Source organism: Gracilibacillus sp. JCM 18966 (assembly GCF_055392695.1).
Window position 1 is genome coordinate 3,517,962 of record NZ_AP043883.1, and the last position, 230,686, is coordinate 3,748,647.

The window sequence follows — 230,686 nt, forward strand, 5'->3', positions numbered from 1 at the left end:
GACACCATCATCTGTAAACGCAAATGCACCATTTTCTTTTAGAGCACTCATATCCGTTAATTGCTCCCCGACTAACCTTTTTGTAATAGAAGCATAAGGTAATACACGAATTTTTGCTGTTTGGTCAATCCGTTGTCGTACATCTAGTAAGATTTCTACTGAATCAGGAGTAGGCTGTGTATTAGGCATGGCACAAACAGTAGTATAACCACCTCTGGCAGCAGCACTTGTCCCTGTGTGAATCGTCTCCTTTGTCTCACCACCTGGTTCCCGTAAATGGACATGAACATCGACAAAGCCTGGTGTCACTAGTTGATTTTCCCCGTCGATAATTTCTAAACCGCTTCTATCAAAATTTTTCCCGATTGCTTCAATTTTTCCATTTTGAATTACTAATTCACAATCATCCATCTGACCATTATCCAATAATCGTTTGACGTTGACTAAAATTTTCTTCATCGAATTTTCCCCCTTGATTGAGTACTCTTTGAATGACAGCCATTCGTGCTGCAACACCATTTTGCATCTGCTTAAATATTCTCGATCTTTCGCATTCGACTAAGCGACTATCCAGCTCAACTCCACGGTTTACAGGAGCAGGATGAAGGATAATGGCCTCTTTTTTCATTCTATTCTCCCTCTTCATCGTTAAGCCATATGTTTGGAGATAGCTATTATGGTCTAAAGCTACGTGGGCCTGATGTCGCTCATGCTGTATTCTTAGAAGCATTAGGACATCCGCCATTTCTACAGCTTCATCCATTGTAATATACGGAAAGTCAAGTGTTTCATCGTGCCAGCTGTCCATGCCTGTTAGGTAAATATCACAGCCCAATTTAGAAAGTGCAATAGCGTTTGACCTTGCAACACGACTATGTTTGATATCTCCTGCAATTACTACTTTAAGACCTTGGAAGCTTTTGAACTCCTGATAAATAGTGACTAAATCGAGTAATGATTGAGTAGGATGCTCTCCAGTACCATCCCCAGCATTAATCACAGGGATGTTAATGGAATCAGCAAGCTTTTTGGCGATATTGTTTTCTTGGTGTCTAATAACTATTAGGTTTGCTCCAATCGATTCAAATGTTCTAGCAGTATCATATAAGCTTTCCCCTTTCGTTACACTTGAAATCTCCGAAGCAAAGTCTAATACCTCGATCCCTAACCGTCTTTGGGCAACAATGAAACTCATCTTTGTACGTGTGCTTGGTTCAAAGAAAAGATTTGCAACAAAGTATTGTCCTAGCATTGGCTTTACCCCATTCTCTGTGATCCTGTTTGCTTGGAGTACAAGCGTGAGTATTTCCTCTTTAGTCAGATCCTGCATGGAAACAAAATGTTTCATTCGAAGAGCCTCCTTCTGCTAAATATTAAAATCAGCCATTTTGATATTTTGGTCCATCTTTTGCCACTTGCTATCTGAATTTTCTAATTTCCTACTTTAGGCCATAAAAAAACCCCTTTGCAAAATCGCAAAGAGGTAGACGTGTCCTATATATACACGCTTATCTTCCATGCAACCTTGCAAGCATCTCTGTACTTTCTTAAAGGTTACTTATTCTTTTCATATATGATCACATGATCTTCGTGATCAATTTCTTCCAGTTCAACTGTTATAATCTCATTTTGAGAGGTAGGAATATTTTTCCCAATAAAATCAGCCCTTATTGGCAGTTCTCGGTGTCCTCTGTCTACAAGCACAGCAAGCTGTATTTGGGAAGGCCTTCCATGATCCATGATGGCATCCATTGCTGCTCGAACCGTACGACCAGTATAGAGAACATCATCCACAAGAACGACATTTTTATCGGTTACTTGTTCTTTTAGTTTTGCATCATTTAACTGTGGTTCATTTAAATCACCAGCATGGGACAAATCATCTCGATAAAGTGTAATATCTAATTCACCTATCGGTATTTCTACTCCTTCAATTTCTTTAATTCGTTCTTTTAAGCGGTTGGCAATAGGAACTCCCCTTGTTTTAATTCCGACAAGCATGAGTCCTTCTACCCCTTTGTTTCTTTCCAATATTTCATGAGCAATTCTTGTCAATGCACGTTTCATGGCATTGGCATCCATTACATTTGCTTTCTTATTCATCATAAAAACTCCTTTTAGGAACGTTATAGTGTTTCGTAAAATTTTTTGGATATTACAGCATAGAAAAAGCCTTATTCTCCGTGAGGGAATAAGGCTTTTTAGATACACGTATACCGTACAACGTTATCTTTGCTCCTTTTCCAGCCTCACAGGACTGTTTTAAAAGGTCTTTATGATATTAAATATATTATGACAAATAATGAGTTTTTCGTCAATAACTTTTTCGAATATTATCTAAAACCTGTTCGAATTTTGCTGGAAGACCTGCTTCAAATGTTAGTTCTTTCTCTGTCATCGGATGGGTAAAGGTTAATTTATATGCATGCAATGCTTGACCTTCTACATCTATCGATTTTTTTTGTCCATATTTGGGATCACCAACTATAGGAAAACCGATATATTTCATGTGAACCCGAATTTGGTGAGTTCTTCCGGTGTCTAATATACATTTTATGAAGGTAAACTTACCATGCAACCTTTCCAATATTTCAAAATGTGTGATCGCTTGTTTACCATTTTCTACAACATCCATCATTTGGCGATTTTTCACACTTCGCCCGATCGGAGCATCTATTGTGCCATATTCATGAGGAATATCTCCATGGACTAATGCTTTATATTCACGTCTCATTTTTTTGTTTTTTAATTGTTCTGCTAACTTCTCGTGAGCTATGTCGTGTTTCGCCACAACTAATAGACCACTCGTATCCTTATCGATTCGATGTACAATGCCTGGCCTCGCTACTCCATTAATACCTGATAGATCTTGACAATGATAAAGCAGTGCATTAACTAATGTATCCTCATAATGCCCTGCAGCGGGATGAACAACCATACCACTCTTTTTGTTTATCACTATCAAATCACTATCTTCATAAACAATATCTATTGGAATATTTTCGGCCTTTACCTCAAGTGGTTCCACCTCTGGAATATCCCATTTTATTACATCACCGATTTGGCATTTATAGTTTTGTTTTACGACATGATCATTAACCTGTACAAGCTTTTTATCAAACCATGTTTTGATCTGCGACCTTGAGTAATCCTCTGTAATGTCTACTAGAAGCTTGTCAATTCGAATGCCTTTTTCGTTATTTTCTACTTTATATTGAAAGTTGTTCATGAATTCTTGCTCCTTTTCTTGTTGCGTTCGTCCAAGATTGTAAAAATAAAGATGCTTATTACCCCAATTACTAAAGAGGAGTCGGCAATATTAAAAATTGGGTAATTATAGCTACCTATGTAAAAATCAAAAAAGTCTACTACTTCTTTGCGAAAGAGACGATCAATAAAATTACCAATCGCACCACCCAGTATGAGTGCTAATGCCAGCCCGAGTAATTTACTCTCTTTCGCATGTTTTTGAATATAATAGACAACAAATCCGATCACGATTACTGTAATAATATAAAAAAATGTCATTTGGCCTGATAATATTCCCCATGCTGCTCCAGTATTCCTATGTGATGTAAGGTAAAAGAAATTTTCTATTACAGTAATCCGCTCACCTAATTCCATATTTTTTACTACCAATAATTTTGTTAACTGATCTAATAATATGACGACAAATGCCACGAGATAAACCCACATAGCTTTAACCTCCAACTTTCCTTCAATTTAATACTCAACACTAAAAATTATTATATCATGTTCTTATTAAATATAATAATTAGAATGGAATCAAGGCTTTCACTCACTTTATCTAATAACTTACCTTTTTCCTCCTATTCCGCATACTTCACCAATAAAAAACCAACTACCTTTTTGTCATGGTAGTTGGTTTTTCCATCTTTATGCTTCTGTGTAATGTTCGTTAACAACAGATGCACATCTAGCGCAAAGTGTCGGATGGTCATTGTTTTCACCGACGGAATCAGAAACAACCCAACAACGTTCACATGTTTCTCCTTGATGCTTCATAATTTTCACTGTAACAAATTCATAAGCTTTACCATCCGTTAATTCATCGACAATTTGAACTTCAGAAACGATTAACAGCTGATGCAAAAATGGAATATTTTGTAGAATTGCAGCTGTTTCTTCACTGTTCGGTTGGATAATAACTGAAGCTTCCAATGATTTTCCTATTACTTTTTCAGAACGCGCCTCTTCCAATGCTTTAAGAATATCATCCCTCACTTTCATAAAGCTATCCCATTTTTTCTCTAATCGAGCTGCATTACTTAGATCTCTTGTTTTTGGCATTTCACATAACTGGACATATTCTTCTTGGACATCCGGAATAAAAGACCAAACCTCTTCCATTGTATGTGTTAAGATTGGTGTTAAAAGCTTTACTAATGAAGTAACTATTTCATAATACACTGTCTGAATACTTCTTCTTCTCGGATGATCCTCTGCTTCAATATAGAGAATATCTTTTGCAAAATCTAGATAGAATGAGCTCAATTCAATACTACAAAAATTATGGATGGTTTGATAAACTGTTGAAAAATCATAATTCTCATAGGCATTTAATGATTTATCTATTACTTTTTGGAGCTTCAATAGCATAAATTGATCGATTTCTTCTAACTTATCATCCGCCACTTTGTGTTCTAAACGGAAATCAGCTAAATTTCCTAATAAAAAGCGGAAGGTATTACGAATTTTTCGATATCCCTCAGATGTTTGTTTAATAATTTCATCAGAGATTCGTACGTCTGCTTGATAATCAACAGAGGCAACCCATAAACGTAGAATATCTGCACCATATTGCTTCATAATCTTCGCTGGGACTACTACATTCCCAACTGATTTACTCATTTTTCTTCCTTGTCCATCAAGAGCAAATCCATGACTAATTACTGTTTCGTAAGGGGCTTTCCCCGTCACCGCAACTGCTGTTGAGATAGAAGAATTAAACCAGCCACGGTATTGGTCAGAACCTTCTAAATACACATCCGCAGGTCGTTGTAATGCCTCTCTTTCCTCAAGAACACCTTCATGGGAAGAGCCTGAATCAAACCAAACATCCATAATGTCGGTTTCCTTCGTGAAAGTACCATTTGGACTATGTTCAGAAGTAAATCCGTCTGGTAACAGATCTTTTGCTTCCCATTCAAACCAAACGTTGGATCCGTGTTCTCTAAACAAATTAGCAACATGAGCAATCGTTTCATCAGTGATAATCGGGGTTTTATCCTCACCATAGAATACAGGAATAGGAACGCCCCAAGTCCTTTGTCTTGAAATACACCAATCTTCTCGATCACGAACCATATTATACAAACGGGTTTCTCCCCAATTAGGTATCCAGTTAATTCGATTAATTTCAGTTAAGATATCTTCGCGAAAATCTTTAATTGATGCAAACCATTGATTCGTTGCACGAAAAATCGTTGGTTTCTTTGTGCGCCAATCATGTGGATAGGAGTGTGTAATAAACTCCATTTTTAATAAGGCATCAGTCTCTGTTAATTTTTCTGTTACCACTTTATTTGCTTGGTCATAGAATAGTCCTTCAAATCCAGGCGCTTCATCTGTGAAATAACCTTTTTCGTCTACTGGACATAGAACATCTAATCCATATCTTCTTCCGACAATAAAGTCATCCTCACCGTGTCCAGGTGCCGTATGAACAAGTCCTGTACCGCTTTCGGTTGTAACATGATCGCCAAGAATAATTAGTGAATCTCTATCATAGATAGGGTGTTTGGCGACAATGTTTTCTGCTTCTGTCCCTTTAAATGTTTGGATAACCTCAGCATCTTTCCATTCTAAGGTTTCATTCACTTGGCCTAGCATGTCATGAGCAATAATAAATTTTTGGTTTGCCGTTTTTATTACTGCATACTCTAAATCTGGATGTAGGGAAATAGCTAGGTTTGCTGGAATAGTCCATGGTGTTGTTGTCCAAATAATAAATTTCTCATCACCATCTAATAAATCTTTGCCATCTTTTACATCAAAGGCAACGTAAATAGATGCTGAACGTTTATCTTGGTATTCGATCTCTGCTTCTGCAAGGGCAGATTCAGAAGATGGGGACCAGTAAACTGGCTTTAGTCCTTTATAGATATAGCCTTTTTTCGCCATTTCTCCAAACACTTTAATTTGTGCAGCCTCATAGGACTTATTCAGTGTAATATATGGATTCTCCCAATCCCCTCTTACACCTAGCTGTTTAAATTGAACCCGTTGATTATCTACCTGTTTTAATGCATATTCCGCACATTTTTGGCGAAATTCGGCAATGGTCATCTTTTTTCGATTCACTTTCTTTTTGGCTAATGCTTGCTCAATAGGCAGGCCATGTGTATCCCATCCGGGTACGTAAGGTGCATGGTATCCAGCCATCGACTTATACTTGACGATAAAGTCCTTTAAGATTTTATTTAAAGCATGGCCCATATGGATATCGCCATTTGCATATGGCGGTCCATCATGAAGAATAAACAATGGATTACCTTTTGTTTTTGCTTGGACTTTTTCATATAGCTTTCCTTCATCCCATTGCTCTTGCATTTTAGGCTCTTTGTTTGGAAGATTTCCGCGCATCGGAAAATCTGTTTTAGGCATATTTAACGTTTGTTTATATTCCACTATATTTCCTCCTTTTTCTGTCATCCCTAAACGATTCGTATCCTTCATTAGATTAAAAAAGCTCCTCACATCCCAAAAGGGACGAGAGGAGCTCGCGGTACCACCCTAATAGATAATTTCCAGTAAATTATCCACTTTCTATTCGTAACGTGAATCAATCGACTATCCCTACACATCCAATTACTTCAGGATAGCAACTCATGGGTGATCTTCTATTGATACGCTATATTAGGCTCCCACCATCCCTAACTCGCTATGAATAACCTGTTATCAATATACTGTCCCAATCGCTGTATTTATAATGGATATTAATGCATAAATTATAGAGAATTTCAGATAAAACGTCAAGTATGATTTCTTAATTATTGGCTTCTTCCGCCTTTTCTAATTCCTCATTCTCTAATTCAACTTTAAATAAGCCATCCCAATCATCATTGTCAATCAAATCAAGCTGTGCTTCTACCATCATTCTTAACCTTGTGCGGAAAACCTTTGCTTGTTTTTTTAATTCTTCTACTTCAAGTGCAATCGCTCTTGATTTATGTAAAGCTTCATTAATAATTCTATCAGCATTTTTCTCTGCTTCTTTTATGATTAATTTTGATTCTTTTTTAGCATTTTCCTTCACTTCTTCTGCAGTTTCTTGGGCAACTAGAATAGATTTATTTAAAGTTGTCTCGATATTAGAGAAATGTTTTAGTTTTTCTTCTGATTGTTCAACTTTCTCCTTATACTCTTTCTTTTCTTTAATCACTGCCTCATAATCCTTAATAATTTGGTCTAAGAATTCATTGACATCATCTTCATCGTACCCACGGAACCCTCTGGTAAATTCTTTATTATGAATATCCAATGGTGTTAATGGCACACCGGCCACCTCCTTCATTCAAGTCAGTACTTTTAACTATAGTACCATACATATTTGACAAAAACACAAAAAATCCTGCATTTTTATAATAATTTTTCGAAAGTGATTCTTAATTTGTCCTTTTTTGTTTTTCCTTGTATTTCTGTTAGCCTCGTTCTACCTTTTCCGCGCACCGATACCATATCCCTCTCCTCTAAAAAATAGGATGGCTGTTCGATTTTTTGAAAATTGACCTTTACCCATCCTTTTTTAATGAGGTCAAGGGCTTGTTGACGTGATACTTGGTACATTTCCTTTATCAATACGTCTAGGCGTAAAGAAGCACAAGTAGTCGTTTTTTCCACCCAATTGTCGCTATTAACCATTCGGTCTGACAGTGAAATCGGCTCAAATTGAACACTAGCTTTTTTTATCGAGGTAATGTTTGATAAAAGATATGTCGAAATATCTTTGGAGACAAGTATTTGGATTTCACCATGATGGATCTTAATGTCTCCTATTTTTTTTCGTTCAATGCCTGAAGAAAGAAAAGCACCGAGAACATCTGGGTGCTCGATTTTCACAAATTTAATTGGATAGCTTGCCCGAAGTAATTCTGTTTCAAATGATTCTTCTCCCAGCTCTTCATAGTATGGGGCTAATATTGCTCGTTTTCTTTCGGCGTGCTCCCATGCACCAAAAAACGCCAGCTGAAGTGTATCATCATTGCCAATTATTGATTGAAATATCCACTGTTCTCGTGGGTGCAGAAAATCTGTCAGTCGTGGAATGAAGCTTCTGTTGATCTCATCTTTCCAAGACATTACCTGATCAACGAAAGGTGCTTCCTCCTGTCTAAAATGTTGATAAATATCCATCTCCATCACCTAATATAAAATACTCATAAATAAATAAGCCAATCCTTGTCTCGCAAAGTGAAGTACAAAAAGTGCTACAATTGGAGAAATATCAATCATTCCGCCAATCGGAGGAATAATTTTTCGAAACGGCTCTAGGTATGGCTCTACAATTTTTGCTAATACCTGTCCGATGGAGGAATCTCTTGCCCCAGGGAACCAAGACATTAAGATATAAATAATAATCGCATAAGTATAAATCTCCATGGCGATATCTATCGTTCTAAACAACCAAAACATTAAATTACCACCTTTGCTCTGGATCTACATCTTCCATTATTTCCGTGATACTACCAGTTATTTCAATATTCTCAGGCGTACAAAGGAAGGTCTGTGACCCTAATTTTTTTATTTGGCCTGACACGGCATAAACAGCACCACTCATAAAATCGATTATCTGTCTTGCCTGACCTGTATCAACTCGCTGTAAATTAATCACAACAGAACGTCTATTCACAACATGCTCCGCAATATCTTGAACCTCATCGTACGAACGTGGTTCACACAATACCATTTTTGCGCTTGGTTGAACGGATTTTAAGCTAACAACATTTTTCTTGGAGCGTCTTTCCTTTTGTTCTTCATCTAATTCTTCCATTTCTTCTTCAATGATTTCATATTCTTCATCTAGTCCAAATAAGTTTTTGAATTTCCCCTTCATTCCCACCGTGCATCACCTCGTTTCAGTTATCATATGGTCCAACTAATTCAGAGCCTATTCTAATATGGGTAGCGCCTTCTTCAATTGCAATCATATAATCATTACTCATCCCCATAGACAAAAAGGAGCATGGGGCATGCTGCCAATTATTCGCCATGATCTTATCACGTAAAAGTCTCAGCTCTCGAAAGGTATTTCGAATAAGTGCTTCGTCCTCCGTAAATGGTGCCATTGTCATTAATCCAACGACTTGAATATGAGGATAACTTGCAAGTTTTTCGATAAAAGGAATAACTTCATCCTTGGATAAACCGTGTTTAGACGTTTCACCGCTTATGTTTACTTGAACAAAACAAGGCGTGTGTTTAGATGCCCTTTTATTAATTTCTTTTGCAAGAGATTGACGATCAAGTGAATGAATGAAGTCTACTTTATCGATGATATCCTTTACTTTACGTGATTGTAATGACCCAATAAAATGCCAGTGTACATCTTCTTCCAACTCTGCTTGTTTTTCTAATAATCCTTCTAAACGATTTTCACCAAGATTTGTAATTCCAGCTGCGAACGTTTCTTTTGCCCTATCTATTGTAACATACTTCGTTACACCGATTATCGTAATATCGTTAGGGCTTCGATCCACACGATCACATGCTTGTTCGATTTTTGTTCGGATGCCTGCCAAATTTTCTACTACCTTCATTTGTCAAAACTCTCCCTCTGTCATTTATGCTTTATCTATTTTGTGATGTGATAAAACCAATCATTCTGCCTGTCTTATTATCGTCTCTTCGGTGAGAGAAGAATTGCGAGTCATGAGCTGTACAATATTTGGAAACATATATATTGGATGATTGGATTCCCGCTTCTATTAGTTGGGCATAGTTAAGTTCTTTTAAATTTAGGAAATAGCTCGAATCTAATCTAGAATATACACTGCTGTATGTATCTGGCACGTGTTTAATTACTTGCTCACTTACTTCATAGCATTGCCCACATATGCTTGGACCAATCACTACCTCGATCTCTTCTAATGGAATAGATTGGTTTTGAAATGCTTGAATTGTTTTTGCTGCAATATTTCCGACAGTACCTTTCCACCCAGCATGAGATATTGCAAAAGTTAAATTCTTTTTTGCTAAAAAAAACAGAGGTACACAGTCTGCAAACAATGCAGCAATTAAAATATTTGATTTATTCGTGATTAGTCCATCCGTATTTCGTATAGCATCATTAAGTTTGTAGCTTCCTTTACCACAGTCAGAATCATCAACCACTTCCACATTGTTTCCATGTATTTGGTCGGCCAAAACCCAGCTATTAAGAGGCACATTTAGCTCTTTTGCTAAGATTTCTCTGTTTCTCAATACATATGCCGGATTATCATCTACGTGAAAACCAAAATTAAAGCTATTGTATGGACTTTCACTAACTCCACCATTTCTGGTTGAAAATCCTGCTAAAATATTAAATTTCTGTCTCCAATGATCTATATATAAAATATTATTATTTTTTCCAAGAAAAAATGGCTCTTTCATCGTAATCCTCCTATTTTTCATCATTTTACCACATTTTCTGAAAACATAACAATTTCATGTACATTACGAAGAGGAAAACGAATCACACGCATGAATCAAGCAAGCTACTCCTTCACTCGGATCTGATTTGGTTCGTGGAAGGTATAGTTATCTTTTTTAACTAAAATAACATCTTGCCCTATTTTCATTACATTTTCCCAAGGGATGATAATTTCTCTTGATTCTCCAAAAACACCAAAAACTTTTGATTTTGTTGCGACAACTAAATTCGTTATACGCCCAATTTCAACATTAATTTCTATATCCGTTAAATTTCCTATTTTTGTTCCATCCTCTATAAACACAATATCCTTCATCTGCATAGCCGATAATGTAATCATTTTACCACCACCTTATAAACAATATATGTTGCTATTGATAAAATATGGTGAACCTTACAACAGATTTTTTAAAATTCATGAAAAAAATCGTATGACAAAACACTCACTGCAAATAATGATAAGGAGACTTTTACTTATTAGGATGGTTTGGGTAAAAGGCTTGATAACTAGCTTTAGGAGTTGATTAGATTGGGTAAGGATGAACATAAATTAAATAGTAATCGAAATAAATTAGCACAAACACCTAAAAATCAAATCGGGGATGGGTTAGATATTGAATTCTCTGAAGAGGTAGCAGATATAGAGGACAAACAAGCACAAGCACGTAGTAGAGCTGCTGATAAGCGTGTAAAAGGAGCTGCTTCTAAAAGGTAGTAAATAAATACAAAACCCTGTTTCATTATCGAAACAGGGTCGTATTTTTGTTACATTTTCACGAATCAAACATCTCTTTATTCATTTCTTTGATTGCGGCTTTTTCAAGTCTTGACACTTGAGCTTGGGAGATGCCGATTTCATCAGCAACTTCCATTTGGGTCTTACCTTGGAAGAAACGTTTATTTAAAATCATCTTCTCCCGTTTATTCAGTCGTTGCATTCCTTCTTTAATAGATAAGTAATTAATCCAGTCATTATCTTTTATGGAATCATCGCTTACTTGATCCATTACGTAAATCGGATCCCCTCCATCATTAAATATTGGTTCAAACAAGGACACAGGATCTTGTATTGCATCAAGCGCAAAGATTACATCTGTTACTGGAACATCTAGTTCTTCAGCGATTTCCATTGGAGAAGGATCTTTTGCTGTTTTACTCATTAACTTTTCTCTTGCATGTAATGCTTTATAAGCGATATCGCGAAGTGACCTTGATACTCGAATCGGATTATTGTCTCTTAAATAACGTCGAATCTCGCCAATTATCATTGGCACAGCATAAGTAGAAAATTTTACATTTTGACCAAGATCAAAATTATCAATGGATTTTAGCAGACCGATACATCCAACTTGGAATAAGTCATCACCGTATTCACCGCGATTGTGAAAACGTTGAATTACACTTAAGACCAACCGTAAATTGCCATTGACAAGCTTTTCTCGCGCTGTTTGATCTCCTTCATGCATTGCTTTAAACAGCCTTCTCATTTCTTCATTCTTTAATACTGGTAATGTAGATGTGTCTACCCCACAAATTTCAACTTTATGTCTTGTCATCATGCACCCTCCCGATTGGAGATCCTTCTCAAAAATCAGTATCACCAATCAGGGCGTTTTTATGCATACATAACTAGACCATCTTATTAAATTCCTTTTGCAATCGCTTGATTATTTTCTTCTCAAGCCTTGATATATATGACTGTGAAATACCTAGCATATCTGCTACATCTTTTTGGGTTTTTTCTTCATTATTTACTAGACCAAACCTAAGCTCCATTATTTGTTTTTCCCTGCCATTTAATTGATCTAAGGCATCCTTTAGTAGTGATTTATCAACACTTTGTTCTAAATCCTTAAATGTTACATCATCATCCGTTCCAAGCACATCTGATAATAAGAGCTCATTGCCATCCCAGTCGACATTTAACGGCTCATCAAAAGAGACTTCTGTTTTTAATTTATTATTTTTGCGTAAGTACATGAGAATTTCGTTTTCGATACACCGTGAAGCATAAGTTGCTAGCTTAATCTTCTTTTCTGGATTAAAAGTATTGATTGCTTTTATAAGTCCAATCGTTCCAATGCTAATTAAATCTTCTATATTGATTCCCGTGTTTTCAAATTTTCTTGCAATATAAACAACTAAACGCAAATTTCGTTCGATTAACATAGCGCGAGCAGATTTGTCTCCATTAGGTAATCGGTTAATTAATTCAAATTCTTCTTCTTTTGATAAAGGAGGTGGTAATGCTTCGCTACCACCAATATAAAAGATCTCCTCTTCAATAAAACCGAGCTTTTTTAATACCTTATAAAGAATCATTTTATATTTGTTTTGTACAATTAGCATTAATTCCACTCCTATCTCTATTTATCCTGCTTTTTTAAATAATCTAGGGTGAAGCAAGCATTGATAGCTGTTATCACCAACTAACCTCCCAAATTGAATACCAATAAGCACGTCTTCAATAAGCAAAGGATTTTGTTTATTCATATGTATTTGAATGTAATCAGGCTTAAATGCAAGTAACCACTCACTCTGACCTCCCACCCCTTTGAAAGGAATGATTCGAAAGAAGGGATAAGGAAATTCTTCTGCTTCACCATCTTTGAATTGTTGAAAGCTATCTTTTAATTCTTTGAATGATTGCTTATCGAACCATGTTTGCATTAAATATTCATCACCTATAATGACGGGTAGTTGTGAAATTGGTTCCACAAGCTGATTACCACTATCCATGTAGCCCTTGACATTACTGGTCTTTTCTCGCCAATAGACCGAAACCTCATAGAGATGATCTTTCTTAAATTGATAGTACTTGTGCTTGTCCATTCTCCACTTTGTAAACAGAAAAATTATTGGAAAGCCAACCCCTACAAAGACGACATGAATTTGGGTTGGTTCTAATTCGACATTTAATTGAGTAATGTCATAAGTAAACATATAATGTGCAGCCAATAAGCCACCACCTATTGCAAAAGTCATAAAATAGAAGGAAAAAAGCCTTTTGAGAAATACCGCTAAATTATGAAAACCAAATGCAAGATAGACAATGACGAAAGAATGAATGATTTTTATATACCATGCACCTAAAGAAAGGTCTGGAAAAAGAATGGTTATTGGAACAATAATGGAACCAAAAAAGCCCGCAAAACCTATTCGGTACCATTTCGAGCTTGTAAGATTTATGGATTGTGTTAATAAAAGGATCATCCAATCAATTAGCCAATTTAGTAACCATATCAACTCAACATATATAATCACCTTTTCTATCTCTCCATTATAGGGATTTGTTAATCTTGTTTACCTAGTATAAATGACAAGCTGAAAGAAGTCTGTCAGAATTCGTATGCAAAAAGCCGCTTTTTTTTAGAACTTTTCACTTATTTTGTAGAAGCTTCTTTCTTGTAAATTGTGAGGCTATAGTGAGGCTAGAAACAGAGGATGGAAAAAAAGCAAAAGACCGGGGAAAATCCCCGGTCTAGTTGTTATCTTCTTCGGTTTCGGTTTCGTAAAAAGGTTGGTATGTCTAAAGTATCTTCTTGTTGTTTCGATCCTCTTGAAGAAGAGGAAATGCTAGCAGTAGATTGCTCCTGTGGCTTTTCTTGTACCTCACGTTGTTGTGGGGTATTTTGCTGTAACGAAGATGGCTTTGGTTTAGACTGTGCATTGCGAAGTTGCGATTCATCAAAGCCTGTTGCGATAACCGTTACTACAATTTCATCCTTAAGATCTTCATTAATGACAGAACCAAATATGACATTCACCTCTTGATCTGCTGCAGATGTAACAATGTCTGCAGCTTCTTGTACCTCATAGAGGCTTAAATTAGTTCCACCTGTAATATTCATCAATACCCCGTGAGCACCATCAATAGATGTCTCCAGTAATGGAGAAGAAATTGCTTTTTTGGCTGCTTCAGCTGCCCTACTCTCACCTGTAGCAATACCGATACCCATTAATGCCGAACCTTTATCCTGCATAATTGTTTTCACATCAGCAAAGTCTACGTTAATTAAACCCGGTGTTGCGATTAAATCAGAGATACCTTGTACACCTTGTCGTAATACGTTATCTGCTTCACGGAAAGCTTCTAGCATTGGGGTGTTTTTATCAATTATTTCTAGTAATCTATCATTTGGAATGACGATTAAAGTATCTACATTACTTTTTAAGCCTTCAATTCCAGAGACTGCTTGTGTTGCCCTTTTTCTCCCTTCAAAGGTAAAAGGTCTTGTAACCACACCAACAGTTAAAGCGCCTAATTCCTTCGCTACCTGTGCGATAACAGGAGCAGCACCAGTACCTGTTCCACCACCCATACCAGCTGTAACGAAGACCATATCGGCTCCTTTTAATACTTCTTCAATCTGTTCCTTGCTTTCTTCTGCAGCCTTTCTACCAACTTCTGGGTTTGCACCTGCACCCAATCCCCTCGTAAGTTTTGTGCCGAGCTGCATTTTTACTTCAGCCTTAGACAAATTTAATGCTTGTGCATCTGTATTAACAGCAATAAAGTCAACGCCCTGAACACCATGCTCAATCATTCGATTGACGGCATTACTTCCTCCACCACCAACACCAATTACTTTAATTGATGCTAGTTGATCCATATTCGTATCAAAGTCCAACATTTTATTTCCTCCTAATTTTGCTAGTTTACAGGTCTGTCTCTTTCTACGTGTATTATTTTCCAAAATCTACATTTCTCTTATTTTATGTAAGAGGCATATTCACATATAGTTATTGGAAAACAAAGCATTCCCTATTAATCAAAGAAATACTTAAATAAGTTTGCTAGCTTAGGTTCCTTTTTCTCTTTTTTCTCTTTTTCTTTTGGTTGTCTTGTTTTTACTTGTTCCTGTTGTCTTTGTTCAACAGGTTGTGAGACCTCTACTTGCTCTGAAACAGAGCTTGAAAATGCTTTCCCTTGTATTTTCGCATTCTTATAAGCAAATTTCAAGATACCAATTCCAGCCGTATATTGCGGATCTCTAACACCAATGTAATCCGGGATTGCAATTCGAATATTACTCTGAAAAAGTTGCTGTGCTAAATCGGCTGCACCAGGCATGCTCATAGTACCGCCAGTTAAAACAAGCCCACCAGGTATTTCATTATAGCCCATTTTTTGAATTTCTCTAGCACTATAAAGAAAAATTTCTTCTAATCTAGCCTCAATGATCTCTGCAAGATGCACTTGATTATAGACTTCTTTTTGGTTACTACCAATTATATTAACTTCAAAACCTTCCTCCTCATTGGCATCATCATAAAAAGCATAACCGTGATCTAGCTTAATATCTTCTGCTTCTTGAGTCGTTGTTCTCAGACCAATCGACAAATCCTTCGTAATGTTATCTCCACCTAATGGAATAACACTCGTACCTGTTAGCGTATCATCCTCGTATACAGATACAGTTGTACTGCCACCACCAATATCTAGTAAAGCAACTCCTAGATTCTTCTCATCTTTTGATAAGGCAATTTCACCAGTAGCAAGAGGGTGTAAACATAAATCTAAGACATTTAATCCAGCTCTTTCTACACATTTTAACACATTATGTAGCATCGTTTTAGAGCAAGTGATAATCGTCCCTTCCATCTCCAGACGAACACCAATCATTCCCCTTGGATCACGGATTTCATCTAAACCATCCACGATAAATTGTTTTGGAATTACATCCACGATTTCACGTTCTGGTGGGATCGAAATTACTTGAGCTGCATCCATCACACGATGGATATCCTCCTCTTTTATCTCCTTGTCTTCACTAGAGACAGCTACCACTCCATGACATGGCTGTAAATCCACATGATTCCCATTAATTCCGACTACTACACTATCAATATGTACATCAACCATTCTTTCCGCTTGCTCTACTGCTGAGCGAATGGAATGAACGGTTTCATCAATATCTACAATTGCACCCTTTTTCATCCCTAGGGATTTCGCGGATCCAACTCCAATAATATTAAGTGTTTCTCCTACAACTTCGCCGATAATTACTTTAATTTTTGATGTACCTATATCTAAGCTGACCAAAATTTCATTGTTGTCCATGAGGCACCTCCTATTTCATACATTAATTAGTCTTATAGTGCATATAGTAAACTATGTTAAACACTATTATAATAAATGTCACGATATTTTTCATGATTTAATGAAAAAAATATCAAGAAAATTGAATTCTCCAAGATAATTCTACACTTTTTGACAAAAAACCGTTATTTTTTTATAAATCGGTACTTTTCCAATAGTAATCTTCTAATTATTGCCAAGTTCTGAAACAATCTCACACCAAATGCAAAAATGGCAGCAAGATATAAGTCAATTCCAAGCTGAACTCCTAGGAATGCTAAGAATGCAGCAAGTGAGACATTGAAGAAGAAACCTGTTATAAACACCTTTTGATCGAATTTATCTTCAAGTTGTGCTCTTATACCCCCGAATAGAGTATCTAGTGCGGCTAATACAGCAATGGATAAATAATTGGCATATATATCAGGAATCGTTATATTTGTCAAAAACCCTAGAATTAATCCCAAAACTAAAAACAATGCAGGCAGCCACATCTATTCTTCACCTTCTTCAATGGAATCCAAAACCTTAAGCCCATCTAAATTAATAGGAGCGTCATATGCTGGTAATACAAGTTCGGTTACTTTTTTAATTTCTAATCGTATATCTTCTAAGGCAAAATAATCTCTGAGCTCACTAACTTCCATATGATCGATTAAATTATTGCTATCACTTGTTAGGACATAGATAGTTGTCGGCAAATCTCCGATTGAGCTTCCATTTACATACACATTATTATTGACATCACGTATTGGGGAAATATTGATGATTCGCTCATTTCCTATCGCAATATCAGTCGCTCCATAATCATTGAGTTCGTTAACTAAAAGCTGTAGTAACTCTGCATTGAGTTGTGGGTATTCAAGATTATTTTCCTTATTACTAAAAAGAGGTTTTAAGCTGATGGTTATACCTTGTCCCTTCTTTTCAGTCAAACCAGCATTTTCCTTTAAATCACCAATGGATTCTTTCAGTGAGGAAATTTGTTGATTTTCTGATTGCCCATTATATTCTTGAAGAACCTTTTCAGCTGTAGCAATTTCATTGTAAAGTGCTTCTTGTGATTCCTGTTCTTCTTTAATACTTGTACGAATTTCCCAAAGATCTCGAGTATCCCTCTGATCTGTTTGTTGATTAGTAACAAATAGGATGGCAATCATAAAACCAATGATTAGACAGATAAAACTAATCCATAGTTTTTCTTTATTTTTCAAGCGATTCATTTTCATCACGTTTCCCTTGCTAGCATCTCAATATTTGATTTTTTTTCAAGTTTTACCTCTACATTATCTTGCACAAGATTATCCACTACACCGTTCTGAAGATTTAAACTCACCTCTAAGGTGTGCTGATCTCCAATTGCTGTTATGACAAATGGTGCTGGGAAGTTGTTTCCATCAATAGAGATTACTGGTCCAACACAAGAGATAGAGCTGTGACGATAGATTCTTTGTCCATTTATCGCAATGGCCTTTGCACCTGCACTATACAGTTCGTTCACAACCTGATGAATGTGCCGGTCATGCACAATGTATTGATTGGCATGCTCTTCTTCTGGTATATAACTTGAATCACTTAACGTAACTGCTACCCCATCACCTGAAACAGAAAGCTCACCTACAAGCTTTTGTAGATTAAGCTTCTGGTCAACTAGATCCTTTAAAACATCCGCTTCATTAGCCAATTCCTGCTCTTGTGTCTGTATTTCTTGTCGGATATTAGCAAGCTCGTTTCTTAGTTGCTTATTTTTATCCTCTAATTCGATTAATTGTTGTCGATAGTAATAATCCTGCTCCCAATCTTTTTCACTTAGTTGCGTTACTTCATTTTTGGATTTAGTATACTGATAACTAAATGTTAACAAAAATCCAAGTACAAAGAAAACAAAAGCAAAAATAAGCTTCCTACTCTTCATCTTTTTCCTCCAACAATTTTTGTTCCTCTTCATTCACATCATATGGAGTAAAGACGGCACCTCCATCATCTATCTTAATGACCCCTTTCTTGTCTCCTTCTAATTGACTAACGATAGAAGGATAGGTTTTCAAGTTTGATGCAAAGTCTCTTGCCGTTGTTTCTACTTCGTAGCCATCATTCATATATAACCTTATAATATATGGATTAGTATCAGATGGTTCACTATGTATTTCTGAAATAAGTGTTCTAATATACCTCGGCAGCTTACTCAATTCATTAGCTAAGCTTTGAAGATTGTTCGCATCTTTAAACTGAAAAATCATAGGGACGCTGCCATCAATCACTTCTTTATTTACTTGCTCCAGAATAGTTCCATCCTCCAGTACAGGATACATCACTTGTTCAACTGTCATATAGCCTATATGTGTTAATTCAGTCACTTCAATTTTAATCGTGCCCGGTAACTTTTTTGAAACCTCTGCTTCTTTTATTTGAGAATGATCACGTAATGCTTCTTCTACTTTATTCGATTGTGTGCCCCAGAAATTGGTATCAAGATCTAATTTACTTGTTTCAATAATTTCGTCCTCTGTTAGAAATTGCTCACCCTCTACTTCAATTTTACTTATATTACTCAATGGAGACTGTAAGTAAATACCCACCAATATTAGAATGAAAAATATTACTATGTAAATAATTAATTTTCGATTTGCTTTTTTTCTACGCTCTTGCTTCAGTTTCGGAATACGATCCTCAATCGAAACTACCCTTTTCTCTTCCATTTTTGAACTTCCTTTTTTATCATTCTTTTTAATAGAATGGTATTTAACAATTATAGCTATCACAAAAATTATAACACATCCTCGTACACATGAAAGCATCCAAATTAATCAAATAGTATTTTTTTCAAAACATTCTCTCAAGGTAGTGAAAACCATCAAAAAAGCATTTGTCAAGAATGTTGACAAATGCTTTTTTCGCTTTATTTCCTATACTTGCTAATATTAATTAATATTCCTACTGAGCATAAGGTAAGTGTCAAGGAAGATCCGCCATAGCTTAAAAATGGCAGAGTTATCCCTGTTACTGGGATTAAACCAATTACAACACTAATATTGATCATAACTTGAATGGCTATCATTCCAACTATTCCAATAGCTAACAGTCTTGCAAATAGATCTGGAGCATGTATAGCTACTAAAATTCCTCTCCAAATAAATAAAAAGAATAATGAGATGACAAACATTCCACCAATAAACCCTAACTCCTCAGCTACAATAGCAAATATAAAATCATTATGAGGTTCAGGTAAATAAAAATACTTTTGAAGACTATTCCCAAAACCAACTCCAAATAACCCACCAGGACCAATTGCATAGAGTGATTGAATAATTTGGAAACCATTTCCTAATGGGTCCTGCCAGGGGTCTAAAAAGGCAGTAATTCGGTTAATACGATACGGTGCAGAAATGATTAGAAGTAAAAACCCGATCAAACCAAAGCCAGCTAAAAATACAAAGTGTAATATACGTGCTCCTGCAACAAACAATAATAAAAAGCTCGTAAGTACAAAAACCATACCTGTTCCTAAATCAGGCTGAAGCATAATTAATAAAAACAAAAGAATGATCATCGTAAGGGGTGGAATAAAGCCTTTTCTAAATTGTGTTAAAGTATTCTGGTGATGAACAAGATAACCACTTAAAAACAAAATCATACCTAGTTTCATAAATTCAGCAGGCTGGATACTAAAAGCACCTATTCCTATCCAGCTTCTAGCTCCACCTCTAACCATCCCAATACCAGGGATCAATACTGCAATAAGAAGAAGGATACATCCAATAAAGATCAATTTGCGATACTTGACCCATTGAAAATAAGGAATGTTAGAGACAATAAACATAAAAATAACGCCAATACCCGCAAACAGTAATTGTCTTTTTAAAAAGTAAAAAGAGTCGTTAAATTTATACTCCGCCCAAATGGAGGAAGCACTGTATACCATAAGAACTCCTATCGCTAAAATGGCCAAAATGACAATAATAAGAAAACGATCACTTGACTGTTTATTTGCTTGGACAGTATTTTGCATAAAAAAACCCCCAAATCATTATAGATCTTGGGGCTATGTTGATTGAAAGTCAATGAAGCTTAATTATAGTAGACATGCCCCTACTATAATTTATGCACAGACTCTACAAACATGTTTCCTCTCTCTTCAAATGTTTTGTATTGATCCCAGCTAGCACAGGCTGGTGATAATAGAATAACATCTCCTTCTTCTGAAAGCTTGAACGCTTCCTTAACGGCTTCTTCCATATTATTTACAGTTGCAATACTTTCCAGACCAATTTTCTCAGCAAGTGCTTTTAATTTTGGTGCTGTTTCTCCAAAAAGGACGAAACTTTTTACATTTTTTAAATAGGGTGTCAAATCATCAAACTCGTTCCCTCTGTCTAATCCACCTGCTAACAATATTGTAGGTTGTTGAAAAGACTGTAATGCTTTGGAGGTTGCAAGGATGTTCGTTGCTTTAGAATCATTGTAAAAAAGTCTACCTTCGATATTGTCTACAAATTGCAATCGGTGCGATACTCCAGTAAAGGTAGTAAGTACAGATTTTATTGCCTCATTAGAGATACCTTCCAGCTTTGCCACTGCTATTGCTGCCAAGATATTTTCAATATTATGCTCACCAACCAATGCTATTTTCTCAATCTCTATTATTTTTTCATTTTTATAATAAAGTGCTATCCCATCACTATATGTACCATTATCTAATTGCTCCTTCGTACTGAACGGAACTAAGTTAGTCTCTGCCTGTTGAACCATTAATTCTACCATTTGGTCGTCGGCATTGTATACAAGAAAATCACCTGTTGATTGGTTTTTAAAAATGTTCGACTTTGCCTCCATATAATGATCTAGCGTATGATGATAATCTAGATGTGCTTCGAAAAGATTTAGCACAACTGAAATACTAGGTTTAAAACATTGAGTTCCTAACAATTGAAAGGATGAAAGCTCTACAACTAATGCTGCACCGTCCTCTATGGTTTCTGCTACCTCTGATGCTACCAGTCCAATATTACCAGCAACCTCTACTTTACGACGATCTTGTTTATACATCTCGTAAATCAGGGTCGTAGTCGTCGTTTTTCCATTCGATCCCGTAATTCCAACTAATGAATCCAGTTCAAAATAATAGAGTAATTCAATTTCTGTAAGAACAGGTAGTCCTCGTTCCGTAGCTTGACGAACTAGGGGGTTCTCATATGGTATTCCTGGGTTTTTTATAATTACGTCAATACCATCTAATAAGGAGAGAGGATGCTCTCCTAAGATGATTTCCATACCTAGATTTTGTAGTTCTTGAACATGGGCATCAGATTCTACTGCCTTTAAATCATTTACTATCGTCTTTATGCCATTTCTATTTAGTAGTTTTGCAACAGCAGTACCACTTTTAGCTAATCCTAGTACGAGCACACTTTGATAAGGGAACTTTTTTAGTTTTCTCATGATGTCAACACCTCAATATAAATACCTAATATAGCAAATAGAATTCCAACTGCCCAAAATGTTGTAACAACTCTCCATTCAGTCCAGCCTTTTAATTCATAATGATGATGTAATGGGCTCATTCGAAACACACGCTTACCAGTTGTTTTAAAAGAAATGACTTGAATGATAACAGATAATGTTTCAATAACGAATACACCACCTATGATGACAAGAAGGACTTCCAGTTTTAGCAGAATTGCAATTGCTGCAATAACTCCACCAAGTGCTAATGATCCAGTGTCTCCCATAAATACTTTAGCTGGATGGGCATTAAACACAAGAAATCCTAGCAATGCGCCCACTGCACTTAGAGCAAACAAGGTAACCGTAAGATTTGGTGTACCATACCATGCTAAAATGGCAAAAGCTCCGAAAGCTATTGCCGCTGTACCTGCAAGTAAACCATCTAACCCATCTGTTAAATTGACGGCATTAGAGGAACCCACTAACATAATAATAATGAAAACAGCATAAAACCAACCTAGTTCAATATTTAATTCTGTTCCTGGAATAGAAATATTTGTCGGAAAATCTTGTTGTTTTAACACCACATAAAAAATGATCGAAATGATAATTTGCCCTAATAGCTTTTGCTTAGAGTTAAGACCTAAATTTCGTTTCATAACCACTTTAATAAAATCATCCAGAAAACCTAATAGACCAAACCCTAATAGCACTAAAAGTAAAAGGCTAATCTCGAAGTTCCAACCACTATTTACCTTTAAGGTTACGATTATACTTGTAATTGCAATACTAAGAATAATCATTAATCCACCCATTGTCGGTGTTCCCGATTTCTTTTGGTGTGATTTAGGACCTTCCTCTCGAATGCTCTGTCCGAATTTTAATCTCTTTAAAAAAGGGATAAAAATAGGGGATAGTAAGACTGTAATCAAAAATGCTATAGCTATTGTAATTAAAAAAGTATATTCACTCATCTATGTTCTCTCCAATCCACTTACATACCCTACAAAAGCATCATCATTCCTGTTCATGAATAATGAAACCCTTTAGGATGTTCCCAACTAAATTACTAATTAATCGAGGAAGTTAACCACGTGTAAGATTTGTCAAAATACGCTGTGCTATTTCTGCATCATCAAAATCTAATACCTCTTCACCGATAATTTGATATGTTTCATGTCCCTTACCAGCTATGAGAATGACATCACCTTCATTAGCAGAGTGTATTGCTTCTTTTATTGCTTCCTCTCGATCAACAACCACTTGATAATTGTCAGCATTTAATCCTTTTTCCATATCTTTAATAATCGCTAGTGGATCCTCCGAACGAGGATTATCTGACGTAAAAATAGCTTGATCTGCTAATTGACATGCAACAGAAGCCATTATTGGTCGTTTTGTTCTATCCCTGTCGCCACCACAGCCTACCACAACATAGATCTTCGCTTTACTGAATGATTTTATGGTTGTTAAAACATTTTGCAAAGAGTCTGGAGTATGAGCATAATCAACAATGACACCAATACCTAAATCATTCTCAATTGGTTGAAATCTTCCATTTACTCCATTTGTTTCTGCTAATACCTCTTGAATTAGTGGTAATGGTACCCCACTGTAAAAAGCAGCTGCTGAGGCAGCTAGCATATTGTAGACACTAAATAATCCCATTAGCTTACTATTTATTTTAACGATACCTTCAGGTGTTTTCATGTCAAAGCTGACACCATTTGCTCGAAGTACGATATTTTCAGCCCTAAAGTCAGCTTGCATCTCAATACCATATGTTACAACTGGCTGTGCTGTTGCTTTGATAATAAATTCACTATTTTTATCATCCATGTTGATAATGGCATATTTGTTTTTATCTACCTCATAGTGATTGCCTAATTGAGCAAATAATAAGCTCTTTGCGAATAAATAATGATTCATCGTTGGATGGTAATCCAGATGATCTTGCGTTAGGTTTGTAAATACTGCTATATCAAATTCTGAACCGTGCACTCTACCTTGGTCTAAAGCATGTGAGGATACTTCCATGATAGCCGTATCTACCTTTTCTGTAACCATTTGATGAAAGCTTTTTTGTAAAAATAGTGCATCAGGTGTTGTATTCTTCACTGGGTAAACTTGATCGTTAATTCGCATCTCTATTGTTCCAATAATACCCGTTTGTTGCTGATTTTTTTTACATATTTCATCAATTAAATGTGTAACAGAGGTTTTTCCATTCGTGCCAGTAACCCCGATTAATTTCAATCTTTGTGTAGGGTGTTGAAAAAAAGCATTGGCAAGTATTGGTAAAACCAGATCCGTATTTGATACTCTAACTACAGGTATGTCCACGTCTAGTTCTTTTTCTGCTACAATTACAGTAGCTCCATTTTCTACTGCTGATTGAGCAAAATCATGTCCATCAACCGTAAAGCCTTTTATACAAACAAATAGTGAACCTTTCTTTACCTCACGATTGTCCTTCTCCACACTTGTTATCATTATTTCATCGATATTATGATTGCATGTATAATTAGGTACATTTTTAAGTAATGCAGTTACATTGATCATCATTTGTCACCTTACTTTCTATTCCTTTATCCACAACTATAATATTATACCAAAACTTCTGTCACATATCGATAAATCTTTGTAACTATTTATCCCCAAGCACTATACGTATTTTACTACCTTCCTCTACCTTTTCTCCTGCATTTGGTGCTTGATCAATAATATAGTCTCCTTCCCCTAAAGTTTCAATTTGAAGAGATATCATATATTCTGGAAGTTCTGACTTTTTCATACCAATTAACTCAGGTACTTCAATCTTTGGATTTTCTGGCCATTGGTATTTTTTCTCGACTCCATTCTTTTGCTTTGGAACATCTAATGCTCGTAAGCTGTCATCAATTATCGTTCCAACTATTGGTGCAGCCACCACTCCACCAAACTGAACGGCTCCTTTAGGATTATCAATGGCAACATATACTACAATTTCTGGATCATTCGCTGGGGCAAACCCTATAAAGGATACAACATAATTATTCTCCATATACTGTCCGTTTTCCCCTACTTTTTGAGCAGTACCAGTTTTCCCTCCAACTCGGTACCCTTCAACATAAGCATTTCTACCAGTTCCTAACGCTACAACATGTTCTAAGGCATTACGAACTTCCTTGGAAGTCTCAGTGGAGATTACTCTTCTTTTTAATATTGGTTCATTTTCGTCGAGAACTTCCCCCGTTACTGGATCTAACAATGCCTTTGCAACGTATGGCTCATATAAATAACCTCCATTAACCGCAGCCGAAACGGCCATAACCTGCTGAATAGGAGTGACGGATACTCCTTGCCCAAAGGAAGTTGTCGCTAGTTCTACTGGTCCTACATTTTCCAGATCAAATAGGATCCCACTTGCTTCTCCCTGTAAATCAATACCTGTCTTACTACCAAATCCAAAATCTTCAATGTAGGAGAATAGCTTCTCTTTGCCTAATTTTTGTCCGAGAACGATAAATCCAGGGTTACATGAGTTTTGGACAACCTCCAAAAAGGTTTGATGACCATGCCCGCCACTTTTCCAGCAATGCAAGTGAGTTCCACCAACCTCAATACTCCCATCATCGTTATACGTATCCTTTAATAGATCTACCTTTTGTTCTTCCAACGCCGCTGCAAGTGTTATAATTTTAAAGGTAGATCCCGGTTCATAAGTACTCCATATCGGTAAATTACGGTTGTACACCTCTGGATCGATTTCTTGATAGTTTGCTGGATCAAATGAGGGTCTTGATGACATACCCAACACACTTCCATCATTCGGATTGACGGCAATTGCAATGGCGCTATCAGGATTAAATTTTTCAACAGCAATATCTAATTCTCTTTCTATGATAGTTTGAACACGGTCATCGATTGTTAGCTGTAGGTGAGCCCCATCCTCAGGAGGTGTATACTTATCAGCCATTTGAGGCAAACGCATCCCCTTTGCATCACTATAAAATGACAAGCTACCTTCTTTACCACTTAGCTGATCATCATAGAATAGCTCTAATCCTGTTAATCCCTGATTGTCTATCCCACTAAAACCTAAGACGTGTGATAAATAATCACCATTAGGGTAGTGTCTTATGGAATCTTCGGCTATATAGACACCCTCTAAGTTTAGTGATTGTACTGCGACAGCTTTTTCCTCGGATATTTTTCTACCTTCCGGAATTTTTACGATTCTCTCCATTTTAGTAACATAATCCAATGCAGATTCATAATCCATATCTAACACTTTAGCAAGCTCTCTTGCCGTTTTTTCTGGTTCCGTTACTTGCCGAGGCACAACCATTACTGTGGGCGCAGAAACGTTTTCTGCTAACACTTCCTTATTCGTATCTAGAATTTGCCCTCTTTCTGGCTCAAAGACAATATCTCTGCTCCATAGCTCCTCTGCTTGTCCGATAAGAAAATCGGACCAAATAAACTGCACGAATCCTAGGCGAAATAGGATGATTAATAAGACGATAATCGCAAAAAGAAACACAGTGACAATTCGCTTTTGAACCACCATATTGGTAATACGCTTCATAGCAAATCTCCTTTAGCAAAAAGAAACTTTTTGTCCCAATATATGTGTGAATCAAAATGAATAGAACACTGTGATCATTCTCAATTAGCTTTCTTCTTCTTTATTACTACTTTCTTTTTTTGGCTCCGATAATTCTATCGTTAAAGTATCTTGACTCGTAATAGGTTTCCCTTTAGCTATACTTTGTTTCACGACATAGCCCTCACCGGACCAATCTAAATTAAATCCTAACATATCACGAAGTACTAAAACTTCTCTTCTTGACCAACCTGTAAGATCTGGTATTTTAGGTTGATCTGTAACAATAAATATTTTTTGAATTGGTGTAATTTGTTCACCAGCATTAACACTTACATCCATGATTTTGTTCCCGTCTCCAATTACCTCATAGGTTGCACCAAGGGAGTCAAGACTTTCCGTCAGCTCACTTGTTGACTTATTTTTCCATTCGGGCACTTCTATTACATTAACAGGATCTGTTTTTTCTTTATCTGCGTCAATATTTAAGTACCGCAAACTATTTTCCATTACATTTCTAAATATAAAGGAAGATGGTGCAGAATCTGGTTCATCATCCTCTAGCTCTGGTTGCTTTACAGAAACATACATCATAAGTTCTGGATTATCAGCAGGAGCCATACCTAAGAAGGAAAATACATAGTTTTCTCTTCCCGTTAAATATCTACCTGTTTCAGGATCAGGGATTTGTGCTGTTCCTGTCTTTCCTGCGACAGAATATCCATCCAAGTTGTATCGATTATAACCTGTACCTACTTTTGAAGTAACGACTGTTTCTAAAATTTTCAATGTCTTTTTTGCTGTCTCGCTTGAAATAGGCTGTCCGACGACCTCGCTTACACCTTTCGAAATCGTTTCACCTGATTCCGCATCCTTTATTTCTTTAATAATGTACGGTTTTAACATTTTTCCATTATTAGCAACCGCAGTAGCAGCCTGCATTAGTTGTATAGGGGTTGTGGTTGTCCCTTGTCCAAATGCTGTCGTTATTTGTTCTATCGGATAGTTATACAGAATGCTCCCGGAAACTTCCCCAGGAAGGTCAATTCCAGTTTTTTCTCCAAATCCAAATGCCTTTAAGTAATGTAAAAACTTTTCAGATCCGATTTTTTCATAGGCTAATTTAGCAGCAGCTACGTTAGAGGATCGCTGAATCCCCTCTAAATAGGAGATATTTCCCCACCCAGTCCAGTTATGATCACGAATCGCAGTAATATTTTCTCCACCTTTGTATTTTCCTGACTTAAATTTCTCATCTGGATTCCAAACACCTTCCTCAATAGCTGAAGCCAAGGTGAATATTTTCATTGTTGAACCAGGCTCAAATGGATTGGCTATAGCGTCATTGTACCAATTTTGGACATCGCCTAGATTATTTGGATTAAAGCTCGGTCGATTCCCCATTGCCAAGACCTCACCTGTTTTTGGGTCCATAACAATTGCTGTCACTCGTTCAGGATTATATTCTTTTACTACTTCTGTTAAGGAGTCCTCTAGTAATGTTTGAATTTTTTGATCCAAAGTTAAGTAAACATTGTCTCCATCATCTGCTTTATTAATAATCTCATTTGGGTTAAGAAGTTTCACGTTGAATTTATCTCTTTGGTAAGAAATACTTCCACTTTCCCCTGTTAAATATTCATCCATGGACCCTTCTACTCCACTAATCCCGATAATATTATTATCTTGTTTGTCTGTTAACCCAATGGTATGGGACGCGAAGGTTCCATTTGGATAGAAGCGAATCGGTTCCTCCATAAAATATATTCCAGGTAGATCTAGTGCTGCTATATCATCTTTTTGTTCTTGATTTAACTCCCTAGAATTGGAACCAAATTCAACCTGAAACCTATCATCTTCTTTTCCATTTTTTAAGATTTTAGCAATTTCGCTAGCTTCCAAATCAAGATGTGGAGCTAACTTCGCAGCAGTAGTCTGGATATCTATGACATGTCTTGGCTCGTCTTCATTTGTAGTATACTTCTCATCCAAGACTGCATACAAACGATAGACAATATGCTCCTGTGCTAAAGCCATTCCTTTTCGATCATAAATCGTCCCTCTTTTAGCAGGAATTGTATATTCATTTGTTCTCTTCTCAGCAGCTAATTTCTTAATATCTACTCCGTTCACTTCACCAGTTGCTTGGATATACACAAATCTCCCTACAATAATCAAAAAGGCAATAGAAAATAGACATATCCAAAGAAGAGGCATTATTTCTGTACTCTTTTTTTTCATATTCTTTTCACCTATTCTGCTACTTCACTTGCTTGCTTCACTTTAGCATTTTGAATTTCCAGGCCGTGTTTTTTGGCATTAGCAATGATGCGATCTGGTTGACTTAATTCCTTTACTTCATAAGATAAATTTTGATTTAAAGAAGTTTGTTGACTTATCTCCGTATTCATTGTTTGGATGTTACGGTTTAATTGATCGATGTGTGAGCTAAAATAAACCATGTAGGCAAGTCCTAGTAATAATCCGAAAGCAAATAAAGAGTACAAAAACTTTTCCCCACGAGTAATCCATCGCTTCTGAACGGCTACTCTTTTGCGTACAATATTGGGTTGCTTCGTCTGTTGATGCTCTTTCCAAGTTTCGTGATTTTGAAAATTTCTTGCATGTTGTGTGCTCATTTTTGTTCCACCCTTCTCCTAAATAGTTTCGAATTCAACTACTTTATTTTTTCTATAACCCTAAGCTTTGCTGATCTAGCTCTTCTGTTTTCTGTCAATTCTTCATCTGAAGCTATAATTGGCTTTCTAGTCACTAATCGAAAAGAAGGCTGATGTTCCTCTGGTATTATAGGTAAATTTTTTGGAAGATCTGGTGCCTTACTCCACTTTTTGAAAATTTGTTTGCAGATACGATCTTCAAGAGAATGAAATGTAATGACCGATATTCTTCCGTTTACTTTTAATAGCCTGCCAGCTTGTTCGATAGCTTCATGAAAGGCAGTAAGTTCATCATTCACAGCAATTCGAATAGCTTGAAAGATACGTTTGGCAGGGTGACCGCCTTTTCTTCTTGCAGGTGCTGGTATTGCTTCTTTAATAATATCCACTAATTCATATGTAGTCTCGATTGGTTTTTCTTGTCTTTTTGCTTCTATTTTCCTTGCTATTTGCTTTGAGAATTTCTCCTCACCGTATCGGAAGAAAATAGAAACAAGTTCTTCATAGCTCCATTCGTTTACAACGGTATATGCATCTAATCCATGCTCTCTATCCATTCTCATATCTAATGGGGCATTGTGCTGATAACTGAAGCCTCTCTCTTCCTGATCCAGTTGTGGGGAGGAAACACCTAGATCAAATAATATCCCATCTACATTTGGTATAGCTAATTTGGATAACTCCTCCTCCAAAAATCTAAAATTACGTTTCACAAAAGAAATTTGATTTATAAAAGGTTGGAGCCTTTCCTTTGCAGCATCTATTGCCTGTTGATCTTGATCAAAGGCGATCAATTTCCCTTTTTCATTCAGCTGTTGTAATAAATATTCTGAATGTCCACCGCCACCTAATGTACAATCGACGTATGTTCCATCAGGTTTAATATGTAAGCTATTCACTGTTTCCTTTTTTAGCACGGTATAATGTTCAAACAAAAGGTCACCTCTTTTCTTGCTTTACATTTCGAAATCCAACATGTTTTCTGCTATTTCCGCGAACGACTCTTCTGATTCGTCAACAAATTCATTCCATTTCGATGCAGACCAGAATTCTACACGATTGGAAACCCCAATAACAGAACATTCTTTTTCAATTTGTGCGTATTTTCTTAAAGGTGCAGGAATATTTATTCTGCCCTGTTTATCAATCTCGCATTCCACTGCCCCTGAGAAGAAGAAGCGCGTAAAGGCCCTTGCATCTTTTTTGGTGAGGGGTAGTTTTTTTAATTTCTCTTCAAGCAGGCGCCATTCGTCCATTGGATAGGCAAATAAACATTGATCCAGTCCACGAGTAATCACAAATTGTTCCCCAAGGTTATCTCGGAACTTGGAAGGAACGATAATTCTACCTTTATTATCAATGTTATGTTGATATTCCCCCATGAACATGTTAGGCCACCCCACCTTCTTACCTTATCGTACCACAATCCCCCACTTTGTACCACTATTATTTCAAAAATTGTCCTTCCAATTTTTTATAGTCGTAAAATCCACTTTTGAGCAATAAAAAATAGAGCTAGCAAAGGCTAGCTCTATTTTTTATTGAATACCTATATATACACAATATAATGCTGGTCATTTACTTTGATCTGATTCGTCGTTAGTTCAGATATGATCGAATCTCCATAATGATTTAGAAAATAAATAATATTCCATATTCGTTCTTGTAAGCCATTTTGTGGACGTACATGTAATTGAATATAATCATACTCTTTAAGATTAATCTCATACTTACCTGCAATTTGCTTTTCTATTCGATGGGTCAATTGGTCAACATGATCAAACAGATATTGTAAATTCTTTTCTGCATACATTCCTAAATCATCTTGAACAGTTTTAGCATAACTCCTAATTGGTTGGTGCGCCTCAGCTATGACAGATTTTAATTGCTCTCCTAATAAGGAAACGGGAGGGTTTGCTTGTTGGGCTATCCAATTTTGTTTTTCCTTAGAGATACCGTACTCTATCGCGCTAGAGGCAGATATGCCATATTTATTTAATAGCTTTTGTACTTTTCGTTCCATAAATGTGATCGATACACGTGGTAAAACGGGAGGCATTTTTATTGCCACTGAATGGAAAGCTGGCTTCAGAATAGACCAATAAGCCACCTCACTTGGTCCGCCTAGAAATGCTAATGTAGGAAAGAGCTTTTCCTGCATAATAGGTCTTGTTACAACATTATTGCTTAGCTTCTCTGGATTAGAGTGCGCAATTTCCAAAATTTCAGCTTCTGACAACTGATATTCATAATTTTTGCCTACCCAATCTTGGTTTTCCCGTTTTAATAAAATCCGTTCATTTTGGTTGTGAAAGAATAGATGCCCATCATTCGCTTCAACATCAACAGAGATTGGATAGCCTTTTTGTCTAAGCTGGTTTAAAGCAGTATAAACCCCTTCACTTATAGGAGACTGTTGTTGAATAAGTTCTTGAAAATAACGAGACTCTAGCTTTCTAACTAAAGCATCACCAGAATCAATCAACACAATTCCCGAAGCTTTAAATAAATCATGAATGAAATTCGCAAAAAAGTCTACAAGCGTGACAGATTTTTCTAAAAACGATACTAGTCTTGCATATAAATCCTTCGTATAAGCAGTCTCATCAAGAAAGTGGAACACCTCATCGAGCCAACGTTGGGCTTCTTGTTTGTTCCAGTTTCGATGAGAAACCGAAGCTTTTTCAGAGCCTTGATTGTCTAAAACAACTTTGTTCCATTTAAGGTGATCTGCCAAAAAAACATGATTCACTTCATCATAATCGTGATCTTCTCCCGCAATCCAAAAGACGGGAATAACCGGTATATTCAATTTTTGCTCTTGTTCTTTAGCGAACTGAATGATTGAGATAATTTTATGTATTGTGTAAAGTGGGCCTGATAATAGTCCAGCTTGTTGCCCCCCTATAACGACAACACTTTCTTCATTTTTCAACATTTCGATATTTTGAAAGGTAGCATTAGATCCATTCCACCTTTTATTAAGCGTTTTTAACACATTAGCTAAACCATCTCTATCGAACGTTCTTTCTTTCAAATCTTGGACACGTTGTGTATATACATCCTTATCATATGGTAAATAATCAAAATATTTCATCAATTCATCAGACTGTTTCTTGTAGTCTTGGAGGAATTTATTATTAGAATTGAGTCTAATTGGTTCGATATGCATCGATAACAGGCTCCTTTTATTATCATTATAAACTGTAGTAATTCATTAGTATTTTACATAATCCATTCTCTAAACGCACACATTTTGTTTTAGAATAGGGTTTTAAAATTCGATAAAGGAATAAGAACCTCATCCAATAATCAGATGAAGTTCCCTACTTAACGCATACCATTACATATTTTCTCAAGAATATTCTGCTACATTGTAATTCTTCACTTGCTATCATTTATACTTTTCTGAATGAAAATTAAGCTTCCCACTCATTGCCTTCTATTAATCAATGATTTTTCCCTTTTTTTCTCCATTTGTCCATAATGGCTTCAATCTCTTGAAACACTTGATTACATTCTTCTAATTGTTCCTTCAAGAGATCATTTTCCTTCTTTAGCAATGTAAGCTTTTCGGTAATGTCACTTTTTTGATAATAGGAAGATAATTTTTCTAATGAATGAATTAATGCGGAAATATTCGGTAAATCAGTTTCTGCCTTATCAAAAAATGGTTCTTCAGACATGGAAAGCTTTTTACGGTTACTCTTAGCTAGTTGGATCGCTTCCTCATAATGCTTCCTCAATGTAGCATTCCATCGAAAGCCACAAGCTGCAGATGTCCTTGATAACATATTACCTACCTTCTTAAATGCCTCTAATTGTGTTTTCCCCTCTCTTATATAGCGTAAAACAGTTTCTGCTAGTAATATGTCCTCATCCTTTGTCCACGCATCCTGACGATGTCCTTGCATTCATCCACCTCCTCTATATTTCTGCTATCAATGTATGCAATTAATAGAAGAGATAGACTCGAATCGATAAAAAAATAGTGTGAGCAACTTATAAAGTTACACACACTATTTTAGGAATTATTATTGTTCTACAACTTGTTTTCCATCATAATGTCCACAAGATTTGCATACATGGTGTGGCTTTGTTAGTTCACCACAGTTAGAACATTCAACCATACCAGGTACGAATAATTTTTTATGAGTACGTCGTTGGTTTTTAACTTTTTTTGAAGTTCTGCGCTTAGGTACTGCCATGCATTACACCTCCTTTAAGCAAAGCAAGGAACTATCCTTTACTATCTTCATCTTTACTGTTGTCATCTAATAAGGCTTTTAACTTCTCCAACCGAGGATCCACCTTTTTCGTTTGTTCCTCTTCTGTAATCAGTGTCCAGCCGTCACCTTCTTCTATCGTATTTGCTTCCAGCTCATCTCTGCTAGCAAATACCCGAAAAGGTGTTTCTAATAATACATTTTCCTTGATGTATGGTACTAAGTCAAGCACCTCTGAGTCAATCACATGTACCTCATCATCTTGCTGATAAGGGGAAGTTGAAAAATTTTCAATAACATGAATAGAAAAATCATATGGCACATCCACTAAAGTTCTAGCACATGGTAAAATCATCTCACCTTTGATCGTAAAATCACACATTACTTCTGTGCCGTCTAATTTAGCAAAACCTTTCACTTTTACAGGGGTTATTTCTCTAATATCATTATCTAATTGAACGATATCTGAAATATTCACAACTTCTTCAAACTCCATTGGTTCACCATGGGATTGCTTTAATTTTTGTAAATAAATTTTGATATGAATCACCTCAAGGCAACAAGAAATATTTTAAAAGGAAATTACTAATTTGTCAATGTTTTTTCTTTACACAACAGGAATCTAAAAAATTCACGTACCCGAATAGAGGGCGTAAAGGCCACCACCTCGATGCTTGGCGGTAAAAAGTTTTTCCAACAGACTTCCCTCTATGATATACTATCGACAAGAATTATCTTAATTCCTATATATTCCACTTTAACAATATTGAGTGGTTATTGCAAAAGTTTAGGGAGGTTATCATGAAGGCTTGTGGTTTGATTGTAGAATACAATCCTTTTCATAATGGTCATCTTTATCATGCGCGAAAGGCGAAGGAAATATCCAATGCAGATTGTACGATTGCAGTCATGAGTGGAAATTTTCTGCAACGGGGTGAGCCTGCTATTATCGACAAATTCTCGAGAGCAAAGATAGCTGTTGAACAAGGGATTGACCTTGTTGTCGAATTGCCATACTATTATGCAGTTCAGCATAGTGAATTATTTGCAAAAGGAGCTATTACGTTACTAAGTGCACTAAAAGTCCACTCTGTTTGTTTTGGTAGCGAGCATGGTGACATTGCAGGATTTAACCAAATACTAGGGCTTCTGAGCAACCATCAAGATACTTATATAACCTATTTCAAACAAGCCTTAACAGAAGGAAATTCTTATCCTAAGGCTCACGAAAAGGCCTTCTATCGGATTGGTGGAAAAGATCTCCCTGTTGATATTGCGAAACCAAATAATATACTCGGGTTTCAATATGTACACAGCATTAACGAAATTGATCGCTCTATTACACCACTTACCATTCAAAGGATCCAAAACGACTACCATGATCAAGTGATTTCGGAGCCAATTGCTAGTGCAACAAGTATTCGTAACGAATTGTTAAAAGAGAAGCTCCCTGACAAAATATTAAAAACTACCATTCCTAATACAACAAGAAGGATTTTATTAGAATATAAAAAAGATCATAGCTATTGGCATGATTGGGAAAAATACTTCCCGTTGTTAAGATATCGAATTCTAACAATGACGGCTGACGAAATAAGCGGAATTCATGGTGTGGTGGAAGGTCTCGAGCATCGATTAATAAATGCAGCGAAGGAAGCTATATCATTTGAGAGCTTTATGAAAGCAATAAAAACGAAGCGTTATACTTGGACAAGTCTTCAACGGGTTTGTACACATATACTTACCAATACCACAAAACAAGAGATTATTGCAAAGATCCATACCGAAATGGAGCCAATTCGTATATTAGCCATGTCTTCTGTAGGACAGCAATATTTAAATCAAAATAAAAAGCAAATCTCGGCATCTGTTTACACGAGTATAAAGAAGCCATATCCTAATCATTTGCTTGATGAGCGATTAGCAGCCGCTTATTACAGCATATTGCCAATACAAAGCCAACAAGAACAAATAGCACAAGATTACATGCCTCCTTATCGGCTGTAATCTTGTGTAAAGATATATCAATTGGAGAGATTTTCTAAATATTCTACTGCATCCTTGAAGTGATCAACTGGAACAACTTTCATATCTGTACCTATCTCTTCTGCAACTTTTTTTGCCACTTGATAATTGGAGTTATCTCTGCCATTTTCATTTGGTGCAAAGAAAATATCACTATTGGCACGATCGGCTGCTACCACCTTTTTGTCAATTCCGCCAATTCTCCCAACATTGCCATCATAATCAATCTCACCTGTTCCTGCGATTTGAAAGCCATGTGTCATGTCCTCCTCTGTTAACTGATCATAGATTTCCAAAGAAAACATTAATCCAGCACTTGGACCTCCTATATCTCCACTTGAGAAGTTGACTGCTGGTTTTTCTGTGACTTCTCGATTAGTGACTAACTGAATTCCAATTCCCGGTTTTCCATCTAGCTCTTCCATTTTTACTAATTCTATTTTCTCGTTAAATTCTTTTCCATCTCGTTGAATTTTTAACTGTATAGTATCCCCAGGTTGTTTACTAGTAACAGCTTGGATAAGGTCATCCGCTTCTTGGATTTGATCATGATCGATTTCTATGATCTTATCTCCTGGCTTTAATATTTTTTCAGCAGGCATTCCTTCTAACACGGATACGACATACACTCCCTCATATTCAATATCGATCTCACGATTTGCTGCTTGATAAGCAACTACGGTAGCCGCTTCTTGGGAGCTTTCCATCATCATTAATTGTAGCTGATGATAACTATCATTAGACATCCCTTCTGGCAACACTTCCTCAATTGGCAGAATTTCATGATAGTCTCTCACTTTAGCTAATAAGTATTGAAAAGGAGTAGCTTGCCCTCCTTGAATTGTCACAAGATGCATATCCCCTTCACTTTTATATCCATCTGTTACTTGAACAACTGGATTCAAAGCGTCCGCACTTCCAGGTTTATGTATATAAAACGGTAACTGATAGCTGAAAAATAAAAAAATTGCTACTAAGGCTACGATATAACCAGTAAATCTAAGCGTCTTTCCCTGCATGAAATCCCTCTTTCTTTTTTTAACTTCCATTATCTCCATCAATATAAAAGTATATATTTCTATCGAGAATCATATATCTTGAATGATGGTTGTCCTAAAATTAGCCGGATACAATCCATGCTCATTTTACTACTTATTCCATTTTACGTACAGAATATTGTCGAAATAAGGAGGAAGCAATTTGAAGCAAAAAATCATCTCTATTATTTATGCTTCTTTTATTATATTTATTGCAGCATCCGTTATTTATTTTCCGCAGACTGTGTTAAGTGCTAGCAAACGAGGTTTAGAAATGTGGGCAGGTGTTGTTTTTCCCTCATTACTCCCGTTTTTTATTGTTGCTGAATTATTTATAGCATTTGGTGTCGTACATTTTATCGGTGTACTATGTGAACCGTTCATGCGACCATTATTTAATGTACCAGGTGTTGGTGGCTTTGTTTGGGTGATGGGTATGGCAAGTGGTTACCCGTCAGGTGCTAAATTCACAGCAAGATTACGTCAAGAAGGACAACTATCCCAAATTGAAGCAGAGAGACTAGTTAGCTTCACTAATTCATCTAATCCATTATTTATTATTGGTGCTGTAGCAATCGGTTTTTTTCATGATCAACAGCTAGGTATACTCTTAGCATTAACCCATTACATCAGTAATTTCTTTGTAGGTATCTGTATGAGATTTTATAAGAAAAATGAAAGGGAACACTACATAAGAGAGCCGTTTTCGATTAAACGTGCCTTCCAAAAACTCCATCAAACGCGAATGAAAGATAAACGCCCATTTGGAAAAATACTAGGTGATGCAGTTATTCATTCCATTCAAACATTACTATTAATTGGTGGTTTCATTATTCTATTCTCTGTTCTCATTAATATTATCCAGGAAGTAAAGCTTGCACTATTTTTCTCTCATTTTATCGGAGTTATTCTCAACTTTGCTGATCTCCCAAAAGAACTAGCGATTCCTGTCCTCTCAGGGTTGTTTGAAATCACCTTAGGAGCTCATGAGATTGCACTTGTCGAAAAATCCAGTATGTTAATGAAGGCAATTGTGATGTCTTTTATTTTAGCCTTTAATGGGATGTCTGTGCAGGCACAAGTAGCAAGTATTCTTGCTGAAACGGATATTCGTTTTCGCCCCTATTTCTTTGCACGACTCATTCATGGATTAATTTCTTGTATAGTAGTCATCGTATTATTTCAACCAATTTATCAACAAAAAAGTGCGATCCATACATTCTCCCAACAAGGAGTTAACTATTTAGAAAGTTCACTTGATTTACTACAAGCTACTGGTATTCCACTTACACTAATGGCATTGGTTATATATTTCTTCCTTATGTTTCAACAAAAAAACTAGCTAAATTTAGCCTTCAATGCTTTATCAACTGGGGGTGGAACAAGATCAGAGACATCTGCATGATACTTAGCTACTTCCTTTACCATACTTGAACTAAGAAAAGAATATTGATTATTAGTCATCATAAAAAATGTTTCAATTTCTTCGTTTAATTTTCTGTTCATTGAGGTTATTTGCATTTCATACTCGAAATCGGAAACGGCACGTAACCCTCTTAGTACAGCTTGAGCGTTCTTACTTTTGGCATAATCCATTACCAGTCCTGCACAGGAATCTGTTGAAACGTTCTCGAGGTGGACAGTTGACTGTTTCAATAACTCCACTCTTTCCTCTACAGTAAATAGAGGGGTTTTCGATTGATTATTAAAAACTGTTACGATTACTTGATCAAAAATCTTTGCACCTCGTTGTATAATGTCTAAATGACCATTCGTAATTGGATCAAAACTTCCTGGATAAATAGCTAGTTTAGTCATATGTTTAGTCATCCTTTCTTAAAATGGTAATTGCCGTCGTATTGCCATAATTATCTTGTTTCTCGACTTGATATCCTTTGATCGGTAATGGGAAGGAATAGTAAACGTCATGTTCGCAAACGACGATACCTTTATCTTTTAACAGGTTATATAAGTTTATTTCGTTTAAAATCTTTTCATATGGTATTTTTTGGTATGGTGGATCTAGAAAAATCATATCTAGCTTTAATTCCCGTTTCTTTATTGCCTTAAGTGCCCGTAAGGCATCGTTACGATAAATCTCAACTTGTGAATCGATTCCTAGCTGTCGAACATTTGTATGGATAACAGAAATCGCTTTAGGCTGTTTATCAACAAAAATAGCCTTTTCCATCCCTCTACTTATCGCTTCAATACCAAGTGCTCCACTACCAGCGAAAAGATCTAAACAAATTCCTTGATCGAAAAATGGACCAATTATCTGGAACAATGCTTCCTTTACTTTATCCGTCGTTGGACGTGTTAACTTATTTGGAACTGCTTGAATACGGTGCCCTTTATATTTTCCTGCAATAACTCTCAAATTATTACCTTCTTTCTAGCGTGAATCTATCTTACTATAGCACGCATTCAATCTTTTACTCAAATACTGATGTATATTTTTAAAAAAATTGTCCAAACTTTTAGTAGAGCAACTATTGGTTGCTTAATTCGGAGAAGACTTACATTTCCCCATAAGTTCTTCCTCCGGTTTCTCCTCTCCCTTTTCTTTTTATTTTCTGATAGAAAATAAAAAGAACCTGCAACAGTTGGTTGCAGGTTTTTTTTATTCTATAGGTATTAAATACCCATCTTATAATCATATTCTTTAGCCTTATCAATTGACGTACTCTCGAACTCTGTTTTGATAAAAGGCTTATATGATGGTTCTACCTCTGTAACGTAAGATAATTTCAATAATGCAGCCATTACTTCGTCTAATTCTTCTTGATTAACATAAATAATGGCATATTTAAGCTTTTTCGATACATGAATCAAATGACCATATCGTTTTAAATGCTTGACATGTTTCATTTGGTGGAACCATACAATGACTGCTTGGCGTTTTACTAGCATGATTATCCTCACCTTTTTGAAGATTTACCCCACAAATAACTACAATTAGACCTAGATTAAAAGCAAAAATCAAATAGAGTAAACTGTCATACCCTTTTCTCTAATCCATTAAGAAGCTCTACAGCCACAGCCTCCACTTCCAGAGCCACAACCACAGCCTCCGTCAGTTAATAAAGCTCCATCCTTTGGCACTTTCACTTTATCACTAACACTAAAGGCAACGATTTGACTAATTTCATCCAGTAATCCTTGAAGATTCGTTTCAGCAACTTTATATGTAGCAATAGTCTCGTGCATGTCCATCTCTCTTTTTGCTACACGCATCTCTTTCATAATTTTACTATAATCAGGGTGGTAACGACCGAATCGCTCTACTTCCTCATATAATTCTTTCATTTTATTAAATTCTTTTATTAGCTTCTGCGCATCATTATCTTGCTCCATGCGCTTTTTTGCCTCGTCATAAGCTTGTTTTACTTCAGATTGAAGTACCATTTGGCCTAAAGCCTCGGATTTATCTAAAATATCAACAATTTCCATTGTTGCTATCATCAAAACACCTCCATATTTGTATCATATCAACTTTTGGGCAAAAATAAAAGAGGCAGCATTCAATTAATCATTCATTGAACCTGCCATCTGCATTAGTAATTGCACTAATTGAATATTTTGCTGTGTCTTTTCAAGCCTCTGCGGAAGTGTCTTTCCGTAATATTGCTTCGATGTATATTCCAGTTCACGCAAACGATTCTTATCCCTTGATAAATAACGATACCATTCAGGATTTTTTCGAATGAAGCTCCACAAGTCTTCTCTTTGTTGCAAATAATGGTAAGTTTCTGGCTCCAATTTTATACCTCCTCTAATCTCGCGTTCTAAATGCAAATGGATCTGGTCTATTGGTTACGTCTTGATTAGAAGAATTGGTATAATCCTTATACTGACCAATTAGACCGACAACCTGGTTAATGGCTCCACTCAAATCATTGATATGTTTCTCTACCTTGTCAAGATCTAATTGGCCTAGCTGCTTTAATATTTTGGCATGTAGTGAATCGCTTTCTTCCTTGTTATGTTCTGATTTGTTCTCCTTCCAAATGGGATCATCTTCACCAAGTAATACAAACTGCTCGTAAAGTTCCTGCCAAGTCGATTCCCCACTCCGAACTTTTTTCACCAGCTCAGGATGGTCTTTTATAAATGCTTTAAATTGCTTAACAGATGGATGGAGTGAATCAGTCATGATCGGACTTCCTTCCTTTTACTAGTATCCACTATAGTCTATGTTGAAAATAGTGACATGTGTCAATCCGTATTATTTTTGTAAAAAGTTTTGGGTATAGTAAAGGTGGTAGGCACCTGCTCCAAGATGGGTATATTCTTCTTTTAATAAGGCATCTCTATGACCTTCGCTATTTAACCAGCCATGAATGACTGCAGGTACATCAACATAGTTTGCAGCAATATTCTCTCCCGCAGATAAATAATAGGCATCTGCATTGGTTAAACGCTCCTTTAAACCGTCACCATTAAGACTATAATGAGAAAAATAATTCTGCTCGAACATATCCTTACTATGGTCCTTGGCTGCTTTCGCTGCTAAATCATCCCAAGATAATTCACTCACGTTATACTGAGCTCTGATAAGATTAGTTACATCCAAAATCTGTTTCTCCATCCCTTGCTCAATCCCTTTCCATTCTTCCTTAGAAGGGTTTTCTGGCTCTGTTATCGTTCCAGCATAATAAAGCTCATAAGGCTTTTGTATCTCCATCAGTTCCTTGTTCATATACCGTACACCTGCTAAAATTTGTTCATATTGGTCAAAATATAATTGAACATAGTTGTTATCGGATAACTTTACAACAGGTCGTAACTTTAAATCCTTGTCTGATAATTTAAATCGCAAATTATCAAATTCTATTTCATTCTTTAGTTCGTATGAGTCTGAAATTTCCTGATAGGCTTGACCAATTTTAAAGGGTTGGATGGAGATAGGTTCAGATGGTGTATAGATCGAAACTATCTTGTTTTCTTTAACACCTATCTGAAAGTATTGGTCTTTCTCTTTATAGATCCACCACTCGTATCCATAGGGTGTTGGATCTATTCGATCAGCTTCACCATAATTATCTATTACTTTTTGCACATCTTTGTTCATATATTTCCATATAACATGTTGATAGGCCATAATTGGATGATCTTTCGCTAAATTTTCCTTGTTCGATGGACCTTTGTTTGACACGACATTTTTTTCTGCACGAATTTCTACCATTTCCTCTTTCGTTAAATAAAAGCAAAGAAATACTACAACGGGGATGCCTATGATTAATAGTATCTTGATTCTTGTTTTCATCTATTACTTCCACCATCCTTTTCTATATTCCTATATTAAATATATAGAGGAGAAAAAGTTTTTATACTGATTCTTCAATATAAATTGCATCTTCCTGCAATTCATACTATTATAGTTTTAGTGATAATTTTAGATGGGGTGAATGTATGAAAATTCAAGACACAGGTTTAGAAGAATTATTGATTGATTTAAAACCATTAGATGATGGGATGGAACGCGCTAATTTTGTTCGTGCCGGTCAATGGGATTATGAGCGAGTTACATATGATTATAAAATTGGATCACCAGAAGAAAATGTAACCTATTACATTAGAATGCAAGGATATGCAGTAGAAGGAGATGTGGATCGTGGAGATGCGGTTATTAAACTACTTACTCCTTTAATCGGTAAACATTATTACCCACATGGTATTGAATATGGAGAAGAAGAAGACTTCCCAACAACTACTGTAGAACGCGCGAAAAAAATATTGAAAAATGTGAAGGAAAATATTCAACCATTTGCAAAATGATGTATGTAGTAATGCATATCCGGCTGTATACCTAATTATACAGCCGTTTTTTAGCAAAACTGATAAATAGATTGGCATCTAACACTGGGGCAATTATCCTGTGAAAGGAGAAATTGGTTTATTTTGATAAAAAATATTACAAAACAACAATGGAAGTTAATTATTTCGTTGATCATTATTGTCATTGCAGCTTTCTTCATTTTGCCTGTTTCCATACCGTTAATTATTGCTTTTATTACAGCACTGGTGCTAAATCCACTTATCCGCTGGTTCATGAGAGTAGCTAAAATGAATCGAAAACTTGCCGTAACAACTGTGTTTATTTTATTTCTACTCTTAATCAGTACAATCGGTACATATGCTGTTACAAAATTAATTACTCAAGTAATCCAATTCACCGAAAATTTACCTGATTATATTGTTCAAATAAATCATAAATTAGCAGAATGGGAAGCTAACCTAGAGCATGTTACAGAGGATTTGCCTGATGAACTGATGGATCAAGTAAAATCAGAGATTGAAGGTACATTACTCACTTTAAGCAATCAGTTACGAGAAATTCTTAACATAGAGAAAATCGCAAAAGCTATTAGCCTAGTTCCTGAATATCTTGTAAGCTTGCTTGTCTACTTAATCGGCTTATTTTTGTTTATGCTTGAATTACCAAAATTAAAATCGATCGGATATTCCCATTTAACGGAGAGAACAGCTGAAAAAGTAAAATTTATGAATGCACGTCTATCCTATGTGATTTTAGGATTTTTCAAGGCTCAATTTTTAGTTAGTGTGATTATTTTTATTGTCAGCTTAATTGGATTACTGATTATCGTTCCTGAATATGCGCTTATCATGTCCTTAATTATTTGGATCATCGATTTTATTCCAATCATTGGTTCTATCGTTATTTTAGGTCCTTGGGCTTTATATATGTTTATTGTTGGTGATCTATTTGTTGGGATTCAGCTATCTATTTTAGCTATTATTCTACTGGCTATCCGAAGAACAGTGGAACCTAAGGTGATGGGGAAACATATTGGCTTATCACCACTTGCCACATTGATTGCGATGTATGTAGGATTAAAATTACTAGGCCTGCTTGGTTTTATCGTCGGTCCGTTAATTGTTATTGCATTTAATTCAGCAAATGAGGCAGGGATAATTAGATGGGATTTTAAACTTTAAAAAGAGCTACCCGCAGGGGTAGTTTTTTTATGTGTGGCTGGGACAAAAGAATAGTAAAGAAAGAAAAATCCGAACATTAATATTTCTGCACTGAAATCGCTCCGTCAAAATACTCCGCTTAGTCAGAGGATTGTTCGGATTCTCATTCGCTTTAATTAGTTATCTCCTAACCACTTTTATGTTCCTAAAATGGCTTTTATTAAACTTGTCGTTTTACCGCCATCATATAAGACGTATAGTAATAAATAGACCACAACTCCTGTAATTGCGGAGAAAAACCAGATTACACTTGTAATTGGTCCAATTTTCTGATGTATGGCAATTTTTCGCTTCAATGCTAAAATGATCGTTACAACACCAAAAACGGCACCTGTTGTGGCTAAAGTAATATGAAATATCAAAAAAATCGTGTAGTAAATTTTTAGATCATCTGGTCCACCAAAGCTTGTGTTTCCTAGAAATATCGTACGTGATACATAAATGATAAAAAACGCGAGTGCACTAAATGCCGCTGCCAACATTGCTTTTTTATGAGCTTTATACTTCTTTTTTATCACTAGTCGCCAACCGATGGCCACGAAAATAGCACTTATAATAATAAAAAGTGTACTAATTGTTGGTAATAGCTCCATAACAACCTACCTTTCCAATACATTAAGTTTGTTGCTCCGTTGGAAGTGGATCAATTTTGTCCGCACCACTTCTAAACCATGGGAAGAAAATTCTGGCAAGAATAATTCCGTAGATAATCTCCTGTGAAATCTTCATTAAAATACCGCCCAATTGCTGATCCTCCACGAGTTTAAGTGGTGAGAACATTTCAGGTCCACTTAATTCTAGCCCGTTAAGTACATTTGCTGGAACACATAGTGCCAGAGCTTGTATCCAACCACCGCTTGCCCCGTAAGTTTGATACAGTGCGTTTGGTGCGAAAATGATCAATGCACAGGCTGGGGTGATCAGAACACCATTTGCGACTATGTATCCAATTTTGAGAATTGGAGACAATGTATCCATTTCTTTAATCGGTGTAAAAACTGGCCACCACATTAAAAATGCTGCAATCAAAATGGTTACCGTAATGAAAGCATGAGCAAACACATCCGCCTTGGCGAAATCAAAAATGACTGGAATATGGTAAAAAGAAAATAAACCGTTAAAAACAATTAAAGCTATCAATGGTTTAGTGAGTAGTCTCAAAATATTCCGAAGAACTGGAACATTGAAAATACGCTCCCATGCCCATTTTGGAATCCCTTTAATAATTAAAATAGGGAAAAACAAATAATACAATGCCATTTGTACCATATGTGCTGTAAACATAATATGAGATAGTAGATCAATTGGAGACCCCTTTATAATGTATAGAAATAGCATTCCAATGTGAAAGTAAATGATTTGGTTTTTGGTTGCTCTCTTTTCCTCTCTTCGTTTAATAAAAAGAAGAAAATAAGCGAATATTAAAACTCCGATAAAAATTAAGTAATAGGGACTCCATAATGCTCTAAATCCAAAAATTTGTAGCTCTTGCCACATTTTTATCACTCCAATTTAAGTCGTCACACTAATGCCTATTATACCGAATGTGAATATAATTAAAAAGCAGATAATCTGATTATTTTCTACAATTTCATGAACAAAACATCATACCCATTCTTCTTTGGTCTTTCCCCGTAATAGAAAGAACCTGTGAAATGTGTTGATCCACTTCACAGGTTCGAATGATTACCACCAAACTAATACAACTAACGCCAAAATCGTTAGAAATGCGGCAAATACTCCACCATAGAACATAAAGGCAGGCATCTCGTGCCCTTTATGACTCATATGCATGAAATAATAGAGTTGAAAGCCAACTTGTACCGCAGCAAGAACAATGATTACTGGAATAACGAATAACTTACTCATTTCTGCCATTACCATACCAAATGCAATAATGGTAAAAATAATCATTAAGGCAAAGGTAATCACTTGTTGCTTCATTTCTTCTTTTCTTTTTTGCTTTTCATATTCTATTTGTGCAGTAGTTGCAGATACTTTTTCCGCCATCGCTTAAAGCACCCCCATTAGGTAAACTACCGTAAAGATAAACACCCATACTACATCAATAAAGTGCCAGTAAAGACTTGCAATGTAAAACTTAGGTGCATTATAAAGATTAAGTCCTCTTTTCGCATTTCTAATCATTAATGAAACAATCCATAATAACCCGAATAGTACGTGGCCACCGTGAAAACCAACTAAAGTGTAGAAAGCAGATCCAAATGCAGAGGATCTTAATGTAAATTCATATTCATGAATATAGTGTGTAAACTCGTAAATTTCTAATCCAAGGAAAGAAAAACCTAATACTACAGTAATACCTAACCAGATTTGCATCTTTTTAAAGGCATTGTTTTTCATGTGATACATAGCATAAACACTAGTTAATGAACTTGTTAAAAGTATCATTGTCATGATAAAAACTAATTCTAATCCGAATAACTCTTCAGATGTTTTTCCACCATTCACAGAGTCATTTAAGGCCAAATAAGTTCCAAATAAGCTTGCGAAAAGAACAGTTTCTCCACCGAGAAAGAACCAAAACCCTACAAATTTATTTCTTCCTTCTAAAGTTCCCTTTTCAGGATTAAGAGGCATTTCTTTTGGATTTAGTACATCGTGTTCACTCATTTTATTCAGCCTCCTTTTCTAAATCCTTTTTGTGAATATGGAATCCTAGATCATCCTTTAATGAACGGATTAACATGGAGCCGAGAGTGATACCCATTCCAATAAAGAGGACCCATAGCCATGCAAGGTTATCTTTTTGATAAATAAATCCGAATCCAGCGATAAATAGACCAACAGACATAACAAATGGTAGTATTGTACTGTTTGGCATGTGAATATCATTTACTGGTTCAGCAGGAGTCATGCCTTTTCTACCTTCTGTTTTTTCAATCCACAATGGATCTAAACCACGTACTAAAGGTAATTGTTTAAAATTATAAAATGGTGGTGGTGAAGGAATAGACCATTCTAATGTTCGCCCATCCCATGGATCTCCACTTACCTTCTCCCCTTTAACTTGTGTTACAACAATATTGTAAAGAAGGACAATGGTTCCGAGTCCCATTAGGAATGCTCCGGCAGTACTTATAGCATTCCCCAAATCTAATCCTTGATCCTCTAAATATACCCAATATCTTCTTGGCATACCCATCAAACCTAGGAAGTGTTGGATAAAGAAAGTAAGGTGGAACCCTACAAAGAATAACCAGAAGGTTAATTTTCCTAACTTATCACTTAATACTGTTCCAAACATTTTTGGCCACCAGTAGTGTGCCGCTGCAAATAAACCGAAGACAACTCCACCGACAATTACATAATGGAAGTGTGCGACAACAAAGTAACTATCATGATACTGATAATCGGCAGATGCTGCTGCGACCATTACCCCTGTCATTCCACCCATCGTAAAGGTTGGAATAAAACCTAATGCCCATAACATTGGAGTAGTCAATTGGATGCTTCCACCCCAAAGTGTAAAGAGCCAGTTAAAGATCTTAATACCTGTAGGGACCGCAATGGCCATGGTTGCAACCGCAAAAATAGAGTTAGCTGCTGGACCCATACCAACCGTAAACATGTGATGAGCCCATACCATAAAGCCTAAGAACCCAATTAAGACAGTGGCAAATACCATTGCTGAGTATCCAAAAAGACGTTTCTTAGAAAATGTTGAAAAGATTTCACTAAAAATACCAAAAGCCGGAAGTGCCAGAATATACACTTCAGGGTGTCCAAAGATCCAGAAGAGGTGTTGCCAGATAACGGCATTACCACCCATATTCGGATCAAAGAAGCCCGAACCGAATAATCGATCAAACATCATTAGGAACAACCCAACTGTCAATGCCGGGAAAGCGAATAAAATTAGTGCGCTTGCGACAAATGCAGTCCATGTAAATAATGGCATACGCATATAGGTCATACCTGGTGCTCTCATATTTACAATTGTTACAAGGAAATTAATTCCCCCCATTAATGTACCTGCACCGGATATTTGTAAACCTAGAACATAGTAGTCGACACCTTCGCCAGGTGAAGTGGTGGATAATGGCGCATATGCTGTCCAACCAGCATCTGCTGCTCCACCTGTAAACCAACCAACATTAAGCATAATCCCACCGAATAAGAACAACCAAAAACCAAGTGAGTTTAAAAATGGAAAGGCGACATCTCTTGCTCCAATTTGTAAAGGTACTACCGCATTCATAAATGCAAAGATTAATGGCATTGCTGCCAAGAAAATCATGGTCGTCCCATGCATCGTTATAAGTTCATTATAAAACCCTGCACTAACGAAGTCATTCATAGGTTTTACTAATTGCCATCTTATTGCTAGTGCTTCTAATCCACCTAGAATGAAAAATAATCCACCAGCAACTAAATACAAAATAGCAATTTTTTTGTGGTCTACTGTCGTTAAGTAATCCCACAACACTGAGCCAAAGCTTCTTTTTTTCGTTGCTACCATTGTGCTCACGTTAGGTTAACCTCCCTTTATTTCTATCATCCAAATCCTTTATTTTGCGCTTTCTGGAGTAATTTCAGAAGGCTTTAATTGCATTAAATAATCCGCAATCTTTTCTGCCTCTTCTTCACCAATTGAATCTTCATTTAAATAAGGCGCTTCAAGCATTCCGTTTCCAGGTTTCTTTTCTGCTGGATCTAGAATCCATCCGACTAACTCCTCTTTCGTATGCTCTAATACTCCAGCTACCATAGAACGGTCACCAAAATTGGACAAATTAGGTCCTACTGATGGAGTATTGTCAAGTGCATGACAGGATAAACAACTTTGTTCAAAAAGTGCCTTACCTTCTTGAGCTGTCGTAGATTCTGGGGTTGCTTCTGGATCTACATTTTGCATATCCTCCACCCATTGATCGTATTCATCTGGACTTACTGCAACAATTTTGAAATCCATTAATGAGTGTGAATCTCCACAGAATTCCGCACATTTGCCCCAATAGACGCCCTCTTCCTTTGCTTCAATATACATGGTGTTCTCATTGTCAGGGTTTACATCCATTTTACCAGAAAGTGCAGGCACCCAAAATGAATGAATCACATCACTTGATAGCATATTCAAATAAACTTTTTCTCCAACAGGAATATACAAATCCTGACTTGTTTGAATTTGTTCCTCTGCATACTCAAAATGCCACCAGAATTGACTTCCCGTAACGTTAATATTAATGCTATCCTCTTTTTTTGACTCGTCAGCTAAGTCATATGTAACGGCTATAGTCGGTACTGCAATTATGAGCAATAGTAAGATCGGAATTGTTGTCCAAACAATCTCAAGTGTTTTGTTCCCTTCGACTTGTTTTGGAATTTTGTTTTCCTCACCCTTTTTCTGACGGAACTTCATGATGACGTATACGTAGATAATCATAACGATTAAAAATACTACAATCATCACTAAAGTAGAAATAATAATGACTTTAAATGATTCCTCTGCCCCGTGTCCTTTCGGCATCAATGCAGTTAAATTATCTTTACCACAAGCCGAGAGAACTAACACCATCAATGAAAACAAAGACAGAGTTCGGATTTTTCCCATCCATTCTTTCATCTTTATACCTCTCTTTCTATAGATACATACTAAATTATTATTTAGAAAAACTTGATAAAAATCAAGTTCTACTGACTATAATTTTGATTTACAATAAATTATTTGGCAACGTAAATAGTATTAATGATAGAAACATTACCGTAAGATAAATTAATGAATAGACAAACATCTGATTTGCCCATTTTTTGTCGTCTTTCACAAAAAAGCCTTTTACAGATAACAAGATCCATCCTATCGTTAGCAATGCCGCAAGAATGACAAACATATAACCAATGCCATGTAGAAAAAATGGAATTGGTAGTAAGCAGGTTACATAAAGTATCATTTGTCGTTTCGTAATCGCAAAGCCATGAACTACTGGGAGCATAGGGATGTTTGCGCTTCGATAATCATCCACTTTTTTCATTGCGATCGCTAGAAAATGTGGTGTCTGCCATATAAATACTAATAAAAATAAAATCCAAGCAACCGGATGCAAACTAGGATCTATACAAGCCCAACCAATTAGTGGTGGTACGGCACCAGAAAGGCTTCCTATCGCTGTATTAATGGTATATTTCCTCTTGGACCACATCGTATACAAGATAACATAACTAAACCATCCAATAAAGCCATAAAACGCAGCCTGAAAGGATGCTAATGATAATGTTAATAGTCCTATTAGGGAAAAAGCTGTTCCTAATATTAATACGTGCTTTAAAGAAACAGTTCCAGTAACGGTCGGCCTATTTTTAGTACGAATCATCACCCGATCGATATCACGGTCATAATAGTTATTTAAAACACAGCCACCTGCTATCACAAAAGCTGTTCCAATCACACAAACTAACATTAGATGCCAGTTCGTCTTTAAGGAGGTTCCAGTATAATAGAGAGCTAACCAAAATCCAGCAAATGCAGTCAACGTATTAGAATTTATAATACCTATTTTTAGTAAAGCTTTTAAGTCAGACCATTTATAAATATACTCACTAGACTTTGTTACAAATACGGAATCATTTGTCGATAACTCCATCTTATCCATTATAGTATTCCCTCCTTTCTACCATTACAAAACAAAAATAATCAATTATATCCAATGATATTGTATCATGGATTTAATATGTGTGCTATTTAACTTTCATTTTCCATTGTAATTATGACATTTCTGTGAACTTTAACAGTTTCCTCCTAAGCATGAACAAATCTATATCATTATTTGATATAATAATGATTCATGACAGGGTTTACTATAGGAAAATGGTGAGTTACATCATAATCTCACACACTATATAATTACTAGCATAATCTTTAAAGACTTTGCAAGAATTTTATGTCATTTTTTGTATCATTATGCTATGATGCCATTATAATCCATGCATAGGAGATTGGAAAGAGTGAATTTATGAGTAAACAAATGATTAAGTCATTAAAAGTTTTATCTATTATTACTACTTTATGTATGATTTTCGTATTAGTAGGTGGGGCATTAGTTACGAAAACCGAGTCAGGAATGGGCTGTGGAGCGAATTGGCCATTTTGTTATGGGGAATGGTCAAAAGAAATGTTCATTGAATTAAGTCACCGATTAGTTTCAGGGCTTGCGGGAATATTGGTATTAGCTTTATCGATTTTGTCTTGGAAATTTTACGGACACATTCGTGAAACGAAATTTTTAGCCTTCATATCCTTTTTCTTTTTAGTACTTCAAGGGTTAATTGGTGCCGCTGCTGTCCTTTGGCCTCAATCGGATTTTGTCCTAGCATTACACTTTGGAATATCACTAATATCCTTTGCTGCTGTCTTACTTCTGACATGTTTAATTTTTGAAATTGATCAAAAATTTGATGCGGATTCGTTACATATAACACCAGTTTTTAGACGTCAGTTTCTATATTTAACTATCTATATTCTAATTGTTGTATACACAGGGGCACTAGTAAGACATTTAGACTCAAGTCTAGCATGCCCGAGCTGGCCATTTTGTGACAACAGCACTCCCTTTTCCATTGATTATCACCTTGGTCAATGGGCACAAATGATTCATCGTGTGTTAGCTGGGGTTGCGTTTATTTGGACTTGGGTATTATTATTTTCTATTTTGAAAAAATATTCAGATTTTAAAGTAATGAAGCAAGGATGGATCATTCAGACTACATTCATCACTTTTCAAGTATTGCTTGGTGCATTCGTTATTTTTACAAGAGCTAACCTTATGATTGCTCTCTTACATGCTCTAGTAATTACTTTATACTTTGGATTTTTGTGTTACTATCTACTTCTATCTTACAGAAGCACAAAAAAAGGCGAGACCAATTAAGGTCTTGCCTTTTTTGTATTGATTCTTCTCGTAGATTGAGCTATTTTTCTTTTATTTTTCGTTTTAAAAGGATTAGCAGATGGTTGTTTTTCTTCTTCTGTTGTCAATTCCTTAAGATTTCGGTTATAGTTTACATGTCTTGCTATATTGTTTAGAATACCAACCGAAAATAATGATACAACCAATGATGTTCCACCATAACTAACAAATGGTAATGGCACTCCAGTAATTGGTAATAATCCACTTATTGCTCCTAAATTTATAATGGATTGAATGGCGAACATGGATGAAATACCAATTGCTATCAGAGCTCCAAACCTGTTTTCACATTGCTTTGCAATAAACAGTCCTCTTAGTACAATGATAGCTATGTTCACTACTACAAATAATACTCCAAATAAACCTAGCTCTTCGGCGATGACCGCCATGATAAAATCACTTTCCGCTTGAGTTAAATATCCTAGCTTCTGAATACCTTGTCCTATTCCAGAACCTGAAATCCCACCAGTAGCTATCGCGATATAGGATTGAATGAGCTGGTATCCACCATGATCTGGATCGGCAAATGGTTGGTAGGCTCCGGTAAATCGTGATATTTTTTCATCTGTTAACATATGGATTCCAAGCGCAATTAAAACTGTAAATCCTATGGAAATTAAGACAAACAGATGGCGAAATTTAATCCCTGAACTAAAAATAACGGAACAAGCAATGGCGAATATGATCGCACCTGTACCGATATCTGGCTGAAGCACTACTAGCCCAACTAATAAACTAGTAATAATAAGAGGTGGTAAAACCCCTTTAAAAAAATCACCTATGTATTCCTGCTCTTGTTTTTTCGTGTAAACAGATGCAAGATAGATAATGATGCCAATTTTAACAAATTCGGATGGCTGAATAGAAAATGAACCGATATATATCCATGATTTTGCGTTATTAACAGTCGCACCAAACAAAAGTACTGCGAATAAAGAAATAATCAATAATAAAACAATCCATTTAGTCAGCTTATGGTAAAATTTATAATTAAAAAAACAGGCAAATAGAAATCCTGCTAATCCAATTACAAACCACATTGCTTGTTTTAGCATTAATTCATAAGCTGGCTCTCCCTCTAAATAAGAAGTTACCATACTCGCACTATATACCATCACTATTCCAAATCCAGCTAACAATAGGGGTGGTAACATTAAGATAAAATCAAAAGTTTTCCGTTTTGGCTTCATAATGAATACCTCTTATATTTTAAATATAGTAGTCTACTGATTTACTACATACTCTATTCTATCATAAAATATAAAAACCTTGCCAATATGGCAAAGTTCCTAATTAAAAATATTATACTTTTTGTGATGCTTCATGCAATACATTCAATTGTCTCTCTAGATTCTCAAGCAATTCTTTTCCGTCTTTTTCATCTATTAGATTAAGTCTAACGGCAAAATCAATTTCTCTAGACAAACCAAACATTTGTGTATCTAATACTTCTTCGTATAGAGGACATTGCGGCATCGTTAAATTATCTATTTGAACTTTGATCAACTGTAAAATTTTATCTGCATCAGCCTTTAGAAGTGCATATGCCTGCTCTTCTTTACTAACCGCCACATCAGGTATCAAAAAAATCCCCTCCGTCAAAAACTTACTTCTATACTTTATATTATCGTGAATAAAGGAAAATTGCAAGATAATACAAGGTTGTTTACTAATATTCTATTCTATTAATTCACATTCATGCATTTTTTATTCCACTCTGCTATTCTTATATAGGGGTGATAAATTTGATTATACAAATTAAGGGAAATGTAAAATATCCAATTACATTGGACCCTAGTGTTTGGATTTTTGATGATCGAAAAATTCTGTTAGAAGATGCGTTCAAGGATAAGGTTATAGAAAAAAATGAGGAAGAATTTTCTGGACAAGATAGTAATCGGATCAAGCCACAAGTGCACAATAGTATTAAGAAATATAATAAAGATGAATTATTACATAGATCTTATGTAATGCCAATATACGATTTTATTGGTAATGCAGAAATAAATGAGGAAACTGAATCTGTTCAATTAGAAACATCAGAAGAAGTCATCGATATTACGATTGATCAACTGAATTCTGGCTTGCTTCTATTCTCGATCGAAGGTAAACAAATTAAAGAAAATGGACCTGCCTATTTCCTATTCGGTGATGGGTCTAATCAAGAGGCTCCCATAAAAGGACTTAAAGTCATCCACATACTATAATATTTAATATAACGTATCTACAGCTTTTAACTAAAAAGCCATTATCATCTGACAACCTTCTCTAAAAGTGTATGTATATTTTCAAACATAAAACGAAAAATATTCATATAAAGAGGAGGTTATTTTTTATGGTGAAATATATAACAATTGCTTTCGTTTTATTTTTTATGGTAGCCTGTGGTCAGCAACAACAGGAAAGTCAAACGAATGAACAAAATGATTTAGGAACGGTACAGCTACAAAATTCTGATCCAGCTCAACAAGAAAATATGAGTAACCAAGATAAAGCGAAATACCTAGCAAATGTGGCAAGTCAAGTGCCCGATGTCAATGACGCAACAGCACTCATCACTAATCGCGGCGTAATCATAAGTATTGACGTAAATGAAGACCTTGATCGCTCCGAGGTAGGCTCCATTAAATTTTCGGTGCTAGAAGCTATACAGCATGATCCATACGGAGAAAATGCTATTATTGTTGCAGATCCAGATATGCATGAAAGATTGAAAGGAATTGGAGATAAAATACAGCAGGGCCATCCAATTGAGGCAATTACTGAGGAATTATCCAATATTACTGGTCGATTAATTCCTGAAATTCCATTGAACGAAAAACAGTCCGAAAAAATAGATCAAAATAAGCAAAAAATGGACGAAGAAAAAGATCAGGAATTAGAAAATATTACAGATGAGCAATCTAATCATCAAAAGGATCGTTAATGCTAACGATCCTTTTTCCTTTCTTATTGTTTTGCTTTATTGTAATAGTTTACACCATATTGGGAACCTTCAGAAACCATTTCTGCATTTTCTAAGCTAGAATCCTCTGGATGTCCTGCAGAATTAATCGGCAAATCTGTATCCTTCTTTCTTAGAGAATCAGATATTTTTTGGAATTTATTTTTTATTTGAGCCCTTCTCGATTTTCCCATCAACGCATAGGATAATGTGACAACAGCTGCTCCACCGAGTGCACTTGTGATTTTTTTATTCATTTCTCTCACCCTCTCCTTACCTTCTGTTATAAGTTATATACCCTATCAAAACTAACTAAAACATTTTAGGTCTGACAAAATATGTTACAATAAAAAAAGAAAGTTTTATAAAAGTGACCAGAGGTGATTGAATGAGGGTAAAATGTGTCATCTGTGATAAAATCAATCGAATCGATAATGACTGCCCACAAGCAAAAAAGCTTAGAAATAGATTAATTCATACGTATATGTGCCCATCATGTCATGAGCGAATTACAAAAAAGACAAAAACAAGAAAACAATCAGGAAATTTTCGTCTATACCAAAATAAAAAGGTAAAGGATGAATTTCTCTCTTAAAGATAGCTATAGCTAAAATAGAAAAAGCCTGGGAGTCCCAGGCTTTTTCAAGTCGTACATTAAGATGGATTAATGATCATTTTGTGGTTGATGTTTCCGCTCTTGATGGAGTCTTAAACGATAAACTCCCATCACAATCGCTATTATAAATAAACTTTCTGCTAATGGTAAATTAAGACCAAAGATCAGCGTTAAGAAGAACATTCCAATAAACAGTAGTATATAAATGATCAATGATTTTAAAGGTGATAGTTTCTTCGCAAATCCGAACTTATATGCAATAATTGCGAATACGACAACAGTTAAGTATAAAAAGAAAAATCCTCTAATTAAAAGGCCCATCTCTTCATCATTGGCCATATTTACTTCTGTCCCTAAATCTCTCATAAAAAAGTCTGCAATTGGCCAAAGATTGTTAGGTACTTCGATAACCATATCCGTCTTCATTGTTAACCTCCATTATTTCTCTCCATAATCTCTATCATACTAAATAAGAATATGATATGCTAGTAAAATGAGAATATTGTTAAGGTTGGTGTGTCGAAATTGTCTACGATTCAATGGTCAAAATTATTTTTAGCAATATTTGTTATCCTATCTTTCTCTGCAGCAGGGGTTGGAATTGCCCTAAGAAATATTTGGGTTATTGTTGGATCCATTATTCTCGGCTTTTTGCTAATGGGATATGGTATAGCCCAAAAGAAAAAAACAAATGCTTAAAGTTAAAGAAAATTCGAATTAGTTCATCAGGATATGATCTAATTCGAATTCTTTATGTACAATATAATTTGCCTTATTTTAATTCAATGTAATCATTCATCAAACGTTCGTATATCTGTTTATTACAGGTTAAAATTGTATTATTATGCAGTAAATCTATTGGATTACCGTTTGCCTGAACGGTAATGCCGCCTACCTCATTAACTAAGATAAATCCTGCTGCAAAATCCCAAGGCGCGAGCTGCATCGTTAAATATGCATCTATAATCCCTTCTGCAAGAAAAGCAAACTCTAGCGCCGCTGAACCATAGGATCTCGTTCCCCTACTATCAATAATCAGCTGTTGTATTTTCTTTTCATTGATGCGTTTATTTTCACAAGCTATTATACTGTTCATGGCAATAATACTTGTTTCTAAACGAACCTCATCATTCAGCGGTTTTAGTCTAGTATCATTTCGGTAAGCCCCTTGTCCTTTAACAGCGGTATAAAGCACATCATCCATTACATTATAAATGAGACCAATTTCACCAATACCATCATGATAAATCCCAATAGAAATAGCAAAATTTCTTTTTTGGTGAACAAAATTCATCGTGCCATCAATTGGATCTATAATCCATACAATGCCATCAAGTGATTCCACCTTATCACCATAACCCTCTTCTCCTATTAACTTATGATCTGGGTAATTGGCTTTTATGTTCTCCACAAAAAATTGCTCAGTAGCTCTATCAACATCTGTTACGAGATCATTTGCATTTGATTTTGTATCGATTTTGAAGGCTTGCTCCATTTGTTCACGAATGTTATCTCCAGCTTGGTATATCCATTTCTTTGTATTGATTAGTAGCTCTTCTCGGATGGCATCATTCATTGCATTTCCTCCGTTCCAAAATATCAGTAGCTTCTATTTTAGCAAAAATTCGGAAAAATTGAAAATAGAACAGTATTAGTTGCAATCAAATTAGAATTAATATAAAATTATAATTATGTTAAATTAATCAGGAAGGTGACAGATATGACTTTTTCAGGTTTCGAAGCAAAGGATTTTGATACATTTACTATAGAGGGACTAGATGAAAGAATGGAAGCCATCCAAAAGCGAATTCAACCGAAATTCAAACAGATCAGTGAAGAAATTATTTCTGACCTAGAAGAAACGGTTGGCCAAGATATGTACCTTCATATAGCCCGACATGCTCGTAGAACAGTTAATCCGCCAAAAGACACTTGGTCAGCTTATGCACATAATAAGAGAGGCTACAAAAAACACCCACATTTTCAAGTTGGATTGTGGCATGATCATGTTTTTGTTTGGTTAGCCTATATCTATGAATTACCACACAAAAGTGAAATTGCCAAGAAATTTTTGGATGAAATAGATGATATAAAAAGCACCGTACCAGTAGATTACCAAGTCTCTCTCGACCACATGGAAAACAAAGCAGAATCATTAAAACACATAAATTTAGAAAAGGCCCTGCAAAGATTTCAGAATGTGAAAAAAGGTGAATTTTTAATTGGACGACAATTTAAAGCAGATGACCCGATTTTAAGAGACGGAAAGGTATTTATTCAAGAAGTGAAAGACATTATTCAAACATTAGCTCCGCTATACAAGTCATCTCTGCTATAAATTAACGATCTCATGCTGCTCCAATGTCTTCGCCTTTTTTATGACGCGAAACGGGACATAACCTGATTGCTTTTCAAATTGTCGATCTAATTGCTTCTCTTCCGATTTTGATGGAACAATTTGTTTAAAGCGATGATAAGCAAGCATCAAATCCTGTTTCGCTACACCTTTTTCATAGACTTTTTCAATAATGGAATAATAATTAACAACATCAATAATTTCCTCTGTTGACCAACTTTCATTAAGTGGATAACTATAATTCATAAAAACACCTCTTTAACTATATCCGTATTGTCAAAATATTTCTTACCCAAATAGCTTTTAAGCTTGATTTAATAACTTTTTACACAAAAAAACTTGCCACCCCCTTCAAAATAGGGTATTTATGAGGTAACCACACACTCAAAATCCCTAAGAAAGGTTGTGACAAGTTGTTACCTCAATTTATATACTATTTACTTCAATATATCAAGTATCAAGAACGAATTATTTATGCTTTACTAGGCATGGTGTTAGGTAAATCTATTGCTCGACCAGCTTATGATGAACCTCTCAATCAACCTTATCGAAAATTACAAGTCGATGAGATGCCCATCATCGAAAAGCTGGAAAAACTAGATTTTCAACAATTATTGAAGGCGTACCACCTTCAATATGGCAAGGTATTAAAGCCAGTCGCCCGCCGGAAAAATAGTGTGGTGAAAGTTCCAGCGACGCTCACCTGCCCAAAATGTACAGCTCCTTCTGATTACCTTTATGCCAATAATGGAGACAAAGGACAGTATTTGTGTAAGGTGTGTGATTGTTTATTTAATCAAAAGAATCGTTTTGCGAAAGAAGCTATCCTTAAATGTCCCCATTGTTCTTACGTGCTAGAACGCATTAAAGAACGTAAAGATTTTGATATTTACAAATGTAAAAACAACGGTTGTTCTTTTTATCAACGTAACTTACGCCATATGACCAAAGAAGAGAAGCAACGTTTTAAAGAAGATCCGCAAGCATTTAAGGTGCGGTATCTCTTTCGTGCTTTTCGTTTTGATTTCCAGCCGATGGCAGCTACATCTCCCGTGCAACCGAAAGTGGATTTGTCTCGTATTCACGCTTCTCCACACGTTTTAGGATTGATCTTAACGTATTATGTCAATTACGGGATCGGTGCCCGCAAAACAGCTGCCATGATGTACGATATCCATGGGGTGAAGGTCTCCCACCAAACGATTCTTAACTACATAAACAGTGTGGCACTTCGGATGAAACCCTTTGTCGACCATTATCCTTATCAGCTATCAAACAGCTTTTGTGGCGATGAAACCTACATCCGTGTCAAAGGGCGCTGGCATTATCTTGTCTTTTTCTTTGATGCGGTGAAAAAGCTCATCCTAGCTTATCCTGTATCGCCGCATCGTGATACAGAAGTCGCTGTTCGCGCGATAGATGATGTCTTACAAAAGTTTGGTGAGAAAGATAAACTCCCTGACAACTTGAACTTTGTAGTAGATGGTAATCCTATTTACATCTTGGCACAGCATTACTTTGCGCAACATGACATCCACTTTGATATCACTCGTGTGATTGGCTTAACCAATGAAGATCCGGTGTCAAAAGAGTATCGACCGTTAAAACAAATCATTGAGCGCTTAAACCGTACGTTCAAAGGCAACTATCGTCCTACGACTGGGTTTGGTTCAGAAGCTGGATCCGTATCTTTTGTCACCTTATTTGTGGCTTATTTTAACTTTTTACGTCCTCATGCCTCATTGGAGCAAAAGGTACCTGTGACGCTTCCTGAATTAGCTAATATCCAGTTCATGCCTGGTAAATGGGTACAACTACTGGCGTTAGCGGAGGACTTCTTGGCAGAAAAGACATCTGCTTAACCTACAACCGTACGGCTAATCACTTAGCCACCGTGAAACTGCTTGCCCTTGACTGTCGTGCCCCTTCTTAGGGATCAATGGTTGGGGACGGGGCCCCGGCCATTGGAGCTTAGAAGGGATCGGTCGTGGTACGCTAGACAGGCGGATGGGAGCCGTATAGGCTTTATTTTTGCCATCCGCCAACGGAATCACTACCACGACCGCAAACAAAGTCAAGGGTGGCGGCCGACAGCAGAGCAGGTCACAGTAGCCAGTGTAGTAAAAGCACTGGTTTATTTGACACGGCCTCGTTTATCTCCACTCTCTGGTGCTAATTTTTTTCTTCTTGAATTCCCAACCATTTTAAATTATAATCTACAACTTCACCTTATTATCTGGAACTTTATTTCCATCCCATTTAGTTTTCATAGAATTTTTTACAGTTCCACTATATCTATTCCTATTTTAGCATAATTCATAAATTTATCATAAAAGCTAGCTATTGCACGATCAATTTGCTATAATACATTTTGTTTTATTATTTTTCCGTGTAAAAGGAGCAACAATCATAGATGTTAACCCAAAATGAAACACCACTATTCAGTGGTTTAAAAGCACATATAGAGAAAAATCCACGCGCTTTTCATATCCCAGGTCATAAACAAGGAAAAGGGATGGATCCCAAATTTCGCAAATTCCTGGGTGAGAATACGTTATCACTTGATTTAATAAATATTGAGCCATTAGATGACCTACATCATCCTCGTCATATTATAAAAGAGGCACAAGAGTTAGCTGCAGAAGCTTTCGGAGCGGATCATACTTATTTTTCTGTACAAGGTACAAGTGGTGCTATTATGACGATGATTATGAGTGTTTGTTTGCCTGGTGATAAGATCATAGTACCAAGAAATATTCATAAGTCCGTTTCTTCTGCTATTATATTTTCTGGAGCTGTACCGATATTTATTCATCCCGAGCTTGACCATAAATTAGGAATTTCACACGGGATCACACCGAACGCTGTTCAAAATGCATTAGAAGCACACCCAGACGCAAAGGCTGTATTAGTAATTAATCCAACTTATTTCGGCATTGCTGCTGACCTAAAAAAAATCGTAGAAATTGTCCATCAATACCAGATCCCTGTACTAGTAGATGAAGCACATGGGGTGCATATTCATTTTCATGAAAGGCTTCCATTATCGGCAATGCAAGCAGGAGCAGATATGGCAGCAACAAGTGTCCATAAATTAGGTGGATCTTTAACACAAAGCTCTGTCTTAAATGTGAAGGATGGTTTGATTAATCATGAAAGAGTCCAAACAGTCATGTCTATGCTCACTACCACTTCCACTTCCTATATATTGCTTGCTTCATTAGATATTGCCCGTAGGTACTTAGTACAAAATGGGATGTCTTTATTATCTGAAACAATCGAAAATGCCAGATATCTTAGAAAGGAAATAAATAAGATACCTACTCTCTATTGCCCTGGCAGTGACTTACTTGGAACAGAGGCGACCTTTGATTACGATCCAACCAAGATTATTATCTCTGTCAAAAATTTAGGAATTACTGGGCATGAAGCAGAGATATGGCTACGCTTGAATTATCAAATCGAAGTGGAATTATCGGATATGTACAATCTTTTGTGTATTATTACACCTGCTGACAACCTAGAGGATATGAAGTACCTTCTTTCAGCTTTAAATCATTTAGTGGACACACATTATTCTTCAGCAAACGATACAACTGTAAAAGCACAAGTTCCCGATATTCCAATTTTAGCAGTAAGTCCTAGAGAGGCGTTTTATGCGGAATATGAAGTCATACCTTTGAAGAACTCCGCTGGTAGAATCAGTGCTGAATCGATTATGATATATCCTCCAGGAATACCTATATTTATACCTGGTGAAATTATATCTGAAGAAAACCTACAATATATTTATCATAATTTACAGTCGAATTTACCTGTTCAAGGTCTTCAGGACGAAAGCTTGCAAATGATAAGAGTTTTAAAAGAGCATAAAGCATTTAAATAGAGCTGTAGTTTTCTACAGCTCTTGATTTATGAAGTGATAGGACGTTAAGGAGTTTTTATAGTGGCAGGATCAGCTATTTCATATCCTTTATCCCTTAAGCCTTTTACAATATCAGCGAGTGCTTCGGCAGTCCAAGGTCTGTCATGCATTAATAGATTTGCACCATTTCTTAACTCTGGAGCATTTAACATAATCTCTGTTATTGCCTGCTTTGACTGGTATTCACTTACCCAATCATATCCATAGCTCCAGTTCATTAAAAGCATTCCTTCTTTTTCAACTAAGTTCTTCACAAAGTCTGTGTTGGCACCATTTGGCGCTCGGAAAAATTGTGGTTTTTCTCCAATAATTTCATTAATTAGAGCATTGAGTGATAATATTTCTTCTCTTTGTATTTCTTCATCTACTTCTGTTAAATTTTGATGATTAAACGTGTGATTCCCAATTGCGAATCCCATCTCGTGAATTTGTTTTAAAGTATTCTTTTTCTTTTCTGTTTCAAGGAAATGGCCATTCACAAAAAAAATCGCAGGTGCTTCTAATTCACTTAAGGTTTTTGCCATTTCTAGTGCATGGTCATCTGGTGCATCATCAATCGTCAAAAGAACGACCTTTTCGTTTGTTCCTTCCTTAATTGGCTCTAGAAACCAAACATCATTTATTATGTATAGTGGTTCTTTTTGAACAAGGTGATTAGACTCTTCTACTGAGTCCTGAGCAGAATCTGACTTTACAGGTGGATCCTGTTCATCTTTGTTGTTTTCTTCTGTTTTATCCATTACCTCTTCGTTTGAAGAAGCTATATTATCTTGTTCCTTTTCAGACGATTTATTTTCATTACTACAGCTACAAAGAAGCATCAAAACAAATACGATTATAGCTAAAAAGATTCCCTTTTTCATAAAGATCCCTCACTTTACAAGAATTTACATAAACGACTAGAAAAAAGAGTCTGCTAGGCAGACTCTTATCCATTTATTTTACGATATGAATTGGTGAACCAATTGCTACTTCAGCAGCTTCCATCGTAATTTCACCTAGTGTTGGGTGAGCATGAATGGTTAAAGCTAAATCTTCAGCTGTCATGCCTGCCTCAATTGCTAGACCAATTTCAGAAACCATATCACTAGCATTTGGACCTGCAATTTGACCACCGATGATTAAACCATCCTCTTTACGAGTGATTAGCTTCATAAAACCATCCCCAGCATTTAACGAGAGTGCTCGACCATTTGCTGCAAATGGGAATTTAGATGCTACCACATCATAACCTGCTTCTTTTGCTTCTTCCTCTGTATAGCCAACTGATGCTAATTCTGGATCAGAGAATACAACAGCAGGAATCGCATTGTAGTCAATTTCTGCATTTTCACCAGCAATGGCTTCCGCAGCAATTTTACCTTCATAAGAAGCTTTATGCGCAAGCGGTGGACCTTCCACAATATCACCAATTGCATAAATATTTTCTACATTTGTGCGACATTGCTTATCGATTTTAATAAGTCCTTTTTCAGTCATTTCAATTCCAACTTGTTCAAGGCCTATTTCAGCTGTGTTAGGGCGACGTCCAACGGTTACTAATACATAATCTGCTTCAATTGTTTCTTCTTTTCCTTTTGCTTCATAAGTAACTTTCACACCATTATCGGTTTCTTCTACCCCTTTAGCTGTGGCACTTGTAATAATTGTTGCACCTTTTTTCTTCAATTTCTTCTTCACAAGTGCACTCATTTGCTTTTCAAAACCATTTAAGATATCTTTTAAACCTTCAATAATGGTTACTTCTGTTCCAAAGCTTGCATAAGCTGAACCTAATTCGGTACCTACATATCCGCCACCAATAACGACTAATTTTTTCGGTACTTCTTTTAAATTCAATGCTCCAGTAGAATCTAGCACACGATCAGAGAACTTGAATGTTGGTAATTCAATTGGTGTAGAACCTGTTGCAATAATGCAGTTTTTGAAGGTATAAGTTTGAGAATTTTTGTCATCCATTACCTTTGCTGTATTTTTATCAACAAAGTACACTTCACCTTTTACAATGTCTACCTTGTTACCTTTAAGAAGTGATTCCACTCCACCAGTTAATTTTTTAACAACAGAGCCTTTCCATTCTTGTACTTTGGAAAAATCAACGGAAACATTCTCTGTTTTGATGCCCATTGTTTCATCACCTTGAGCATATTCAGCACGGTGTCCTGCTTGGATTAGCGCTTTGGATGGGATACAGCCTACATTTAGACAAACTCCACCAACATTGCCTTTTTCTACTACAGTAACCTTTTGACCAGTTTGTGCTGCACGAATTGCTGCAACGTATCCTCCTGGTCCCGCTCCAACTACTAACGTATCTAGTTCAATTGGGAAATCTCCAACAACCATTATTACCCCTCCATCATAATTAATTGTGGGTCTTCAAGTAAACGTTTAATTTGATTTAATGCTAATTGTGCTGTTGCACCATCAACGATTCGATGATCAAAGCTTAATGATAATGCTAAAACAGGTGCAACAACAATTTCGCCGTCTCTTACAACAGGCTTCTCTGCTATACGACCTATTCCGAGAATGGCAGCTTCTGGATAGTTAATTACTGGAGTAAACCACTGTCCACCTGCAGAACCGATATTAGAAATAGTACAAGAAGCACCCTTCATTTCATTTGGAGCAAGTTTTCCTTCTCTTGCTTTAACTGCGAGCTCATTGATTTCTTTAGAAATACTGAAGATAGATTTAGCATCAGCATTCTTAACAACTGGTACTAGTAAACCTTTCTCTGTATCTGCAGCAATTCCAATATTGTAATAATGCTTTTGCACAATCTCATCAGTGTCATCATCAATGGAAGCATTTAAGATTGGGTATTTAGATAATGCAGAAACTAAGGCTTTTACTACGTATGGTAAGTAAGTTAACTTAATTTCTTGCTCTGCTGCAACAGGCTTGAATTTTTTGCGGTGAGCAACAAGTGCTGTAACATCAACTTCATCATGTAATGTAACATGTGGAGCTTTGTGCTTAGAATTAACCATCGCATTAGCAATTGCTTTACGAATTCCACTCATTTTCTCACGTGTTTCTGGATATTCACCTTCAGGCTTAGCAGCTGGTGTTGTTGTTGCTTTTGCTTCCTCTTTTGGTTGATCTGCAGATGCTTCTGCTTTTTGATCACCATTAATGAAGGCGTCAATGTCTTCTTTTAAAACACGATTATTTTTTCCTGTTCCAGAAACTTCTGCAATGTTAACATTGTTATCACGTGCATATTTTCGCACAGATGGCATTGCAATTACTCGATTATTTGGATCCTTACTAGACGCTTCAGTATCTGGTGATTCTTCTTTCTTTTCCTCTTGTTGCTCAGGCTTTTCCTCTTTTGGTTCATCTGGTTTTGATTCTTCAGCAGAACCTTCTTCACCCTCATAGCCTTCTGCATCAATAGTAATAATTGTTTCACCAACTGTAGCGACAGATCCTTCTTCAAAATGTACTTCCTTCACGGTGCCGTCCACTGGTGATGGAATTTCGACAACGGCTTTGTCATTTTGCACTTCACATAGCACATCATCTTCTTTAATTTCTTCGCCAGCTTTAACAAACCATTTTACGATCTCACCTTCATGGATACCTTCTCCAATATCAGGTAATTTAAATTCAAAAGCCATTCTATTGACCTCCCGTCCAGTATTAATTCATTAGAAATTGATGACTTTGTTTGCTTTTTCGATAATATCATTATAATTTGGAAGCCATACTTCTTCTGCTTGTGTAAAAGCATATACAGTATCTGGTGCAGCTACTGTCAAAATCGGAGCTTCTAAATGTAGGATTGCACGTTCTTGTACATTTGATACAATATAGGACGCTAATCCTGCTTGTCTTTGTGCTTCTTGCACCATTACCATACGGTTTGTTTTCTCGACGGATTGCACAATTGTTTCAAAATCGATTGGCATGACTGTGCGTAAATCGATAACTTCCGCTTGAATTCCGTCTTTTTCTAGTTCTTCTGCTGCTTTCAATGCAGAATGAACCATTGCTCCATATGCAACTAATGTTACGTCAGTACCTTCGCGTTTCACCTGAGCTTTTCCTAATTCGATTGTATAATCTTCCTCAGGCACTTCTTCACGGAAGGAACGATATAACTTCATGTGTTCCAAGAATACTACTGGGTCATTATCTCTAATAGAAGAAATTAATAAACCTTTCGCATCATATGGTGAAGATGGTATGACAACTTTTAAACCAGGTTGTTGTGCTACCAAGCCTTCAAGAGAATCCGCATGAAGCTCAGGTGTATGAACCCCACCACCAAATGGTGAACGAATCGTAATAGGAGCATTCATCGTATTTCCAGAACGATAACGCAAACGTGCCATTTGGCCATTGATAGCATCCATTGCTTCATAAACAAAGCCGAAGAATTGAATTTCAGGAACAGGACGGTAGCCTTGTGTTGCTAAACCAATCGAAATTCCGGCAATTCCTGATTCTGCAAGTGGTGTATCAAATACACGTTCTTCGCCAAATTCTTTTTGTAGACCTTCTGTAGCACGGAAAACCCCACCGTTTTGACCAACATCTTCTCCAAACACTAATACATTTTCATCATTTTTAAGTTCAACTCGTAAAGCATCAGTAATTGCTTGAATCATTGTCATTTGAGCCATCGTTTACTTCGACTCCTTTGCTTCATATTCTTCTAATTGTTCCTTCAAGTGTGCTGGAAGCTCTTCGTACATATTATTGATTAAATCAGATACCTTTTGTTTAGGCTGTTCATCTGTTTTCTTAATCGCAGCTTTGATTTCTTCTTTTGCTTTTTCAATTACTTTGTTTTCTTCCTCTTCTGACCATAATCCTTTTTCCTCAAGGAACTTACGGAAACGAACGATTGGATCCTTCTTCTCCCATTCGTTGTCCATATCTTCCGTACGATAGCGTGTTGGATCATCCCCAGCCATTGTGTGTGGACCATAGCGATAAGTTAAAGTCTCTATCAATGTTGGGCCTTCACCGTTTACCGCACGTTCTCTAGCTTCTTTCGTAGCAGCATAAACAGCTAGAACGTCCATTCCGTCAACTTGAATACCATCAATGCCAGCTGCAACTGCTTTTTGAGCTAATGTCTTAGCAGCGGATTGTTTTTCGACAGGCACAGAAATTGCAAAACGGTTATTTTGTACAACAAAAATCGCTGGTGCTTGATAAGCCCCGGCAAAATTAATTCCTTCGTAGAAATCACCTTGTGATGTACCACCATCACCCGTATAAGTTATCGCAACTGATTTTGCCCCACGTTTTTTCATTCCTATTGCTACACCAGCAGCTTGTGTATACTGTGCACCAATAATGATTTGTGGACTTAATGCATTAACACCTTCAGGCATTTGATTACCATGATAGTGTCCACGAGAGAATAAAAATGCTTGATAAAGTGGCAGCCCATGCCAAATTAATTGTGGTACGTCACGATATCCTGGCAATATAAAATCCTCTTTTTCAAGAGCGAATTGGGTACCTAATTGTGATGCTTCTTGTCCAGCAGTAGGTGCGTAGAAGCCTAAACGACCTTGACGATTCAACGCAATAGAACGTTGATCAAGGATTCTAGTGTAAACCATTCGATACATAAGTTCTTTTAATTCTTCATCTGATAAATCAGGCATTGCATCTTCGTTAACAACTTTACCTTCTTCATTCAGAATTTGAAACGTTTCAAATTGTTCTTCGATATTTTCGACTGTACGCTTCAAAAAGATTCACCTCTTCCTTTCTATAACCCCAAAATGTAATTTATCAAAAATAGCTTTCCCAAAAGATTAAAAAATCTGTACCAAAGTCATCATTATTGCTTTACCCGCTATCGTTACTACTAATCAATTTTGGGTCAAGAACATCTGTTACATATGATTTAAAAAATCAAATTGGTACAATTTTTATTCATGTATAGTTTAGCCTATTGAACGAAGTTGGTCAAACACTTTGCAACAATTAATATAATTTTTTTGTGTTTTTCTATGTTTCGTTAACTGAAAAAAGTATCTCACTTTTTTAAAACTGTTTCATTATTAAATTATATCTGTACTATTATATTCGTGCAAAATAAAGGCGATATAAGCAATTTTTTAGTATCCGCTTACATTGCTGCACTAAAAAACATCCTATTTCTTTCAATACTTTGGAGTATAAATCATAGCTTCGGCAAAATTTTTCTCTACTGAATTTAAAAATTCCAAAATGTGCAAAAAAACCTTCGAGTTAACTCGAAGGCTTATTCATACACAACATTCATTTCCGTTTCTTCATAAAATTGCTTTTTTAATTCATTATATGTATCTGTCTGTTTATTAAAGGTTTCATTTAATTGAATTACTTCTTCATACGTTTGATTTACTTTATCTATTTGGCTTCGCAATTCCTCTTCGGTCAATTCTTCCTTTGTAAATAGTTCATATAGCTTCTGATCTTCATCTAATGAGGATTGATAAGCTTTATTTAAATTTTCATAGCTAGCATATCTTTCCTCCATAGCTTTCACCATTTTCTCTGCCGTTCCTTGAAGGTCATCCTCTAAATCCTTGACCAATTCTTTTGCTTTAGAGAATTCCTTTTCTCCTGCATCAATGCTTTCTTTTTCTTTTTTTAATAGCTCTCTTCTTTTATTAATATTCGTAATTGCCTGCTCACTTAAGTCTGTAATTTCGTCCATCTGGTCTGAGGAAAGTTCAATGATTTGATTATAAACTTCTTGTTCTTTCTCTTCTAAATCTGCAAACGATTCTTGTTGTTCTGCAAAAGGCTGCTCTAATTCTACTGATTTTTCCAAATGCTCATACATTTTATTCGCAACTGAATCCCCACTACAAGCAACAAGTATACATGCAGCCAAAATGAATAAAAATGATATTTTTTTCATCTACTAAAACTCCTTTTAACAATTCTTCTCCTCTAATTACAACTATATTATTATAACATAAATAGTTTCCAAAAAAATTACTTTCTGGTGATTATTTATTGAAATCACAAGTGATTACTGTTTGTTTTTCTATATTTTTTTCCTGACATTATGTATTATATAGGATAAGATGAAATGTAAAGAGGTGTTATAATTGATAACAATGAAGGATATTATACGCGAGGGAGATCCCATCCTCAGAAAAGTAGCATCCGATGTAGAGCTTCCTCCAACAGCAGAAGAAAAGAATATCTTGGAATCCATGCTTGAATTCTTAAAAAATAGCCAAGATGAAGAATTAGCAAAAAAATATGATTTACGTCCAGGAGTGGGGCTTGCAGCACCACAAATCGGAATTTCTAAAAGAATGTTTGCTGTCCATTTTCAGGATTTCGATGGAGCTGAATATAGCTATGGTTTATTTAATCCTAAAATCGTCAGCCATTCTGTAGCAAAGACCTATTTATCCAATGGTGAAGGATGTCTATCAGTTGATAGAGAAGTACCAGGTTATGTGCCTCGTTATCAAAAGATCACATTAAAAGCAACTGACTTAAATGGAAATGAAGTTAAATTAAAACTAAAAGGCTATGCTGCAATTGTGTTTCAACATGAGCTTGATCATTTGAATGGAGTGATGTTCTATGATCACATTAATAAAGGCGATCCATTCTTCATTCCAGATAATACTATAGCATGTGACCAATAAGGTAATAGCTATCACTTAAAGCTCTTACTACGAGCATTTAAAAGCTTGTTAAAAAAGGTTCTTTGATGGGGAGTGGTTAACCCCCTCCCCTTTTAACCAAACGTTTTCTTTTTATCCCCTCTGTTATAACCTTCTATATAACCCATTCAGTATTTAAAAAGATAATTCCTTCAAATCGTTTATTTCTTTATTAGAACAAATATTCTTCAAAATCTCTCCATTGCCATTCTAATCCAAGTATACCTTGCTCACTAGTTTCTATTTATGACAATTACTATTTAGCCATTCGGAAGCTCTATAGTACAGCAAAAATAATTGGGTCGATCCTATTTATCAGTTGTTTACAGGTTGTAGATAGAGGAAACACTTATATAAGATAATAAAGTAATAAAGGAGTATAAAATGGCTATTAAAAACGAAAACGACAATCGGTTTTATTACTCAAATCGTAACCTGTGGGCTGGAATTTTATTTGGAATCGGTATTGTGGCTTTTTTAGATGAAACAATTTTTCATCAACTATTACGGTGGCATCACTTTTATGACAAATCCACAACCGATATTGGACTGATTTCCGACGGTTTTTTTCATGCTTTTAGTTGGTTTGCGACTATTGGTGGCTTGTTTATCTATGCTGATCTTCGAAGGCGGAACGGACTATGGATCACTAAGTGGTGGGGAGGAGTATTGATCGGAGCAGGTGGGTTCCAGTTATATGATGGCATTATTCAACACAAATTGATGCGGATACATCAGATTCGTTATGTGGAGAATGTCATCATCTATGACATGATATGGAATGTGCTAGCTGTTGTAATGATCGTAATAGGACTCAGTCTCATTAAAAGTAATAAACAACAGGCGAAGGAGGTTTCAGATGAACCTCAATAACTACATTCTTCATATCGATGGAGCTTACTTCTTTACTCAAGAGCAGTTGATACCTCAAATATTATTAGCGCTACCGTTTGTTTTAACTTTGGTTATGTATATCTTGGCTGTCATAGTCTCCAACCGGCGTCACAAGCGTTGGCCGTTATATCGCACTGTTTGTTGGATATTTGGCGTTCTTTTCGCAATTATTTCCGTTGCAGGCCCTTTAGCTAACCGTGCACTTGTAGATTTTACAGCCCACATGTTTGGTCACTTGTTTTTAGGCATGCTTGCCCCATTGCTGATGGCGCTTGCTGCACCGATGACACTTATGCTAAGAACACTCACGGTTCCCATAGCAAGAAGACTTTCCAAAATGCTAAGAAGTAGACTCTCGCGAATGCTTACCAACCCGATTATTGCTTCCGTTCTGAATATAGGAGGACTCTGGTTGTTATATACTACTAGTCTATACTCGCTTATGCATGATTATTTTCTATTGCACCTAATAGTGCATGTCCATGTTTTCTTAGCTGGCTATTTATTTACAATATCCATGTTCTATATCGATCCAATGCCCCATCGTGTTCCTTTTTTGTATCGCGCGATTGTATTATGTGTTGCCTTAACTGGACACGGTATTCTATCAAAATACATCTATGCACATCCACCTAACCATGTAACCATAAATCAAGCAGAACTTGGGGGCATGGTCATGTATTATGGAGGAGATATCATTGACATTGTTATTATCTTCATCCTCTGTTTACAGTGGTTTAGAGCAACCCAACCTCGAACTAGACTAGCTATATTCAGTAATTGTTTCATTTCATGTTAACTTTTTTCGATTCAAAAAACTCTCCCTAAGGTAGGTACAGATTTTATTTTTCAATCTGTCCACCATAAGGAGAGCCTGTTATAAATGTATGTTTCTTCGATTATGCCAATTTATGGCCACAATTACCGCAGAAATTCATGCCACTTGTTTTATTACCACAATTGGGGCAAAAATTAGGGATCGCGTTATTTCCATTATTAGCGGGAGATGATTGTGGTGTGCTTGAATTATTTTGATTCATCCCTTTGACCATTTCCTGTGCCATGTTCATCCCCATCATCATACCTGCCATGTCTGTTGCGGTATTACCACCTTCTGATTTACCTTCTGAAATCGCATCAGTGAATGCTACCTCTTTATAACGATTCATATCACCAATCATACTATGAGATGCAGATTTAGTAATCATATCTTGAATTTCTTTTGGATAATTAAAGCTCATAATAGTAAAACGAGTAATTTCAAATCCATCACTATTTATTTGCATATCTAAATCTTCTTGAATTCCTTTGCCTATTTCAAAGGAATTAGCTTGCAGGTTAAACATATCTTTTCCTTCTTTTGTAATCCACTTCATTAATAACTGATCTAGAATACTAGTTATTCTTAGACGAATGTCCTCCACTAGATAATTATCTTTTACTCCAGCTATATTATCGATTAATTTGACATAGTCTGTTACTTTGAATTGAAATGTTCCGTTCGCTCTAATTGGCATTCCGCCAGGTAATTGCTGTGTTGGAATATTTATTGCACTTTTCGTTCCCCACTTCACCGTAAACTCTTTTGTATTAACAAAAAGCACCTCTACACGCATGCCACTATTAAAACCAAATTTGAAGCCTTTTAATGTAGACAGAAAAGGAACAATTTCGGATTCGATTTCATATTCTCCTTCGTCCTTGAAGACACCTTCAATTTTCCCTTGATCAAAAAAGATGGCATCCTGGCCAGGACGAATAATCAGTTTACTTCCTTTTTTTACTTCATCATTATTCCATTTCCAAAAAATCATATCCTCACGGAATTCATTCCATTCAATGAAATCTGAAAGTTGCCCCTTAAAAAAATCAAACATGTATAACACCTTTCCTTTCTATTGTTCTATTAAAAGCCTCCACGACTTCCTGTATGAGAGTGACCACCACTAGTCACCCCTCCACCACCATTACCACTGCTATTGTTTTTCTGGATTTTCGTCTTAGAAACTGTTTTTCGCAAATATACATCTTTCCTGTTTACCACTCGAGAGTTTTTCGGATCGACATAGGTTTCATGCTTCACTGTAACACGACCACCCATATTAAAGATCATTGCACCTACAATAACTGCTCCAATTAAAACAGCAAGCAATAACTGAAACCAAGTTTTTAGAAAAATACTATCAGGACTAATGATCGGATTTACTCCAAGGTAAACTGGCACCTCACTAAAAAATTGCTTGGTTGCTTCTAAGAAGTTGTCTGCACTAAGATATGGCGTAATTTTTTCTCTTATTTCATCTAATCTCGAATCAGAAAGATATTTCTGTTTATCTCCAAAGCCAGATAAGTAAACCTCACTTTTGTTCATATTGATAGTAAGAATAACCGTATTTCCATGTTTTTTATCATATCCTGGTGCATTTTCATCATAGAAATCCTCTGTGTATTGTACTACGTCTCTTCCACCAAGTTCATCCTCTGTTAAAACAAGGAATGATAACTCATTTTCTTCACTGTATTGTTTCGCAAGCTTCTCCAATTCCTCTTGTTCCTCAGCATTAAATAGATCTGCTTCATCATAAATATACTGTTCTTCCGCATTGACAGGAATTGTTAAAAAGGAGAACAGTATTAAAAACAGAATAGATATTAGACCTTTTTTACTTATTCTCATATTAGATCACCACCTAACAGTAACGCAATCGTTTTTAAAACGACAAATGATCCGCCAGCAATACTTGCAAACCAGATCGCCGCCTTTTGATAGCTAAGTGGTGGTTTACCAACAATTTTACCCGTTTGTCCATTCATTGCAAATGTATGCTCTTGTTTATCAAAATCATAGTAAACCATCCAAACTGGCAATAATACATAGTAACTATTTCTTTGCGTTGTGCGAATATTTTTCTGGTGGTAATCAACAGAAGAATATCCTGTAATGGTTGAGGAAATATAGGAATCTATAAATGTTTTTATTTTATCTTTAACTCTACCAAATAATTCTTTATCTGTGTAATTATATTTTTCAGCTAAATATCCAGCTAAATAAGGTGTTTTAAATGCTTTTAATTCCTCGTAATGATAAGGTTCCAGCTTATCCATTAAAGTATCATCTAATTTTTCAGAAGCATCAACTGGTACCTTTAGATAGCTAACATCAATATCTCGTTCTACCCTGTAATAATGGGTTTCTGTATAGCGATATTCTCCACGTGTATAAGTATTAACTTTTGTTGCCGTCGCCTTTACCTCAACATCATTGTCTAAATCATACATCCAAAATGGAACATACATACCAGTGATGCCTTTCACTCGATCTGCAGTCATAAAACCTTTTGGGGTTAATCTTCCGTTTTTACACCATTTTCTAAAAGCCTCCATTGCCTCTTCCTTACTTATAGTAAACGGTATAACTTTAACAGGTGCTAAATCCCCTGACAACCTGTCTGCAAGCACTACCCCAGCACCACAGAAGCTGCAGGAGGTTGCCGTAGTATCCTTGTCTGTTAATACAACTGCACCACAGTTTTCACACTGGTACTCTTTGGCTTCATCTTCCTCGAACGATCTTTCTATATAAATATCATCATATGTATCAATATGCTCTTCTCTTCCACAGCTGTCACAGCTCAAATGGCCTGTTTCACTGTCAAATGCCATATCTGAGCCACAACTAGGACATTTATAATGTACTAGCATCCCTTTCATCCCCTCTAATAATTTGTATCCTTTCGTAATTCAAGCAGTGCTTCTGCTTCTGCTAGCTCTCTTCTCACTTGGTTTTCATAACTTTGCATTTCATTAGATAAATCAGCTATTTTTTTCTTTGTCTGTGCTTCCATATTCATTGTCTTTAAGTATTGCATACTTTCACTCTGGCGATATTGAAGTCCCTGGAAAGCTTTTAATAAGTTATCATGCTTTTGCTGTAATTCTGTTCGCTCTATCAGCAGGTGGTCAAGTTTGCTTTTGGCAGTCTCTTTTTGCATACGGAAGGAAGCCTCCATCGAAGCATCTGTTGCCTTTTGTTCATAGCGAGTAAATTTAGCAATGTCTTTCTCAAGCTCCAATACTTGTTGTTCTGTTCTGCCTAACTGGACTTGAGCAGTCTCTACTTTGGCTTTTAGCTCACGTATTAATTGATCCATATCTTTTTGAACCTCGATCATCTTATTCTTATCGGAATGGATATTACTTTTTAAAATAGTGCCAATTCTTTTAAAAATCCCCATACCTCTTTCACCTCTCTGCAGTACTATCTCTAGTATATACGAAAAAGATAGAAATTTGTTTCATTTTTCAGAAATTCCTGACAGCTGCTTTTAGCATAATTCTTCCAAAAGTTTTGCATAGTTATTTTTTTGTTTGTAAATGCTAATAATGACCACTATGCAACGCCACTTATTACACCCTATTTTGAACCATATCACAAAATTATTTTTAGAGATTTTAGCTTTTTTGTTTCAAAATAACTGAAATCATACTATACTAATAAGTAATAGGGATTGGATCGGTTCATTGAGTACTTGCTTTTCTTTTCTAATCAATTAGGAAGGAGTTGGAAGTGACTATGCTTAAACGTTTGAAGGAAAAACTAAAAAAACGATGGCGAGATGTCTTGAGAAGACGTGTACCAACTACAATGCAACGTTCTAAATTTGATACAAAGCTTAAACGAACTATGGATTCGAAAGAAAAATAATACAAGTATGTAAAGTTGAAGGAGAGATAAAATGGTATATAAAGTACTATATCAAGAGAACGCAAGTGAAATACCCGTACGCGAGAATACGAAAAGTATATACGTACGTGCAAACAATGAACGTGAAGTACGTACGTTAATAAAAGAAAGAAATTACAACATCGAATTTATCCAATTATTAGATGATGAACACCTTGCATATGAACAACAATCAGAATTCTTCCAGTTGGAGAATGCCTAAAAATGAAGTTTGTTAAGAATGATCAAACTGCAGTTTTTGCACTTGGTGGTCTTGGTGAAATTGGTAAAAACACGTATGGTGTGCAATTTCAAGATGAAATCATTCTCATTGATGCAGGGATTAAATTTCCTGAAGACGAGTTATTAGGGATTGATTATGTCATACCGGATTACACATATCTTGTGCAAAACCAAGATAAGATTAAAGGGCTGTTTATTACACATGGTCATGAAGATCATATTGGTGGCATCCCCTATCTACTAAGAGAAATTAATGTTCCTATTTATGCAGGGAAATTAGCAATTGGATTAATTAAGAACAAATTGGATGAACACGGATTACTCAGAAGGGCTAAATTACACACCTTTCAAGAAGAAGACATTATCAAATTTAGAAAAACAGCTGTATCATTTTTTAGAACAACACACAGCATTCCAGATTCCTATGGCATTGTAGTAAAAACACCTCCTGGAAATATTGTTCATACGGGAGACTTTAAGTTTGACTTTACTCCTGTTGGAGAACCAGCTAACTTAACAAAGATGGCTGAAATCGGGAAAGAAGGCGTACTATGTCTCTTGTCGGATAGTACGAACAGTGAGGTACCAGATTTTACACTATCAGAAAGAGTAGTCGGGGATAGTATAAATGATATCTTCTCAAGAATTGATGGCAGATTAATATTTGCAACCTTTGCCTCTAACATTCATCGTTTACAACAAATGGTAGAAGCTGCTGTCAAGAATAACCGAAAAGTCGCCGTTTTTGGTAGAAGTATGGAAGGGGCCATAAAAATCGGACAAGAATTAGGATATATCCGTGCCCCTAAAAATACATTTATTGATGCAAATCAAATTAATCAACTACCAGCAAATGAAGTAGCCATTCTTTGTACTGGTTCACAAGGCGAGCCAATGGCAGCATTATCAAGGATTGCAAATGGTACCCATCGTCAAATACAAATTATACCTGGTGACACTGTTGTATTTTCTTCCTCACCAATCCCTGGGAATACACTTAGTGTCAGCAAAATTATTAATCAGCTTTACCGAGCTGGAGCAGAAGTCATCCACGGTAAATTGAATGATATTCACACATCTGGACATGGTGGCCAACAAGAGCAAAAGCTTATGCTGCGCTTAATTCAACCTAAGTACTTTTTACCAATTCACGGTGAGTATCGTATGCTTAAAGAACACACGAGATTAGCTGAAAGCTGTGGAATCTCTATAAAAAATAGCTTCATCATGGATAATGGTGAGGTCTTAGCACTCGGAAAAGACTCTGCTGGTATTGCTGGTAAAATTCCATCAGGATCTGTTTATGTAGATGGTAGTGGTATTGGAGATATCGGTAATATTGTATTACGAGATCGACGAATTTTATCAGAAGAGGGACTCGTTATCGTAGTTGTTAGTATCAATATGAAGGATTTCAAGATCGCATCAGGTCCTGACATTATATCTCGTGGGTTTGTTTACATGCGAGAGTCAGAGGATCTCATAAATGAAGCTCAAAAAATTGTCTCTAAGCATTTAAATAAAGTAATGGAGCGTAAAACAACGCAATGGTCTGAGATCAAGAATGAAATAACAGACACTATCGCACCATTTCTATATGACAAAACAAAACGTCGTCCGATGATATTACCTATTATAATGGAAGTATAAACAGGGACTTCCATCAGGAGTGATTCTTAGATCGCCTCTGGAATAAAGCAAAGGCACCTTGGGTATAAAATCCCAAGGTGCCTTTCTATTAGTTTCCAGCTAAAAGAACGATCATTCATCAAGGACTAATTGTTTTTCAAATCTAGAAATATCCTTGTCTGCTCCAATTACGATGAGAACATCATCCTGATCTATTATTTGGTCCGCCATTGGAGAAACATTAATTTGTTTATCATTTGCTTGTTTAATGGCAACAACGTTACAACCAAACTGTGCACGTATATCTAACTCTATCAAGGTTTTTCCATGCATTCTACTTCCTGCCTTTACTTCCACAATACTGTGATCATCAGACAATTCGAGATGGTCTAAAATATTGGTTGAAATAATATTATGAGCAATTCTTCTTCCCATATCTCGTTCAGGATGGACAACATGGTCTGCCCCTATTTTATTCAATACTTTCTCGTGATAATCATTTTGAGCTTTTACGGTTATTTTTTTTATCCCTAATTCTTTTAACATCAATGTAGTCAAAATACTTGCTTGAATATTCTCGCCAATAGCAACAATAACATGCTCAAAATTTCTAATTCCTAATTCTTTTAACGTATTTTCATCTGTAGTATCCGCGATAACAGCATGAGTAACAATATTTTTATATTCATTAATTTTTTCTTCATGGATATCTATTGCTAATACATCCATACCTTCTTCACTTAATTCACGGCAGATACTTCCACCAAATCGACCTAACCCGATCACTGCAAACTCTCTCTTCATGACAAATCCTCCAAAAAAATCTTTATATCCGTTATTTTAGCATACCATGTAACTCTATTGCATTTTTTTATTAGACATTCTAATAGATAAACTCGCATTCGCTCTTTCTTTCTAAGTCGCAAAAAAGGCAAGCCCATCATGTAGCTCACCTTTTTTGAATTATAATGCATCAAGCATATCAAATTGTGATTTGACTAATTCGTAATATTCCCCTTTGCTTTGCATTAATTGTTCATGATTTCCTTGCTCTAGAATTCTTCCTTGTTCTAAAACAATAATATTGTCAGCTTCTCTAATAGTAGATAACCTATGGGCAATCATAATGGCAGTTCGCCCTTCCAGCAATTTTTTAAGTGCAAGTTGAATTTTGACCTCGGTTTCTGTGTCAATACTCGCTGTTGCTTCGTCTAAGATTAATATTCTCGGGTTAGCTAGCAGTGCTCGAGCGAAGGAAAGCAGCTGTCTCTCTCCAGCAGATAGAATATTCCCTCTTTCTTCTACCTCTGTCTCATAGCCATGAGATAAGCGCTTGATGAAGTCATTAGCTCCAACTACTTTTGCAGCTTCTTTAACCTCTTCGTCCGTCGCTTCAGGTCTTCCAAAGCGAATATTCTCCATGATTGTACCAGAAAAAATGAACGTATCCTGGAGTACGACGGAGATATTTTCGCGTAGGCTAGTTAAATTCATATCTCTCAGATCGTTGCCATCTATTTTCACTGATCCTTTTGTCGGATCATAAAAACGACTGATGAGATTGGCAATAGTGGATTTACCCGAACCTGTATGGCCCACAAGTGCAACTGTTTGGCCTTGCTTCATCTCAAGTGAAATTTCATGTAAAGCTATGCGATCCTGATCATATGAAAATTGAACTTTATCAAATACAATGTTTCCTTTCATATTTTCAAATTTCTTCGCATGTTTCTTTTCCATTACGTTTGGTTGTTCGTCCAAGAATTCAAAAATACGTTCTGAGGACGCCATTGCTACTAAAAGCTGGTTATAGATCTGGCCAAGTCTAGAAATCGGCTCCCAAAACATACCTAGATAAAAAGCAAAGGAAACGAACGTACCAACGACAATATCACCTGTGATGATGAGATGCGCACCATAGGAAATTAATATTACCGTACCTATTGCATTACTCAATTCTACAAAGGGACCAAAGTAAGCACTTTTTTTCATCGCTATTCGTTCATTTTCATAATTATCCGTGTTTACTCCATTAAAAAATTCAGTATTTTCCTTTTCTTGTGAAAAAGATTGTGTTATTCGAATGCCCTGCATGCTCTCATTTAAATGGGAGTTTAACCTCGATTTTTGGATACGAACAGACTGCCAAGCACGACGAATCGTCCTTCTTAGTTTTGTTGAAATAAGAAACATAATTGGTAGAATGACGAGAACTGCCAGTGCTAGTTTCGGACTTAACACAAACAGTATAACAATAATTCCTGATAACATGATAATATCCATTAATAAGTTAATTATCCCGTTCGTAAACAATTCCTGTAAGGAGTTAACATCATTTAGAATTCTAACTAAGATGGATCCTGCCGAACGTTTATCAAAAAAATTATGAGATAGCCGTTGAACGTGTGAAAATAAACTTTTCCGCAGATCATATATCACTCTTTGACCAAGGATATTCACTAACTTTATGCGAAACATATTGGCAATATAACTTATTAAATAGAGAATCGATATCCCAATAATTAAATAAGTAAGTAAGCTAACATTCTCATCCTTTATCGCCATATCTATTACTACCTTACCAATCAAAATCGGAACAATTAAACGAACAATCGTGGAAAGTAGCATCGCAAGGATCGCACTAGGTAGTAAATTTTTCACATATGGCTTCAAATAATGTAATAATCGAAGCATTTGCTTCCAATTAAAAGGTTTCTCAACGGCCTGGTCTAATGGATAATAGAATCTTTTTAAATGTGGACTATCCTTTTTCATTTCTTTTGCAGTCAATGACTTTGCCAAATTTTCTCCCTCCCTTTCTATAATGACTCCATTACAATATCCTTATCTTTGTATTGAATATCATAAATTCTGCGGTAAGAGCCATTCTGCTGGATTAACTGATGATGAGTTCCTCGCTCCACTATTTCTCCTTCATCTAAGACGAGAATTTCGTCTGCATGTTTTAGAGAAGAAATTCTGTGGGCAATAATAAAGGTCGTTCTATCTTTCATTACTTCTTTTAATGCTTTTTGTATTTGAAATTCAGTTTCCATATCTACTGCTGATGTTGCATCATCTAACACTAGAATGCTCGGATCAATTAAAATAGCACGTGCTATCGCAATTCGTTGCTTCTGTCCACCAGATAGACCCATACCTCTTTCTCCTAGCATGGTGTCATATCCATTAGGCATTTCCATGATAAAATCATGTGCTTGTGCTCGCTTAGCTGCTGCGATAATTTCTTCCATGGATGCATCAGGATTCCCATAAGCGATATTGGCTTTAATCGTTGTAGAAAATAAGAATGACTCTTGGAGTACAAAACCAATGTTCTTTCTTAACCATTTTAAAGGATAGCTACTTGTAGGTTTTCCATCTATAGTAACTTCTCCTTGGTCTGGTTCATAAAATCTAGTCATTAATTGAGTAATACTCGTTTTCCCTGCACCTGTTGGTCCTATTAGACCAATTACCTTTCCAGGTGGTGCATCAAAAGAAACATTTTTTAATGCGGCATCATCATCTTCAATATAAGTTAATGAGACATTCTTAAAGGTAACATGTCCTTTAAGTTCTTTTGGCTGAACAGGATCCTTTTCATCCATAATATCTTCTTTTGCTTCTAAAATTTCCAGTAGCCTCTCCCCAGATGCTTTCGCTTGTGAAAACATATTCACAACAAACCCTAATTGCATAAGTGGTCCGAGTATATAAGTTACTAAACTAAAGAAGGCGACAAGCTCCCCTAATGCTAATTGATTATTAATCACTAAGTAACCACCATAAACTAGTAAGGCTACCATACTAACATTTCCAATAAACTCCATTAGCGGAAAGTACCTCGCCCAAATATTAGATGTATGAATATTTACTTCACGATAGTTGGTGTTATTTGTTGTAAACCGATCAATTTCAAAATCTTCCTTTGAAAGTGATTTAACAGTATTCATTCCACTAACATTTTCTTGAATTCTAGTATTTAACCTACCTAATGATTTTCTAATGCTACGAAAAGCGGGATGTACCTTTCGATCAAAACGAAATACTACGACCGCCAAAAATGGCATTGCCGCCATAGTAACAACGGCTAATGGAACCGAATAATAAAACATGACACTTAAACTAATGACAATTAACAATAGAACACGAATAAGTTCTTTAAAACCTGCTGCAAGGAAAAAGCGAAAGCCTTCTACATCCATTGTTAAACGTGACATCAAGTCCCCTGTTCTCGCATTATCATAGTAAGTAAACGAAAGCCTTTGCAATTTTTTGTACAATTCATCCCTTAACACATAAACTGATTTAATGCCAAACAAATCACCTAAATACTGTTGAAAAAAGTTTGCAAAACCCTTCAATATCATCAATCCAATAAAAGCAACGGAAAGATATGGAATCAATTGATATTCAGCCGGTGTGACGACATCATCAATTGTTATTTGAAGGATAATTGGGTATACAACAGTGATAGCGGTTACGATTAATACAAAGATGACTGACAAGAAGAAGTATGACTTAAAAGGCCAATAGAATTGCTTCAATTTTTTAAATGTTTCCATTTTAGATTTGCACCCCCTATTTTTTTACGTAAATATAAATATAACGGTATCCGAAATAAATTTCCACCTTTTCGACTTAATTTCTAATAATTTTTTTTTGCTGGTTTGTCTAGCATGGGATGACAAGGTCACGTATGCAAGAAAAATAAAAAAATGCCCTCAGAGGAGGACATTTTTTTATTTTTCTGTTATTCCCAATACTCTGTTAACTCGTTTGCGAAGCATTTTCATACCGCCACCGCCAGCTTGGAAATGTCGTAAATTTCCCTCAGCATCAAATACATAATATGCTGGCACATATTGGTTTTCAAATGCATCCGTCAATGTATGTTTATTATCAACGAAGATTGGTTGCGTAATATCGTGTTCACTTGCTACTTCTTTAATTTGATCAATGTCTAAATCCTTTTCAGATCTTGGCATATGCACCGCAATGACGTTAAGCTCATCTTTATATTCATCACGGAATTCATTTACGTTTGGCATTGCTTCTTTACATAAGCCACAGCTTACCGACCAGAAATGGATTAAAGTAGGCTTATTTCCAATTAAGTCCTCTCGTGTCACCTCACCATTTAACCATTCTGTCGCGCCATTTAATTCTGGCATTGGAGCTCTTAATTTCATCCTAAAAATCCTCCTAGGTTTATCTTTTTGGCAAAATACTACTTAGTTTTTTGCACGATGTCCAAAAGTCAAAGCAATAATTATATATGTCTATCTAAACATAGACAAAGGTCTAACAATGGTTAGACCTTTTGGTTAGACATTATAATGTTTCTTGACCAGGCTTCCAGTTAGCTGGGCAAAGTCCACCAGTTTGCAGTGCTTGTAGAACTCGTAATGTTTCATCTACATCACGACCGATATTATTATGATTAACAACTTGGTATTGAAGTTCACCCTCAGGACTAATAATGAAAAGACCTCTTAATGCTACACCTTCGTCTTCAATTAATACACCGTATTCCTTTGAAATTTGGTGATTTGTATCTGCTGCTAGTGGATAATTTAGATCTCCTAAACCATTATCCTCTCTTGCAGTCTTAATCCAAGCTAAGTGTGTATGTATTGTATCAGTAGAAACACCGATTACCTCTGCATCTAAATCTTCAAATTCATCATAACGATCAGACAAAGCGGTTATTTCCGTTGGACATACAAAAGTAAAATCCATTGGATAAAAGAATAACACTGTCCACTTGTCATTTTTCATATTCTCTTCTAATGATACTTTCCCAAACTCTTTGTTAGCAAGAACTGCCTCCATTTCGAAACGAGGTGCTTGCTTTCCTACCATACGTTCAGCCATTTAAATTATCCCTCCGTACATTTTTCTTATATCTCTACGAATAAAATTATAATTTAACTGGATGAACTAGTCAACTAATCTACTAGTTACAATGAAAAGGAACAATAAACGAATGGTGAGAGATAAATCGCTTTTAAAGACTTCTAATCATTTCTACCACTGAATTTACCCCTACTTCTATTGCTCCTTCCTTTGGATTGAGCATACTATGATGCAATCCATATGCCGAGTCCACGCCTAACCAAAACATAAATCCCGGGTATTCCTTCAGAAAATATCCGAAATCCTCACCAGTCATAGCTGGATTTGCATCAATGTAAGAATAGCCTAGGGATGTTACGACATTTGAAAACTGCTTGACATACCGGTCTGTATTTTCAACCTGATAATAATTTGCCCCATAATCAACATCTATTTTGCAGTCAGCACTTATCTCAAATCCTTTTATGAACTGCTCAAGCTGATTTTTTATTTGATTCATTGTTTCAGGCTTTAAAGTTCTTATTGTTCCCTCTAAACGAGCAGTTTCTGCAATAATATTTTGAACAGAACCTGCTGTCATCTTCCCAATGGTTATCACTCCACTATCTAGAGGATCGACCCTTCGTGAGATAATTTGCTGTAGCTGTGTAACAAAAGCACTTGCTGTTACAATCATGTCTTTTGTTAGATGTGGGTATGCAGCATGTCCACCTTTACCTGTGAAATCTAAATACAACTCACTAGTATTGGCGAATAGAATTCCAGATCTACACGAGATCGTTCCTACTGGAAGCTCTGGAGCAATATGAAGAGCGAAAATCATGTCTAATTGCCATTTATCGAGCAGTTTTGAGGCAAGGATAGGTTCTGCCCCACCAGGACCTTCCTCAGCTGGTTGAAAAACAATTAGAACATTTTCTTCGATTGGATTATGCGCTAATCGATCTAAAACTCCTAATGCAATTGTCATATGCAAATCATGGCCACATGCATGCATATTACTTGGGTGGATAGACGTATAAGGTAAACCAGTTTGTTCTTGGATTGGTAGCCCATCCATATCAGCTCGATATCCAATCGTTCTGGAAGGATTTTTTCCTTTTACTAGAACAAAAATCCCTGTTTTCCATTGTTCAATTTCTAAATTCGATTGATCCATATTTTTAATCACATTTAATAGATATTCTTGTGTTTTAAATTCTTGAAAACCTAACTCAGGAATTTGATGAAGATCTTTTCTAACCTGGAGTAATTGATCCGTATTCATCTATATCCCCCTTTCACTACCATAATGACATTCTCTAATAAAAAGGCTGTAACTCATATCTGAGACAGCCTTTTTATCCTTACTCGTCTAATTTTCTTAAAGCTTCCATAATTTCTGTTTTAGATTTCGTTTGATCATCGATTTCTTTTAATACTTTGGCAGGAACACCCGCAACTACTGTATTCGGTGGAACGTCCTTTGTCACAATTGCACCTGCAGCAACAACCGCTCCTGCTCCTACACGCACTCCTTCTAAAACTACGGCATTTGCTCCAATTACAACACCGTCTTCAATGATGACAGGTTGCGCTGAAGGGGGTTCTATAACTCCAGCAAGGACTGCACCTGCACCAATATGGCAATTCTTTCCTACAGTTGCTCTTCCACCAAGACAGGCATTCATATCGATCATAGTTCCTTCACCAACAACAGATCCAATATTGATCATAGCACCGAACATAATGACCGCACCATCACCAATTTCGACCTGTTCTCGAATAATCGCACCTGGTTCAATTCTTGCATTAATATCTTTCATATCTAATAACGGAATAGCTGAATTTCTACGGTCATTTTCAATGACATAATCCGTGATATCATTCTTATATGTATCTAATAATTCTTGAACTTCCTTCCACTCACCGAATACTACACCATTTTGATCATTTAGAAAGGTTTTCACATCGCCTGTAGCTTCAATTTTATTTAAGTTTTCTCCTTTCACATATACTTTAACTGGTGTTGATTTTTTACTATTTGAAATAAATGAGATTATTTCATTTGCATCCATCATTTTCATAAATCCGACTCCTTCATAAAATTTTACTTACACAATTTATCAAAAATCTGAATAAATGTCCAAGGTTGTTATCTAAAGATACATGGATTTATTGACTTCTTTTAAAATAGCTCGACGTGTAATGATGCCAACGAAATACCCACCCTCGTCCACCACACAAGCGAAAGCATGATCAATGACAACCTTTAAACAGGTTAAAAAATCGGTATCTTTTGTTATGGTCGGTTGGTCCTTACGCATAACATCCTCTACCTTTTTCTCTGATAGTATTTCCATCTCAAAACGTTCTATCCCCATTACACTTTTTAAGATAGGTGTTTTTCCAATTGTTCCACGATATTTATAATCAATATCTAATACCGGAACAGAAGAGTATCCTGATTCTACTAAAACCAATAAAGCGTGTTCGATAGGGTTTCCTATTTGTACATGTGCTACCTTTTCAGCTGGTATCATGAAATCACGGACCGTTAAATCTTCAAGATTGCGCTTTATTACACTAGACATGTTGACACTCCTTTTGTAATTGGTGAAGGAGTTTGAAATAATCACCTCGTTTATTTTATCATAAATTTAAAAATTATGTGTACTTTATCGTTCCGTGCAGATAATCGCACTATATCATGTTATAATAGAGGCCAATATCGTGAGAGAAAGGTTATCTTATAATGAAGCGTCGTACTTTTATAAAAAGATTACTCGCAGGTATCGTATCAATCTTCGGTTTGGGTGGAGGAACCTATTATTATGCCCGCGAGATGGAACCAAAAATGTTAGAAGTTCATCGTATAGCAATAGAATCTAGTAAAATCCCAAACAATTTTGATTCTTTAAAAATACTACAATTTTCAGATACACATATCGGATTTCATTATACAGTGGAGCAATTACAAAAATTAGTACAGAAAATAAATGCATTAAATCCTGATATTATTACCTTTACTGGTGATCTAGTGGACAATCCACAAACCTATAAATGGAATAACGATATACCAAATATATTAAATCAATTATCCGCTAGACACGGAAAGTTCTGGGTTTATGGTAACCATGATCATGGAGGCTATGGTACAGATATTGTGAAACAAACGTTTGATCAAGCAGATTTTCAATTGTTATTAAATAATAACCATATCATCGAAAGAAATGGTGAAAAAATCATGATTGCAGGTTTAGATGATTTAATATTTGGTAAACCAGATTTAGATAAAACCTTACAAACATCATCTAATCCAGATTTCACTATACTATTGGCACACGAACCAGACATTGCTGATAGAGTAAAGGACTATCCGGTTGATGTCCAAATTTCGGGACATAGCCATGGTGGACAAGTACAACTACCATTTTTCGGCTATATTTATACCCCTTATTTAGCTGAGAAATATGTAGAAGGGAGTTATCAAATTGGTGTAAAGCCACTTCAATTATTTGTCAGTCGAGGGATCGGAACAACCAGATTGCCTTATCGATTTTTTTGCAAGCCAGAAATAACATTATATGAACTTAGAAAGGTTGAATAAAGTGAATAAAAATTACCGTTTATTATTATTGCTTATATCACTCGTCACATTATTAACAGCTTGTGGGAATAAATATGAAGGAGATTTTTCGTTTGAAATAGAGGATTTCACCTACACAAATCAAGATGGGGAAGAATTTTCGAAAAGTGATTTAGAAGGAGAATTTTGGGTAGCGAGTATGATCTTTACGAATTGTAATACAGTCTGTCCACCAATGACTTCTAATATGGTAAGATTACAAGGAATGCTAGCAGATGCTAATATAGATGCACAGCTTGTATCATTCTCTGTTGATCCTGAGGTAGACACACCGGAATTGTTGAAGCAATATGCAGCAGAAAGAGGTGCAAGCTTCGACAATTGGAACCTCTTAACAGGCTATACTTATGAGGAAATTAAAGAGTTTGTTAAAAAATCTTTTAAAGCCCCACTAGAAAAACTAGAGGACGATCAATATATGCATACAACTAGATTTTACATTGTTACACCAGAAGGAAATGCAATAAAAGCATATGACGGTTCCAAGGCTGCGAATATGGAAAAAATAGTTGAAGATATCCAAGCAATGAATTAAAGTATTGGTAGAAGCACATTGTGCTTCTACTTTTTACTTGATGAAAGGAAGTGAACTAATGATGACAAATCATACTGAGCAGATAGGACAAGCCCTCTTCGTTGTTAATCGTCATGCGAAAACTGCGATCGATCCTTCCTTCTTATATCAACTGAAAAAGGAAACAATGAATAAGCTTTTAAAGGAACAAAAAGCCGTAAAAGTAGGCTTACATTTTTCGAATAACCCAAAAAATAGTAAACAACATTCCGTCATGCTTATAAAAGTTGGGGATTACTACTTTCACTTGCCTCCTTCCAAGGAGGATATGAAACAACTTGAACATTTAGGTAAACTAGATGAATCCTATCGTAATCCAAGACCGAATCTTTCTTTAAATAAAGCTAAAAATATTTTAGCACATTATATAAACAGGAAAATTCCTAAAAATAAGGTTAAACCTACCTCTGCATTCCATCGTTCTCCTATATCCAACCATTCACGTTTCTTTCATAAGAAATAATAGGAAGGTAATTGGTCAGCAGAAACTCATCTTTTCCAGCATAGTAAGCCCTACTCCTAGGTGTGTATGAGTTAATGATGCTATCTTTTTGTTGACCTTGTCACTAAAGAAATTGGCACAACGTAAGAATTCCTATATTTAGTCTTTTTTAAGTAAAGCCACACTTCTGCGAATTGCTATATAGATGGAGAAAGCAACAATTGTATATATCAAGTACTCCTTTTCTATCATAACTGGAAGTCTTTGCAAGATGAAGACACTTAGAATAATCGCAATAAAAAAGGAAAGGAACAATTCCCATTCTAGCGCGATTAATAATCGTATAATAGGTTTGATAACTAGATAGATAATGAGAATAAATAAAAATACAGTTAAGAAAATGAATAATTCCTTTCTCATTGTTAAAAAAATAAAATCACTTATACGAACAAATTGATTCCAAATAGTTTCCCACATTTTTTCTCTCCTCTTTCATTTATGATAAAATATCAGACAATACTATTCGCATTATTTCCAAATTATTATTTTTATATAAGGAATGATCGAATCTATGGAGGTTTGGAAATGGAACATAGAATCAACAATGAGGTAAAGTCAATAGAAATCTCAGGTATAAGAAAATTTTTTAATCTAGTTAATGACTATGATAATATGGTATCTTTGACAATCGGGCAACCAGATTTTCCTACACCCGAGCATATTAAAAAAATGACGATAGAGGCCATACATCGTAATCATACAACATATACCCATAATGCGGGAATATTATCTCTCAGAACTGCAATATCTAACTATGTTAAAGAAAGATATCAACTTGATTATCACCCAGAAGAGGAGATTTTAGTTACGGTGGGAGCATCAGAAGCGATTGCCGCCACACTAAAAACGATTCTGGATCAAGGAGATGAGGTTATCTTGCCTGGACCAGTTTACCCAGGATATGAACCGTTGATCACACTTAATGGTGCCAAGGCAGTTTATGTAGATACACGACAAAGTAAGTTTAAATTAACAGCTGAATTGATCGAGCCTATGATCACTAGCAGAACAAAAGCAATATTAATACCCTATCCGTCTAATCCTACTGGTGTAACTTTGTCTGAAGAAGAACTGAAGGCTATAGCTTCATTACTCGATGATAAAGACATATTCCTTATTGCAGATGAAATCTATAGTGAATTAATTTACGAAAAGGATCATTTCTCGATTGGAAGATGTAGGAAAATCAAGGATAAAACAATTATAATTAACGGAGTATCTAAATCACATTCCATGACAGGTTTTCGTATTGGTTATATTTTAGGTCCTGCTTGGTTAATTCAACATATCCTAAAGGTCCATCAATACTATGTTTCGTGCGCAACATCAGTTAGCCAATATGCCGCCTTAGAAGCATTAACAAATGGCAAAAATGATGCAGAAGTTATGCGTGATGCATACCGAGAAAGAAGAGATTTTGTCTATAAGAGGTTAGTGGAAATGGGTATCTCTACTTATTTACCCGACGGAGGATTTTATTATTTTATTCCTCTATCATCGAGTTCTAAGTCTTCATTAGAGATCGCTCTAGAGCTCGTGGAAAAAGAGAGATTAGCACTCGTTCCTGGAAGTGCCTTTTCAAAATATGGGGAAGGATATTTAAGATTATCCTATGCCTATGATTTGGATACACTAAAAAAAGGTTTAAATAGATTAGAGCAATTTTTAATAGATTTTTAATAAAGCTAATGAAAGAACTTAAATATTAAGTCACAAGTGAAAGAAAGGTATGTGCCTTATACAAGGTATGATTCCTTTCTTTCACTTATTTTCATTCCTGTCGTTTTCGTCTGCAGCTTTCTTTTGTTTTTTACTTTCATAAATATTTAATAACTGATCAAGTTCCTGACTTATTCCTAACGATTCCTCGCTTGTTATCCCTTTTTTTAGAGCAACATCGGTCATTTGCTTTCTAAGTCTTTCAATTTTGTACATTAAGGATTGATTAGACATAGTACCGTGTTACCCCCAAACCATTATCCATTATTTTTTAGCTCCTTACAGAAAACGTTAAGCGATTTTGATTATCCCAAAAATTAGAACAATTGTAAAGATAAGCGCAAAAATAGACAAAGAAGGATAAAATTCATGATAGAAAAATCCACATTTCCATTTTTTTCGACATTTTTCATTTTTTTCAATCATGGAACAAAAAAATAACTACTCCCCCAAATAGAAAGTAGTTACCTCCTCTACCATTATACACGGTCGAAAATACTAAAGCCCATCAATGCAATAAGTAATATTATAGAGACTATACCAAAAATTTCACCCATGCTTAACACTCCTTATTTCGTTCATTTCTTTCCTATATTATACCGAATATTTTATAATTAACAAGTGAACATTTCGTCAACTAACCATACGGGCGAATATTAGTATTCGTCTATTCATGATATAATATAGCTAGATATTACAGAAAGTGAGCGATTCCCATGGCATTTTGTCCATATTGTGGAAAGAAAGTACAACAAGACGAAAATTATTGTGCAAGTTGTGGAGAATCTCTTCCCCATGATTTACTTGATCGTGCTCCCAAGCGAAAAATAGCCAAAAGATTGATTTTTATTCCTATATTGGTCACTTCTTTATGCTGTTGTTTTTTATTAGCGCTCTTTGCTTTTTATCAATATAACGAAGGTAAGGCTAAATCCTTATTTACACAAGCGGAAGAGATGGCTTTAATTGGAGACTACGAGCAAGCAAGCCAATTATTAGAAGAATCCATCCAAGTGAAGGATAATTTCCCTGCAGCAAAAACTGCACTTCAATTTTTTAACAAGGTTTCCATTATTCAGGATAATTTTAAACAAGTAGAACAATTCAATCAAGACAATAAATATGACCAATCTTTAACCTTATTAAAACAAACGGAAAATGTCATGAGAAATTATACTGGTAGTTTAGTAGATCAATTAACAACTAAAACGAATGATCTAAGGACAGATACGATGACTCAACAAATTGCTTATCATTTAAGTAATGATCCAGATATGGAGGATTTGAAAGCAATTATTTGGAAAGTGGATGGTATGGAGCATGATCGGGCCAAACAATTAGCAGAAACCGCTCGCCAAAACCTATCCTCTATAACGTACCAAAAAGCAACTTTATTACTAAAGGAAAAACAATTTAATCAGGCTATATCATTAATCGATGACACTTTAACGTATGTAGATTCTTCTAAGCAATTAGAAAGCTTAAAGACTACGATTAATAAAGAAAAAACTGTATTTGAAACAGCACAACAAGAAAGGTTAGAACAAGCGATGAGCTTGGTAGAGGAGGAGAAAGAATTAAACCAGAATAATGCACTAAAAGAAATAGATTCAACTATTGACATACAAGGAGAAAAGGTAATGATCAAAGGCGAGTTGAAAAGTGTTGCAACCATACCTATTCACTCTATAAAAGTAGCGTATTCTCTTTACTCAGAAGACGAGAAAAAAATATTATCCAATGAAGTTTTTTTGATTCCAGACACCTTGTATCCACAAGAAATTGGTCAGTTTGAATTCAGCCATTTCGATATTGAGAAACAGTATTTAAAAGACAAGCTTTCTCTAAAAATCGAAGAGATAACATGGTATCTTAACTAACCTTGGAGGAACACTATGAAAAATAAAACAAATCGATTAACTTTAATAATATCCTTCCTCATCTTACTAACTACGATTGCAGTAGCAGTATTCTGGATTATTAATCGCAATGGAGAACCTTTACAAGTAGAAAATAATTTAGTAACAAATGTTTCTAGTGAAAATAACCACACTAATCTAAAATCCATTATTCATAATGCTCAAAAAGCAATTGTACAAATCCAAACGAATAGTGGTGTGAGTCAGAAAACAGGCTCAGGATTCATCTTTAATTCTAAAGGGGATATCGTAACAAATGCACATGTTGTAGAAGATGCCGATAGTATTATCGTAAGTCTCTCTAATACGCAAAAATACCCCGCGGCCTTAGTAGCCATTGGAGAAAAAGAAGATATTGCCATCATCCGTGTTCCTGAGCTAAAATATCTAGATCCACTACCATATGCAGAAGATTATCAAGCTGAAATTGGTGATGAGATCATTGCAATTGGGAGTCCAGTAGGAATTCAGAATACTGTATCGCTTGGATTAATTGTTGGGACTGACCGATCTTTTACAATTGAGCAGTTTCAGTATGACCATGTCTATCAAATCTCAGCTAATATTACTCATGGCAATAGTGGTGGGCCATTGATTCTCCGAAAAAACGGTAAGGTGATTGGAATTAATTCTGCCGGAATAGATGACACAGATATTGGTTTCAGTATTCCGATGAATAACGTTTTTAAGCAATTAAAAGATTGGACTGAATCCGTGGATGAGGAGAAATTAGATTACCAAATGCCAACTACTGCTACGATCAATCAAGAAAAATTTAAAGAGGATGCCAAGTATATTACGGAGTATTTCTTCGATAGTATTAACCTTAGAGATTATATTAATGCCTATACGTTACTTGATAGTGATTTACAATCCAAAGTAACTTACACGAAATTTAGGGAAGCATTCTCATCTATTGTTAAATTAAATGTAAATGAAGTACTTATAGAAGACCGAAATGAAGAACAATTGAAAATTGTGGCAAAATTAGAAATCACTACAAGAGATAAATCATATAATGAGAAGAAAGAAACTCATGACTATCCCTTAATAATTGGTTTTGAAAATGATCAAATAAAGATCTTAAAATATGGCGATGATAGGTAAAGTTAATTAAAAAGAGATCCCATTTATTCAAATAGGATCTCTTTTTCTGTTTTGATATTAATCCATTTTCCTTCCATCATAAACTGGGTGTGAATATACAGTCGATGGCTTCCTTTTTCCAAATTTTCTAAGTGTAAGGGTTCTAATGGATTATATTGATTTCCTGGCCTTAACACCATGTTGCGATGGCTTCCTGTGAAGACAGCATTGTCCTTATCTATTGTAATTTGTGTTAATGGGGTACGGTGCTTAATTTCGACCATTTCATCTCCGATATATTCCAATGATCTCAGCACTTGAAATCCATCCTCCGTATCTTCCACTCGAATATGTATAATAAAATCCTGATATTGTTCTTTTATTTGTACCGTTTCTACTAATGATGCCTCGGAGCCTCTTATCAAAAAAATCGTAATGATCAATCCAATAGCAATAAATAAAATAATGACGATTAGAGGTTTCTTCTTCACTTCGTCACCCCTCCCCCAAATTTTCCTACATATATTGACGAATTTCGTTGTTAAAAAGTTTCATTTTATTTGCAAAAATTGGATTATTTCATATCTATTCACATTATTAAAGTTTTTCTCATCAAAAAATAATGCATATTTTTATCAAATTATTGCAAGATATTGAAGAGTTAAAAATCTTGCCATAACTATTTTGGATTGGAAGGAAGTAAGCTAATGCATTATGTTAAATTTCTCATAATCCTAGTCTTAGTAAGTCCTTTATTTGTGAGCTGTAATACTAATGATCAGCATACAGAACAGAACGATACCAACATGGATGAAACCAAACAATTGTCTACATCCGATCAATTACAACCATATGAAATTCCTCCTGTTGCTCAACAAGTTCTTGATGAAAATGCAGATGTCATTCATCAATATAAGGCCGTTTCCCTTGAAAAAGATCTCTTTATTGCCATAGAGGTGAAGAGCCTACGCCAAGGAAAGGAACAAGACATTGCTAAAAAAATCCAAAAGCAAATACAGGATAAATTAAAAGAAAAAAAAGTAAACGTGACATCTGATCAAAAGTTTTTTATCGAAATCTCTAAAACACAGGAAAATGGTATGAAGGATAAAGAGAAACTGAAAAAAAAGCTAAAAAAATGGAAAAAATTAATAAAGGATAAAGCATAATGGTGGTGAAAAAATGAGTAATGACCCTATTTATCAATCACAGGAAAAGAATGCAGAACCAAAGCGACCTATTTTTAAAAACTGTTTAAAAGCTTTTCTGATTGGTGGTCTCATCTGTGTTATCGGACAAGCAATTTCCACCTTTTACATGTATTACTTTGACTTCACTGAGCAAACAGTTGGAAACCCAACAACCGCTACATTAATTTTTATAACGATGTTGTTGACTGGCTTTGGGGTTTATGATCGTATTGCTCAATTTGCAGGGGCAGGGACGGCTGTACCTGTTACAGGATTTGGTAATGCTGTCATCTCGGCAGCTATCGAGCACCGAACAGAAGGATTCGTGCAAGGTGTCGGAGGTAATATGTTTAAACTTGCAGGTTCTGTTATTCTGTTCGGAGTATTCTCCGCCTTCCTTGTCGCACTGATTAAAACAATTTTTTCTTATTTGGGAGGGTCTTAAATGTTACAAGGTAAAGCAACTTGGAATTTTCAAAACCCTGCCACCATTATTTCAAATGGTACAGTGGGAGGCCCATTTGAAAAGCAAGGAAATATTAACAAGGATTTTGATTCCTTTTTTAGTGATCAATGGATGAAAGAAAAATCCTTTGAACAAGCACACCGTCTCTTAATCGAAGAAGCCAGTGATATTGCCTTAAAAAAAGCAAATTTGAAAACATCGGATATTCATTTTTTTCTCCATGGTGATTTGATTAACCAAATTACTCCGACTAGCTTTGCAGCGAGGTCTTTAGAAATACCTTATATAGGCTTGTTTAGTGCATGTGCAACCTCAATGGAAGGTTTGGCACTATCCGCACTACTAACTAGTGGAGGATATGCGGAAAAGGTTTTAACAGGCGCTGCTAGTCACAATTCTGCAGTAGAAAAGCAATTTCGCTATCCTACCGAATATGGTTCTCAAAAACCAGATACTTCCCAATGGACGGTTACAGGTGCTGGTGTGGCCATTGTAGCAAGTAAAGGTGAAGGACCAAAAATTACGTCTGCCACAATTGGCAAGGTTGTAGACAAAGGCTTAACAGATCCATTTAATATGGGGGGAGCCATGGCTCCTGCGGCCTTCGATACCATTTCTCAACACTTACAGGATCGAAATATAGATATCAATTACTATGATTACATTTTAACAGGGGACTTAGCAAAAATCGGCAGACGGGTGTGCCTAGACTTATTGAAGGAAAATAACTTTCAAGTAGTAGAGGAAAAATTCATTGATTGCGGATTAACTATATATAATAAGGATCAGCCAGTTTTTGCTGGAGCAAGTGGACCTGCATGCTCTGCGATCGTCACCTACGGCCATTTCTTGAAAAAGTTAAGGAATAAAGAGTGCAATCGCATCTTAGTAGTGGCGACTGGTGCACTCTTATCTCCGCTAACTGTACAACAAAAACAATCAATCCCGTGTATTGCACATGCTGTATCCATTGAAAATAATTAGAAACAGAATGCCATCAGTTAGAGCATTATCCAACTGATGGTTTAGAAAAACTTCATGATGGAAAGTAGAGGTGATCATTAAGCATGGTATTTCTCTGGTCATTTATTGTTGGAGGTCTTATATGTGTGATTGGTCAATTATTATTTGATGTTGCTAAATTAACACCTGGTCATACATTAAGCTTATTAGTAGTAGCTGGAGCCATCTTAGATGGTTTTGGTCTTTATGAACCTTTAATTGATTTTGCAGGAGCTGGTGCGACAGTCCCTATCACAAGCTTTGGTAATTCATTAGTTCATGGAGCATTAGAAGAGGTAGAGAAGCATGGAATTATTGGGGTCGTTACAGGAATGTTTGAAGTGACAAGTGCTGGTATTTCTGCTGCTATTATTTTTGGTATGATCGGTGCTATCTTCTTTAAACCAAAAGGATAACCCTCCCCTTCCGTTACTTTTGGGGAGGGTTATCCTAAGAATTGTTACTCAAATGTAATCGCAATTTTACCAAGCTGCTTCTGCTTATCTAAATAAGCAAATGCTTGATCGATTTCTTTAAAAGGAAATGACTTATCCAATAATGGTCTAATCTGATGCTTTTCGATAAAATTTAGCATTTCTCTTAATTCATCCCTAGAACCCATCGTGGAACCAATTAATTGGTATTGACCATAAAAAAATTCACGCAAATTTAAAGTCATTTTATCTTCCGTTGAAGATCCGAATGTTACGATACGTCCACCTTTCTTAAGTACGTTTAATGAACGATTAAAGGTTGCGCCACCAATACTTTCTATCACAAGATCTATCTCTTCCTTCTCGAGTAATTTCTCCCAATCATCATCGGTTAACAAAGCACGATCAAAGCCTAGTACTTCCGCTTCCTTCAACTTATTTTTATCCCGTGAAGTCGTAATCACTCTTGCACCTATTGCTTTTGCTAATTGAATAATAAAGGAATTTACCCCACTCCCAACACCTGGGATAAACAGCGTTTGTCCTGATTTTATTTCACCTTGGGTAAACAACGCTCGAAATCCTGTTATACCAGAAAGACATAGTACCCCCGCTTCTTCCCATGTTAAATAGTTAGGCTTAGGCTCTGCGAAATCTTCAGAGATGATAATATATTCTGCAAAAGTACCAGAAAAAGGAGCTCCAACGATTTCAAATTCTGCGGGTGGGGCTGCACTCTTTTCATACCAATTTAAGCTTGGATTAATCATTACTTCATCGCCAACCTGAAATCGTGTAACTTCTGTCCCAATCTGATCCACGATGCCTGCCCCATCAGAGCCCAATATGTAAGCATCTGTGTTATTGGCAAACCTTTCTTTGATCATTAAATCTCGATGATTAAGTCCAGCACTTGTTAGTTTAATTTTAATTTGTTTATTTCCAAGTCTTGGATTGTTAACTGAAATAAATTGATAGCTACCATTTTTCACTACATATGCTTTCATTTCATCACTCCATTTCTGTATGCAAAATTTGTTTATTATCTAGACTGTCCTTTAATAATTTTTGCATCTCCCCTATTCCTCTTGTTCCCAATAGTGGAAATTCTATCTTGTTGGCATAAGAAAAAGCCTGATTGATGATTGGCTGATATTTCTTTCCGGTCAATACAACGATATGTTGATAATTTTCTAAACCTTTCCTCTTCAGTTGTTCTTTAAGCGTATCCACACTTACCACACTTCTATGATTAAGGTGAAATGTTAAATCATAATTACCTGGAACCATATCTGTTGGTAATAAGAAACCATGTTTAGCAGAGAGCGTCACCCAGCAGTCAAAATGTCTCTTTGCATAACGCATACATAAATTGTGAAATGTTCCGATATAAGCATTCTCTGCCATTATTGCCCCTAGGTTCGGATGTTTATCCCAAATTTTTCTTTTTCCACAAGGAATAATACATAATGCATCCATTTATAGCCCCCTCCTCCCTTTCATTATAATGGAAGAACAGATCATACCCAAGCTATATCCTCGTTTGTTTTCATTCTGCAATTATTTTTCTGTTTTCATATCTTGTATTGTTTTGATTAAAAAATAGGCAAAAAAATTTCATAGTAGAATTTGTGATGAATAATGGATTGTAATCGCTTACTAACAGAGTGTTAATTTTGAAAAGTCAGAAAATTATTAAAAAACGGTTGACCAAACGCTCAAATGGTTGTATTATTGTCGTCAATCAGATATTTATCAAATGTACTTTTTATACAAAAATCCATGGACAGGATAGTATGTTTCGTATAGTATAGAAGATAATGATTATCATATAGAAAACGATGAAGGGAATAAAAGTGAAGGAAATTGTATTTCTAGAGAGCCAAGGTTGCTGGAAGCTTGGTAATACACCCTACACTGACTACTCATCCCTGAGTGTTAAACTGAAAAGTATGGAGCTTAGTAGGTTTAGCCAGGTGTGAACGCACCTGTTACCAAAATGAAGCTATTTGTTTAGCTTCATAAGGCAATATTTGTAAGAATATTGTGAAGCAGGGTGGTACCGTGAAAAGAAGGCCTTTTCTCCCTTGTTTATTTGTTAGTAATTTTAGCAATGAACAAGATAGAAATAGGCCTTTTTTTAATATACTTTCGTTTGATGTTATGATGATGAATTATGCGATTCAAGGTAATTTATAGGAGGGATTAAAATGGAAAGAACACAAAGCCATACAGAAGAGGCAAAAATAACTAATGAGCCAAAAACAGGTGCCGATCTACTCGTGGAATCATTAATTAACGAGGGTGTAGATACTTTATTCGGTTATCCAGGAGGTGCCGTTTTACCTATCTTTGATGCCCTATATAAAGCAAAGGGAAGTTTTCATCAAATTTTAGCAAGACATGAACAAGGGTCCATCCATGCTGCTGAAGGTTATGCACGTGTTTCCGGAAAACCAGGAGTTGTCATTGCAACTTCAGGACCCGGGGCTACTAACCTAGTCACCGGTATTGCGGATGCGATGATTGACTCCCTCCCACTTGTTGTAATTACAGGGCAAGTAGCTCAAGGAGTTATCGGAACGGATGCTTTTCAAGAGGCAGATGTAATGGGCATTACAACTCCTATAACGAAACATAATTATCAGGTAAGGGATATTGCTGATCTACCTAGAATCGTAAAAGAAGCTTTTCATATTGCGACAACTGGTAGACAAGGACCTGTTCTAATCGATATACCAAAAGACATTTCTGCTAACGTCATTTCGGATAATATTACATTAGATGTGGAATTAGATTTGCCTGGATATCAACCAACAACCAAACCGAACCCACTCCAAATCAAAAAATTAGCAGAAGCAATTGGAAAAGCAAAAAAACCGATTATTTTAACTGGAGCAGGAGTACTATTTGCCAAAGCATCTAGGGAAATAAAGGAATTTGCTGAAAGCTATTCCCTACCAGTTACTTCTACCCTATTGGGTTTGGGAGCTTTCCCTGGTGATCACCCATTATTTATCGGGATGGCTGGAATGCATGGAACATACACAGCAAATACTGCTCTATATGAATGTGATCTATTAATTAATATTGGTGCAAGATTTGATGATCGTCTAACAGGAAATTTAGCCTCTTTTGCACCAAATGCAACAATTGCTCATATTGATATTGATCCTGTTGAAATTGGTAAGAATGTACCAACACAGATTCCTATCGTTGGAGATGCAAAAGAAGCGTTAAAAAAATTATTGGAGCACGCCATCGAGAAACCAGAGCACGAGAATTGGTTAGTAAGAATTCACGAAAACTTGGAAAATTATCCATTATGGTACAACAACCTTGAAACAGAAATGAATGGCCAATGGGTCATTAAGAAAATCCATGAAGCAACTGATGGAAAAGCCATCGTTACAACTGATGTTGGGCAACATCAAATGTGGACTGCTCAATATTATAAATTCAATACACCTGATCGTTGGGTATCATCTGGTGGACTTGGAACAATGGGCTTTGGCTTTCCATCCGCAATTGGAGCTCAATTAGCCAAGCCGAATGATACGGTTGTAGCCATTGTAGGTGATGGTGGTTTTCAAATGACCTTGCAAGAGCTTTCTATCCTTCAGGAACGTGGTTTACCTGTTAAAGTAATCATTGTAAATAATCAAGCATTAGGAATGGTAAGACAATGGCAGGAAGCTTTTTACTCTGAACGTTATTCGGAGTCCATCTTCAATATTCAACCAGATTTTGTTAAATTAGCAGAATCCTATAATATCAAAGGGATGAAACTAACAACACAAGAAGAATTTTTAAATGCATTGCCTGAAATATTCGATTATGAAGGTCCTGTAGTAGTGGATGCACGTGTCATTCAGCAAGAAAATGTTTTTCCTATGATTCCTACAGGCAAAGGATTAAACGAAATGATTGGGGTGAAACCATGAAACGAATCATAACAGCAACCGTCAGAAATCGCAGTGGTGTATTAAATCGTGTAACAAGTCTTCTACAACGACGTCAATTTAATATTGAAAGCATATCTGTTGGAAGAACGGAAACAGAAGGAATGTCCAAAATGACATTTGTTGTAGATGTAGAGGATTTTCAAAAGCTAGAGCAGGTGACGAAACAATTAAATAAGCAAATTGATGTCATTAAAGTGTCTGATATTACCGATAAGGCCATTGTTGCTCGCGAGCTTGCCCTCATTAAAATCGTTAGTAACAGCCAGTTGCGTGCGGAAATTCAAGGTATTATTGAACCATTCCGCGCATCCATAATTGATGTAAGTAAAGACAGTCTATCGATCCAAGTAACAGGGAAACCGGATAAGGTAGAAGCTTTAATTGAGCTCCTACGTCCATATGGAATCAAAGAACTAGCCAGAACAGGCTTAACCGCTTTTGTTCGTGGTCAACAACCAAACATACAGGATGGTACTGTGCAATCCCTATTAGGATAGTAATAATATAAAAATTATTATATAAAAAAATAAATCAAATTGAGAGGATGTAATTTTCATGACAAAAGTACTTTATAACAACAATATTAACGAAGAGGTATTACAATCTAAAAAAATCGCGATCATTGGCTATGGTTCTCAAGGTCATGCCCATGCTTTGAACCTAAAAGAAAGTGGATTTAATGTAGTAGTAGGACTTAGAAAAGGTAAGTCTTGGGATAAAGCAGTGGAAGATGGTGTAGAAGTTAAAACAGTAGCAGAAGCTTCAAAAGAGGCAGATGTGATTATGATTCTACTTCCTGATGAAAACCAACCTTCTATTTATAAAGAAAGTATTGAACCAAACTTAGAAGCTGGTAATGCACTAGTATTTGCCCATGGATTTAATATTCACTTTAATCAAATCGTTCCACCGAGTGATGTGGATGTATTCTTAGTAGCACCTAAAGGACCTGGTCATTTAGTACGTAGAACTTACGAAGAAGGTGCTGGTGTTCCTGCACTTTATGGAATTTTCCAGGATGCTACTGGTCAAGCTAAAAACGTTGCGTTAGCATATGCTAAAGGCATTGGTGCTGGTCGCGCTGGTATTCTAGAAACTTCATTCCAGGAAGAAACAGAAACAGATCTATTTGGTGAGCAAGCGGTACTTTGTGGCGGAACTTCCGCATTGGTTAAAGCAGGTTTCGAAACATTAGTAGAAGCTGGATACCAACCAGAAGTCGCTTATTTTGAATGTTTACATGAGTTAAAATTAATCGTTGACCTTATGTATGAAGGTGGATTAGAAAACATGCGTCACTCTATTTCTGACACTGCTGAATGGGGAGATTTCATGTCAGGTCCACGTGTTGTAGATGAAGGTACGAAAGCACGTATGAAAGAAGTATTATCAGATATTCAAACAGGTAAATTTGCTCAAGGCTGGATTTTAGAAAACCAAGCAAACCGCCCTCGTTATACAGCAATTAAGCGAGCGGAAAGTGAACATACAATTGAGAAAGTAGGTAGAGAGCTACGTGAATTAATGCCATTTGTAAAGCAAAAGGCGATTAATAAAAAGGAAGTGGTCTCTAATGACGCAAATTAAGATTTTTGATACAACACTTCGCGATGGTGAACAATCGCCTGGTGTCAATCTTAATCAGCTAGAGAAACTAGAGCTTGCCAAGCAATTAGAACGCCTTGGAGTAGATGTGATGGAAGCAGGATTTCCTGCTTCCTCCCAAGGTGATTTTGACTCAGTCAAACAGATTGCCGAATCTGTTAAAAACGTATCTGTAGCAGGATTAGCTCGTGCTGTTAAGTCAGATATTGACGCATGTAGAGAAGCATTGAAAAATGCTGCCAATCCTAGACTTCACGTTTTTATTGCCACCTCCCCTATTCATATGGAATATAAATTAAAAAAGACTCCTGATGAAGTAATCGATACCGCTGTCGAAATGGTGAAATACGGAAAACAATTCTTCGATCATGTTGAATGGTCGGCTGAGGATGCTTCACGTTCAGACCTAGATTTTTTAGCAAAAATTATTGAAAAAGTTATTGATGCTGGTGCTACAGTCATTAATTTACCAGACACGGTTGGCTATACAATGCCTCGTGAATATGGGGCGATGTTTCGTTACATGAAAGAAAATGTCCCAAATATCGACAAAGCAGATCTATCCTGCCACTGTCATGATGACCTTGGAATGGCACTTGCAAATTCCTTTGCTGCAGTAGAAAATGGTGCAACACAGGTAGAAGGAACGATTAATGGAATCGGGGAACGTGCTGGGAATGCTTCTTTAGAAGAATTTGGTGTTGCATTAAATATTCGAAATGATTATTATCCTTATCATACTAATTTAGTGTTAAAAGAAATTAAACGTACAAGCGACATGGTAAGCAAATTTACAGGTATGACAGTGCCAGGTAATAAAGCGATTGTTGGACGTAATGCTTTTGCTCATGAATCAGGTATTCATCAAGATGGTGTCTTGAAAAATGCGCAAACATATGAAATTATCACACCAGAATTAGTTGGTGTCCAATCCAACAACCTTGTGTTAGGGAAACACTCTGGGCGACATGCCTTTACAGATAAAATTAAGCAGCTTGGCTTCACTCTATCCGATGATAAGCTGAAAGAAGCATTTGTTGCCTTTAAATCATTAACAGACCGAAAAAAGGAAGTAACAGATGATGACCTATTTGCCATCCTAACAGATATTCAAACAGATACATCTAATGTTAAAAGATATACATTAGTAGATTTTAAGGTACAATATGGTTCTTCTGATAAGCCAAATGCTACTGTAACATTAAATACACCTAAAAATGATCAACAACTAACGGATTCAGATACCGGGCAAGGTAGCGTCGAAGCGCTTTATAACACATTAGACAAAATCATTTATGAGGATACTCAACTAACCGATTTTCAATTGAACTCAATTGGTAAAGGAAGAGATGCCTTGGCAGAAGTCCACGTTAGCCTAACCGTAGATGGTATAGCAGTAAGTGGACGTGGTTCTGCACAAGATGTATTAGAAGCAGCTGTTCAAGCATATTTGAATGGTGTCAATAGAGCAATCTATCAAGTAAAAGCAATCTAGGATAGTTCATAGGGGGTAGAACAAGTGGCTAATAAAATTGTATTGCTTCCTGGTGATGGAATTGGAGCAGAGGTAATCTATGCTGCAAAGGACGTATTAGAAGCAATTAGCAAAAAATTTGGAAAAGAATTTGAATTTTCTTCTCATGATATCGGTGGTATTGCTATCGATAATCATGGCACTCCCCTACCTGATGAAACAGTTGAAGCTTGTAAAAAGGCAGATGCAGTTTTGCTTGGGGCAGTTGGTGGACCAAAATGGGATAATAATCCCTCTGATCTAAGACCAGAACGCGGGTTGCTTGGGATTAGAAAGGCACTTGATTTATATGCCAATCTTAGACCAGTGAAGGGATTTGATAAATTATTACACGCCTCTCCCCTTCGTCCTGATATTATAAATGGTAGTGACCTATTAATTGTTCGGGAGCTTACTGGTGGATTATATTTTGGGAGACCAAGTGAAAGGCAAGATAACGGTAACGCTGTAGTAGACACCTTAACATATACACGTAAAGAAATCGAAAGAATTGTAGATAAAGCCTTTCAAAGTGCTCAATTAAGAAAGAAACATCTTACATCTGTAGATAAAGCAAATGTGCTGGAATCTAGTAAACTATGGAGAGAAATTGTGGAAGAAAAGAAAGCACAATATCCTGATGTCACAGTTGAGCATGTTTTAGTGGATGCAGCAGCAATGAAGCTAATCACCAATCCAACACAATTTGATGTCATTGTTACAGAGAATATGTTTGGTGATATATTAAGTGATGAGGCTTCTGTCCTAACAGGCTCTCTCGGTATGCTCCCTTCTGCTAGTTTGGCTGAAGACGGGGTTGGACTATATGAACCAGCACATGGATCTGCTCCTGATATTGCAGGCAAAGGGATTGCTAACCCTATTGCCATGATCCTATCAGCAGCGATGATGCTTCGATATTCCTTTCAAATGAATGAAGAAGCACAAACCATTGAAGACGCAGTTGAACAAGTGTTAAACCAAAATTATCATACAGCAGACCTATATAATAAAAATGGAGAGCTTGTAAATACAAATGAAATGACTCAATTAATTGTTGAAACCATTGAATAAGGAAAATTTTTCGGCGTCGACTATTTATCCATAGCATGCGCCGATATTTTTCTACAAAAAGGAAAACAAAAATATAAAAAGGAGTGAAATTGATGAGGAATCCAAAGACGATTATTGAAAAGATTTGGGAGAAACATGTCGTACATCACGAAGAAGGTAAACCGGATCTATTATATATCGATTTACATCTAGTCCACGAGGTAACCTCTCCACAGGCATTTGAGGGTCTTCGTATTAATAATCGAAAAGTTCGCCGTCCAGATTTAACATTTGCGACAATGGACCATAATGTACCGACCATTCATCGCAATGTGATAAAAGACGAAGTTTCCAAGACACAAATGGAAACACTTAAAACAAACTGTGACGAATTTGGCGTACCTTTAGCGGATATTCATCATCCTGATCAAGGGATCGTCCATGTTATTGGTCCTGAATTGGGTTTAACCCAACCAGGTAAAACGATCGTATGTGGAGATAGCCATACTTCTACACATGGTGCATTTGGTGCTTTGGCTTTTGGTATTGGTACTAGTGAGGTCGAGCATGTCCTAGCCACACAAACCATTTGGCAAGCAAAACCGAAAACACTAAATGTTAAAGTGAATGGAAAATTAGGGACAGGTGTTACGGCAAAGGATTTAATCCTAGCAATTATCGGAAAATTCGGTGTAAAATTCGGAACTGGCTATGTTATTGAGTATACAGGCGAGGCAGTGCGTAACTTGTCCATGGAAGGCCGAATGACGGTATGTAACATGTCTATAGAAGCCGGTGCTCGTGCTGGATTAATCAGTCCTGATGATACGACAGTTGAATTTTTACGAGGGAGACGCCATGTTCCAGACGGTGAAGCCTTTGAGCAATTAGCGGAGGAATGGAAGGCTCTTGCTACAGACGAAGGGGCGATATATGATGAAGTAGTGGAAATCAATGCAGAAGAAATTGAGCCACAAGTAACTTGGGGAACAAACCCTGGGATGTGTATTCCGGTTAGTGCAACCGTCCCTACTCCAGAGGATGGAAAAAATGCTATTGAAACAGATGAAATTAAACGTGCATTAGAATACATGGGACTCCAAGGAGGCGAACCAATTTCTTCTGTAAGCATTGAGCATGTGTTTATCGGTTCCTGTACTAATTCCAGATTAGCTGATTTAAGAAAAGCTTCAGAAATTGTAAAAGGACAAAAGGTAAATCCAGGTGTTCGAGCAATCGTAGTCCCTGGTTCTCATAGTGTGAAAGCACAAGCAGAAACAGAAGGAATTGATCAAATCTTTAAGGAAGCTGGATTTGAATGGCGAGACGCAGGCTGTAGTATGTGTCTGGCAATGAACGATGATGTCGTACCAGAGGGTGAACGTTGTGCTTCCACTTCTAATCGTAACTTTGAAGGTCGACAAGGAACAGGTGCACGTACCCACTTAGTTAGTCCTGAAATGGCGGCAGCAGCAGCTATTAAAGGTCATTTCGTAGATGTACGTCACTTGAGTGTAGCTACACCAAGCTAAATTCGTTTTATAGGGGGTAACAAAATGGAACCAATTAGAAAACATGAAGGGCTTGTCTATCCATTAAACCGTGCTAATATTGATACAGACCAAATTATTCCTAAGCAATTTTTAAAACGGATTTCACGACAAGGATTTGGCCAATTTGTATTTTATAATTGGCGATTTGACTCTAAAGGAGAGTTGCGAAATGATTTCTCCTTAAATCAGCCTAAATATGAAGGCACTTCAATCCTTGTTGCTGGTGAAAACTTTGGCTGCGGCTCATCTCGTGAGCATGCACCATGGGCTCTACAAGATTATGGATTCCGTGTCATTATTGCACCAAGCTATGCAGATATTTTTTATAATAATTGCACAAAAAATGGTATCTTACCAGTTAAATTGGCAGATGAAGAAGTCCAAACAATAATTAAAAATGCTGAGAGTGACAAATATTATTTAACCGTGAACCTAGAAGCAAAAAAAGTATATGATAATCAAGGATTTGAAGCAGTATTTGACCTAGACGATTATAAACGTGAAATGTTACTAAATGGCTGGGATGATATTGCTGTTACACTCAGCCATGCCGATAAGATTGACCAATTTGAAGCAACTAGAGCATAATAAGAATGTGAAATTTTTATCATTGGAGAATTTTCCCTTTTGATGTGATTTAGCTGATTTTTCTGTTAAACAGAAGATCAGCTTTATTTTTTGTCATTTTTATTTTTTTATGTATAAACAGCTTTGCCAATAACTGATTTAATGGAGTTAAACGCAACGGTTATACTAAAAAGGATCAGGAGGTGAACTGATGTTAAACCGAGCGCAATTAAATGCTTGTCAACGCGAATTGGTCAATCGAAAAAAGGAGCTAGAAAATCATCTGCAGGATCACTTTGGCTTAGACCAAGAATTGTTGAAAGAATCTGTATCCGAGCTCTCTAATTACGATAATCATCCAGGAGATCATGGTACAGAGCTTTTTGAAAGAGAAAAAGACATTGCCTTGAATGATCATTTAGAAAAGGAATACAAGGATATTAAAGATGCCCTTGATTCGATAGATGCAGGAACTTATGGTATTTGTATCGAATGTGGTGAAGAAATAGCAGCAGACAGACTGTTAGCAATGCCTACCACTCAGAAGTGCTCCAAACATGCAGAAAAATATATCGATAAAAATCGTCCAATTGAGGAAGAGGTATTACAGCCAAATTTTCAAAACTTTAATAATGAAATAGCCAACGAAGACACTACGTTTTTCGACGCAGAAGATTCCTGGCAGCGCGTAGAGCAATATGGTTCCTCTGATGGCCCGTCTGACTTTTATGGCATGGAGGCTAAAACATATGACGATATGTTCTTCCATTCAGATGAATTGGTGGGTAGCGTTGAGGAGTTAGAAGGATTTTTACTCGCAGATATGGAAGGGAAATATATAGGGGTAAATGAAAAGCATGAAAAATACGAAGATTATTTAGATGAACAGGATATTGAATCGATTTTATCTACAGAAAAGTAATATGCTGGGCCTCCCAAATAATTGGGAGCGTCCCTTTTTTTATTGAGAATCTCCGCTTACATCGGCTTTGTATATTGATACTTCTAGTAGCCATACTAAAAAAATCAGTATTAAAAATTGCAATATAGGACGTGAAAAATTATGCCCTTTACTAAGGAAAAACCACATATTTATTATGAAGTAAAAGGAAACGGTCCAACGATTCTATTTATTCCACCCCCTGCCATGGGACATCTTACCTTTCGTTATCAATATAAGTTGAGTGATCATTATCAAATTATCACATTAGATATTAGAGGGGATTGTAAAAGTGAGAAAGCTCTACCTGTAACGATGGAACTATTCGTTAGTGACATAAAGAGAGTTTTGGACGAACTTCAAGTAGAGAAAGCCATTATTTGCGGATATTCTAATGGAGGAGTTATTGCTCAAGCATTTGCAGCGAGCCATCCTAATCGAATTATAGGACTCATTTTGATAGGTGGTTATTATGAAGTAGCTAGTTTTTTGCTAAAGAAGGAATATCAATTAGGAATATGGATTGCCAAGCAAAAATGGATGTCTTTATTGGCAAGCGCATTATCTTTTAATCATTTTTCGAGTAAAAAAGCTGCAAACGAAATGGCTATAGAGATGAAGCAAACAGATCCCGATATGTTAGAACAGCAATATGCTATTGGTATGAACTACAGCAATAAACACAGTCTTACTAAATTAGATGTCCCCCTATTACTTATATATGGTGCAAGGGATATTTACATTCATCACTATCAGCATTTGTATCAAGAGGTGATAAAGGATGTGGAAATCGCCTATATCGATAAATCCAAACATCAAGTTCCTACAAAGCATGATCATGAATGTAATGCGATTATCAAGCAATGGATTAGGAGCAAAGATTTAGCAAAGGAATAGAGGAGAAGGCTTTCTCCCCTTTTCCTCCAATTTAGTAATCACTTTGAGACTCTTCCCCATTTACAATGGCAACACTGGCACTTGCCCCTATTCTAGAAGCACCAGCCTTCACCATTGCTTGAGCAGTTTTAGCATCACGCACACCGCCAGAGGCTTTTACTCCAATATTAGGACCAACGGTTTTACGCATTAAAGCAATATCTTCTATTGTTGCACCACCAGTCGAAAATCCAGTAGATGTTTTGACATAGTTAGCCCCTGCTGCAACTGCTAGTTCGCATGCTGTTACTTTTTCTTCATCAGATAAAAGACACGTCTCAATAATCACTTTCACTAATGCTTGCCCTTTCGTTGCATCCACTACTGCTTGAATATCATCTTTAACAGCCTCAATCTCTCCTGATTTTAGTTTACCAACGTTCAGCACCATATCTATTTCTGTGGCACCATTATTGATGGCATCTTCTGTTTCAAACGCCTTGACCTCGGAAGTAGAAGCTCCTAAAGGAAAGCCTATTACTGTACATACGTCTACATCAGTACCTTTGAGTAATTCCGCAGCATAAGCTACCCATGTTGGATTAACACAAACAGAATAAAATCCGTTAGCCTTTGCTTCTTCACATAATGTTTCAATTGCTTTTTTTGGTGTATCTGGTTTTAATGCAGTATGGTCAATCATATTCGCTATCATTTTGATCCATTCCTCCCTTGTCATTTCACGTTGGACATGTCATCCGCTATAAAAGCACCCGGAAGCAAGTCACGTACCGTAGTCTCTAGTATGTCTCCATCTAAGTTTGTTAATATCACTTTCATTTCTGGATGACAAAGCTCTGCCATTACTTGGCGACAAGCACCACATGGAGAAACCGGTCGATCGGTATCTGCTACAACTGCCATCATTTTATATTCAGTGGAGCCCGTTGCATATGCATGAAATAATGCTGTCCTCTCCCCACAATTACACATGGAATAAGCTGCATTTTCAATATTACATCCATGATAAATATTTCCTTGAGCATCAAGTAATGCTGCTCCAACGCTAAACTTAGAATAAGGCACATAAGCTTTTTCCCTTGCTTTTTTTGCTTCTTCTATCAATTTTTCTTCCACAAACGTTCCCCCCTATTCGTTATCCAATCTCTTGAACTAATTGTTTCACAAATTGTAAAAAGGAATCACGTACTTTCTCAGTTGTCTCCATTACTTCCTCATGTGTTAACGGTTGATCGAGAATCCCTGCTGCCATGTTAGATATACAGGAAATACCTAAACAGCGAATGCCAGCATGTCTTGCTACTGTTACCTCAGGCACTGTAGACATACCAACAGCATCTCCACCTATCGTTGCAAGCATCTTTATTTCAGCTGGTGTTTCATAACTTGGTCCTGTATTCCAAACATAGACACCCTCTTTTAGAGTCAAATTTAACTGTTTAGCAACTTGTCTTGCCGTAGTTTGCAATTTCTTATCATAAGCACTCGACATATCCGGGAAGCGTACACCATGTTCCTTCACATTCTCGCCTATTAAAGGATTTTGACCAGTATTGTTTATATGATCTGTAATTAACATTAAATCCCCTGGCTCAAGATTTTGATTAACACCACCAGCAGCATTAGTTACTAGTAATTTTTCAATACCAATTTCTTTCATCACCCGAACCGGGAAAGTAACCGCATCTAAGCCATATCCTTCATAATAGTGAAAACGTCCCTGCATTGCAATGACCTGGACCCCTTCTAATTCACCTATTACTAGCTGTCCTGCATGACCTTCCACTGTCGATAAGGGAAAACCAGGAATATCTTGATAGATAATTTTTGTAGGATTTTTAATTTCATCTGCTAGCATTCCTAGACCTGAGCCCAATATAAGGCCAATTTGAGGTTTCTTATCTAATTGTTGCTGTAAATACTTGGTTGCTTCCTGAAGCTTATGCATTGAATAATCCTCCTTTATTTAATATCGTGTAGGAAACTTTTCCCGTTTAAAGGTAATGTTACACCAAAATTGTCTGCAATGGTAGCGCCAATATCAGCAAACGTCTCTCTCAATGGTAATTGTTTTCCTTCTGTGATTTGATGGTGAAAAACTAATAGTGGGACATATTCTCTCGTATGATCTGTACCATGATGTACTGGATCGTTTCCATGATCAGCTGTAATCATTAATAAATCATCTTCTTTCAATTTATTAATGATGTCCGGTAATCGCTGATCAAATGCTTCCAGAGCTTCTCCATACCCTTTTGGATCTCGACGATGACCATATTTCGCATCAAAATCGACGAGATTGAGAAAATTCAGGCCATGAAATTCCATATCCATTGACTGAATAAATTTTTCCATTCCATCCTCATTATTTTTTGTTCGAATCGATTCCGTTACACCCTCGCCGTCATAAATGTCAGAGATTTTTCCGAGGGCAATAACATCGAAACCACCGTCAGCTAGCTCATTCATCACTGTCCTACCAAACGGTTTTAGGGCATAATCATGACGATTAGAAGTTCGTTCAAAATTACCAGGTCTACCTACAAATGGTCGTGCAATTACCCTGCCAATCATGTACTTATCGTTCATGGTTAAAGCTCGAGCTTTTTCACAAATGTCATATAGTTCATCTATTGGAATGATGTCTTCATGGGCACAGATTTGCAGTACAGAATCTGCAGATGTATACACAATGAGATCTCCTGTTTCCATATGATGCTCGCCTAGTTCTTCAATAATAGCAGTACCAGACGCCGGTTTATTTCCTATAATTTTCCTTCCTGTTTCCTTTTCTAACTGTTTTATTAAGTCATCTGGAAAACCATCCGGGAATGTTTGAAAAGGTTGCTCGATCTTTAACCCCATTATTTCCCAATGACCAGTCATTGTATCCTTTCCATTAGAAGCCTCTTGCATTTTGGTATAGTAGGCCTTAGGCTTTAACGCCTTCCTAATACCTTTAATTTCCCGAATATTGCTTAATCCAAGTTTTCCAATTTCCGGCATAGTTAATCCATCCATATGCTCCGCAATATGTCCTAATGTATCTGCTCCCGTATCATTGAAATCGGCAGCATCTGGTGCTTCACCTATCCCAACCGAATCTAATACAATTAAAAATATCCTTTTAAAAGATTCCAATAGTATTCTCCTTTTCTCGAAGTAATATAGCGCAAAAATTATTCTATCAACAAATCAACTCTTATTGTACTTTTTCTGAAGTAGGATGTCCAACCTCTTAAAAAATTAATGAATAATATCATATATCAATGGTATAGCATAATGCGCTTTATCAGAGATTGTATAGGCTTGTTGAATCTTTTCTTCCACATCATTTATATTAGGGGTATTACTATGAATAGTGACTATAGTATCACCATTTTTTACTTTGTCACCTAATTTTTTCTGCAACTCGACACCTACAGCCAGATCAATTTGAGAATCCTTTGTTAAACGACCAGCTCCAAGAAGACTTGCTGCTGTGCCTATTTCATCGGCAGAAATGCGATTAATCGTGCCGGAAGCTTTTGCCTTCACTTCTATCGTGTATTCTGCCTTAGGTAGTTTCTCCGGATGATCAATTACAGAAGGATTACCTCCCTGAGAGCTCACAAAGGTTTTCAACTTATCAATAGCTTTACCTGAATGAATTGCATCTTTTAACATTTCTCTTGCTTCTTCAATGGATTTTGCCTTTTTGGCTAAATAGACCATTTGACTACCTAAGGTAAGGCATAATTCTTCTAAATCCTTTGGACCTTTACCTTGCAAGGTATCGATGGCTTCTTTTACTTCTAATGCATTACCTACTGCAAATCCAAGCGGCTGATTCATATCTGAAATTACGGCAACCGTCTCTCGTCCCGCTCCATTACCAATGTCAACCATTGCCCTAGCTAAAGCTTTAGCATCTTCTAAATCAGTCATAAATGCCCCTGACCCTGTTTTTACATCTAATACAATAGCATCTGCTCCTGCTGCAATTTTTTTACTCATAATCGAGCTAGCAATCAATGGAATAGAATTGACTGTTGCTGTTACATCACGTAAACCATATAGCTTTTTATCAGCAGGAGTGAGGTTTCCGCTTTGTCCAACTACAGCTATATTATGCTCATTTACCAGTTGATTGAACCTTTCTGCAGTTAATTCTACTTGAAAACCATCAATGGATTCTAACTTGTCAAGTGTTCCACCTGTATGTCCAAGCCCTCTACCAGACATTTTTGCAACTGGGACACCTACAGAAGCTACTAAGGGTGCCAAAATTAAAGTGGTTGTATCTCCAACTCCACCTGTAGAATGCTTATCCACCTTAATACCTTGAATATCTGATAAATCGACTTGATCTCCAGATTGTACCATTGCCATAGTTAAGTGAACTCTCTCTTCTGTTGTCATTCCTTGAAAATATAATGCCATGGCCATTGCCGACATTTGGTAATCAGGTATTTCTTCCTTTGTATATCCTTTTATCATAAAATCAATTTCATCTTTAGTTAATTCCTTACCGTCTCTTTTTTTCACAATTAAGTCTACCATTCTCATATTTCTTCTTCCCTTCAAATATAAAATATCTAGATACGAATGCTTTCAATGTTCATTTAGAAAAACATACCTGCTACCGCAGCACTTAATAATGATGCTAGCATACCAGCTGCTACTGCTTTTATACCGAGTTTCGCAATGTCTTTACGTCTATTTGGCGCTAATCCTCCTAAACCACCGAGTAGAATAGCCATGGAGCTCAGGTTTGCAAACCCACATAAAGCAAAACTTACAATTAAATTTGTCTTATCAGATAGATTCGCCATTTCAGGTGCAAAGGATGCATAGGCAACAAATTCGTTTAATACAAGCTTTTGTCCAATAAATCCACCAGCGATAACTGCTTCACTCCAAGGTACTCCTACTGCAAATGCGATTGGGGCAAATACATATCCCAAAATCGTTTCTAAGGTAATATCACCAAAAATACCGAGAATACCATTAATTAATGCGATCAGTGCAATAAAGGCTAGTAACATCGCACCAACGTTCAGTGCCAATTTCAGTCCGTCTGATGCTCCTTTTGCCGCCGCATCAATCACGTTAACAGACTCTTGATCTTTTTCAATTTCTATATGGTCTGTTGTGACAGATTTATCTGTTTCCGGTACCATTATTTTTGCCATAATAAGACCTGCTGGTGCTGCCATAAAACTCGCTGCTAGTAAATATTCTAATGGGACTCCTAGAAGCGAATAACCAACAAGTACTGATCCTGCCACCGACGCCAATCCACCGGTCATGACAGCAAATAATTCGGATTGTGTCATCTTATTTAGAAATGGTCGTACAACAAGCGGTGCTTCTGTTTGACCAACAAAAATATTAGCCGCAGCAGACATGGACTCAGACTTACTTGTCCCTAATAATTTAGATAAACCTCCACCGAGTATTTTGATGATCCACTGCATTATACCTAAATAATAAAGAACAGATATTAACGATGAAAAGAAAATAATAATTGGTAGCACATGAAACGCAAAAATCGAACCAAATTCTTCACTATTTGCTAACGAACCAAATAGAAAACTGATTCCCTCATTAGCATAGTTAATAATATCCTGTACACGTAAAGTAAACCATTGTAATGCTGATTGACCTGCCTCCCACTTTAATACAATAAATGCGAATAGAATTTGTATGGCTAATCCACCGCATATTGTCCGAATGTTAATCGCTTTCTTTTTTGATGATAGTAGTAAGGCAAGTCCTAATATAACGACTATACCTAATATTCCCCACAATAAGTTCATGTGGCTATCCCCTTTCGTTTATTTATTGATTGGACGTCCTACCACTTTCTACGCTAAAATACTTCTACTCACACGTCCGTTAGCGAATGCACTTCCATTCTTTTATACTAAGAGATGTAATTCCACATCGTCAATTCACCTCTGTAGAATATGAATAGTCTCCATTGTATAAATGAAACCCCTTTCTATGGGTACGAAATCATTATAAAGGTTAGACGTCCTACAAGTCAACAACTATTTTTAGATAATGTTCCGAATGGGACATTAGCAATAGTAATAAGGAGCGTGTTCCCTATCCCTCTATCTTTGGACAAGTTTTCCAGTCTTCTTTACAATAGAAAAACTTCGTACTTCGCTCGTCCTTTAGAGGATGAGTTAGCTTTTCTTGTACTTTGATTGAACTTCAAAATTTTTATGCTTTCCTAATGTATAAAAAAACCATCCCCAATGGAATGGCATTAAAATAAACGCTTTCGAAATACACTAAAACTGACCTGATCAGATCGGAAAAAATTAATCGAATACAATATAGGTTTGTCATGAAGATCGTAATGGATCTGCTTCAAAATCAATAATGGTTGATTTTTATCACTATTCAATATTTTAGAAATCTCGTCATGATAACCAATTGTTTTTATTTCTGCTTTTGCATAGCTGATCGTTATCCCTTTTTCTTCTTGTAGTGACTGAAGCATCGATTGTTGATTAAAATGAAAATCTTCCCCGACTAAGGACAAGGGAATTTTATCAATACAGTAAACAAGTGGCTCACTATCTGCTGTTCTAACTCGTTTGACCAGATATACATTCTCATCTGTACTCAGCTGTAATTCCATTTTATCCTCACTAAGCGCTTGTTTTGCTCCATGGAATAATAATTCTGTCCCAGGTTCTTTCCCTTCTCTTTTAATGAAATCTGTAATACTAAATAGCTCTTCTATCCCGCCTGAAAAAACAGGCTTTTTGTTTATAAACGTACCAATACCGTGTCTTCGTATAATGACATTTTCTTCTTCTAAAATCCTAAGTGCTTCCCTTAATGTGTTACGGGAAACATTTAACTGCTTGGCCAATTCCATTTCAGACGGTAATCGTTCTCCAGCTTCTAATTCCCCTTCATTTATTTTCGTTTTGATTTGCTCTATCACATATATGTATCGAGGCGTTTGGTAATCAAAGGCCATACGAATCCCCCCTGTTTGTTTGTACGGACGTTTGTCATATTTATATCATAGCATAAATGATAAAAAATTCTGATACTTTCTAAAATAAGCGATCAGTAGCTTGAAGTCAAATCGTTCTTATGCTTGACACACCAATACTTTTGTGATAATTATTATGTGTTAGCACTCTGACGTATGGAGTGCTAAGTTACATATAAATCGTTTAAGGGAGGAAATGAACAATGGAGAAAAAACAATTTCAAGCTGAGTCTAAACGACTTTTAGAAATGATGGTCCATTCCATTTATTCACAGAAAGAAATCTTCTTACGTGAACTAATTTCGAATGCTAGTGATGCTATTGATAAAATTTATTATAAAGCATTAACGGATGACAGTATCTCCTTTAATAAGGATGATTACTATATTCGTATCGAGCCTAATAAAGATAAGCGTACACTAACCGTTAAGGATACTGGAATAGGTATGACAAAAGAGGAATTAGAAGAAAACTTAGGTACGATTGCCAAAAGTGGTTCCTTAGCCTTCAAAAATGAAGTAGAGATGAAGGATGGTCAAGAAATTATCGGTCAATTCGGTGTCGGTTTCTACTCCTCCTTTATGGTAGCAGACAAAGTAACGGTTTATACTCGTCCTTTACATGGCGAAGAAGGCTACAAATGGGAGTCTGACGGGGAAGATGGTTACACAATTGAACCACATAAAAAAGAGGATGTTGGAACAGAAATTATTATTCAATTAAAAGAAAACGCAGATGAGGAAAATTACGATGAATTTTTAGAAGAGCATCGTCTTCAATCTATTATAAAAAAATATTCAGATTTTATTCGTTATCCGATTAAGATGGATATTACTGAAAAACGTCCAAAAGAAGATAATGAAGAAGAATTAGTAGATGTGACAGAAGAACAAACGGTTAACAGCATGGTCCCGATCTGGCGAAAAAATAAACAAGAGTTAACAGATGCAGATTACGAAGCATTTTATCAAGAAAAGCACTTCGGATTTGACCAACCATTAAGCCATCTCCATATAAGTGTAGACGGCATGGTAAGATTTCAATCGATTTTATATATCCCTGAGCAGTTACCTTTTGACTACTATTCTAAAGAATTTGAAAAAGGTTTAGAGTTATACTCTAATAGCGTATTAATTATGGATAAATGTGCTGATTTATTGCCAGATTATTTTAGTTTTGTCAAAGGGATCGTCGATTCTGAAGATTTATCATTAAACATTTCTCGTGAAATTTTACAACAGGATCGTCAAGTAAAGCTAATTGCCAAAAATATTGAAAAGAAAATTAAAAATCACTTACAAAGCTTGTTAAAAAATGACCGTGAAAAGTATGAAAAGTTTTACGATGCATTTGGTCGTCAAATAAAGTTTGGTGTATACAGTGATTTTGGCGCGAACAAGGACAAGCTTAAAGATTTGTTACTATTCTATTCCTCTAGTGAGAACAAATTAGTTAGCTTGAAAGAATATGTCGAGCGTATGCCAGAGGATCAAGAGCACATTTATTATGCGACTGGAGAATCACATGAACGTATCGAAAAACTCCCTCAAACTGAAATGGTCAAAGATAAAGGCTATGAGATTTTATATTTCACAGATGAGGTAGACGAATTTGCGATTAAAATGTTGATGTCGTACGAAGAAAAAGAGTTCAAATCTGTATCTAGTGGTGATTTGAATTTAGAAGACGAGGAATCAAAAAAAGAAGCAGAAAAACAAAAAGAAGAGCATAAAGACTTACTTACAGAGATGAAAGAAATACTTGGTGATAAAGTAAAGGATGTTCGACTCTCCACCCGTTTAAAATCTCATCCTGTTTGCTTATCAGCTGAGGGTGATGTTTCAATTGAAATGGAAAAAGTATTGAAGCAAATGCCAGATAGTCAAAACGTTGAAGCGAATAAGGTTTTAGAGATTAATAACAAGCACGACATTTTTCAGGCTTTAATCCATGCACAACAAAAAGACAAAGAAAAAGTCAAGCTCTATACTAATATCTTATATAACCAAGCATTGCTTATAGAAGGTCTTCCAGTTGAGGACCCTGTTGCTCTAACTAACGATATGTGCAAAGTAATGGTTTAATTGGTTGAAAAAAGCCTCCCTACTCTGAACTGCCCCCTGTCAAGTAGACAGGTAAATAAACAAAATATTTTGTGCCATGTATGGTTTCCATGCATGGCTTTTTTATGCTGGAATTCTTAACCCCATCTTCAACGTCACGCGCTTTGTATTATAAAATTCAATATAAGCCTCAATATCTTTTTCTAATTCCTCAAATGTGTTATGAGTGGTTAGTCGATACATCTCTTCTTTGATGATCCCCCAAAAGTTTTCCATCGGACCGTTATCAATGCATTTACCAACACGCGACATGCTTTGGGTAATCTGGTGTTCTTCCACAAAACGTTTAAATCCATGGAACGTATATTGAAAGCCGCGATCACTATGAAATAATGTTTTCGCTGGTATAATGGTATCTTTAATCTGAGTAATCGTATCTCGTACTAAGGCATTGTTATTATGTCGGGATAATTTATAGGCTACAATTTTATTTTCACCATAATCTAAGACGGCACTTAAATAAGCTTTCGAATGAACTCCGTACTTAAATTCAGTGACATCTGTTAATAAGACCTCCATCGCGTGATACTCTGCTTGAAATTCTCTATTTAGGACATTTTCAGCCACGTGTTGCGGTTTATGTGGTCTATAGTTGTAACGTTTCCGACGGATAACGGCTTTTAAGCCTACTAAGCGCATCAAGCGGTACACACATTTATGATTCACTTGAGCGTTAAGGAAGTGGTTGAGATAGATCGTGATTCGACGATAACCATAAATCCCTTTATGTTCGTCATATATCTTTTGAATGCAAGCGCTCAAGTGTCTTAAGCGCTTCTCTGTTTTTGTTGGTTTCCGATGGAACCACTTATAATAACCCGAGCGACTCACACCTAATGCTTCACAAAGTATGGTTATTTTGAATCCCTTTTTTTCGAGTTTTTTAATGGTTTGGTATTCGGCCTCATGCCGCGTTTGCGTAACATCAACTCTCTTTCCTCTTCTTCTAACTTTTTTAACGCAGTATTCTCTGTTTCAAGGTACTCATTTCGTGCTTTTAATGCCTCAATTTCCGTTCGTAACTTTTCTTCATCTGTTTGGATCTTGTCTGGCTTTCCGCGACCTCGTCCATCTACCAGCCCGTCAGGGCCATGCTCTTTGTACTTTTGAACCCATGAATAAACATTATTATAAGAAACTTGATATTTTTTAGCTGTTTCCTTATACAATAAACCAGTATTTAAACAATCTTTGACGATTTCAATTCTCTCTTCTTGTGTCGTTTTTCGACTCTTCATCGTATACACCTCGGGTTTGGGAGAATAACTCCTATTCTTTTCCCCTCTAGTATACTTGATGATCCAACTTCTTACAGTATCAGGATTTGGAATATTATATTTCCGAGCTAATTGTTTAAAGGGTATACATTCTACGAGGTACTCGTTAATAACGGACTGTTTAAACTCTTCACTGTAATGATTATTTCTTGATGTCGTTTGAATTCCTTTTAGACCATGATTTTGGTATCTCAGCACCTTTTGACGAAAGGCCGATTCACTTAATAATAAACCAAATGTTTCACGTAATTCTTTAATACTTATTCCATCTTTCAGATACATTTGAATATACCATTCCAACTCTTCAGCTGTATGCTTACTATTTAAACGCATAAAAATCCCCCTAAAGTAGTTTTACTTTTTTAAGTGTCTACTTTAGGGGGAGCATATCACTCGAAGGGTGGCCTTTTTTATTGTAAAAAATCTCTAAAGCTTGCTACATGTACCAACATTATTTATTTTTTCTTGTATTTGTAGCTAGCCTCATGAAAATTACTATTTCGAACAACCTCACCTTTCCACATATTCACTTAATTTTATTATTTTCCATGTTTAATATTTCCCAAAAGTGAAATAGTAAAAATAAAATGTACTGTTATCAACCTATTTAAGGAGGGAGAAAATTGGCGAAGAATGTTGCACATAAATTAATAGCATCACATCTCGTATCAGGTGACATGGAAGTCGGTAAGGAAATTGGATTAAAAATAGACCAGACGTTAACACAGGATGCTACTGGAACAATGGTCATGCTGGAGCTTGAAGCTATGGGACTTGATCAAGTAAAAACTGAAGCTTCTGCTCAATATGTGGATCATAATCTAATCCAAGAGGACTACCGTAATGCAGATGATCACCTTTTCCTAAGAAGTGCCGCTCAAAAGTTCGGTGTTTATTACAGTCGACCTGGAAATGGTGTTAGTCACCCCGTTCATATGCAACGTTTAGCAAAGCCAGGTAAAACATTACTTGGTTCTGACAGCCATACCTGTGCGAATGGTTGTATGGGAATGCTAGCTATTGGTGCGGGCGGGATTGATGTGGCCATGGCAATGGCAGGTGAGGCTTACCATGTAAAAATGCCTAAAGTTATGGGAATCAAGCTCATTGGCAAGTTACCAGATTGGGTTAGTGCTAAGGATGTTATTCTAGAAATGTTACGTCGTCATAGTGTCAAAGGTGGTGTTGGTAAAATCTTAGAATATTACGGACCTGGTTTAGAAAGTCTTTCTGCAATGGATCGACATGTCATTGCTAATATGGGCGCAGAATTAGGTGCCACTTCTACTGTATTTCCATCTGATCACATTATCAAAGATTTTTTAACCCAACAAGGACGTGAAGAAGATTGGATCAAATTAAAAGCTGACGATGGAGCTACTTATGATGAAGAAGATGAAATCGACTTATCGACACTGGTACCATTAATTGCAAAACCTTCTAGTCCCGATAAGGTGGTACCTGTATCTGAAATAGCTGGAGAACCCATTTACCAATCTTATATAGGATCCTCTGCCAATCCTGGATACCGAGATTTTGCAATTGCAGCTGAAATTGTGAAGGACAAGCAAATCACTCCAGGGGTTTCACTTGATATTAATCCGACATCCAGACAATTGTTAGAGCAACTAGTGAAAGATGGCTATATTGCCCAGTTAATTGGAGCTGGAGCAAGAATGCATCAAGCAGGTTGTAATGGCTGTATTGGAATGGGACAAGCGCCTGCAACGGATCGTAATAGCTTACGAACCACTCCGCGTAACTTTCCAGGTCGATCTGGTACGAGAGAAGATAGTGTATTTTTATGCAGTCCAGAAACAGCAGCAGCCTCCGCTTTACATGGTGTGATTACGGACCCGAGAACTTTAGAAATGGACTACCCGCTTATAAAGGAGCCGACAGAGTTTCCTGATGCTGGAATGCTTGAAGCACCACCAAATTCGAATGATAAAATCTCGCTGGAGAAAGGCCCAAACATTACATCGATTCCTGACTTTGCACCGATCGAAAACAATTTCGAGGTTCCTATATTATTAAAAATGGGAGATAATATTTCCACAGACGAAATTTTGGCTGGAGGATCACGTGTTCTTCCATATCGAAGTAATATTCAAAGGATTAGTACCTTTGCTTTTGAAATTGTTGATGACACCTATTACGAAAGAGCTATGAAGGCTAGAGATGATCATGGTCATGCAATTATTGCTGGAATTAACTATGGGCAAGGCTCCAGTCGTGAGCATGCCGCACTAGCCCCAAGATATCTAGGGCTAAAAGTGGTGTTAGTAAAAGACTTTGCACGAATACATTTACAGAATTTGATTAATTTCGGGATTCTGCCACTAAGATTCGCTAATAAAGAGGATTATAAAAAAATCGAAAAAGGCTGGATCTTACAATTTCAAAATGTGCATGATTCCTTGAAAAAACTAGAAAAAATAAATGTAAGGATAAAAGACACTGATGAGATGATTGAAGTAGAGCATGATTTAACGAAAAGACATATTGAGCTTATACTTCAAGGTGGAGTGATTAATTGGATTAAATACAAAAAAGTATAAGAAGGGAATGAATATAGTTGGGGTCACAAGAAATGAGATGTAAAGCGTGTGAAGGTTCCGGGCTACTAATGGATGATGAGGAATGGCACTATACTTGTACCATTTGTAATGGTGATGGTTTTGTATCCCGTTATGAAGAAAAAGAAATGAGAGAAACCGATCCAAATAATCGCATCATTGATTAATCGCATAAGTCAGCGACATAGCTAAATAAGGAGAATAAATCCGAACAATCTTCTGATTAATCGTAGGCAAAATACGTAGCTACCTATGGGAACGGCATGAGCTAGAGCCCTGCCACGAAAAACGAGCTATTTTGACAGAAAGGTTCGGATTATTCCTTCTTTACTATTTATTTGTTCCATCCACATTCGCTATTAATGAATATTTATTTTCCTAAAGTTTCCACCCTTTACTTCCGCCACATCATATACGATTACAAAAGCACTTTCATCAATTTCCTGAATAATCTCTTTTATTTTACTTTCCTCTAATCGGTTAATAACACAAGTAATCTCTTTAAATTCTTCATTGGAATAACCGCCTTGAACTAAATTAAATGTAGCGCTACGCCCTAAGCGATCACGAATAGTTTCTACCATTAATTCTGGCTTGCTCGTAATAATTTTAAAGGTTTTAGAGCCACTAAGCCCCTCCTCTACTATATGTATCACTTTAGAGGCTATAAAATAAGCTATACCTGATAAAAAGGCTCCAGTAAGACCAAACACAAATGATACAACAACAAAAACGAATAAATTTAAAAACAGGATAAGATCACTTGTTCCAAAAGGAGATTTTCTTGAAAGCAGTACTGCTAGCATATCAATTCCGTCTAAGGCACCACCATTACGTAAGGCAAGCCCCATACCAAATCCAATAATAATACCACCAATTACAGTAACTAATAGTGTATCACCTTCAATAATGGGAGGTATGTGGTGCATCACACTTGTACTAATGGCAAGGGAAGCAATTCCAATGACAGAATATATGGCGAAGCTCCTTCCTATCTGCTTATACCCGAGAAAAACGAAGGGAATATTTAATATTGCAATTAATATACCAAGGGGTAAGCCAATTAACTGTGATCCAACAATACTGAGGCCCGTTACCCCACCATCTGATACACTGTTAGGAATTAATACAGCTTCTAATCCATAGGCAGTGATAAATGCTCCCACTATAATCAAAAATCCTCTTATCATCTTTATAATAATTCGTGTTTTTTTCGATTTTGTCTTGTTTTTCATCCTCAACATCCTCTACTCTTTTTTATCGTTCCATGATTGTTCTGCTAGATCCCTTAAATACCATATAACAAAAAAATAGTTCGATCAGGTATGAATGATTGGTCACCCTAATCGAACTACTTCCCTCATTAGTCATTTAAGAATTTGACACAAACTGCTTCAGGTGCTTTTACATCTTTTTGAAGTAAAGAGAGTTGTCCAGTTTCTTGATCTCGTTCAAACAATGTTAATGTACCTGATTCTTGATTAGAAGCAACGACGAATTTCTCCGTTGGATCTAGTACAAAGTCTCTCGGCCAATCTCCTTCTGTGCTTGTCCATTCGATAAAGGTAAGTGTATTATCTTCATTAACCTTATAACTAGCAATGGAATTATGTCCACGATTGCCAACGTAAACAAATTGTCCATCAGAGGATAGATGAATAGCACTTCCTTGACTGTTTTCCGTAAAATCTTCTGGGATCGCAGAAAGATATTGTACCTCTTCGAATTTACCTTCTTCGTAACGTAAAGCGATAACCTCATTACTTAATTCTGTCATGACATAGGCAAACTTGCCATTTGGATGAAAGGCAATATGTCGCGGACCACTTCCAGCCTTTGTTTTTAGAACATTCACTTCCTTTAATTCTCCATTTACAGGACGATAAGTCGTAATCGTATCTGTTCCTAGATCTACTACAATGACAAACTGCTCATCTGGTGTAAATCCAGCATAATGAAGGTGCGGTTTCTCCTGACGCTCATGGGGACCACTACCTTCGTGTTCCTGGGCTTTTGATGGTTGTAATGATCCGTCATCATTTGTTAAAAATGCTTCTACTTGCGTTGTATGATAATTAGCGGATACGATTAAGCTTTTGTCGCGATTAACACTAACGTGACAAGGAGCAGATCCAGGAGTTGCTTGACTGTTTAATTTTTCTAGTCTTCCATCTTCTTCATTAATTCGAAAAGCAGTAACGCCACCACTATCTCCTTCTTTAGCGACAGCATATAAATTTTGGTTATCTTCACTAACCGTGACATAGGTTGGATTATCTAACTCAGCCGCCAGTTCGACATTCTCAATTTTTTTTGCTTCATAATTTAATTCAAAACGATAGACACCTTTGCTCTCTTTTTTTGTATAAGCTCCGATGTATCCTATAGAACGATTATTCCCCATAAAAATACCTCATTTCTTTAATATGTATGGTTAACATTATAGCAGAATCGCTTCCAATGATCTAATATGAGGCTAAATGGATATAACCCGAACTTTGAAAGTCCGGGTTATTGCAGAGATAGCTAATCATCATCTGATTAGACGCCATCCAACCTCATCCATTAAAATTGGCCCATATTGGTCTGATTTTTCCCTCTACGCATTTGATAATAAGCATATGCTCCAATACCGACAGACGCTAACATTGGCAAAACAGCAAATCTTTTTCTCATGTGTATCCCTCCTATTTCAATTGGGTACACAGTTAGTTTTTCCACTTCTCCATCACTTATCCTGAGCAAAAAATGGATTATTTGAATTTATCACCAATAAACAAGAAAAACAAAATAAATAACCCTATGGTGAATGGTAATGCACCGATTAAGCTAAGACTCATTCCGTTATATCCACCAACCATTTCATTTCCTATAAGGTAGATAATAACTCCTGCAGCACAGCTCAGAAATCCCCACCAATAAGGCATTCGCTTCCAGAGGCTTATCACTACCCCAATCACAAATAAGCATAAAAATATCCATGGAAGCACAACATAAATTGCAAAACTCATCGTAGTCATCCTTTATTGTATCCGTATTCCTTAATTATTATATACCTTTTCTCGAAAAGAAAAAACCAGAAGCTTTGTTTAGGCCCCTGGCTGCATTTCATATATCCCTTGCTTTTTTATTAATTGTCTTGCACGAAATAACCTTGTTTTTACAGCAGATTGAGTGATTCCTAACACTTCTGCTATTTCGGCATCCTGAAATCCTTTAATAAATTTCATATGAAAAACTGCTTGTATCTTTTTACTCGCTTTACATAAGCATTCCGATATTTCTTCCATAGTACATTGGATATCGAGAGACTTTTCAATATGCTCCGTTGCACATAATGTAGTGTTTTCTAAAGTCGTCTCTTCATCTAAGAGAACAGATCTGGATCGTTTTTCTTTTCTTAACAAATCGATAGCTGTACGAGATATTATTGTGCGTAACCATGCACCTAATTGATCAATTTTTTCAAGCTTTATTTGGAAACGAAACACTTTAATCCATGCCTCTTGGACTGCATCCTCTGCTAATTGTCGATCGTGTAATATTTTTACAGCAGTAAAAAACATCATTTCTTGATATTTCTCAACCATTTGATCAAAACTTTTGGTCTGTAACATGATCCTGTTGTTCACATCCTTTCCATTTCATTCATTGTTCTGTTATGGAGTCTTAATTAAAATTCTCTGAGATAAATTCTAAAGTGTTCTCATATGATGATGGTACTTCCATATAGAAAAAGTTCCCCTGCTCATCCAAAATCAAATCGATCATAACTGTAGCATTGCTTATTTGCTGTACTTCTTCATAATTTAAAGCCAAATAATCTTTTCTAATCTGTTCAACGATTTGTTCTATCATTCTCGGATCAAAGATGTTTTGTGGTTCCCTATCCCTAACATGTATCGTTATTTGACTATAATCGGCTTTATCCAAAAATAACCATGGTCGGTTCATTTTCTTAAAAACTTCTTCTTCATAAATCGGAGCTAGCAATTCTTTAAACTCCGCTGTATCTGGAACATAATATTGTCGTTTCATCTTATTACCATTTTCCAAGTAATAAGTGAAGTACAATTTGGAAATATAATCTTTATGGTATTGGGTGTTTTCTTTTACTAGATCTGAGGCTATCAGTGCTTCATGTAAGTCAAGAATTGCCTCTATATCGGCTTTAGCTGTCATTATGCTCGGGTCATCTATCTCCAGATCTAAAGCATTGTGATGAAACATCATTTCATCAATAACCTCTATTCCTTCAATGGAATGTGCTTGTGGTACACGATCGACATAGCCAAACCAATCAAATACAATGGAAGCAAGTACGATCATGGAGATACTAATATAAATCAATAACCCCTTCCACTTCCCCCAAATTCTCCAGGTTTTTTGAATCAGCATTTCAGCTAACAGGTAACCTAAAAATGCACCAAATATATAACCAAAAGTGATCCAGCCGATGTAGTTTCCTGGTACAGATTCAAAGTAGGCACCACCTAATAGCATAAAACAAAATGTCACACCAAATTTGAATATCGGCTTCAGAAATGGAAACGCTAATGCTTGAGATGCTGCTTCAATCGAACGTACTCGATATAGGACTAATGCAAGAACATAACATACGATAGCGAGAATTGAGAAAATCCATAGCTCTACATCCTTTACTTCAAAATTAGACATTTCGATACTCCGTGAAATCGGTGAAAACCGGTATGCTTGATCCTGCCAATTAATACCCGGGCTGAACCCTTTAAGTAACATTCCCAGATTTCTGTACAGAAGTGTCAAAATGCCTGCTGGAAAGATGAGAAAGATATAGCTTAAGACAAGCTGCACAGCGGAAATACCTGTTATCATTCCTACCAAAACCGTAAAGGAATAGATGATACTGACCATTACAATCGAATAGATTAACCATGAACCAATATCATGAGTACTAAAAAATTCATCTACATTCATCGTTCTTTCCATCATGTACATCAATAATCCATTTAGAAGTAATGGGATAAGAAGATTTAAATACCCCATCATAAAATGCTGATGAAATAAACTGCTCCTTTTTATAGGTAGACTGTGGACAAAGTCAGCAAAGCCTCTAACTTGTAAATAACGAAAAGCAAACAATGCTGCTAGTACTGGTACGGTAATCATTAATAAAGCATGCAAGACACCATTTGTTTCAAAGATATTTTCTACTCCTTCATAATATAAAGGGTCATGCTGCAGTTCTTCACTTGTCACATTCATTAAAATCTGTAAAGGAAATAAGAAAACAAGAACAACAAAGTATGCAATGCCGATCCATCCAGTAGAACGAAAGCTTTGTTTTAATAGTTCTTTTTTAAAGTAGAATGTTCTCGATTGCATACCCCGCACCCTCCATTTCGTAGATGAAAATCTCCTCCAAAGTTAGTGGCAAAATATCAAAAACAACAGGATCGTATGTGGATACCTTTGCCTCTATCCCCTCATATTCGCCTCTTACGATACAAATATGAACACTTCCTCGCTTTTCATGATGTAATAGCTGTAGATCTTGGAATAATTCTTCTGACACATCTTGTTTAAATGCTAATTGCACTTTATGAATATCTGACTTTAAGTCATCTAAATCTTTTTCGAGAAGTAATTTACCGCGATGTAAAATTCCAACAGCGTCACATATATCCTCTACTTCCTTTAAGTTGTGAGAGGAAACCATAACCGTCATTTGTCTTTCTGCTACATCCTGGATCATCCATGATTTTATTTTTTTGCGAATTACAGGATCTAAACCATCGAATGGCTCATCTAAAATGAGGTAATCTGGCATGGCACAAAGCGCTAACCAAAAAGCTACTTGACGTTGCATCCCTTTTGAAAAACGATGGATCTTCTTGTTAGGATTTAAATCTAAGAGCTTTTGCATTTGGTTAAAACGTTCTTTATTCCATTTTGGATAGATATTTTCATAAAAGCTTGCCATTTGCTCTACGGTATAATGTGAATAAAAAAATAACGTATCAGGAATAAAGATTAGTCGTTCTTTCAATGAAATATTTTCAAAAATTGCTTTCCGTTCTATCTCGATTGCTCCACTATTTTGTTTGAAAATTCCAGCAATTGTTTTTAACAAAGTTGTTTTTCCGGCACCATTCGATCCGAGTAATCCGTAAATAGAACCTTTGTTTATCATTAGGGATACATCATTTAATACCATTTCCTTACGATATCGCTTATTCACGTTTTGTATTTGGATCATGATGCGCACCCCCAATGATTTCATTCAATATCTCTTTTAAATCTTCAACGGTTAATCCAATATATAATGCTTCCGCTATTTGTTTTTTTAATTGTTCTTTTACTTTTTTTATTTCGGCATGATTTGCTTCTGGCACCATAGAATTTACAAAACTTCCTTTCCCCTTCACAGAATAGATATATCCTTGTGCTTCAAGTTCTCGATACGCTTTTTGAATAGTGTTCGGATTAATAGATAATTGCTGAGCCAGCATACGAACTGAAGGTAGCTTTTCATCTTGCTTAAGTACATCATGGATGATTAATTGTTTAAATTTGTCTATTAACTGCTCATAGATTGGCTTTCTACTTCTTAGATCAAGTTCCAGCATTTCACCCCTACCTTTCACTGTATGGTGTGTATGAATTGTATTAACTGTATTAATATATTTAGTACAGTTATATTATAATCGAAAAAAAATTCTTTTCAAGCATTTTTACAAAAAAAATTAAAAAACGAACGATCTAATAATTATTAGAATCGTTCGTTAGCTACCGTTAGCTTTGGCGATTGTACATCATTTTTTATAGTCATATTCAGTATTATCTTTATCCTTCAGCTATATCTCGATTTTTTTCATACCATGTCTTTGCAGCTTCTACCTCTGTTCGGGATAATTGATGACCATTATTTTCCCAATGTATTTGTACAGACGCTCCATTTTGGCTAAGTATTTTTTCTAAATCCAACGACTCTTGTTCTGTACATAATGGATCATTGCGTCCAGCTGTGATAAACACCTTAGTATTAGTCAAGTCCGGGAGGCCGATTCCTCTCCTAGGCACCATAGGGTGATGAAGAATTGCTTCAGCTAGCCCATCTTGATAATGGAATAGTAAACTAGCTGCAATATTCGCTCCATTAGAATAACCAATGGCGATCACTTGCTTTCGATCAAAACCATAGTTATCTGCAGCTTCACTAAGGAATTGGTACAGCTCATCCGTTCTTAATATAAGATCCTCTTCATCAAAAATGCCTTCCGCAAGCCTTTTAAAAAATCGCGGCATGCCATTTTCTAAAACATTTCCTCTCACACTTAGCACATTAGTATCAGGATCTATTATCTCCGCTAAAGGTAATAAATCATTTTCTGTACCACCAGTTCCATGCAGCAGTAAAAAAGTTGGACCAGATAAGTGCTTACCTTCTTTAAATATATGCTTCATACAATCTTCCTTTCTTCTTAAAGTCTCGAATTCGAAATATTGATTCTTCCTCCATTTTAGAAAAGCGACAAACACTTGTCAAACAGCTTGCCTTGTCAGATAATTGATAATACAATGAAATCACGGAGATGATTGTATGACAAAAATACCAATGATGGTGTCATTATCCAATAAAAAAGTGGTCATTATCGGTGGCGGTCAAATTTCGGAAAGAAAAACATGTAGATTGGTAGAATATGGAATAAAACCCACACTAATCAGTCCTAGCATAACAGAAGGATTGCGACAAATGATTCAACACTATGATTTAAACTGGATAAAGAAAGAATGTTCTCCTTCTGATTTACCTTATTATGATGTCATCATCATTGCCACTAATTGTTCGAGTGTGAATCAGATGATTCTTGATCATAAACCTAAACACGCTTGGGTTAATGCAACGCACCACGCAAGCAAGGGGGAAATAGAATTCCCTATTGCACTTAGACGAGGAAAACTCCAAATCGCTATTTCCACCGGTGGTTCAAGTCCCATACTTGCGAAAAAAATAAAAGCACAGCTAGAGCATGATTTTCCCGAGGATTATGAAACATATATTGACTTCCTTCATCAAGCGAGATCATTACTGAAGCAAGCGAAGGTAGGTTCAAACATTAGAATAGAACTATTGGAAAAGATAGTAAATAAACCTATTTATAAAGTAGAGGAACAAAAAAATTTCTTAAACATGCTAAAAGAACAGTACCTTTTCCATAATAAAAAAAAGCACTAGTAATAAACTGCACACAATGGTTCGATAATCACTTACCATAGGTGCAGTATTTTTTTATGATTTCTTCTCCCATCGATCGATTATCTCTATTACTCGACCGCTATTTAATTGCTCTTTAGCTATCTGAATTCCATTATGTATGGTAGGGGTTATATGAAATAGGTAATAACGTAATCCTGCATTTAATAACACTTGATTATAATAATAAGTAAAATTCTCATCTTTTTCACCGGATAAAATAGAGCGGATGATCCTCGCTTGTTGCTTTGCGTTAAGCTTTTCTTTCTTATCAAAATTTTTATTCTCTAAACCAAAATCTGCTGGTTTTATAGTAAAAGAATCTAGATTTTCACGTTTCCAATGAAAAACAAAACTATTTCGATGAACGGGGACATCCTCCGATCCTTCCATCCCCTGGACGATATAAACATTTTCGTATTCTAATTGCTTAAAGACCTCATTCAACTTATGGATAGCCGTTCTATGAAAAGCTCCTAGCATAATATTTTTAGCACCAGATAAATTAACCAATTTCTCCACCGTGTTAAAAAGTGTTCGAATACCTATTTCCTCTCGAATTTTTCTAATCCTAGCAAGTGGTTGACAGTATTTCTCTGCATCCAAGAAAGTAAAATTCTCCTCATAAATCATCATTTCTACTTTATCCATATTTACCCAGCCCAATTGCTCCATAATTGCTTTTATAGAGGTTCCATATTTGGGAGGTAAGGAGTCACTCGCTGCTAAGCTAACAGGAATATTATATTCTGCTAGTAAAAGAGAGACAGGAATGGTGGCAGCGAAAGAATTTCTACCATTATAAGGACCTGCAAAATCTATGAGTTGATCTGTTATTTTCCTGTTTAAGCGAAGGCTATCAGATTTTTGACGTAATGTATGAATAAAAGCTAATAATTCTTCTGGACTTTCTGTCTTAATACGTTCTGCCACAAGGTATGCTGCTATTTGTGCATCTGTTGCCTCATTTGATAGGATACTTTGTGCTATTTTTAAACTGTCTTCATACCTTAAGTCTTTCGCCCCTTTTTTCCCACGGGCTACCTCTTTCAACCATTGCTGCAATTTTACTCCATCCCTTCCGTTACTTCTAAGACACGATCCTTTAAGATGTCTGACAATAACTCATGTTGACTTAAATATTCTGTCATCAGTAATTCCTGTTCGTCTGCTAGGGTTAATTTCTCTAGAAACTGCTTGATTTCTTTTATTAATAATCCAGTAAAAAGTAGATACGGAACAACTAGAACAGACTTTTTTTGTTTATTAATCTTTTCAGTTAATACTTTTTCAAACTTCGGGGAGCTCGCTGCTAAGAAACATTTTTCGATGAGATTATTTGGGAACTTTTCTCTTAACATTTCGACTAATGTCTCTGTATCATTCACTGCTTGTGGATCACTACTTCCTCTCCCCACGAACAGGATATCAAATTTTTCTGTTTCGTCTGTTGTTTTCTTAATATGATCTTCTACTATTGTGATCATCTTCGGCTCTATTTCAATTGGTCGACCATACCTGAATACTATTTGAGGATATTTATTTCTTTCCTCTTCGATCATTTTAGGTATATCGTGCTTTGCATGGCCTGCTGTTAATAAAAGAATAGGAACAATGGTTATTTGTGTTACACCTTTTGCCACGATTTTATGAACCGTTTCTGATAAATCTGGCTCCTGAAGCTCCAAAAAACAGGTCTCTTGGATCGGAATATCTACTTGTTGTTTGACCTTATCTATTAATTGAAAGGCCTCTTTCTTTGATTCTTCCACTCTACTTCCATGACAAATATATATAACTGCTTTCACTTTGGTCACTCCTAATATGCTTCCACTATTCTTGCATCAGTTATTTGTGGATGATGCTTCAGTTGTTTTAGCCTCTCTCCAATACGGACTACCTCTCCAACTACAATGATGGCTGGATTTTTTATGTTATGTTGTTGGACGAGCATTGCAATGGTACTTAATGTTCCAGTAACTATTCTTTGGTCTGGTGTCGTTCCTTCTTGAATAATGGCAACTGGCGTGGTGTCAGCTCTACCACCCTCTATTAAGCTCATGGTGATATAGGAAAGATGACTCATTCCCATATAGATAACGATCGTATCCACAGAATTCGCCAATTGGGACCAGTTTATCTCTTCTGGTAAACCTTTTTTGCAGTGACCAGTAACGACTGCAAAGGACCTACCAAAATCCCTGTGTGTTATCGGAATATTGGCATATGCTGGTACCGCTATACCTGAGGTTATACCTGGGACCACTTCAAAACAAATTCCATGTCTTGCTAATGCTTCTGCTTCCTCGGCTCCTCGCCCAAAAACAAACGGATCTCCGCCTTTTAATCTTACCACAGTTTTCCCTTTTTTTGCATATTTGACTAATAAATGCTGGATCGACTCTTGTTTCATAACATGCAGCTTTGGCAGCTTTCCACAGTAAATAAGTTCTGCCTCTTGCTTCGCTTCTTTTAATAATTCTCTGCTAACGAGACGGTCATAAAGAATGACATCCGCCTTCTGAATACATTTCATCGCCTTAATCGTTATAAGCTCTGGATCACCAGGACCTGCTCCAACTATATACACTTTTGTCATTTTTAATACCTCCTATTGAAAAAGTGAAGGAAAGTGCCGATAATTCTACACTTTCCTTCCGATTTAGCTATTTATTACTCGAGCAGGAACAAGTACATATACTTGATCGTGTTCTTTTAAAATTTCATATGTTTGTACACAGCCTTCATCTGGTGCCTCTACAAGACCACTTTTCATATTAATCTTCCAGTCATGTAACGGACAAAATACATGCTCCCCACTTACCATACCTTCTGCTAAAACGCCACCTTTATGTGGACAGCGGTTTTCTATTGCACGAACTTCGCCATTTGCAAGCTTAAATATAGCAAGCTCTTTATCTTCTAAAATGACCGTTTTACCGATACGTTCTGGTAGCTCATGATAATTACCTACGAAAACTTTTCGATTTGTTTGTTCCATCCTCATTCCTCCATCCATTATTTCGCTACCACTTTTTCATATAGATCTTTTAATATCGTTTCATTTTCCAAAACTTGATTCCAAGGCTCTTGATATACATTCAGTGCTTCTTCCATTCTTTCATTTAGGGTTTTACGACTCTCTTCATCCATCACTACCTCTTTTATATGTTCTAAACCAACACGCTCCACATAATGTGACGTTCTTTCTAAATACCTCGCATTTTCACGATAATACTGTAAAAAGGCAGCCGTATACTCCAACACCTCATCCTCTGTCTTTACTTTAACAAGCAGCTCTGCCTTTCGTAAGTCAGTCCCACCATTTCCACCTACATAGATCTCCCAAATACCATCTAAACCTACAACCCCAACATCCTTAATCCCACTTTCCGCACAATTTCGTGGGCAAGCAGAGACACCCATTTTTACTTTGTGTGGTGTATTCAATCCTTCAAATTTTTTCTCTAATTGGATTCCCATCCCTGTAGAATCTTGTGTCCCAAAACGGCAAAATTCTGATCCAACACATGTTTTAACTGTTCGTATCGATTTTCCATAGGCATATCCTGATGGCATTCCTAAATCATCCCAAACATGTGGTAAATCTTCTTTTTTAACACCGAGTAAATCAATGCGTTGTCCACCAGTTAATTTAATCATGCCAACATCATACTTTTCTGCCACATCTGCAATTTTTCTTAAATCTGCTGCATTCGTTACCCCACCATACATTCTTGGCACAACCGAATATGTTCCATCCTTCTGAATATTCGCATGCAGTCTTTCATTAACAAAGCGAGACTCCCGCTCATCCTCATATTCTTTTGGATGAATCATCCCTAAGTAATAATTTAAGGCTGGTTTACATTTAGAACAGCCTTCCTCTGACTTCCATCCTAATACGTTCATTACTTCACGAGTATGTGTTAAATTTTTTTGTTTAATCTCTGCAATAACTTCATCTCTTGTCAGATCCGTACATGCACAAATGGTTTCCTTCTCCTCTGATTGATAATCGTCACCTAAAGTATAGGTTAATAAGTCAGCTACAAGTGACTTACATGTACCACACGAACGAGATGCATTGGTATATCCCTTTACTTCTTCCACTGTTTTTAACCCTTGATTTTTAATAGCATTTACAATGGTTCCCTTAGATACCCCATTACATCCACAGATAACCTCCTCGTCACTCATTGAAGCAACAACACTTTCATCCTTATCCTTATTTTGAGTGCTCTCAAGATATTCATTTACCATCGCTTTCTTTTTGATCAGGCTTAATAATTTTGTTCCTTCTTTCGTATCACCAAAAAGAACGGCACCAACTAACTTATCCTGTTGTATCAGAATTTTCTTATAAGTATTTCTCCATTCATCGAATAGCTTTATTGTTTTTGTTTGCTCTGTTTCATTGATAATTCCAGTTGAAAAAACATTCACACCGGAAACTTTTAATTGAGTGGATAGTACGGACCCTTTATAACCTTGATGGTTCATGCCACATATATGTTTTGCTAAAGCTTGACCTTGTTCATATAAAGGAGCAACTAATCCATAAACCATCTCATTATGTTCGGCACATTCCCCTACTGCATAAATGTTTGGAACATTTGTTTGCATATGATCATTGACAACGATTCCTTTATTTACTTGAATTCCTGATTCCATTGCTAATTGCACATTTGGTTTAATCCCTACTGCCATTACGACAAGATCAGCCATTATTTTATTTCCGTCCTTAAATTGTAGACCTGTCACTCTTTTCTTCCCTAAAATTTTTGTTGTCTGCTTTTCTAGTAAGAAATTCATTCCTTGTTTTTCTAATTCTTCTTGTAAAAGCTTACCAGCTGTACGGTCTAATTGGCGCTCCATTAAATAATCCGCGATATGAATGACATCTACTTCCATCCCTAAATTCAACAATCCACGAGCTGCTTCTAGGCCTAATAACCCACCCCCGATAACAGCAGCGCGTTTATACTGACGAGAGGCCGTGATCATTTCCTCACAGTCTTGTATGTCTCGAAATGCGGTAACCCCTTCCTTTTCGATCCCAGGCAGTGGCAGCATAAATGGATTAGAACCTGTTGCGATAATTAATTGATCATAAGGGGTTTGTTTACCTTTATCGGTATAAATAATTTGATTAGCTTTATCAATGCTCGTAACTGTTTCTCCGGGGTATAAACGAATATTGTGATCTTCATACCATTGCCATTCATTTAATGTAATGTCACTAAGCTCTGTATCTCCTTGCAATACTTTAGATAATTGAATTCGATTATAGTTTGGATAAGGTTCCTTTCCAAAGACGGTGATATCGAATTGATCTGGTAACAATTTCAGAATTTCTTCAATAGTGCGAACTCCTGCCATACCGTTACCTATTAAAACAAGCTTTTTCTTCTCCATTGTCTGTCCCCCAATTTCGTTTTAACTTGTGTTTAGATTAACGCGATACTAAGAGGGTTTCCATTTAATTGTTAACTTTTCTAACATTCTTTTTCCTTTTTAGACAACAGAATTTTTCTGTAATATATCCTGACAACCTTTAAGACAAAGACAGTAAAACAATGATAGTCTTCCCTTCAAAGGATTCGATAAATTTAAGGAGGGAACCTGATGAACAAGATGAAGCTAGTTCTCATCGGGAATGGTATGGCCGGAATAAAGTGTATGGAATACCTTATCCAAGAGAACCCAGACCTTTACGACATCACGGTCTTCGGTTCAGAACCGTATACTAATTACAGTCGAATTCAACTTTCCTCAGTGCTACAAGGAAAAACTTCATTTGAAGAAATTACTTTGCATTCATGGGAATGGTACGAAAAACACGACATACTGCTTTATCCTAATGAAACGGTGATACTAATCGACCCAGAACAAAAAGAGGTAATCACCACTAAAAAGCGTTCCGTGCATTTTGATAAGTTAATTATAGCGACAGGCTCTAGTCCCTTTATGCTTCCCATACCAGGTACAGATAAAGATGGTGTCGTAGCTTTTCGAACGATCGAAGATTGTAAAAAGATATTAAAAATAGCAAAAAACAGTAACAAGGCAGCAGTTGTTGGTGGAGGTATTTTAGGTCTTGAAGCGGCACAAGGATTGCTGAATCTAGGAATGAAGGTTGATGTTATTCATTTAGCTGACCGTATTATGAATCAGCAATTGGACAATAAAGCGGCGGAATTAGTGCAAAATGCCTTAGTTAAACAAGGCTTAAATATATTGCTTCAGAAAGAAACAGCAGAAATATATGGGGATAAGCGAGTAGAAGGAATTCGATTTAAAGACAACACGGAAATAAAAACAGATCTCATCGTCATGGCGGTAGGAGTGAAGCCGAATGTAGCATTAGCAAAAAAAGCTGGAATAAAAACAAATAGAGGGATTGTTATTAATGATTTCATGGAAACGAATATAGAAGATATCTATGCACTTGGGGAATGTGCGGAACATAATGGAACAGTATACGGACTTGTAAAACCTTTATACGAACAGGCTCAAATTTTAGCAAAACACTTATGTCAGTGTAAGACACTCCCCTATCAGGGATCTACACTATCGACACGATTAAAAGCTTCTGGTATTGAGCTTTTCTCCGCAGGACAAATAACCGAGAACGAAGATGTCAAAGCAATAACAGCTCACGATGAGATTAATCAAACCTATAAAAAAATGTTCTTCAGAAAGGATAAGTTAATTGGTACCGTCTTATTTGGGGACATTTCAACAGGACCCAAGCTGCTAGACCAAATAAAAAAGAAAAAGTTTATTCCAGATCCGGAAAAGCAAACCTTGATGATGCCCGTAAAAATAAACGAATCTTATGCAGCACAATTAGCAAAAGACGAACAAGTTTGTACTTGTAATCATGTCACAAAGGCACAAATCATCGAACAAGTAGTTACACACAATCTCCAAACAATCGAACAAGTAAAAAAATGTACAAAAGCTTCTAGCTCTTGTGGTGGATGTAAGTCAACTGTCGATGAATTAATCCGCTATATACACAGTGATTACTTTGATAACACAATAGAATCTAATCACTTCTGCTCATGTACAACACTCACCGAAGAACAGGTGGTAGAAGCTATCATAGCCAACAGCTTAACAAGTGTTGTTCAGATCAGGCAAGTACTAGGTTGGTCTCAGGCCAATGGCTGTTCTTATTGTCAGGAGGCATTAGCATATTACCTTGAAATGATAGATGTAGAGACAGCTCCTAGTGAGGATCTATTTTATATAAAAAAAGGATGGAGTGCTATCAAGCAAAAAAATGGTACCTATTCGATCTCTCCACAGCTTTATGGGGGAATGGTGGAAGCAAGACAGTTAAAAAGAATTAGTGAAATCGCATTAAAATATGCGTTACCATCACTTGAAATAAACGAACATCAACGTATTGTCTTACATCAAATTCCAATCGAGAAGTTAGACGACATTTGTGAGGAATTGCAGATGAAATTATATCCCTACACTGATCGTATGTTAAGTAATGTGCAAATAAGTCATGATCTTTTATGTGATTGCCAGAAAAAGAGTTTGACACAGCTAGCGATAGAAGTGGAAAAACAGACGGAATATTTAAGGATGCCGACTTCCTTATCGATTAGAGTCTGTTGCTGCCAAAAGGATAGATACACTACAGATATTCATATCATTCTTTCGAAGGACGGCTGGGAGTTAAAAATAAATGATCGGAAAACAATGAACCATACTATTGTAAATGTAAGCAAAACAACAAAGGAAGTAAGAAAAATGCTGCTTGCCCTCCTTCAATATTATAGGCAATCCGCTAAATTTAATGAACCTATCTCTACATGGATCAACAGAATGGGCATCATACATGTTCGAGAGATTTTATTTAACAAGGAATTACAAAACCTTTTACTCGCCACATTAGTCGAAGAACAAAGGAAGCGGACAGAGGCAATGATTAAGCAAACACAACCGTAAACTATTAAAGGAGTTTATCATAATGACAGATCTCATGTTAAGATATTTTAGAGAAAAGCAACAAAAGGTCCAATCAGAAAATGTTTATGAAACACAATGTCCTTTTTGTAGTATGCAATGTAAAATGCAATTAATCGAACAAAAGATTATTTCTAGGAAGCAATATAAAACAATAGGTCAGGATAATCCAACCTCTGAAGGAAGATTATGTGTAAAAGGATTATATGCGCACCAACACGCATTAAATCAAGAAAGAATTACAAAACCATTATTAAAAATAAATGGTCAATTTGTGCCTGTATCGTGGCAAGTAGCTTTAGACACGATTCAAGAACGCTTCACATCTATCCAAAAAAAAGATGGAAAGAATGCTCTCTCTGTTTATGGGAGTGCCTCTATAACCAATGAAGAAGCATATTTACTTGGAAAGTTCGCACGTGTTGCCCTTGGCACAAAGTATATTGATTATAATGGTAGACTTTGTATGTCCTCTGCAGCAACAGCAGCCAATCAAACATTTGGACTGGATCGTGGCTTTACCAATAGCCTTACAGAAGTTCCAAATACTCGTGTCATTATTTTAGCTGGTACGAATATAGCCGAATGTCAACCTACTATTATGCCTTATTTTCAACAGGCGAAGGAAAATGGCGCCTATATCATCGCGATTGATCCGAGAGAAACAAAGACCACTCAGCTCGCTGATCTACATCTTAAGATTAAACCTGGTTCTGATATTGCTCTAGCGAATGGGATTTTAAAAATGATAATAGAGGCTAATTTTATCGACCATACCTTTGTATCAGAACGGACCCATCATTATAAAGAGGTAAAGGATTATGTAACATCCATTACTATGAAGGAGATTGTCACAGATACAGGAATTACAGAAAAAGAAATACGCCAAGTAGCTCATATCTTTGGTTCAGAGCCATCAGGAATGATTTTCACTGCACGTGGAATTGAGCAACAGATAAATGGCACCGAAACCGTTCGTGCATTTCTTAACCTTTTACTTGCTACAGGGAAAATTGGCAAACGATATTCTGGATATGCTGCAATCACTGGACAAGGAAATGGGCAAGGGGCAAGAGAGCATGGGCAAAAGGCAGATCAATTACCTGGATATCGGTCTATTGAAAATATCGAGCATCGAAGATACATCGCCAAGGTTTGGGGAATCGATGAAAAAGACCTACCGAAAAAAGGTGTATCGGCATTTGAAATGTTTGAAAAGGTGGATCAAAAAGAAATTACAAGTATGCTTATTATGTGTTCAAATCCAATCGTCTCCAGCCCAAATGCTAATTTTGTTAGAAAAGCTTTAATGAAATTAAAGTTTTTAATGGTGGTTGACCTTTATTTATCAGAAACAGCTCAACTAGCGGATCTCGTCCTACCTTCTACTTCTTATTTAGAGGATGAAGGAACTTTAACAAATGTAGAAGGGCGTGTGCTCTTGCGTGAGGCAAGCTTTCCTATCCAAGGAGAGGCAAAGCATGATTGGCAAATACTTTGTGAAATTGCTAACAAATTAGGTAAGAAGAAACATTTCTCTTACCAATCTTCAGAAGAGATTTTTGATGAACTTCGATTGGCTTCTAAAGGAGGAAAAGCTGACTACTCAGGGATGACCTATAAACGTTTACGCAAAGAAAAGGGTATCCTTTGGCCTTGTAGAGGAGAAAATGATCCAGGAACGGTTCGACTATTCGAAGACGAATTTGCACATGATGATGGTAAAGCCCAGATGGCTTTAGTCAAACACGACTCTCTCAAACAAAAACCAACCTTAACCGATGATTACCCGTTGTTTTTAACAACTGGACGCGTGATGTCTCATTATTTAACTGGTGTACAAACAAGAAACAGTTCCGCTCTTGCTGCAATTAACTTTGAAGCATATCTTGAAATTCATCCGCAAACCGCCAAGATTTATGGTATAAAGGATAAGGAATTGGTGAGGGTCTCCTCAGAAAAAGGTTGGATTATCGTTAGGAGTCAATTTTCTTCAGCTATTCGAAAAGATACTGTTTTTGTACCTTTTCATTGGACCGAAAATCAAAACGTGAATCGCCTGGTCGATGATCAACTAGACCCCTTTTCTAAAATGCCTGGATTTAAATTAGGTGTCGTACGAATCCAGCCGTTATAAAGTTAGACTTCGATCAGAAAGCCTTCCCTCTAGTGTTAATACCAGAGCCCTCCACTTCTTAGCTTCTAAAATGGAGGGATGATCAACCCTTAACATACTTTTACAAAGGAAAAAAAGTCTTCCACCATAATAAAAGACTTAATGTAACAGCTATAAACACAAGAATGCTCTTAATTGCATATGGAATGCGATTAGGAATAAAGTGTAAAGCAAGAGTCGCAATAAGACCAGCTAGTAACATATAAATTAGTGCATAGATGAACAAACCTAAAAAGTTATCAACAGGGAATGCCATTGAATTACGAATTAACTGCAACCTTTCCACCTACTTGTATCTTAGTGTATTTTCTCATTATTATTATCATACAATATTTTTCTTGATTTAGAAGATTTTTTAGTTAGTGTCATGATGTTGAACCAGCATGACAAAAACCCCTTTCCATTGAAAAGGGTTAGAAAAACTCGCATTCACTCCTCTTTTGGTAGATGCGTTAGCTTTTCTTATACTTAGGACCTCAAAATTTTCGCTTCGTCGCTTTACTCCCTGCAAACAATGTTCACTTTCCTAACGTATAAAAAAAGAAATTACTGCAATTCCTTTATGAGTGCATCTGGTTTTTCTCCTTTTAATCCTTGGAGCATATTTTTAGCTGCAAACCACTTCATTTGATTCCGTGTTTCCATTGTGGCAGATGCGGTATGTGGTAATGTCACGACATTTTTCATCTGTAATAATGGATTGTTTGGGTCCGTTGGTTCCTGTTCGAAAACGTCTAAACCTGCACCAGCTATTTCATTTTGCCTTAATGCTTCCACTAATGCCTTTTCATCGACAACAAGACCACGCCCTGCATTAATAAAGAAAGCCGTTTTCTTCATTTTGTGGAAACAGTCAGCTCCGATGAGGTGATAGGTTTCCTTCGTTAGTGGAGTCAATAGTAAAATAAAGTCTGAGCTCTCTAATAGTGCATCCATTTCTTCATAACGAATATTTAAATCCTTTTCAACATTCTGTTTTCGATGGCGATTAAAATAGGCTACCTCCATCTCAAATCCAAGCCTAGCTCTTCTTGCTACCTTTTCACCAATTCTCCCCATTCCAATAATTCCTAATTTCTTGTGGTGAACATCTGTTCCGAACAAGGTTTTATCAAGAGAAAATTTCCATTTTCCTTGCTTTACATATTGATCTAATTCAGTTATTCGCCGGGATGTTGCCATAATTAACCCGAAAATTAAATCTGCTACAGTCTCATCTAATACATAAGGTGTATGAGTTGCTAATAATTTGGCATTTTTAATTGCTTCCACATCAAAATTGTCATAGCCAACAGAGACATTACTTACCACCTCTAATTTCGGAGAGGCCTCTATTAATGCCTGATCAATTTGATCCTTTCCAGTAATTAGCCCATGTATATTAACTGCTTTTTTGAGTAAGAGTTCCCTCGGCATTTGGTCTGGTTTTCCCCAATATTCAACCTCTACTTCCTGCTCTAAAAATTGGATAATGGAACTTGGAAACTGTTCCGTTACGAGCACTCTTTTTTTCATTTAAGACACTTCCTCTTTCAGATTCTATTAAATATGACTATTTATCCGATCTAATCTTCATAATAATACCCGCTGTTTCTTCTATAGATTTATCAGATACATTAATGATCGGGCAATCTAGCCTTTGCATTAATTGATCTGCTGTTCTTAATTCTTTTTTTATTTGATCCATAGAAGCATATTTGGATTGTGGTGGTAATCCTAATGTTTTTAATCGCTCTGTTCTAATTTTTAACAGGTGCCCAGGATCAATCGTTAGCCCGATAACCATACGATTAGCTGGAAGAAATAATTCTTCAGGTGCCTCCATATCTGGTAAAATGGGTAAATTAGCTGTTTTAATTCCTTTATGGGCAAGGAAGATACTTAATGGGGTTTTCGACGTTCGTGAAACCCCAATAAGAACGACATCTGCTAATAATAATCCCTTTACATCTTTACCATCATCATACTTTACTGCAAACTCTACTGCTTCAATACGTTTGAAATATTCATCATCCAATACCTGTCTTTGTCCTGGATCTGGTTTAGGTGCATCATTAAACGTATCAATATATGCTTGCATCATTGGTCCCATAACGTCTACTGCTCTTATATCCATTCGAATAGCTTCCTGTTGCATTTTTGCTCGTAATTCAGGCTGTACAAGCGTATATGCAATAAAGCTATGATTCTCTCTTACTTCGCCCACTATTTGCTCTATTTCGTCCTCTGACTGTATATGACTATACCTTTTTATAGCTACTTCTTTACTCGTAAACTGCCTAATTGTCGCCCGAACAACCGCTTCTGCAGTTTCCCCTACTGCATCTGAACAAACATAGATAGATGAATCACTGTGTACCATTTCTAAGCTCCCCTTTGTCCTATGCTTCTGATTCCACTTCAATTAATGCTTTCACAATGTTTGTTTTGGTTACTCTGCCCACTACCTTTAGAAGATTTGGCTTATTATCTGTTTCCTTTACAACAGGTAAACTATCAATTTGATAATAAATCATTTTCCTCGCAGCCTCATAGACACTGTCCTCAGGTGTTACAGTGGTAACCTTTGGTTGCTTTGTCATAACAAGCTGGATAGGCATGGATGCTGCTTGCGCATTGCCTAGCGTAACCTTTAGTAAATCCTTTCGCGAAACGATTCCAGTTAAATGGTGCTCCTCGTCAACAACAATAAGCGTACCTACATCCTCTAAGAACAAGGATATCACAGCATCATTTACAGTAGTTGTCGCGTCAATGGTTACAGCCACTCCTTGAATGTCCTTTACTGGTGTACGATGCCACCAATCCGATCGTTCTAGTCGATTTAGATTTTTTTTCCCTAAAAAATATCCTACCTTAGGCTTTGCTTCAATATTACCTGTCATCACTAATACTGCCAAATCTGAGCGAATGGTTCCCTTGCTAACTCCTAGCATTTCAGCGATTTGCTCTGCCGTAATCGGTTCATGCTTTTTAAGTATTTCGATAATTTCTTGTTGCCTCTTTGTAAAGTCGATCATTCTCTTCCTCCTGATCCTTCCATCCCAAACATTTCCTTCTATCATCATACCATACTTTAATCAGGCTTTCTTAAGGGTATCGTAATTCTTAGAAAAACTTAACAGTGTCTTTCCTTGCACCAAAATGGTAAGGGATCGTAGAGATTTTAATAAGAAAGCATAAGACTTCCTTCATCCTATATAATACAACATTATTAATATATGTTGTATTATATAGAAGGAAGCTTTTTATGTAAAGTTAATAAAGTTGGAACAAACAGTAAGAGAGAAGGAAAAAGCCGAACATTATGATTGTGTACTGTATCCACTCCATATAGAAAATTGTTCGGATTCTCGCTCTCCCTACTTAGTTATACCCAGCCTCGTCTATTAAATTTTTCGGAGCCAAACAGCCATTTCTCCCTTTCCTCTGTTCCCCCAAAAACTATATGGTATTGCCTTCCATTTTATTTGTTTCAACTCTGGTTCCCTATACTCTCTATATAAAGTGTCATTATCATTCACTTCTCTTACTCCGCTTCCAGTTAAAGCTGGAAATCCTAATATTTGGAGATTGTTTTCTTCTGTTATTGGTAATTTAGGATTAATGCATATGGAATGGAGTTGGCCACCATTATCTTTCTCTTCCAAACAATAGACAATTGGTCCTCGTTGTATTGCTACCTTTCCAACATTTTCGCGTACCTTAGGATGAGAGCTAATTACTTTTGGTGTCATATCAAAAGTTAAACAAATGGTGTCATTGTCTCTCCATTTTCGTTCCATTGTTATATATCCTCCGTTATCAATGACGACTTCTTGAAGCTCTCCATTTACCTTTAACGATGGACTGTTACTCCATTTAGGTTTACGCAGCTTTAAGGTCATCTGTACCTCATTCTCGGTAAAACAAGTAATTCTCACCTCACCGGTTGCAGGATAAGTAGTCTTTTGTTGTAAAACAATATTCTGTTTGTTGATCGTAAAATTTGTTTTATTACCAATATATAAATGATGATATATCGTATCCGATTTTTGAGTATATATATAGTTACCTAAAGAAGTTAATAATCTTGCCACATTCGGTGGGCAACAGGCGCAACCAAACCATCCTACTCGTTCTGACTCTACATGAACATGATCATGTCGATAGTCCGTTAATTCTGGTGCTACTTCTAATGGATTCACATAGAAATACTTCTTACCGTCCAAGGACATACCACTTAATACGCCATTATACAGTGCTTTTTCCAGTACATCTGCATAATCATTTTTTGCTTCTATTTGTAGCATTCGCTGGGCCCAAAACACCAAACCAATCGATGCACAAGTCTCTGCATAGGCAACATTATTTGGTAAGTCATAGTCAAGCGTAAATCTTTCCCCATGCCCTTGTGAACCAATGCCACCAGTAATGTACATTCGCTTTTGTGTTACATTTTCCCATAATTTTTCTAATTGAATCTTCCATTTTTTATTCTGTGTATATTTCACGATATCTGCTATTCCTGCATATAAATACACAGCTCTAACCGCATGTCCTTCAGCTGTTGTTTGCTCATTTAGTGGTTGATGTGCCTGATGGTAATCTAAGCCAAACCATTTATCCTGATGACCTAAGCCTAATGTTTCCTCTTCTAAGAAAACACTTGGTTGATTTCCTCTTTCTTCTACAAAATACCTACTTAATTCAAAATATCTCTGTTCTTGTGTTACCTCATATAGTCGGACCAAGGCTAATTCTATTTCTGGATGCCCTGGATATGTCTGTATTTTTCCCTGTTCTGGCCCAATTATTGTCATTATATAATCAACATATCGACAAACAATATCAATCAATGACTTTTTGCCTGTTGCATTATAATAGGCAACAGCTGCCTCAATCATATGACCAGCACAATAAAGTTCGTGGCCATGACTAATATCTGCCCATCTTTTCTCTGGCTCTTTTACTGTAAAATAAGTGTTTAAATAACCATCATCTTGTTGTGCTTTCCCTATTAGTTCAATTACTTCATCTATTGTTTGCTCGAGTTCCTTATCAGGGTGATAGATTAAGCTATAGCTAGCAGCTTCTAACCATTTGGCGACATCACTGTCTTGAAATACCATTCCTTTAAACTCTCCATCACTTAGTCCTGCAGCAATTTCAAAATTCTTTATGGCATGACTTGGTGCAGCATCCGGTATTTGATCATTTAATGCGTCCCACTGATATGGAATGATGATATCCTTTGCCAAATCAATTCTACCCTTCCAAAATTCATCCGTAATCTCGATATCTTTTAAGTTCAGTGTTTTCGTTTTTAATGCTTTCATTGTCGTCACCTCACTCTGTTTTGTAATCGCTTTCTAAAATAGTATAAACAATTCTATTATGTTCGTATAGAAATATGTTTGATATTTTTGAGCATAAGCGTTTACAATTTGATCATGTGAACATAGAATAGTCTTGGAAAATAATTTTCATACATAGGAGAAAACAACAAATGATTTTTAAAGAGAAAACAAATTACGTCTTATTATTGATTGTTATCTTTGGTGGTTTCTTGATATTTGGGGTCTCAGAAAATATAAAGGGACCTGCACTACCTGATATGCAGGTAGAGCTTAGTCTTAGTGACGGAAAATTAGGACTACTGCTTGCGATTAATTCCTTTAGTTTTTTACTAGCATGTACATTTACCTCTTGGTTAATTAACAAAATCGGGGTAAAAGCTACGAGCATTCTAACCTTTGTAATAATGGCTGGCTCGGGTGTGTTAATCTATTTTTCTACTAACTTCCCTTCATTAGTTGGGGCCTATTTCATCCTATATTTAGGAAATGGTATGTTGGAAATTGGATTAGCTATTATTGCCGCCCGACTGTTTACTAAAAACACAGGGACCATGTTAAACCTCTCTCACTTTTTCTATGGTTTAGGCTCAACGGTAGCTCCAATTGTTGCTGCCCAAATCATGGGATGGGAAATTTCAGCTACTGTGTTAGGCTGGCGCGAAATGTATATGATCATGCTTGCCATATCCTTATTACCAATAATACCTATAGTATTTAGCCGATTTCCAAAAGAAGATGGTACCGAATCTGAAGATAGGACTTCTTTCAAAAAACTAGCTAAAGATCCTATTGCATGGTTAATTGTTTTCGCTTTAACAATGGGTGTAACGACTGAACTAGGGATGGCTGCTTGGTTGGTTAATTATTTAGTACGTGTCAGTGCATGGACGCTTGATGATGCATCCGTTATGCTCTCCATCTTTTTCTTTTCGTTCATGCTTGCAAGACTTTTGTTAGGTCCTGTAACAGATCGACTAGGATACACGTTTTCGATCATAATTTTTTCAGCATTTGCCGGTATTACTAGTATGCTTCCAATTTTTCTTGGCGATTCCTTCGCTATTCTCTTTGCAATTGCAGGATTCGGGATTGGTCCTATTTATCCAACAATGATGGCATTACTCGCGAAAAAATACACAAAAGGAACAGATACTGCCATTACCTTTACTGTTACCCTCATTGGAATTGGAACAGTTATCACTAATTTACTTGTTGGATATATTATTGAATTAGTAACTAACCTTTCGCTTAGATCAACCTATGAAGCTAGTAATCAATTAGGAATGCAGGCAGGCTATTTTTTCCTAGCTACTACGGCATTTCTATGTATGCTAACATGTATGGAGATTTATCGGAGGTTAAAAAAGGAAAAAAACTTGTTATAGCTTATTACTGCGGTTTGTGTGCTTTCGCTGATTAAAAAAATCCGGACTTTATCTCCTATCATTCAGATAAAGTCCGGGTTGTATTTTTTAGTGACAATATGTTTTATTCCGTTAAACTTTTTATTTGTATTTCTTCCACAGTTGCAGTTCCATTATCTAGAAGCTGGACTTGAGCGGTTATCGTATCACCTTTTTCTAAAAAAATGGACAGTGGAGCTTTGCTTGCGTTAACGGTGTATATGGTTTGATCATTTGTTAAGAGAAATTGTACCATTTGACCTTGTTCAGTGGAGGTTACCAATACACGATTGACTTCACCACTGCGTGTTTCCAATGTTGCTTCATCTGTCGCTCCAACATTACCAGGGTTCTGAAGGAGAGCCATACGATATGCATCCAATGTTGCTCTGGCGGTATCACCAAACACAGCAAAGTCAGAGTCATTTGCTTTGATATAAGCAAATTGCTTGTGTAAGCCGTTTGGATCTAGAACATTTACAACCCATGTCGGGTTCCCATCAATATTGTACAGTACTGGCATATATCCTTTCCAATTCTTCTCCGGATATTCTTTATTGACAATCTGCTTTGCTCCTTCACTATCCATTATGGCACTATTCTTTTGTCCACCAAAATATGTTAGTTCACCGGTCCTAGCATGTATGAGAGTATACCCTAGAGCAGAATCGATATTTTCCTTCGGTGATGTTAAATCAGTAAAGTAGTACATATCTCCATTTTCATCAAACATCGGTGTAACACCCGTCTCAGAGCCTGATTCATTTGGAATTTTTACATCTCTTTTTCCAAAAATACTATTTAACCAGCCATGAATATATTTACCAAAATATTTGTTTTCCAAGGTGGCTAATTCCGAGCTAATCGAGCCCTCAATAAATTCTGGTGCATCACTTGTTTTATACATATCCATCTCACCACTTTGCGGATCAATGACGACGACTCTTAATTGCTGCATGTCTGGTTTATTAGTAATGTGCATTGGTCGATATACAGTTTGTACGTACCATGGCTTTCCATCCTCGTCAACCTCAATCTGTGCTTCACCACTTTGGATATACTGTGGATATTTGTTATAAATCACGCGGTTAACATACTTATGAAAGTAACTACTGTTCGTATATTGCATGGAACTTTCGTGAAATTGAGGTTGGGCATTTACATTGGTTGCGGAAATAGTAAAATAACCTGCTGTTTCCTTCCCTCTAACAAACTTCCAAAAACCCGAGAATTCTACAGGTGCAACATACACAACCTCACCCTTTAATTGTTGTACTTGTAATTTCCCTAAATCATAGAACTGTGGATTTGGGACAACACTCATCGCCTTTTGAATTTTATTGCGAGCAAATTCAGGAGCAACCGTTATGGGTGTTTCCTCTTTAGAGAGTGGCTTCGCCTCCTCTTGCTCAGCAGTGGAAATGGAATCATGTGCTTCATCCAATGACGTAATACTAACAATCATGACCACCACTATCGCTATTACTGCTAATCCAAGAATCGATATAACTGGTCTTAGTACACTTGTTTCAGCTTTTTCTCCTGGCTGAATCATATAAAGATACAAAGGTATAAGTACTATGGCAATAATCGTATTAGCAATTAACATGTTTGGAACCGTAATGGTTGGCATGACAAAATAATACACAATGGCTGTTATAACAAATCCAACGATAAACAAAGTCAAACCTTGTTTAAATAGTCTAGAAGCATTTAGTTTTGATACGGTAACAGTAATTATTACCCCTACCATAAATAAAATCATTGACAATAATGTTGCAATTATAACCCCTATCATTCATTATCCCCTTTCTTTTTGTCTATAGTAGTTGTACGATTGAAAAGGTGAAAATGTTTCAACAAATTTTCTAAAAACCATCTTAAAAAGGTTCTGCTGTTCGAAAATAATAATTCTCTTCCTCTGTAAGAATCAATATCCCTTGGCGGTCTTTCTCAAGAAAAATACTCGCATCAATACCACTTCCCCATTTCGGGTTTACCTCGATAAGTTGATAGGGAAATTGTTTAGGAGTACCCTGTTCTGTGTGCAAATCTTCCTCTATCCAATAGTAATCATCTGATTCCTCTAAATAGGCCGATTCTACCATTTCCATCAATTTACTAAGACTAACAGAATATTCTATTTTAGAGGTATCTACATTGATCACTTCCATATTACTCGTATCTGAGATAAATGTATGAATATCGCTTTTATCATAGATTTGACCATGTATAAGATTAGCAATTAAGGATAGAAACAAGAAAATATAATTTGCCCAAAAACCTAACCATGCATATGGTTTATACTTTTCCCATGAACCTCTTTTTTTCAAGAATAATGCTAAAATTAGTACTCCTAAAGGTATAACTGCGAAACTGATCGAATGGCTCCTAGAAGCCCAATTAAGATCTAATGCTAGGAAGCCAATCAAAATAATAAAAACCAACTTCCAATTCTCTAAATCATCTGTCTTTTTTTGATAAATCTTAAAGGCAATGAACCCTATAATAGACCATGAAATGATCGTGGCAAACCATTCTATCAAATTGAAATGAATAAACATTTCATTCCTCACCCCGTTATATCCCAGTAATTCTAATTACTTTCATTATATCGTAATAACCAGTTTTCTAGAATTGTTTTTAGCTGAGGATGCAATGGCTTGTGGACGTTTTTCTTATATGCATTTTTTGCATCTAAAATATTTGGTTCTTCTGTTTCTTCTTTTAACATATGATCCATTGATTCGAGCTCATAGCACTGTGCATCTGCTACTAATTCCCTTATTCTATCTAATTTTTCAGCATCTGTTTGAATATCAACATTTCCAGTAACAGCTAGAACAGGACAGGTTAATTTCTTTAAATCGCCTAATAAATCATAATCAAAATGTTCCCTCAACCATTTAGCAGGTAATGGCATCATCTGCACTTTTATAATATCCTTATCCGAGTCTCTCATCTTCTTAAATAAGCGTTGGTTTTTTTTCTCTGCTTTTTCTGCTAAAGAGAAGGTACGAAATAACCAACCAGTAATATTTTTCTTCTCTTCTAATGCTTGGAAGCTTAGCTCTCTCTGACGTTTTGTTGCTTCTTCTAACGTCTCACCCCCACCAGCTAACAGAATTAGGCCATCTACTTCTGTACTTGCTGCAACTGCTGTACCAATCATGGTCCCCTCACTATGTCCTAAGAGCAAAATATTTTTCAAACCGAAAGCTGGATCATTTCTTAAATGCTCGATTATAGCTTTCACATCCTGAATAGAATCATATAACCCTGTCGCAAGATGACTCCCTTCACTTTTTCCTACTCCTCTTTTGTCATAACGAAACGTTATAAAGCCTAGCTCTACCAAATAATCGGATAGATCTTTGTAAATATTAAAATTCACCTTTGGTTTAAGAACATTGCCATCACGATCGATTTTCCCCGAACCTGGAATAAAAATGATTGCGGTACCATTCAAGTTTTCTTTAGGCATACTAACAGTTCCAGATAATTGCACCTCACCGTTCATTATCAATTCTTTTTTTTGCATCGCTATCCTTCTCCCTTCATCGGTATCATAACTGTTGTAATCTTTCTTTTTTTTCTATTTTCAGTTGGCTCATTTGACTGATATTTTTGGTACACTTTTTTCAATTCATAGACAAACTCCTTAAACTCATCGTCAGACATATAATAAATCCCTTGTCGATAACTAACACCATCTGCTAAAAAATCATGATTACCCTGCTCTAAATAATTGCCAAAGTCTTGTACTGTATTGGAAATAAACGTAGTAAATAAATCTAAATGTTCCTCCTTGGATAAACTTTTTAGGTCATTTGGTGCGATACTATCAGCACCTTTTGCTAGACTATATACCCTTTCCATCGTACCTCTCTTCGGTATTTCTTTTTTTACGATAATCAAGCCTATATCATGCAAATATTTGATGTGACGGTACAAGGTTGCATGAGGAACATTGGGTAGAAGTGAAGCAAGTTGAGAGGCTGTAAGTTCTTTTCCTCCGGCTAATGTTTGAATAATTTCCATTCGAACCGGATGTAATAACTTTTTCCATTTGCTATTATCCATTTTCATTCTCCTCATCATTATTATCACTTTTAATAATAATATCATTTTTGATATTAGTCAATAGGTACTGAGTTAATTTTTATTATCATGGAGTGAATTTTCGCGGAGAATGTAAAGATATGTTTACATTTTTATTTTACTTTGATATTATGAAAGTAAAGAAAACTTTACACTTTATTGGAGGGTGATTAATGGGAGTGGTTAATCATATACGAGAAATACGTCAGAGAAGAGGAATTACTCAAATAAAAATGGCGGAAGATTTACAAGTGACACGACAAACAATTAATGCCATTGAAAAGAATAAATATAACCCTAGCTTGGAATTAGCATTAAAACTAGTGGACTATTTTGATCTACCAATTGAAGAGATATTTTTTTTAGAGGAGGACAAAAATTGAACAGCAGAAAAAGAAAAGAATTAGCTGCCATTTTTACAAAATGGATTCCGTTTTTTATTTATACATGTATTTTTATTGGCTCTGTATTAGGATCATTTCTTTATTATCTTTTTCAAGATGAATTTCCATACGAAGTAATAGTAGGTGGGTTTTTAGCATTGATTATTTTATCAATTATCGAAGGAATTAAGCAGAAACGAAAAAAAGACAATCTTCCTGAAGCTGATGAACGAATCATTCATAATGTTTTCCGTTTTTTTGCATATACATCACATCTTTTCCTAGCTTTTTTATTTCTATCATTAGCCATTTTCACTCTTATAGGGAATGAACAAATTTCTATTTTTTTCTTATGGATATTCTTCTTTTCTTACATTTGGGTTATAGGTATAGGCTTTTTTATCGCTAAGCGGAGATGACAAACGATACTTCCATCACTTTGTATAAGCCTGCTGGCAATCAATACAACAGATAAATTTCCCAACAAAACTAAATAGAGACAATGATACTCTGAACAATATCTCGCAAAATTATCCGCGCAGATGCAAAAAAGCAGGAGTAACTTGCAAAAATATCTGCGCAGACGTAAAAAAGCAGGAGTAACTTGCAAAGATATCTGCGCAGACGCAAAAAGCGGGAGCTGCTTGCAAAAATATCTGCGCAGACGCAAAAAAGTGGGGGTAACTTACAATATCTGCATAGATGCAAAAAGCGGGAGCAACTTACAAAAATATCTACTATTGTACGGAATAATTATTTTCTAGCCATTCCTGAGCACTTTGGCCATTCACTTCTCTAATCTCTTCTACATCCTTTTGATCGATAATTGTTCCCTCTTTCATTATTACTACCTCATCCAATAAAGACTCTATTTCTAACAATTCATGTGTTGTCAAAATCACGGTTTGATAATTAAGATCAATAAATTGAATGATACCTTGTATAATTTTACTTTTTACCATTGGGTCTAAACCGGCAAGTGGTTCATCTAGTAATAAAATAGGTGCTTCACGTGCAAGTGTTACCGTAATTTTCACTCGTCCTAATTGACCTTTAGATAAGTATTGAATCTTCTCATTAGAGTCTAGCTGAAAAAAATTTAGTAAGTCCTTTGCTTTTTCTAGCTGAAAATCATCGTATTGAGACTGGTAAAAATTTATTAATTCTTGAACAGAAAAGTAAGAATAAAAATACTCGTTATCTGGACTATAGGCAATGATCTGACTTCGGTCTTTTATATTGGAATCCAATGAAACAGTTCCACTAGATGGATGAAGGATCCCTGCCATTGTTTTTAAGAGGGTAGTTTTGCCACTACCGTTCTCTCCAATAATACCAATTATTTTCCCGATCGGTATTGTCATATTACAGTTTTTCAATATAGATTTCCATCCCATTTTTTTACTTATGTTTTTTACTTTAATCACGAGTCTCCCCCCCACTTCTCATCCATCATATTTTCTTTAATCTCTTCTAATGAATAGCCAAGAGCTTCCATAGCCTCTATAAAATCATAAATATACCGTTCTTTCAGCTTTTCTTTCCATTTAGTTATCATTTCTTGCTCCTCCGTTACAAAGGTTCCTTGGCCTCTTCTAGATATAGCCATTCCTCTCGATTCTAATTCTCGATAGACTCGTTGAATTGTATTTGGATTTACACCAAGGTCAATCGCAAACTCTCTTACTGATGGAAGCTTATCCCCTTTTTTCCGTTTATTACTGACAATTTCTTGGATTACTTGGTCGACTATTTGGAGATAAATTGGTTTATCTGATTGAAATTTTCCCTTCATGCTAAACCTCCACTTTTTTTTCTAAAAGCAAAGTGAATAAGTAATAAAGTAGCCACAAGATCCCCACCGTAAAGATAAATAAGCTTAGAGATATTTGGTTATATTGTGTAATAAAAATTAAATCCAGTGCCAGATCTTCAAAATAACTGAAGGATATTGTCCATAATGACCCGATCCAATTAATGAGGGGCTCAGACCAGCTGAACAATTTGCTGAATAAAATAGCTAAACCAACTAAACAAAGTATGCTGATAGGAAAACCTACCCTTGTGATGAGCATTCGATGAATAACCCATGCAGCATAAACAATGACATTTAACCATAATCCGATCATAAAAGTGTAATGGAATAAAACGAATAAGATACTAATTAAAGTATTCGAAGTAACCTCTAAATAATTTATCCACTTTAATACAAACAAAAAGATAGTCATCCAGCCAAAGAACACAAGGGTTACCCAAATACTATGGAGAAACTTAACCTGTATCGTCCTAAAAATAGCATTTCGATTATACAGTAATAAGGACAGCTGATGTACCTCCATATTTAGACTAAACAATAAGGTTGCTGGCATTAATACTAGCCCCAAGTTTAATATAGCAATCACTTCCCAAAAGTTTTGGAAATTGTCCGAGTCATTGTTTAAAAACAGTGACCAGAATATCATGCCTAGCATCACTATAATAACAACTAGTTGAAATCCCTTCATCATTTTCATTTCTTTATTCCATAAACCTTTGTAATTATTCATTGCTCCACCCCTCATTTGCATTAGTGTACTATTTAAATAGTACACTAATACAAATGTTTAATCAATATCTATTTCATACATGGAATATTACCTACTCCACTTCTAAATCAAAAAAACTACCTCAGAGGTCTGAAGTAGTTTAATCATCTAATTCGGTTAGGTCCACTTGATCCATAATCATATCATTCAATTTTTCATTCACGATTAATTGAAATCGATGAAGCTGTTCTTTTTGTTGGGCATTAGCACTGTTCAATACTCTTTCTATTCCTTGGGCTAGCTTTTCTAATTCCAATTGTGCATTATAATAATCTTCGTTCATTTCAAATTGATTTCGATTTGACATATCTAACTGCTCTTCTGCCTGCTGAATGATATGCTGTCCTTCAATCAATAAGTTCTCGATTGAATCTCTCGTCGTCATTTTTATCACCTCATGTTTATTGTGAGGTAATTTTTATTTTTCATACTTCTTTTATTTGTTAAAATAAATTGGAAGATAGCCATCTTTTCAAAATTTCATCAAGTAAAAATTAGGAGAAGAAATAATATGAAAAAAATATTAGCTTATTCACATCATTTGTTAGAAGAGGTTGTCAGACAAGGGGATACTGTAATGGATGCAACATGTGGTAATGGAAATGATACCTTTTTTCTCAGTCAACTAGTTAAGGAAGACGGGAACGTTTTTGCATTTGATATACAAGAAAAAGCTTTAGAAAACACCTCCACACTATTATCGAAAAATAATATACAAAATGTAAAACTGATACATGACGGCCATGAAAATTGCGAAAAATATATTCCTACAAATGATGAACTTGCAGGAGCCATATTTAATCTTGGCTATCTGCCTAAAGGAGACCATCAAATTATTACGACTCCACAAAACACTATTCGTGCCATTCAATCCATTTTGACACGACTTCGTCCGAATGGAAGAATCGTTATCGTTGTTTATCATGGACATATGGGTGGGAAGGAAGAAAAAGAAAAAGTACTCGATTTCTGTGGCAATTTAGATCAATCCTGTTATCAGGTATTACAATATCAATTTATCAATCAAATAAACCACCCACCTTTTATTATTGCCATTGAGAAATTATGCTAGAGCTAAATAAGGACATGTATCGATTTTCCACATGTCCCTATTCCCTAATAAAATCAACGATATTTGTATCATTCAGCTTAAATTCCTTTAAGAATTGCTTTAAGTATTGCTCTATATATGCATGTCTTTCAATAGCTAGCTGATATCCTGTTTTCGTATTCATTAGATTCTTCAGTTTTAGTAGCTTCTCATAAAAGTGGTGAAGTCCACTAGACTTTCCTTTTCTGTATTCCTCTACTGTCATTTCTTCTCTTATCTCGATAGTAGGATCATACATGGCAGTTCCTTTTTTCCCGGCATAAATAAAGCATCTCGCGATTCCGATTGCACCAATCGCATCGAGTCTATCTGCATCCTGTACCACCTTAGCTTCCAAGGAATTGACAAGCTGGTTATTCCCTCCTTTAAAGGACATTGTACTTACAATCTGTATAATGTGATCACAATCTACCTCTCGTATATTAAAATCTTTTAACCATGCTTGTATATTATCCATTCCCTCTTTTTCATTGGCAACAACCTTATCATCAGCCAAATCGTGCAATAGAGCAGCTAAAGTTACAATAAAAATGTCTGCATTTTCTTCCATAGCAATTTGTTGAGCTAGTTTTGTCACACGTTCTATATGATACCAATCATGGCCTGTTCTCTCGTTTGACAACCGATCTCTAACCATTTCCTCTGTTTTTGCTATTATTAACTTTTTATTCAATCGATCACCTCAATATCTCCCCGCTAAACGGTTATATAGCTTTATGTTCCAATGGAAGAATTGTGATTTCCTACCGCTTGCCTTGATCAATTTTTTGACTGTCGAATAGGCTTGTTTCATCTTTTTTACCTTTGGATCCGCTAGATATAAGCCTACAAGGCCATGCTGAATCATTTCATGAAAGTAAGCATCTGGTAGTTTTTTTACTTGATTATTTGTTTGTTCCACGAAAAAAATCAGACGTCTCTCCAGTTCTTCTTCATTTTGATAATAGCTGCAGAAATTCAAGTCACCCTCTTCTGCATCCTCTTGTTGATCAATAAAATAATCTAACATAATATGTAACCCTTGTAGATAAGGAAAATAACTCTCGAAAATAACTTCAGCAAGCTGATCTGTCATCTCCCCAGCCAAAGCATAGGATGTCATACAGAAAATACCTAATGTGGATCCAGTACATGCAGAAAACTCGTACCAGCTTAGCATTGGCCATTTGGATTGATAGGTACTAAACCATTTTTCTAATCTTGGAATTCGTTCTTCGTGACAAACGTGTTTATGTACTTGTAAGTCACTATACAATGCTTCAAGCTGAATCATAAGTCCTTGTATATTTTTATAGTTACTTATTCGACTAACTATTTGTTGACATGTCTTTACCAGATCAGTCAAATAGTCCGCATCCTCTTGTTCTTCTCGGTATTGATAATAATTTTTTAGCTTTACATTTGGTGATAAAGCATCCTCCATTGATTGGTGAAGCATTCTAAAATCCTCCGGGTCTAATGAAGTACTTCGATCACATAGATTGTCAAGATAATCACTTATTGTTTGATAGGCTACAATAAATCGAATAGCTTCTTTCCATTGTTCCCCTGCTAATAGACTATACACACTTCCACCTTGGCAATGGAACTTTTTAGAACGAATACTTGCCAACGCTTGTGTTCGTAATTCTTTATTCGGTATTTTTTTAGCTCTTTCCTGCCAATAATCGAGCTCTTTATTTACTTGTGGAAAAACTTTCTGATAAACCTGTTTTAATAAAATTGGGGCATTTGTTGGGATTGTAATAGACAAAATGGTTCCCTCACTTTTCTTCATTTCTATTTCATATGATATCATATTATTAACTATCTAGCAGGAGGTTCATACGATGATTTTAGAATACAAAGGAAAAATACCTAATATTCATCAACATGCATTTATCGCACCTGATGCTGTCATTACAGGGGATGTTGAAATTGGAGAATTTACAAGTGTTTGGTTTAAAACCGTTATTCGAGGTGATGTAGCGCCTGTTAAAATTGGGGCATATGCTAACATCCAAGACCTATCTCTCCTACACCAAAGTCCAGAACTGCCACTTATTATTGAAGATTATGTTACGGTTGGGCACCAAGTTACTTTACATTCTGCCATTATTCGTAAGCATGCGCTCATAGGGATGGGGTCTATTATTTTGGATGGGGCAGAAATAGGCGAAGGTGCTTTTATTGGGGCAGGAAGCCTTGTACCACCTGGCAAAAAAATCCCACCAAACACACTAGCATTTGGAAGACCAGCTAAAGTAATTCGTAATCTTACCGATAAAGATATTAAGGATATGAATCGTATCCAAAAGGATTACGTAGAAAAAGGAAAATACTATAAAAACAGGATAAGCAACTGATTCTATAAATCATGGTTGCTTTCTCGCTATTTCGAATTTCTACAGTTTGATGGAGGGCAAAATGCTTACAACCCTATTTATCATTTCCATTTTTATGTTCTTCTTTTTATTATATTTTTATAAATCTTATCGAAAAAAAATTATTCAATATATGGCATTGCTTTATATACTGCTATTCGGAACGATAAGTATTGGTACAGGGGGCTACTTACTATATACGGCTGATATTGAATGGGTTTATGCAACAGACTATCAGACAAAACTCTTCACGACACATGCCAATCACCATCTTACGCTTGATACGAAAGTAGAGCATAGTGTTATGCTAGATGCACCAATGGTCTATCAATTACCAGAATTACCGAGAGGCTGTGAGGTGACTACTTTATCTATGCTTCTTCAATATCATGATATAGATGTCGACAAACTTACCCTTGCTTCCCAAATTGTAAAAGATACAACAAACTACAAGCAAGAAAACGGACAAATATTTTTTGGTAACCCGCATGAAGGCTTTGTTGGAGATATGTATAGCTTTGAAAATCCAGGGTATGGGGTCTATCATCAGCCGTTAACAGAATTAGCCAAATCTTATGTTGGTAATTTAGCTCAGGATCTAACAGGCTCTGATTTTCATCGTGTTATCGAATCTATTTCTCAGCAAAAGCCCGTGCTTGTCATCACAAATGCTACTTTTCAACCATTAGCAGAAGAAGCCTTTGAAACATGGCAGACACCAGAAGGACCTATTAAGATTACAATGAAAGAGCATGCTGTACTAGTAACTGGCTATGATAAAGATTTCATCTATTTCAATGATCCACTTAAAGGAAAACAAAAAAAGGCTCCCAAACATGCTTTTATTAGCGCTTGGGAGCAAATGGGCAAGCAGGCTATCACCATTGATTATGATTGATGTAGCTTGCTTGCTGCTTTATCCTCTTGTTTTAATAATTCGGTATCGAATTTATTTTCAATAAAAATTTGATGCCAGAGCATAAACATAAACACTGTCCACAATTTTCTACTATTATCTGCTTTATTTGCACAATGTTCCTCTAACAATTGAGTAATAATGGTTTTATCCAATAAATGATCTGTAGCACTTTCTTTAATTAGATCTCTTGCCCATTGATTCAATTCATTTTTCAACCAATGACGTATTGGTACAGGGAAACCTAATTTTTTTCTATCAAGGATATGGTCTGGTACGATACCTCTAGATGCTAATCTTAAGATATGCTTCGTCGTGCCTTCTGCTATTTTCATGTCTACAGGTATTTCGCTCGCTACCCGGAATACTTCCTTATCTAAGAAGGGCACTCGTAACTCTAAAGAATGAGCCATTGTCATTCTATCTGCTTTTAACAAAATATCCCCGCGCAACCATGTTTGGATATCGACATATTGCATCTGATTAACTGGATCAATACCTTGAACATTTTGATAAAAAGGTGCGGTAATCTGTTGATAATTAATATTCGATTGATGAGTTTTTAATAGTTTTTGCTTCTCTTTTTCTTCGAACATCTTGGCATTACCAATATAACGATCTTGGAGCGGGGTTGTACCTCTCTCCAAGAAGCTTTTCCCTTTCACACCTTCTGGTAATATTTGCGCTACACGTGCCAATAAATCTTTAGCTGGTGTTGGAATAGATTGAAATACTTTTAATGATTCTGGCTCTCGATAAATATTATATCCACCAAATAACTCATCTGATCCTTCTCCAGATAGAACAACAGTTACATGCTTTTTCGCTTCTCTTGCAACAAAATATAATGGGACACAAGCTGGGTCAGCAAGTGGGTCATCGAGATGCCAGATAATTTTAGGTAATTTCTTGACATACTCTTCTGGCGAAATGATATAAGAGTGATTTTCCACTCCAAGTTTATCTGCTGTTTCCTTTGCAACATCCACCTCTGAATATCCCTCTTGCTCAAATCCTACAGAGAATGTCTTGATATTCGGATGGTATTCCTTCGCCATCGCAACAATTAAAGATGAGTCTATTCCGCCAGATAAAAATGATCCAACAGGTACATCACTTCGCATATGCACCTTAACTGAATCATACATCACATCTTGAATCTTTTTGATCAGTGCTTGCTTGTCCTGATCAACAGGCTGGAATTGTGCATGAAAATAACGTGTAAAGGTGATTTCTTTATCAAGAGGCTTGACAAAATAATGGCCTGGATTTAGTTTCTCTATATTTTCGTGCATTGTCATAGGCTCAGGAACATATTGAAAGCTTAGATAGTGCTGTAATGCTTCTCTGTCAACCGTGCCCTCTATATCTCCTAGCAAGCTTTTTTTCTCTGAAGCAAAATACATTCCTTCTTCCGCGTTTTTGAAGAATAGTGGCTTAATTCCAAATGGGTCTCTTGCCCCATAAAGAACCTGATTTTCTTTATCCCAAATTAGGATCGCAAACATTCCTCTTAATTGTTCAAATGCTTTTACACCATACTCTTGAAACATGGCTAAAATCACTTCTGTGTCTGAATCAGTTGTGAAGGAATAACCCTTTTTTTGTAATTCTTCTCTAAGTTCAATATAGTTATAAATTTCACCATTAAACACCATCCAGTACTGTTCATCATGGTATGTAAACGGCTGATGTCCACTTTCAATATCTATAATGCTTAATCTTCTAAAGCCAAATAAAACGTGATTATCTTCATAATAGCCTTCATCATCTGGACCACGGTGATAAATGGCTGTATTTTTATTTTCGAACTGTTGTCTTTGTTCACTTTCCCACATTTTATTATCAGATTTTAATATACCAATAAACCCACACATAAATTATTTCCTTCCTTCTTTTCCCTTCTATTATAGTAGACGAATTTTACCCTACTGAGGTTACTTCTCCTATTGTTATATATTCGCTCTTTTCCACTATAAGAATGGGTGTAATTTCATGATGATTGTTTAAAACCGAGCATGTACTATTACTCTTATCACCTATACGTGAGACCTTATTCATCAGAAAAGGTCAAGTCCTCACAGGCACTTGACCTCATCTCAATTACTCTATTTTATCTGTTTCTTAGCCTTTTGACAAGTAAGATCTTAATTGATCGACCTTATTTGTTTTTTCCCACGGGAATTCTGTGTCTGTCCGTCCGAAATGGCCATATGCGGCAGTTTGACGGTAAATTGGTCTTCTTAAATCAAGCATTTTAATAATACCTGCTGGACGCAAATCAAAATGCTCGCGAACTGCTGCAACAAGTTCTTCCTCCGTATATTTCCCCGTACCAAATGTATTTATGGAGATGGATACAGGCTGTGCCACCCCAATTGCATAGGCAAGTTGAACTTCACATGCTTCCGCTAATTCAGCTGCAACAATATTCTTTGCTACATAGCGTGCTGCATAAGCGGCAGAGCGATCCACTTTTGTTGCATCCTTTCCACTGAATGCTCCACCACCATGACGTGCATAGCCACCGTAAGTGTCTACAATTATTTTCCTTCCTGTAAGTCCTGCATCTCCCTGGGGACCACCAATTACAAAGCGGCCTGTTGGATTGATAAAGTATTTTGTCTCCGTATCTAAGAGTTCTGCTGGAACAATTGGGTTAATAACAAATTCTTTTAAATCTGCTTGAATTTGCTCTAGTGTTATATCCTGATGATGTTGAGTAGAGATAACAATCGTATCAATTCTAATCGGTTTGTCATTTTCATCATACTCAACGGTGACTTGTGTTTTACCATCTGGTCGCAAATAACTCAGCGTACCATTTTTTCTTACGTCAGATAATTGCTTAGCTAACTTATGTGCCAAACTAATTGGAAGTGGCATTAATTCAGGTGTTTCATTATTAGCATAACCAAACATTAATCCTTGGTCTCCTGCACCAATTGCCTCGATCTCATCATCTGACATTTTACCTTCTCTTGCCTCTAATGCAACATTAACACCACCAGCGATATCTGCTGATTGTTCATCAATGGCTGTTAGCACTCCACACGTCTCTGCATCGAAGCCATATTTTGCTCTTGTATAACCGATTTCTTTAATAGTATTGCGAACAATTTTAGGAATATCAACATACGTGCTTGTAGAAATTTCTCCAGAAACAAGAACTAATCCTGTTGTGACAGTCGTCTCACAAGCTACTCTAGCATTGGGGTCATTTTTCACTATTTCATCTAAAATCGCATCAGAAATTTGATCACAGATTTTATCAGGATGACCCTCTGTGACTGATTCTGATGTGAATAATCTTCTATTTTCTGGCATTATCATTTTTCCTCCTTCAACACTTTCCATTCCAATTGAGCACTTTGATTCTGTCTTTTCTATTTATGAATTCTTAATGTTCTCTTCTAACTCTCTATCTACTACTATACCGTTTTTATCGACAGAATGCACGAAAACCCAATCACAATTAAACCGATTTATTTAGTTGGTTATAAAAACATTATTTTAAGCTAATCAAACAAAATGAAGAGAAACCTACTCCAAAATAAGTACGCTTCCCTTTATGGCATACGTCTCCACACTGTTTTATCGTATCGGAAGTGGATAATAAAGTCAATTTATTTTTAGTAACTAGCTTCTTTCTGATGGTTGCTGGAACGATGTCTATCTAAAAAATCCGAGCCTTGTTAAGGCTCGGACAAAAAAAAGAGGCCTGCTCGGATAGCAGTGCGCTGACGGACATTAAATACTTAAATAAAGCAAACTTAGCTTCTTGATTGATTTGAATTAATCAAAAGCTTTTCTTTCACATACTGAATGCTATAGGTTAAAACATCATCTTTCATAATGAAACTAAAGGCCATATTTGATTGAATATCTTCTGGTAACGAATCTAATAAAATAGGTCCTGCTGTTTCAAAATAATGATCGTTTTTGGCTAAGCCACTTATTTCAGCATAATAAATATTTTTGGTTAGTTGATCATGCTTCCCTTTGACATAATATTGGCCAATATAGGTTAACTGATCAACCTCTCCTCCCGTCTCTTCATGTACTTCTCGAATAGCAGCCTCGGCTGCTGTCTCATTCTTTTCTACTTTTCCACCAGGAAACTCTAGTCCACGATCGAGGTGTTTCGTTAGTAGCCATTTGGATTGATAGCGACAGATAACCCAAACATGTTTTGGATTTTTATTAAAGGGATGATCCTCAAAGGATAGCTGTATCTTATTGTGATAATAATCATAAAAAGTTTTCATACATCTATTTTACCTCTTATGAATCTACATGGCTAATCTTAACTATTTTCCATTGATTATTGATTTTTTTAAACTGAATATTAATCATATAATTGCCATATAAATCTGTTTGATTTTGTTGACTTATTTCTACTATATTCCCATCTAATCTTGTTCTCTCATAGTTGTTTTCCTTTTGGAACCATGGTGGTGTTTCCGTTGGTACAATATATAAGCCATCTTGCTTTTCTTGATAATAGTATTCTACATAAGGCAAGGCTACTTCTTTTGTCGTTATTTTTTCAAAAGCTTGAATCAGCTCTTCTTTTGTTTGATAGTGAATAATCTTGTTGTCGCCATCTATTTCCTGTACTAATGTTTGCATAAATTTATCGGTTAGCTCGACAATGGTTTCATGGGATAGTTCTGTTTGTTTTTCTTCCTTTACTAGTTGCTTGATATCCTCAAAGTTGGCATTGTTTAAACTTTGTTGTTTGTAGGCATTGTTTTTTCCAGTTGCTAGACTTTGATCGGTGTTGTATTGGCTAACAATCATGATCGCAAAAATAAGAAGTATTCCTGTTGTCAATGTTACCAATAATTTCTTCAATGCTCTCCCCCCCATCTTATATTACTATTACCTTTTTTCCTATTAAATTAAACCTTTATTACTAGATATTTATTTAAAATGAATACTTTAATTAAAAAGACGATTTAGAGAGAGAAAATGTTTCATTTTTTTATTTATTATTAATAAATCAGTTCTCTTTACCTATATTGTATTTATCCATAGCTGCTTTCGTCTCTTCATCTGCTAGTTCATATATCATTTGATAAACACCTTTTATCCCTTCATCATATGCATCGTTTTGTGGATCATTATGATAAGGGGTAAAAGGGATATGTGCTCGTACATAAGTGCTTAGATCTGCATCATGTATTTCATCAAATTTTAGTCTAAGTAATGTGATTTCTTCATCGTTTGCTTGAATCACAAATTCTGCATTACCACCATATGGGATGTGAGATATTTCTTGGGTACCTATATTAACATAATATTTTTTCTTTTCCATTGTTTTCACTCCTTCTCGATAGTTATATGTTAGAAGAGGGAAAACATACTTAGTAAAACTTGCCTTTCTAAAGGCATAAAAAATCCTCTATCTCTAAACAGATAAAGGATTTTCTTTATTACACAGTTTGCATTTGCTTTTGTTTGGATTCTTCGACTGCTTCTTTAATTAAGCAGCGTCCACGTCCATGTGGTATACACATCGGTGTTCCGAACATTGGGTCATACATCACATCACACTTCATTTGAAAAACATCATGTACTAAGCCACAATTAATTATTTCTTCTGGCTTACCTTGCGCGTAAACCTGCTTATCCTTAATTGCCACAATATGGTGAGCATAACGACAAGCTAGATTTAAATCATGTAGAACCATTACAATCGTACTTTTTCTTTTTTCATTTAGTTCAAACAATAAGTCTAATATTTCAATTTGATGAGTCATATCAAGATAAGTCGTTGGTTCGTCCAATAAAACCGTATCTGTACCTTGTGCCAAAGTCATCGCAATCCACGCACGTTGACGTTGCCCGCCTGATAAGGAATCCACCTCACGATCTTTTAATGCCGTCATATTCGTTGCCGATAAAGCTTCATTGACTGCCTGCTCATCTTCTGGAGACCAACGCTTGAACATCGTCTTATATGGATGACGTCCTTGCTTCACTAATTCTTCAACGGTTAATCCTTCTGGACTTGTTGGGCTTTGAGGCAAAATCGCTAGTTGTTTTGCTACTTCCTTTGTAGGTATTTTGGCAATGTCTTTTCCGTTAAGTACTACATCACCATCTTTTGGCTTTAATAAACGCGCTAATGATCGTAATAATGTTGACTTACCACAACCATTTCCGCCGATAAAGACAGTAATTTCACCCTTTGGAATAGCAATATCTAAATCATCTATAATAATTTCTTCTCCATAACCTAATGTTAAATCCTTTGCTACTAATGTTTCCATTCTGGAACCTCTCCCTCGCTTACGTTCGTTCGCAAACCTTTGTGTTATTCCTTAAATGGTTAATCGTTCCATTCTCTAAGTATCTTCTACTTTTTAGTGTAGTGGGTTTCTGCAAAAATGTCAATGATAATCTTTATCAATTATGAAGGAGTTTTTTATTAATATTTAATTTCCATATTTTGTTTCTTCTTATTTCCACTTCTTTGTACTATACTAATAGAGAACACACGTTCCTTTTCGTGTTAAAAATCCAAGAGGAGAGAACATCAATGGATTATCATACTTTTCCGAGAAATAACATCCTATGTATTGATATGCGTTCCTTCTATGCTAGTGTCGAGTGTGTCAAGCTAGGGCTTGACCCCATGACGACAATGTTAGCAGTCGTTGGAGATAAAACAAGATCCGGTAGCATCATACTAGCTGCTTCTCCAGCATTAAAACAGCGGTATGGAGTAAAAAATGTCAGTCGCTATTTTGAATTACCAGAGGATCCAAATATTCATATCGTGCAAGCAAGAATGGGGGATTATGTAAAAGTATCGATTGAAATTACTAAATTACTCTATCGCTATGCTCCACGTGAAGCTATTCATCCATACTCTGTCGATGAAATGTGGTTAACCGTTAATGGATTGGAAAAGATATATGGTAATGCCTATCAAATTGCACACATGTTAAAAACAGAAATTTACGAAACGATGGGACTCACTTGTGCTATTGGGATTGGTGATAATAAATTTTTAGCAAAAGTAGTAATGGATTTATATGCAAAGAAAACGGGGATTGCTACATGTCGATATGAGGATGTCGAAGCATTGCTTTGGCCTGTAGAAGTAGAAAAAATTTGGGGGATTGGCAGTAGACTCAAAAAGCACCTTCAACGCATGGGGATTTTGACATTAGGACAATTAGCACAACACCCTTTAGAACAATTAAAGAAACGCTTTGGTATTATGGGAGAGCAACTATATTGGCATGCTTGGGGGATTGACCTCAGTCCTATTTATACCGAAGCAGAAAAGGAAGAGCAAAAAGGCTTTAGTCATGGAATTACATTATTAAGAGATTATTCCGAAGAAGAAACCTATGTCTGCATGTTAGATTTATGTGAAGAAGTAGCAAGACGAACTCGAGCGAGCAAAAAGGCTGGACGCACAATCCATTTAAGCATTGGATATGCAAATAATCTTGGCGGATTCCATCGCTCGCGTTCTCTTGACTTACCTACTAATGTTACGATGGACATTTATCATGTTTGTTTACAGCTTTTCCATGAATTCTATGACCATCATAGTAAAATCCGCCGTGTCACCGTTAGTTTAAATAATTTATATGATGATATAGAGACACAGCTCCAGCTATTTGAAGATAAAGGAAAGAAGAAGGATATTGGTTATGTGATGGATACCATCCGTGATCAACATGGGTCCACCGCGATTTTGCGTGCAACTAGCTATACAGATGCGGGTATTACGATCGAACGCAGCAAAAAAATCGGTGGTCATTATGCTTAACCATTTCTCTCCTCTATCCATTTCTTCAGTTGGTGGCGCTGCAATTTATTGGTAGCATTACGAGGAAGAACATCAGTAAAAAATATTTGTTTCGGTATTTTAAACCGGGCTAGTCGGCTCCGACAATGTTTTACAATATCGTCTTGAGTCAAAGCCCCATCCCTTTTAACAACAAAAGCAACAGGGACCTCTCCCCACACTGGATCAGGAATACCGACAACCCCGGCTTCTGCAATAGTAGGCATAGACAATAGGCAGTCCTCAATTTCAGCAGGATAAATATTTTCCCCGCCAGAAATAATAAGATCACTTCTTCGATCAACGACATACAAAAAGCCTTCCTCATCTTGATAACCGAGATCACCTGTCAAAAACCATCCCTCTTGAAAGGAAGCAAGATTCGCTTCTTCTCGCTTATAGTAGCCATCCGTGACCATTGGACCTCTGACAACTATTTCTCCTATCTCATTCACAGCTGCCTGTTTCCCATTTTTTCTAATCTCTAAGCTAGCAGAGAATAAAGCGTGCCCTGCAGACCCAATTTTTCGCAAAGCGTCATGCTCATTTAATGTTGCAATTTGCGAAGAAGTCTCTGTCATTCCAAAGGTTTGTACAATCGGAACATCAAGAGCGCGGGCTTTTTCTAGTAATGGCTGCGGAGCCGGTCCACCTCCAAGAAGCATGCAACGAAAATTTTTAGGGTAGCGTTGCTTACCTAGTAATTGTAATAATCGCATACACGTCACGGAAACAACAGAGACAATGGAAACACCCTTGTCTATAATAGCCTGATGTACTATTTGTTCATCAAACCTTTCTAAAAGGTAAACTGGCATTCCATAAATAATCCCTTTTAGAATAATCGATAAACCACCAATATGAAATAATGGTAAACAGGCTAACCACTTATCTGTTGATAATAATCCTAAATTCAAAGCTGATGCAACCGCACTTGCCCAATGATTCTTATAGCGATGCATGACAGCTTTTGCCGTTCCTGTGGTCCCTGATGTAAACATCATCGAACAGAGCCCCTCCATTTTAATCGAAGATGGAAGCGATATAGACATTGTTTCTAATTCTCTTATTTGATTAAACGTATACGAGGTAGTCGATAATTGCTTGGCTTTAGATCGATAATAAGTACTAGTAAGCAATAAATCAACATCAGCAGCCTGGCACTGTTTTTCGATTTCCTTTTCCGTAAGCCGTGTATTTAGAAAAACAACTGGTGCTTGTATATAGGTACAAGCTAAAAAGGCGACGACCATTTCAACCGAATTGCCTGATAATATGCCGATATGTTTTTGTTTACAAGCGACATTTGCGAGTTTTTTTGCAAATAGTTTTGCTTCTTGCTGTAACCGAAAAAAAGTCCATTGTTCTCCTTCAGGCGTTTCAATAGCTAAAGCATCTGGGCTTAATGCTACCCTTTTGTCTAACCAATGCTCCATTACCTCACTCATAGGAACCCTCCTTTATTATCGTCATAGATAAAACCTAGTTTCATACTTATGAAACTAGGTTTCGTCTTTCGGTTTACCATCTAAGAAGACGGAATCATGTTATTAAGGAAAACGTGGGAACTTTTTGAAGTCTGGCTTACGTTTTTCTTTAAACGCATCGCGTCCTTCTTTCGCCTCATCTGTTGTGTAATAAAGTAAAGTTGCATCCCCGCCCATTTGTTGAAGTCCTGCAAGTCCATCTGTATCTGCATTAAATGAAGCTTTTAGGAAACGTAAGGCAGTTGGAGATTTCTCCAGCATTTCTTCACACCATTGAATGGTTTCTTCTTCTAATTTTTCTAATGGGACGACCGTATTTACAAGTCCCATATCTAGTGCCTCTTGTGCGTTATACTGACGGCATAAATACCAAATTTCACGCGCTTTCTTGTGTCCCACTATACGAGCAAGCAACCCCGCACCATAACCAGCGTCAAAACTACCGACTTTAGGGCCTGTTTGACCAAAAATCGCATTGTCTGCAGCAATGGTTAAGTCACAAACAACATGTAATACATGCCCGCCTCCGATAGCAAAACCTGAAACCATTGCAACAACCGGTTTAGGAATGACACGAATAAGTCGTTGTAGGTCCAAGACATTAAGGCGAGGAATTTCATCATCCCCAACGTATCCTCCGTGTCCGCGCACCTTCTGATCTCCACCGGAACAGAATGCTTTGTCACCAGCACCTGCAAGAACAATGACACCAATGCTTGCATCATCACGAGCATATGTAAAAGCATCGATCAATTCATTTACTGTGTGAGGACGGAAAGCGTTACGTACCTCTGGCCTGTTAATGGTTATTTTGGCAATACCATTGTAAGTTTCATATAAAATATCATCATATGTGCGTTCACTAGTCCATTCGACTGTCATAAGATGTCCTCCTTCTTGAAATAGAACTCATCTACTATTGTACCAAAAATCTCTGATTGTTCCACATGAATTGCATGTCCACTGTTTGGCACAACATATAAATAACTATTTGGTATCCTTTTCTCCATTTCTATGCCAATCTGAACAAACTTTTGATCTTTTTCACCAACTATAATGGCTACAGGACAGGTTAGCTCACCTAATTGTTCCCACCAAGAAGGCATCACTCCTGTTCCCATTGTTTGTAACGATTGGGCTAGTCCATGACTGGTTTGACTTAATCGTTCCTTTCGTATCCGCTCTTTCATAGATAGAGGAAGAGACTTTTGGGAAATAAATAGTGGAATTTCTTCCCACGTATCAATAAATGCTTTCAAAGAGTTTGTTAAAATAAACTTAGCTTGCTTTTCATCCTTTTGAACACGAGCTTTCTTTTCCTGTGAATCTGCAATACCTGGTGTCGCGCTCTCTAATACAAGTGTGCGAACTCGTTTGGGATAAAGGAAAGCAAATGATAGAGCAGTCCTTCCTCCCATAGAATAACCTAACAGATGAACAGTAGACAATTGCAATTGATTAAAGATTTGTGCCAAATCATAGCAACAATCCTCCATAGAATGAATATTGGGAGTAGTTGATTTCCCATGACCAGGCAAGTCTATTTTTATGATTTGAAATTTGTTAGCCAATTTTTTTGTTAATTCAGCCCAAGTATGGGTAGTCCCAGTAAAACCATGAAGCATAACAAGTGGCGGTCCTTCTCCAACCTTTTCCACCCAGTAGTGATTACTATTTACCTCAAAGAACATCGTCAGAGCCCTCTAATTCATGTAGCAAGTACTGTTTTATCAGATCCCATTTTTGCTGATGCCAGCTAACATTTTCTGTACGATCGGTTTCCACTTCGACAATAGTTAGCCCACCTCTTTGGTACGAGTTTTCCAAAGCTCTAACATAATTGGTCCAGTTTTCTGGTTTTTCGTAGCTTGCATCATAAGCCACTGCAAGTTTTTGTATATCAATATCTTGAGGTGTACCAAACAGCAATTCATAATGCTTACTCTTATCCTTAGCCTGAGGTAAAAAGGAAAAAATACCCCCACCATTATTATTAATTAATACAATAGTTAGGTTTAATCGATAATTTTTAGCCAACAATAAACCATTTAAACTATGCAGAAAAGAAACATCTCCAATCAAAAGGGTGGTATGCTTATCAGTGGCACTAATGCCTAAAGCGGTCGAGATAATACCATCAATCCCATTTGCACCACGATTAGCTAAAACTTTCACTAGCTGTTGGTTAGAGAACCAAAAGGTGTCTACATCTCGAATCGGCATACTATTACTAGCAAAGAGAACCGTATGATCAGGAATAGTTTGTTGAATACCTATTACCGCAAGTCCTTCTGTTAATCGATCTTGTTTCTCTATCAACACTTCTTTCGTGTACGTATTCCATTTCCTCCAATTAGCTGACCATTTCTCATCGATTTTGATTGGATAGCTTGCCAAATCACGACATAAATGAACCCCATCACAATGATTAAGAAAATGAGTAGGCACACCAACAGGCTCTCGATATCCTTCTCCTTCTTCGACGACAATGTGTTCAATACCTTGCTTTTCTTGTAATAGCTGTAAATAAGCCTTAGAAACTGGCATAGCACCAAATCGAATAATAAAGTCAAGCTCTAGCAAATCGCGAACAGCCTTTGATTTCAGGATCGCATCATAGCCTTCCACAATCCATTTATTCGAATGTTTACCATTACGTAATAGAGATAATGGATCAGCAAAAATAGGAATCCCCCATGCTTCTGCTAGGTCAACGATAGCTGATCCTAGCTCTGTTCGATCCTGAGGACCACAGACTAGGATGCCCCGTTTTTTATTTTTTAATTTATCTATTAGTAGCTCTACATTCGGTTGCGATAACTGACTAACCGCTCGAAGGGTAAGACTCTTCTCTTCTTCCCCCCATATATCCTGTAACGTAAAGTCAGGAACAAGTGGCTCGCGTAGTGGAAAATTGAGATGAACAACACCACAGTTGGGACGTAACGCGGTTTGGATAGCACGTTTTGCTTGATTCCTTGCATAGCGAAGCATTTCTACTGTTGCACTAGGCAACGCCATTTCGTGAAACCATTTAGGATAATCTCCAAAGATTTTTAATTGATTAATCGTTTGCGGTGCTCCGACCTCCCGCAATTCATGTGGTCGATCAGCTGTTAAAACAATTAACGGTATTCTGCTATAATGTGCCTCAATAATGGCTGGATAATAATTGGCTGCTGCTGTACCAGACGTACAAACAAGGACTACTGGTTCTCTCGTTTCTTTTGCCATACCTAATGCAAAAAAAGCGGCAGACCTTTCATCAATATCTACCCATAATTGGAAGCGATCATATTCAGCAAAGGTTAAAGACAACGGAGTAGATCTTGACCCAGGTGAAATAACCACATTTCTTACACCACTTACATATAATTGATTGACAAAATTCGCAATATATTTCGTCAATGATTCACGATAACTCATAGTGTCCTCCTAATGCCTGCAGCATTGGGGTGAATTTGATACTTGTTTCCTTATATTCTTGCTCTGGATCGGAATCCTCCACTACACCACATCCAGCAAATAGAGATACCTTGTTTTCTCGCACTAGTGCTGAACGTATAGCCACAGCAAATTCCCCATTAAATTGATCATCCATCCACCCAATTGGAGCTCCATACCACCCTCGTTCTAGTGTTTCAAATTCACGTATAAAGGATAAGGAGGTTTCGCTCGGATAACCACTCAATGCCGGGGTTGGGTGTAATTTAGCAACAACATCTAAGATGGTATGCCCTCTCTTTAACTCTGCCTGTACTGGTGTATATAAATGTTGTAAATTTTTTAATGGATACAAAATTGGTTTGTCAGGAATATGAACTTTTCGAGCACAGGAAGTAACAGCTCCTCGAATCATATCTACCACAAATTGATGTTCTTTTTGATTCTTCTCATCTTGGAGCAATGCTTGGCCAATAACATCATCATCTTTTTTGTCCTTTCCCCTTGGTGCCGTGCCAGCAAGACAAGTAGAAAATAGTTGTTTTTTATTCACTTGAACTAGTCTTTCAGGTGTTGCACCAATGAAACATGCATTATTCTTTTCCCACGCAAACACATAACTATTTGGTTGCATGATTAACAGATTCCTTAAAACTTCGGTTAAATCACAATTATCCTTTAGCTCTATTTGTAGCTCTCTAGCTAGTACAATTTTATCCACTTTTCCTTCTGAAATATCATTCGTCACCTTCTGAACTAAATCTTTCCACTGTTCTGGATCTACCTCATGCTGCAGGTGAATGGCATTCGTATAAGTTATCATTTCTTTCCCATTGAGCAATTGCTGACTTTCAATCTGTAATTGTTGCTCCAATTGGCTTGTATTACTATTTGGTTCTACGAAGACATTAATGGTGAAATAATACTTTTCCTTATCTTTTGTAAGCATAAAGCGTGGTAGGCGGAATTGACTACCTTCAAACCCCTTCCAAAGTGATGGATCCTTTTCATTAGCTTGATCAAAAGGAAAACCGCCTAGCACAATTGGCCCTGCACTACTGTTAGGATATGGATTATCGATAATAGCATCATTAATCAGTTCCTGCCACTGCTGCTTTATTGTCGTATATGGCTGATTAATTGCTTGCATGGTATAGGCATTGCCCACTCCAACAAAATATATAGAACGATCGGTATTAGTCCAAAACGTTCGGGTTAAGCCAAGATACTTACCTGTATTAAAAAAAGCAAGTGGATCCAACTCTTCTATCTGTTCCGTTATACTAACAAAGGCTGGTGTTTGCTTTTTATTTGCCTGTTTTCTTGCTGTTTGTAATACACCATCTATATTTAATTCCTTTGTTTCAATCATTAGAAAACCCTCCAATATAATAGGGCATTTTTCATAAACGCTATCCATTATAGTACAAAATCAAATAATTTTAAAGAACCTAACGTATAGATGCCTCACCTTAATAGTATATCAAAAAATAAATCAATAAGGGTGATAATCGCATTTCACGAAGAATATTGACACATATTGAAGTATTCAATAAACTTATAATGTTGTATTATATACTTTTAGGCTATATTTCTAGCCTTTATTTTAAAATCAAGGAGATACTTTAAAATGGGAATGAATAAACCATCGCGAGAAGCGAATCATTTAAACGAAAAACCTGGGTTTCATGTATGGTGGCGATTATTAAGACCACATACTTTAACCGCATCCTTCATTCCAGTCTTTGTCGGAACAATGCTTGCCGTATTGGATGAAAAATTCCAACTATTATTATTTATCGTTATGCTAGTCGCTGCCATCCTTATCCAAGCAGCCACTAACATGTTCAATGAATATTACGATTATGTCCGTGGACTAGATAATGAAGAGTCTGTAGGAATTGGTGGCACTATTGTTCGAGATGGTATTAAGCCAATAGTCGTGAAAAGGCTAGCCTATTTATTTTTTGCCATTTCCGTTGCTTTAGGTGTATACATTTGCATCGAGTCCAGCTGGTGGATTGCTGTAATTGGCACACTTTGTATGCTGATAGGTTATCTATATACAGGAGGACCAATTCCCATCGCCTATACACCATTTGGAGAATTATTTTCTGGCTTACTGATGGGAACAGTCATTATCGGCATCAGTTATTATATCCAAACATTAACGTTAACATGGGAAGTCATTATCATTTCTATTCCTATCGCTATCTTGATTGGTTGTATTTTACTTGCCAATAACATTCGTGACTTAGACGGGGATAAAGAAAATGGAAGAAAAACAATTGCCATATTAGTCGGGCGTAATCGGGCCATTTCTTTATTAAAATGGTTAATCATTATTAGTTATTTACTAACTGGAATTTATATCTTAATGGGACTTTTACCTATTTATAGTGTGATCAGTTTTCTAAGCATTAAAAAAGCAAGCCATGCCATTAAAACCTTTAAAGAGAATACAACAAATGTTGGAATGATTCCGGCAATGGCTGCTGTTGCAAAAACGAATACCATTTATGGTGCACTTATTGGAATATCATTATTGCTCCATATCTTTATTCCTTTATCATTATAGCCTAGAAAGAAGTGGATAGAAATGGCTGAAAATTTAATGGATGCACTAAGTATAAAGACAGTAACAGTTTCTAAGGAATTAGTGATAATGGAAATGCCAATCACTAATACAGTTAAGCAGCCAATGGGATTCCTTCATGGAGGAGCAACTGTGGCACTTGCGGAAACGGCAGCAAGCATCGGTGGATTACAGCATATTCATCCTAATGAACAATCTATTGCAGGCTTAGAAATAAACTGTAACCATTTGAAAGCAAAAAAAGAAGGATGGATACAGGCAAAAGCCTCGCCTATTCATGTGGGAAAAAAAACAATGGTATGGGAAATCAAAATAGTCGATGAAAAAGAAGACCTTATTGCGATTTCACGCTGTACACTTGCCGTTATCCAGCTTCATCATCCATAAAACAGAGAAGAACCGTGTGACAAGATGATGTCATACGGTTTTTTTCTTTTATTCCAATGGGTTTAAGCTTTCTGTGCCATTCAAAGATGTAATCAGTTCTACTAGTAAAGCAATTTCTTCTTCTATATCCTTAAGACTAGCAGTTTCCACAGGTGAGTGCATATACCTTAATGGTAAGGAAACTAAACTAATTGGTACCCCTTTTCCAGTAAACCTCATTTTATCAGCATCTGTACCAGTTGCTCTCGGAGTAAGCTCATATTGGAGATTGATGGATAGCCTTTTAGCCGCTTCTTCCAGCCATTGATTCATTTTTCGATTAATCGGTGCACCTTTTGCTAGTACAGGGCCCCCTTCTAGCTTTACATCTCCATGCTTTCTTTTGTCAACACTTGGGTAATCTGTTGCAAAAGTTACGTCACATGCAATAGCACAATCAGGATGTAAACCAGCTGCAGCAAAATACGCTCCTCCCATATTCGTTTCCTCATTAACCGTACTTACGGCATAAAGACCTATATTGACTTTTTTCTCTTTCAATTGTTTAACTACCTCTGCCACGATAAAAGCGCCTGTGCGATTATCTAAGCCACGCCCAGATATATACCGATCCATCAGTAATTCCGATTTTCTACGATATACGACCAAATCACCAATTTGTATCGTTCGAGTTACCTCTTCCCTTGACTGTGCACCACAATCAATAAATAAATCCTCTACATTAAAATCATCCTTCATCCCCCCATGATGTTGCGCATTTACCCCGATAACACCAGGTAAAATTCCTGATTCCCCGATAATTTCTACCTTCATTCCTATAGCTGCTTTTGGGTTAATTCCACCCATTTTTTCAACAAAAACATATCCATGGTCATCGATCCGATTCACGACAAAAGCAATCTCGTCACAATGTCCAGCAAGCATAAGATGAAAATCAGCATCCTGATTTACAATCGCAATAGCGTTCCCAGCATGATCTGTTCTTATTTCATCGGCAAATGGTTTGACGTAATCGATCCATTTTTTCTGTATCTCCATTTCTAAACTAGATGGAGATGGTGTATGTAATAAACTTATTAAAAATTCTAAGCTATCCTTTTTCAATGTCAATCACTCCTGTTTTTAGCATAATGTTACTATTTTAGCTCAAACTAAACGAAAAAATACGGAAGGGTGGTTTTACATGCTTTGGAATAAATGGATCCAATTTTATTTTCATCTTCCAATAATTGTTCGTCTACTTCTCTCAGTTTGTCTCATTATGACAAGCTTTGGATTTATCATACATATATTAGAACCCATACATTTTCCGACGACTTTTGACGGGATTTGGTGGGCTTTTGTGACAGGCTCTACTGTAGGTTATGGTGACTATGTTCCATTAAGCAATATAGGAAAAATCATTGGTATCATATTGATTTTGGCAGGTGGCGGTCTCGTTACTTTTTATATGGCAACACTCTCAGCAGGTACAATTAAGCATGAGAAAAGCTTAACAGAAGGGAAAATCTCCTTCAAAGGAAGTGGTCATATTATTTTAATTGGGTGGAACGAAAGGACCAAGCAATTAATTAGGATGATGAAAGATAAACAAATGAAGACAGATATTGTTTTAATTGATCATTCTTTAAACAAGCTTTCCTATCGAAATAATATGATTCACTTTATACACGGACAGCCCACCTCTGATGAAATATTATCAAAAGCAAATATTGAAAAGGCTCATTATATAGTGATTACTGCAGACCCTTCACTATCAGAGGATGAAGCAGATCGTCAGACAATCTTAAACATCATCGCTGCACGTGGTAACAATCCATCTGTTCATATTATTTCCGAAATCCTAACGGAAATACAGCAAAAGAATGCCCTAAGAGCTGGCACTAATGCTATTATTCGTTCCAATGATTTTATGAGTTCCTTAATTTATCAAGCCCTATTTCAGAAAGATATCCAGGTTACAGACATTATAGCAAAAACATTGGAAGAACAGCAATTTTGTATCAATCCAATTGATAACAATATGATAAATCAGAGCTTTTATCATTGTACAAGACAGTTTTTAGAGGATGGAAAATCGTTAATTGGTATAGTTAGAGAGGATGAAATCATTTTACATCCACCATTCTCATTTATTACAGATAAAGCAGACCAATTTATTTTTTTAAAAGCAATAAAGTAAGGCAAGGTTAAATTTAACCTTGCCTTACCTAATGCTCTTATAAGCGTTTTTCTAGCTTCGCTTTTTCTTCTTCAAATCCTGGCTTACCTAGTAGGGCAAACATGTTTTTCTTATATGCTTCCACCCCAGGCTGATCAAATGGATTAACGCCTAATAAATATCCACTTATTGCACAAGCTTTTTCAAAGAAGTAGACAACGTATCCGAATGTATAAGCGTCTAATTTCGGTAAGTGAACGAGTAAATTCGGTACTTGTCCATCTGTATGTGCAAGGAGTGTACCTTGGTATGCTTTCTCATTAACAAAATCTAATGTCTTTCCTGCTAGGTAGTTAAGACCATCAAGATCTTGCGCTTCTTCTTCAATCGTAATATTAGATTTTGGTTCCTCTACATGAAGCACTGTTTCAAAAATGTCTCTTCGTCCCTCTTGTACATATTGTCCTAAAGAGTGCAAATCTGTGGAGAAATTAGCAGAAGAAGGATATATACCTTTGAAGTCTTTACCTTCACTTTCTCCAAACAATTGCTTCCACCATTCAGCAAAATATTGAAGGGAAGGTTCATAATTGATTAGCATTTCAATTGTTTTCCCTTTATTGTAGAGTACATTACGAACTGCAGCATATTGATAAGCAGGGTTTTTGTCTAGGTCTGCTTCACTTAGTTCCCCTTGAGCCTTTTGTGCCCCTTGCATCATTTGGTCAATATCCACACCGCTAACTGCAATAGGAAGTAAACCAACAGCTGTTAGGACAGAGTAACGTCCACCGACATCATCTGGAATAACAAAGCTTTCATACCCTTCCTCAATTGCTAATGTTTTCAATGCACCCTTTGCTTTATCTGTCGTTGCATAAATACGGCCTTTTGCTTCTTCGACCCCATACTTTTCTTCTAAAAACTTACGGAAAATACGGAAAGCAATGGCAGGTTCTGTTGTTGTACCACTCTTAGAAATAACATTAACAGATACATCCTTGTCCTTTAAGACATCAAAAAGGTCGTTAATATAAGGGGCACTGATACTATTACCAACAAAGAATACTTGCGGACTATTGCGTTGCTCTTTAGAAAGTTCATTATAGAAGGAATGATTTAGCATTTCGATCGCAGCACGAGCGCCTAAATAAGAGCCACCAATACCTACAACTAGAAGAACATCTGAATCTGATTTGATTTTATCTGCAGCTTTTTTAATGCGTGAAAATTCTTCTTTATCATAATTAGTTGGAAGGTCCACCCAACCTAGAAAGTCATTTCCCGCACCAGTTTTATTATGTATCATTTCATGAGCTAGCTTAACTGGTTCTTTTAAATAATCTAATTCATGCTTACCAAAAAAATCTAATGCTTTTTCATAGTCAAACCGTACATGTGTCATTTTTTACCCTCCATTAATTTTTATCACCTTTTTAATGTACCGAATCCTCTCATTTAAATCAAGAGCTGAGCTACCTATTTTGTCGAAAACTTATCAATATTTATCACAGTATGGATAGTAAAAAATAAAATGGCAGAGACAGAGTAAAACTGTTTCTACCATTTTATTCAAATGGAGTGAGAGAAGAGTTATTCAGATTGCTTTATCCACTCCTCAAGCTTGTCCTTTAACGTGTTAAAGCCATGCTCGCCCTCTTTTTGTTGAATATTTTTTGCTACAACTCGTTCCTCTTTTTTAGGTTCTATTGCACGAATAGATAGAGAGTATTTATTATTTTCCTCGTCTACTTCTAGTATCTTAACATTGACTTTGTCGCCTTCCTTCACATGATCATGGATATCCTTGACGAAGCCATTAGTTAATTCCGAAATGTGTACTAGTCCTTGTACATCTTCGTCTAGTGATACAAATGCTCCGTATGCTTGAACTCCTGTCACAGTACCTTCGACAATATCGCCTTCTTGAAATTTATTAGACACTTTTTCCATCTCCTTTCCTAATGAATTAAGAAATCTACCTGCAATGATTACGAACGAAACAAACAAGTTTTTCTTATAGACAATAAGTAATATTAGCATAAATTGATTTAAAATGGCAAAAATTTATCTTTTTATCATTCTAAGGTTTAAGGGGTAAATTTTTGGGTAAATCTATTAATGTAAGACTTTCTCGTATTCCCCCTGGATAGCAAAGCGAAATTTTAATTCGCTTTGCTTTTTTTATTATTGGATTTCTCTATTGGGATAAATTTTGCTCTATAGTACAACCTATAACAATCACACCTTGAAGGAAGGGTCTTACTCTATGGGGCGTTATTTTTGGTTTAAAGGACATGCTATATGCTATGAATTTCATCCTTCTTCACTTGCTCATAGTGACCACTATATTGTCCTGCTACACGGTTTTCTCGCCTCTAAATATTGTTTCCGACAATTAATATCTCCACTACAGCGAAAATATCATGTGCTCACAATTGATATTCCACCATTTGGTGATAGCTCTAAAAGTAAAGAATGCTTATATGAATATGACCATATTGTAAAGGCCATTGTATTCCTACTAGATCAGTTAGGTATCGATAAAACCGAAATACTAGGACATTCAATGGGTGGTCAAATTGCTTTGCGTTGTGGCTATTTTTATCCAGAGCGATTCTCTAAGCTGATACTGCTTTCCCCATGTTGCTTTATGCAACAATCTCCTCTATTCGCAAAAACAATGGGCTGGAATCCATACGCCCCTTTCATTGCAAGAGGATTGCTACGACATAAAGGTGTTTTAGAAATTTTACGACATTGTCTATATGATGATACACTCATTACTGATGAGATGTTACAGAAATATAAACAACCATTTCTAAACAGAGAGATATATCCATCCATTGTTACATGGTTAAAAGATCATCAAGAAGATCTTCATGAAGAGCAGTTGCAAAAAATCATGCATGACTGTACTATTTTTTGGGGGAAACAAGATTTAATCCTACCATACACATTAGGCTACGAATTATTGAAATTTCTTAAAAACGCTAAATTAATCCTTCTTGATGAAACAGGACATTTTATACCTGAAGAAAAGCCGAATTATATCCAAGCCTATCTACTCCAGTCCTGAATTCTTTAAACTTCCAATTTCTTCTTCATTATGCTTAAATAAAGGGAGACTTCATCAGTCGGAGATTCTTCTCCAACTGATGGTTACCATTGTGAAAATAAGGTAATAGCAGAAGATGCCAAAAAGAAAGTCGAGGGAATCAAAATGGAGCAATATTTTAGTGAAATAACCGAAAGAAAAAATACGAGAGCGGTAAAATGGGACCTTGTAAAGACGCTTTATGGTGCTGATGATATTCTTCCAATGTGGGTAGCGGACATGGATTTTAAGGTTCCTCCCGCTGTAACTGAAGCCTTAGTAAATCGCGCCAAGCATGGTATCTTCGGGTACACATATACAGACAAAGCCTACAACAAAATTGTCACCGATTGGGTGCAATATAAACACCAATGGGCGATAGATAATGGGTGGATCCTCTATAGTCCAGGCGTTATCTCTACCTTAAATATAGCTATTCAAGCTCTAACAGAGGAAGAAGATAAAGTCCTTATCCAAACACCTGTCTATCCTCCTTTTTATAATATAGTCCAAAACCATAATAGAGCACTTGTTAAAAATGAATTAATTTATAAAGACAATAGCTATCAAATTGACTTTGAAGATTTTGAAGCAAAGCTGAAAGAAGGGGTGAAAGTATTCATCTTATGTAATCCTCACAATCCCGTTGGTAGAGTGTGGAACAGGTCTGAGCTTGAACAGATTCTTGCATTGTGTAAAAAATATCATGTGTTCATTTTATCTGATGAGATTCACGCAGATATTATTCATGAACCAAATAAGCATATCCCTATCGCTTCATTGGATGAAGAAATGTTACATCAAACCATTACGTGTATGTCACCAACGAAAACCTTTAATCTGGCTGGTCTTCAAGCTTCCTATGCGATCATTCCCGATCAAGAAATACGCAAAAAAATCAGCCAAGCCTTTGAAAAACAAGGGATCCACGGTATTAATACAATGGGAATTACAGCATTAGAAGCCGCTTATACAGAAGGTAAGGACTGGCTACATCAGCTAATGCTTGAATTAAATAGAAATATCGACTATGTAATGAAAGAGTTGAGTAGGTTAGAGGAAGTAGATGTAACCAAACCAGAGGGAACCTACCTAATTTGGTTAGATTTCACGAAGCTAAATTTATCCCAAAAGGAATTGAAAAAATTTCTCGAACAAAAGGCTAAAGTAGGCTTAAATGATGGGGTAACATTCGGTGAAGAGGGTACTGGTTTTATGAGAATGAATCTAGCTGCACCTTTTCAGCTCATAAAAGAAGGTACAGATCGAATTAGAAGAGCAATCGAAGAAAGAAAAGGGTAAGTAGCCTCTAGCAGGCTTACTTACCCTTTTTCTCTTCCTCTTTATCAACCTCAGTTGGATCAGTAGGCTTATTTTCTTGATTCGATTCATCTAAGGAAATAACTCCACAAACAACTCGATTACCAGCATCGCCCGCAGGCTGAGAAATCCCATCATCTTGTTTCTCATGAATAATGATCGACGTCCCATTCTCACGTAATAATGATGTATTACCATCCATCAAGGTTGCTTCAGGAATATCTAATTCAACATCAACCGCACCACTGGGGTCTGCCTCAATATTAGGCATATCCCCTAAATGTGCTCCTTTAGGATTCATTAAGCCATGATCCTTTCCTTTCGGATTGAAATGGTTGCCAGCTGTTTGAAAATCTGGCCCTTCACAAGCTGGATATTCATGTATATGGATACCATGAAATCCGGGCGTTAATCCCTCTGCTGTTACATGAACCGTTACTTTATCAGCCTGTTCTTTAAATGTTGCTGTTCCTACTGCATCATTATCTGCATTGTACAATCGAACCTCAAGCGGAGAACGTGTATTATCCTTACAAGCACTTAGAATACATAAACTAAATATGAATAATAATATAGGAAATCTTTTCATACGTATATCCACCCTTCTTCTATATATTAGTATGGACAAACGATGAAAAGTTAATCAGATATTATTTTGAATTTGTATTCTTATATTTCTGATCAAACTTCTCTTCTTCTTTTTTGGAGGCTTTCCTAATAAAGTGCATGGCTACAAAAGCTCCAATCACGAAGACAATTAAACTAATAACAGCTGGAATATATTCTGCCTTATCCTCAGGAAAATAAAGAAATTCCATCATTGTCTATCACTTCCTTTGTTAAAGTTACTATTAAACATATCATTAAGTTGTTTTAGTTTAACCATTCTAAACTCGCCTTAAAAGTTACCTATTTAAATAGTACCATAGCTGTAGCCTCTCAACAATTAATCGTAGTAACTATGAAGAGTATGGAAAATTTATGTAATATGAGATAATAGAATGAAATCATTGGCTTTGATAAAATTAGTCATAAGAAAAAAAGCTAGTCAAAGCTAGCTTTTTTCTCCATAAGTATTTGAGATAAAGTATGTGTAAGTAAGCAATCTACTATCCTAAGTGTTCTTGAATAGTTTCTGCAATCCCTTCCAATGCTTGATCTTCATCATTTCCATCAACCGTAATCCGAATCTCAGCGCCTTTAGGAACACCTAAAGACATAACTCCCATGATCGACTTTAGATTAACTGTTTTTCCATTATAATGTAGTTCAACATGTGATTCATACTGTCCTGCCTTATTAACAAGTAAAGTCGCTGGTCTTGCATGAATACCTGTGTCACTTTGGATTGTAAAGGTTTGTTCTTTCATTCCGTATTCCTCCTCATCATCTTCGTCATTACATTGTATAAATAATTACCAATAAAAATGCAGCTACTAAATCTTATTATATACGAAATATTTCAAATTAGAAACAAAAAACAAAAAAAATTTAAGAAGCCCGAGGTTGCATTTGTAATTCCTTCTTTTATGTGCTATTTTCATAATACACAAGCATTGTTAAGCTAAGGAGGATTTTAAATGAGTATACATATTGGTGCCCAAAAAGGCGATATTGCAGATACAGTTCTGCTTCCAGGTGATCCGCTTCGTGCAAAGTACATTGCTGAAAATTTCCTCGAGGAAATGGCTTGTTATAATGAAGTTCGAGGAATGTATGGGTATACTGGAACATATAAAGGAAAGAAAATATCTGTTCAGGGAACAGGGATGGGAGTACCATCCATTTCTATTTACGTCAATGAACTAATTCAGAGCTATGATGTGCAAAAACTAATCCGGGTTGGTACGTGTGGAGCGATCCAAAAGGATGTCAAAGTAAGAGACGTCATTTTAGCTAGCACCTCTTCTACTGATTCACAAATGAATCGTATGGTTTTTGGCGGAATTGATTATGCCCCTACAGCTGATTTTTCTTTATTAAAAAATGCCTATGACACAGGAATCGAAAAAGGATTATCAATACAAGTAGGCAATGTTTTTACGAGTGATAATTTCTACCGTGATAATAATGAGGAATTGCTTGCCTTACTAGATCAATATAATGTACTAGCTATCGAAATGGAGAGTACAGCACTTTACACACTAGCAGCAAAATTCAACCGTAAGGCACTTTCCGTATTAACGGTATCTGACCATATGATAACAGGAGAAGAAACTTCTGCAATGGAAAGACAAACAACCTTTAACGATATGATTGAGGTATCCTTAGATGCCGCAATAAAGTAAGACTTCTATTTGTGAGGTTTTATCATCTAATAGATAATAAATGAGAAAAGGATCTCGTTCCTTTTCTCATTTTTTTCCTAATGATAATACTCACTTCAAGGAGGGGCTTTTCACCTACAGATAAATCCTTTATAAATTTGTTGTTAATTTTATTCACCTGTTATATATTGAGAAAAAGCTGTGCTATAATGTTACAAAGTGAGTTTTCATTGTTCAAGCTTAACAGTTGGTCTAAATCGATAAATTCAATCCTATAGAAAGAGAAAGGATGTATACATTTGGAGCTTTTTTCTAATTTTCCTCTTTGGTCTGCTTTAATCGCCATAGTGTTCGCACAAGTAGTAAAAATCCCACTCCATTTTTTTGCAACAAAGGAATTTAAGCCTGGTCTTGCCTTCAGTACAGGTGGCATGCCGAGTAGCCATTCCGCTGCTGTAACAGCTGTGACAACTGGAATCGGCATTGAACATGGCGTATCTTCTGGTTTATTCGCGATTTCCTGCATCACGGCAATCATTATTATGTTTGATGCAACAGGAATTAGAAGACAAGCAGGAGAACAAGCCATTTTATTAAATATGCTGGTAAAGGATTTTCACCGTTTTGTTACAGAGGCAAAGGGCTGGGGACAAAAAGGAGAATATGAAAAACAAAAAGAATTAAAGGAACTATTAGGACATCAACCTATCGAAGTCTTTTTTGGAGGATTAACTGGAATATTCCTTGCCTATCTACTATACCCATTTTTTGCATAATATCTATTATAAACGGATGATTTGCGCGATGAAAAAAGGTAGCTCCTCTAAAAAGTGGGAACTACCTTAAGAAATTCTTTAATTTTATTCCGATTTTGACTGATATTGTGATCGAAAAACTTGTAAAGCTTCGTTATTATTTAAATCTGCCATAACCTCTTCTGTTAACTTTCCTTCACCATATTCTATCACGTAAACATTTACTTCTTTCTTTCCCCATTTTTCATATACCTCTTCTACCGTTGGATAATATAGATCTATCTTATTACCTTTAATTGCACTACCTGTATCTGCCACTACCCCGTAACCATATTCCGGGATGAACAATACGGTACCTAAAGGGAAAACATCTAAATCAGCCGCAATCGTAGAATATAAATCTCTTTTTACCTTTACTCCGGAGAAAGTAATCCCATATGCCGGATGATCAGGAGATTTCCCTGTTGATTCCACACCCGCAGTATAGCCTGTTGCCATTACTTTTTTTTGTTCATATTTCTCCAAATTCAGCGTTTCCTCTAACGAAGCAGGGGCTTCGACCTGTTGATTAGAAATATAAGTTGTTTTATTATTTCTGTATTTAACATATTTCTTTTTATCTACTAAAGATTTGCCTGATACATCTTGGGAGTAACTAGTATCCTTTTCTAGGTGGTCCTGCACACCTAATAAAACTTCTTTAGCAGATACATTAGAAACTACTGTAAAAGTGGAAACTAAAGCCCCAACAAACAGTGCTATCATTAAGCATCTTCTACAAAATTTAACTAACATAAAAAAGATCACACCTTTCTAGGTGTCATCTTTTCCATTCTAACTTTTTTTATACATCCACTCACAAAATCAAATCTATCCAACTATCATTATCAAAACATTTGATAGCCATTTTTCCGCAAAAATCGAATAACAAATCCTGCAACAAGAGTACCAACAAAACCTGATGCCAAAATAATCATATCCTGTATTCCTAAGGCCATAAACTCCTCACCAAGTGTTGTAAATGCAAAGGAAGGATCAGTGAAATAAGTGCTGAAGGAAAAAGTATCGACAATAAAAATAACAATGATCGGAAATACAAAGCACATCAGCCATGTCTGCCTTAAAATCATATTTAAGATAAAGCTTATCCCAAAGAATAATACGAAAAACAATAACACGGAAATAAACAATTGAATCATAATGGTTCTCCCTTATGTATCGATGTAATCACTCTTTTTATTCTATTATTTGCCTCTAGCTATTTCAAGAAATACGCAGAACAACTGATTATCACAGTGAGTGTTAACTTATCGGAGCAAGGCATCTACGCTTACCAAAAAAGCAGAGGGAAAACTCCTCTGCTCTTTATTTAACCAAAGATATTAAACTTACCTTTTTTAAGTACTAAGCCAACTCCACCAATTTTGAATAGTGCTCGGTTGTCAATCACCTTTTTCATAAAGGATGCTGACCAACCAAATAATTTCTTACCACCAAAGATGGATCCCATTGCATCTTTATCACCTAAAGAACACACGGTACCTCTGTTAATGAATTCAAATTCCTCTAGCTCGCCACCTTTAACAAGTGCAATTAAGTTATGTGCACAGACTTCTGCTTCTTGCATGGCAATTTGAGCTGTTGGAGGATATGGACGGTCAATTTCTTTGTTCCAAATTAAGGCACAATCACCTACAACAAATACATCTTCATGTGATGGTGCTCGTAAATGTGGAGTTACTTCTACTTTACCACGATTATCTTCAAGACTAGATTCTTCTACTAAGTGGTTTGCACGAACACCTGCAGCCCATACCGTTGTTAAAGTTGGAATATCTTCTCTTTCCCCATTTTGCTCGATCGTAATTCCATCAGGACGGCATTCTTTTAAAAAGGCTCCCAGCTTGAATTCAACACCACGTGCTTCTAATGAATTCATCGCATATTCGATTAGTTCTGGATCAAAGCCTGGCATAATGGTTTCCATTGCCTCGACATTGATTAATCGAACCTTACTTCGATCAATATCATATTCCTTACAGAGCTCTGGTACACGATTTGCAAGTTCTCCTAAAAACTCGATACCTGTAAATCCACCACCACCGACAACGATATTTAAGCGCTCTTGTTTCGGTTCAGGTTCATTATTATACTTAGCAAATTGATAGTCAATATGCTCACGAATTAATCTTGCTTGGTTAATGCTACCAATAGTGAAAGCATTCTCTAGTAGACCAGGAATTCCGAATGTTGCCGCCTCGAATCCTAATGCTACTACTAGATAGTCATAATCAAGAACGCCATTTTGTAATTCTACCTTTTTATCATCTGGTTTAATAGCTGTTACCGTATCTTGGATAAATTCTACTTTTGCTGAATTGATAAGATCACTAATTTTGACACGGCTTCGATCATGATGAAGAGTTCCAGCTGCTGCTTCATGTAACCAAGTAGATTCATAGTGATAGTCATGCTTATTAACTAATGTAATTTTAGCATCATTGACACCTAATTTCTTTTGTAGCTTTGCTACAGTGGTTAGTCCACCATAACCCGCTCCAAGAACAACAATTTTTGGTTGATTCATCTTTCTCACATCCATTTACATTTTTTTTAATTCGATTACGTGATATTTTTCACGTACGATCTAATACTTTTAATTCTAATTAATTAGTCCATATTATATGTTATTCTTTTTTCCGACATTTTTCAACCCTTGAGTTCACTTTTGTTAAAAAATCTAGCAAACTGTTTGTAATTAAAGGATAATTTCTATCCAAAACATCTTGTATGATTCAAAACCATCCAATCCCAATATAAGTATATGAAAACAAAGTTCTATTTATTTTTTGTAAAATTATGATAAAATAATAGCCATTGATGTAACTTATTAGGGGGAATCTATAGTGTCTCATGAAATTTATGATATAACGATTATTGGTGCAGGTCCTGTTGGGCTATTCACCGCTTTTTATGGTGGGTTAAGACAATCGTCTGTTAAAATAATAGAAAGTTTACCACAAATTGGTGGACAACTAAGTGCATTATATCCAGAAAAATATATTTATGATGTAGCTGGTTTTCCGAAAATTCGTGCACAAGAATTAGTAGATAATTTAAAAGAACAGGCAGATCTATTTAGTCCAGAAATTGTCCTAAATCAATCGGTTGAACAAGTAGAACGATTAGAGGACGATTCTTTCCGTATAGTAACAGATTCAGAGGAACATTATTCAAAGGTCATCATTATTACAGGTGGTAATGGTGCCTTTCAACCAAGAAAGCTAGCGCTCGATAATGTAGATCAGTTTGAAGATCAAAACCTTCATTATTTTGTAAACAATTTAGATATGTTTCGTGATCAACGGGTAGTACTTTTTGGTGGTGGTGATTCGGCAGTGGATTGGGCTTTAATGCTTGAGCCAATCGCTAAAGACGTCACACTTGTTCATCGTCGTGACCAATTCCGTGCACACGAAAGCAGTGTCGAAACATTAATGAATTCAAATATTCACATTCTTACACCATATGTGCCTGAAGCCTTAATCGGAGAGAATAAAATTGAACAAGTAAGACTCCAAAAGGTAAAAGGAGAAAGTGAAATTGTACTCGATGTCGATCATGTCCTTGTCAATTATGGCTTTATTTCATCGCTTGGTCCAATCAAAGATTGGGGACTTGAAATAGATAAGAATAGTATCGTCGTTAACTCGAAAATGGAAACAAACATACCTGGAATTTACGCAGCCGGTGATATTTGCACATATCCTGGAAAAGTGAATTTAATTGTGTCTGGCTTTGGTGAAGGGCCAACTGCTGTAAATAATGCCAAAGCATATATGGATCCAAAAGCAAGAATTCAGCCGAAACACTCGACTAGTATGTTTTAAAAAGATAAAAAAGTTTGTGAATTAACTGTTCACAAACTTTTTTATTTAAAATTATGATACTTTTGGTCGCTTCTTAAATAAAAGCAAAAACAGAAAAGTTACCATAATCACGAATCCTGCTAAGAGAAAGAAGAGATTAACAAAACCAGTATGTGCAACAATGATTCCTAATAGAAACGATCCGAGCGCTATACCCGAGTCATAAAGCGTAAAAAACGTGGCCGTTGCATGTCCACTTCGATGGGACGGGGATCTTTCCACAACAACGGAAAGCATAAAAGGTAATAAAGAACCATAGCCAATCCCGATAACCCCTGCAGAAATTAAAAACAGTGTAGCCGTAGTAGACAAGCTTAGTCCCACGAAACCAAGTGCAAACAATATCATGCAAGGAATAATTACAGGTAATGCTCCATATGTGTCAAACCATCTTCCCAAATATGGTCTAGAAATTAACATCATAAGGGCAAAAACAAGAAAGAAATAGCTTGATGCACTACTCAGCCCCAAATCATTAGCATAAACGGATATATAGGAAATGATACTTGAATAAGCAAACGAGATAAGTAATCCAATAAATGAAGTAGATAAGGCATTTTTTTCAAATAAATCTTGTAAGCTGAGTTTTTTTGTGAGTTTCTCTTCCTTCATCTCTATATCCTTACTAGCCTTATGATGGTCCTTCACTAGCAATGCTAAAAACACGCTTATAATCGTAAAGATATTAAGAATAATCACCATCGTTTTGTAGGTAACAAATTGGGTAAGTGTTAAGCCAAGGAACGGACCAATCACGATTGCTAAATTCATCGACATGGTGAAATAACCGAGACCCTCTCCACGCCTTGTCTTAGGAACAATATCTGCTGCCAAAGCAGAAGTTGCAGTCGTCAAAATCGCAAAAGGTATACCATGCCAAAAACGTAAGACTAATAGCCCTGTAAAATTCTGTATGAAGACATAGACAATAACCGAAAGTGCAAAAAGAATAACCGTAAGAATTAACATTTTCCTTTTGCCAAAACGTGACAGAATATTACCTGATAATGGTCTAATAACAATAGCGGCTAGTAGCATAACCGTCACCACTAAACCGCCCTTTGCTTCTGTAACTCCCCATTCCTCCATTACATATAAAGGTAGTGTTGTAAGTAAAGCATAAAAAGTAGTGAATACAAATAAATTCACCAATGATATACTAATAAAATTTTTCGTCCAAATTTTCTCTTTTGTCAAATTATTCATCTCTTTCTAAATCCAATTTTGATAAAAATTCATGAAGTTTTATTTGTTCGGCATTGGAAAGTTTATGAAGAAATCTATCTTCACATTTTTTAACGGTATCTAGAATAAGTGGAATTTGTTGGGTAGCCTTCTCTGTCAATTCCACCATTCGTTCTCGCTTATCACTTCCAGCTTTTCTTCTAATCCAGCCATTTTTCTCCATTCTTACAAGTGTTCTCGTTGTTGTAGGAGCCTCTACCTTTAAATATTGCCAGATTTCGGTCTGTGTCATTTTTCCTCTTTCGTGTAATGTGTAGAGAATAGTCCATTGAGAAGCATATAAATCAAACTCCTGGAGGATTTCATTTAATTCCTTAGTAAACAATCTTAATTTTTGATTGAATAAATGGAGTAATTCACTCGTATTCATCCTTCGCCCACCTAGTATTTTATTAGAGTAAAGTGTTTTCCTATAACCTTTTATTTACCTAGGTAAATATATTAACTTATTTTCGCGCTGATGTAAAGAAGAACTTGAACCAGTTTATATTAGAAAAACTCGCATTCGCTCGTCTTTTAGCGGATGCGTAAGCTTATCTTATACTCTGAACATCAAAAATTTTCGCTTCCTAGCTTTAAATTTATACTTTTCTAACGTATAAAAAAAGCTGATAGCAACAATGCTACCAGCCTATTATTTAGCAATTTTCCGGTGTGCCTTCTCTTTCTTTCGCTTTAAAGGAAGAACCACAACCACAGGAAACAATCGCATTGGGATTATCGATCGTGAATCCCCCACCCATCATGTTTTCTTTAAAATCGATGGTCGTACCTTCAATCACATCTATATCGAATTTTTTTATCGTTAATGGAATTCCATTCGATTCCTCTGTATGGTCTAATTCCTCATTTACATCATAATCAAAGCCTAATGAATAAGAAAGTCCACTACAGCCTCCACCCTTCACCCCAAAACGTAAACGAACAGTGTCTGCATCCTCTTCCTTCATCATTTCTTGTATCTGATATTTCGCATTATCTGTTATTTGAATAATCACTTAAAAAACTCCTTTAAGCAGAATTTTCTTTTAGTATACTAACTTATAGTAGAAAGTTCAATTATTACGCTCCCAGTAAAAGACTCCTTCCACTGTGGTCTTCGCTTCGCCTCTCATCCACACTCTTCCATCCATTGCCCATGTAATAAATAAATCTCCACCAGCTAGATGAACAGTGATTTCTTTTTCTTTCTCTAATTGGTTATTTAATACGGCTGCGACTACTGCGGCACACGCACCTGTACCACACGCTTGTGTAATACCCGAGCCTCGTTCCCATACACGGAAATGAAGTTCTTTTTCATTTACTCTTTCGACAAATTCGACATTTATCCCTTCAGGAAAGCGCTGATCTTGTTCTATGATAGGACCGAGGGTTGTTAATGGTGCCTCTTCTATCTTATCAACAAAGAAAACAGCATGAGGGTTTCCCATGGAGACGGCTGTTACTTCTAATCTCGTATGATCGATGGAAAAAGCTTCAGCCACAACCTTTTCCTTATCCTTTCCAATCATAGGAATCTTACTTCTTTGTAAAATCGGCTGGCCCATATCAACGGTAATTTCCTTAATAGATTCTCGATCACCATGTACCTCTGCTTGAACATTGCCGGCTTTTGTTTCAATGGCAAAATTCTTACTTTCTACTAAGCGATTCTCGTAAGCATATTTTGCGACACAGCGTAATCCATTCCCACAGTTTTTACCTTCTGAACCATCTTTATTAAAAATTCGCATCCCAACATCTGCTTTATTAGAAGGATGAATAAGGATGAGGCCATCTGATCCTATTCCAATATTCTTATCTGCAATTACTTTCGCCAGATCCGGTAATTCTTCTTCTTTTATGGAAAATTGATATAAATTAAGGTAAATATAACTATTTCCAAGTCCATGCATTTTTGTAAAAGGTATTTCCATTTTATTTCCCTCACATTTCTTCTAAAAGAACATCCTCTACGTAGGTATGAATATTATCTAGTAATTCATTAGGAGAATCTGCTTTAATTGGTTTACCATTAACAATCGCAACATAATAATTACGACAGATTCCACAATAACTAGTACAGCCATATTCACTCACATTAAAATCAGGATCCCTTAACAGTTCCTGTTTTACTATTTCTGATCCTTTAGCTAAATTTTTCACACAAAAGCCAATGTTTATCGTTATCTTCATTATATCACACCTTATAAATAGGATCGTTAAAGAACGATCTACAACCGAGAGTCTTTCTATATTATATTTACAATACAGAACTATTTACAAATGATACGAATAAAGATAAAATATTATTGAGATTGTTTATCACCTAAATGATTATATGACATAGCTTTTGTTAAATTTAGCTTTTAATAAAGGGAGCTTCCATCAGTGGTGAGTTTTTTATCTCCTACTGAATGGTTGCGCAGCGATAAAAAACTCGGCAACTAGAGCCGTAGTCGCACTTATTAAGGTTTGAAAGGAGATAATAGTAATGGAACAACAAACAGAACAAGTGCAAGAAGTATTAAATAAATTACGTCCTTTTTTACTACGTGACGGTGGAGATGTGGAATTAGTAGATGTTGAGGATGGCATTGTTCGCCTCCGACTAATGGGAGCTTGTGGAAACTGCCCAAGTTCAACGATCACACTGAAAGCAGGTATTGAACGTGCCCTTATGGCTGAAGTCCCTGGTGTCACTGAAATTGAACAAGTATTCTAATTACGATGATGAAATAAAAACGTTCTGAACACGAACGAATAAAAAAGCATTGGTGCTCAACTCTTTCGGCATCAATGCTTTTTTCACTGATTATTTTCTGTTTTACCTATTCTTCATTGTATTTCATCATTTGTGCTATAAGCTAAATAAAAATCCGGACTTTAACTAACAGAAAGCCCGAATTTTGTCTTACATAAACTGTTTCTTTCAAAGTTCGTTTTAACCATCGTGACGTATCATTGATTCCTTACGTGTCTCCACATAGGAGCCTCCATTCTCTACTTGAAGAGAGAGCCATTCAAACTCTGGAAATTCCGAACGCCATTTTTTCAATGCAGTGAATACGTTTTTGTCATCCACTATAGCAATCATCGTAGGTCCTGCACCACTCAAAAATACACCAAGTGCACTTTCATTTAAATAATGTAATAAATCATCATAATGAGGAATTAAAGACTTACGATATGGTTGGTGAAAGTGATCCTTCTTCATCATTTCACCAAGCAATCTCCAATTCCCTTGGCAAATTGCGGCAACACTAACATTAGCTACACTACTCGCTTGGACACTTTCTTTAAAGCTAAAGGAATTTGGCAAAACGGCTCGTGCATCTTTCGTTTTCAATTCAAAATTTGGAATAATTGCAACAAATGTGACACCCTTAACAGGTATTTGAGTATAAGCTACCTCTCCATCATAATGGCCAATCACACAGCCTCCTAAGAGGGACGGTGCTACATTATCTGGGTGACCTTCAATTTCTGTAGCAATTTCTAATTTCTCATCCTGCTCTAAATCAAGATTCAATAATAGATTAGCTAATTCGATCCCTGCAATAATCGCGGTAGCACTACTACCCAAGCCTCTTGCTAATGGGATATCACTTTTCATCTCCACTCGGCATGGAGTAAGGTCATTTATCCGATCATACCTTTCGGCAACACGTTCCACAATTTCATAAACTAAATTATCCTTGCCAGAAGGAATTCCTTCTAAACATGAAGAAGTAGGAATAAACTCCCATTTATCTGATTTTGCAACAGCTAATTCTAAATAAAGATTTAACGCTAAACCAATGGAGTCAAAACCAGCACCTAAGTTTGAGGTACTGGAAGGTACTCGAATGAACCAACTCATGCTTGTACACTACCTAAAATAGCTTTCATAACAACCTCTTCTTCATTAGGAAGAACAGTTGGTTTGACGTCACTATAGTCAATAGCGGTATTTGGATCCTTCAATCCATTTCCAGTAAGCACATTTACAACCGTTGCACCTTTCTCTACGATCCCTGCCTCTAACTTTTTAAATAAGCCAGCGATAGAAGCACATGATGCTGGTTCAGCAAAAATCCCTTCATTTTGTGCGATCCATTTATAGGCAGCAATCATTTCCTCATCAGTCACTTCATCAATTTCTCCATTGGATTCATCACGAGCATTAACCGCACCTTGCCAACTAGCAGGATTTCCAATACGAATAGCAGTACCTACCGTTTCTGGATTCTCAAATACGCGATTATGTACAATCGCAGCAGCACCACTTGCTTCAAATCCCATCATTTGAGGTAAGCCAGTTTGCTTTAATTCATGATATTCTTTAAACCCTTTCCAGTAAGCAGTAATATTACCTGCATTACCAACAGGAATAAATAAATAATCTGGAGCTGTACCTAATGCATCACATACCTCAAATGCAGCCGTCTTTTGTCCTTCAATTCGATATGGATTAACTGAGTTGACAAGTGCTACTTCTCCTGTTTCAGCTAATTTACGAACAATTTTTAATGCATCATCAAAATTTCCTTGAATCGAATAAATCTCAGCACCATACATGACTGCTTGAGCTAGCTTACCTTGAGCAATTTTACCCTCTGGAATGACCACAATACATCTCAAGCCAGCACGTGCAGCGAACGCAGCTGCTGAAGCAGATGTATTTCCTGTAGATGCACAAATCACTGCTTTTGCCCCATCCTCTACAGCTTTAGCCATAGCCATTACCATTCCACGATCCTTAAAAGACCCAGTAGGATTTAGTCCTTCGAATTTCGCATAGGCATTAATACCGAATTTTTTTGATAATTTTTCTAATTTAATTAGAGGAGTGTTCCCTTCGTGTAAACTGATGAGTGGTGTCTTATCCTCAATTGGTAAATATTCTTTATATTCCTTCAACAATCCTTGCCATGCCATAAACATTAATCCTCCCCATCGACGCGGTAACAGCTAATGATCTCGTTAACTACGTCTAATCCTTTTAAATTTTCTCTACTATTTAATAATTGTTGCTTACTAATCTTATGTGTGATCATCACGATCTCTGCTATTTTTTCCTTATCAGAAGGTAACTGCAAAATTTTCGCAAAACTAACATTTTCATCTGTAAACACATTCGTAATTTTTTGGAATGTTCCAGCTGCATCGTCAACTTCCATACGAAGAAAATACTGCATATATTTCTCGTTATCTTCTTTTAATTGCTTCTCATATTGCGGAGTAATATATTCATTACCAGTAATACCTAATCGGATATTCTTAGCCACGTCCATAAGATCAGATACGACAGCAGTTGCAGTCGGTAAACTTCCAGCACCTGGTCCATAGAACATCGTTTCTCCTACTGCTTCTCCATATACATATACTGCATTGAATTCATTCTTTACAAGAGCTAATGGATGCTCCTTTGGTAACAAAGTCGGTTCAACACTTACTTCTACTTTACCATTATGAATCGATGCAATCCCTATCAACTTAATAGTATACCCTAAACTTGTCGCAAAAGTAATATCTTCCTGGGAAATTGTTCGAATTCCGGAAACCTCTACATCATCGAGACCAATCTCCATTTTAAAAGCTAAATTAGCTAGGAGCACCATCTTACGTGCAGCATCTAGTCCATCCACATCAGAGGTTGGATCTGCTTCTGCAAAACCAAGCTCTTGTGCTTCTTTTAACACAGGCTCAAAAGCAAGCTCTTCATCCGTCATTTTTGTTAAGATGTAATTGGTAGTACCATTCACAATACCCATAATTTTTTGGATTTTATCTGAGGCTAACCCCTCTGTTAATGAGCGAATGATCGGAATTCCACCAGCAACACTTGCATCATATAAAATGTCACACTGGTTCTCTTTGGCAAGCTTTAATAGCTTTTGTCCATGTACCGCCATCAAATCCTTATTTGCTGTGACGATATGCTTCTTGTTGCGGATTGCCTTTTCCAATAAAAGATTTGTATCTTCAATTCCACCCATTACTTCAATAATTATATCAATATCTGCATTATTGACAAGCTCGTCTGGATCTGTTGTTAGCCATTCACGGCTAATCGCAACATCCCTAGCCTTATTTAAGTCATGAACGAGGATTTTCTTTATATTTAGTTCACTACCTACTTTATATTTAATTTCATCTGCATGGTTTTGTAGAATCTTGACAACACCTGTGCCAACTGTACCTAAACCACACAGCCCAACATTTACTTGACTCATCTGATCATCCCCCAACTGTATATCCTAAGAATACATTTGTTTGTATATAGTGGACATTATACATGGCTATCCCCGGTTTATCAAGAACCAATTGCCCAAAAATAAAGAAAAAATTGGTTTATCACCCGAGGTTCTGGTGAAAACCAACAATCCTTCACTATAACTAAGCCTAATGCCACTTATTTAGTCTAATAGCCAATCTAATTGTATTATATCCATATCTCTAAATTCAACAGCAAATAAGGAAAAAAATTGTTTTAAATTCTGCTCATAATACACTTGATCTTCAACAAGTCGATGCCATGCTTTCTCGCCAAGGTCACTATCCCGATATTGGTCGATCTTATCAAATAAATGAATAGGTAAAAGAAGTCGAGCATATAGTAATTTCCAAGCAAATGGTGATAAAGGACAAATCGCTAAATATTCTCCCATAAATTGTTGAAATTCTTTATCGTCTAATCCTCTTTCCTTTAATAAAAATGGTCTTATCGATTCTGCCACATCACGAATAGGATGATCGTAAACAATTTCATGTATCCAGATGAAATCATCCATACATTGATTGGAATAACGTGAGAATGTAAGGGTGGCTTGATCGTTCATATGATAATTTTTTTCTTCTTCGGCTATATTTAAATATTGAACCGCGTTCTCCGCTAACCCTACCATATAAGGAAAAACATCTGCTAGCACCCGCATAATGGGTTGGGTTGGCTGCTGTTTATAATACGTTTTGTACAGCGCTTCATATTGATCAATTTTGTTAACCCATAAATTTTTCCAATTACCATACGTACTAATGGTTTGTGGCTGGTATGGAAATTGGAAGCCAGTTTGGTGAAAATGAGCGAGCTTTTGACCTGGAGAGGAATCTAACGTTTGTTTTTTTCTGGCGAAGCATAAAAGAAATTTTTCTTTTCCTACTGTTGTTACAAATTGGTTATGTATATTTCTTATCGGTTGTGTAACATTGGTAAAGTTATTTTGATGAAGGTGGTTGGATATTACGTATTTTTCCCAAATCGCATCCTCTTCTTGCTGAATTGGAATAATAAAGTAATAATTGTTCTGATCGACATATGTCGGGTATGGTTGTGCATTTATTTGTTTACTAGGCACAGAAATAGGGTAATGTAGAAATATTGGATGCATCTTGCGTCCCCCTAACGAATAATTATTTATTTTTGGTATAATAATTATATGTAAATCTTTCTATTAAAATGTTATCACAGTGTGATAAACTGCGAGGTAGTTGACCGGTAAAGCTTCATTGTTGATAATACAGGTCTTATTGGTCACAAGTTGTGGTGTTTTAGTCTATACCCTTTGGCAATACCAGGAAACAATGTCGTTTTGTAATATCAAGTTGCAGGATTTATTATGATGATAGTGGAATTAAAATAATATAGGATGTGATGAAATGACTACGGAACGTCAAATGACAGATTTAGAGAAAAAAGCAAGAGAATTATTGAAGCAACGTGGTGTTGAACTTCATGATATAGCAGAATTAGTTTTTTTTCTCCAAAACAAATATCAGGAAAATTTAACAATGGAGGATTGCTATGAGAATGTTAATAGTGTCTTAATGAAGCGCGAGGTCCAGAACGCTATCTTAACAGGTATTCAATTAGATATTCTGGCAGAACAAAAAAAGCTAGATCACCCTCTACAAGAAATTATTGCAACAGATGAAAGCCTTTATGGGATTGATGAAGTTATCGCCCTTTCTATCGTGAATGTATATGGTTCAATTGGATTTACCAACTATGGATATATTGATAAAGTAAAGCCAGGCATCCTAGAGAAGTTAAATGACAAGACAGATGGAGACTGCCATACCTTTTTAGATGATATTGTAGGAGCAATTGCTGCAGCTGCTTCCTCACGTCTTGCTCATAGAGCAGTCCATGATGTAAGCATAGATGATGAGTAACAAAAAAACTTGCTAGAACCGATGATAAAGCCCTCTTACTCGTGAGGGTTTTTTGGTTTAAGCAAGGAAGATGTAAAAATAAAAATGGTAACAAAAATAGCAACGAGGATCATCAATATTTTAACAAGGACTAATGGTATGATGATTAACGTAAAACCAACACTTATCCAAACTATAAGTACAGCCATCCATTTAATTCTAAAGGGTACTCCATTCCCTTTTTGATAATCTAATAAGTAGCGACCAAAATAAGGATTTGTCAAAAGCCAATGGTGAAGCTTAGGAGAGGATTTTCCAAAACAAAAACCTGCAAGTATGACCAATGGAGTTGTTGGCAAAATCGGAATGACGATTCCAATCAACCCTATAATTAAACTTAAGGATCCAAAGAATATCCAAATAAATCGATTAAAGCCTGTCATTTATTACACCACGACTAGCTTGTTGTATTTTTTTCCATTCCTTGTGATCATTGATATTAATAAAATGAAAGCTATCTGCTTCAGGGAAGTGAACATATTTCACATGAAGCTTTTCTAATAATGCTTTCATCGATCGTTGCTTCCGTTGCAATTGCATCATTATCAAATTTTTAACGGAATGATGATATAGTGCAATTAGCGGTTGGTTGACACCATTGACAATGGGAATGATTGCTTGATATTGACCATCACTTTCTTCTATTAGCTTAGCTACATGTGCTAAATGGATGAAAGGTGTATCAATAGGTAATACTACATACCAGTTGCTTGTTTTCTGATTCATAACAGTATAAAGTCCAGCTAGTGGCCCTTCCCCTAAAAAGTCAGGGTGATCTTCCATTAGAATCTCTTTCTTTCGCAGATTAAACCTGTCGAAATCTTGCTGTCTAGCAACAACATATACGGAACTACAAAGCCTCGAAAGTATTTGAACTGGATAACAATAAAAAGGAACACCGTTTAGTTCAGCAAATGCCTTTGGTGATCCAAACCTTCTAGATTTTCCACCAGCTAACACTATTCCGATTATCGTATCCATTTCGGCAGCTCCTTCACTGTAAAGTTAGCTAAATTATGTTGACAATACTCGAATAATGTTGACTTATCATCAAATCCAAATGAATCCTTTATTTCTCTCAGCGGATTTGTGCATAAATATGCCTGCACATTTGTTAACTTTAATAATTCATCGAGTTCTGTACTATCCTTCGATAGAACAATCTTTGGTAAAGGGTATTGTTTATAGCCTTCAACAAAAAGAAGATCTACGCCTAATGATTGATAGAAGCTGATCATTCGATCAATGGTTAAGTGATTTAAATCTGCTTGCATTTGAACTGTCTCTTCTCCTATTACTGCTGACATAGTCGCCCCTGCACGAAAATGCTGAATAGAATCTACTTCGGCAATGACGTCAGGCTCACCTCCATGACCATGGTGCTTTAATGTGGCAATACGATAGCCTAATCCTTTTAATAATGGAATCCACTCTGTGATGAGTGTAGTTTTGCCACTGTTTTTATAGCCTACGATTTGGATAATAATCATATCTAATTAGCCCCCGCTCACTGGAGGAATAATTGCAACAATATCACCTGAATGGATTTCATCTGAATCAAGTGCATATGCTTCATTTATCGCAACCATTGATTGTTCTACTTGTAATAGCTGATATTGTGTAATTAACTGATTCTTTAATTTCTTTACCGTCCATCCATCACCATCGATTAGAAGTTTATCCGTACCCGCATCCTCTTGCAGTTGGGCAAATAATAAGATTTCAATCATTATTTATACCTTCCTTTATTTCTGGTTTTCCTGTTGGGTAAGAGATATTTTCAAGCTGATTACCAACCCATTCTTCTCCATCTTCCCAACGTTCTTTTTTCCAAATCGGGACCATTTCTTTTATCCTCTCTATCGCATATTCATTTGCTTGATATGCTGCTTTTCGATGTGGAGAAGATACTACGATCACAACAGCACTTTCTGAAATATCTAGCTTACCAATCCTATGGCTAATTGCTATTTCTGTATGAGGCCAGTTCCTTCTAACTTCCTCCCCAATTTTTGCGAGCATTTTTTCTGCCATTGGAATATATGCTTGATACTCTAGGTAGATCGTTCGCTTCCCTTTCGTAAATTCTCGAACAGTACCAATAAAGGTTGTAATCGCACCTGCTTCTCTTCGTTCTACCTTCTTAATCATTTCTTGAACAGAAATTGGTTTCTCCACCACTTCAAAAAGCTTTTCATTCATATTCATTCTCCTCAGATTCTCTTAATCTAATAATAATATATCGACGATACTCCCTTTTTTGTACCCTTCTGTCCCACCTAATAGATGAATAAAACAATTTACATTGGCTAAAGAATGAACCATATTTGATTTATCCTTTCCTGATGGCTTCACTTCTAGTTGATGATTGACATTATTTACATGGCCACGAATAAAACGATCAAATGGATTACTTTTCGGGAAGTCAACAGCTAATACTGCATGCGCCCTTTTAAGACCAATCATTTGTTTTTGTAAATAGCTATCTATAATTGGTTTAGCGAACAATTCAAACCCTACATAGCAAGCTGATGGATTTCCAGATAATCCAAATAATAGCTTACCATCTAGCTGAGCAACAGTGGTCACACTGCCAGGTCTCATTGCGACCTTATTAAAAAGCACTTCCGCGCCAAAATGATGATATATCTCAGGAAGTAGATCAAAATCGCCTACAGAGACACCACCTGTTGTAATGAGAAAATCTACTTCGTTTAGTATCTCTCCTATTTTTTTAATACTTTTATCTAGATCATCCGACAATTGGCCAAAATATTTGGCTTTGCCACCTGCTCGCTCAATTTGAGCAATAATCATATAGGCATTACTATTGCGGATCTTTCCTTTTTCTAAGGGTTGATGGATCTCCAGTAACTCACTTCCTGTAGCTATTACCCCAAAAACTGGTCTTTTGCTAACTGGCACTTTTTGATAACCAAAGGTTGCAAGTAAAGCAATGATACCTGGATTAATTTTTGTCCCTTTACTAACAAGGACAGAGCCTTTTTCCACATCCTCTCCTTGAAAGGATATATTTTGGTGGAAATTCATTTCCTGGGAAATTTGTACAGTATTATCATCGTTTGTATTCGTATCTTCTAACATAATAACCGCGTCAGCACCATTAGGTATTTCAGCACCTGTCATAATGCGAACTGCTTCCATTCGCTTGATTTCTTTATCAAATACACTTCCCGCTCCAATATGGCCAACGATGTTAAGTGTAATTACCGTATTCACGCTAGCTCCCAATGTATCCTTTGCACGCACTGCATATCCATCATAAGGAGAGCGATTAAATGCTGGTACATCGTGATCAGCTATTAAATCTTCCGCTAGAATTCTTCCATTAGCTAATTGTATATCAATGTATTCTGTTTCCCCAGTTACCCTGCATTGTATTACACGTTCAACCGCTTGATCTACTGCAATCGGAGTTCTCTTTTCCATTTTTCTCCCTCCTTAACCGACCATTTGATAATATATCTTCTTTGCTTCCTTAATCGAATTGGTGCCATGGATAAAGGTTCTGCCATCCTGAAAAAAGACGATTCGATGAGCTTTTGTCTGTACAGAGACAAGGAATGGATTCTGGTTGACCTCACCAAACCTTTCTAACTGTTTAGCAAGCATTGTTAGCTCAAATTTCTTCCCTCTAATTTGCACCGTATCACGACCACATAAAATCTCTGTCTTCGTACTATTCTTATAGGTCAAAGCCGGATAAGACGCATCCGTACCACAGCTTTTGCAGTCTTTGGCTTTTGCTTTTGATACATCGATCATCTGATATTGATTATGCCAAAGATCAAAGATGACCAAGGTAGATCGCAAATTCCCTTCTGCCCCCACTAAAATCTTCAGAGCTTCGGTCACTTGATGAGCTACAACCATTTGAACGGCTGGACTGATTACCCCTACGGCATCACATGTTGCCCCAAACATTGGGGCAACCTTTATCAAACAATCCAAGCATGGGGTTTTTTCTGGGATAATTGTAAAGGATAGTCCAGAGCTAGCTACACATGCTCCGAATATCCATGGGATAAAATGCTTTTGTGCAATATCATTAATTAAAAAACGAGTATCAAAATTATCGGTTGCATCCATGATGAGATCTACATTGTTCACAAGGTTAGGTAAAGTATTTGCATTCCCATCCATTACATGTGCCTCAATCGTAACCTCCGCATTTATCGAGTTCAAAGCAGACTGTGCCGCAATAACTTTAGGTAATTTCTTTTGCACATCTGCTTCAGTAAAGAGATGCTGTCGTTGCAAATTAGATATTTCGACATAATCACGGTCTATTAAGGTTAGCTTACCGATACCGGCTCTTGTTAGCATCTCAGCAATGGAAGATCCTAATGCTCCACATCCGATAATTAACACATGCTTTTCTCCTAATAGAGCCTGTCCATGTTCTCCGATAGGCTTAAAAAGCATTTGTTTATGGTAACGATCAAATTCCTTCATTTTTTATCCCTTCTTTATCCACCAATATAGGACATTTCAATTTTTTTACGCTTGCGTGCCGTTTCCTCTGTCCGTTGATCAGAGTAACGATCTTCTCTCTTATTCCACCGGGATATGATGATGTTTCTAAGCTCCGCATTGGTTGCTCCAGAACGAATAATTTCCTTTAGGTTTAATCCAGTCCCCGCAAATAGGCAAGTATAAAAATGACCATCTGCTGCAATCCGTGCTCTCGTGCAAGAGGAACAAAAGGATTCAGAAACCGATGTAATAAAGCCTACTTCGGTATTTGTGTTTTTATAGCGATAACGTTTTGCTACCTCTCCGACAAAAGCAGGATCCATTGGTTCCAGTTCATAATTGGCAGCAATTTGCTGATAGATTTCTTTCTTTGTCACGACATGTTTGAAATCCCATCCATTGGTCTGTCCAACATCCATAAACTCAATATATCGAAGGGTAATACCCCGCTCCTTAAAGAATTCCGCCATTGGTAGCACTTCATGATCATTCATTCCTTTTTTTACTACCATATTCACTTTTACATTTAATCCCGCAGCTACTGCCTTATCAATACTCGCTATAATGGAGTGGGAAGAGATCTTACTATCGTTAATAGCCATAAACGTTTCTTCATCTAGCGCATCTAGACTAACATTTACTCTCCTTAGTCCAGCTTCCTTCAGCTCTGGTGCCATTCGCCCAAGAAGTAAACCATTCGTTGTGAGACCGATATCCTCTAATCCATCTAACGATGCTAACCTTTTTATCAGGTCTGTGATGTTACGTCTAAGTAATGGTTCACCACCTGTTAATCTTATTTTTTTTACTCCAAGCTCAAGAAAGGCCTTCGCAATACGTTCTATTTCTTCAAAATCTAACAAGTGTTCTCTCGGCAAAAACTGGAAGTCCTTTCCAAAGACTTCTCTTGGCATACAGTAACGACAGCGAAAATTGCAACGATCTGTCACCGAAATACGTAAGTCCTGTAATAAACGTCCTAATTTATCTGTAATGACTTGATCCTGCATACTATCCCGCCTTTTTTAGTATTATATATGTCGATGTAAATGGGAACCATCTGATTTGTGAAGAAAATCACAACCAAGAATTCAAAGAAAGACGGTTGCCTTACTTTGTAGAAAAAGTATTTGCAACCCCCATCTCATTTGCCAAATAGGTGCGAATACGTGTACTAAACTGCTTATAAATGGATAAATGAGCTATTAATAGTGTGTTAATCTCTTCATGGTCTACTTGATCATATTCCTTCACAAGCATTTTCCTCAAATGAATAAGTGACTGATATGCTTCTAGTTCTTCATTAGGAATCACTTTCTCATCCACCAATATTAAAATAATATCGACATAGCTTCCTGGGTCTCTCATCAAAAAACCATCAATCATCATATTACCTACATCGAGAATGGACTCAATTAACACCTGCGTGATCCTTTCAAGGCCAAACTTAGCAAGGTCAGACTGAAAGGATGCACCTTCTACATAAGCTAATGTTTGATCAAAGTAGTTTAATTTTGCCTTTAAATTGTTCATATCAACAAAATACATCTTCTTCGTCCCCCTAGCATCATAGTTTTATTTTACCATAAACAGGTACAGATAAGGAATAGTAAATAAATTATCTTTACTCTACGTTCTCCTTTTGTTAACATATGTGGAAAAAGGAGTGTGAAAAATTGCCAATCGAATATATAAGAAATGAAGAAGAAAACAGCAAAACGAAATTTATTAGTTATAAAGGAGATACTATCCGTTTTGATATTGCTATTATCTCCTCACCTTCTCTTCATCCCAATCACATTGTGGTAGACATGAATTCAAATAAATATACGTCTCTCTCATTAAGTAATATCGATAAGAATAACTATATCGAGCATGCATTACAATATAATGAAATAGAAGCAGAGGATTTTCGCCATTTTATTAGAAGCCATTTATCATGAATACTTCTAGGTGTAAATGCTATTAATGATCAGCTCTCCATTAAAAAGGAGCTGATCTTCTCTTATTGGACAATTTGTTTGACAATAAAATAACGACAACCGAAATTACAATATTCATAAAGATAATCCTCACTTGTGCTTATCTTTGTATCAAAACTCGCTTTCGGGTTTTGGTCATCATAAAAGCCTTTTAATCTTAATTGATCATATCCCCAATCCCCAACAATAAAATCATACTTGCCCAATACATCACTATATCTTTCTTTAAAGGCCTTTTCATCAAAGCCTTCTCGATAATTTTGTATAACTTCGTAGGTTTTCCCTTGTACTTCAAACATGAACGGACACTCCAATCTTTCTAACCCCCATCTAAAATTAACATATCTTGGTTGCATGAAATAGCAGTTACTAACTCACAATAATGATATCAAAAAATGCAGAAAGGAGGAATTTTCTTTTGTTAAAGCGTACAATAATCCTCATTTTATGTAGCTATTTTCTTCTTACTACTATAGCACATGCAGAGGAAAAAGTGGATGAGGATCAACAAAAAATCCAATTGTTCAAACAAATGGAAGTCTTAACGTTTATTCCTTGGTATTATTATGCTGCCATTAATCAATATGAATCTAATCTAATCGATGATAAACAGCTTATTCATATTACGATACCTGATGAAAAATGGTATGGTTTAGCGCCAATTCGTGAAAAAACTAATGCCAGTATCATCTCCATGTTTGGTGGCATGGGCATGGATGGGGATGGGGACAGGATCGCAGATCCCAAGAATCCTCGAGATACTCTATTAACAATAGGCACCTACTTACAGCAATTTGGCTATACAGAGCAAGATATAAAAACAGCATTATGGCATTATTACAAAAGAGAGCTAACCGTACTTTCTATTATGAACTATGCGAAATTATTTAAGAAATATCAATCTATAACGTTCGATACGACTGCATTTCCAATACCTAAAGGTTATAACTATAGCTATAGGAACACCTGGGGAGATGCCAGAGGTTTTGGGGGCAGAAGAATCCATGAAGGAACAGATATTTTTGCTGACTACGGGACCCCAGTAAGGTCTACGCAATATGGAGTCGTTGAACTTAAAGGTTGGAATAAGTATGGAGGATGGAGAATAGGAATAAGGGATATTTATAATCGTTATCACTACTTCGCACATTTAAACGGATTTGCAGAAGGAATTGAAGTCGGTGACATCGTGGAAGCTGGCCAAACGATTGGATCTGTTGGTTCAAGCGGTTATGGACCTCCAGGAACTGCAGGAAAGTTTCCTCCCCATCTACATTATGGCCTATATAAAGATGACGGAAAAAAAGAGTGGTCATTTGACCCATATCCCTATCTAAAGAAATGGGAAAGAAATAATCCGTAGGCATTTGCACTACGGATTATTTCTTCTATGGCTTTATTTATTCCTTGGATGCCTTTCTGGCTCTCATAATACTTAGAAAAAGGCCGCCCCAAATGATCACAATTCCGATCACTGCCATTACAATTGCACTTGTTGACATTGATTGATGCCTCCTTTTTGTGTGAATGATGTTTCACGAATTAAACTTTATGCTTCATGATCCTTCGCTGGCCATTTTTTAATGGATAGTATTGCTCCTAGGAACATCGCTGCGATGGCAACAACCCACCCAAAATTAAATAGGTATTCGATCGGATAACCACTGTATGCTTCTTGTAATTCCAATTTTAAATTTTGAAGCATCATATATCCTAGTACTATTGGTGTTATTAGCCCAAGGGATAATCTCCACCATGTACCTAACTTAATATCAGAGATAGAATCGGCATGTGCTTGTAAATCCTTTAGTGATCTAGCGAACCAGGCAATCGCAACAACCTCAAATAACCCAGCTAAGGCGACACCATAGTTGTTGATAAAATGATCGACAGTATCGAGTAGATTTAATCCACCTTGATTTGCATAGAACAAGGAGGCAATAAAAGCAAGTCCTCCACCTATTAAAAGTGCTTTTCCTCTAGATATGGAGAATTTCTCCTGTAATGCTGCAATATAGGTTTCAGAAATAGAAATCATGGAAGTTATCCCTGCTAATACTAAGGATGCAAAAAATAGAAAACCAAAAAGACTAGAGCCAGGCATTTGACTAATAATTTCTGGGAAAACCATAAAGGCTAAGCCCACACCACCGTCCACTACATCTTCAATAGGTTGAGAAGATTGAGATGCCATAAATCCTAAGACTCCAAAAACACCAATCCCTGCTAATAACTCGAATGATGAATTTGCAAACCCAGTAATAAATGCATTATTGGTAATATCTGACTTTTTAGGTAAATAAGATGAATAAGTAAGCATAATTGCAAAGGCAATAGATAAACTAAAGAATATTTGTCCATATGCTGCAATCCATACTGATCCTTCTGTTATTCGACTCCAATCTGGTTTAAAGAAGGCATCTAACCCTTCTAACGCACCTGGAAGCGTTACAGCACGAATAACAATCAAAATAAAGATAATGAACAATGTTGGGATAAAGATTCGATTTGCAAATTCAATTCCCTTTTTAACCCCTCTTCCTAGGAAGAAGAACACAAATACCCAAACAAATAAGAGTGGGATTAGTACACTAGGAACCATTGAACCAAAGGTCCCTGCAGCCTCTACGTTTAGAAAATCTCCAGTAAAGAAGGCAGTGGTATCTTCCCCCCATTTCGTTCCAATTGAAAAATAGGCATACATGATGGACCACGCGATAATAATTGGATAATACGTAGAAATGACAAATGAAATAAGTATTTGCCACCAACCGATCCATTCCATTCCTTTACTTATCTTTGAAAAACTTCTTGGTGCAGAGCTACGATATTTATGACCAATCGTATATTCCATGATTAACAACGGAATACCAGCTGTTAATAATGCGAATAAATATGGTACAAAGAACGCACCTCCACCATTTTCGAACGCTGTTGTTGGAAAACGCCATATATTACCCAATCCAACAGCTGAGCCGATCGCTGCAAGCAAGAAACCCAATCTAGTTCCCCATTGTGATCGCTTTTCCATTCTTTTTTCCCCTTCCTTTTCTCAATAATTATTATTAAGAAGTTATTTGTTTAGTTTTATATCTTTCGACCTATGGCATTATACCGGACTTCAGAAGATTCTGTCAAATCTGAATTTAAGGAAAACAAGAGATTCACTAGATCTCTTGTTCGTCTCTTCCATTATTATTTAATTGCCAAGAAAAATCAATAACTTAATTAAGAGGATCTAATGGGATAGAAAGATTAGAATCACCTTCTCCTCCTTGATAATACTCTGGAACTTCTCCCGGATGAAACATTCTCGTCACCGGAATATTTTGCTCTAAAACGACTGGGTTAGAGGCAAAAGGCATTATGATACGAACATTTACTTGAATGTATACATTAACACGAATAAGCGCACCATTTATCCCTGTCTCCACCATTTCACTTTTAACTTCAGTATATACATCACCAACAGCTTCGAGATTGATTGGTATTTTGGGGCCTAAATTTGCTAAAACCGGAACACCTAATGCTTGACCAAGTGGAACCTCAATAAGAAGTCCACGTTCTCGTATGGCTTCTAATAATTCCCTTTCCGATGGTGCAAGTTCCTCTTCTATCTCAAGCGGTGTACCTAGTTCAGGCTGTTCTCCTTTCTCTAATAATTTCATAAAAGTTTCCACTCGATATTGAACATTTCTTCGCACACGATTTTCTACCACTGTATTAAAAATATAATTTTCTACCTTTCCATTCTCATCCACTTGTACTTCAATTAAATCTCCCGCCTCAAGATCTTCTGAAATTTTTCTACTTACTGCGATACCTAGTGCTTTGCTGGCAACTTGTGATACGCGTACTTGAGCGTATTCTACCAAAACTGGCTTAATGCCTTCATTAACCACTAAAATACTCCCAACCATGGAAATAATAAATATAAAAAAAGTAATAAAGACAACTTGTCTAGCTGGAGGTGCCCCTATTCTTCTTCGTCTTTTTCGCATAAAAATCCCCCCATCTTAGTTATATGATGGAGGTGAACCATTTCATTATTAAATTTTAGAAATATTTAAAAAAGTCGCACTCGCTCCCTTAAACTACTCGGCAATTTGTAATAAAGCATCCTTCACTAACATGCCAACCTTCCATTTATATTCCTCTGATTTTACAGTAATTTTATCTAAACGAGCGTGTAATAGATCATCCAATGTCTTGACACCAACTGCGCGACCAGCAATTATTGGACGATCTTGCAATTTTTCATTTAATAGGTCCACATCAAGCGCACCACACATGACATAACCAATGTCATTCGCTATTACTAAAAGTGTGGTATGTGGAAGCTGTACTGTAATTCCTACAAAAAGATAATCTTCTATACGAATAGGCTTTACATCTATCATAATAAACACACCCCTCCTACTAAATTGTATGTCTTAGCCCAAAGAGATGTGCGTTTTTCATGTTAATTTTTTAATAAATCTATTAATAGGTCTCGTAGAAACTCTGGTAAAAAGAATTGTTTTGTCTTAGATCGTGATATTTGCGGGAACATTCTACCAAAAGTAAACATATCTGCTGTAGCAAATGTATATATTCGTTCCTCAGCTATTTCTTCTCCTTGATAGTAAACATTTTTTACATGCTCGATACCATCTTCATCTGTCATGATCTCTATATCCAAACCACTAAAAACGAATTTCCCGATCACTTTACCTCGAAATCCAAATCCCTTTAGTTCAAGCGTAATTAACGCTTGGTCATATGCCCCTCTGATTACTTCCAATAATTCAATTCCACGTAGTTTAACTGTACAAGGATTGATGGGATGTGGGCAAATACGATGGATATCACGCTTTGTAACAGGGCCTTTTTCTAAATGATCTAGTAATAATCCAGCATTCAACATAGCAATATCAGCATCGGTCCATTTTTGTAAATGATCCGTCAATTGTTGAATAATGATTGTATTCTGAAACCAGTTCACTTCTAGTCTTTGCTTCAAAACTGTTACTGGTTGTTGTAACACAATTTCTGCTTCTTTGTTCAAGTGCTCTAATTTTTTCTCTGTCTCGAGATCTTTTTTCATATGACTTGTTTCCATTGCATAAGCATGTTTTTCAATCAATTTGTTTTGATTATGGTCCCATAATAAGTCAACCTCACCGACAAAATGTCCATATCTCCCTGCAGCAGTTAAGATGGATTGATTAATAGACTTTTCATTTTTCAAAAGATGGTGAGAATGTCCTCCAATAATGACATCAATAGAAGGAAAATCTCTGGCAATCATTTCATCGTCTGATAAACCTAAATGAGATAAGAGAATAATAATATCAGAATCCTGTTCTACTTTCGGTAATTCTCGCTGTAAATATTCATAGGGAGGTTCCACATCCCATCCTAAAGGTCTATAAAACGGCGTAAAAGGTGCAGTTAACCCTAGTACGGTAATCTTTATACCTGTTTCGGACTGGAAGGTGTAATGATCTTTTAACCAAACGGGTTGCCTTTCATTCCTTGCTGTTAAATTACCGCAAACCACTTTGAATGTCGCTGCATCATAGAGGTGAAATAGATCATAATATTCTAAGGTAATCCCTTCGTTATTTCCAATTGTCGCTATATTATAACCAACATCATTAAGTAACTCGACATTCCGTTTACCTCGAAAGGCTTCGGAAATAGGATGAAATCGATCCACATGGTCTCCAATATCTACAATCCAATATTTTTCCTTATCTTGACGGTGCTTTTCTTTTTTTTTATTTAAAAAATCAACTATACTTGCCCAATTCTCAAAATGACTATGGAGATCGTTTGTATAATAAAAATGCAATCTTTCTTTCATAAATAAGTAACTCCCCCTATATTAGGCTAGTTAAACAAAGACCTAATACAAAATATCTGCATTATCCAAAGATTCCTTGCCAAATTAATCTTAACCCAATAAACAATAAGACTACTCGGAGTAAATACTCAATCGCTCTATTAGACATCTTTTGACTAACTTTCGCACCTAGTACCCCACCAAACCATGCCCCAGGAATAAACGCCCAAACATATTGCCATTCGATATGACCTAATGCAATATGGGTGATGGAGCTAACCATGCTTAAAGCTAGTATCATAAACATGGAAGTTGCTGAGGCAATATGTGGAGGAAAATGGAATAATATAATCATTGCTGGAACCATTAAAGAACCTCCACCGATTCCAAAAAAGCCTGAAAGCATTCCGACAATAAATGCTATTCCTACTGCAATCCATGGAGTGATGGAATATGTATATTGTTCCTCTCCTATTTTTATTTCTCGATAAATTTTAAATTTACTCTTTTTGCTTAAGGTGTTCTCATCTATCTTTGGTTGTTTCTTAAAAAAGAAGGTAGTAAAGATAAAGAGCATAAATATCCCGAGAAACAAGGAAAATGTATCTGTCTCGACGAATTGATTTAACCAAGATCCTAATATACCTCCTGGTAAGCTCCCTAAAATAAAGTACAGTCCACTTTTGTAATCAATGCGTTTCAATTTTGCATAGGCATAGGTGGAGGACATTGCTGTAAAGATCATAATAATGAGCGACAATCCAACAATGGTACTAGCATCCGCCCAAGCAAATATAGAGGTTGTACTATGTAAAATTAGCAATACCGGTACTAAAATAACGCCTCCTCCAAGGCCAACAATGCTTCCCAGTAATGCAGATAACAAGCCTATGATAAAACAAATGATGATAACCACTGTAAAATTCCCTTCCATCAACTGTTATTCTTATGAAGTGAAAATACTTCTTTATTAAGTCTTATGAAATAAAAGAAGAGTTCATCTAGGAACTCACTTCTTTATTATATAGGTATTAGAGGAAATTATCCAATTAGAGTTACGAATGGATATGGATTCTATAAGAATCTGTCCATTTGATTCAAGGGTATACATAATTTTTTCTTTCCTACTCATAATAAAATGAATCACTAATTAAGGAGGAATTAAAAATGACAGAACACCAAAACCATCCAAATCCTGATGATCGCTCAGATAATGTAGAAAAGTTACAACAAAAGGTGCAAGACACAATAGAAAATATCGAAGCTGCACATGATACAATGAAATTTGCATCCTCAGAAGAAAAAGAAAAAATCAAGGATAAAAATCATCGTAGAGAAGAAGCGATTTCTGGTATGAGAGCAGAAATTAAAGACGAAGCACGTAATCAACAACAATAAGGTAAAACTCCAGAAGCTCACTAATGGTTAACTTGTTTCCCCACTTCTATCATTGAAGTGGGGAACATTAAAGTTCTGTTTTCCATTAGTTAACAAGGAATTCACCTGCTGTGCATACGACTGTTATATCCTAACTATATCTAATTTGAACTAGTAATATAGAGTTACATAAGGTCGATCTCCTTAATAAATAACACTCGATCTTGATCTATTCCATCATAGTCGGAAAATACAGAAACGCCGTCTACTTCCTTATCCCCTTTTTCTATTTTAAAACCTATTTTTGTATGAAAGGCAATCGATACTTTATTCACTGGTGAGGTTACTGCGCGAATAACATTTCGATTATTCTTCTGTGCCACTTGAAAAAACATCTGATAAAGCCGTTTGCCTATATGTTTACTGCGATACTTAGGGTGAACACCTACAAAATGAATATAAGCGACATTCCTATCCGTTTGTGATAAAAATCCAATTAAAAAGCCAACTATCTCACCATTTTTTTCAGCAATAAAGCTTGTCTTGTTAAAATGAACGAAAAATAACTTAGGCAACATCGCTGCCATTTTCCTCCCACCCCACCATTCATCAATCAGCGGTGCGATTATGTTGTAGTCAGAACTTCGTACATTGCGTACTTTCAATGTCAACATCCTTTCTTGTTTTTTAATCAAGGTTATCCATAAATAGAGGCTGAGACAAAAAAGTAGTAAGGAAGGAAAATCCCTATATAAATGGAATACTAACCAGCTATAATTCGATCACACTAATTCACCTGCTCATCGATTATTTCCTTCGAGGCAAACAAAAAATATACTAAAAACACACCACTAATCAGTGCGATAAAAGCATAACCCCCAAAAACATCATAATAGCTTGAAAAGTAACCAAATCCCAGACCTACTAATATCAGCATGGCATTTAATCCAAGTGACTGAAAGGAATCGATTGTAGCTCTAGTACAAGAATCTATTCTATGATGCAAATATCCACTAACAATCGGCTCTACAAAGCCCGAAGCCAGCACAATGATGCACATTGCAGTCAATCCAGTATAACCACTTTTAATGGATATAAAAATAAAGCCAACAGTTATAATAGCTGTTATCGTTATTAACACACTTCGGTATTTATATCGCTTAATGACAGCATGTGCAAGTAAATTTCCAGGAATAGTGAGTAACATGAGTGCTGCTAGAAAAAATCCAAAGAAGTGAATAGATATATCCAATCGGTTTAAATATAGCTGCCAGAATTCCCAAACAAAATTAAGTGCTGCTCCGATTGCAATCCCAGCTAATACAACAAGACAAACATTCGTATTTTTCATAAAGAAATGAATAGATATTTTTAAATTTCCCATTATTGTTTGATGCTCTGTGCTTTGATTTTTTGTGATTGGTTCAACTAACATAACTGCTACACACGCTGAGACAAGCATACTTATCACAGATAACCAATAATTTACTTCAAAATCAAATTTGTTGGCCAAAAAGCTTCCACTTAAAGCCGCTAGAATGGCGGATATAAGGTCAAAGGAATTGACTCTACCTAAGTATTTTTCAAATGATTTCTCTTTTTTACTTAGTAGTAAGGAGTCATACAAAAGGGCATTTTCTGCACCACTATTCGCTGAACCTGCTATTCCAGAAAGAAATATAGCGATAGCGAAATGCCAAAATTCTGTCGAATTGATCAACAAGAAAAACATGATGGCTTCAAGAACACTACTTAAAAGTATCATGTTCTTTCGACCCCATTTATCTGCTACAATTCCCGATGGAATCTCTAGTAAAACGATTGTCACTGCAAAAATAACTTCAGTATAAACTACCTCTTGAACTGTTATACCTCTCTCTTCCCAAAACAATCTTTCAATCACATATGCAGGTATTAGACTCTGAAAAAAACGAATGACATAAAGCTTCCAGACATTTGTTAAATAGTTCATTATCCAGCTCCTCTCTTTTCCGAATTACCTATTGTGTCAGAAGAGGGAGGTGCTCGAGAACTATTTAAGTTTACGGCTTAACAGGGAGGTCTAGCAAGATTAATTGGCATTTCATTGCTCCTTTCCTATCGTTGTTTTTTCTATATTATACCAAAGGAGGGGGGCGTTTGCATTTGTTCGATCACAAAATTAACTTTAGTTGTCCTCCGTAATTATCATATAAATTGGAGATCTAGGAAAAGCTAGTATTAGTTGAATGTTAGGAGGATTATATGGTGTCTAAAAAGGGTAAACTCCATACAAAAAAATTGGAGAAAGATGATATTATTGTTGTTGATACAAAAATGGCAAAGAAATCGGTTATCGCAACAGCAGTTGGTAATGCGATGGAATGGTTTGATTTTGGAATCTATTCCTATCTCGCTGTCATTCTCGGTGCCTTATTTTTCCCTGAGTTCAGTGGACCGCTACAATTAGTATTCAGTTTCGCCACATTTGCTGTCGCTTTCTTAGTTCGGCCATTTGGTGGACTTTTCTTCGGTATGCTTGGTGATCGTTTAGGAAGAAAGAAGATTCTTGCGATTACACTCATTATCATGGCAATTGCGACTCTTGCCATTGGATTAATTCCTACTTATGATTCCATTGGTATAACTGCACCTATCTTATTACTTACGGCACGACTGGTGCAAGGATTTTCTGCTGGTGGTGAATATTCTGGAGCAATGACCTATATTGCAGAATCCACAGCTGATAAGAAACGAGGTTTTTTATCCAGTGGACTTGAAGTTGGCACATTAGTCGGATATATAACTGGTGCGGGAATTGTTACATTATTAACATTTCTTCTTGGGTCGGAAACCATGCATGAATGGGGATGGAGAATTCCGTTTTTCATTGCTGCGCCAATTGGTATTATCGGATTTTACCTACGAAATAACTTAGATGAAACACCAGCTTTCGAGTCACAGGAAGAAGAGGATAATCAAGAAGGTAAAGCATCTCTTAAAAATATTTTTATTCATCACAGAAAATCATTGCTTATTGGTTTAGGGTTAGTTTCTTTTTATAATACAGTCTACTACGTCATTTTAACATATATGCCTTCCCATCTAAATGCAGTACTAGGCTATGGAGATACCAAGGGACTACTATTAATATTAGTCGTGATGGTCATAATGATTCCATTTGTATTAATGGCAGGTTATTTTAGTGATCGTATTGGAAATAAAAAGATTATACTATTTGGCCTATCAGGAATGATTGTTTTATCCATCCCATCCTTTATACTAATCGGTAGTGGCAATAATTGGCTCGTTTTCTTTGGATTAATGATTCTAGGAGCATTACTTGCCTCCTTTCAAGGTATTATGCCGTCCTTATTACCTTCCCTCTTTTTTACGGAAGTTCGATATGGCTCATTGGCTATTACCTATAATGTAGCGACATCTGTATTTGGAGGGACAGCACCGTTAGTTGTATCATGGCTAATCAGTGTTACGATGAGTCGGATGGTTCCTGCCTATTACATCATTTTTGCTTCTATTATTGGGATCATCATTGTCGCTCTATTTGTAGTCGAAACCTCTGGTAAATCACTTAGAGGTCAACCTCCTGCTGTTGAGAAAAAACAGGAAATACATGACGTGTTAGAGGAACCAGAAGAAGCCTTATGGTGGAAAGATGAAAAACGAGAAATCACTGAAAGAAAAGATGATGAAAATAAATAGTTATCAAAAGAAACCCTTTTATTACATTCAAAAGGGTTTCTAAGTCTTCGAAAAGTATTTAGCTCATTGCGGTTCAGATTTCACCCAATCGACTATATCATTCACCACATATTTTGGAATGTTAGCTGGGATAAAGTATTCCTCTGGTTTACTCATTTCCCCTGTTCCCTCTGTAAAAAAGTGATTTAGCTTAGGATAAAGTTGATACGTTATATTTTCTCGATCACGAAGAGCTTCCTTCCATATCGGGATTTCGACATCGGACAGTACTTGATAATCTCGTTCTCCCTGTATGATGAGGAGCGGTTCGGTTTGATTTTTTGCCATTTCTGCTGCACGGATATCATTTATGGAATCCCAAAATGCTGCCTGACCAAGCTGAAATTCTTCTGGAGGGTTCTCACCAGAAAAATCAGGATCGTTTAACATTTCATATTGTGTCGTGTAAAATTCGTACACCTGCTCTGTTATTTGACCAACTGATAATAGATACTCGAATTGATCAAGGACAACATCTTGGATCGTGCGTGCTGGTCCCCCCATTATAATCGCCCCTGCAATATTCTGTCTTTTGTCTTCCTCGATCATTTTCGGAACCATCATACCACCTTGACTGTGACCAAGAATATAAATTCTCTCCTCATCAATTCTTTTTTCCTTTTCAAGTAAACGTGTTGCTAACAGCGCATCGTCTGTTGTTTCTTTATCAACGGTATGATTTGGATCTGCTGTGGTCTTAATCGCATGCTCATAGGTACGTTTATTGTAACGAAGTACTGCAATTCCTTGAGAAGCAAGGCCAAATGCTAGATCACGGAATGGCTTTAGTGCATACACCGTTTCATCCTTGTCAGTGGCTCCTGATCCTTGAACGAGTACCACTGCTGGGAATGGCCCCTTTCCTTTTGGTATGGACAATGTTCCAGGTAGTGCAAAATCTCCTTTTCCAATCACTACTTCCTTTTCAGTGAATAATTCTGGTTTACTATATAGCGGAGCTTCAGCAAAAGGCCCCATAAAGGAATCCAATAGAAAATCATCAACTTTTGCCGATCGATCCATTCTTAGAATAAATGGAAAGGTTGCCTTCTCAAATAGAAGCTCCACCTCTACATTCGTATGAACTCGGTTCGATTCCTTTACCGTTACGGATCCAATACTAAGAAATTCTCCTGCTTGAGACTGCAATTGCTGCTTAAGCGTAACCCAATATTCCTCTAACCATTGCTCGGAAATCGATTTTTTCAAAGCTCTTGAAGAGGATTTTAATGCATGTTGATACTTTCCTGCTTCGAGATCACGGATATAATGTCTTGCTTTCTGTTCAAATCTGTCCTGGTGTTTATCCTTATCAACAATAGGTCCTTTCCTAGCTAGATTATTTTGTTCAAGTTGTGTAGAAGTTGTGAACCTTAACAAATCCCCCGAAAGCGCATTCAATTTCCCGTTAAGTTTTACATGGTGTTCTACTGTATCAGATTCTTGTCCAAATACAGTAGTAGGTATACATAGAAAAATGACAAACAAGGTAACCAACAATTTTACTTGAAATAAATGTTTCAAAGAATCCCTCCCTATTTATTTAACACTTATAATCTAGTACGTAAAAATGAATAGAGAGTTTCATCTTTTTGGTTATTTTTTTATAAAGATTTATTTAATTTTTCATAGATTGTTAATAATTGTTTTCTTTCCTCTTTTGTTAGCTGTTCAAATAGCCGTTTGCGAAGCTCTACTCCTTTTTGATTGGCACGTTGCACTACCTCGATTCCTTTATCGGTAATTCCTAAATGGATAATTCTACGGTCAGAATCATCTACCAATCTTTTCGCAAGATTTTTTTGAACTAATTTTTCTGACAAATAAGTTAAAGTTGGAGGAGTAAGTCCTAAAATCTTAGCAATATCTGATGGTCTACTCTTCCCATGCACTTTTAAATGACCGAGCACGAGAATATGGGAAACACCAAGATCCTCCTCAAAAACTTTATTCCACTGTACTATTAAATTATTTGTCACCTTATCCATATTATTAATAATGTGAAAAATAGTTTGTTCTTCCATTGAATGACCCCTGCTTTCTATTAGAAAAACTCGCATTCGCTCGTCTGCATTAGCTTTTCATATACTTTGGACATCAAAATTTTCGCTTCGTCGCCTTACCTCTTGCAAAAATTTATACTTTAACGTATAAATAAGAGCCCTAATCTTTGATAGGAGCCCTTTAATTATACCTCTATTTTCAAGATTAGTTAAAGAAAACTCAATTTGACTACTTTATGCATGTTAGCTCAAGTTTTACTACTAGAGGACTCGATTAATGATAGAATCAAGTTTCCTCAGCTAGTTTTCTGCTTAAATCCTCATTAACATGATAAAGAACACTACCAAACGTTATTTTAGCTGGATATATCACAAGAATAATTGCTATAAATTGACTAAATATCTTTAGCCAACCATGAAGTTCTAATATATCACTAATTAGGAAATTTGCTAGTCTAATAAGCACGAAAGCAATAGCCACCATTGCAATAAATGTAATGATAATTAAGCATACTTGTTTGATTGAGATCTTTCTCCATTTTTTCATACTTTTCATTTTACCATCATCCTATCTATTATTTGCGGAAGTAAAAATCTAACCATAAATTAATTTAGTATCTATTATAATAAAAGTCAATAACAGACATGGCTAGCGATACAACTCTATCCGGAAGATCCTTGGGATATATGACTTTTATTTTATTTGCAAATCCCAATATAAACTCTATTGCCTCTTGCTTGTCATTAAATCTTAAAGTTACTGGTATCCAATTATCGTCATTTGAATTTTCTACTTTTATCACTTTCACAAACTTACTAGTAAAATTAATTCTTTTCATTATTTCTGGATGAATTTCTACTTGTACATCGTATTTAGGTAAATTTTGTACAAAATCTATTTTCGATTGTTCCCAATAGGCAGCTAGGTCGAAATCTAGCGGTCTTTGAAAGGTTTGATTTTCAATCATAGCCTTATGTATTCGTGATACTCTATAATTTCGAAGCTCTCCATCTCTTAAGGCAACTAAGTACCATTTATCGCCCTTTGCTACTAATCCTAATGGCTCAATTATCCTGTCCTTTTGCTCCCCATTTGCTTGTTCATAGTAAATCTTCAGCCTTCTACTATCCCAAACTGCCTGCTGCACGGTTTTAAGGGCGTCTTTTTTTTCTTCAAATCCTCTCCAAGTACCGGAGTCAATATAAATTCTCTCCCACATTGCCTGTGCTTCTTCTCTATAAGTACTGGGGATAGCTGCAAGTAGTTTTTGTCTTGTATCTAGTAGCTGATTATTCAAACCTAAATCTTTAAGTAATTTTCCAGAGGGGAAGAGAAATAATGCTTGCATCTCACCTTTAGTTAGTCCACTTAATTTACTCCGAAAATTATCTAATAAGCGCCAGCCTCCGTCTTTTCCTCTTTCTGAAATAATTGGGATTCCTGCATTAGTTAATGCATCCATATCTCTGAGAATGGTTCTATTTGATACCTCTAATTCTTTGGATAGTTCCTTTGCCGTCATTTTTCCTCTGTTCTGTAAAAGGATCATAATATTAATTAATCTGTCAGCTCTCATTATAATCATCCTCTAATAGTATTTTTTATTATATGACATAAGATGTCATATTTTTATTTTATAATTAATATGTAAGTTGATGAAAGGAGAATGATTATGAGTCAAAGAAGAAAAATCGTATTATTTATTGCATCAAGCTTGGATGGATACATTGCTTCGAAGGATGAATCTCTGGAGTGGTTATTCAAGGTTGAAGGAGAAGGGGACAATGGTTTTACAGAATTTTATCAAACGATTGACACCATTATAATGGGAAAAAGAACTTATGATTGGATCATAAAAGAAATAGAAGATTTTCCTTATAAAACGAAGGAATGTTATGTTTATACAAGGTCTTCTTATCAAGATACCGAGAATGTGAAGTTCATTAATGAGGATATACATCATTTTGTAAACAACTTAAGGAAGAAAGAAGGGAATAACATTTGGCTAGTTGGTGGAGGTGAACTTTTAGATTCCTTTATTCAAGAGGATTTAGTCGATGAGTTTATTATAACTGTAGCACCAACTATCATAGGTAATGGTATTCCTTTATTCAAGGAAAGTAATCACTATGTAGAGCTTTCCCTAAAAGGCACGAGGAATTTTAATCAATTTACTGAGTTGCATTTTGAAGTAAAAAGATAAGTAAGACTTCCATCAGTGGTGGGTTACTTTCCCCCTACTGATGGTTGCGAAACTTATCAAAGGTCTAATTAAGAGAGCAGTTTTTTCTTCTGAAATACCCACAATCATATCATGTACAATACATGAAACATGGTATAGTTATCCATTATTAATCTCACGATTCCTTGGTTAAATAAAAGCTTTGCTCAATTAACTTATAAATCTCTCCTTTTGGATCGGCACGTTCTAAAACAAGTGTAATCCAATGCTCCTTATTCATATGATATGCGGGTAAAATATCTTTTCCGTTTCTTAAAATATCATTTAATTCAGGTGGACATTTTAAATTTAAAATATCTACTCCATCATTTCCATCTAATCCTAATTTCTCTGGAAGAACATTCATCACTAGACCATACCATTTTCCATCAGATATATGTCTCAAAACAGCATAGTTTGGAAACTTACTAAACGGGTAGTCAGGCAATGTACCATAGTTTGCTTCGACGTGCTTAAAGATATCTTCTCTTGTTAACATATTGAATAATTCCTCCAAACAGTAATTAGACTCCACTAAACCAATTGCCCTAGAGATATACCTTGCTACCTCTAAATATATGATATAAAAGTTAATACTCGTCCAAAGTGAACCTGTATACTCTCTGTATAATTGCAATGCAACACACGATGAAGGAAGTGATATAATACATTCGGAGCTTATAAGAATTTCTACACGTATTTCTTTAACTTAGATTATTATTCTAGAAATGGTCTCGATTGTTTAAGATTAAGTCCGCAAAATCTTCTCCATTGCTTTTCCCTTTGCTAATTCATCAATTAACTTATCCAAATAGCGAATTTCCTGCATTGTTTTTTCTTCAATGTCCTCCACTCGGACACCGCAAACTACACCTTTAATCAATGCTCTCGATGGATTCATTAAGGGAGCTTCAGCAAAGAAGGTCTCAAAGTCGGTCTGTTTATCTAATTGTAATTCTAATTCTTCTAGACTATATCCAGTCAACCAACTAATGATCTCATCGACTTCCGCTTTTGTACGTCCTTTTTTCTCTGCTTTTGTAATATAGTGGGGGTAGACTTTTGCAACACTCATTGTGTAAATTTTATGCTTGGTCATGTTAATCCTCCTATAAAGAATCCATTTATTTATTTTAGTATTCTTATTTTATTATCTTTAAAAATCTTAACACATTCCCTAAATCCATGCGAAGGTCTAGTTTTTAGAACAGACTTTGGTTACCTTATTTTTGGGCTGTAAATAAATAACTAGAAAAATAACCTTTATTGTCTTATGATTAAGAAAATAACCAGTATATAGAAAGGGAACAGCAAATGAGTGATCAATCGAGTGAAACAAAACAATCAGTAAATTTTAAAACATTACTTTTTTTCTTTATTCCATTAGGCTTTTCAGCAAGTTTGGTCACTATTTCACATGTGATTATTAACAGCACACTTGCACGAGCACCAAATCCTGCAGTAGTTATTGCTAGCTATTCGATTGCGATGAGTTTATTTGGAATTATGGAACGTTGTGCTGTTATTTTACGCCAAACTTGCTCTACCTTAGTAAGAGATCAAATTTCTTATCGATTAATGCGAAATGTTACAGTATATGTGCTAACCGCTATTCTCTTCCTTAGCCTAGTCATAGCTTATTCGCCAATAGGAAGAAGCTTCTTTTCTATTCTTCTAGGTGTTAGTGACGAAATGCTACAGCCAACCATTGAGGCCTATCGTGTTTTGATGTTTGTGACGATTTTCTCAGGAATTCGTTGCTTATATCAGGGTGTAATCATTTCGAATTTAAAGACAAAGTGGTTAACAATTGGAATGATGGTTAGACTTGCATTTATGTCTTTCATTGCATGGATTGTCTTAGCGAATGATTGGGTTAATCACGGCTATGTTGGTGCATACATTTTTTTAGCTGGAATGGCAGTAGAAGCATTGGTTAGTAGCTTGGAAGGTCGTATCATTGTGAAGGAATTACCTCCCAAAAAAGAGAAGCATCCAATCTTCCAGCAATCACAAATATTCCGTTTTTATAATCCATTGTTAATTGCTTCACTCATTGCGGTTAGTATCCCTCCAACGATTAATGCTGTACTGGGCTGGAGTACAAAAGCAGAAATAGCCATAGCTTCCTTTGCTGTAGCAATTTCTGTCGTACACTTGTTAAATAGTATCACTTCCTACATACATCAAATTGTTATAAATTTTTATAAGAAGGATAAAAAACAAGTGCTTCATTTTACCATTATTGTAAGTCTATTACCTAGTATTTTATTAACCGTACTTTCTTACACACCTATTGGAACGTGGGGACTGGAAAATATTATAGGTGTATCAGATGAATTACTCGATCAAAGTATTTTAACACTAAGGTTTTTTGTTATATTTACACTATGTTTTCCGTGGGTAGACTTCTGCAATGGTATTCTAATGATTCGTAGTCAAACAAAAGTAATGTCCTTTTCACAAATTGGAAATGTAATCGCTACCGTGGCGGCATTACTTATTTTAATTTACACTGTCCCAAATGGTGGTGGCTTCATTGGTGCACTAGCTCAATCGATTGGATTCTTAATGGAATTAATCATTTTACTTTATTTTTTAAATATGAAGGGTAAAAATGCTGCTATTAGTTTATGGCTCAAAAATAATATTAGACGGGGATATAGAATGATAAAAGGATAATTATATACACGCATCTCCTTTTTGTGCAGCTTGTCTATCGATAGGAACAAAAAGCGCGTTTTCCCTTGTCAAATTTTTCTATACCCAACAATTATTGCAGCACCGAAACAAAATGGATTTCTTTTAATTTCTCCTGCAAACACTCCCGATTACCGAAAGTGGTTGAAAAAATGATCTTATTTAATGGAATCGAGATTTCAGAATATAAATCTGGAATATGAGGATCCTTACTCGGATATAATTCAAATTCTGGTGTACCTGCATGCTTGTAACCAGTGGAAGGGAAACATTCTGAGAAAATTTGTTTCCGCATATTTTGCATTATTCGCTTGATAAGTGCCATTTTGAGGGAAGGTTCTGGCTTTTTGGACTTTATCTGGTTGATAAGTGCCATTTTGGAACGCAGTGCTAGCTTTTTGGGCTTTATCCACTTGATAAGTACCATTTTGAGGGTAGACGCTGGCTTTTTGGGCTTTATCCACTTGATAAGTACCATTTTGAGGGTAGACGCTAGCTTATTGGGCTTTATCCACTCGATAAGTACCATTTTGAGGGTAGACGCTGGCTTTTTGGGCTTTATCCACTTGATAAGTACCATTTTGAGGGTAGACGCTGGCTTTTTGGGCTTTATCCACTTGATAAGTACCATTTTGAGGGTAGACGCTAGCTTATTGGGCTTTATCCACTCGATAAGTACCATTTTGAGGGTAGACGCTGGCTTTTTGGGCTTTATCCACTTGATAAGTACCATTTTGAGGGTAGACGCTGGCTTTTTGGGCTTTATCCACTTGATAAGTACCATTTTGAGGGTAGACGCTGGCTTTTTGGGCTTTATCCACTCGATAAGTACCATTTTGAGGGTAGACGCTGGCTTTTTGGGCTTTACCTACTTGATAAGTACCATTTCGATTGATCGCTTCCCAAAGCTCTGGGATGCCTGCTACGTTTTCCTCCTCTGCCACACGAGAAAAGAGGCACAAATCTGGCATGAATATACAAAATAAATTAGACCCCTGCCACACACTTTGTGTAGCAAGGGTCTTTTCATATTAACCGATTGAGCCTTCCATTTCAAACTTGATCAAACGGTTCATTTCTACTGCGTATTCCATTGGTAGTTCTTTTGTAAATGGCTCGATAAAGCCCATTACAATCATTTCCGTTGCTTCTTCCTCTGAAAGACCACGACTCATGAGATAGAATAATTGTTCCTCAGAAACCTTAGAAACTTTTGCTTCATGCTCAAGCGAAATGTTTTCATTTAGAATCTCATTATAAGGAATCGTATCAGATGTTGACTTATTATCCATAATTAATGTGTCACACTCAATATTAGAGCGCGCACCTTCCGCTTTACGACCAAAGTGAACCATACCTAAATAGGTTACTTTACCACCTTGTTTAGAAATTGATTTAGATACGATTGTGGAAGAAGTATTTGGTGCTAAGTGATGCATCTTGGCACCAGCATGCTGGTGTTGCCCTTTACCTGCTAATGCAATGGAAAGGGTATTACCACGCGCACCTTCTCCTTTCAAAATAATCGCAGGGTATTTCATCGTTAATTTGGAACCAATGTTACCATCAATCCATTCCATTGTGGCATTCGCATCACATGTTGCACGTTTTGTTACAAGGTTATACACATTGTTTGCCCAGTTTTGAATGGTTGTATAACGGCAATATGCATCCTTTTTAACAAAGATCTCTACAACTGCACTGTGAAGAGAGTTTGTTGTATAAGTTGGTGCTGTACAACCTTCTACATAGTGTACGGAAGCTCCTTCGTCCACAATGATAAGCGTACGTTCGAATTGACCCATATTTTCTGAGTTAATTCGAAAATATGCTTGGAGTGGTGTATCAGCTTTTACTCCTTTAGGTACATAGATAAAGGAACCACCAGACCATACGGCAGAGTTAAGGGCAGCGAATTTATTATCTGACGCTGGAATAACTTTACCGAAGTATTCTTTAAATAAATCTTCATTTTCTTTTAGAGCAGTATCCGTATCTTTAAAGACAATACCTAGCTCTTCTAGGTCTTCCTTTAAATTGTGATAAACCACTTCAGATTCATATTGTGCAGAAACACCTGCAAGATATTTTTGCTCTGCTTCTGGAATACCTAATTTATCAAAAGTTTGTTTGATTTCATCAGGTACTTCATCCCAAGAACGTTCAGAACGCTCGGATGGTTTTACGTAATACGTAATTTCATCAAAGTCAAGCTCTGAAAGATCACCACCCCATTGTGGCATCGGTTTTTTATAAAATTGTTCTAATGCTTTTAAGCGGAATTCTAGCATCCACTCAGGTTCTTCCTTCATTCGAGAAATCTCTTCCACGACTTTACGAGTTAAACCTTTTTCTGTACGGAAAATGGAAACATCTCTATCATGGAAACCATATTTATATTCGCCTATTTCAGGTGCTTTTTTCGCCATGTTAATACCTCCTATATTGGGATTTCTTGCTTAGTGCTCTTGGTCTGTTGCGACCGCTTTTTCCATCGCCTTCCACGACAAGGTTGCACATTTAATTCTTGCAGGAAATTTAGAAACACCTTGTAATGCTTCAATATCTCCTAAATCGAAATCCACTTCTTCTACATCTTCACCAAGCATCATATCAGAAAAGATCGAAGACATCTTTAAGGCATCTTCTACTTTTTTTCCTTTAATTGCTTGGGTCATCATTGATGCGGATGACATACTGATAGAACAACCCTCCCCCTCGAATTTAGCATCTTGAACAATGCCATCATCAATTTGAAGGTGTAACTCAATTCGATCCCCACAAGTAGGGTTATTCATATCAATTGTAACAGATCCATTGTCTAAACTTCCACGATTACGCGGATTTTTATAATGATCCATAATGACTTGTCGGTACAGTGTATCTAAGTTATTAAAAGACATCGCCGAAATACTCCTTCGCTCGTTGTATTCCTTCCACTAGGCGGTCAACATCATCCGTCGTATTATACAAGTAAAAGCTTGCCCTTGCAGTTGCGGTAACATCTAGCCATTTCATTAATGGCTGAGCACAGTGATGACCTGCACGTACCGCAATTCCTTCTGCATCTAGTACTGTAGCCGTATCATGCGGATGAACTCCCTCGATATTAAAGGTGATAAGTCCTCCTCGATTTACAGGTCCGTAAATCGTTATTCCTTCTACCTCTGATAATTTTGATTGTGCATATTGAACAATTTCTTGTTCTTGCTTTTCGATGTTATCTAAGCCTACCTCTTGAAGAAAATCAATGGCAGCACCTAAGCCAATTGCTCCAGCAATAATAGGGGTTCCTCCTTCAAACTTCCAAGGAAGCTCTTTCCATGTAGAATCATATAGATCAACAAAATCAATCATTTCTCCACCAAATTCTACAGGCTCCATTTTCTCGAGCAAAGCTTTTTTTCCATAGAGAACACCTACACCAGTTGGTCCACACATTTTATGTCCAGAGAAAGCATAAAAGTCACAATCTAGTTCCTGTACGTCCACCTTCATATGAGGAACACCCTGAGCACCATCTACGACAATTATCGCCCCATTTTGATGGGCAATCTCTGCTATTTCCTTCACAGGATTAATCGTTCCTAATACATTAGAAACATGGGCAATCGCCACGATTTTAGTGGCTTCTGTAATAGTGGAACGGACCGCATCTAAGGAAAGGGTGCCGTCCTCTTCCATCGGTATATACTTCAGTTTTGCACCAGTATACTTAGCCGCTTGTTGCCATGGAATAATATTACTGTGGTGCTCCATTTGTGTAAGAACAATTTCGTCACCTTCTTGTAGAAAATGACGAGCATAACCATAGCCGATCATATTAATAGATGTAGTAGTTCCTCTTGTAAAAATCACCTCTTCAGTAGAGGAGGCATGAATAAACTGCTTTACTTTATCTCTTGCACCCTCATACTGATCGGTTGCTCTCGTTCCTAATGTATGCACCCCACGATGCACATTGGAATTATTTTGTTTATAGTAATTATCTAAAGCTTCCATCACTGCCATTGGCTTTTGTGATGTAGCCGCTGAGTCTAAATACACTAAAGGGTGTCCATTAACTTCCTGGTTTAAAATGGGAAATTGCTCACGAATGGTACGTACATCCATTAGTATACTTTCCTTTCAATAACCTCAGTTAATTGTTCACGGACTGCCTGGATTGGTATTTCCTTTACCACTGGTGCCAAGAAACCATGAATAATTAATCTTTCTGCTTCTTGTTGAGAAATACCACGGCTCATTAAATAGTAAAGTTGAACAGGATCAACACGTCCTACAGATGCTGCGTGACCTGCTGTTACATCATCTTCATCAATGAGTAATATTGGGTTGGCATCACCACGTGCATCCTTGCTTAGCATAAGGACACGTGACTCTTGTTCTGCATTGGATTTTGATGCACCATGCTCGATTTTACCAATACCATTAAAAATAGAGGAAGCACTGTCCTTCATTACCCCATGCTGAAGAATTAAACCTTCCGATTGCTTACCATAGTTCACAATTTTCGCCGTATAATTTTGTGTTTGGTCTCCACGACCAACGGCAACGGTTTTCGCATAAGAATAAGAATTGTCACCAATCAAATGAGTAATATTTTCGGAAACCGTATTTCCGTCATTCATTTGACCTAAATTCCATTCGATTTTAGCATCTCGGTATGCGACACCACGACGGTTCACATACACCGTTGTACCACTAGAGAAATTGTCAACAGAGCCAAAATTAATGCTTGCATTATCATGTGCAATTACTTCAGCAACGATATTGGCTACCGCATTTTCTGATTTGTTTTGAGAAATATAATTTTCTACATATGTTAAAGAACTATTCGCTTCTGCTACCACGATGACATGATTAAAGGTCGCCGCTTCTGGATCTTCCTGCCAGAAAATTGCTTGAAGTGGTTCCTCTACCTGTACATTTTTTGGTACATAGACAAAGACACCACCGTTCATCAATGCTGTATGCAAAGCGGTTAGACGATGCTCATCTATTTGAACTGCATCCTTCATAAAGTATCTTTGAACTAATTCACTGTGTTCTTTCAATGCTGTTTGAATATCGGTTAAAATGACACCTTGTTCTGCTAATTTAGGCGCAATCGATTTATAGGCAATTGTTTGATTACGTTGAATAACCAGGTTTTCGTTTTGATTTTCCATATCAAGGAAAACTTGAATATCTTCTGGCAATTCATTTAATGACGAAATGGTAGTACCATCTACATCATGTTGATAATCATCAAAGTTCCAACGAACAATACGTGTTTTATCTGGTTTTGGCATTTCTAATCCTGCTGCCAAATCTAATGCTTGTATTCGTAAGTCTTGCATCCATTTCGGTTCATTTCGTTTTTCGGAAAAGGACCGAACATATTCCTGATCATATGGTAATTTTGTTTCCACAGTCATACGATACCTCCTAATCCTTATGCGTTTTGTCCTACTGTTTCATCTTCGATTCCAAGTTCTTTTTTAATCCATTCATATCCTTCTGCTTCAAGTCTTTGTGCTAATTCTGGTCCACCTGATTTCACGACACGTCCTTGCATCATAATATGAACATGATCAGGTGTAATGTAATCTAGCAAACGTTGATAGTGTGTAATAATTAAGCAACCGAAATCGTCACTACGCATTTTGTTAATACCTTTTGCTACAACTTTCAGTGCATCGATATCAAGACCAGAATCAATTTCATCAAGGATTGCAATAGCTGGTTGGATCATCATTAATTGAAGAATTTCATTTCTTTTCTTCTCTCCACCAGAGAAACCTTCATTTAGGTAACGCTGTGCCATGTTCTTATCCATTTCTAGATAATCCATAGCAGAATCCATTTCTTTGATGAATTTCATTAAAGAAATTTCATCTCCTTCTTCACGGTGTGCATTAACAGAAGAACGTAAGAAATCAGATGTGGTCACACCACTAATTTCACTTGGATATTGCATTGCTAAGAATAAACCTGCTTGTGCACGCTCATCTACTTCCATTTCTAATACATCTTCACCATCTAATAGGATTTGTCCTTTTGTTACCTCATATTTAGGATGTCCCATTATTGCTGATGCTAAGGTAGATTTACCCGTTCCATTTGGACCCATTACCGCATGGAACTCCCCACCATTAATCGTTAAATTAACACCTTTTAATATTTCCTGACCTTCAATTTCAACATGAAGATCTTTAATTTCTAAAGTAGATCTAGCCATAAATAACAACCTCCAAAACATATTTATCTTGATATTAAGTGAAATTTACATCCATTCTCACTTTATTCTCATTATAATCTTATACTATTTCGAATCTATAATCAACCATTAAAACATCGCTTTGGTTCATATTATATCACAATTACTCATAGATGATCGAACATTCCAAGACAACAATCTTCTCAGAAAACTCTAAATACTGATTATAGTGTTGTAACTGTAACCGTAGAATACTAGTTTTCTTCGTAACAAGCAAAAAAACAACAGCCTAAAATCAGCTGTTGTTCTATTTATTTCTATTATAATGATTTATCTATGGACTTGACGTTCTACATCTTGGACTACTCTTTGGCTTTCCATGTAACTTTTCTCTCTAGCTCTTTCTACGTTCATTCGCTTAGAAAGTTGTCTACTGTATTGCGCATAGCCAACTCCATGGTTTTGTAGCATAGCTTTTTCCATCTCTGTCGTGTAGTTAAGATGTAACTGTTGGTCATTAATAATAAATCAATCCTTTCTTTTGATTACAGATAATATTTTACCATCAACCTCTTTATCATCCAACTTGACTGACGGCGATTCTGAAGTACTGTGTAACCATTAAAGAAGGATATCATTAGATGATTACGGTATTTATCCATTTTTTCTTAAATACTCGTATTTTTTACTAAATACTCCATTTTTGCTTCCAATCTTCTAGCACCCCAAACAATTTCGTAACAGACTCAAACGCATATAATCGTGATTCCACCACATCTTCTTTTACTAATAATAGGGATGGAACACTCTCTATTTTATTTTTTTGCATAAACTCTGGAAAAAAAGAGGCATTCATGCGATGTATCGTCAGATCGATGTCTGCCTCTTCTAATACATGTAACATTTTTTCTGCTAATTGACAGGTTGCACAAAAAGGAGTATGAACAAAAACAATTGCTGGTTTGTGAAATGGGCGCCAGTTGTCTTTTGTTATTTCTTTCATATTAATCCCCTTTATAGCAAATAGTTCGGATTTATCATGATGTGTGAAGAAATCAATGCTGCCGCGAGCTCAGGTTCCGGGGTTGCCGCAACCTCCCTAAAAGCTTTATCAACATAGATATGCACAGCATGCGGTAGTTCTCTCGATAATTGTTTCCTTAACTTTTTTCCAGCATTATCCTCGTCTACTAGAATATAAACATCGCGATGATCCATATGATAAGCTTCAATCAAATTTTCTAGCCGTTCTAATCCAATGGTTCCATTTGTACAAACAATTTCCACTTGATCATCAATAACTTTTTCAATTTTTTCTTTATCTGTTCGACCTTCCACGATAATTAGTTTTGTATCTATATTTAGCATTGGCTCACCTACTTCATCAGACTACAAACACCGGAGACAAATTAGTATCTGTCTCTAAGACATCCCTAATTAGAAGTCTTACTTTATTGTATGGATAATTGGATAAAAGTTATGAGTATTAACATGAAAACGGAACAGATTCTTATACAAATTAAGCATTCGCCTATTATGCGAATGCCAACTTGTCGTAATGATTACTCTTCATTAATCATATTCTCATAGTCATCTGCAGACATTAAATCATCAAATTCTGCCTCATCACTAGGTTCCACTACGATCATCCATGCCTTTTCATATGGTGATTCGTTTACTAATTCTGGGCTATCCTCTAAATCTTCATTCACCTCAACGACCTTACCGCTAACCGGTGCATATAGCTCAGAGACCGTCTTCACAGATTCTGCACTGCCAAATGGCTCGTCTGCTTCTACTTCATCTCCAACCTCAGGTAATTCGATAAATACAATATCACCAAGTTCTGATTGGGCATGATCTGTAATACCAATTCTTACTTTTCCATCTTCTTTTTTTACCCACTCATGTTCTTCTGAATACAATAATGATTCTGGTAAATTCATCTAAAACCCTCCATAAACTAAGACTGGTGGGGTTTCGCACGCCCCCACTATTAATTAGCTTTTTGTAAATGCTCTCCTCTATTTAATATAATCGTTATTTCCAAGTTTGGTCAAATATTTCCTCTTTAAATCCTAACGTTACTTCTTCGTCACCCACAACTAATGGTCGCTTAATTAACATACCATCTGAAGCTAAATATTGAATTAATTCTTCCTCACTAGCTTCGTTAATTTTATCCTTTAGACCTAGTTCACGATATTTTTTCCCACTAGTATTGAAGAATTTCTTTATCGGAAGATCACTTTTTTGAACAATTGCTCTTAATTCTTCTTCAGATGGTGGATTTTCGACAATATGTATTGGTTCATAATCCACACCATTTTCATCTAGCCATTTTTTTGCATTTCTACAAGTACCGCACTTTGGATACCAAAAAAATTTAATACTCATCGATTTTCCTCCATCCTTTGCTAGTCTAACTTGCTATGCTTATTTTAGCTGATATGAATTAATGGAAGCAAGTAATTCATATTTACAAAACGGAATGATTACGATAAAATGTTTCTATATATTTCTTTAAGGAGTTTTTCTATGAATGAAGACATTGTAAACATGCATAGTGTCGATTTTTATTATGGTAGCAGACAAGCATTATCGAATATAGATTTTTCCATTAAATCCGGTGAGTTTATTGGTTTAGTTGGTCCAAATGGTGGTGGTAAAACTACCTTAATAAAGCTATTACTTGGTCTTGAAAAACCAACTAATGGTTCTATTTCTTTATTCGGGCAATCCATCGAAAGATTTAAACAAAAAAACAAAATTGGTTATGTATCACAAAAATCCAATACCTTTAATCGTGGGTTCCCCGCAACCGTAGAGGAGGTAGTAGCCATGGGCTTAACCTCAAAAAAAGGATACTTTAGGAGATTTACTAAACAAGATAAGCAGAAGATTAAACAAGCCATTGCTCTTGTTGGAATGGAGGCGTATAGTCATGATAATATTGGAGATCTCTCAGGAGGACAGCAGCAACGAATTTTTATCGCTCGCGCCTTAGTAAGTGACCCTGAATTACTTATCCTTGATGAGCCAACAGTTGGAGTAGATGCGGAGAACGTTGAAAAATTCTTTAATTTACTTCATGAGCTAAACAAGAAAAACATTACATTATTACTTGTTACTCATGACATCGGCACAATGACTCATCATGCATCACAGGTTGTATGTCTAAATAAAACGTTGCATTTTCATGGTGATCCTAAAGTATTCCAAGAAATGACGGATCAAGAGGTTTCTCAATTCTATGGACATCAACTGAATCTCGTGTCACATCAGCACTAAATCGGAGGAACATTCATGTTAGCAAATTTATTAGAATTCGAATTTTTAAGAAATACATTTTTAACTGGTATCATCATTGGTATTATTGCACCATTACTAGGTGCTTTTATTGTGGTAAGAAGACTTTCCTTAATCGCTGATGCATTATCACATGTCACTCTAGCGGGTATTGCATTTGGATTATTAATGGAAAAAAAGACTGGAATTCTATGGATTACTCCTTTTTATTCTGGACTAGGCTTCTCCGTTATCGGTGCTATATTAATTGAACGTTTGAGACGTGTTTATACAGCCTTTCAGGAATTGGCAATCCCGATTATATTATCTGGGGGCGTTGGTTTAAGTGTTATTTTTATTTCCATTGCCAACGGATTTAACACGGATTTATATAACTACTTGTTTGGATCTGTCTCAGCGGTAAGTAGAAACGATTTATTTAGTATTATCGTAATAGCTATCATTGTTTGTGCCGTCATTTTTTTGTTTTATAAGGAATTATTTCTTCTTTCTTTTGATGAAGAACACGCAGAAGTAACTGGGATTCATGCAAAAAGAATTCATTTTATTTTCATTCTACTGACAGCACTTGTCATTGCAGCTTCGATTCGAATTGTTGGAGTGTTACTCGTTTCTGCCCTAATGACCTTGCCTGTAGCCGCAAGCATAAGAATAGCAAAAGGGTTTAAACAAACGATTATTTATGCGATAATATTTGGAGAGGTAGCAGTAATTTTAGGACTTATCAGTGGATATTACCTCGAAATTCCACCAGGGGGAACGATTGTGGTTCTTCTAATTTTCTTATTAATAGCTACTATTATCGGTAAAAAAATAACTCAAAGCTTGCTTAATAGAAAGCATCAAAGCCATGGTGAGGTGTTGAAATGAATAAACAAGAAGCTTTAGGTTTGTTAAAGGAAAAAGGATATAAATATACAGAAAAAAGAGAGCATATGATTGATTTCTTCGTTGTGGAGAATCGTTATAGAACAGCACGAGATCTTCTTGAAAATATGGAACCTAACTACGAGGGGATCAGTTTTGATACCATCTATCGGAATTTACACTTATTTGATCAGCTTGGTATCTTAGAGTCGACAGAACTGAATGGAGAAAAACATTTTCGACTGAAGTGTGATCACCATCATCATCATCATTTTATTTGTAAAAACTGTGGAGTAACGAAAGAAATTCATCATTGCCCTATGGAACTAATTGATGAAGAATTAAAGCAATATATGATAGATGATCACAAATTCGAAATTTATGGTTTTTGCCCTTCCTGCCAGTAAGAGGTAAAATTGATTTTTAAACCGTGTAAATCCACCAAGAGATTTATACGGTTTTTTTCATCATAAAAAAATCCTTCATTCCCCTCCTCTACTTGCCCACACCTTTTATGTTTTACATTTATTTTACAATAATAAGTTGTTCTTTACATTTATTCGACATATGTTTGAAT

General features: G+C 36.3%; 250 protein-coding genes, 1 pseudogene and 1 other annotated feature (1 of these 252 running past the window's edge). Of the genes and pseudogenes, 70 read left to right on the forward strand and 181 right to left on the reverse strand.

All coding sequences use genetic code 11. From position 1 onward, the window contains the following. From ACZ5N5_RS17100 to ACZ5N5_RS17160, 13 genes are all read right to left on the reverse strand, one after another. On the reverse strand, positions 1–459 hold the beginning of the coding sequence (locus ACZ5N5_RS17100) for a dihydroorotase (protein WP_464372823.1). It extends 819 nt beyond the left edge of the window; the window shows 459 of its 1,278 coding nt (coding positions 1–459); the start codon lies at positions 457–459; its stop codon lies beyond the left edge, outside the window. Next, on the reverse strand, positions 419–1,348 hold the full coding sequence (locus tag ACZ5N5_RS17105; RefSeq protein WP_109984475.1) for an aspartate carbamoyltransferase catalytic subunit: 930 nt from the start codon (positions 1,346–1,348) through the stop codon (positions 419–421). Before ACZ5N5_RS17105 ends, ACZ5N5_RS17100 begins: the two co-directional genes overlap by 41 nt. 206 nt (positions 1,349–1,554) lie before the next feature. Further along, entirely contained in the window at positions 1,555–2,103 is a 549-nt protein-coding gene (pyrR, locus tag ACZ5N5_RS17110) for a bifunctional pyr operon transcriptional regulator/uracil phosphoribosyltransferase PyrR (RefSeq protein ID WP_109984476.1), read from the reverse strand. Positions 2,104–2,314: 211 nt separating this feature from the next. Continuing rightward, a complete protein-coding gene (locus ACZ5N5_RS17115; RefSeq protein ID WP_054859536.1) occupies positions 2,315–3,229 on the reverse strand; it encodes an RluA family pseudouridine synthase in 915 nt (304 codons plus the stop codon). Beyond that, positions 3,226–3,696, reverse strand: coding sequence for a signal peptidase II (gene lspA / locus ACZ5N5_RS17120; RefSeq protein WP_464372824.1), 471 nt, complete (start codon positions 3,694–3,696; stop codon positions 3,226–3,228). The genes ACZ5N5_RS17115 and lspA overlap by 4 nt, the downstream gene beginning before the upstream one ends. 201 nt (positions 3,697–3,897) lie before the next feature. Continuing rightward, positions 3,898–6,651, reverse strand: a complete 2,754-nt coding sequence (gene ileS / locus ACZ5N5_RS17125) for an isoleucine--tRNA ligase (protein WP_464372825.1) — start codon at positions 6,649–6,651, stop codon at positions 3,898–3,900. 74 nt (positions 6,652–6,725) lie between these two features. Next, positions 6,726–6,951: a binding site (T-box leader), on the reverse strand. A 58-nt stretch (positions 6,952–7,009) separates the two neighbouring features. Further along, complete coding sequence (locus ACZ5N5_RS17130) at positions 7,010–7,519, reverse strand: DivIVA domain-containing protein (protein ID WP_464372826.1); 510 nt, start codon at positions 7,517–7,519, stop codon at positions 7,010–7,012. A gap of 83 nt (positions 7,520–7,602) precedes the next feature. After that, the gene (locus tag ACZ5N5_RS17135; protein ID WP_109984478.1) at positions 7,603–8,376 is read right to left on the reverse strand and encodes a YlmH family RNA-binding protein; all 774 of its coding nucleotides are present in this window, start codon (positions 8,374–8,376) and stop codon (positions 7,603–7,605) included. A 9-nt stretch (positions 8,377–8,385) separates the two neighbouring features. Beyond that, positions 8,386–8,655 (reverse strand): YggT family protein, encoded by a 270-nt coding sequence (locus ACZ5N5_RS17140; protein WP_054787596.1) that lies wholly within the window; start codon positions 8,653–8,655, stop codon positions 8,386–8,388. A 4-nt stretch (positions 8,656–8,659) separates the two neighbouring features. Beyond that, entirely contained in the window at positions 8,660–9,082 is a 423-nt protein-coding gene (locus ACZ5N5_RS17145) for a cell division protein SepF (protein ID WP_464372827.1), read from the reverse strand. 16 nt (positions 9,083–9,098) lie between these two features. Further along, complete coding sequence (locus tag ACZ5N5_RS17150) at positions 9,099–9,779, reverse strand: YggS family pyridoxal phosphate-dependent enzyme (protein ID WP_054787597.1); 681 nt, start codon at positions 9,777–9,779, stop codon at positions 9,099–9,101. Positions 9,780–9,810: 31 nt separating this feature from the next. Next, complete coding sequence (pgeF, locus tag ACZ5N5_RS17155) at positions 9,811–10,614, reverse strand: peptidoglycan editing factor PgeF (protein WP_464367976.1); 804 nt, start codon at positions 10,612–10,614, stop codon at positions 9,811–9,813. 104 nt (positions 10,615–10,718) lie between these two features. Further along, entirely contained in the window at positions 10,719–10,994 is a 276-nt protein-coding gene (locus ACZ5N5_RS17160; protein WP_054787599.1) for a YlmC/YmxH family sporulation protein, read from the reverse strand. A gap of 189 nt (positions 10,995–11,183) precedes the next feature. On the opposite strand from ACZ5N5_RS17160, the gene ACZ5N5_RS17165 reads away from it, so the two are divergent. Next, on the forward strand, positions 11,184–11,369 hold the full coding sequence (locus tag ACZ5N5_RS17165; RefSeq protein WP_054787600.1) for a YfhD family protein: 186 nt from the start codon (positions 11,184–11,186) through the stop codon (positions 11,367–11,369). A 58-nt stretch (positions 11,370–11,427) separates the two neighbouring features. On the opposite strand, the gene sigG is transcribed toward ACZ5N5_RS17165, so the two are convergent. From sigG to ACZ5N5_RS17275, 22 genes are all read right to left on the reverse strand, one after another. Further along, a complete protein-coding gene (sigG, locus tag ACZ5N5_RS17170; RefSeq protein WP_054787601.1) occupies positions 11,428–12,210 on the reverse strand; it encodes an RNA polymerase sporulation sigma factor SigG in 783 nt (260 codons plus the stop codon). Positions 12,211–12,283: 73 nt separating this feature from the next. After that, positions 12,284–13,003 carry an RNA polymerase sporulation sigma factor SigE gene (gene sigE, locus ACZ5N5_RS17175; protein WP_054859543.1) on the reverse strand — a complete coding sequence of 240 codons (720 nt, stop codon included), beginning with the start codon at positions 13,001–13,003 and terminating at the stop codon, positions 12,284–12,286. Between the two features lie 21 nt (positions 13,004–13,024). Beyond that, positions 13,025–13,900, reverse strand: a complete 876-nt coding sequence (gene spoIIGA / locus ACZ5N5_RS17180) for a sigma-E processing peptidase SpoIIGA (RefSeq protein WP_464372828.1) — start codon at positions 13,898–13,900, stop codon at positions 13,025–13,027. Between the two features lie 242 nt (positions 13,901–14,142). Then, a complete protein-coding gene (ftsZ, locus tag ACZ5N5_RS17185) occupies positions 14,143–15,288 on the reverse strand; it encodes a cell division protein FtsZ (RefSeq protein ID WP_109984483.1) in 1,146 nt (381 codons plus the stop codon). 134 nt (positions 15,289–15,422) lie between these two features. Beyond that, positions 15,423–16,718, reverse strand: a complete 1,296-nt coding sequence (gene ftsA / locus ACZ5N5_RS17190) for a cell division protein FtsA (protein WP_464372829.1) — start codon at positions 16,716–16,718, stop codon at positions 15,423–15,425. A gap of 164 nt (positions 16,719–16,882) precedes the next feature. Next, the gene (locus ACZ5N5_RS17195; RefSeq protein WP_109984485.1) at positions 16,883–17,230 is read right to left on the reverse strand and encodes a small basic family protein; all 348 of its coding nucleotides are present in this window, start codon (positions 17,228–17,230) and stop codon (positions 16,883–16,885) included. Then, the gene (locus ACZ5N5_RS17200) at positions 17,231–17,965 is read right to left on the reverse strand and encodes a DUF881 domain-containing protein (protein WP_277677818.1); all 735 of its coding nucleotides are present in this window, start codon (positions 17,963–17,965) and stop codon (positions 17,231–17,233) included. Next, positions 17,965–18,651 carry a DUF881 domain-containing protein gene (locus ACZ5N5_RS17205; RefSeq protein WP_054787604.1) on the reverse strand — a complete coding sequence of 229 codons (687 nt, stop codon included), beginning with the start codon at positions 18,649–18,651 and terminating at the stop codon, positions 17,965–17,967. Before ACZ5N5_RS17205 ends, ACZ5N5_RS17200 begins: the two co-directional genes overlap by 1 nt. Then, positions 18,641–19,435: a cell division protein FtsQ/DivIB gene (locus ACZ5N5_RS17210; protein WP_109984487.1), complete on the reverse strand. Its 795-nt coding sequence runs from the start codon at positions 19,433–19,435 to the stop codon at positions 18,641–18,643. The genes ACZ5N5_RS17205 and ACZ5N5_RS17210 overlap by 11 nt, the downstream gene beginning before the upstream one ends. 200 nt (positions 19,436–19,635) lie before the next feature. Next, on the reverse strand, positions 19,636–20,745 hold the full coding sequence (gene spoVE, locus ACZ5N5_RS17215; RefSeq protein ID WP_277677817.1) for a stage V sporulation protein E: 1,110 nt from the start codon (positions 20,743–20,745) through the stop codon (positions 19,636–19,638). A gap of 83 nt (positions 20,746–20,828) precedes the next feature. Beyond that, the gene (murD, locus tag ACZ5N5_RS17220; protein ID WP_464372830.1) at positions 20,829–22,175 is read right to left on the reverse strand and encodes a UDP-N-acetylmuramoyl-L-alanine--D-glutamate ligase; all 1,347 of its coding nucleotides are present in this window, start codon (positions 22,173–22,175) and stop codon (positions 20,829–20,831) included. After that, positions 22,172–23,155: a phospho-N-acetylmuramoyl-pentapeptide-transferase gene (gene mraY / locus ACZ5N5_RS17225; RefSeq protein WP_109984490.1), complete on the reverse strand. Its 984-nt coding sequence runs from the start codon at positions 23,153–23,155 to the stop codon at positions 22,172–22,174. The genes murD and mraY overlap by 4 nt, the downstream gene beginning before the upstream one ends. A 112-nt stretch (positions 23,156–23,267) precedes the next feature. Next, positions 23,268–24,740 carry a UDP-N-acetylmuramoyl-L-alanyl-D-glutamate--2,6-diaminopimelate ligase gene (locus tag ACZ5N5_RS17230; RefSeq protein ID WP_425454581.1) on the reverse strand — a complete coding sequence of 491 codons (1,473 nt, stop codon included), beginning with the start codon at positions 24,738–24,740 and terminating at the stop codon, positions 23,268–23,270. 88 nt (positions 24,741–24,828) lie between these two features. Next, a complete protein-coding gene (locus ACZ5N5_RS17235) occupies positions 24,829–26,751 on the reverse strand; it encodes a stage V sporulation protein D (RefSeq protein ID WP_109984492.1) in 1,923 nt (640 codons plus the stop codon). Positions 26,752–26,835: 84 nt separating this feature from the next. Continuing rightward, positions 26,836–29,010: a penicillin-binding protein gene (locus ACZ5N5_RS17240; RefSeq protein WP_277677815.1), complete on the reverse strand. Its 2,175-nt coding sequence runs from the start codon at positions 29,008–29,010 to the stop codon at positions 26,836–26,838. Positions 29,011–29,021: 11 nt separating this feature from the next. Continuing rightward, positions 29,022–29,408 carry a cell division protein FtsL gene (gene ftsL / locus ACZ5N5_RS17245; RefSeq protein ID WP_109984494.1) on the reverse strand — a complete coding sequence of 129 codons (387 nt, stop codon included), beginning with the start codon at positions 29,406–29,408 and terminating at the stop codon, positions 29,022–29,024. Between the two features lie 38 nt (positions 29,409–29,446). Next, positions 29,447–30,382, reverse strand: a complete 936-nt coding sequence (gene rsmH / locus ACZ5N5_RS17250) for a 16S rRNA (cytosine(1402)-N(4))-methyltransferase RsmH (RefSeq protein ID WP_277677814.1) — start codon at positions 30,380–30,382, stop codon at positions 29,447–29,449. A 21-nt stretch (positions 30,383–30,403) separates the two neighbouring features. After that, complete coding sequence (mraZ, locus tag ACZ5N5_RS17255) at positions 30,404–30,835, reverse strand: division/cell wall cluster transcriptional repressor MraZ (protein WP_109984496.1); 432 nt, start codon at positions 30,833–30,835, stop codon at positions 30,404–30,406. A 161-nt stretch (positions 30,836–30,996) separates the two neighbouring features. Continuing rightward, on the reverse strand, positions 30,997–32,619 hold the full coding sequence (gene bshC / locus ACZ5N5_RS17260) for a bacillithiol biosynthesis cysteine-adding enzyme BshC (protein WP_464372831.1): 1,623 nt from the start codon (positions 32,617–32,619) through the stop codon (positions 30,997–30,999). 277 nt (positions 32,620–32,896) lie between these two features. Beyond that, positions 32,897–33,361 (reverse strand): RsfA family transcriptional regulator, encoded by a 465-nt coding sequence (locus ACZ5N5_RS17265; RefSeq protein WP_109984498.1) that lies wholly within the window; start codon positions 33,359–33,361, stop codon positions 32,897–32,899. A gap of 120 nt (positions 33,362–33,481) precedes the next feature. Next, entirely contained in the window at positions 33,482–33,655 is a 174-nt protein-coding gene (gene rpmF, locus ACZ5N5_RS17270; RefSeq protein WP_054859554.1) for a 50S ribosomal protein L32, read from the reverse strand. 31 nt (positions 33,656–33,686) lie between these two features. Then, positions 33,687–34,223 (reverse strand): YceD family protein, encoded by a 537-nt coding sequence (locus tag ACZ5N5_RS17275; protein ID WP_342767743.1) that lies wholly within the window; start codon positions 34,221–34,223, stop codon positions 33,687–33,689. A 251-nt stretch (positions 34,224–34,474) separates the two neighbouring features. Between ACZ5N5_RS17275 and ACZ5N5_RS17280 the strand changes: the two genes are divergently transcribed. Continuing rightward, positions 34,475–35,680: a nucleotidyltransferase gene (locus ACZ5N5_RS17280; protein WP_054787606.1), complete on the forward strand. Its 1,206-nt coding sequence runs from the start codon at positions 34,475–34,477 to the stop codon at positions 35,678–35,680. 17 nt (positions 35,681–35,697) lie between these two features. Here the strand turns inward: ACZ5N5_RS17280 and ACZ5N5_RS17285 are convergent, their stop codons facing one another. Next, complete coding sequence (locus ACZ5N5_RS17285; protein ID WP_277677812.1) at positions 35,698–36,717, reverse strand: SepM family pheromone-processing serine protease; 1,020 nt, start codon at positions 36,715–36,717, stop codon at positions 35,698–35,700. A gap of 181 nt (positions 36,718–36,898) precedes the next feature. On the opposite strand from ACZ5N5_RS17285, the gene ylbJ reads away from it, so the two are divergent. Next, positions 36,899–38,077, forward strand: coding sequence for a sporulation integral membrane protein YlbJ (ylbJ, locus tag ACZ5N5_RS17290; protein ID WP_109984500.1), 1,179 nt, complete (start codon positions 36,899–36,901; stop codon positions 38,075–38,077). Here the strand turns inward: ylbJ and coaD are convergent. From coaD to ACZ5N5_RS17325, 7 genes are all read right to left on the reverse strand, one after another. Further along, entirely contained in the window at positions 38,074–38,553 is a 480-nt protein-coding gene (gene coaD / locus ACZ5N5_RS17295) for a pantetheine-phosphate adenylyltransferase (protein ID WP_109984501.1), read from the reverse strand. The two genes, ylbJ and coaD, sit on opposite strands and share 4 nt — an antisense overlap. 4 nt (positions 38,554–38,557) lie before the next feature. Then, entirely contained in the window at positions 38,558–39,115 is a 558-nt protein-coding gene (gene rsmD, locus ACZ5N5_RS17300) for a 16S rRNA (guanine(966)-N(2))-methyltransferase RsmD (RefSeq protein WP_464372832.1), read from the reverse strand. 257 nt (positions 39,116–39,372) lie between these two features. Further along, complete coding sequence (locus ACZ5N5_RS17305; RefSeq protein WP_054787607.1) at positions 39,373–39,648, reverse strand: YlbG family protein; 276 nt, start codon at positions 39,646–39,648, stop codon at positions 39,373–39,375. A gap of 108 nt (positions 39,649–39,756) precedes the next feature. Further along, complete coding sequence (locus ACZ5N5_RS17310) at positions 39,757–40,200, reverse strand: YlbF/YmcA family competence regulator (RefSeq protein ID WP_109984502.1); 444 nt, start codon at positions 40,198–40,200, stop codon at positions 39,757–39,759. Between the two features lie 63 nt (positions 40,201–40,263). Beyond that, entirely contained in the window at positions 40,264–40,497 is a 234-nt protein-coding gene (locus ACZ5N5_RS17315) for a YlbE-like family protein (protein WP_054787608.1), read from the reverse strand. Positions 40,498–40,510: 13 nt separating this feature from the next. Then, positions 40,511–40,891, reverse strand: a complete 381-nt coding sequence (gene ylbD, locus ACZ5N5_RS17320) for a spore coat protein YlbD (RefSeq protein WP_054859560.1) — start codon at positions 40,889–40,891, stop codon at positions 40,511–40,513. Between the two features lie 72 nt (positions 40,892–40,963). After that, positions 40,964–42,004 (reverse strand): CAP domain-containing protein, encoded by a 1,041-nt coding sequence (locus ACZ5N5_RS17325; protein WP_109984503.1) that lies wholly within the window; start codon positions 42,002–42,004, stop codon positions 40,964–40,966. A gap of 146 nt (positions 42,005–42,150) precedes the next feature. Between ACZ5N5_RS17325 and ACZ5N5_RS17330 the strand changes: the two genes are divergently transcribed. Together ACZ5N5_RS17330 and ytvI are read left to right on the forward strand one after the other, a co-directional pair. Continuing rightward, on the forward strand, positions 42,151–42,516 hold the full coding sequence (locus ACZ5N5_RS17330) for a YugN family protein (RefSeq protein ID WP_054859561.1): 366 nt from the start codon (positions 42,151–42,153) through the stop codon (positions 42,514–42,516). 123 nt (positions 42,517–42,639) lie between these two features. Next, positions 42,640–43,698, forward strand: a complete 1,059-nt coding sequence (gene ytvI, locus ACZ5N5_RS17335; protein WP_464372833.1) for a sporulation integral membrane protein YtvI — start codon at positions 42,640–42,642, stop codon at positions 43,696–43,698. 176 nt (positions 43,699–43,874) lie between these two features. Here ytvI and ACZ5N5_RS17340 read toward each other — a convergent pair whose 3' ends face one another. The 7 genes from ACZ5N5_RS17340 to cyoE form a co-directional block, all read right to left on the reverse strand. After that, complete coding sequence (locus ACZ5N5_RS17340; protein ID WP_054859563.1) at positions 43,875–44,330, reverse strand: DUF420 domain-containing protein; 456 nt, start codon at positions 44,328–44,330, stop codon at positions 43,875–43,877. 22 nt (positions 44,331–44,352) lie between these two features. Further along, a complete protein-coding gene (ctaG, locus tag ACZ5N5_RS17345) occupies positions 44,353–45,234 on the reverse strand; it encodes a cytochrome c oxidase assembly factor CtaG (RefSeq protein ID WP_054787612.1) in 882 nt (293 codons plus the stop codon). A gap of 189 nt (positions 45,235–45,423) precedes the next feature. After that, entirely contained in the window at positions 45,424–45,747 is a 324-nt protein-coding gene (gene ctaF, locus ACZ5N5_RS17350; protein WP_054859565.1) for a cytochrome c oxidase subunit IVB, read from the reverse strand. Positions 45,748–45,750: 3 nt separating this feature from the next. Further along, positions 45,751–46,371 carry a cytochrome (ubi)quinol oxidase subunit III gene (locus ACZ5N5_RS17355; protein ID WP_054787614.1) on the reverse strand — a complete coding sequence of 207 codons (621 nt, stop codon included), beginning with the start codon at positions 46,369–46,371 and terminating at the stop codon, positions 45,751–45,753. 1 nt (position 46,372) lies between these two features. Next, the gene (gene ctaD, locus ACZ5N5_RS17360; RefSeq protein WP_464373795.1) at positions 46,373–48,220 is read right to left on the reverse strand and encodes a cytochrome c oxidase subunit I; all 1,848 of its coding nucleotides are present in this window, start codon (positions 48,218–48,220) and stop codon (positions 46,373–46,375) included. Between the two features lie 48 nt (positions 48,221–48,268). Next, positions 48,269–49,324, reverse strand: coding sequence for a cytochrome c oxidase subunit II (gene coxB, locus ACZ5N5_RS17365; protein WP_054787615.1), 1,056 nt, complete (start codon positions 49,322–49,324; stop codon positions 48,269–48,271). An 88-nt stretch (positions 49,325–49,412) separates the two neighbouring features. Beyond that, complete coding sequence (gene cyoE / locus ACZ5N5_RS17370) at positions 49,413–50,348, reverse strand: heme o synthase (protein WP_464372834.1); 936 nt, start codon at positions 50,346–50,348, stop codon at positions 49,413–49,415. A gap of 360 nt (positions 50,349–50,708) precedes the next feature. Between cyoE and ACZ5N5_RS17375 the strand changes: the two genes are divergently transcribed. Next, positions 50,709–51,623 carry a COX15/CtaA family protein gene (locus ACZ5N5_RS17375; RefSeq protein ID WP_281269922.1) on the forward strand — a complete coding sequence of 305 codons (915 nt, stop codon included), beginning with the start codon at positions 50,709–50,711 and terminating at the stop codon, positions 51,621–51,623. Here the strand turns inward: ACZ5N5_RS17375 and ACZ5N5_RS17380 are convergent. Both ACZ5N5_RS17380 and ACZ5N5_RS17385 read right to left on the reverse strand, forming a co-directional pair. Further along, positions 51,620–52,852 carry an FtsW/RodA/SpoVE family cell cycle protein gene (locus ACZ5N5_RS17380; RefSeq protein WP_109984509.1) on the reverse strand — a complete coding sequence of 411 codons (1,233 nt, stop codon included), beginning with the start codon at positions 52,850–52,852 and terminating at the stop codon, positions 51,620–51,622. The two genes, ACZ5N5_RS17375 and ACZ5N5_RS17380, sit on opposite strands and share 4 nt — an antisense overlap. Before the next feature lie 112 nt (positions 52,853–52,964). Next, the gene (locus ACZ5N5_RS17385) at positions 52,965–53,246 is read right to left on the reverse strand and encodes an Fpa/YlaN family protein (RefSeq protein ID WP_054859567.1); all 282 of its coding nucleotides are present in this window, start codon (positions 53,244–53,246) and stop codon (positions 52,965–52,967) included. Between the two features lie 161 nt (positions 53,247–53,407). Here ACZ5N5_RS17385 and ACZ5N5_RS17390 point away from each other — a divergent pair, with 161 nt between their 5' ends. Together ACZ5N5_RS17390 and ACZ5N5_RS17395 are read left to right on the forward strand one after the other, a co-directional pair. Further along, positions 53,408–53,869 carry a hypothetical protein gene (locus ACZ5N5_RS17390; RefSeq protein ID WP_464372835.1) on the forward strand — a complete coding sequence of 154 codons (462 nt, stop codon included), beginning with the start codon at positions 53,408–53,410 and terminating at the stop codon, positions 53,867–53,869. A gap of 128 nt (positions 53,870–53,997) precedes the next feature. Then, positions 53,998–54,588: a YhcN/YlaJ family sporulation lipoprotein gene (locus ACZ5N5_RS17395; protein WP_109984511.1), complete on the forward strand. Its 591-nt coding sequence runs from the start codon at positions 53,998–54,000 to the stop codon at positions 54,586–54,588. A 23-nt stretch (positions 54,589–54,611) separates the two neighbouring features. On the opposite strand, the gene ACZ5N5_RS17400 is transcribed toward ACZ5N5_RS17395, so the two are convergent. After that, a complete protein-coding gene (locus ACZ5N5_RS17400) occupies positions 54,612–54,863 on the reverse strand; it encodes a hypothetical protein (protein ID WP_109984512.1) in 252 nt (83 codons plus the stop codon). A gap of 131 nt (positions 54,864–54,994) precedes the next feature. On the opposite strand from ACZ5N5_RS17400, the gene ACZ5N5_RS17405 reads away from it, so the two are divergent. Then, positions 54,995–55,201, forward strand: coding sequence for a YlaI family protein (locus tag ACZ5N5_RS17405; RefSeq protein WP_109984513.1), 207 nt, complete (start codon positions 54,995–54,997; stop codon positions 55,199–55,201). 69 nt (positions 55,202–55,270) lie between these two features. On the opposite strand, the gene ACZ5N5_RS17410 is transcribed toward ACZ5N5_RS17405, so the two are convergent. After that, entirely contained in the window at positions 55,271–55,648 is a 378-nt protein-coding gene (locus tag ACZ5N5_RS17410; RefSeq protein ID WP_109984514.1) for a YlaH-like family protein, read from the reverse strand. 99 nt (positions 55,649–55,747) lie between these two features. Between ACZ5N5_RS17410 and ACZ5N5_RS17415 the strand changes: the two genes are divergently transcribed. Further along, entirely contained in the window at positions 55,748–55,921 is a 174-nt protein-coding gene (locus ACZ5N5_RS17415) for a DUF5325 family protein (protein ID WP_245902313.1), read from the forward strand. 73 nt (positions 55,922–55,994) lie between these two features. Here the strand turns inward: ACZ5N5_RS17415 and ACZ5N5_RS17420 are convergent, their stop codons facing one another. Next, the gene (locus ACZ5N5_RS17420; RefSeq protein ID WP_109984515.1) at positions 55,995–56,798 is read right to left on the reverse strand and encodes an inositol monophosphatase family protein; all 804 of its coding nucleotides are present in this window, start codon (positions 56,796–56,798) and stop codon (positions 55,995–55,997) included. 144 nt (positions 56,799–56,942) lie between these two features. On the opposite strand from ACZ5N5_RS17420, the gene ACZ5N5_RS17425 reads away from it, so the two are divergent. After that, positions 56,943–57,560, forward strand: a complete 618-nt coding sequence (locus ACZ5N5_RS17425) for a DUF1054 domain-containing protein (protein WP_464372836.1) — start codon at positions 56,943–56,945, stop codon at positions 57,558–57,560. On the opposite strand, the gene ACZ5N5_RS17430 is transcribed toward ACZ5N5_RS17425, so the two are convergent. Continuing rightward, positions 57,555–57,824 carry a UPF0223 family protein gene (locus tag ACZ5N5_RS17430; RefSeq protein ID WP_054787620.1) on the reverse strand — a complete coding sequence of 90 codons (270 nt, stop codon included), beginning with the start codon at positions 57,822–57,824 and terminating at the stop codon, positions 57,555–57,557. The genes ACZ5N5_RS17425 and ACZ5N5_RS17430 overlap by 6 nt on opposite strands. 167 nt (positions 57,825–57,991) lie before the next feature. Between ACZ5N5_RS17430 and ACZ5N5_RS17435 the strand changes: the two genes are divergently transcribed. Beyond that, entirely contained in the window at positions 57,992–59,440 is a 1,449-nt protein-coding gene (locus ACZ5N5_RS17435; RefSeq protein WP_464372423.1) for an IS6 family transposase, read from the forward strand. Positions 59,441–59,991: 551 nt separating this feature from the next. Beyond that, entirely contained in the window at positions 59,992–61,464 is a 1,473-nt protein-coding gene (locus ACZ5N5_RS17440) for an aminotransferase class I/II-fold pyridoxal phosphate-dependent enzyme (protein WP_054788639.1), read from the forward strand. A gap of 44 nt (positions 61,465–61,508) precedes the next feature. On the opposite strand, the gene ACZ5N5_RS17445 is transcribed toward ACZ5N5_RS17440, so the two are convergent. The 6 genes from ACZ5N5_RS17445 to ACZ5N5_RS17470 all read right to left on the reverse strand — a co-directional run bounded on the left by ACZ5N5_RS17445 (position 61,509) and on the right by ACZ5N5_RS17470 (position 68,389). Then, a complete protein-coding gene (locus ACZ5N5_RS17445; RefSeq protein WP_464372837.1) occupies positions 61,509–62,366 on the reverse strand; it encodes a polysaccharide deacetylase family protein in 858 nt (285 codons plus the stop codon). A gap of 73 nt (positions 62,367–62,439) precedes the next feature. Beyond that, positions 62,440–63,849: a dihydrolipoyl dehydrogenase gene (lpdA, locus tag ACZ5N5_RS17450; RefSeq protein WP_054859572.1), complete on the reverse strand. Its 1,410-nt coding sequence runs from the start codon at positions 63,847–63,849 to the stop codon at positions 62,440–62,442. Positions 63,850–63,851: 2 nt separating this feature from the next. Beyond that, entirely contained in the window at positions 63,852–65,132 is a 1,281-nt protein-coding gene (locus tag ACZ5N5_RS17455) for a dihydrolipoamide acetyltransferase family protein (RefSeq protein ID WP_109984518.1), read from the reverse strand. Between the two features lie 30 nt (positions 65,133–65,162). Further along, on the reverse strand, positions 65,163–66,140 hold the full coding sequence (locus tag ACZ5N5_RS17460; protein ID WP_054788638.1) for an alpha-ketoacid dehydrogenase subunit beta: 978 nt from the start codon (positions 66,138–66,140) through the stop codon (positions 65,163–65,165). A gap of 3 nt (positions 66,141–66,143) precedes the next feature. Continuing rightward, on the reverse strand, positions 66,144–67,226 hold the full coding sequence (gene pdhA, locus ACZ5N5_RS17465) for a pyruvate dehydrogenase (acetyl-transferring) E1 component subunit alpha (RefSeq protein WP_054788637.1): 1,083 nt from the start codon (positions 67,224–67,226) through the stop codon (positions 66,144–66,146). A gap of 518 nt (positions 67,227–67,744) precedes the next feature. Further along, entirely contained in the window at positions 67,745–68,389 is a 645-nt protein-coding gene (locus ACZ5N5_RS17470) for a YkyA family protein (RefSeq protein WP_464372838.1), read from the reverse strand. Positions 68,390–68,582: 193 nt separating this feature from the next. Between ACZ5N5_RS17470 and def the strand changes: the two genes are divergently transcribed. The 3 genes from def to ACZ5N5_RS17485 all read left to right on the forward strand — a co-directional run bounded on the left by def (position 68,583) and on the right by ACZ5N5_RS17485 (position 70,848). Next, positions 68,583–69,137 carry a peptide deformylase gene (gene def / locus ACZ5N5_RS17475; RefSeq protein WP_109984521.1) on the forward strand — a complete coding sequence of 185 codons (555 nt, stop codon included), beginning with the start codon at positions 68,583–68,585 and terminating at the stop codon, positions 69,135–69,137. Positions 69,138–69,539: 402 nt separating this feature from the next. Then, positions 69,540–70,028 carry a DUF2243 domain-containing protein gene (locus tag ACZ5N5_RS17480; RefSeq protein WP_277678690.1) on the forward strand — a complete coding sequence of 163 codons (489 nt, stop codon included), beginning with the start codon at positions 69,540–69,542 and terminating at the stop codon, positions 70,026–70,028. Continuing rightward, positions 70,015–70,848, forward strand: a complete 834-nt coding sequence (locus ACZ5N5_RS17485) for a cytochrome c oxidase assembly protein (protein ID WP_464372839.1) — start codon at positions 70,015–70,017, stop codon at positions 70,846–70,848. The genes ACZ5N5_RS17480 and ACZ5N5_RS17485 overlap by 14 nt, the downstream gene beginning before the upstream one ends. A 100-nt stretch (positions 70,849–70,948) precedes the next feature. On the opposite strand, the gene ACZ5N5_RS17490 is transcribed toward ACZ5N5_RS17485, so the two are convergent. From ACZ5N5_RS17490 to ACZ5N5_RS17505, 4 genes are read right to left on the reverse strand one after another with little or no spacing between them, the layout of a single operon-like run. Then, on the reverse strand, positions 70,949–71,926 hold the full coding sequence (locus ACZ5N5_RS17490) for an SPFH domain-containing protein (protein WP_464372840.1): 978 nt from the start codon (positions 71,924–71,926) through the stop codon (positions 70,949–70,951). Positions 71,927–71,955: 29 nt separating this feature from the next. Continuing rightward, complete coding sequence (locus ACZ5N5_RS17495) at positions 71,956–72,726, reverse strand: TPM domain-containing protein (RefSeq protein ID WP_277678689.1); 771 nt, start codon at positions 72,724–72,726, stop codon at positions 71,956–71,958. Beyond that, entirely contained in the window at positions 72,723–73,751 is a 1,029-nt protein-coding gene (locus ACZ5N5_RS17500) for a TFIIB-type zinc ribbon-containing protein (RefSeq protein ID WP_054788640.1), read from the reverse strand. Before ACZ5N5_RS17500 ends, ACZ5N5_RS17495 begins: the two co-directional genes overlap by 4 nt. Positions 73,752–73,765: 14 nt before the next feature. After that, a complete protein-coding gene (locus tag ACZ5N5_RS17505; protein WP_277678687.1) occupies positions 73,766–74,284 on the reverse strand; it encodes a PspA/IM30 family protein in 519 nt (172 codons plus the stop codon). Positions 74,285–74,616: 332 nt separating this feature from the next. On the opposite strand from ACZ5N5_RS17505, the gene ACZ5N5_RS17510 reads away from it, so the two are divergent. Genes ACZ5N5_RS17510 through rnjA form a run of 3 tightly spaced genes read left to right on the forward strand, consistent with a single transcriptional unit; the run spans position 74,617 to position 76,665 of the window. After that, positions 74,617–74,754: a hypothetical protein gene (locus tag ACZ5N5_RS17510; RefSeq protein WP_181397514.1), complete on the forward strand. Its 138-nt coding sequence runs from the start codon at positions 74,617–74,619 to the stop codon at positions 74,752–74,754. A 31-nt stretch (positions 74,755–74,785) separates the two neighbouring features. Beyond that, positions 74,786–74,995, forward strand: coding sequence for a DNA-dependent RNA polymerase subunit epsilon (locus ACZ5N5_RS17515; RefSeq protein ID WP_054788632.1), 210 nt, complete (start codon positions 74,786–74,788; stop codon positions 74,993–74,995). 2 nt (positions 74,996–74,997) lie between these two features. After that, the gene (gene rnjA, locus ACZ5N5_RS17520) at positions 74,998–76,665 is read left to right on the forward strand and encodes a ribonuclease J1 (protein WP_277678686.1); all 1,668 of its coding nucleotides are present in this window, start codon (positions 74,998–75,000) and stop codon (positions 76,663–76,665) included. Between the two features lie 111 nt (positions 76,666–76,776). Here rnjA and ACZ5N5_RS17525 read toward each other — a convergent pair whose 3' ends face one another. The 8 genes from ACZ5N5_RS17525 to cbpB form a co-directional block, all read right to left on the reverse strand. Further along, positions 76,777–77,448: a potassium channel family protein gene (locus tag ACZ5N5_RS17525; RefSeq protein WP_277678685.1), complete on the reverse strand. Its 672-nt coding sequence runs from the start codon at positions 77,446–77,448 to the stop codon at positions 76,777–76,779. Between the two features lie 159 nt (positions 77,449–77,607). Next, positions 77,608–79,419 carry an ABC transporter ATP-binding protein gene (locus tag ACZ5N5_RS17530; protein WP_277678698.1) on the reverse strand — a complete coding sequence of 604 codons (1,812 nt, stop codon included), beginning with the start codon at positions 79,417–79,419 and terminating at the stop codon, positions 77,608–77,610. A 44-nt stretch (positions 79,420–79,463) separates the two neighbouring features. Beyond that, entirely contained in the window at positions 79,464–81,212 is a 1,749-nt protein-coding gene (locus ACZ5N5_RS17535) for an ABC transporter ATP-binding protein (RefSeq protein WP_109984529.1), read from the reverse strand. A gap of 177 nt (positions 81,213–81,389) precedes the next feature. Further along, entirely contained in the window at positions 81,390–81,839 is a 450-nt protein-coding gene (locus tag ACZ5N5_RS17540) for a TlpA family protein disulfide reductase (RefSeq protein ID WP_054788631.1), read from the reverse strand. A gap of 142 nt (positions 81,840–81,981) precedes the next feature. Next, on the reverse strand, positions 81,982–82,524 hold the full coding sequence (locus ACZ5N5_RS17545) for a peroxiredoxin (protein ID WP_054788630.1): 543 nt from the start codon (positions 82,522–82,524) through the stop codon (positions 81,982–81,984). Between the two features lie 133 nt (positions 82,525–82,657). Beyond that, positions 82,658–83,773 carry an N-acetyldiaminopimelate deacetylase gene (locus ACZ5N5_RS17550; protein WP_277678684.1) on the reverse strand — a complete coding sequence of 372 codons (1,116 nt, stop codon included), beginning with the start codon at positions 83,771–83,773 and terminating at the stop codon, positions 82,658–82,660. Between the two features lie 79 nt (positions 83,774–83,852). Further along, a complete protein-coding gene (gene dapD, locus ACZ5N5_RS17555; RefSeq protein WP_181397516.1) occupies positions 83,853–84,572 on the reverse strand; it encodes a 2,3,4,5-tetrahydropyridine-2,6-dicarboxylate N-acetyltransferase in 720 nt (239 codons plus the stop codon). 72 nt (positions 84,573–84,644) lie between these two features. Continuing rightward, positions 84,645–85,079 carry a cyclic-di-AMP-binding protein CbpB gene (cbpB, locus tag ACZ5N5_RS17560; RefSeq protein ID WP_054788629.1) on the reverse strand — a complete coding sequence of 145 codons (435 nt, stop codon included), beginning with the start codon at positions 85,077–85,079 and terminating at the stop codon, positions 84,645–84,647. A 161-nt stretch (positions 85,080–85,240) separates the two neighbouring features. Here cbpB and ACZ5N5_RS17565 point away from each other — a divergent pair, with 161 nt between their 5' ends. The 3 genes from ACZ5N5_RS17565 (at position 85,241) to ACZ5N5_RS17575 (ending at position 87,171) form a co-directional block, all read left to right on the forward strand. Further along, the gene (locus tag ACZ5N5_RS17565; protein WP_054859584.1) at positions 85,241–86,095 is read left to right on the forward strand and encodes a metallophosphoesterase; all 855 of its coding nucleotides are present in this window, start codon (positions 85,241–85,243) and stop codon (positions 86,093–86,095) included. A 1-nt stretch (position 86,096) separates the two neighbouring features. Beyond that, on the forward strand, positions 86,097–86,669 hold the full coding sequence (locus ACZ5N5_RS17570) for an SCO family protein (RefSeq protein WP_245902314.1): 573 nt from the start codon (positions 86,097–86,099) through the stop codon (positions 86,667–86,669). 61 nt (positions 86,670–86,730) lie between these two features. Continuing rightward, positions 86,731–87,171, forward strand: coding sequence for a YkyB family protein (locus tag ACZ5N5_RS17575; protein WP_054859702.1), 441 nt, complete (start codon positions 86,731–86,733; stop codon positions 87,169–87,171). 138 nt (positions 87,172–87,309) lie between these two features. On the opposite strand, the gene ACZ5N5_RS17580 is transcribed toward ACZ5N5_RS17575, so the two are convergent. After that, positions 87,310–87,627 carry a hypothetical protein gene (locus ACZ5N5_RS17580; protein WP_054859586.1) on the reverse strand — a complete coding sequence of 106 codons (318 nt, stop codon included), beginning with the start codon at positions 87,625–87,627 and terminating at the stop codon, positions 87,310–87,312. Between the two features lie 108 nt (positions 87,628–87,735). Between ACZ5N5_RS17580 and ACZ5N5_RS17585 the strand changes: the two genes are divergently transcribed. Beyond that, positions 87,736–88,890: an aminotransferase A gene (locus ACZ5N5_RS17585; protein ID WP_109984533.1), complete on the forward strand. Its 1,155-nt coding sequence runs from the start codon at positions 87,736–87,738 to the stop codon at positions 88,888–88,890. An 81-nt stretch (positions 88,891–88,971) separates the two neighbouring features. Here ACZ5N5_RS17585 and ACZ5N5_RS17590 read toward each other — a convergent pair whose 3' ends face one another. Next, positions 88,972–89,163: an aspartyl-phosphate phosphatase Spo0E family protein gene (locus tag ACZ5N5_RS17590; protein WP_054859587.1), complete on the reverse strand. Its 192-nt coding sequence runs from the start codon at positions 89,161–89,163 to the stop codon at positions 88,972–88,974. A gap of 482 nt (positions 89,164–89,645) precedes the next feature. On the opposite strand from ACZ5N5_RS17590, the gene ACZ5N5_RS17595 reads away from it, so the two are divergent. Both ACZ5N5_RS17595 and ACZ5N5_RS17600 read left to right on the forward strand, forming a co-directional pair. Then, a complete protein-coding gene (locus tag ACZ5N5_RS17595; protein WP_277678682.1) occupies positions 89,646–90,809 on the forward strand; it encodes a zinc ribbon domain-containing protein in 1,164 nt (387 codons plus the stop codon). Positions 90,810–90,824: 15 nt separating this feature from the next. Next, on the forward strand, positions 90,825–91,955 hold the full coding sequence (locus ACZ5N5_RS17600; RefSeq protein ID WP_054788625.1) for a trypsin-like peptidase domain-containing protein: 1,131 nt from the start codon (positions 90,825–90,827) through the stop codon (positions 91,953–91,955). 23 nt (positions 91,956–91,978) lie between these two features. Here ACZ5N5_RS17600 and ACZ5N5_RS17605 read toward each other — a convergent pair whose 3' ends face one another. Further along, entirely contained in the window at positions 91,979–92,425 is a 447-nt protein-coding gene (locus tag ACZ5N5_RS17605; protein ID WP_054788624.1) for a hypothetical protein, read from the reverse strand. A 216-nt stretch (positions 92,426–92,641) separates the two neighbouring features. On the opposite strand from ACZ5N5_RS17605, the gene ACZ5N5_RS17610 reads away from it, so the two are divergent. The 4 genes from ACZ5N5_RS17610 (at position 92,642) to spoVAE (ending at position 95,008) form a co-directional block, all read left to right on the forward strand. Continuing rightward, the gene (locus ACZ5N5_RS17610; protein WP_277678681.1) at positions 92,642–93,103 is read left to right on the forward strand and encodes a hypothetical protein; all 462 of its coding nucleotides are present in this window, start codon (positions 92,642–92,644) and stop codon (positions 93,101–93,103) included. Between the two features lie 13 nt (positions 93,104–93,116). Continuing rightward, positions 93,117–93,569: a stage V sporulation protein AC gene (gene spoVAC, locus ACZ5N5_RS17615; RefSeq protein WP_054788622.1), complete on the forward strand. Its 453-nt coding sequence runs from the start codon at positions 93,117–93,119 to the stop codon at positions 93,567–93,569. Further along, a complete protein-coding gene (gene spoVAD / locus ACZ5N5_RS17620) occupies positions 93,570–94,574 on the forward strand; it encodes a stage V sporulation protein AD (RefSeq protein WP_109984537.1) in 1,005 nt (334 codons plus the stop codon). Between the two features lie 83 nt (positions 94,575–94,657). Next, a complete protein-coding gene (gene spoVAE, locus ACZ5N5_RS17625; protein ID WP_054788621.1) occupies positions 94,658–95,008 on the forward strand; it encodes a stage V sporulation protein AE in 351 nt (116 codons plus the stop codon). A gap of 44 nt (positions 95,009–95,052) precedes the next feature. Here spoVAE and ACZ5N5_RS17630 read toward each other — a convergent pair whose 3' ends face one another. Continuing rightward, entirely contained in the window at positions 95,053–96,033 is a 981-nt protein-coding gene (locus ACZ5N5_RS17630; protein WP_464372841.1) for a zinc-binding dehydrogenase, read from the reverse strand. A 4-nt stretch (positions 96,034–96,037) separates the two neighbouring features. Continuing rightward, the gene (locus tag ACZ5N5_RS17635; protein WP_054788620.1) at positions 96,038–96,505 is read right to left on the reverse strand and encodes a DUF6884 domain-containing protein; all 468 of its coding nucleotides are present in this window, start codon (positions 96,503–96,505) and stop codon (positions 96,038–96,040) included. Between the two features lie 731 nt (positions 96,506–97,236). Here ACZ5N5_RS17635 and ilvB point away from each other — a divergent pair. From ilvB to ACZ5N5_RS17680, 9 genes are all read left to right on the forward strand, one after another. Beyond that, on the forward strand, positions 97,237–98,970 hold the full coding sequence (gene ilvB, locus ACZ5N5_RS17640) for a biosynthetic-type acetolactate synthase large subunit (protein WP_109984539.1): 1,734 nt from the start codon (positions 97,237–97,239) through the stop codon (positions 98,968–98,970). Further along, positions 98,967–99,488, forward strand: coding sequence for an acetolactate synthase small subunit (ilvN, locus tag ACZ5N5_RS17645; protein ID WP_054788619.1), 522 nt, complete (start codon positions 98,967–98,969; stop codon positions 99,486–99,488). Before ilvB ends, ilvN begins: the two co-directional genes overlap by 4 nt. 58 nt (positions 99,489–99,546) lie before the next feature. Continuing rightward, positions 99,547–100,578, forward strand: a complete 1,032-nt coding sequence (gene ilvC / locus ACZ5N5_RS17650) for a ketol-acid reductoisomerase (protein ID WP_109984540.1) — start codon at positions 99,547–99,549, stop codon at positions 100,576–100,578. Next, positions 100,565–102,091: a 2-isopropylmalate synthase gene (locus ACZ5N5_RS17655; RefSeq protein WP_109984541.1), complete on the forward strand. Its 1,527-nt coding sequence runs from the start codon at positions 100,565–100,567 to the stop codon at positions 102,089–102,091. Before ilvC ends, ACZ5N5_RS17655 begins: the two co-directional genes overlap by 14 nt. 24 nt (positions 102,092–102,115) lie before the next feature. After that, the gene (gene leuB, locus ACZ5N5_RS17660) at positions 102,116–103,183 is read left to right on the forward strand and encodes a 3-isopropylmalate dehydrogenase (protein WP_109984542.1); all 1,068 of its coding nucleotides are present in this window, start codon (positions 102,116–102,118) and stop codon (positions 103,181–103,183) included. Positions 103,184–103,275: 92 nt separating this feature from the next. Beyond that, on the forward strand, positions 103,276–104,694 hold the full coding sequence (gene leuC, locus ACZ5N5_RS17665) for a 3-isopropylmalate dehydratase large subunit (protein ID WP_054788618.1): 1,419 nt from the start codon (positions 103,276–103,278) through the stop codon (positions 104,692–104,694). A gap of 24 nt (positions 104,695–104,718) precedes the next feature. Next, positions 104,719–105,303 (forward strand): 3-isopropylmalate dehydratase small subunit, encoded by a 585-nt coding sequence (gene leuD, locus ACZ5N5_RS17670; protein WP_464372842.1) that lies wholly within the window; start codon positions 104,719–104,721, stop codon positions 105,301–105,303. A gap of 190 nt (positions 105,304–105,493) precedes the next feature. Next, the gene (locus ACZ5N5_RS17675; protein ID WP_109984543.1) at positions 105,494–106,204 is read left to right on the forward strand and encodes a TraR/DksA C4-type zinc finger protein; all 711 of its coding nucleotides are present in this window, start codon (positions 105,494–105,496) and stop codon (positions 106,202–106,204) included. Between the two features lie 141 nt (positions 106,205–106,345). Beyond that, positions 106,346–107,119: an alpha/beta fold hydrolase gene (locus tag ACZ5N5_RS17680; RefSeq protein WP_277679350.1), complete on the forward strand. Its 774-nt coding sequence runs from the start codon at positions 106,346–106,348 to the stop codon at positions 107,117–107,119. A 31-nt stretch (positions 107,120–107,150) separates the two neighbouring features. On the opposite strand, the gene deoC is transcribed toward ACZ5N5_RS17680, so the two are convergent. The 7 genes from deoC to ACZ5N5_RS17715 all read right to left on the reverse strand — a co-directional run bounded on the left by deoC (position 107,151) and on the right by ACZ5N5_RS17715 (position 114,104). Continuing rightward, complete coding sequence (gene deoC / locus ACZ5N5_RS17685; RefSeq protein ID WP_109984545.1) at positions 107,151–107,813, reverse strand: deoxyribose-phosphate aldolase; 663 nt, start codon at positions 107,811–107,813, stop codon at positions 107,151–107,153. A 20-nt stretch (positions 107,814–107,833) separates the two neighbouring features. Then, positions 107,834–108,235 (reverse strand): cytidine deaminase, encoded by a 402-nt coding sequence (locus ACZ5N5_RS17690; protein ID WP_109984546.1) that lies wholly within the window; start codon positions 108,233–108,235, stop codon positions 107,834–107,836. Between the two features lie 19 nt (positions 108,236–108,254). Beyond that, positions 108,255–109,067, reverse strand: coding sequence for a purine-nucleoside phosphorylase (locus tag ACZ5N5_RS17695; protein ID WP_054788616.1), 813 nt, complete (start codon positions 109,065–109,067; stop codon positions 108,255–108,257). Between the two features lie 14 nt (positions 109,068–109,081). Next, a complete protein-coding gene (gene deoB / locus ACZ5N5_RS17700; protein WP_109984548.1) occupies positions 109,082–110,260 on the reverse strand; it encodes a phosphopentomutase in 1,179 nt (392 codons plus the stop codon). 105 nt (positions 110,261–110,365) lie between these two features. Further along, on the reverse strand, positions 110,366–111,667 hold the full coding sequence (locus ACZ5N5_RS17705) for a pyrimidine-nucleoside phosphorylase (protein ID WP_464372843.1): 1,302 nt from the start codon (positions 111,665–111,667) through the stop codon (positions 110,366–110,368). Between the two features lie 56 nt (positions 111,668–111,723). Next, entirely contained in the window at positions 111,724–112,920 is a 1,197-nt protein-coding gene (locus tag ACZ5N5_RS17710; RefSeq protein ID WP_277679354.1) for a NupC/NupG family nucleoside CNT transporter, read from the reverse strand. 458 nt (positions 112,921–113,378) lie between these two features. Beyond that, on the reverse strand, positions 113,379–114,104 hold the full coding sequence (locus ACZ5N5_RS17715; RefSeq protein WP_109984551.1) for a GntR family transcriptional regulator: 726 nt from the start codon (positions 114,102–114,104) through the stop codon (positions 113,379–113,381). Positions 114,105–114,325: 221 nt separating this feature from the next. Here ACZ5N5_RS17715 and htpG point away from each other — a divergent pair, with 221 nt between their 5' ends. Then, positions 114,326–116,206, forward strand: coding sequence for a molecular chaperone HtpG (htpG, locus tag ACZ5N5_RS17720; protein ID WP_277679355.1), 1,881 nt, complete (start codon positions 114,326–114,328; stop codon positions 116,204–116,206). Between the two features lie 102 nt (positions 116,207–116,308). On the opposite strand, the pseudogene ACZ5N5_RS17725 reads toward htpG, so the two are convergent. Next, positions 116,309–117,142: pseudogene (locus ACZ5N5_RS17725) on the reverse strand (IS3 family transposase); the annotation flags it as partial. Then, the gene (locus ACZ5N5_RS17730) at positions 117,100–117,855 is read right to left on the reverse strand and encodes a transposase (protein WP_464367501.1); all 756 of its coding nucleotides are present in this window, start codon (positions 117,853–117,855) and stop codon (positions 117,100–117,102) included. The pseudogene ACZ5N5_RS17725 and the gene ACZ5N5_RS17730, both read right to left, overlap by 43 nt. 290 nt (positions 117,856–118,145) lie before the next feature. On the opposite strand from ACZ5N5_RS17730, the gene ACZ5N5_RS17735 reads away from it, so the two are divergent. Then, complete coding sequence (locus ACZ5N5_RS17735) at positions 118,146–120,083, forward strand: aconitate hydratase (protein WP_464372844.1); 1,938 nt, start codon at positions 118,146–118,148, stop codon at positions 120,081–120,083. Positions 120,084–120,115: 32 nt separating this feature from the next. Beyond that, complete coding sequence (locus ACZ5N5_RS17740) at positions 120,116–120,268, forward strand: DnaJ-like cysteine-rich domain-containing protein (RefSeq protein WP_181397538.1); 153 nt, start codon at positions 120,116–120,118, stop codon at positions 120,266–120,268. Positions 120,269–120,460: 192 nt separating this feature from the next. On the opposite strand, the gene ACZ5N5_RS17745 is transcribed toward ACZ5N5_RS17740, so the two are convergent. The 8 genes from ACZ5N5_RS17745 to ACZ5N5_RS17780 form a co-directional block, all read right to left on the reverse strand. After that, a complete protein-coding gene (locus tag ACZ5N5_RS17745) occupies positions 120,461–121,336 on the reverse strand; it encodes a YitT family protein (protein ID WP_109984554.1) in 876 nt (291 codons plus the stop codon). A gap of 128 nt (positions 121,337–121,464) precedes the next feature. After that, entirely contained in the window at positions 121,465–122,505 is a 1,041-nt protein-coding gene (locus tag ACZ5N5_RS17750) for a lactonase family protein (protein WP_054859604.1), read from the reverse strand. Positions 122,506–122,854: 349 nt separating this feature from the next. Next, on the reverse strand, positions 122,855–123,112 hold the full coding sequence (locus tag ACZ5N5_RS17755; RefSeq protein WP_054787471.1) for a hypothetical protein: 258 nt from the start codon (positions 123,110–123,112) through the stop codon (positions 122,855–122,857). A gap of 78 nt (positions 123,113–123,190) precedes the next feature. Further along, the gene (locus ACZ5N5_RS17760) at positions 123,191–123,718 is read right to left on the reverse strand and encodes an RNA polymerase sigma factor (protein WP_054859605.1); all 528 of its coding nucleotides are present in this window, start codon (positions 123,716–123,718) and stop codon (positions 123,191–123,193) included. 52 nt (positions 123,719–123,770) lie between these two features. Continuing rightward, a complete protein-coding gene (locus ACZ5N5_RS17765; RefSeq protein WP_464372845.1) occupies positions 123,771–125,465 on the reverse strand; it encodes a hypothetical protein in 1,695 nt (564 codons plus the stop codon). Further along, positions 125,440–126,339 carry an ABC transporter ATP-binding protein gene (locus tag ACZ5N5_RS17770; RefSeq protein WP_109984556.1) on the reverse strand — a complete coding sequence of 300 codons (900 nt, stop codon included), beginning with the start codon at positions 126,337–126,339 and terminating at the stop codon, positions 125,440–125,442. The genes ACZ5N5_RS17765 and ACZ5N5_RS17770 overlap by 26 nt, the downstream gene beginning before the upstream one ends. After that, entirely contained in the window at positions 126,314–126,709 is a 396-nt protein-coding gene (locus tag ACZ5N5_RS17775; RefSeq protein WP_109984557.1) for a GntR family transcriptional regulator, read from the reverse strand. Before ACZ5N5_RS17775 ends, ACZ5N5_RS17770 begins: the two co-directional genes overlap by 26 nt. A 217-nt stretch (positions 126,710–126,926) precedes the next feature. Continuing rightward, on the reverse strand, positions 126,927–127,547 hold the full coding sequence (locus ACZ5N5_RS17780; RefSeq protein WP_054859609.1) for an alpha/beta hydrolase: 621 nt from the start codon (positions 127,545–127,547) through the stop codon (positions 126,927–126,929). Positions 127,548–127,683: 136 nt separating this feature from the next. Between ACZ5N5_RS17780 and ACZ5N5_RS17785 the strand changes: the two genes are divergently transcribed. Beyond that, on the forward strand, positions 127,684–128,319 hold the full coding sequence (locus ACZ5N5_RS17785) for an NAD(P)-dependent oxidoreductase (RefSeq protein ID WP_464367959.1): 636 nt from the start codon (positions 127,684–127,686) through the stop codon (positions 128,317–128,319). 54 nt (positions 128,320–128,373) lie between these two features. Here the strand turns inward: ACZ5N5_RS17785 and ACZ5N5_RS17790 are convergent, their stop codons facing one another. The 5 genes from ACZ5N5_RS17790 to nirB (ACZ5N5_RS17810) all read right to left on the reverse strand — a co-directional run bounded on the left by ACZ5N5_RS17790 (position 128,374) and on the right by nirB (ACZ5N5_RS17810) (position 133,755). Next, entirely contained in the window at positions 128,374–129,402 is a 1,029-nt protein-coding gene (locus tag ACZ5N5_RS17790) for an anthranilate phosphoribosyltransferase (protein WP_464372846.1), read from the reverse strand. 2 nt (positions 129,403–129,404) lie between these two features. Further along, positions 129,405–130,145, reverse strand: coding sequence for a sirohydrochlorin chelatase (locus tag ACZ5N5_RS17795; protein ID WP_109984560.1), 741 nt, complete (start codon positions 130,143–130,145; stop codon positions 129,405–129,407). 11 nt (positions 130,146–130,156) lie between these two features. Further along, the gene (gene cobA / locus ACZ5N5_RS17800; protein ID WP_109984561.1) at positions 130,157–130,936 is read right to left on the reverse strand and encodes a uroporphyrinogen-III C-methyltransferase; all 780 of its coding nucleotides are present in this window, start codon (positions 130,934–130,936) and stop codon (positions 130,157–130,159) included. Between the two features lie 63 nt (positions 130,937–130,999). Continuing rightward, positions 131,000–131,338 carry a nitrite reductase small subunit NirD gene (nirD, locus tag ACZ5N5_RS17805; RefSeq protein ID WP_054787551.1) on the reverse strand — a complete coding sequence of 113 codons (339 nt, stop codon included), beginning with the start codon at positions 131,336–131,338 and terminating at the stop codon, positions 131,000–131,002. Positions 131,339–131,355: 17 nt separating this feature from the next. Next, positions 131,356–133,755, reverse strand: a complete 2,400-nt coding sequence (gene nirB / locus ACZ5N5_RS17810) for a nitrite reductase large subunit NirB (protein ID WP_464367958.1) — start codon at positions 133,753–133,755, stop codon at positions 131,356–131,358. A 210-nt stretch (positions 133,756–133,965) separates the two neighbouring features. On the opposite strand from nirB (ACZ5N5_RS17810), the gene nirB (ACZ5N5_RS17815) reads away from it, so the two are divergent. Together nirB (ACZ5N5_RS17815) and nasC are read left to right on the forward strand one after the other, a co-directional pair. After that, positions 133,966–136,308, forward strand: coding sequence for a nitrite reductase large subunit NirB (gene nirB / locus ACZ5N5_RS17815; protein ID WP_464372847.1), 2,343 nt, complete (start codon positions 133,966–133,968; stop codon positions 136,306–136,308). A gap of 22 nt (positions 136,309–136,330) precedes the next feature. After that, complete coding sequence (nasC, locus tag ACZ5N5_RS17820; protein WP_464372848.1) at positions 136,331–138,463, forward strand: assimilatory nitrate reductase catalytic subunit NasC; 2,133 nt, start codon at positions 136,331–136,333, stop codon at positions 138,461–138,463. 100 nt (positions 138,464–138,563) lie between these two features. Here nasC and ACZ5N5_RS17825 read toward each other — a convergent pair whose 3' ends face one another. The 5 genes from ACZ5N5_RS17825 to ACZ5N5_RS17845 form a co-directional block, all read right to left on the reverse strand. Beyond that, positions 138,564–138,779: a hypothetical protein gene (locus ACZ5N5_RS17825; protein WP_109984565.1), complete on the reverse strand. Its 216-nt coding sequence runs from the start codon at positions 138,777–138,779 to the stop codon at positions 138,564–138,566. Between the two features lie 269 nt (positions 138,780–139,048). Next, positions 139,049–140,017, reverse strand: coding sequence for a 2-hydroxyacid dehydrogenase (locus ACZ5N5_RS17830; protein ID WP_464372849.1), 969 nt, complete (start codon positions 140,015–140,017; stop codon positions 139,049–139,051). Positions 140,018–140,054: 37 nt separating this feature from the next. After that, entirely contained in the window at positions 140,055–140,864 is an 810-nt protein-coding gene (locus ACZ5N5_RS17835; RefSeq protein WP_109984567.1) for a pyruvate, water dikinase regulatory protein, read from the reverse strand. Positions 140,865–140,883: 19 nt separating this feature from the next. Then, positions 140,884–141,522: a helix-turn-helix transcriptional regulator gene (locus tag ACZ5N5_RS17840; RefSeq protein ID WP_054859617.1), complete on the reverse strand. Its 639-nt coding sequence runs from the start codon at positions 141,520–141,522 to the stop codon at positions 140,884–140,886. Positions 141,523–141,891: 369 nt separating this feature from the next. Next, a complete protein-coding gene (locus tag ACZ5N5_RS17845) occupies positions 141,892–143,820 on the reverse strand; it encodes a glycoside hydrolase family 127 protein (protein ID WP_464372850.1) in 1,929 nt (642 codons plus the stop codon). A 170-nt stretch (positions 143,821–143,990) separates the two neighbouring features. Here ACZ5N5_RS17845 and ACZ5N5_RS17850 point away from each other — a divergent pair, with 170 nt between their 5' ends. Beyond that, entirely contained in the window at positions 143,991–145,226 is a 1,236-nt protein-coding gene (locus ACZ5N5_RS17850) for an MFS transporter (protein ID WP_464372851.1), read from the forward strand. Positions 145,227–145,329: 103 nt separating this feature from the next. Here the strand turns inward: ACZ5N5_RS17850 and ACZ5N5_RS17855 are convergent, their stop codons facing one another. The 4 genes from ACZ5N5_RS17855 to ACZ5N5_RS17870 all read right to left on the reverse strand — a co-directional run bounded on the left by ACZ5N5_RS17855 (position 145,330) and on the right by ACZ5N5_RS17870 (position 149,327). Then, positions 145,330–147,042 (reverse strand): DNA-binding protein, encoded by a 1,713-nt coding sequence (locus ACZ5N5_RS17855; protein WP_464372852.1) that lies wholly within the window; start codon positions 147,040–147,042, stop codon positions 145,330–145,332. 82 nt (positions 147,043–147,124) lie between these two features. Next, positions 147,125–147,808 carry a hypothetical protein gene (locus ACZ5N5_RS17860; RefSeq protein ID WP_464372853.1) on the reverse strand — a complete coding sequence of 228 codons (684 nt, stop codon included), beginning with the start codon at positions 147,806–147,808 and terminating at the stop codon, positions 147,125–147,127. 32 nt (positions 147,809–147,840) lie between these two features. After that, a complete protein-coding gene (locus ACZ5N5_RS17865) occupies positions 147,841–148,785 on the reverse strand; it encodes an alpha/beta hydrolase (protein ID WP_277678838.1) in 945 nt (314 codons plus the stop codon). 2 nt (positions 148,786–148,787) lie between these two features. Beyond that, positions 148,788–149,327, reverse strand: a complete 540-nt coding sequence (locus ACZ5N5_RS17870; protein ID WP_181397519.1) for a helix-turn-helix domain-containing protein — start codon at positions 149,325–149,327, stop codon at positions 148,788–148,790. A gap of 191 nt (positions 149,328–149,518) precedes the next feature. Between ACZ5N5_RS17870 and ACZ5N5_RS17875 the strand changes: the two genes are divergently transcribed. Then, complete coding sequence (locus tag ACZ5N5_RS17875; RefSeq protein ID WP_054787487.1) at positions 149,519–149,728, forward strand: helix-turn-helix domain-containing protein; 210 nt, start codon at positions 149,519–149,521, stop codon at positions 149,726–149,728. After that, on the forward strand, positions 149,725–150,147 hold the full coding sequence (locus ACZ5N5_RS17880; RefSeq protein WP_464372854.1) for a hypothetical protein: 423 nt from the start codon (positions 149,725–149,727) through the stop codon (positions 150,145–150,147). The genes ACZ5N5_RS17875 and ACZ5N5_RS17880 overlap by 4 nt, the downstream gene beginning before the upstream one ends. 318 nt (positions 150,148–150,465) lie before the next feature. Here ACZ5N5_RS17880 and ACZ5N5_RS17885 read toward each other — a convergent pair whose 3' ends face one another. The 4 genes from ACZ5N5_RS17885 to ACZ5N5_RS17900 form a co-directional block, all read right to left on the reverse strand. Further along, positions 150,466–151,155, reverse strand: a complete 690-nt coding sequence (locus ACZ5N5_RS17885) for an ATP-binding cassette domain-containing protein (protein WP_464372855.1) — start codon at positions 151,153–151,155, stop codon at positions 150,466–150,468. After that, entirely contained in the window at positions 151,152–151,523 is a 372-nt protein-coding gene (locus tag ACZ5N5_RS17890) for a GntR family transcriptional regulator (protein WP_109984622.1), read from the reverse strand. The genes ACZ5N5_RS17885 and ACZ5N5_RS17890 overlap by 4 nt, the downstream gene beginning before the upstream one ends. A 1-nt stretch (position 151,524) precedes the next feature. After that, on the reverse strand, positions 151,525–152,274 hold the full coding sequence (locus ACZ5N5_RS17895; protein ID WP_464372856.1) for a hypothetical protein: 750 nt from the start codon (positions 152,272–152,274) through the stop codon (positions 151,525–151,527). A gap of 139 nt (positions 152,275–152,413) precedes the next feature. Continuing rightward, positions 152,414–152,698: a DUF2524 family protein gene (locus tag ACZ5N5_RS17900; protein WP_054787489.1), complete on the reverse strand. Its 285-nt coding sequence runs from the start codon at positions 152,696–152,698 to the stop codon at positions 152,414–152,416. 126 nt (positions 152,699–152,824) lie between these two features. Between ACZ5N5_RS17900 and mnmM the strand changes: the two genes are divergently transcribed. Next, positions 152,825–153,385, forward strand: a complete 561-nt coding sequence (gene mnmM / locus ACZ5N5_RS17905) for a tRNA 5-(aminomethyl)-2-thiouridylate-methyltransferase MnmM (RefSeq protein ID WP_464372857.1) — start codon at positions 152,825–152,827, stop codon at positions 153,383–153,385. Positions 153,386–153,422: 37 nt separating this feature from the next. Here the strand turns inward: mnmM and ACZ5N5_RS17910 are convergent, their stop codons facing one another. Together ACZ5N5_RS17910 and ACZ5N5_RS17915 are read right to left on the reverse strand one after the other, a co-directional pair. Beyond that, entirely contained in the window at positions 153,423–154,097 is a 675-nt protein-coding gene (locus ACZ5N5_RS17910) for an HD domain-containing protein (RefSeq protein ID WP_109984624.1), read from the reverse strand. Between the two features lie 9 nt (positions 154,098–154,106). Continuing rightward, a complete protein-coding gene (locus ACZ5N5_RS17915) occupies positions 154,107–155,201 on the reverse strand; it encodes a tetraprenyl-beta-curcumene synthase family protein (protein ID WP_464367949.1) in 1,095 nt (364 codons plus the stop codon). A 52-nt stretch (positions 155,202–155,253) separates the two neighbouring features. Here ACZ5N5_RS17915 and ACZ5N5_RS17920 point away from each other — a divergent pair, with 52 nt between their 5' ends. Further along, positions 155,254–155,769 (forward strand): gamma carbonic anhydrase, encoded by a 516-nt coding sequence (locus ACZ5N5_RS17920; protein ID WP_109984625.1) that lies wholly within the window; start codon positions 155,254–155,256, stop codon positions 155,767–155,769. Positions 155,770–155,830: 61 nt separating this feature from the next. Then, positions 155,831–156,685, forward strand: coding sequence for a C39 family peptidase (locus ACZ5N5_RS17925; protein ID WP_277679211.1), 855 nt, complete (start codon positions 155,831–155,833; stop codon positions 156,683–156,685). On the opposite strand, the gene asnB is transcribed toward ACZ5N5_RS17925, so the two are convergent. The 6 genes from asnB to ACZ5N5_RS17955 form a co-directional block, all read right to left on the reverse strand. Further along, a complete protein-coding gene (asnB, locus tag ACZ5N5_RS17930; RefSeq protein WP_109984627.1) occupies positions 156,676–158,580 on the reverse strand; it encodes an asparagine synthase (glutamine-hydrolyzing) in 1,905 nt (634 codons plus the stop codon). The two genes, ACZ5N5_RS17925 and asnB, sit on opposite strands and share 10 nt — an antisense overlap. Before the next feature lie 247 nt (positions 158,581–158,827). Further along, positions 158,828–160,030 carry a methionine adenosyltransferase gene (gene metK / locus ACZ5N5_RS17935; RefSeq protein ID WP_109984628.1) on the reverse strand — a complete coding sequence of 401 codons (1,203 nt, stop codon included), beginning with the start codon at positions 160,028–160,030 and terminating at the stop codon, positions 158,828–158,830. Between the two features lie 446 nt (positions 160,031–160,476). Further along, positions 160,477–160,971 (reverse strand): RNA deprotection pyrophosphohydrolase, encoded by a 495-nt coding sequence (gene ytkD, locus ACZ5N5_RS17940; RefSeq protein WP_054787493.1) that lies wholly within the window; start codon positions 160,969–160,971, stop codon positions 160,477–160,479. Between the two features lie 16 nt (positions 160,972–160,987). Beyond that, a complete protein-coding gene (locus tag ACZ5N5_RS17945) occupies positions 160,988–161,560 on the reverse strand; it encodes a hypothetical protein (RefSeq protein ID WP_054859632.1) in 573 nt (190 codons plus the stop codon). A 148-nt stretch (positions 161,561–161,708) separates the two neighbouring features. After that, positions 161,709–162,023, reverse strand: coding sequence for a hypothetical protein (locus ACZ5N5_RS17950; protein ID WP_054859633.1), 315 nt, complete (start codon positions 162,021–162,023; stop codon positions 161,709–161,711). Between the two features lie 118 nt (positions 162,024–162,141). Then, positions 162,142–162,981: an ABC transporter ATP-binding protein gene (locus tag ACZ5N5_RS17955; RefSeq protein ID WP_054859634.1), complete on the reverse strand. Its 840-nt coding sequence runs from the start codon at positions 162,979–162,981 to the stop codon at positions 162,142–162,144. A 269-nt stretch (positions 162,982–163,250) separates the two neighbouring features. Between ACZ5N5_RS17955 and ACZ5N5_RS17960 the strand changes: the two genes are divergently transcribed. Further along, a complete protein-coding gene (locus tag ACZ5N5_RS17960; protein WP_109984630.1) occupies positions 163,251–164,498 on the forward strand; it encodes a DNA polymerase IV in 1,248 nt (415 codons plus the stop codon). Here ACZ5N5_RS17960 and ACZ5N5_RS17965 read toward each other — a convergent pair. The 5 genes from ACZ5N5_RS17965 to ACZ5N5_RS17985 form a co-directional block, all read right to left on the reverse strand. Continuing rightward, positions 164,495–165,964 (reverse strand): o-succinylbenzoate--CoA ligase, encoded by a 1,470-nt coding sequence (locus ACZ5N5_RS17965; RefSeq protein WP_109984631.1) that lies wholly within the window; start codon positions 165,962–165,964, stop codon positions 164,495–164,497. The genes ACZ5N5_RS17960 and ACZ5N5_RS17965 overlap by 4 nt on opposite strands. Positions 165,965–166,066: 102 nt before the next feature. Then, complete coding sequence (gene menB, locus ACZ5N5_RS17970) at positions 166,067–166,885, reverse strand: 1,4-dihydroxy-2-naphthoyl-CoA synthase (RefSeq protein WP_054787497.1); 819 nt, start codon at positions 166,883–166,885, stop codon at positions 166,067–166,069. After that, positions 166,882–167,694 (reverse strand): 2-succinyl-6-hydroxy-2,4-cyclohexadiene-1-carboxylate synthase, encoded by an 813-nt coding sequence (menH, locus tag ACZ5N5_RS17975; protein ID WP_464372858.1) that lies wholly within the window; start codon positions 167,692–167,694, stop codon positions 166,882–166,884. Before menH ends, menB begins: the two co-directional genes overlap by 4 nt. After that, positions 167,684–169,429, reverse strand: coding sequence for a 2-succinyl-5-enolpyruvyl-6-hydroxy-3-cyclohexene-1-carboxylic-acid synthase (gene menD / locus ACZ5N5_RS17980; RefSeq protein WP_464372859.1), 1,746 nt, complete (start codon positions 169,427–169,429; stop codon positions 167,684–167,686). The genes menH and menD overlap by 11 nt, the downstream gene beginning before the upstream one ends. Then, positions 169,416–170,819 (reverse strand): isochorismate synthase, encoded by a 1,404-nt coding sequence (locus ACZ5N5_RS17985; RefSeq protein ID WP_277679208.1) that lies wholly within the window; start codon positions 170,817–170,819, stop codon positions 169,416–169,418. Before ACZ5N5_RS17985 ends, menD begins: the two co-directional genes overlap by 14 nt. A gap of 264 nt (positions 170,820–171,083) precedes the next feature. Between ACZ5N5_RS17985 and ACZ5N5_RS17990 the strand changes: the two genes are divergently transcribed. Continuing rightward, entirely contained in the window at positions 171,084–172,025 is a 942-nt protein-coding gene (locus ACZ5N5_RS17990) for a 1,4-dihydroxy-2-naphthoate polyprenyltransferase (RefSeq protein WP_054859703.1), read from the forward strand. A gap of 21 nt (positions 172,026–172,046) precedes the next feature. Continuing rightward, the gene (locus tag ACZ5N5_RS17995) at positions 172,047–172,430 is read left to right on the forward strand and encodes a hotdog fold thioesterase (RefSeq protein WP_109984636.1); all 384 of its coding nucleotides are present in this window, start codon (positions 172,047–172,049) and stop codon (positions 172,428–172,430) included. 48 nt (positions 172,431–172,478) lie between these two features. Here ACZ5N5_RS17995 and ACZ5N5_RS18000 read toward each other — a convergent pair whose 3' ends face one another. Beyond that, positions 172,479–173,534, reverse strand: a complete 1,056-nt coding sequence (locus tag ACZ5N5_RS18000) for a M20/M25/M40 family metallo-hydrolase (protein WP_109984637.1) — start codon at positions 173,532–173,534, stop codon at positions 172,479–172,481. 79 nt (positions 173,535–173,613) lie between these two features. Between ACZ5N5_RS18000 and ACZ5N5_RS18005 the strand changes: the two genes are divergently transcribed. Then, the gene (locus ACZ5N5_RS18005; RefSeq protein WP_109984638.1) at positions 173,614–174,612 is read left to right on the forward strand and encodes a potassium channel family protein; all 999 of its coding nucleotides are present in this window, start codon (positions 173,614–173,616) and stop codon (positions 174,610–174,612) included. Positions 174,613–174,649: 37 nt separating this feature from the next. On the opposite strand, the gene ACZ5N5_RS18010 is transcribed toward ACZ5N5_RS18005, so the two are convergent. Together ACZ5N5_RS18010 and yugI are read right to left on the reverse strand one after the other, a co-directional pair. Continuing rightward, on the reverse strand, positions 174,650–175,996 hold the full coding sequence (locus tag ACZ5N5_RS18010; protein ID WP_464372860.1) for a glucose-6-phosphate isomerase: 1,347 nt from the start codon (positions 175,994–175,996) through the stop codon (positions 174,650–174,652). A 188-nt stretch (positions 175,997–176,184) separates the two neighbouring features. Next, a complete protein-coding gene (gene yugI, locus ACZ5N5_RS18015) occupies positions 176,185–176,544 on the reverse strand; it encodes a S1 domain-containing post-transcriptional regulator GSP13 (RefSeq protein ID WP_054859704.1) in 360 nt (119 codons plus the stop codon). 316 nt (positions 176,545–176,860) lie between these two features. Here yugI and ACZ5N5_RS18020 point away from each other — a divergent pair, with 316 nt between their 5' ends. Further along, positions 176,861–177,670: an alpha/beta hydrolase gene (locus tag ACZ5N5_RS18020; RefSeq protein ID WP_277678563.1), complete on the forward strand. Its 810-nt coding sequence runs from the start codon at positions 176,861–176,863 to the stop codon at positions 177,668–177,670. A gap of 144 nt (positions 177,671–177,814) precedes the next feature. Next, positions 177,815–178,990 carry a MalY/PatB family protein gene (locus ACZ5N5_RS18025; protein WP_109984642.1) on the forward strand — a complete coding sequence of 392 codons (1,176 nt, stop codon included), beginning with the start codon at positions 177,815–177,817 and terminating at the stop codon, positions 178,988–178,990. Positions 178,991–179,006: 16 nt separating this feature from the next. Here ACZ5N5_RS18025 and ACZ5N5_RS18030 read toward each other — a convergent pair whose 3' ends face one another. The 3 genes from ACZ5N5_RS18030 to ACZ5N5_RS18040 all read right to left on the reverse strand — a co-directional run bounded on the left by ACZ5N5_RS18030 (position 179,007) and on the right by ACZ5N5_RS18040 (position 180,378). Next, on the reverse strand, positions 179,007–179,597 hold the full coding sequence (locus ACZ5N5_RS18030; protein WP_054787502.1) for a superoxide dismutase family protein: 591 nt from the start codon (positions 179,595–179,597) through the stop codon (positions 179,007–179,009). Between the two features lie 61 nt (positions 179,598–179,658). Continuing rightward, on the reverse strand, positions 179,659–179,829 hold the full coding sequence (locus ACZ5N5_RS18035; protein WP_181397541.1) for a hypothetical protein: 171 nt from the start codon (positions 179,827–179,829) through the stop codon (positions 179,659–179,661). Positions 179,830–180,117: 288 nt separating this feature from the next. After that, positions 180,118–180,378 carry a phosphocarrier protein HPr gene (locus tag ACZ5N5_RS18040; protein ID WP_054787503.1) on the reverse strand — a complete coding sequence of 87 codons (261 nt, stop codon included), beginning with the start codon at positions 180,376–180,378 and terminating at the stop codon, positions 180,118–180,120. 210 nt (positions 180,379–180,588) lie between these two features. On the opposite strand from ACZ5N5_RS18040, the gene deoD reads away from it, so the two are divergent. Next, positions 180,589–181,296 (forward strand): purine-nucleoside phosphorylase, encoded by a 708-nt coding sequence (deoD, locus tag ACZ5N5_RS18045; protein WP_109984643.1) that lies wholly within the window; start codon positions 180,589–180,591, stop codon positions 181,294–181,296. A 278-nt stretch (positions 181,297–181,574) separates the two neighbouring features. Continuing rightward, positions 181,575–182,051, forward strand: a complete 477-nt coding sequence (locus ACZ5N5_RS18050; protein WP_109984644.1) for a divergent PAP2 family protein — start codon at positions 181,575–181,577, stop codon at positions 182,049–182,051. Between the two features lie 84 nt (positions 182,052–182,135). Here the strand turns inward: ACZ5N5_RS18050 and ACZ5N5_RS18055 are convergent, their stop codons facing one another. The 3 genes from ACZ5N5_RS18055 to ACZ5N5_RS18065 all read right to left on the reverse strand — a co-directional run bounded on the left by ACZ5N5_RS18055 (position 182,136) and on the right by ACZ5N5_RS18065 (position 184,617). After that, positions 182,136–182,825 (reverse strand): 3D domain-containing protein, encoded by a 690-nt coding sequence (locus ACZ5N5_RS18055; RefSeq protein WP_181397542.1) that lies wholly within the window; start codon positions 182,823–182,825, stop codon positions 182,136–182,138. Between the two features lie 92 nt (positions 182,826–182,917). Beyond that, positions 182,918–183,229 carry a YuiB family protein gene (locus ACZ5N5_RS18060; protein WP_054787504.1) on the reverse strand — a complete coding sequence of 104 codons (312 nt, stop codon included), beginning with the start codon at positions 183,227–183,229 and terminating at the stop codon, positions 182,918–182,920. A gap of 170 nt (positions 183,230–183,399) precedes the next feature. Further along, entirely contained in the window at positions 183,400–184,617 is a 1,218-nt protein-coding gene (locus ACZ5N5_RS18065) for an NAD(P)/FAD-dependent oxidoreductase (protein ID WP_245902325.1), read from the reverse strand. A 319-nt stretch (positions 184,618–184,936) separates the two neighbouring features. Here ACZ5N5_RS18065 and ACZ5N5_RS18070 point away from each other — a divergent pair, with 319 nt between their 5' ends. Next, positions 184,937–185,920, forward strand: a complete 984-nt coding sequence (locus ACZ5N5_RS18070; RefSeq protein ID WP_054787505.1) for an NAD(P)/FAD-dependent oxidoreductase — start codon at positions 184,937–184,939, stop codon at positions 185,918–185,920. A gap of 51 nt (positions 185,921–185,971) precedes the next feature. Here the strand turns inward: ACZ5N5_RS18070 and ACZ5N5_RS18075 are convergent, their stop codons facing one another. The 5 genes from ACZ5N5_RS18075 to ACZ5N5_RS18095 form a co-directional block, all read right to left on the reverse strand. Next, positions 185,972–187,165 (reverse strand): MFS transporter, encoded by a 1,194-nt coding sequence (locus ACZ5N5_RS18075; RefSeq protein ID WP_464372861.1) that lies wholly within the window; start codon positions 187,163–187,165, stop codon positions 185,972–185,974. Continuing rightward, positions 187,158–187,574 (reverse strand): MarR family winged helix-turn-helix transcriptional regulator, encoded by a 417-nt coding sequence (locus ACZ5N5_RS18080; RefSeq protein WP_054859645.1) that lies wholly within the window; start codon positions 187,572–187,574, stop codon positions 187,158–187,160. The genes ACZ5N5_RS18075 and ACZ5N5_RS18080 overlap by 8 nt, the downstream gene beginning before the upstream one ends. Positions 187,575–187,842: 268 nt before the next feature. Beyond that, on the reverse strand, positions 187,843–188,202 hold the full coding sequence (locus ACZ5N5_RS18085) for a HesB/IscA family protein (RefSeq protein ID WP_109984647.1): 360 nt from the start codon (positions 188,200–188,202) through the stop codon (positions 187,843–187,845). Positions 188,203–188,259: 57 nt separating this feature from the next. Next, complete coding sequence (gene dapF / locus ACZ5N5_RS18090) at positions 188,260–189,123, reverse strand: diaminopimelate epimerase (protein WP_054787506.1); 864 nt, start codon at positions 189,121–189,123, stop codon at positions 188,260–188,262. 10 nt (positions 189,124–189,133) lie between these two features. Beyond that, positions 189,134–189,382 carry a DUF1450 domain-containing protein gene (locus ACZ5N5_RS18095; RefSeq protein ID WP_054787507.1) on the reverse strand — a complete coding sequence of 83 codons (249 nt, stop codon included), beginning with the start codon at positions 189,380–189,382 and terminating at the stop codon, positions 189,134–189,136. A gap of 298 nt (positions 189,383–189,680) precedes the next feature. On the opposite strand from ACZ5N5_RS18095, the gene ACZ5N5_RS18100 reads away from it, so the two are divergent. Continuing rightward, positions 189,681–189,911, forward strand: a complete 231-nt coding sequence (locus tag ACZ5N5_RS18100) for a NifU family protein (protein WP_054787508.1) — start codon at positions 189,681–189,683, stop codon at positions 189,909–189,911. A gap of 219 nt (positions 189,912–190,130) precedes the next feature. Here the strand turns inward: ACZ5N5_RS18100 and thrB are convergent, their stop codons facing one another. From thrB to ACZ5N5_RS18120, 4 genes are all read right to left on the reverse strand, one after another. Beyond that, positions 190,131–191,048: a homoserine kinase gene (gene thrB, locus ACZ5N5_RS18105; protein ID WP_054859648.1), complete on the reverse strand. Its 918-nt coding sequence runs from the start codon at positions 191,046–191,048 to the stop codon at positions 190,131–190,133. After that, on the reverse strand, positions 191,045–192,106 hold the full coding sequence (thrC, locus tag ACZ5N5_RS18110; protein ID WP_109984669.1) for a threonine synthase: 1,062 nt from the start codon (positions 192,104–192,106) through the stop codon (positions 191,045–191,047). Before thrC ends, thrB begins: the two co-directional genes overlap by 4 nt. 5 nt (positions 192,107–192,111) lie before the next feature. Further along, positions 192,112–193,404 (reverse strand): homoserine dehydrogenase, encoded by a 1,293-nt coding sequence (locus ACZ5N5_RS18115; RefSeq protein WP_054859649.1) that lies wholly within the window; start codon positions 193,402–193,404, stop codon positions 192,112–192,114. Positions 193,405–193,587: 183 nt separating this feature from the next. Next, a complete protein-coding gene (locus ACZ5N5_RS18120; protein ID WP_109984649.1) occupies positions 193,588–194,559 on the reverse strand; it encodes a protein kinase family protein in 972 nt (323 codons plus the stop codon). A gap of 268 nt (positions 194,560–194,827) precedes the next feature. On the opposite strand from ACZ5N5_RS18120, the gene ACZ5N5_RS18125 reads away from it, so the two are divergent. After that, a complete protein-coding gene (locus ACZ5N5_RS18125; RefSeq protein WP_054859651.1) occupies positions 194,828–195,343 on the forward strand; it encodes a phosphatidylglycerophosphatase A family protein in 516 nt (171 codons plus the stop codon). Between the two features lie 35 nt (positions 195,344–195,378). Here ACZ5N5_RS18125 and ACZ5N5_RS18130 read toward each other — a convergent pair whose 3' ends face one another. From ACZ5N5_RS18130 to ACZ5N5_RS18170, 9 genes are all read right to left on the reverse strand, one after another. Then, on the reverse strand, positions 195,379–195,765 hold the full coding sequence (locus ACZ5N5_RS18130) for a YbaN family protein (RefSeq protein WP_054859652.1): 387 nt from the start codon (positions 195,763–195,765) through the stop codon (positions 195,379–195,381). Further along, complete coding sequence (locus ACZ5N5_RS18135; RefSeq protein ID WP_464372862.1) at positions 195,752–196,363, reverse strand: molybdenum cofactor guanylyltransferase; 612 nt, start codon at positions 196,361–196,363, stop codon at positions 195,752–195,754. Before ACZ5N5_RS18135 ends, ACZ5N5_RS18130 begins: the two co-directional genes overlap by 14 nt. Beyond that, complete coding sequence (gene mobB / locus ACZ5N5_RS18140; RefSeq protein ID WP_054787513.1) at positions 196,351–196,872, reverse strand: molybdopterin-guanine dinucleotide biosynthesis protein B; 522 nt, start codon at positions 196,870–196,872, stop codon at positions 196,351–196,353. Before mobB ends, ACZ5N5_RS18135 begins: the two co-directional genes overlap by 13 nt. 6 nt (positions 196,873–196,878) lie before the next feature. Then, positions 196,879–197,112: a molybdopterin converting factor subunit 1 gene (gene moaD, locus ACZ5N5_RS18145; protein WP_054787514.1), complete on the reverse strand. Its 234-nt coding sequence runs from the start codon at positions 197,110–197,112 to the stop codon at positions 196,879–196,881. Then, positions 197,105–197,584 carry a molybdenum cofactor biosynthesis protein MoaE gene (locus ACZ5N5_RS18150; protein WP_109984651.1) on the reverse strand — a complete coding sequence of 160 codons (480 nt, stop codon included), beginning with the start codon at positions 197,582–197,584 and terminating at the stop codon, positions 197,105–197,107. Before ACZ5N5_RS18150 ends, moaD begins: the two co-directional genes overlap by 8 nt. 21 nt (positions 197,585–197,605) lie before the next feature. Further along, positions 197,606–198,832, reverse strand: a complete 1,227-nt coding sequence (locus tag ACZ5N5_RS18155; RefSeq protein WP_054859657.1) for a molybdopterin molybdotransferase MoeA — start codon at positions 198,830–198,832, stop codon at positions 197,606–197,608. Positions 198,833–198,844: 12 nt separating this feature from the next. Continuing rightward, on the reverse strand, positions 198,845–199,858 hold the full coding sequence (locus ACZ5N5_RS18160) for a ThiF family adenylyltransferase (protein ID WP_464372863.1): 1,014 nt from the start codon (positions 199,856–199,858) through the stop codon (positions 198,845–198,847). Positions 199,859–199,872: 14 nt separating this feature from the next. Next, on the reverse strand, positions 199,873–200,889 hold the full coding sequence (moaA, locus tag ACZ5N5_RS18165) for a GTP 3',8-cyclase MoaA (protein ID WP_277678557.1): 1,017 nt from the start codon (positions 200,887–200,889) through the stop codon (positions 199,873–199,875). A gap of 100 nt (positions 200,890–200,989) precedes the next feature. Beyond that, positions 200,990–201,427 carry a DUF86 domain-containing protein gene (locus ACZ5N5_RS18170; RefSeq protein ID WP_054787515.1) on the reverse strand — a complete coding sequence of 146 codons (438 nt, stop codon included), beginning with the start codon at positions 201,425–201,427 and terminating at the stop codon, positions 200,990–200,992. 128 nt (positions 201,428–201,555) lie between these two features. Here ACZ5N5_RS18170 and ACZ5N5_RS18175 point away from each other — a divergent pair, with 128 nt between their 5' ends. Beyond that, positions 201,556–201,822, forward strand: a complete 267-nt coding sequence (locus tag ACZ5N5_RS18175; RefSeq protein ID WP_245902326.1) for an SAV0927 family protein — start codon at positions 201,556–201,558, stop codon at positions 201,820–201,822. Between the two features lie 62 nt (positions 201,823–201,884). On the opposite strand, the gene ACZ5N5_RS18180 is transcribed toward ACZ5N5_RS18175, so the two are convergent. Then, positions 201,885–202,160, reverse strand: coding sequence for a YutD family protein (locus ACZ5N5_RS18180; protein WP_054787517.1), 276 nt, complete (start codon positions 202,158–202,160; stop codon positions 201,885–201,887). 83 nt (positions 202,161–202,243) lie between these two features. On the opposite strand from ACZ5N5_RS18180, the gene ACZ5N5_RS18185 reads away from it, so the two are divergent. Next, positions 202,244–203,224: a M23 family metallopeptidase gene (locus ACZ5N5_RS18185; RefSeq protein ID WP_109984654.1), complete on the forward strand. Its 981-nt coding sequence runs from the start codon at positions 202,244–202,246 to the stop codon at positions 203,222–203,224. Between the two features lie 37 nt (positions 203,225–203,261). On the opposite strand, the gene ACZ5N5_RS18190 is transcribed toward ACZ5N5_RS18185, so the two are convergent. The 6 genes from ACZ5N5_RS18190 to ACZ5N5_RS18215 form a co-directional block, all read right to left on the reverse strand. Next, a complete protein-coding gene (locus ACZ5N5_RS18190; protein ID WP_109984655.1) occupies positions 203,262–203,363 on the reverse strand; it encodes a methionine/alanine import family NSS transporter small subunit in 102 nt (33 codons plus the stop codon). A gap of 47 nt (positions 203,364–203,410) precedes the next feature. Further along, complete coding sequence (locus ACZ5N5_RS18195; protein ID WP_464372864.1) at positions 203,411–204,892, reverse strand: sodium-dependent transporter; 1,482 nt, start codon at positions 204,890–204,892, stop codon at positions 203,411–203,413. 193 nt (positions 204,893–205,085) lie between these two features. Continuing rightward, positions 205,086–205,862: a sporulation protein YunB gene (gene yunB, locus ACZ5N5_RS18200; RefSeq protein WP_109984657.1), complete on the reverse strand. Its 777-nt coding sequence runs from the start codon at positions 205,860–205,862 to the stop codon at positions 205,086–205,088. 93 nt (positions 205,863–205,955) lie between these two features. Next, positions 205,956–206,261: a YunC family protein gene (locus ACZ5N5_RS18205; protein ID WP_054787518.1), complete on the reverse strand. Its 306-nt coding sequence runs from the start codon at positions 206,259–206,261 to the stop codon at positions 205,956–205,958. A gap of 62 nt (positions 206,262–206,323) precedes the next feature. Then, the gene (locus ACZ5N5_RS18210; protein WP_464372865.1) at positions 206,324–207,709 is read right to left on the reverse strand and encodes a bifunctional metallophosphatase/5'-nucleotidase; all 1,386 of its coding nucleotides are present in this window, start codon (positions 207,707–207,709) and stop codon (positions 206,324–206,326) included. A gap of 61 nt (positions 207,710–207,770) precedes the next feature. Beyond that, positions 207,771–208,622, reverse strand: a complete 852-nt coding sequence (locus tag ACZ5N5_RS18215) for a sulfite exporter TauE/SafE family protein (RefSeq protein ID WP_464372866.1) — start codon at positions 208,620–208,622, stop codon at positions 207,771–207,773. Between the two features lie 233 nt (positions 208,623–208,855). Between ACZ5N5_RS18215 and tlp the strand changes: the two genes are divergently transcribed. Continuing rightward, complete coding sequence (tlp, locus tag ACZ5N5_RS18220) at positions 208,856–209,086, forward strand: small acid-soluble spore protein Tlp (RefSeq protein ID WP_054859662.1); 231 nt, start codon at positions 208,856–208,858, stop codon at positions 209,084–209,086. 164 nt (positions 209,087–209,250) lie between these two features. Here the strand turns inward: tlp and ACZ5N5_RS18225 are convergent, their stop codons facing one another. Further along, positions 209,251–209,739, reverse strand: coding sequence for a GNAT family N-acetyltransferase (locus ACZ5N5_RS18225; protein WP_464372867.1), 489 nt, complete (start codon positions 209,737–209,739; stop codon positions 209,251–209,253). Positions 209,740–209,852: 113 nt separating this feature from the next. Then, positions 209,853–211,037, reverse strand: a complete 1,185-nt coding sequence (locus ACZ5N5_RS18230) for an MFS transporter (RefSeq protein ID WP_109984660.1) — start codon at positions 211,035–211,037, stop codon at positions 209,853–209,855. Positions 211,038–211,309: 272 nt separating this feature from the next. On the opposite strand from ACZ5N5_RS18230, the gene ACZ5N5_RS18235 reads away from it, so the two are divergent. Continuing rightward, on the forward strand, positions 211,310–212,767 hold the full coding sequence (locus tag ACZ5N5_RS18235) for an MFS transporter (protein ID WP_109984661.1): 1,458 nt from the start codon (positions 211,310–211,312) through the stop codon (positions 212,765–212,767). 63 nt (positions 212,768–212,830) lie between these two features. Here ACZ5N5_RS18235 and ACZ5N5_RS18240 read toward each other — a convergent pair whose 3' ends face one another. The 4 genes from ACZ5N5_RS18240 to ACZ5N5_RS18255 all read right to left on the reverse strand — a co-directional run bounded on the left by ACZ5N5_RS18240 (position 212,831) and on the right by ACZ5N5_RS18255 (position 216,386). Further along, positions 212,831–214,330 carry an alpha/beta hydrolase gene (locus tag ACZ5N5_RS18240; RefSeq protein WP_464372868.1) on the reverse strand — a complete coding sequence of 500 codons (1,500 nt, stop codon included), beginning with the start codon at positions 214,328–214,330 and terminating at the stop codon, positions 212,831–212,833. Positions 214,331–214,410: 80 nt separating this feature from the next. After that, on the reverse strand, positions 214,411–214,830 hold the full coding sequence (locus tag ACZ5N5_RS18245; protein ID WP_054859668.1) for a MarR family winged helix-turn-helix transcriptional regulator: 420 nt from the start codon (positions 214,828–214,830) through the stop codon (positions 214,411–214,413). Positions 214,831–215,095: 265 nt separating this feature from the next. Beyond that, positions 215,096–215,365, reverse strand: a complete 270-nt coding sequence (locus ACZ5N5_RS18250; RefSeq protein WP_054787521.1) for a hypothetical protein — start codon at positions 215,363–215,365, stop codon at positions 215,096–215,098. Positions 215,366–215,420: 55 nt separating this feature from the next. Further along, positions 215,421–216,386: a helix-turn-helix transcriptional regulator gene (locus ACZ5N5_RS18255; RefSeq protein ID WP_464372869.1), complete on the reverse strand. Its 966-nt coding sequence runs from the start codon at positions 216,384–216,386 to the stop codon at positions 215,421–215,423. 96 nt (positions 216,387–216,482) lie between these two features. Between ACZ5N5_RS18255 and ACZ5N5_RS18260 the strand changes: the two genes are divergently transcribed. Beyond that, a complete protein-coding gene (locus ACZ5N5_RS18260) occupies positions 216,483–217,013 on the forward strand; it encodes a dihydrofolate reductase family protein (RefSeq protein WP_054787522.1) in 531 nt (176 codons plus the stop codon). 154 nt (positions 217,014–217,167) lie between these two features. On the opposite strand, the gene ACZ5N5_RS18265 is transcribed toward ACZ5N5_RS18260, so the two are convergent. Beyond that, entirely contained in the window at positions 217,168–217,530 is a 363-nt protein-coding gene (locus ACZ5N5_RS18265) for an MmcQ/YjbR family DNA-binding protein (protein ID WP_054787523.1), read from the reverse strand. A 249-nt stretch (positions 217,531–217,779) separates the two neighbouring features. Then, entirely contained in the window at positions 217,780–218,130 is a 351-nt protein-coding gene (locus ACZ5N5_RS18270) for a DUF2200 domain-containing protein (protein WP_109984665.1), read from the reverse strand. A gap of 215 nt (positions 218,131–218,345) precedes the next feature. Here ACZ5N5_RS18270 and ACZ5N5_RS18275 point away from each other — a divergent pair, with 215 nt between their 5' ends. After that, entirely contained in the window at positions 218,346–219,713 is a 1,368-nt protein-coding gene (locus ACZ5N5_RS18275; protein WP_181397546.1) for a multi antimicrobial extrusion protein MatE, read from the forward strand. 91 nt (positions 219,714–219,804) lie between these two features. On the opposite strand, the gene ACZ5N5_RS18280 is transcribed toward ACZ5N5_RS18275, so the two are convergent. From ACZ5N5_RS18280 to ACZ5N5_RS18335, 12 genes are all read right to left on the reverse strand, one after another. Further along, positions 219,805–220,158, reverse strand: coding sequence for a GyrI-like domain-containing protein (locus tag ACZ5N5_RS18280; RefSeq protein ID WP_464372870.1), 354 nt, complete (start codon positions 220,156–220,158; stop codon positions 219,805–219,807). Between the two features lie 223 nt (positions 220,159–220,381). Further along, positions 220,382–220,702, reverse strand: a complete 321-nt coding sequence (locus ACZ5N5_RS18285; RefSeq protein ID WP_464372871.1) for a hypothetical protein — start codon at positions 220,700–220,702, stop codon at positions 220,382–220,384. A gap of 60 nt (positions 220,703–220,762) precedes the next feature. Beyond that, positions 220,763–222,160 carry a Fe-S cluster assembly protein SufB gene (gene sufB / locus ACZ5N5_RS18290; RefSeq protein ID WP_109983479.1) on the reverse strand — a complete coding sequence of 466 codons (1,398 nt, stop codon included), beginning with the start codon at positions 222,158–222,160 and terminating at the stop codon, positions 220,763–220,765. Positions 222,161–222,190: 30 nt separating this feature from the next. Beyond that, positions 222,191–222,634, reverse strand: a complete 444-nt coding sequence (sufU, locus tag ACZ5N5_RS18295) for a Fe-S cluster assembly sulfur transfer protein SufU (protein ID WP_109983480.1) — start codon at positions 222,632–222,634, stop codon at positions 222,191–222,193. Beyond that, the gene (locus tag ACZ5N5_RS18300) at positions 222,624–223,844 is read right to left on the reverse strand and encodes a cysteine desulfurase (protein WP_464372872.1); all 1,221 of its coding nucleotides are present in this window, start codon (positions 223,842–223,844) and stop codon (positions 222,624–222,626) included. The genes sufU and ACZ5N5_RS18300 overlap by 11 nt, the downstream gene beginning before the upstream one ends. Continuing rightward, complete coding sequence (sufD, locus tag ACZ5N5_RS18305; protein ID WP_464372873.1) at positions 223,844–225,151, reverse strand: Fe-S cluster assembly protein SufD; 1,308 nt, start codon at positions 225,149–225,151, stop codon at positions 223,844–223,846. The genes ACZ5N5_RS18300 and sufD overlap by 1 nt, the downstream gene beginning before the upstream one ends. Before the next feature lie 17 nt (positions 225,152–225,168). Continuing rightward, a complete protein-coding gene (gene sufC / locus ACZ5N5_RS18310) occupies positions 225,169–225,954 on the reverse strand; it encodes a Fe-S cluster assembly ATPase SufC (protein WP_054859960.1) in 786 nt (261 codons plus the stop codon). A gap of 309 nt (positions 225,955–226,263) precedes the next feature. Continuing rightward, a complete protein-coding gene (locus tag ACZ5N5_RS18315) occupies positions 226,264–226,416 on the reverse strand; it encodes a hypothetical protein (RefSeq protein WP_277678613.1) in 153 nt (50 codons plus the stop codon). Positions 226,417–226,621: 205 nt separating this feature from the next. Next, the gene (locus ACZ5N5_RS18320) at positions 226,622–226,936 is read right to left on the reverse strand and encodes a thioredoxin domain-containing protein (RefSeq protein ID WP_054859959.1); all 315 of its coding nucleotides are present in this window, start codon (positions 226,934–226,936) and stop codon (positions 226,622–226,624) included. Positions 226,937–226,947: 11 nt separating this feature from the next. Further along, positions 226,948–227,301 (reverse strand): toprim domain-containing protein, encoded by a 354-nt coding sequence (locus ACZ5N5_RS18325; protein WP_277678614.1) that lies wholly within the window; start codon positions 227,299–227,301, stop codon positions 226,948–226,950. Positions 227,302–227,495: 194 nt separating this feature from the next. Beyond that, positions 227,496–227,879 carry a glycine cleavage system protein GcvH gene (gcvH, locus tag ACZ5N5_RS18330; RefSeq protein ID WP_054859958.1) on the reverse strand — a complete coding sequence of 128 codons (384 nt, stop codon included), beginning with the start codon at positions 227,877–227,879 and terminating at the stop codon, positions 227,496–227,498. Between the two features lie 94 nt (positions 227,880–227,973). After that, the gene (locus ACZ5N5_RS18335) at positions 227,974–228,330 is read right to left on the reverse strand and encodes an arsenate reductase family protein (RefSeq protein WP_464372874.1); all 357 of its coding nucleotides are present in this window, start codon (positions 228,328–228,330) and stop codon (positions 227,974–227,976) included. A 141-nt stretch (positions 228,331–228,471) separates the two neighbouring features. On the opposite strand from ACZ5N5_RS18335, the gene ACZ5N5_RS18340 reads away from it, so the two are divergent. Genes ACZ5N5_RS18340 through ACZ5N5_RS18350 form a run of 3 tightly spaced genes read left to right on the forward strand, consistent with a single transcriptional unit; the run spans position 228,472 to position 230,516 of the window. Beyond that, the gene (locus ACZ5N5_RS18340) at positions 228,472–229,224 is read left to right on the forward strand and encodes a metal ABC transporter ATP-binding protein (RefSeq protein WP_109983485.1); all 753 of its coding nucleotides are present in this window, start codon (positions 228,472–228,474) and stop codon (positions 229,222–229,224) included. Positions 229,225–229,239: 15 nt separating this feature from the next. Further along, positions 229,240–230,112, forward strand: a complete 873-nt coding sequence (locus ACZ5N5_RS18345; RefSeq protein ID WP_109983486.1) for a metal ABC transporter permease — start codon at positions 229,240–229,242, stop codon at positions 230,110–230,112. Next, complete coding sequence (locus ACZ5N5_RS18350; protein ID WP_054859956.1) at positions 230,109–230,516, forward strand: Fur family transcriptional regulator; 408 nt, start codon at positions 230,109–230,111, stop codon at positions 230,514–230,516. Before ACZ5N5_RS18345 ends, ACZ5N5_RS18350 begins: the two co-directional genes overlap by 4 nt. Positions 230,517–230,686 lie beyond the last annotated feature (170 nt).

Coding starts and splice junctions, on each gene's coding strand:
- ACZ5N5_RS17265 (WP_109984498.1), bottom strand. CDS start 33,361: ATGCAAGGACATCGTCAGGATGCGTGGACAAAGGATGAGGACATATTA.
- ACZ5N5_RS18215 (WP_464372866.1), bottom strand. CDS start 208,622: ATGGAAGGGAATTTTACAGTGGTTATCATCATTTGTTTTATCATAGGC.
- pgeF (WP_464367976.1), bottom strand. CDS start 10,614: ATGAAAGAGCCATTTTTTCTTGGAAAAAATAATAATATTTTATATATA.
- gcvH (WP_054859958.1), bottom strand. CDS start 227,879: ATGAATTTACCAGAATCATTATTGTATTCAGAAGAACATGAGTGGGTA.
- ACZ5N5_RS18150 (WP_109984651.1), bottom strand. CDS start 197,584: ATGAATGAAAAGCTTTTTGAAGTGGTGGAGAAACCAATTTCTGTTCAA.
- moaD (WP_054787514.1), bottom strand. CDS start 197,112: ATGATTGAAATCTTATTATTTGCCCAACTGCAAGAGGATGCGGGTACG.
- ACZ5N5_RS18205 (WP_054787518.1), bottom strand. CDS start 206,261: ATGATAGATGTAAAGCCTATTCGTATAGAAGATTATCTTTTTGTAGGA.
- menD (WP_464372859.1), bottom strand. CDS start 169,429: ATGAGTTATCGTGAATCATTGACGAAATATATTGCGAATTTTGTCAAT.
- ACZ5N5_RS18285 (WP_464372871.1), bottom strand. CDS start 220,702: ATGCCAGATTTGTGCCTCTTTTCTCGTGTGGCAGAGGAGGAAAACGTA.
- ctaD (WP_464373795.1), bottom strand. CDS start 48,220: ATGGTAGCAACGAAAAAAAGAAGCTTTGGCTCAGTGTTGTGGGATTAC.
- ACZ5N5_RS17890 (WP_109984622.1), bottom strand. CDS start 151,523: ATGAAGGGAAAATTTCAATCAGATAAACCAATTTATCTCCAAATAGTC.
- ACZ5N5_RS17590 (WP_054859587.1), bottom strand. CDS start 89,163: ATGTCTAATCAATCCTTAATGTACAAAATTGAAAGACTTAGAAAGCAA.
- ACZ5N5_RS18340 (WP_109983485.1), top strand. CDS start 228,472: ATGAATGAAGACATTGTAAACATGCATAGTGTCGATTTTTATTATGGT.
- ACZ5N5_RS17995 (WP_109984636.1), top strand. CDS start 172,047: ATGGCTGAAAATTTAATGGATGCACTAAGTATAAAGACAGTAACAGTT.
- ACZ5N5_RS17565 (WP_054859584.1), top strand. CDS start 85,241: ATGAAGCGTCGTACTTTTATAAAAAGATTACTCGCAGGTATCGTATCA.
- spoVAE (WP_054788621.1), top strand. CDS start 94,658: ATGGTATTTCTCTGGTCATTTATTGTTGGAGGTCTTATATGTGTGATT.
- ACZ5N5_RS17490 (WP_464372840.1), bottom strand. CDS start 71,926: ATGTTTGATTTTTTTAAGGGGCAACTTTCAGATTTCATTGAATGGAAT.
- ACZ5N5_RS17595 (WP_277678682.1), top strand. CDS start 89,646: ATGGCATTTTGTCCATATTGTGGAAAGAAAGTACAACAAGACGAAAAT.
- ACZ5N5_RS17535 (WP_109984529.1), bottom strand. CDS start 81,212: ATGGAAACATTTAAAAAATTGAAGCAATTCTATTGGCCTTTTAAGTCA.
- ACZ5N5_RS17545 (WP_054788630.1), bottom strand. CDS start 82,524: ATGGCTGAACGTATGGTAGGAAAGCAAGCACCTCGTTTCGAAATGGAG.
- ACZ5N5_RS17115 (WP_054859536.1), bottom strand. CDS start 3,229: ATGAACAACTTTCAATATAAAGTAGAAAATAACGAAAAAGGCATTCGA.
- ACZ5N5_RS17950 (WP_054859633.1), bottom strand. CDS start 162,023: ATGGAAAAGAAAAAATATTATGTTAATATAGGTACCCAAGAAATATCT.
- ACZ5N5_RS17920 (WP_109984625.1), top strand. CDS start 155,254: ATGATTTTAGAATACAAAGGAAAAATACCTAATATTCATCAACATGCA.
- murD (WP_464372830.1), bottom strand. CDS start 22,175: ATGAGAAAACTAAAAAAGTTCCCTTATCAAAGTGTGCTCGTACTAGGA.
- ACZ5N5_RS18020 (WP_277678563.1), top strand. CDS start 176,861: ATGGGGCGTTATTTTTGGTTTAAAGGACATGCTATATGCTATGAATTT.
- ACZ5N5_RS17285 (WP_277677812.1), bottom strand. CDS start 36,717: ATGCAGGGAAAGACGCTTAGATTTACTGGTTATATCGTAGCCTTAGTA.
- nirD (WP_054787551.1), bottom strand. CDS start 131,338: ATGGAACAAACAAATCGAAAAGTTTTCGTAGGTAATTATCATGAGCTA.
- ACZ5N5_RS17550 (WP_277678684.1), bottom strand. CDS start 83,773: ATGAATACGGATCAATTACTCCAGGTTAGAAAAGATCTTCATCAAATT.
- cbpB (WP_054788629.1), bottom strand. CDS start 85,079: ATGTCTAGTGTAATAAAGCGCAATCTTGAAGATTTAACGGTCCGTGAT.
- pyrR (WP_109984476.1), bottom strand. CDS start 2,103: ATGAATAAGAAAGCAAATGTAATGGATGCCAATGCCATGAAACGTGCA.
- ACZ5N5_RS18010 (WP_464372860.1), bottom strand. CDS start 175,996: ATGACACATGTACGGTTTGACTATGAAAAAGCATTAGATTTTTTTGGT.
- dapD (WP_181397516.1), bottom strand. CDS start 84,572: ATGAAAATGATGGATGCAAATGAAATAATCTCATTTATTTCAAATAGT.
- ACZ5N5_RS18115 (WP_054859649.1), bottom strand. CDS start 193,404: ATGAGTCAAGTAAATGTTGGGCTGTGTGGTTTAGGTACAGTTGGCACA.
- ACZ5N5_RS18255 (WP_464372869.1), bottom strand. CDS start 216,386: ATGAGAGCTGACAGATTAATTAATATTATGATCCTTTTACAGAACAGA.
- ACZ5N5_RS17140 (WP_054787596.1), bottom strand. CDS start 8,655: ATGTTTTGGTTGTTTAGAACGATAGATATCGCCATGGAGATTTATACT.
- sigE (WP_054859543.1), bottom strand. CDS start 13,003: ATGCTAATTGTACAAAACAAATATAAAATGATTCTTTATAAGGTATTA.
- ACZ5N5_RS17600 (WP_054788625.1), top strand. CDS start 90,825: ATGAAAAATAAAACAAATCGATTAACTTTAATAATATCCTTCCTCATC.
- ACZ5N5_RS18185 (WP_109984654.1), top strand. CDS start 202,244: ATGATATCAAAAAATGCAGAAAGGAGGAATTTTCTTTTGTTAAAGCGT.
- ACZ5N5_RS17750 (WP_054859604.1), bottom strand. CDS start 122,505: ATGGGGAATAATCGTTCTATAGGATACATCGGAGCTTATACAAAAAAA.
- ACZ5N5_RS17445 (WP_464372837.1), bottom strand. CDS start 62,366: ATGAAAAAGGGAATCTTTTTAGCTATAATCGTATTTGTTTTGATGCTT.
- ftsA (WP_464372829.1), bottom strand. CDS start 16,718: ATGGACAACAATGAAATTTTGGTCAGCTTAGATATAGGTACATCAAAA.
- ACZ5N5_RS18180 (WP_054787517.1), bottom strand. CDS start 202,160: ATGTTTGAAGTACAAGGGAAAACCTACGAAGTTATACAAAATTATCGA.
- ACZ5N5_RS18335 (WP_464372874.1), bottom strand. CDS start 228,330: ATGAGTATTAAATTTTTTTGGTATCCAAAGTGCGGTACTTGTAGAAAT.
- ACZ5N5_RS18280 (WP_464372870.1), bottom strand. CDS start 220,158: ATGGTACTTATCAAGTGGATAAAGCCCAAAAAGCTAGCACTGCGTTCC.
- sigG (WP_054787601.1), bottom strand. CDS start 12,210: ATGACAAGACATAAAGTTGAAATTTGTGGGGTAGACACATCTACATTA.
- sufU (WP_109983480.1), bottom strand. CDS start 222,634: ATGTCTTTTAATAACTTAGATACACTGTACCGACAAGTCATTATGGAT.
- yugI (WP_054859704.1), bottom strand. CDS start 176,544: ATGGAAAAAGTGTCTAATAAATTTCAAGAAGGCGATATTGTCGAAGGT.
- ACZ5N5_RS17380 (WP_109984509.1), bottom strand. CDS start 52,852: ATGAAGCCAAAACGGAAAACTTTTGATTTTATCTTAATGTTACCACCC.
- ACZ5N5_RS17455 (WP_109984518.1), bottom strand. CDS start 65,132: ATGGCTTTTGAATTTAAATTACCTGATATTGGAGAAGGTATCCATGAA.
- ytkD (WP_054787493.1), bottom strand. CDS start 160,971: ATGAAAACTTTTTATGATTATTATCACAATAAGATACAGCTATCCTTT.
- ACZ5N5_RS17955 (WP_054859634.1), bottom strand. CDS start 162,981: ATGGAAACATTAGTAGCAAAGGATTTAACATTAGGTTATGGAGAAGAA.
- ACZ5N5_RS18125 (WP_054859651.1), top strand. CDS start 194,828: ATGACTACGGAACGTCAAATGACAGATTTAGAGAAAAAAGCAAGAGAA.
- ACZ5N5_RS17310 (WP_109984502.1), bottom strand. CDS start 40,200: ATGATAGCAACAATGGAAATTGTTGATATTTTAGATAAATCCGAGGCT.
- ACZ5N5_RS17430 (WP_054787620.1), bottom strand. CDS start 57,824: ATGAATTATAGTTATCCACTTAATGAAAGTTGGTCAACAGAGGAAATT.
- lspA (WP_464372824.1), bottom strand. CDS start 3,696: ATGTGGGTTTATCTCGTGGCATTTGTCGTCATATTATTAGATCAGTTA.
- cobA (WP_109984561.1), bottom strand. CDS start 130,936: ATGACAAAAGTGTATATAGTTGGAGCAGGTCCTGGTGATCCAGAGCTT.
- deoC (WP_109984545.1), bottom strand. CDS start 107,813: ATGATAGCGAATATGATTGACCATACTGCATTAAAACCAGATACACCA.
- ACZ5N5_RS17340 (WP_054859563.1), bottom strand. CDS start 44,330: ATGGAGCTATTACCAACAATTAGTACACTTTTTATTATTATAAGTGCT.
- ACZ5N5_RS17355 (WP_054787614.1), bottom strand. CDS start 46,371: ATGAGTGAACACGATGTACTAAATCCAAAAGAAATGCCTCTTAATCCT.
- thrB (WP_054859648.1), bottom strand. CDS start 191,048: ATGAGTTGGTTCATTCGAGTACCTTCCAGTACCTCAAACTTAGGTGCT.
- ACZ5N5_RS18135 (WP_464372862.1), bottom strand. CDS start 196,363: ATGGATACGATAATCGGAATAGTGTTAGCTGGTGGAAAATCTAGAAGG.
- ACZ5N5_RS18350 (WP_054859956.1), top strand. CDS start 230,109: ATGAATAAACAAGAAGCTTTAGGTTTGTTAAAGGAAAAAGGATATAAA.
- ACZ5N5_RS17150 (WP_054787597.1), bottom strand. CDS start 9,779: ATGAAGGTAGTAGAAAATTTGGCAGGCATCCGAACAAAAATCGAACAA.
- ACZ5N5_RS18030 (WP_054787502.1), bottom strand. CDS start 179,597: ATGAAAAGATTTCCTATATTATTATTCATATTTAGTTTATGTATTCTA.
- coxB (WP_054787615.1), bottom strand. CDS start 49,324: ATGAAAGAATGGATGGGAAAAATCCGAACTCTGTCTTTGTTTTCATTG.
- ACZ5N5_RS17480 (WP_277678690.1), top strand. CDS start 69,540: ATGGCTATTAAAAACGAAAACGACAATCGGTTTTATTACTCAAATCGT.
- ACZ5N5_RS17845 (WP_464372850.1), bottom strand. CDS start 143,820: ATGAAAGCATTAAAAACGAAAACACTGAACTTAAAAGATATCGAGATT.
- ACZ5N5_RS17710 (WP_277679354.1), bottom strand. CDS start 112,920: ATGAACTTATTGTGGGGAATATTAGGTATAGTCGTTATATTAGGACTT.
- ACZ5N5_RS17990 (WP_054859703.1), top strand. CDS start 171,084: ATGAATAAACCATCGCGAGAAGCGAATCATTTAAACGAAAAACCTGGG.
- ACZ5N5_RS17705 (WP_464372843.1), bottom strand. CDS start 111,667: ATGAGAATGGTAGACTTAATTGTGAAAAAAAGAGACGGTAAGGAATTA.
- spoVAD (WP_109984537.1), top strand. CDS start 93,570: ATGTTACAAGGTAAAGCAACTTGGAATTTTCAAAACCCTGCCACCATT.
- ACZ5N5_RS17755 (WP_054787471.1), bottom strand. CDS start 123,112: ATGAGTTTTGCAATTTATGTTGTGCTTCCATGGATATTTTTATGCTTA.
- ACZ5N5_RS17630 (WP_464372841.1), bottom strand. CDS start 96,033: ATGAAAGCATATGTAGTGAAAAATGGTAGCTATCAATTTATTTCAGTT.
- asnB (WP_109984627.1), bottom strand. CDS start 158,580: ATGTGTGGGTTTATTGGTATATTAAAATCTGATAATAAAATGTGGGAA.
- ACZ5N5_RS17210 (WP_109984487.1), bottom strand. CDS start 19,435: ATGGAAGAGAAAAGGGTAGTTTCGATTGAGGATCGTATTCCGAAACTG.
- ACZ5N5_RS17200 (WP_277677818.1), bottom strand. CDS start 17,965: ATGAAAATGAATCGCTTGAAAAATAAAGAAAAACTATGGATTAGTTTT.
- ACZ5N5_RS17675 (WP_109984543.1), top strand. CDS start 105,494: ATGTTAAACCGAGCGCAATTAAATGCTTGTCAACGCGAATTGGTCAAT.
- ACZ5N5_RS17585 (WP_109984533.1), top strand. CDS start 87,736: ATGGAACATAGAATCAACAATGAGGTAAAGTCAATAGAAATCTCAGGT.
- spoVAC (WP_054788622.1), top strand. CDS start 93,117: ATGAGTAATGACCCTATTTATCAATCACAGGAAAAGAATGCAGAACCA.
- ACZ5N5_RS17195 (WP_109984485.1), bottom strand. CDS start 17,230: ATGTGGCTGCCTGCATTGTTTTTAGTTTTGGGATTAATTCTAGGGTTT.
- nasC (WP_464372848.1), top strand. CDS start 136,331: ATGACAGATCTCATGTTAAGATATTTTAGAGAAAAGCAACAAAAGGTC.
- sufB (WP_109983479.1), bottom strand. CDS start 222,160: ATGGCGAAAAAAGCACCTGAAATAGGCGAATATAAATATGGTTTCCAT.
- sufC (WP_054859960.1), bottom strand. CDS start 225,954: ATGGCTAGATCTACTTTAGAAATTAAAGATCTTCATGTTGAAATTGAA.
- cyoE (WP_464372834.1), bottom strand. CDS start 50,348: ATGGATAAGATGGAGTTATCGACAAATGATTCCGTATTTGTAACAAAG.
- ACZ5N5_RS17610 (WP_277678681.1), top strand. CDS start 92,642: ATGCATTATGTTAAATTTCTCATAATCCTAGTCTTAGTAAGTCCTTTA.
- ACZ5N5_RS18235 (WP_109984661.1), top strand. CDS start 211,310: ATGGTGTCTAAAAAGGGTAAACTCCATACAAAAAAATTGGAGAAAGAT.
- lpdA (WP_054859572.1), bottom strand. CDS start 63,849: ATGGTTGTTGGAGATTTCCCAATTGAACTAGATACGTTAGTAGTTGGA.
- ACZ5N5_RS18155 (WP_054859657.1), bottom strand. CDS start 198,832: ATGGAAAAGAGAACTCCGATTGCAGTAGATCAAGCGGTTGAACGTGTA.
- bshC (WP_464372831.1), bottom strand. CDS start 32,619: ATGCATATCGAACCAATTAGACTCAATTCTAATAATAAATTCCTCCAA.
- ACZ5N5_RS17280 (WP_054787606.1), top strand. CDS start 34,475: ATGAAGGCTTGTGGTTTGATTGTAGAATACAATCCTTTTCATAATGGT.
- ACZ5N5_RS18195 (WP_464372864.1), bottom strand. CDS start 204,892: ATGGAAAAGCGATCACAATGGGGAACTAGATTGGGTTTCTTGCTTGCA.
- ACZ5N5_RS17730 (WP_464367501.1), bottom strand. CDS start 117,855: ATGCGTTTAAATAGTAAGCATACAGCTGAAGAGTTGGAATGGTATATT.
- menB (WP_054787497.1), bottom strand. CDS start 166,885: ATGACAGTCGAATGGACTAGTGAACGCACATATGATGATATTTTATAT.
- ACZ5N5_RS17205 (WP_054787604.1), bottom strand. CDS start 18,651: ATGAAGAGTAGGAAGCTTATTTTTGCTTTTGTTTTCTTTGTACTTGGA.
- ACZ5N5_RS17850 (WP_464372851.1), top strand. CDS start 143,991: ATGATTTTTAAAGAGAAAACAAATTACGTCTTATTATTGATTGTTATC.
- ACZ5N5_RS17865 (WP_277678838.1), bottom strand. CDS start 148,785: ATGCAAAAAAAAGAATTGATAATGAACGGTGAGGTGCAATTATCTGGA.
- ACZ5N5_RS17925 (WP_277679211.1), top strand. CDS start 155,831: ATGCTTACAACCCTATTTATCATTTCCATTTTTATGTTCTTCTTTTTA.
- ACZ5N5_RS17775 (WP_109984557.1), bottom strand. CDS start 126,709: ATGCTGGAACTTGATCTAAGAAGTAGAAAGCCAATCTATGAGCAGTTA.
- ilvN (WP_054788619.1), top strand. CDS start 98,967: ATGAAACGAATCATAACAGCAACCGTCAGAAATCGCAGTGGTGTATTA.
- ACZ5N5_RS17965 (WP_109984631.1), bottom strand. CDS start 165,964: ATGAGTGAGGTAATGGAGCATTGGTTAGACAAAAGGGTAGCATTAAGC.
- coaD (WP_109984501.1), bottom strand. CDS start 38,553: ATGACTAAACTAGCTATTTATCCAGGAAGTTTTGATCCAATTACGAAT.
- ACZ5N5_RS17420 (WP_109984515.1), bottom strand. CDS start 56,798: ATGAATGATGCCATCCGAGAAGAGCTACTAATCAATACAAAGAAATGG.
- ACZ5N5_RS17405 (WP_109984513.1), top strand. CDS start 54,995: ATGAGGGTAAAATGTGTCATCTGTGATAAAATCAATCGAATCGATAAT.
- ACZ5N5_RS17160 (WP_054787599.1), bottom strand. CDS start 10,994: ATGATTACATTATCGGCTATGCAGATGAAGGATATTGTGTTTATAGAG.
- spoVE (WP_277677817.1), bottom strand. CDS start 20,745: ATGCAAAATACTGTCCAAGCAAATAAACAGTCAAGTGATCGTTTTCTT.
- ilvB (WP_109984539.1), top strand. CDS start 97,237: ATGGAAAGAACACAAAGCCATACAGAAGAGGCAAAAATAACTAATGAG.
- ACZ5N5_RS18060 (WP_054787504.1), bottom strand. CDS start 183,229: ATGATTCAATTGTTTATTTCCGTGTTATTGTTTTTCGTATTATTCTTT.
- ACZ5N5_RS17135 (WP_109984478.1), bottom strand. CDS start 8,376: ATGGATATTTATCAACATTTTAGACAGGAGGAAGCACCTTTCGTTGAT.
- ACZ5N5_RS17375 (WP_281269922.1), top strand. CDS start 50,709: ATGAGTAAACAAATGATTAAGTCATTAAAAGTTTTATCTATTATTACT.
- ACZ5N5_RS17495 (WP_277678689.1), bottom strand. CDS start 72,726: ATGAGAATAAGTAAAAAAGGTCTAATATCTATTCTGTTTTTAATACTG.
- ACZ5N5_RS17400 (WP_109984512.1), bottom strand. CDS start 54,863: ATGAATAAAAAAATCACAAGTGCACTCGGTGGAGCAGCTGTTGTCACA.
- ACZ5N5_RS18325 (WP_277678614.1), bottom strand. CDS start 227,301: ATGCTAAATATAGATACAAAACTAATTATCGTGGAAGGTCGAACAGAT.
- metK (WP_109984628.1), bottom strand. CDS start 160,030: ATGCCAGAAAATAGAAGATTATTCACATCAGAATCAGTCACAGAGGGT.
- ACZ5N5_RS17580 (WP_054859586.1), bottom strand. CDS start 87,627: ATGTGGGAAACTATTTGGAATCAATTTGTTCGTATAAGTGATTTTATT.
- ACZ5N5_RS17515 (WP_054788632.1), top strand. CDS start 74,786: ATGGTATATAAAGTACTATATCAAGAGAACGCAAGTGAAATACCCGTA.
- ACZ5N5_RS18100 (WP_054787508.1), top strand. CDS start 189,681: ATGGAACAACAAACAGAACAAGTGCAAGAAGTATTAAATAAATTACGT.
- ACZ5N5_RS18040 (WP_054787503.1), bottom strand. CDS start 180,378: ATGAAAGAACAAACCTTTACAATCCAAAGTGACACAGGTATTCATGCA.
- ACZ5N5_RS17780 (WP_054859609.1), bottom strand. CDS start 127,547: ATGAAGCATATATTTAAAGAAGGTAAGCACTTATCTGGTCCAACTTTT.
- tlp (WP_054859662.1), top strand. CDS start 208,856: ATGACAGAACACCAAAACCATCCAAATCCTGATGATCGCTCAGATAAT.
- ACZ5N5_RS17860 (WP_464372853.1), bottom strand. CDS start 147,808: ATGTTTATTCATTTCAATTTGATAGAATGGTTTGCCACGATCATTTCA.
- ACZ5N5_RS18275 (WP_181397546.1), top strand. CDS start 218,346: ATGAGTGATCAATCGAGTGAAACAAAACAATCAGTAAATTTTAAAACA.
- ACZ5N5_RS18120 (WP_109984649.1), bottom strand. CDS start 194,559: ATGCATCCAATATTTCTACATTACCCTATTTCTGTGCCTAGTAAACAA.
- ACZ5N5_RS17530 (WP_277678698.1), bottom strand. CDS start 79,419: ATGAAAAAGGATAGTCCACATTTAAAAAGATTCTATTATCCATTAGAC.
- ACZ5N5_RS18265 (WP_054787523.1), bottom strand. CDS start 217,530: ATGTTAACAAGAGAAGATATCTTTAAGCACGTCGAAGCAAACTATGGT.
- ACZ5N5_RS17305 (WP_054787607.1), bottom strand. CDS start 39,648: ATGCTAGTAAAACGCCAAGCAGTCATTGTATGGTTCCACCAAATGAAA.
- ACZ5N5_RS17840 (WP_054859617.1), bottom strand. CDS start 141,522: ATGATCGACTTTACAAAGAGGCAACAAGAAATTATCGAAATACTTAAA.
- ACZ5N5_RS17765 (WP_464372845.1), bottom strand. CDS start 125,465: ATGCAATCGAGAACATTCTACTTTAAAAAAGAACTATTAAAACAAAGC.
- ACZ5N5_RS17240 (WP_277677815.1), bottom strand. CDS start 29,010: ATGAAAAAAAAGAGTACAGAAATAATGCCTCTTCTTTGGATATGTCTA.
- ctaF (WP_054859565.1), bottom strand. CDS start 45,747: ATGGCGGAAAAAGTATCTGCAACTACTGCACAAATAGAATATGAAAAG.
- ctaG (WP_054787612.1), bottom strand. CDS start 45,234: ATGTGGCAAGAGCTACAAATTTTTGGATTTAGAGCATTATGGAGTCCC.
- ACZ5N5_RS18315 (WP_277678613.1), bottom strand. CDS start 226,416: ATGGAAAAAGCTATGCTACAAAACCATGGAGTTGGCTATGCGCAATAC.
- ilvC (WP_109984540.1), top strand. CDS start 99,547: ATGACAAAAGTACTTTATAACAACAATATTAACGAAGAGGTATTACAA.
- rnjA (WP_277678686.1), top strand. CDS start 74,998: ATGAAGTTTGTTAAGAATGATCAAACTGCAGTTTTTGCACTTGGTGGT.
- ftsL (WP_109984494.1), bottom strand. CDS start 29,408: ATGAGCACACAACATGCAAGAAATTTTCAAAATCACGAAACTTGGAAA.
- mnmM (WP_464372857.1), top strand. CDS start 152,825: ATGAAAAAAATATTAGCTTATTCACATCATTTGTTAGAAGAGGTTGTC.
- ACZ5N5_RS17540 (WP_054788631.1), bottom strand. CDS start 81,839: ATGAAATTAAGAGCTCCAATGCCAGAATTAAATGGCGCGACAGAATGG.
- ACZ5N5_RS17575 (WP_054859702.1), top strand. CDS start 86,731: ATGACAAATCATACTGAGCAGATAGGACAAGCCCTCTTCGTTGTTAAT.
- ACZ5N5_RS18170 (WP_054787515.1), bottom strand. CDS start 201,427: ATGTATTTTGTTGATATGAACAATTTAAAGGCAAAATTAAACTACTTT.
- ACZ5N5_RS18320 (WP_054859959.1), bottom strand. CDS start 226,936: ATGAAAGAAATAACAAAAGACAACTGGCGCCCATTTCACAAACCAGCA.
- ACZ5N5_RS17410 (WP_109984514.1), bottom strand. CDS start 55,648: ATGAAGACGGATATGGTTATCGAAGTACCTAACAATCTTTGGCCAATT.
- ACZ5N5_RS17870 (WP_181397519.1), bottom strand. CDS start 149,327: ATGGATAATAGCAAATGGAAAAAGTTATTACATCCGGTTCGAATGGAA.
- ACZ5N5_RS17655 (WP_109984541.1), top strand. CDS start 100,565: ATGACGCAAATTAAGATTTTTGATACAACACTTCGCGATGGTGAACAA.
- ACZ5N5_RS18055 (WP_181397542.1), bottom strand. CDS start 182,825: ATGTTAGTTAAATTTTGTAGAAGATGCTTAATGATAGCACTGTTTGTT.
- mraY (WP_109984490.1), bottom strand. CDS start 23,155: ATGAGTGAATATACTTTTTTAATTACAATAGCTATAGCATTTTTGATT.
- ACZ5N5_RS18025 (WP_109984642.1), top strand. CDS start 177,815: ATGGAGCAATATTTTAGTGAAATAACCGAAAGAAAAAATACGAGAGCG.
- ACZ5N5_RS17715 (WP_109984551.1), bottom strand. CDS start 114,104: ATGGCCTTTGATTACCAAACGCCTCGATACATATATGTGATAGAGCAA.
- ACZ5N5_RS18080 (WP_054859645.1), bottom strand. CDS start 187,574: ATGAATACGAGTGAATTACTCCATTTATTCAATCAAAAATTAAGATTG.
- ACZ5N5_RS17325 (WP_109984503.1), bottom strand. CDS start 42,004: ATGAAAACAAGAATCAAGATACTATTAATCATAGGCATCCCCGTTGTA.
- ACZ5N5_RS17680 (WP_277679350.1), top strand. CDS start 106,346: ATGCCCTTTACTAAGGAAAAACCACATATTTATTATGAAGTAAAAGGA.
- ACZ5N5_RS17855 (WP_464372852.1), bottom strand. CDS start 147,042: ATGATAGGGGTTATAATTGCAACATTATTGTCAATGATTTTATTTATG.
- ylbD (WP_054859560.1), bottom strand. CDS start 40,891: ATGACTGATTCACTCCATCCATCTGTTAAGCAATTTAAAGCATTTATA.
- ACZ5N5_RS17900 (WP_054787489.1), bottom strand. CDS start 152,698: ATGACGACGAGAGATTCAATCGAGAACTTATTGATTGAAGGACAGCAT.
- ACZ5N5_RS18260 (WP_054787522.1), top strand. CDS start 216,483: ATGAGTCAAAGAAGAAAAATCGTATTATTTATTGCATCAAGCTTGGAT.
- ACZ5N5_RS17440 (WP_054788639.1), top strand. CDS start 59,992: ATGTTAACCCAAAATGAAACACCACTATTCAGTGGTTTAAAAGCACAT.
- ACZ5N5_RS17915 (WP_464367949.1), bottom strand. CDS start 155,201: ATGAAGAAAAGTGAGGGAACCATTTTGTCTATTACAATCCCAACAAAT.
- ACZ5N5_RS18005 (WP_109984638.1), top strand. CDS start 173,614: ATGCTTTGGAATAAATGGATCCAATTTTATTTTCATCTTCCAATAATT.
- ACZ5N5_RS18210 (WP_464372865.1), bottom strand. CDS start 207,709: ATGAAAGAAAGATTGCATTTTTATTATACAAACGATCTCCATAGTCAT.
- htpG (WP_277679355.1), top strand. CDS start 114,326: ATGGAGAAAAAACAATTTCAAGCTGAGTCTAAACGACTTTTAGAAATG.
- ACZ5N5_RS18345 (WP_109983486.1), top strand. CDS start 229,240: ATGTTAGCAAATTTATTAGAATTCGAATTTTTAAGAAATACATTTTTA.
- mraZ (WP_109984496.1), bottom strand. CDS start 30,835: ATGTTCATGGGGGAATATCAACATAACATTGATAATAAAGGTAGAATT.
- ACZ5N5_RS17330 (WP_054859561.1), top strand. CDS start 42,151: ATGAAAATTCAAGACACAGGTTTAGAAGAATTATTGATTGATTTAAAA.
- ACZ5N5_RS17740 (WP_181397538.1), top strand. CDS start 120,116: ATGAGATGTAAAGCGTGTGAAGGTTCCGGGCTACTAATGGATGATGAG.
- ACZ5N5_RS17760 (WP_054859605.1), bottom strand. CDS start 123,718: ATGTTACAGACCAAAAGTTTTGATCAAATGGTTGAGAAATATCAAGAA.
- ACZ5N5_RS17835 (WP_109984567.1), bottom strand. CDS start 140,864: ATGGTACACAGTGATTCATCTATCTATGTTTGTTCAGATGCAGTAGGG.
- ACZ5N5_RS18225 (WP_464372867.1), bottom strand. CDS start 209,739: ATGTTGACATTGAAAGTACGCAATGTACGAAGTTCTGACTACAACATA.
- moaA (WP_277678557.1), bottom strand. CDS start 200,889: ATGCAGGATCAAGTCATTACAGATAAATTAGGACGTTTATTACAGGAC.
- thrC (WP_109984669.1), bottom strand. CDS start 192,106: ATGGCATGGCAAGGATTGTTGAAGGAATATAAAGAATATTTACCAATT.
- ACZ5N5_RS17770 (WP_109984556.1), bottom strand. CDS start 126,339: ATGATCCAAATACAAAACGTGAATAAGCGATATCGTAAGGAAATGGTA.
- ACZ5N5_RS17785 (WP_464367959.1), top strand. CDS start 127,684: ATGACAAAAATACCAATGATGGTGTCATTATCCAATAAAAAAGTGGTC.
- ACZ5N5_RS18270 (WP_109984665.1), bottom strand. CDS start 218,130: ATGACCAAGCATAAAATTTACACAATGAGTGTTGCAAAAGTCTACCCC.
- nirB (WP_464372847.1), top strand. CDS start 133,966: ATGAACAAGATGAAGCTAGTTCTCATCGGGAATGGTATGGCCGGAATA.
- ACZ5N5_RS17105 (WP_109984475.1), bottom strand. CDS start 1,348: ATGAAACATTTTGTTTCCATGCAGGATCTGACTAAAGAGGAAATACTC.
- ACZ5N5_RS17875 (WP_054787487.1), top strand. CDS start 149,519: ATGGGAGTGGTTAATCATATACGAGAAATACGTCAGAGAAGAGGAATT.
- ftsZ (WP_109984483.1), bottom strand. CDS start 15,288: ATGTTGGACTTTGATACGAATATGGATCAACTAGCATCAATTAAAGTA.
- nirB (WP_464367958.1), bottom strand. CDS start 133,755: ATGGAGAAGAAAAAGCTTGTTTTAATAGGTAACGGTATGGCAGGAGTT.
- ACZ5N5_RS17525 (WP_277678685.1), bottom strand. CDS start 77,448: ATGAAGAGAGAGTTTGCAGTGATCGGGTTAGGTCGATTTGGTGGAAGT.
- ACZ5N5_RS17505 (WP_277678687.1), bottom strand. CDS start 74,284: ATGGGGATTTTTAAAAGAATTGGCACTATTTTAAAAAGTAATATCCAT.
- dapF (WP_054787506.1), bottom strand. CDS start 189,123: ATGGAAATACCTTTTACAAAAATGCATGGACTTGGAAATAGTTATATT.
- ACZ5N5_RS18245 (WP_054859668.1), bottom strand. CDS start 214,830: ATGGAAGAACAAACTATTTTTCACATTATTAATAATATGGATAAGGTG.
- ACZ5N5_RS17235 (WP_109984492.1), bottom strand. CDS start 26,751: ATGAAGCGTATTACCAATATGGTGGTTCAAAAGCGAATTGTCACTGTG.
- ACZ5N5_RS18130 (WP_054859652.1), bottom strand. CDS start 195,765: ATGACAGGCTTTAATCGATTTATTTGGATATTCTTTGGATCCTTAAGT.
- ACZ5N5_RS18250 (WP_054787521.1), bottom strand. CDS start 215,365: ATGAAAAGTATGAAAAAATGGAGAAAGATCTCAATCAAACAAGTATGC.
- leuC (WP_054788618.1), top strand. CDS start 103,276: ATGAGGAATCCAAAGACGATTATTGAAAAGATTTGGGAGAAACATGTC.
- ACZ5N5_RS17830 (WP_464372849.1), bottom strand. CDS start 140,017: ATGAAAAAAAGAGTGCTCGTAACGGAACAGTTTCCAAGTTCCATTATC.
- rpmF (WP_054859554.1), bottom strand. CDS start 33,655: ATGGCAGTACCTAAGCGCAGAACTTCAAAAAAAGTTAAAAACCAACGA.
- ACZ5N5_RS17460 (WP_054788638.1), bottom strand. CDS start 66,140: ATGGCTCAAATGACAATGATTCAAGCAATTACTGATGCTTTACGAGTT.
- ACZ5N5_RS18075 (WP_464372861.1), bottom strand. CDS start 187,165: ATGAATAATTTGACAAAAGAGAAAATTTGGACGAAAAATTTTATTAGT.
- ACZ5N5_RS18095 (WP_054787507.1), bottom strand. CDS start 189,382: ATGAAGATAACGATAAACATTGGCTTTTGTGTGAAAAATTTAGCTAAA.
- ACZ5N5_RS17635 (WP_054788620.1), bottom strand. CDS start 96,505: ATGGATGCATTATGTATTATTCCTTGTGGAAAAAGAAAAATTTGGGAT.
- ACZ5N5_RS17745 (WP_109984554.1), bottom strand. CDS start 121,336: ATGAAAAACAAGACAAAATCGAAAAAAACACGAATTATTATAAAGATG.
- ACZ5N5_RS18160 (WP_464372863.1), bottom strand. CDS start 199,858: ATGAAGGAATTTGATCGTTACCATAAACAAATGCTTTTTAAGCCTATC.
- ACZ5N5_RS17985 (WP_277679208.1), bottom strand. CDS start 170,819: ATGATTGAAACAAAGGAATTAAATATAGATGGTGTATTACAAACAGCA.
- ACZ5N5_RS18065 (WP_245902325.1), bottom strand. CDS start 184,617: ATGAATCAACCAAAAATTGTTGTTCTTGGAGCGGGTTATGGTGGACTA.
- yunB (WP_109984657.1), bottom strand. CDS start 205,862: ATGCGAAAAAGACGAAGAAGAATAGGGGCACCTCCAGCTAGACAAGTT.
- ACZ5N5_RS18230 (WP_109984660.1), bottom strand. CDS start 211,037: ATGAACTATTTAACAAATGTCTGGAAGCTTTATGTCATTCGTTTTTTT.
- menH (WP_464372858.1), bottom strand. CDS start 167,694: ATGTTCTTTGAGGTAAATAGTAATCACTACTGGGTGGAAAAGGTTGGA.
- leuD (WP_464372842.1), top strand. CDS start 104,719: ATGGAACCAATTAGAAAACATGAAGGGCTTGTCTATCCATTAAACCGT.
- sufD (WP_464372873.1), bottom strand. CDS start 225,151: ATGACTGTGGAAACAAAATTACCATATGATCAGGAATATGTTCGGTCC.
- ACZ5N5_RS18035 (WP_181397541.1), bottom strand. CDS start 179,829: ATGATGGAATTTCTTTATTTTCCTGAGGATAAGGCAGAATATATTCCA.
- ACZ5N5_RS17470 (WP_464372838.1), bottom strand. CDS start 68,389: ATGAAAAAAATATCATTTTTATTCATTTTGGCTGCATGTATACTTGTT.
- ACZ5N5_RS17485 (WP_464372839.1), top strand. CDS start 70,015: ATGAACCTCAATAACTACATTCTTCATATCGATGGAGCTTACTTCTTT.
- ACZ5N5_RS17695 (WP_054788616.1), bottom strand. CDS start 109,067: ATGCATAAGCTTCAGGAAGCAACCAAGTATTTACAGCAACAATTAGAT.
- ACZ5N5_RS18300 (WP_464372872.1), bottom strand. CDS start 223,844: ATGGATGTACGTACCATTCGTGAGCAATTTCCCATTTTAAACCAGGAA.
- ACZ5N5_RS17425 (WP_464372836.1), top strand. CDS start 56,943: ATGACTTTTTCAGGTTTCGAAGCAAAGGATTTTGATACATTTACTATA.
- ACZ5N5_RS18190 (WP_109984655.1), bottom strand. CDS start 203,363: ATGTCAACAAGTGCAATTGTAATGGCAGTGATCGGAATTGTGATCATT.
- ACZ5N5_RS17895 (WP_464372856.1), bottom strand. CDS start 152,274: ATGAATAATTACAAAGGTTTATGGAATAAAGAAATGAAAATGATGAAG.
- deoD (WP_109984643.1), top strand. CDS start 180,589: ATGAGTATACATATTGGTGCCCAAAAAGGCGATATTGCAGATACAGTT.
- mobB (WP_054787513.1), bottom strand. CDS start 196,872: ATGATTATTATCCAAATCGTAGGCTATAAAAACAGTGGCAAAACTACA.
- ACZ5N5_RS17395 (WP_109984511.1), top strand. CDS start 53,998: ATGGTGAAATATATAACAATTGCTTTCGTTTTATTTTTTATGGTAGCC.
- ACZ5N5_RS17960 (WP_109984630.1), top strand. CDS start 163,251: ATGGATTATCATACTTTTCCGAGAAATAACATCCTATGTATTGATATG.
- ACZ5N5_RS17500 (WP_054788640.1), bottom strand. CDS start 73,751: ATGCTAGTACATTATAAATGTCCTAGTTGTGGCTCAGATATGGCATTT.